This window comes from Methylomonas sp. Uni0009, assembly GCF_054188105.3.
Window position 1 is genome coordinate 2409800 of record NZ_JBTAFN010000001.1, and the last position, 230686, is coordinate 2640485.

Here is a 230686-nt window from a genome sequence, read left to right on the forward strand (position 1 = left end):
GTTAATACCCGGTAGACTGACATTACCTATACAAGAAGCACCGGCTAACTCCGTGCCAGCAGCCGCGGTAATACGGAGGGTGCAAGCGTTAATCGGAATTACTGGGCGTAAAGCGTGCGTAGGCGGTTGTTTAAGTCAGATGTGAAAGCCCTGGGCTTAACCTGGGAACTGCATTTGATACTGGGCAACTAGAGTTTAGTAGAGGGGAGTGGAATTTCAGGTGTAGCGGTGAAATGCGTAGAGATCTGAAGGAACACCAGTGGCGAAGGCGGCTCCCTGGACTAAAACTGACGCTGAGGTACGAAAGCGTGGGTAGCAAACAGGATTAGATACCCTGGTAGTCCACGCCGTAAACGATGTCAACTAACTGTTGGGTTCTTAAAGAACTTAGTAGTGGAGCTAACGTATTAAGTTGACCGCCTGGGGAGTACGGCCGCAAGGCTAAAACTCAAATGAATTGACGGGGGCCCGCACAAGCGGTGGAGCATGTGGTTTAATTCGATGCAACGCGAAGAACCTTACCTACCCTTGACATCCAGAGAATCTGTTAGAGATAGCGGAGTGCCTTCGGGAACTCTGAGACAGGTGCTGCATGGCTGTCGTCAGCTCGTGTTGTGAAATGTTGGGTTAAGTCCCGTAACGAGCGCAACCCTTATCCTTAGTTGCCAGCGGGTCATGCCGGGAACTCTAGGGAGACTGCCGGTGATAAACCGGAGGAAGGTGGGGACGACGTCAAGTCATCATGGCCCTTATGGGTAGGGCTACACACGTGCTACAATGGCCGGTACAGAGGGCTGCGAACTCGCGAGAGTAAGCGAATCCCAAAAAGCCGGTCCCAGTCCGGATCGCAGTCTGCAACTCGACTGCGTGAAGTCGGAATCGCTAGTAATCGCGGATCAGAATGCCGCGGTGAATACGTTCCCGGGCCTTGTACACACCGCCCGTCACACCATGGGAGTGGGTTGCAAAAGAAGTAGGTAGTTTAACCTTCGGGAGGGCGCTTACCACTTTGTGATTCATGACTGGGGTGAAGTCGTAACAAGGTAGCCCTAGGGGAACCTGGGGCTGGATCACCTCCTTACAAAGACGGCACACCGTTACACGTACTCACAACAAATTATTTCGATTGAAAGACGCACCTGGGTCTGTAGCTCAGTTGGTTAGAGCGCACCCCTGATAAGGGTGAGGTCGGAGGTTCAACTCCTCCCAGACCCACCAACGCATAAAAGGCGAAAGCAATAAGGCGAAACACAATCAGACCACACGCCTGGTTAGAATAACTGGCGCTGTGTCTAGTCACGTTTCGGCTTGAGTCTTGGTCTTTAGTCTGCTTTAGGGGCCATAGCTCAGCTGGGAGAGCGCCTGCCTTGCACGCAGGAGGTCGGGAGTTCGATCCTCCCTGGCTCCACCATCATGCTGAACGCTGAGGGTCAACCAGTTCGTCAAACGTAAGAAAAATAGTGGGTGAACATCAACGCTATACAGTTTTATCAGCGGCAGCGGATAAAGACTTTATAGCATTGGTATTCGTACCGATAGCTCTTTAACAATATGGAAATCTGTAACTATAGTAATGATCAGCAATGATCAACACTAAAACGAGTTGCGGTTTGAATGACGTCGTTCTCGAAAGGGAAAGGCAGAAAACAAACGGCATGTCGTTCTCAAGCAGAAAAATCAGCGAAAATGTCAGCTGACAGTATAACCAAAGTACAGACGTATTCGGGTTATATGGTCAAGTGAATAAGCGCATACGGTGAATGCCTAGGCAGTAAGAGGCGATGAAGGACGTTGTAGCATGCGAAAAGCTTTGGGGAGCCTGCAAACCGGCTGTGATCCAGAGATGTCCGAATGGGGAAACCCGGCGCGCATAAGCGCGTCATCTTTGAGTGAATACATAGCTCACTGAAGCGAACCCGGAGAACTGAAACATCTAAGTACCCGGAGGAAAAGAAATCAACCGAGATTCCCTAAGTAGTGGCGAGCGAACGGGGACTAGCCCTTAAGCTAGGATAAGGTTAGTGGAACGGTCTGGAAAGTCCGGCGATACAGGGTGATAGCCCCGTACACGAAAACCTTTTTCTAGTGAAATCGAGTAGGTCGGAGCACGTGAAACTTTGACTGAATATGGGGGGACCATCCTCCAAGGCTAAATACTCCTTACTGACCGATAGTGAACTAGTACCGTGAGGGAAAGGCGAAAAGAACCGCGGAGAGCGGAGTGAAATAGAACCTGAAACCGTATGCGTACAAGCAGTGGGAGCCCCTTCGTGGGGTGACTGCGTACCTTTTGTATAATGGGTCAGCGACTTACATTTTGTGGCAAGCTTAACCGAATAGGGGAGGCGTAGCGAAAGCGAGTCTTAATAGGGCGTTTAGTCGCAAGGTGTAGACCCGAAACCGGGCGATCTATCCATGGCCAGGCTGAAGGTTGGGTAATACTAACTGGAGGGCCGAACCCACGTCTGTTGAAAAAGACGGGGATGAGCTGTGGATCGGAGTGAAAGGCTAATCAAGCTCGGAGATAGCTGGTTCTCCTCGAAAGCTATTTAGGTAGCGCCTCGTGTATCACTGCTGGGGGTAGAGCACTGTTTCGGCTAGGGGGTCATCCCGACTTACCAACCCGATGCAAACTCCGAATACCAGCAAGTGCCAGCACGGGAGACACACGGCGGGTGATAAGGTCCGTCGTGAAAAGGGAAACAGCCCAGACCGTCAGCTAAGGTCCCCAAATCTATGCTCAGTGGGAAACGATGTGGAAAGGCACAGACAGCCAGGAGGTTGGCTTAGAAGCAGCCATCCTTTAAAGAAAGCGTAATAGCTCACTGGTCGAGTCGGTCTGCGCGGAAGATTTACCGGGGCTAAGCATAGTACCGAAGCTACGGATTTACACGTAAGTGTGAGTGGTAGAGGAGCGTTCCGTACGCCTGCGAAGGTCGATTGAGAAGTCGGCTGGAGGTATCGGAAGTGCGAATGCTGACATAAGTAACGATAAAGGGGGTGAAAAACCCCCTCGCCGAAAACCCAAGGTTTCCTGCGCAACGTTAATCGACGCAGGGTTAGTCGGCACCTAAGGCGAGGCTGAAAAGCGTAGTCGATGGAAAACAGGTTAATATTCCTGTACCAGTAGTAACTGCGATGGGGTGACGGAGAAGGCTATATCAGCGGTCGGTTGGAAGTGGCCGTTTAAGCAGGTAGGCATGCATCTTAGGCAAATCCGGGGTGCTTTATGCCGAGACGTGATGACGAGCGGTTCGAAAGAACAGCGAAGTGATAGATGCCCTGCTTCCAGGAAAAACCTCTAAGCTTCAGGTTACTAGTGGCCGTACCCTAAACCGACACAGGTGGGTGGGATGAAAATTCTAAGGCGCTTGAGAGAACCCAGGTGAAGGAACTAGGCAAAATGATACCGTAACTTCGGGAGAAGGTATGCCCTCATTACGTGAAGGTCCTCGCGACTGGAGCGGAAGGGGGTTGCAAAAAATCGGTGGCTGCGACTGTTTAGCAAAAACATAGCACTCTGCAAACACGAAAGTGGACGTATAGGGTGTGACGCCTGCCCGGTGCTGGAAGGTTAATTGATGGGGTTATCTTCGGAGAAGCTCTTGATCGAAGCCCCAGTAAACGGCGGCCGTAACTATAACGGTCCTAAGGTAGCGAAATTCCTTGTCGGGTAAGTTCCGACCTGCACGAATGGCGTAACGATGGCCACACTGTCTCCACCTGGGACTCAGTGAAATTGAAATCGCTGTGAAGATGCAGTGTACCCGCGGCTAGACGGAAAGACCCCGTGCACCTTTACTATAGCTTGACACTGGACTTTGAACCTACTTGTGTAGGATAGGTGGGAGGCTTTGAAGCGGGAACGCCAGTTCTCGTGGAGCCAACCTTGAAATACCACCCTGGTATGTTTGGAGTTCTAACCTCGACCCGTTATCCGGGTTAGGGACAGTGTCTGGTGGGTAGTTTGACTGGGGCGGTCTCCTCCTAAAGAGTAACGGAGGAGCACGAAGGTACCCTCAGCCTGGTCGGAAATCAGGCAATGAGTGCAAAGGCATAAGGGTGCTTGACTGCGAGACGGACAAGTCGAGCAGGTACGAAAGTAGGTCTTAGTGATCCGGTGGTTCTGTATGGAAGGGCCATCGCTCAACGGATAAAAGGTACGCCGGGGATAACAGGCTGATACCGCCCAAGAGTTCATATCGACGGCGGTGTTTGGCACCTCGATGTCGGCTCATCACATCCTGGGGCTGAAGCAGGTCCCAAGGGTATGGCTGTTCGCCATTTAAAGTGGTACGCGAGCTGGGTTCAGAACGTCGTGAGACAGTTCGGTCCCTATCTGCCGTGGGCGTTTGAGATTTGAGGGAAGCTGCTTCTAGTACGAGAGGACCGAAGTGGACGAACCTCTGGTGTTCCGGTTGTCATGCCAATGGCATTGCCGGGTAGCCACGTTCGGACAGGATAACCGCTGAAAGCATCTAAGCGGGAAGCCCCTCCCAAGATGAGATCTCACTGGGACTTTAAGTCCCCTGAAGGGCCGTCGGAGACTACGACGTTGATAGGCACGGTGTGGAAGTCCAGTAATGGGCGTAGCTAACGTGTACTAATTGCCCGTGAGGCTTGACCATATAACACCCAATGCGTTTGGGTGTCACTGACACGCTGATAAACGTAAGAAAACGACACACTCGATACAGATTTCCATGAAGACAGGTAAACGGCAAATGCCCGGAAGCAAATACGCTTCAAACCTGTGCATGACGGCTGCAAAACAGCCAAACCAGTTTGCTTGGTGAACATAGCAAGCGTGAACCACCCGATCCCATCCCGAACTCGGAAGTGAAACCGCTTAGCGCCGATGATAGTGTGGCAGGTTGCCATGTGAAAGTAGGTCATCGCCAAGCTCTTAAACCAAAAGCCCTGCTTACCCATAGCAGGGCTTTTTTTTGACCCAAAATCACCCCTACTGCTGCTCTCTTCTCTTTTGCGGATTTACTGTTACCAGACAACACCTCTATAGCTAAATTACAAAGTAGTTTTCTATAATTGCGTCAGAAGTGTTTTTAAAGATGCTAAATCGAAAGCGCCGATTTTGTGCATGATGATCACGCCCTGTTTGTCTATTAAAAACATCGTTGGGGTCAATTGCACATCACCAAAAGCATGTACAAGACTACCATCTATATCAAGAGCAACTTGATAAGGAAGCTGACGTTCTTTGGCTAATGTTTGCACGCGGCTAGGCGGGTCGTATGGCATCGCCACAGCAATGATTTTCAGGCCTTGTTGATGCAATGCGATCAAATCCGGAATTTCCTCAAGACAGCTAGGGCAGTCGGTTGCCCAAAATGTTATCAATACGGGCTTGCCTTTTAGCTCAGCAATTGCCAGTCGTTCGCCTGTCAATGTTGTAAAAACGGCGTTGGGGGCGAAACTTTTGGTGTAAGTCAGCCACCAGGAGATTGCGCCAAGTAAACAGATCACCGATAGGACGCCAAGCGCCGATTTTATTCTCATAAGTAATAGACTTTGGTTGTTTGTCGGGAACGCGCATTACGGCGATTATAGCAAAGCTGCTAAAATGCCGGCCTTATCCAATAATCCAGTCATGGCGATGAAAAAGATACTGATTTCAGACAAGCTTGCGGAAGACGGCATTAATTTCTTGAATGTCCAGGACGGTATACAGATACATATCCAAACCGGCTTAAATGAAGACGAGTTGTGCGAGATTATTCCGGAGTTCGACGCCTTATTGATTCGTAGCGATACTCAGGTGACAGCTAAAGTTTTAAAAGCGGCGACTCGCCTGAAGATAGTCGGGCGCGCTGGCATAGGGGTCGATAATGTTGACTTAAATGCCGCTACTGAACAAGGCGTTATCGTAATGAATACGCCTGATGCCAATGCCACCACGACGGCGGAACTCGCTATCGCGCATATGTTTTCCTTGAGTCGCAATCTACCGTTTGCCAATCAATCGGTCAGAGACGGCAAATGGGAGCGCTCTAAGTTGATGGGCGCCGAAATTGCTCATAAAACGCTGGCAGTGCTGGGTTTTGGTACTATCGGCCGAATAGTCGCGCAACGCGGCAATGGTTTGGGAATGCGCGTGATCGCTTATGATCCGTTTGTGGCGCCGGATGTTTTTGCTATACATGGTGCGGAAATGGTTGATTTGGAGACTTTGGTTAAACAAGCCGACTATTTGACCCTGCACTGTCCTTTATTGGAAAAAACCAAAAACATTATCGGCCGGGAACAATTGGCCATGATGAAAAAATCTGCTCGGTTGATCAATTGCGCGCGCGGCGGCTTGGTTGATGAATCGGCATTATACGATGCCTTGAAAGACAGTCGCATCGCAGGCGCGGCGCTGGATGTTTATGAGCAAGAACCTCCCAAGGATTCGCCGCTGCTAACATTGGACAATGTGGTATTTACGCCGCATTTGGGTGCTTCGACCAAAGAAGCGCAAGTGGCGGTGAGTGTCGAAATTGCCCGCCAGGCGGTTAAATATTTGCAAACCGGCGAAGCTGTTAATGCTTTGAATCTCCCTAGGTTGTCGGCAGAAGAGCTATCCAAGGCTCAACCATTTATGAACCTTGCTAATATTCTCGGTAAGGTTTTAGTAGGGTTGATCGATCAACCGATTCAAAAATTGGAAGTTGCGGTTTATGGAAAGGCTGCTGAGGTAAAAATTCGGCCGATTTCCGCAGAGGCGATGGTCGGTTTGTTGGGGGGGCAGCTTTCCACGCCGGTTAACCGCGTCAATGTTGAGAACATTGCCAAACGCCAAGGTATAACGCTAATTGAGTCGCAGACCGAGGAATCGGAAGGCTATCAGTCTCTAATCAAAATTACCGGGCACTGCGCCGATAAGTCGGTATCTCTGGCGGGAACGTTGTTAGGAAATCAACATCCACGCTTGGTCAGTATCAATCATTTCGAAATTGAAGTGGTGCCGGAAGGCGCGTTACTGATCACTCGCCACGATGATAAGCCGGGCGTGATTGCGGCGATTAGCTCGATCTTGGGCGTTGCCAATATCAATATTACCCGCATGCAAGTCAGTATCGCCGACGAACATCAATTGGCGATGATGGTCATCAGCATCTCTGATCCCTTAAATGAACAAGTATTGAAATCGGTTTGTGAGGTGCCTGCGGTGCACACAGCAAGGCAGATCGAGTTATGAGTTTTGAAGTTGTTTGTTTCGATTGCGACAGTACGCTGAGCCGGGTCGAAGGTATCGATGAATTGGCTAGGCGTAACGGTTTATTCGAACAGGTTGCGGCGTTAACCGATGCAGCTATGAACGGCAAATTGGCCCTTGAGGATGTCTACGCGAACCGACTGGATTTGATCAAGCCCGATAAAGCCGCGATAGACTGGTTGGCCGAGTTGTATATTGCCGAAATGGTTGACGGTGTCAGCGACACAATTAAAACCCTGCAAGCCAATAATAAGCTGATCCACATCATTAGCGGCGGCTTGCGGCAGGCGATACTACCTTTGGCGGAGCAACTGGGCATACCGGAAGCGCATGTGCATGCGGTTGATGTGTTGTTTGACGAAGACGGTAATTACCAGGATTTTGCCCGACACTCGCCGTTGGCCGTCAGTGGCGGCAAAGCCAGGATTTGTCGCCGACTGAGGATGCATCATTCGTCCCTGGTCATGATAGGCGATGGCAAGACCGATCTGGAAGCTAAATTGGCCGGTGCCTATATGATCGGTTTCGGCGGTGTAGTCCGCAGGCCGTTGGTGGAAGAGCAAGCGGATAGCTACGTCTCGGATGCTTCGTTAGCGGCTATATTGCCGCTAGTATTGTAAGCAAGGGTCGATAAGCCGGCGGGACGATGGTAAAATTTCCAAATTTTTAGCAGATTCAGAGAGATAGAATGGCTGGGCATAGTAAGTGGGCTAACATCAAGCATCGCAAAGGCGCGCAGGACGCAAAACGCGGCAAGATTTTTACCAAACTGATTCGCGAGATTACCGTGGCCGCAAAAGGATCGGGTGGCGGTGATCCCGCCAATAATCCGAGTTTGCGTACCGCTATTGATAAAGCGCTTGGTGCTAACATGAAGCGCGATACCATCGACAACACCATCAAAAAGGCCATCGGCGCGGTCGATGGCGTGGTTTACGAAGAGGTGCGTTACGAAGGTTATGGTCCTGGCGGCACGGCGGTGATGGTGAATTGCTTGACCGATAATCGCAATCGTACCGTCGCCGATGTCAGGCACGCCTTCTCTAAGGCTGGCGGCAACTTGGGCACGGACGGTTCGGTGGCTTATATGTTTCGCAAGGTCGGTATTATCAGCTTCGCCAATGGTGTTGATGAAGACGCAGTGATGGAAGCCGCGATGGAAGCCGGGGCCGAGGATGTGGTCACCAACGACGATGGTTCTATCGATGTGTTTACCACCCCCGAAGACTATATGACCGTCAAGGAAGCTATGCTTGCTGCGGGCTTCGAGCCGGAAAACGCCGAAGTGACGATGCATGCCGACGTTAAGACTGAATTGGATAGCGAATCCGCCGAAAAAATGCTGAAGCTGATCGACCGTTTGGAAGATCTGGACGATGTGCAAGACGTTTACTCGAATGCCGACATCAGCGATGACATCATGACTGCGCTCGATGCCTAATCACACCGCAAAATTACTCGCACCAATACACTGTTGACCAGAATTTTAGGTATAGATCCCGGCTCGCGCATCACCGGATACGGTGTGGTGGAGTCGACATCGCGCGGTATTCGCTACGTAGCGAGCGGCTGCATTCGTATCAAATCCGACGAATTTCCCGAGCGCTTGAAGCAGATTTTTGATGGTGTTAGCCAGGTGATTGAGTTGTACCGTCCTGAGCAAATGGCCATAGAGCAAGTGTTTATGCATAAGAATGCCGATTCGGCTTTGAAGCTGGGCCAGGCTCGTGGTGCGGCTATTTGCGCAACCTTAAATCGAGATCTGCCGGTTTTCGAATATGCTGCTAGGCAAGTGAAACAGGCCTTGGTAGGCAAGGGCAATGCCGATAAGCAGCAAGTGCAGCATATGGTGAAAATTTTGTTGAGCATTCAAGGCGACATGCAGATCGATGCTAGCGATGCGTTGGCGATTGGCCTGTGTCATAGCCACTATCAGGAGACCGCGATGCGTTTGCAGAAGGCGATTTCATGATCGGTTTTTTATGCGGTAAATTGATTTACAAAGCTCCTCCGCAACTGTTGTTGGATGTACACGGTGTCGGTTACGAAATCGAAGCGCCGATGAATACCTTTTACGACCTGCCGGCATTGGGGGAAGTGGTTAAGCTACATACGCATCTCGTGGTTCGCGAGGATGCGCATATTCTGTTCGGTTTTGCCACGGAAAGCGAACGCATGCTGTTCAGAACCTTGATCAAAGTCAATGGCGTCGGCCCCAAGCTGGCGTTGACTGTTCTGTCCGGGCAAAGTACCGAAGAATTCTATCGTTGCGTCCATGATAACGATGTAAAAGGTTTGGTGCGCTTGCCGGGCGTCGGCCAAAAAACCGCCGAACGCTTGATTATCGAAATGCGCGGCCGGTTGCCGGAACTAAACAAACTAACGTCAGCTAGTGATAGCCCAAGTTCACTTCCCGGTTCGGCAGCAAGTCCCAAGCAAGAAGCGATTAGCGCGTTGTGTGCTTTGGGTTATAAGCCAGCGGACGCGGCGCGGATGGTGCAAGCGGTTGCTACGGAAGATAAAAGCTGCGAGGACATTATTCGTCTGGCGCTGCGCGGTGCGGTTAAATGATCGAAGGCGACAGATTGGTTACTGCGCACGGTAATAATGACGAAGAGCGAGTGGACCGAGCCATTCGCCCCAAGCGCTTGAAAGACTATGTCGGGCAAAAAGAACTCCGCGAGCAGATGGAAATCTTTATCCAGGCGGCGGTAACACGTTCTGAAGCGTTGGATCATGTGTTGATTTTCGGCCCGCCGGGTTTGGGGAAAACCACGCTGGCCAACATTGTGGCTGCTGAGATGAATGTCAACATTCGCCAAACCTCTGGTCCGGTGCTGGATAAAGCTGGTGACTTGGCCGCTTTGTTGACCAATCTGCAAGCCCATGATGTGTTATTCATCGACGAAATCCATAGGCTCAGCCCGGCGGTGGAAGAGGTGCTGTATCCGGCTATGGAAGACTACCAAATTGATATTATAATAGGCGAAGGCCCGGCAGCCCGCTCGATTAAGCTGGATTTGCCGCCATTTACGCTGATAGGCGCGACGACCCGAGCCGGTTTGTTGACATCGCCTTTACGCGACCGTTTCGGTATCGTCCAACGCCTTGAGTTTTACACCGTTGAGGAACTGGCCAGTATTGTCAGTCGCTCCGCAAAACTATTGAATATCGGCATGGACGGCGGCGGTGCCGACGAGATCGCCTGCCGTTCGCGAGGCACGCCGCGCATCGCCAACCGACTCTTACGTAGAGTACGCGATTTTGCCGAAGTCAAAGGCAACGGCACGGTGACTCGCGAGATTGCCAAACAAGCCTTGGATATGCTGAAAATAGACCAACAAGGCTTTGATATGCTGGATCGGAAATTACTGACAGCCATGATTGAACATTTTCAAGGCGGTCCGGTTGGACTGGATACGCTGGCTGCGGTAATCAGTGAGGAACGTGGCACGGTTGAAGATGTGTTGGAACCTTATTTGTTGCAACAAGGTTTTATCATGCGTACCCCCAGGGGGCGAGTGGTCACGCATAAGGCATATAGTCATTTTGGCTTGCCCGCACCTAGGCAGCAAATCGGTAGCGATGACATCTTTGATATTTAATAATTCGTTAAGAGACGAATGAAAGAATTTAACTGGCCGGTACGGGTGTATTACGAAGATACCGATGCGGGCGGCGTAGTGTTTTACGCCAATTATTTGAAGTTTTTTGAACGGGCCAGAACCGAAATGCTGCGTAGTGTAGGTTTTGAGCAAGATAATCTTCTAGCCGAACAAAATCTGATTTTTGTAGTCCGTTCCGTGAAAGTAGACTATTTAAAACCCGCCCGCTTCAACGAACTGTTGGACGTTAGTGCAAAAGTTATTGAGTACAAAAAAACTAATTTTACCTTTGAACAAGCAATCACTCGGCAACAAGATACTTTATGCACGGGTGAAATCCGGATTGCCTGTCTTGATGCGCAAAGCATGAAGCCCAAACTTATTCCCTCTGCTATTTTGGAACATTTAAACTAATGAATACCGATTTATCCATCCTGACGCTGGTCAAAGAAGCCAGTATCGTCGTGCAGTTTGTTATGTTCATTCTGTTATCGGCATCGGTTGCGTCCTGGACCTTCATCTTCTCCAAACGGAAAGAATTGAAACAGGCCATAGCCATTACCGACGATTTCGAAGAGGAGTTTTGGTCTGGCGTCGGTTTGGCCGAGTTGTATAAAAAGATGTCCAGCGACCGGTTCGAGCCGGAAGGTATCGAAAAAATCTTTCTAGCCGGCTACCGCGAGTTCGCACGGATGCGCCAGAAAGGCGATGTCGAACCCTCTGTCCAGGTCGAAAGTGCGCAACGGGCCATGCGTATCGAATTGTCCCGCGAGTTGGATAGGTTGGACGAGACTTTGCCGTTTTTGGCGACAGTCGGTTCGACCAGTCCGTATATCGGTTTGTTTGGCACTGTCTGGGGCATCATGAACTCGTTCCGCGCTTTGGGCGAAATTAAAAATGCTACCTTGGCGAATGTCGCTCCAGGTATTTCCGAAGCGTTAATTGCTACCGCGATCGGTTTGTTCGCGGCGATTCCAGCGGTAATTGCCTATAACCGCTTCTCTACCCGTTTGGATCGCTTGGCCGGCCGTTACGAGTTATTCGTCGACGAGTTCGTGGTATTACTGCAAAGACAGGCGCACAGCAAATGAATGTAGGCGGCAGCAATCGCAGATCGCGCAAAAAACGCGGAGTAATGGCCGAAATTAACGTCGTGCCTTATATCGACGTTACCTTCGTGCTATTGATGATATTCATGATTACCGCGCCGCTGGTGCAAACCGGGGTCGATGTCGAGTTGCCGCAAGCCGAGGCCGAGTCTGTGGATTTACAAGATCAGGTGCCGGTGATCGTTTCCATCAAAAAGGACGGCAGTTTATACGTCGATATTGGCAACGGCGATGAAGAAGCCGATACGCCTGTCGATGTCGATACGGTTAAAACCAGAGTAGCGGCGGTTTTCAGAAATAATCCCAAAGCCCAGCTCTACGTGCGTGGCGACCATGAAGTGGATTATGGCAGCATCGTCAAAGTGATGGTGGAACTGAAGAAAACCGGCGCCCCAAAAGTGGGCTTGATGACCGCGCCGCCGCCTGACAGCAAATAAACACCACCATGAAAAGTTTTAAACCTTCGCTCGCGCAGGCGATAGCGCTACATATTCTGATTGTGTTGTTGTTCAGTTTCAGTTTTCTCACTGAGACTGACGACGCGCAAATGTCGCCGCCCGCGGACATTATTGAAGCGACTGTATTGGACGGCGCGGAAATCGATGCGGAAGCCGAGCGCTTAAAACAGAACGAAACAAACAAGCAACAAGCCGAGAAACAGCATCAAGAGCAACTGGAAAACGCCAGAAAAGCCGAAGAGCAGTTGTTGCAGCAAGCTAAAAAGCAACGTGTGCTTGAAGAGCAAAAAATTCAGGAAGCCGCCGAAAAGCGCAAGCAGGAAGCATTAGAAGAAAAGAAGATGCAGGAACAGCTCGCTGCGAAGCGTAAGGATGAGGAAAAAAAGTTAGAGGAGGCCAAGGAACGGCAAGCTCTGGAACAGAAAAAAGCCAAGGAAGCCGCGGAAAAGCAGAAACAGGCCGAACTGGACAAACAAAAGGAAGCAGCGGAAAAGCAGAAGCAAGCCGAACTGGAAAAACAGAAGGAGTTGGCGGAAAAACAAAGGGAAGTAGAGAAACAGAAATTGCTGGAAAAGCAAAAACAACAGGAAATGGAGCGCGAAGCCAAGTTGAAGGAACAAAAACTGGCGGAGGAAGCGCGCGAGAAACAGCAGGAAGCCGAAATCAAAAAGCTGGAGCAGGAAAAGAAGTTGCAGGAACAAAAAGCTCTGGAGCAGCAAAAAAAGCTGCAGGAGCAAAAGAACGAAGAAGCCAAGCGTCAGGAACAAGCAAAGCAAGCGGAAGCCAAGGCAAAGGCGGAAAAGGAAAAGCAGTTAGCTGACGAAAAAGCCAAGGCCGAGAAGGAGAAACAGGCCGCGCTTAATGCGGAAAAAGCCAAGCAAGCTGCAGAAGCCGAGGCTAGGGCCAAAGCGGAAAAAGATAAACAGCTCGCTGCCGAGAAAGCGGAGAAAGAACGCCAAGCCAAATTAGCGGCGGAAAAAGCCGAAAAAGAACGCCAGGCTGCCGAAGCGGAAGCCAAAGCCAAAGCCAAGGCTGAAAAAGAACGTCAGGCCAAACTGGCCGCAGAAAAAGCTGAGAAGGCCGAAAAAGAAAGGCTCGCAGCGGAAGCCGCAGCAAAAGCCAAGGCCGAACAGGAACGCCAAGCAGCGATTGCTGCGGCCGAAAAAGCGGAAAAAGAAAGGCAGGCTGCGGAAGCCGCCGCGGCGGCTGCGGCAAAAGCGGCATCGGATAAGCAGGCTGTCGATTCTGCCAAACAGATGATTGCGCGCAAAGTCGAAGGCGCCTGGACGCGGCCGATCAACGCAACGCAAGGCTTGAGATGCACAATTCAGGTAAAATTGCTGGCTAGCGGCGATGTGATGGATGCGGTGGTGATTGGTAGCAGCGGCGATCCGATTTTTGACCGTTCGGCGGAGAATGCAGTGAGAAAAGCCTCGCCTTTGCCGGTACCGCAAGATAGAAATTTATTTAATCAGGAATTTAGAGTTTTTACCTTCGTGTTTAAACCGGAATAATCAGTAAAACGGAAACGAGAGAATGATGTTAATCACAAGAATGTTAGTCGGCGGCATTTTGGCTGGGATGTTTACAGTGGCGCAGGCGGCCGGTTTAACCATAGAAATTACCAAAGGTTCGCAAACTGCGGTGCCTATCGCCATCGTGCCGTTTGCTCAACAAGGTTCTATCGGCAATGTTAAATTGTCCGATGTGATCAGTTCTGATTTGGGTGGCAGCGGGTTTTTCAAAACCTTGTCCGAGGACGATATGCTGACCAAGCCCAGCGAACCCGAGCGGGTTAACTTCAAGGATTGGCAGGTACTGGGCCAAGACTATATGGCGATAGGCCAGGTGGTCGGCAATGGGGGCAGCTACAACATCCAGTTTCATTTGTTTAATGTGCATAACGGCCAGTTGTTGATGGGTTACCGTCTGACTGCCGGCGCCAACGAATTGCGTCGCGCTGCGCACCACATCAGTGATCTGATTTACGAAAAACTGACCGGACGTAAGGGTGCGTTCAATACCCGGATTGCCTATGTCACCAGCGTGCGCCGCGGCAATGGCAAGCAGTTCATGCTGCAAGTGGCCGATGCCGACGGCTACAATCCGCGAACGATTGCCGAATCTCCGGAACCCATCATGGCGCCGGCTTGGTCGCCTGACGGTAGTAAAATTGCTTATGTATCCTTCCATACCAAACGGTCGGAAATCTGGGTGCAAACTCTAGCCACAGGGCAACGCGAAAGCGTTTCGTCATATCCCGGCATCAACGGCGCGCCGGCTTTTTCACCGGACGGTAGCCGTCTGGCGGTTACGCTTTCGAAAGACGGCAGCCCCGATATTTACGTTTTGAATTTGGGTAGCCGCTCTTTGACGCGCTTGACCAACAGTTTATCTATCGATACCGAGCCGACCTGGTCGCCGGATGGCAGCTCTATCTTGTTTACGTCTGATCAAGGCGGCAAACCGCAGCTTTATTTGATGCCAGCTTCGGGGGGCAAAGCTAGCCGGGTTACATTCCAAGGCGACTATAACGCCAGAGGCCGTTTTTCCGCCGATGGCAGAAGCCTGGCGATGGTAACGGGTAGTGGCGGTGGCTATAAGATTGCGGTTATGGACATGGCCTCGCGCACTGTGAACGTGCTAACCGAGGGTAATCTTGACGAATCGCCCAGTTTTGCGCCTAATGGCAGCATGGTCTTGTTTGCCGCGAATCGCGGCGGGCGCTCGGCCTTATCGGTGGTGTCTACCGATGGCGCGATGCAACAGAAGTTGGCCTTCGAGAGTGGCGAGGTCCGTGAACCGGCCTGGGCACCTTGATTGCAAGCGCGATAGCCCTCACACTATCGCTACCTGAGTTTTACTTAATATTTGGAGAAAATTGATGAGATTTAACAAAACCTATTTGGCTTTGGCCATGACTGCGATTTTGGTAACAACAGGCTGTAGCTCAACCGAAGAAGAAGGTTTGGCAGATTCTACCCAAGGAACCGATGCGTCTACCAGCGGTTACAATGACGGTTCCATGTCCGGCAGCCAATTCGGTTCAGGCAATGGCAGCAGCTTTGGCTCCGGTTCCGGCGCGAACCTGGGTCCTGAATTTAGCGACCCTAACAATCCGTTGTCCAAACAAGTGATTTATTTTGAATTGGATAGCAGCCAAGTTAAACAAGACTACGTACCTGTTGTTGCGGCGCATGCCCGTTATTTGGCTTCACACCCAAACCAGCACGTGATTCTATCCGGTCATGCCGACGAGCGTGGTTCCAGCGAATACAACATCGCGTTGGGTGAGCAACGGGCCAAATCGGTGGAAAGAATGATGCGCTCGCAAGGCGTCACTGCCGGCCAATTGGAAGTGGTGAGCTACGGTGAAGAAAAGCCCGCTGTTTCCGGTCATGACGAGTCGGCGTGGCAACAAAATCGCCGCGTGGAAGTTGGCTATCAATGAGTAAGCGTGCGCTTCTGATACTGAGTCTCGGCTTTGGCTTATCTGCCGGAGCTGGTGCTGCGCCTAACGGTGCGGGTTACCCGGCTGGAAATGCTTATGCACAGCCGGCCGCCACTGACAATGCTATTTTTGAGGTATTGGGCAGATTGGAGCAGTTACAGTCGGAAGTGCAGCAATTGCGCGGCATGGTCGAGGAGCAATCCCAGACCATCGCCGACTTGCAAAGAAAACAAAGCAATATGTACTCCGATCTGGATGATCGGATGCAGGCGCTTACCGCAGGTGGGCAAACGCCGCCGAGTCAAACGCCTGCGCCAGTTCCTGCAGATACTGCTGCGGCTGGACAATCGCCGGTTACAGCGGCTCAACCCACTACGCCAGCGGCCCCGGTCGCACCGACTCCGGCACCGGTTGCAACTGCGACGCCCGCTCCGGCTGCGTCGGTAGTGGACAATAAGCCGACCGCGACGGCGGCACAAGGCAACGAAAAGGAAAGGTATCAATCGGCTTACGACACTTTGCGTAACGGCCACAATGCCCAGGCCATCAAAATGTTTCAGGATTTGCTGAAAGATTTTCCGGCGGGTGAGTTTGCCGACAATTCGCAGTATTGGTTGGCAGAGGCGTATAAGATCAATCGGGAATTCGATGCGGCGCGCGCCGCATTCAATAAGGTGGTCAGTCAATACCCCAATAGCTCTAAAGTGCCGGATGCTTTACTCAAACTGGGTTATATCGAATTCGATCTGCAAAACACCGCAAAAGCTCGCGATTATTTGACGCGGGTGACGACCAGCTATCCAGGCACCACTGCCGCGCATTTGGCGGAAAAAAAGCTGGCGCAAATGCCGCAATAATCCGGCCTGCGGATGGATCAAACGCTACGTATTACCGAAATATTCTATTCACTGCAGGGTGAAGCGAATACGGTGGGGTTACCCACCGTCTTTATTCGCTTGACCGGCTGTCCATTGCGCTGTTCCTATTGCGATACCGCTTATGCGTTTACTGGCGGCGAAAAACTCAACATCGACGAGATTCTCCTGAAAGTTGGCCGTTACAACACCCGGTATGTCACGGTAACCGGCGGCGAACCTTTAGCACAACCGGGCTGCAACCCTTTAATGGTTAGACTGCTCGATGCTGGTTACCAGGTTTCGCTGGAAACCAGTGGTGCCTTGGATGTGTCGATGGTTGACAGTCGGGTCAGTAAAGTCATGGATTTGAAGACGCCGAGTTCCGGAGAGCTTGAGCGCAATCGCTATGACAATATCCAGTATTTAACGTCGCACGACCAAGTCAAATTCGTGATTGCCGATGCTGCCGATTACCAATGGGCCAAGCAGCAACTTGAGTTGTATCGCTTAGTTGAACATTGCCAAGTACTGTTCTCGCCGGTGATGGATGTGATGTCGCCGACCGAGCTGGCTGAGCGTATTTTGGCCGACCAACTGCAGGTTCGGTTTCAAATTCAATTACATAAATTTCTTTGGAACGACGCGCGTGGAAAATAACAGCAGTTCCAGGCCGGCCATCATTTTATTGTCCGGCGGTCTGGATTCAATAACAGTCTTGGCACTTGCCAAACAACAAGGTTTTACTTGCTACGCCCTAAGTTTTGATTACGGCCAGCGCCACAATGCTGAATTGGAGGCTTCTCGGAGAATCGCCAAGCATTACCAGGTAGCCGACCATAAGATTATCAATCTCGGCTTGAGCGCAATAGGCGGTTCCGCGTTGACAGACGCTCGGATCGATGTGCCGACTTCACCGCAAGCCGGTATTCCAGTAACGTATGTGCCTGCCAGAAATACTATATTCCTGGCATTTGCCCTGGGTTGGGCGGAAGTGGTGAACGCTCACGACGTATTCATCGGCGTTAACGCCGTCGATTATTCCGGTTACCCAGACTGCCGGCCGGAATTTATCAAAGCTTTTCAGGATATGGCAAACCTGGGGACCAAAGCGGGAGTGGAAGGCCATAAAATTCAAATTCACACACCGCTGATAGCACTCAGCAAAGCCGAGATTATCCAAAAAGGTTTAGAACTGGGCGTCAATTACTCGGATACGGTTTCCTGTTATTCCGCTGATATTAAAGGCAGAGCCTGCGGTGTGTGCGATGCCTGCAGATTGCGGGCGGCCGGTTTCCAAAATCTGGGTGTGACCGATCCAACTCATTATCGACCTAAATAACCGGGGTTGACGCGCATTTATTGGAAACTCAAATAGCACGGGGATTTATTTGTCGGCTAAGCTATAAATAAATTTATCGTCGATCTGAGGGTCTTTCAGTATGCAAGTCAATCAAACCAAGTCCCAATTTGTCGCCGTGGCTTCCATAGCCGCCGAATTGAGCGCGGTGATGGAAGTGGCCAAGGAAATTTCTCTCGCGGCAGCCAATGCCAAAGCGATTGCTTTCCGCGCCGGTGAAAAGGCCAAGGGCTTCCAGCCCATCACGGACTTCATAAACGAATTGGCCAAGGATACGATCGAATTGGTCAATAACATCAACGAATACGCATTCCATCTTTATCGTCTGACAGTCAATGAACAGCGCATGACCGAAGCATGCAGACGCTTCGAGAAAGTGGGGCAGTTGGCTGTCGGAGCCAGATATGCCGATTCCTTAGCCACCCCGTTGCAGGAAGTCAGACTAAGAACGCAGATTTGTCATCGAGAGTTTATTATTCAGGTTTCGGAATTATTGATTAAGCTCGCTGATGTGATGCATCCGGCTAGGGCGGCTCGGGTGATTGCTGCCAACTCCCGGATAGAGGCTTCACAAGCGGGAGAGTATCTGCAAAGTCTGCAAGCGGTCGCTGAAAGCGTCGATAACGCCGCGCAAATAATCAACGACAAAGTACATAAATGCCGGAGTGCATTGACGATTATAAACGTCGCCGAATAGCGCACCCATCAAACCCAGTATGGCCAAGAGGTAAAGTTAGCATGAGAATGACCAAAATTTATGAGGGCGCCTATCAATGGATAATGTTTGGCCGCGATGCACATAAGCCCGAGAAAATCATTGATACCAACCAATATATGGTAAGGACGGCCAATCGCTGCCTTTTGATCGATCCCGGCGGCATAGAGCTGTTTGCGCCAATGCTGGCGGCGGTATTACACCATGCGCCGGTCGAGGAAATTACTGATTTGTTCGCCTCGCATCAAGATCCGGACATCATTTCATCTTTGGGTTTATGGGATCAAGCGCTGCCCAATGCCAAGCTGCATGCCTCAGCATTATGGGAAGGTTTTTTAAGGCACTTCGGCTGCGAAACTATCGAATATGTACCGATTCCCGACCATGGCGGAGTCATCAATCTCGGTACTACCGAATTGCAGATTGTTCCCGCTCACTATCTGCATGCCTCCGCTAATTTCCATATTTATGATCCACACGCCAAAATCCTGATGTCCGGCGATGTCGGTGCAGCCTTGGAAGCGCCTGGAACGCCAGTATTTGTGGACAACTTCGATATGCACGTCGATAAAATGCGTTTTTTCCATCAGCGTTGGATGCCCTCTAATCAAGCTAAACGAGCCTGGATTGATCGGGTCAGGAAGTTGGATATCGACATACTGGCCCCGCAACATGGTCGGATGTTCAAAGGCGATGATGTGAAGCGTTTCTTAGATTGGTTCGAGGCCCTACAAGTGGGGATTGCCGTATAAAACAAGCATTTGCCGAAAATTGGGTTTATAATCCGGCCATTACGAGCCCCCGTCGCGAGACGGGGGTTTTTTGTTAGTGAGAGTAGTTGAGGTATCTCATCAAGCATGGCGCAAAAACTTTATATACAGACTAACGGCTGTCAAATGAACGAATACGATTCCGATAAGATGCGGGACGTATTGATCGCATCGCACGGCATGGAATTGACCGACATTCCGGAACAAGCCGATGTGCTGCTGCTAAACACTTGTTCGATCCGCGAAAAAGCCCAGGAAAAGGTATTTTCCGCCGTGGGGCGCTGGAAAAAAATCAAAGACAAACGTCCTGGCGTGATTATTGGTGTTGGTGGCTGCGTAGCCAGCCAGGAAGGTGCGGCCCTGCAAAAGCGCGCGCCGTATGTAGACATTGTGTTTGGTCCGCAAACCCTGCACCGCTTGCCTGAGTTGTTAAACCAAGCACGTAGTGGCGGTAAGCATGTAGTCGACATTTCTTTCCCCGAAATCGAAAAATTCGATAATTTACCGGAACCGCGTGCGGAAGGGCCCAAGGCTTATGTATCGGTGATGGAAGGTTGCAGTAAGTACTGTACATATTGCGTAGTGCCTTACACCCGCGGAGAAGAAGTCAGCCGGCCGCTCAACGATGTGATTGCCGAAATCGAAACGCTCGCAAGGCAAGGTGTGCGCGAGATCAATCTGCTCGGCCAAAACGTTAATGCTTATCGCGGCGCGATGGAAGACGGCGATGTGGCTAGTTTTGCACTGTTGTTACATTGCGTTGCCGCTGTCGATGGTATAGACCGTATTCGTTTCACTACATCGCATCCTTTAGAATTCACTGACGATATTATCGAAGCGTTTGCCGAGATTCCGCAGCTGGTCAATCACTTGCATTTGCCCGTGCAGAGCGGCAGCAACCGCATTTTGGCGGAAATGAAGCGTGGTCACAGACGCGAAGATTACCTGGAAATCATGCGCAAGATGAAAGCGGTGCGGCCAGGCATCAGTTTGTCGTCGGATTTTATCGTCGGTTTTCCCGGCGAAACCGAAGAAGATTTTGAAGATACCATGGCCTTGATCGAGGAAGTCGGTTACGACCTGTCTTACAGTTTTATCTTCAGCGCCAGACCTGGTACGCCGGCAGCCAACTTTGCCGATGATGTCAGTATGGCGGTTAAGGAACAACGCCTGAAGCGCCTGAAAGATCGCTTGAACGAAATGTTCATGGCTATTTCCGAAGCGATGATCGGTAGCGTGCAAAGTGTGTTGGTGGAGGGCATCTCCAAGAAAAACCCACTGCATCTGACAGGCCGTACCGAAAATAACCGCGCCGTCAATTTTGCCGGGCATCCGCGCTTGATCGGGCAGTTCGTCGACGTGTATATTGCCGAAGCCTTGCCCAATTCGTTACGGGGTCGCCTGGTGGAATCGTCCATCGAAAAAATCCAGCAGACCGCCTAGTGTTGAACGCCAGCCTTTTTTCGCAAGAAATTACCCTGTTACCCGCCGATGCGCAACGCCTGTCCAATTTTTGCGGACAGTTGGATGCGCATATCCGCCAAATCGAGCAACGCTTACAGGTGGAGATCGCCAATCGCAGCAATCATTTCAAGGTCACGGGTGTCGATGCCGCGGTCAAAGCGGCTTGCGCGGTGATTCAGAAATTGTTCGAATTGACCGAGCGGGAAGAAATCACCCCGGAGCAAGTGCATTTGAGTTTGCAGGATGCCAGTATCGACCAGTTACTACAGGCTACGCCGAGCGTGAAATCGGAGCCGGTGGCGATTAAAACCAAGCGCGGTGTAATCAAGGGTCGCGGTTTTAATCAGCAGGACTATTTGCGCAAGATCATTTCGCATGACATTAATTTCGGTGTCGGTCCCGCAGGTACCGGTAAAACCTATCTGGCGGTCGCGTGTGCGGTTGATGCGTTGCAAAACGAGACCGTGCGGCGGATTATTTTGGTACGGCCGGCGGTGGAAGCGGGCGAGAAGTTAGGTTTCCTTCCTGGCGATATGGCCCAGAAAGTCGACCCCTATTTGCGGCCCTTGTACGATGCGCTATACGACATGTTGGGCTTCGAGCGCGTCGAAAAATTGCTGGAAAAAAATGTCATCGAAGTGGCGCCCTTAGCCTTCATGCGCGGTAGAACCTTGAACGACTCGTTTATTATTCTGGATGAGGCGCAAAACACGACGGTGGAACAAATCAAGATGTTTCTGACCCGGATCGGTTTCGGTTCCACCGCCGTCATTACCGGCGATGTTACGCAAATCGATTTGCCCAACGAAAAAATGTCCGGTCTGAAACATGTGTTGAAAGTGTTGAAGGATGTGGACGGTATCAGTTTTACCTTTTTCGGGGTGCGCGATGTGGTCCGGCATCCTTTGGTACAGCGCATCGTCGCCGCTTACGAGCATTACGAAAAAGAGCACATGCCGTCGGCGTAGTCTATGAATTATATCGACATGCAAATTGCTACTTCGGCACCTCATCCCGAACTCGAGCAGTTTCAGCAATGGGTGGACGCCGGGCTAGCAAGCTTTGAGGATGATGCGGACTGCGAGTTGGTGATTCGTTTGGTCGACGATGTGGAAAGCGCAGAGCTGAATCAGCAGTATCGGCATAAAAACGGACCGACTAACATCCTGAGCTTTCCCTTTGAAGCCCCGGCGGGCATGGACATGGACTTGCTGGGCGATTTGGTGATTTGTGCACCGCTGATAGGGCTGGAAGCTGCGCAGCAAAACAAATCGCCCGAGCACCATTGGGCGCATATCACTATACACGGCGTATTGCATTTGCTAGGGTATGACCACATAGAGGATCAGGATGCCGAACAAATGGAAGCATTAGAGATTGAGATTTTGAGCAAATTAGGTATAGCAAACCCTTATATGGAGGATGGAAAGCAATGAGCGATGGTAACCCCCCGAGTAGTCAACCCCATAAGAGTTTGATCGAGCGCATCGGTCATTTTCTGAGTGGGGAGCCGCAAGATCAGGAAGACTTGCTGGAGATATTGAGAGAATCGCAAGAAAAACATCTGTTAGACTCCGACGCACTGGCCATGATGGAAGGTGTGATGCATGTGGCGGAGATGCGGGTCAGAGACATCATGATTCCCCGTTCGCAAATGGTCGTCGTTCCTAGGGAAGCGGAACTGGAAACCATCTTTCCGTTAGTGGTCGAATTTGCTCATTCCCGTTTTCCCGTCATCGAAGAAGACCGCAGCAAGGTGGTTGGTGTTTTGCTTGCCAAGGATTTACTGGCTCATGCTTTAAAGGATAAAACCCTGAAAGTCGAGGATGTGATGCGCCCGGTCAACGTGGTGCCGGAAAGCAAACGTTTAAATGTGTTACTAAAAGAATTTCGCACCGAGCGCAACCACATGGCCATCGTCGTCGACGAATACGGCAATGCCGCCGGCTTGGTGACGATTGAAGACGTCCTGGAGCAAATCGTCGGCAAGATTGAAGACGAACACGATGACGACGAAGTACAAGAATTTATTTCTCAGCGTAGCGAGAAAGAATTTATCGTCAGCGCGCTGACACCCATCGAAGAATTCAACGATTATTTTTCCGCCGCATTGGAAGACGACGAATACGACACGCTAGGCGGTTTAATCGTGCAGCGGCTAGAACATTTTCCGAAGAAAGGCGAGAAGGTGGAGCTGGACGATTTCTGTTTCGAGGTATTGCGGGCCGACAATCGGCGAGTGCATTTACTGAAATTGAAGATCAAATAACTGTGTTCTGTGCGCTGGTGCCTGAGGCATTAAGCATTAGCAGTTCCTCGAACGCATCGGCCGGCAGGGCTTTGGAGAATAAATAGCCCTGCCCATAGTCGCACTCCGCTTCCAGCAGTAGCTGGCGTTGTTGTTCGGTTTCTATGCCTTCCGCGATGACTTTCATCCCCAGCTTGTGCGCCATGACGATAATCGCTTCGCAGAGAATTTTGTCGCTGGAATTCGGCGACAAATTGCCGACGAAAGACTGATCTATTTTCAGATAATCGATATCGAATTTCTTCAGATAAGCCAGCGACGAATAGCCGGTGCCGAAATCGTCCAGCGATACTTGAATCCCTGCGTCCCGAAAAGCCAGTAATTGATCTTTCACCACATTACTGGCGTCCAGCAGCAAGCCCTCGGTAATTTCCGCGACGATGCTTTGTCCCGGCAGCTCAAGTGTTTGCAAGTATTCCAGCCAAGTGCCGTGGGACTGGTCGTCGTAAAACTGCATCGGCGACTTGTTGACGCTGATCTGAAAGTCCGGATGGTATCGGGCACGCCATTGTTTGACCTGTCCTGCCGCTTGTTTAAATACCCAAGTACCGATTTCGGCAATCAGGCCTATATCTTCGGCAATATGCACAAATTCGCTGGGGCTGACCATGCCCCGTGTCGGGTGTTGCCAGCGGATCAGCGCTTCGGCTTTATGGATGGCGCCGGATCCCAGTTCCACGACCGGCTGGTAATATACTTCAAATTGGTTGGCCTCCAAAGCATGGCGCAAATCGTCGGCAATCAGCATGCGCGCTAGAGCGGCTTCCTGCATCGACGGAGTGAAATAACAATAGCGATTACGGCCCTGGTGTTTCGCTGCGTACATTGCCTGATCGGCGTTTTTTATTAAGGTATCGATTCTCTCCGCGTCCTTCGGGTACAGGGTGATGCCGATACTGGCGGAGATGTAGGCCACTTTGCTTTTCAGCTGAAAAGGTTCGGCGAGTCTTTGCAGGATGTTTTTGACCACCCGTTCGGCATCCTCAGCATCATCAAGTTCGCCGAGGATGACTGTGAATTCGTCGCCGCCCAATCGGGCGACAGTATCGGAATCGCGTACGCAATGCAGCAGCCGTTGCGAGGCATCTTTTAACAATAAGTCGCCCATATCGTGACCCAGCGTATCGTTAACTTCCTTGAAACGGTCCAGATCAAGCAATATCAAAGCGACCTGCAAGCCGGTGCGATGTGCCTTTTTGATTTCTTGATCCAGCCTGTCATGAAACATGCGGCGGTTGGGCAGGCCGGTGAGCGGATCGAAATTGGCTTGGGTCCAGATCAGTTCTTCGGACTGCTTTTTTTGGGTGATGTCGGAAAATAACGCAACTCGCCGCTGCGGCAGGCCATCCGCGCTAAATATGGTATTGATGGTCAGTTGCTCAGCAAATATCTCGCCGTTCTTCCGACGATTCCAAATTTCGCCTTTCCAGTGACCACTACTGTTGATGGCTTGCCACATGGCTTGATAAAACTGTTCGCCCTGCCGCGCCGAGTTCAGAATGTTATGGTTTTTACCGATGACTTCGTCCAATGTGTAGCCGGTCAAAGCGGTGAAAGCCGGATTGACATTGATAATCATGCCTTGTGCGTCGGTCACGGCCATCGCTTCGCTGCTGTTTTGATAGACTAAGGACGCCAATTGCAGTTCTTCATTGCTGCGGCTGCGGTCGATTGCAATGCCGGCCAAATGCGAGGCCTGTTCAATCATCTGAATATCGTCTGCTCCTGGCTCCGCAGGATGGCGCTGGTAAATACCAAAAGTACCCAACAATTGGCCGGACGCGCCACGTATCGGTTCAGACCAGCACGACCCTAAACCGGCCCTAGCCGCAAGCTCGGTAAACGGCGCCCAATAAGTATGGTTTTGAATATCTTCGACAATCACTCGCTGGCCGAAATACGCAGCCGTACCGCATGAGCCGACACCGGGGCCTACGTAAAGGCCGTCTACAGCAGAATTGTAGAAGTCGGGTAGATGCGGTGCAGAGCCTATGAACAAGCGATTACCTTCGTTATTTAATAGCAATATCGAACAAATTAAGTCAGGATTTTGGGCCTCTACACCCAATACCACCGCTTGCAGGATCTCCGGCAGTGCCGCGCCTTTGGATACTAATTCCAGCACATGATTATGGGCGCGCTCACGATTGGCCGCTTGTTGGCGGTCAGTAATATCCATGGCTATGCCGATGATGCCGACCGTCTCTTTGTTGATGTCTTGCAATGGCGTGCGGGTTATTTGTATGGTGTGCCGTTTGCCATCGGCAAATTTTATTTGCTCGAGGGACTGATGTGCTTGATTTGTTTGCGCTAAACACGCTTGATCGGCACTTAAAAAACGGGCTGCGATCTCCGCGCCGAACAACTCGGCCAATGGTTCGTTGGCAATTAAACGGGTTTCCGGCAGGCCAAGGGCATCGCAAAAAGTATGGTTTACAAACAAAAAGCGCGTATCAAGGTCGGCCAACCAAATGCCGACGGGGGCGTTGTCGAGAATGGCATGCAACTTAGCTTCGGAGGCATGTAACTCGGCTATTTGCGAGTTTAATTGTTCGGTCATCGACATGAAACTATTCGCCAGATAGCCGATTTCGTCGTTACGGTGCGTCGGTAACCCGGTCAGCGGCGTGCCCAGCTTGAATTGACCGATGGCGGTGGTCATCGAATTGAGCGGTTTTGCCAGGACGCGCGCCAACATTAGCGAAATTGCACTTGCCAGCAGGCTGAACAACAAGGTTATTTCGATAACGCTCACTCCCAGAGCTTTACTTTCCTGCAAAACGTTTTTCAGCGGCGTATATAAACCCAGCATGGCGAAGCGTCCGCTGCTTTCCGAGCCCAACGGCAGTTTTACGAAAGCGGCGAGTGAAGAAGCGGCCAAACTTTGCGTATCGCTGGTCGCGAATACCGAATGCGCTTGTTTGCCAGCCAGAATCGCTTTTACGTTCGGGATGTCATTCTGAATCAGGAAACTGCGGCCGCTCTCAAATCCAAAGGTTTTTGCCGCGTCGGGGTGAATTAAATAGTCCCCTCTGTCGTTGCTGAGCAGCAATTCAATATCGTCGGGAATATTGCCGCGTACTTGCTCGAATAGCCCTTGTAAATCGACATTGATGACGATCACTGCGATGGTGGCGTTGGCCGACTTGATCGGCATCGCTATCCGCAGTGTGGGTTTACCAAATCCCAGGTGAGTGCCTAATTCCTGATTTAAATTGATTTCCGAAACGTAATATTGCTCCGCAGCCAGCGGCACGGTTTCGAATACGTAAGGAAAATGGTTTTTCTCTTGTAGCTGCGCGTCGGCAATCACTTTGAGGTTGTCTTGATCCCTATCGACTCTGACTAATTCCTTGCCGTAATGCTGCGTGTCGATCAAACGGATTTGACTGTATTCGGGATGGGCATTTAGCAAGCTGACAAAAATCTCCGCCAATTGATTTTTACGTATGTCCAACTTTGCGTCAGGTGTTGCCGAGACCATGTCGGCGCTGACCGGCAAATTGCTTAGAAACTTGACGTTGCTGGCGGTAGCTGCCAACGCATCCGCAAATCGGTTTCCCACGGCTTGGGTGTCGTTGAGCAGCTTATCCTTGGCGGTTCCCACCAGCATGGCTCGGCTGCGGTCGTAAACATAATAACCGGTCAGGCCTGTCGATAACGTGCCTAGCAGTGCCAGCCAGAAACCCAATTTTATGCCTATGCTGGAGCGCACTCAGAATGCCTCGGGCGCTTCGCCGGAAATGATTCTATCCCATAGCGTTTTGCGCGCTAGCGGATTGAGTATCGGTTCCAGCCAAATGATGGGTTGGTTTTGGGGGCTGTCGTTCTCCGGCGCTGTAATCGTGTTTGCCAAGCCGTGTTGCTGGGTTAGCGTTTCGCTGACTGCTTTTTCCAAGGTGTAATTGATCCATTTTTCTGCCAACTCGGGGTTCCGGCTATTTTGGGTGATGGCCCAGCAATCCAGCCAGGCCAGCGCACCTTCGCGGGGAATCACATAACCAATGTCTGCGCCGGCTTCGCGCAGAGCTTTCAGTTGCTGGGTGCCGTAATTACCGAAAATCAAGGCTATTTCATATTTGACAAACAGTCTGGTCGCTTCCTCCGCGGTCGCGTAAAAGGTCAGCACATTACGGCGTAACTTGGCCAACTCGCGAGCAGCCTGTTTTAGCTCGGGATCTGGCATCCGGAACGGATTGGATACGCCCCTTAATAAGCCGACCAAGGAAAAATTGTGATTACTGGCGTTAAAAGCCAATACTCGGCCCCGATAGGCAGGGTCCCACATAGCCGACATGGATTGGGGGGGAGTGTTAATGAGTTTGCGGTTATAGATCAGCCCCATTTCCGAGTACGTGTAAGGAACTGCGTAGGTATCGTTCTCACGAGTCAGGCCGGGGATGGCTTGTAAGTTTTGGAAACGCGGTAATTGCCGGGCGTGGTTTGGGATATTCGCCATAGTGACCGGTCTGCTTAGGCCTTGATCAATATAGCGCTGCAATTCCGCGGTATTGACGGCAAATACGTCATAGCTGCGGCTATTAATTTTCTGCCAAAGGTCGTCGTCCGATGTTACCAAGGTTAGCTCAATTGCGACGTCAAACCGTTGCTCGAATGCCGAGACTACTTCTTTGTCCGCATAACCGTCCCATGTCAGCACCCGCAGCGATTCTCTGGCGTACACCCTACTGGAGGTTGCCAAACATATAATTGTCAGCAGACAGGTAAGAAGGGTCGCGGAACGCTTGGCAATGAGGTTCATATGGCTGTTGGTATGAATTTGTCCGGCCATCATAACCAAATAATATGCGCTTGCCGCCAATTACGATATTGATAGTATGTTGCCGCGCACAGATTCTGAAAATAATGCTGTGACGATGTCGGGTAGGATTGTTTAGCAGGTAGTTTAAGGCGGGCCCGGATTAATCTGCTTGATCGACTTTGATCAGAATCCGTAAAACGTTTTGCCGGGTGCTGTGGTTGAAACTGTTGAAGCCGTGATTGTCGGATTGTTCAGTGTCGGTGTTGCCGGCAATTTCCACCCATTCGCCGAGATTGGCGCGTAAAGTGGTGTGAGCGGATTGGGTTTCAATGTGGCCGTTGCGCTGAAAGCTATCCGACCACGGTTCTATATCGAGAGTGACCTGGTTGCCGGCCAAGCGCGGCGTAACAGCGAAGCCGGTGCTGGCTTCAATCATTTGGGTATTGCTGCTCACCGCGGAGCCGTAACCATAGCCCGAGTCGTATACGCTGTAATTTTGCACCGGCCGGACCTGTCCGGTTTTGATATGGGCCGCCTGGCCTTCCAGGGTGCGTAATTGTTGGTGTTGTTGCCGGTTTCGCAAGTCTTCGCTGTTGCCCATCATGCCGCGCATCTGAATCCTATTCGGCGTGGCGGCAATGGCCGCTTCTGCGTTCAATTCGGCTGCGGTTTTGCTACTGGTTTGCAAGACGCTGATGACTAAATTGCTGAGCCGGGCGTCGAGTTTTTGAATGACGGCCCGGATTTCGCCGAGTTTGGCGGGATTGGTTTTAACGATCAGACTGGCGCCGTTCTCGATGACGCGATCATCGGCATCCAGCAGCGGTGCCAGTAAAGCGCGTACGTCGGAGGCCGGACGGTTCATCAGGGGGATGACTTCTATCACCGATTCGTCGGCAAGTGCGAGGCCGGCTATCAACATCAAGCCGGCCAAGCAGGGTTTAAATTTCATTGTAAAGCGCGAGATATTGATTCGCACTGTTTTGCCAGGAGAAATCCTTGAGCATCGCGTTACGTTGAATTTTCTTCCAGACCGGTCGGTTGTGGAATAACACCAGGCTACGTTTGATGGCTTCTATCAGCGCGGCCGCCGACGCATCGTTAAACGAGATGCCGCTGGCGCTGCCATTGCTAATGCTTTCCGGCAGTGCATCGACTACCGTGTCTGCCAAGCCGCCAGTTTTTCTGACGATAGGTATCGTGCCGTAGCATTGGCTATACATTTGGTTTAAGCCGCAAGGTTCGAAGCGCGACGGCATCAGGAAGATGTCGGCGCCGGCTTCGATTTGATGCGCCAAGCGTTCGTCGTAGCCTATGGTGATGGACACTCTTTCCGGATATAAGCGGGCAAATTCCTGCAGGCGGTATTCGATGCTTTTATCGCCGCTACCCAGTAAGGCAAATTGCAAGGGTAGGGTGGTCATCTCTTGCAAACAGCTCAGCACCAGATCGATACCTTTTTGCTCGACCAAGCGGCCAATCAAACCAAACAAAGGAGTTTCCGATTCCAGCGGTAAGCCCAGTTGTTGTTGGAGTGCCGCTTTATTGATTTGCTTGTCTTTTAGGGTATCGACGCTAAAAGGCTTTGCGATATAGGCGTCGTTCGCCGGATTCCAGACCGACACATCAATGCCGTTCAGAATGCCGCGTAACTGGCTTTGTTTATGCGCCAACAAGCCTTCCAAGCCGTAACCGAATTCAGGGGTCTGGATTTCCTGGGCATAAGTGGGGCTCACCGTGGTAATACGGTCGGAATAGCTCAACCCGCCCTTGATAAAGGACAGCATGCCGTGGAATTCCAGACCGTCCGGGTGGAGTAATTGCCCCGGCAGATTTAACTGGGCGTAGGTGCTGCCGGGAAACAGTCCTTGGTAGGCCATGTTGTGAATGGTAAAAATCGTCGCCGGCGGGTTGGGTTCCAATGACAGCAGTGCCGGTACCAAGCCGGTTTGCCAATCGTTGCAATGCACAATGTCGGCGTGCCAGTCTAAATAAGCCCGGTTGGTGGCCACTTCGACGATGATGCGGCAAAACAGCGCAAAGCGCTCACCAATGTTCGGCCAAGGGCGTCCGGCTTCATCAAGGTATGGGTTACCCGGAAAATTAAAGAACGGCGGATAATCCACCAGCCAGACGATGACATCACTGTCCGGCAAGCGGGTTTCCAAAAGATTGACGTCGCAATTGTTGACGCGCACCGTACACAGATAACGGCCGGGCTCGCAGTTCTTGATGCCCTGGTAATTGGGCATGATGATGCGCACGTCCTGGTCCAACGCGGCCAGGGCCAGAGGCAGGCTGCCGGCGACATCCGCCAGGCCGCCGGTCTTGATCAAGGGGTGGGTTTCGCTGCTCGCGAACAGAATTTTTTTCATGGTGCTAAAACTACATTTTCAAAATAATACCGGCCAGGGGCGGCAAGGTGACGGAAATGGAGTGGTCTTGGTTCATCCAGGGTTGCGGTTCTGACAACACCGAGCCATTCCCAAGGTTGCTGCCGTCGTAATATTGAGAATCGGAATTGAAAATCTCGTAATAGGTGCCGGGATTAGGTACGCCGATCCGGTAACTTTCGCGCGGGACCGGGGTGAAGTTCAGGATCACGATCAAATCTTCATGCGCCGATTTGCGGCGATAACTAATGATAGATTGTTGATAGTCGTGGCAATCTATCCATTCAAACCCGTGATGATCAAAGTCGTAACGGTGCAGGGCGGTATGGCTGGAATAGAGTTTATTCAAGTCTTTAACCAGGGTTTGCAGGCCTTTGTGATGCGGGTAATCCAATACGTACCAATCAAGCGTACGGTTGCAACTCCACTCGGTACCTTGACCGAATTCGCAGCCCATGAACAACAATTTTTTACCCGGATAGGTAAACATCATCGTGTACAGCAGACGCAAATTGGCAAAGCGTTGCCATTCATCGCCCGGCATCTTATTCAACATCGAGCCTTTGCCGTGCACCACTTCGTCGTGCGAGAACGGCAGCACAAAGTTTTCGGTGAATGCGTAAAGCAGGCCGAAAGTCAGCGAATCGTGATGGTAGGAGCGGTGGATCGGTTGTTCCTGCATGTAATGCAGAATGTCGTGCATCCAGCCCATGTTCCACTTCATCGAGAAGCCCAAGCCACCGGTCCAGGTGGGGCGAGTGACTTGCGGCCAGGACGTCGATTCCTCGGCCATGATCACGGTGCCGGGATGCTGCTCGTGGGTGACCGTATTCATCTGGCGCAGGAAGTCGATGGCTTCCAGGTTTTCGTTGCCGCCGTACATGTTCGGAATCCAGTCGTTGGCGTCGCGGGAATAATCCAGGTACAACATGGAGGCCACCGCATCAACCCGCAGGCCGTCCAGATGGAATTCCTCCAGCCAGAAGAAAGCGCTGGACAGCAGGAAGTTTTTCACTTCGTTGCGGCTGTAGTTGTAAATCAGCGTGCCCCAATCGCGGTGCTCGCCCTTGCGCGGGTCTTCGTGTTCGTAAAGCGGCGTGCCGTCGAAGCGGCCCAGAGCGAAGTTGTCTTTTGGAAAGTGGGCGGGCACCCAATCCAAAATCACGCCGATACCGTTTTGATGGCAATGATCGACAAAATAGCGGAAATCATCCGGCGTGCCGTGGCGGCTGGTCGGCGCGAAATAGCCGGTGGTTTGGTAGCCCCAGGAGATGTCCAGCGGATGTTCAGTGACCGGCAATAACTCGATATGAGTAAATCCCAGTTCCTTGACGTAATCCACCAATTGCTCGGCAATCTCCCGATAGTTCAGGAAATTGCCGCGATGGTCGCGTCGCCAGGAGCCCAGGTGTACCTCGTAAATCGACATTGGCTGATGCAGCCAGTCGTGTTGCGGACGGTGGTCCATCCAGCTACCGTCTTGCCATGTATAGCTGTCTTCTACTGTGACTATCGCGGCGGTTTGCGGACGGAATTCGAATTGCTGGCCATAAGGATCGGTTTTGACTAGCAGTTGGCCGGTATGGCGATTCAGAATTTCAAACTTGTACAAGCAGCCGGCAGACAGGCCGGGAATGAAAATTTCCCAGATACCGCTACTGCCCAAGCTGCGCATCGGATGGCAGCGGCCGTCCCAGCGATTGAAGTCGCCGATCACGCTGACCCGCTGTGCGTTCGGCGCCCAAACCGCAAAATGTACGCCGGGAATATCGGCAACGCTGTGCAGATGCGAGCCAAGCTTTTTGTAAATATGCCAATGCCGACCCTCGGCAAACAAATGTTGGTCGAATTCCGGCAGCACCGGGCCGAAGCAATATGGGTCGTAGTGTTGATGGTCGTAGCCGTCCTTGTCCGTCCAAAATAATGGGTAATGCTCGGGGATGGCTTCGTTGCCCGGATGGTATTCGAAAAAATCGGTGTCGGGAATACGAGAGAATTCTGGGCCTTTGGGACTGTTGATTCTTACGGTTTCCGCGTAGGGCAAATACACTCTGATGATGTTATCGCGGCCTTGACCATGACGGCCTAGCAGGGCGAAAGGGTCGTGATGCTTTGCTTCGGTGAGTTTGATTAGTTCTGAATCAAGCGTGTTGGTTTTGCTTGGCTTGTTCATTTTGCAATGCCTCAGTTATAGTTAGTTATCGGTTGGCAGGAATAGCAATTTTGGTAATGACCGACTTTTCAGCATCAAATCGCTTGAGTTTTTACTTTTCCGTGAAGAGTAACGATAATGGCTCTACGCGGCAAGTGGCAGGTAGAGAAATCTGTGAAATGTCGGTTGCAGCCGGTTTTGGGCGGTAAAGCTTATTTAATTGAAAGAGGATACACATGTCAGTCGTCGATACACATCAAACGGAGAGACGGGTCAATGATTTAACCCGCAACACCATTGCGTTAATTCTGGCTGGCGGACGCGGATCGCGGCTGAAGGATATGACCGACTGGCGGGCCAAGCCGGCGGTGCCGTTTGGCGGTAAATTCCGTATCATCGACTTTCCCTTATCCAATTGTATCAACTCCGACATTCGCAAGATCGGTATCCTTACCCAGTATAAGGCTGATTCGCTAATTCGCCACATCCAACAGGGTTGGGGGTTTTTGCGCGGCGAGTTTGGTGAATATGTCGACTTGATGCCCGCGCAACAACGGCATGACGAACATTCCTGGTACCAAGGCACCGCCGATGCGATATATCAGAACATCGACATCCTGCGGGCCCGTAATCCTGAGTTTGTATTGGTATTGGCCGGCGATCATATTTACAAGATGGATTATTCGGTGATGCTGGCCGATCACGTTGCCAATAAGGCCGATCTGACGATCGGTTGTATCGAAGTCTCGCTGGAAGACGCCAAAGCGTTCGGCGTGATGCATGTGGATGAAAATCGCCGGGTGAAGGCGTTTGTCGAAAAGCCCGAAAATCCGCCGGTCATGCCCGGCCGCGAAAACACTGCGCTGGCTTCCATGGGTATTTATATTTTCAATGCTGGCTTCTTGTTCGAACAATTGATCAAAGATGCCGATACCAAAGGCTCCAGCCGTGATTTTGGCAAGGACATCATTCCGTCGGTGATCGAAAAATACCGGGTCAACGCCTATCCGTTCCTGGATTTGCAAAGCGGCCAGCAAAGCTACTGGCGCGATGTGGGAACCATTGATGCCTATTGGGCGGCCAATATGGAATTGGTCGGTGTCAAACCCGATATGAATTTGTACGACAACACCTGGCCGATCTGGACCTATCAAGCGCAAACGCCACCGGCTAAATTTGTGTTTGACGATGACGATAGACGCGGCCAGGCTATTGACTCCATGGTCTCCGGCGGTTGCGTAATTTCCGGCGCCACGGTGCGCCACTCCTTACTGTTCTCTATGGTGCGGGTCAATTCATACAGCTCGGTGCAGGATTCAGTGATTTTGCCCGAAGTGAATGTCGGTAGACATTGCCGGATTACCAAAGCCATCATCGAAAAGGGTTGTCAAATACCGGAAGGTACGGTGATTGGCGAGGACCGGGCGGAAGACGAAAAACGTTTTCACGTCAGCGAGGGCGGTGTGGTGTTGGTGACATCCGATATGCTGGGACAAAGACGGAATTATGTCCGATAAAAAGCTTAAGCTGGTGCTCTGCTGGCACATGCACCAGCCTGAGTACCGCGACATGCAGAGCGGGGAATTCAAGCTGCCGTGGACCTATCTGCATGTGATCAAGGATTATGTGGATATGGTCGCGCATCTGGAGGCCGTGCCGGGGGCTAAAGCGGTGGTGAATTTTGCCCCTATCCTATTGGAGCAGATCGAAGATTATTCCAACCAAGTCAACGGCTATTTGCACGATAGAATTGCCATCAAGGACCCTCTTTTGGCTGCATTGGTCGAACCTTCGGTTTCCGCAGATCCTGAAAAGCGCTTAAAGTTGTTACGCGATTGCCGAAAAGCCAACCGGGAGCGGCAGATCGAACGCTATCCGGCTTTTCGTAAGCTAACCAATATGGCAGACTGGATTGAAGCTCACCAGGACTCAGTCAATTACCTGAATGCGCAATTTATTTCCGACATTTTGGTCTGGTATCACTTGGTCTGGATGGGCGAGACGGTCAAGCTCAACGATAACCGCGTCAAACGCTTAATCGAAAAAGGCAGCGGCTTTAGTCTGCATGACAGGATCGAGATTGTTGAAATTATTCGCGATCTGTTGTCGAAAGTTATCTACCGCTATAAGGCTTTGGCTAGAAAAGGCCGCATCGAACTGTCGGTGACGCCTTATGCGCACCCCATCATGCCGTTGATGCTCGAGATAGACAGTGCCCGCGAGGCAATGCCTGGCGTAACCTTGCCGGGTATTAGTCATTACCCCGGTGGTGAAGAGCGCGTGCGTTGGCATTTGCAAAAAGGCTTAGCGACCTTTCGGCATTTTTTCGGTTTCGAACCGCAAGGCTGCTGGCCGTCCGAGGGCAGTATCAGTCAGCGGACCCTGGAAGTGTTAGCTGATTTTGGTTTCAAATGGGCCGCCAGTGGTGGTAACGTCTTGCATAACAGCATACGCGCCAGCGCGCTTGGCGATGCGGTTGCTGTGCATCGCCCCTTTAAGTTGGGTTCTGCGGAGATCGCCTGTTTTTTTCGCGACGACGGCTTGTCGGATTTAATCGGGTTTGAATATTCAAAATGGCATGCTGATGATGCGGTGGCCGATCTGATTCAGCACTTGGAAAATATCGCCGATTATGAGCCACAGACGCCCCTGGTTTCGATAATCATGGATGGCGAAAATGCCTGGGAATATTTTCCGGATAACGGGTATCATTTTCTTAGTGCGCTGTATAAGCGGCTTAGCGAACATCCGCGTATCGAATTAACCACTTTTTCTGACTATCTGGATAGTGCCGCTCCCCAGTCTGGGTCCTTGCCGAAATTGGTGGCCGGTAGTTGGGTGTATGGTACGTTTTCGACTTGGATCGGCGATGCCGATAAGAACTGCGGCTGGGAGATGTTGGCTGATGTCAAAAACGCTTTCGACAAAGCGGTCGCCAACGGCAAACTCTCCGAGCAACAATTGGCTGCCGCACAGGTGCAATTGGGCGTCTGCGAGGGGTCGGATTGGTTTTGGTGGTTCGGTGATTATAATCCCGGCGAAGCGGTCAGCGATTTTGAAAAACAATATCGGCTTAATTTGAGCAATCTATATCGTTTACTGGGCGAAGAGCCGCCGCCCTATCTGGCCTTGTCGTTTACACAAGGCTGCGGCAGTCCAGCGATGGGCGGCGCAATGCGGCGCGGTATTCAAATATAATAAAATGGAACAAACAACATGGGTGCTCTCTTGGATAAACGCCGCGCAGGTGTTTTGTTACATATAACATCGCTCCCGGGCCGTGGAGAGTGTGGTGATTTGGGTAAGGAAGCCTTCAATTTTGTTAATTTTCTGCACGATATAGGTGCTACCGTCTGGCAGACCTTGCCGCTGGGCATGACGCATGGCGACGGTTCACCTTACCAGTGCTTGTCGGCACATGCCGGCAATCCTGCCCTGATTAACATTCAATGGCTAGCCGATAAGGGTTGGCTGCAAACTACCGACCGTTGCGGCGATTGCCATACCAACGCCGAATACACCAAAAGTTGTTTGGTAACGAAAGCGTTCTATGGTTTTCAAAGCTTGGCTGATGCCGAGCAGCAGCACGATTTTAAGCAGTTCTGCGTGGAAAAAGCCGATTGGCTGGACGACTTTGCCTTGTTTATCGCCTTACGTAATGTGTTTGGACATAAAAGCTGGAATCAATGGCCGGACGCACTGAAGCAACGCGAGCCGGGCGCACTGAATGAATCAAAGCAGTTACTGAAGGCTGTGATCGAAACGATCAAATTCGAGCAGTATGTGTTTTTCCGGCAATGGCACGAGTTGAAAGATTACGCCGCCAAACATGGCGTACTGATGTTTGGCGATATTCCGATCTTTGTATCGTACGACAGTGCCGATGTTTGGGCGAACCGGGCGGTCTTCAAACTTAACGATTTGGGCGAAATGGATGTCGTGGCCGGCGTGCCGCCCGATTATTTCTCTGAGAACGGTCAGCGTTGGGGGAACCCGCACTATGACTGGAAATATTTGCAGAAAACCGATTTTAAATGGTGGTTAGATAGAATCAAATCCCAGTACGAAATGTTCGATATTTTGCGAATCGATCATTTTCGCGGCTTAGAGGCGGCATGGGAGATTCCGGCCAGCGAGCATACCGCTATCAACGGGCGTTGGGTTAAAGCGCCGGGTGCGGAATTGCTGGCGGCTATTCAGGAGCAATTTGCCTCGCTATCCTTGGTGGCAGAAGATCTTGGGATTATTACCGAAGACGTAGAAGCTTTGCGCGACGATTTCGATTTGCCGGGCATGAAAATTTTGCAGTTTGCTTTCGGCGACGATAGTCGCAATCCTTATTTGCCCTGCAATTATCAGAAAAATAGCGTGGTTTACACCGGTACCCACGATAACGATACCACGCTGGGCTGGTTCGAAGGGCTTAATGACGGCGAGAAACAGCGTATATACGATTATCTCGGCTGGTCTAGCCTGCCCATGCCCAGTGCCTTGATTCATGCCGCGTTAGGCTCGGTTGCCAATCTGGCGGTGATACCGATGCAGGATATTCTGAAGTTGGGATCACCCGATAGAATGAACACGCCAGGCACAACCGAAGGAAATTGGCGCTGGCGGTTCGATTGGTCGCAATTAACCGATGATAAAGCCGGACATTTTGCGCATCTGGTTAGATTGTTTGGACGTTAGCTCTTAAAGGGCATTTCAATCGTCGTCTTTTTTGCCGGTTTCTGCGGGGATCGGCAATACAGCGATGTCGTAACTTGCGATGATGGCCTGGATTTTATCCAGGTTTTTGTCGATCAAATCATCCAGTTGTTGCTTACGTTTGTTGTCGCCTTGGCGCAGGCCCATGGCTATTGAAAAATCAAACTTTAAGCCCGGTGAAGATTGCATAGGTATAGCAATATAACTGCCTTTGGGGGCTTGTGATTGCACATAACCCGCCATTGGTCCCCAAAGTATCACCATGTCTATTTTCTTGGCACGTAAGTCTTTTTCGATTTGCATGGCGGTGTTGTGTTCGCTGTCTCCGGTCATGCTTTGGTAGGGAATCCCTTGCTCCAGCAAGCCGCTTTTTTGCAGCCAGTCGGTACCTGGGCCGCGGTCGAACATCGCTATTTTCAGTTTTTCCTGTCTGTCCAATGGGAGATTGGCTAGTTGTGCACTGTCTTTAATATCGTCCCAGCCGCGGCCTTTGGCAATCAGCAGCACATAAGTCGAGTGGAAGTAGGGTTTGCTGGTATCGGTAAGATCGTAGCCGGCCGGCACGCCCATCACTACATCGCATTTAAAGCCTTCGCCGTTATCGTTCTCGGCTTTCAGTGTGTTGCGGATGAAGCCGATTCGTTCCGGTAGCCAGGTATATTCCAGTTCCTGCCCTAACTGTTCGGCAAATAGGGCGGCAATTTTGTTTTCGTAGCCGGTTTGTTCTTTGGTCGAATAGGGCGGGTTTAACGGGTCGGCGCAAACCCGGAATTTATCTTGGGCGTTCACGGAAATAGTGGCTAACGCCAAGGTCGCCGTCATGAACAGTCTTGAGGCGGTTGAGAACATTTTCATCGCAGTTTCCTTTTAGCTGGGGTCTATACGTAAAAAAGCCTTGGCCGATTACTCGGCCAAGGCTTGCTTTACTGAAATCTAATGGGTTAGATCTTAGTTAGGCAGAGCGAACACAGTCAGTGTACCACCCAATTTGGTGTAAGAGCTCAAGCTTCTGTATGCACCCACCGCGCCCAAACCTTCTGAGCTGGATGCAGAAGTACCGTCGTCGATACCGGCAGCGATACCGATACCAGCCCAACCGCCGATACCTGACAGAACGCCAACGTATTGTTTGCCTTCAAATTCCCAAGTATTGACGTTGCCGATGATGCCTGATGGGGTTTTGAATTTGTACAATTCTTTACCGGTTTTAGCATCAACTGCTTTCAGGTAGCCTTCCAGGGTGCCGTAGAATACGACGCCGCCAGCGGTAGCAACCGAACCTGACCATACAGAGAATTGCTCTTTGTTGGACCAAGCGATTTTGCCGGTTTTAGCGTCATACGCAGTGAACTGACCCAAGTTGGTGGTGCCGTCTTTTTTACCGGTCAGCACGTCAGCGCCGGCAGGCATCATCGACAGCGTGGCACCTACATAAGGTTGACCTGCGGTGTATGAAACTTCAAAGGGTTCATACTCCATGCACAAATGGTTGCCTGAAATGTAGAACAGGCCGGTTTGTGGAGAGTAAGAAACAGGTTGTTGGTTTTTAGAACCCAACGCTGCAGGGCAGGTGCCTACAGTGTTAACGTCTTCACCGTTGTGCTCTGTAGAAAACTCAGGAACTACTTCAGGACGGCCTGATTTCAGGTCGACGTGAGACGCCCAGTTGACGGATTTGTCGAATTTCTCAGCAACCAACAATTCGCCGGTTTCGCGGTCCAGGGTATAACCGAAGCCGTTACGGTCGAAATGCACGATGGTTTTGTGCATTTTGCCTTTGACTTCTTGGTCAACCAGAACGGTTTCGTTGATACCGTCATAGTCCCATTCGTCATGTGGAGTCATTTGATAAACCCATTTAACTTCACCAGTGTCAGCGTCACGTGCCCACAATGACATAGACCATTTGTTGTCGCCAGGACGTTGTACTGGGTTCCAGGTCGATGGGTTGCCTGAACCGTAGTAAACCAAGTTCAGTTTAGGATCGTAAGAATACCAACCCCAGGTAGTGCCGCCGCCGATTTTCCATTGGTCGCCTTTCCAGGTGCTGGTACCTGAGTCTGGGCCAACAGGGGTGACTTTGCCGTCTTGCCAAGTGGTGGATTTGCCTGGTTTCAACAGGGTGTCTTTATCCGGACCCATACTGTAGCCTTTCCATTCCAGCTGGCCGGTACGGATATTGTAAGCAGCCAAGAAGCCGCGTACACCGAATTCACCGCCGGAAATACCGGTAATGACTTTATCTTTAACAACCAATGGTGCGTTGGTGTTGGTCATACCCAATTTAGGGTCGCCGTTTTGTACGCTCCATACGCGCTTACCGGTTTTGGCATCCAGTGCAGTCAGTACGGTGTCTGATTGTTGCAGGAAGATTTTGCCGTCGCCGTAAGCCAAACCGCGGTTAACGGTATCGCAGCACATTACTGGGATGGTGACGTCAGCGTCCATGGTTGGGGTAAATTCCCAGATGACTGCTTTAGTTTTTTGGTCGATCGCGTAAACGGTGTTTGGGAACGGAGTGTGGATGAACATGACGCCGTTAACAACCAAAGGGCCGCCTTCATGACCACGCAAAACACCTGTAGAAAAAGACCAGGCTGGTTGCAGGTTTTTAACGTTTTGAGCGTTGATTTGCGACAGCTTGCTGTAACGTGTGCCGGCGTAATCTCCGCCCCATGTAGCCCAGTTGGCTGGGTCTTGTGTCAGTTTTTCAACATCGCTGTTAGCGGTAGAGACAGTTGGTGCAGCAAGTAAAGTCGCTACAGTCGAAGCAAGCAGCCAGTTTTTTACAGGCTTCTTCATATGTTTCCTCCTGGTAATCTGTTGATGAGACAGAGTACGGTTTTGTGTTGTTAAGACTAATATTAGTTTTAAAGCTCTATTTGGATGACTGCCCTTTAGGGCTTGTTCGGCTATAACCGAGCGCAGAGGGAGAGCCACACCAAGCGCGTAAATTGAAGGATTTTTTCCTAAAAGTCAACCGGAAAAACTCTCCCGGGATGGCGGGGAAACAATAATCTCAAGTCTTATAATGCCTTAGGATTTCTCGGCGATTCGGCTATATGGAAAAACAGACACCCAGGCCGCCCAAGCCACAGTAACCGGACGGGTTTTTAGCCAGATACTGTTGATGATCTTCCTCGGCATAATAAAAAGTCGGAGCATTGCGGATTTCGGTGGTGATTGCTGGAAAGCCGGCGGCTGTTAATTTCGCTTGGTATTGTTGTTGGCTTGCCAAGGCCGCTTGATATTGGTCGTCCTGGCAATAGATGACTGATCGGTATTGGGTGCCGACATCGTTGCCTTGTCGCATGCCTTGGGTGGGATTGTGAGATTCCCAAAATATTGCCAATAAATCCTGGTAAGACACTACGCTCGGGTCGAACACCACCAACACCACTTCGGCGTGGCCGGTCATGCCGGTGCAAATTTCCTGATAAGTAGGGTTGGGCGTAAAGCCGCCGGCATAGCCCACTGCGGTGCTGAATACGCCGGCTTGTTGCCAGAATTTACGCTCGGCACCCCAGAAACAGCCCATGCCGAACACGGCTTGTCGCAGATGCGCCGGAAATGGCGGATGGATAGGATGTCCGTTGACGGCGTGAAATAGGCCGCTGTCTATGGCTTGCTGACGTCCTGGTAAGGCTTGGTCGGCGCTGGGCATGGCGGTTTTTTTGAATAGAAAAGACATGAGTGCATCCCGAGGTCGAATGATGAGGGTGTGCGGATTATAATCTCCGCTTATTCAAGAGGATTCCACTAAATCATGAAACAACAAGATTGCTTACGCCGCTTTATTTTCGAGGAACACGGAGTTCGTGGCGAATGGGTGCGGCTGGAACAAAGTTGGCAGCAAGCCAAACAATATCAACATTTAGTCAATGATGCCGTCGATGCGCAAATGGGACAAGCCTTGGCGGCGGTGGTGTTGTTGTCGGCAACCATCAAGTTTAAAGGCGCGATGATCATGCAGATTCAGGGCGGCGGCGATTTGAAAGCCCTGGTAGCGCAATCCAGCAATGAACGGCAAATCAGAGGCTTGGTGCGCAGTGAGGCCACTGTTGCCGGCGCAAATTTGCTGGACATGGTAGGTGAGGGCGGCCGATTGGTATTGACCGTGGAATCGGAGAATGCCGAACCGTATCAAGGCATCGTCGGTGTGGAGGCGGAAACGCTGGCGGATGTGTTAAGAACCTATTTCACTCAGTCCGAGCAACTCGATACCCGGTTGTGGCTGTTTGCCAATCAAACCCATGCGGCCGGCCTGTTCATCCAGGAGTTACCGAGTAGCAATCAGAACAAAGCCGACTGGGAACGCATCGAAATATTGGCGAATACCGTTACCGCCGACGAACTGTTGAGTCTGGATTGCGAGGACTTATTGCACCGTTTATTTCATCAAGAAAAGGTCAGGATTTACGACCCGGAGCCGGTGGAATTTAAATGCAATTGCTCCCGGCAAAAAATCGGCGGCACTTTAGTCGCATTGGGGCGGTCAGAGTTGGAGGCGATTTTGCAGGAACGCGACGACATCGAAGTCGATTGCCAATTTTGCGGAGCGCAATACCACTTTGACAAGGTTGATGTGGAGAACCTGCTGACCAATCCGTCAGCAGAAACCGATAATCACTCGCCTACCCGGCACTGAGGGTGCTATGACTAAAATTAACCGTTTTTTTCGCCTGTCTCTGGCTTTTGTATTACTCAGTAGCATGACAGGTTGTTTGCACTGGTTACACGCCTACCAGACTTATTTGCAAATGGACGAGTTTGATCGTTATTTTGCGGTGACGTCTAAAGAGGATTTCACCGTGCATTTTAAGCAACCCAAACTGCTCAGCGAAGATTTTGTGTCGCTGGCCAAGCTGCATGCCAGTAGCGAAGAGCATACCGGGGACGGCAAACGCTGGCGCTATTGGTTTCGTAAGATCGACAAAGACAGCAAGCTGATTGCGCCGGAAATCAGTTTTTATCTGGATCTGGCCTTTAACAAGGAAGATAAAATCACCGATTGGACTTTCTCCAACCTATTCCTACAAATCGCTCCGCCTGAGTTTCTGGAGGCATCATTTCGCTCGCTGGGCGGTGCGGAAATCAACGAAGAGAAAAAACAGTTAAGAGCGAAGGCTGATCAAATGGAGAAAATAGCCGCGTTGCTGCCAAAAAAAGCCACGGTGATCAAACAATTGGGCGAGCCGCTGGAAATCACCGATGAAGAAAAGCAGGAAGTGTATCTTTACCATTTTCGGCTGGATGCCAAGGATATCGAAGAAGGCTACGAGGACAGGGCTTTGAGCGAAGTCAGGTTGATGTTCGATAAAACCACCTCCGAATTGATCAAGATGTCCGGCCGCTTTGCCGGTTTGAAAATATCCATCAACTACAGGAATTTTCAGGAAGAAGACGATAAAAAAGTGGCGGGCTTGTGAGCTGAACGGCAGGCATAAAAAAGCCCACGTAAAGTGGGCTTCGTCCGGTGTTATTTTTTATATTGATTGGACGCCTACCGTTGTACGGCAGGTTAATTTCTTGCGTTTATTGTTGTTCTTATACCGGATTAACGGTCGCCTATCCCCCCCTCATTTAACGGTCATGATCCTTTCGAATCATCTGCGTTTCGCTGAAAGTGGGCGCATTCTATTGGATTAAAATACTGCTGTCCACAAAAAAGTGTGACAATTTGTCGCACATTGATTTTGTGGGCATTGTGCCTGGTTTCTCCTCGGCGTGAGCGAATGACCGAATCGTCTGATTCTTGACGCTTTAGAGAGCTAATTGCTTGTCCAGCCAGCGGTTTTAACGAGTTGTGCTCGCCTTGACTAAGTGGGATCGCAAGGTAACTTCTCCCGAGTGGTGCTGGTGATGTTCAGGTTTAGGTCGGGAGATAGCTAAATTTGACTTATTAGTGCCACTGCGAACAAATGACGGTATTTTTACTTTGCTGCCGGCTAAATCTCGAGCCGTTTGAATACCGTGCAGTATTGTCTTATAGGCTCTTGCCTGTCAGCGCTGCGTCCAGCCGGAAGCCGTTTCTACAAATTGTCCCGGTGCCGCTTGGCCTATCACTTTCTGAGCGGTCAGTCGACCCACTTCCTCCACAGCAACGCCGTTTTTAGCCGCTATGCGTTGATATTCCGCCAGGCGTTGGGCGTTAATGCTTTCAACTAGTGCTTTTATCTCGGCCGATGCATCGGGCTTGACTAGGCCCAAGAAACCGTTCATTTGTTCACCCACCAACCCAGCCGATTTTGCCTGGGCTAGATCGGTGGCGTTGACCGGTAGGGCGGTCAGATATAAGCCCAGAAACAAAGGCGCCAAAATTGATAGCAAATTTTTGTTTTTCATCACTCGCTCCTTTAAAACAAGCCTTTTTGGCTGGAAAGCAATTCGTCTACGTCTTTTTCCACTTTCAGACGGATTTCGTGTTCGATTTTGACGTTCATATTGATCTCAATCGGTTTGTCCGGCGCTTCCAACCTGACGGAGGGCGAACACCCCGTTAGGTAGATACTGCCGCACAAGATGGCCGCGCTACTTGCAGCTTTCCAGTTCATTGATTCCTCCGGTCCGCCGGCGGCGGTTTGGGTGGTTGATCCCCGCTTGGGGGCTTGGGCGATGCTCCAGCATCGGCCGGTTTGGCGATAGCCTGTTCCAGAATGGTTCGTTCCAAATCGCCGGCTAAAATCCCTTTTTGCAACAACTCGGGCAGTTGACCGCTGATATTCAAGTTAAACGCCAGCGGATGGCCGGACAATACTTCCGGGTTATTGCCTTCCAGGCGTAAGCCCAGGTGATAGTCGCCGTTTGGGCGATAATTTACCTTGGCTTGCAGATTCTGGTACACCAGGTTTTTGAGAGCCTTAAAGGCGATATTCTGACTATCGGCCGGTCCCACATAGCGTAACACACCCGGCTGTGTGCCGCTGATGCTGCCGTCTTGCACATCTATGGCCCCCGCCGACAACTGCAACGGTAGTTCGCCGTCTATTGAGCCGGTTCCGGAAATATTCGGATAATGCAGGCTTATTAAAAGTTGCGACAGATCGACTGCATGCAGTCGTAAAGTCAGCAGTATCGGCGTTTGCTCCAGCGGTATTTTGTCCGGTTTCAATTCCATGATGCCGCCGAATATTGCCAGATTGGCTTGGCTTAGTGTCAGTTCCTGATCGAGATAGCGGGCCTTGATACTAAGATTTTGCGCTATTAAGTCTTTACCTAATCCCAGCGTAGGTATCTCGGCAGACAAGTCCAAGGCGCGATCCGCCAGCTCCGGAATGTTCAGTTCCACCTTGCCGTTCTCGATTTTCGCCGCGCCGGCCGTCAAGGTCAAATCGGCGATAATCAATTGTGCCGTTCCGGAAACATCTTGATTGCCTGGTCTATGCAGTTTTAGATTTCCGTGTGCCTTGCCGCCGGCAACCGTCCAACTGGCCGCCATGGCCGGTAACCAGGGCTTGATTAAATTGAATGCCTCGCTGGCGGCCATGTCCAGGCGGCCGTTCATATCGATTGTTTGCTTGTTCGTCATCGACAAATCCATAGCCAGCAGAGACTGTTTATCTTTTGTCAGAAAGGCTTCAGCTTGCAGCGTGGCAAAGTTGTCCGGCGTAGTGGCGCTTGCACTGAGCTGCGTGGCGCTTAGTAGCGGGCTTAATTTGGCTAAATCGTATGACTGGGTTTTTGCCCGCAAAGCTTGTGGTATCAATAGGCTGTTGTTAAGCCACTCGATCAGTGACAGCGCGCCGGATTCCAGCTTAATTTGCTTGGCCGGACCATCCAGTTGGCTGGCATTTAGTTCGAATATATTGCCAGCTGGCAGCCGTTGGACCTTGAGTTTGGCGGCGCTAAAACCGGGTTCGATATCTAGGTGAATGGATTGTTGGGCATCCTGAAACCTTGCATCGATGGCATCGGCCGCACCTCGTGTGACGTCCGCTTGACCAGCAAAGCTGCTCAAGCCCCAAGGCGTATCTACATCAACTTCCAGTTTCGCGATGCTCAATCGGTCCAGCGGTAAGCTGATGGAATTGTTTTCCGATGTCTGCGTCGCAGCTTGGTCGGTAGGGTGGTAGTTGAGTTTTAGCGCGGCGTGACCGATGCTGACGTTGCTGATAGTTCGTTTTTCCAGATCGTAATCGGTAGAAACATTCTGCATCGCAACCGATAAGTTGCCAGTCGGTGTGGCGAGGCCGAAGCTGATTTCAGCCAGCTTGGCTTGCTTGGAATCAAACGACAGCCCCGACAACGAGGGTGCGCTGAGCGCGCTTTGTTTCAGTGCCTGTTGCAGTAGTAACTCCAGCATAACTGAACGCTGCCACCATAGGGCCAGGCAAAGTAAAAAGAATGTCAGCAGTGCAATAGCAACTTTGCGTAGTTTGGGGTGATAGCTTTGCAAAATCGGCTGCCCTTAGCCCAAACGCTCGATAAAGGCATCGACTTGCTCCGCCTGCGTCGCAAAACTGGTGACCAAACGCACCAATACTTCCTGGTCGGCTACCAGGCCAGGGTTTGCGCGCGGCGGATTCCAGGGGTAAAACACCGCCCCTTGTTGTTGCAAGAGGTCCGCGTGCGCTTGGTCTAGCACGGCAAACACCTCATTGGCTTCTGCATGCCAGGCCAGGCGGGCGTTTTTTGAGTGGGCAATGCCGTTTTGCAAACGCGCCGCCATCGCGTTGGCGTGGCAGGCGAGATTCAGCCAAAGTCCGTCGTCTAAATACGCTTCAAACTGACAGGCGATAAATCGGCTTTTAGATACCAACTGCGCGGCGCGCTTGCGGATAAACGGTAAATCTTTGGCCTGTGCCGGATTCATAAACACCAAGGCTTCAGCGCACCAGCAGCCATTTTTGGTGGCCCCGAAAGACACAATATCTATCCCTAGCTTCCAGCTCATTTCCGCAGGCGTTAACCCCAGCGAGACTAGTGCATTGGCAAAGCGCGCGCCGTCCATGTGCAAGGGTAAGCCGTAAGTTTGGGCAATGTCGGCAATCGCGGCAATCTCCTCCGGTTGATAAAGCGTGCCGATCTCGGTAGCCTGAGTGATGGAAATGGCCATGGGTTGGCCGGCATGCACAAAATTAGGCGGGAAACGCTCGATTTCCGCTTTCAGATTTTCCGGATCGATTTTGCCGTTGTCGCCGTCCACTGGCGCCAACCGTGCGCCATGCGTGAAAAACTCCGGTGCGCCGCATTCGTCTTCCAGCATGTGTGCTTCTCGATGGCAAAACGAGACGCCGCCCGGACGGTTGACGGCTGCCAGCGCCAGCGAATTGGCTGCTGTGCCGGTGCTGACGAAATAGACTGCGACTTCCCGTTCGAATAGCTCGTTAAACTGTTGCTCGATTTTGCGATCCAGCGCGCTGGCGCCATAGGGGGCTGAAAAGCCCGCGGAGGCAGCCAACAAGCGTTGGGAAATGGTCGGATGAGCGCCGGCCCAGTTATCGGATGCAAAATTCATGGTTGCTATCATGGCGGTGATGTTTAATGTATGGGCTATACGACGATATGAACTATACCAACGATACCGCAATCCGACACGCGAGCCTGGCTTTCGTTCGGCGTATTCCCGGAAAATAGCAATCTTTTAAGGCACTCTCCACCCATGCAAAATACCATTCGCGATCTCGTGCTTCAGGCGACCGGTGCCGATGATGCATTTCAACTTGAAACCATTCAAAGTCTGTGGAGCGGCTACGGCTATATTTTGCGCTATGGCTTAAGCGGCTGCGACAGTGCTAGCGTGATCGTCAAACACGTAAAACTGTCGGCACAAAGTCTGCAAACGCCCGGTTCCAATGAAGACCTGTCGCATCGGCGCAAAGTCCGCTCTTATCAGATAGAGGCGGCTTGGTACCAAGGCTGGGCCAAACGTTGCGACACGGATTGCCGAGTCCCGGCGTGTTTAGCTTTCGAAATGTTCGGTGAGGATATAGTCATGGTCTTGGAAGACCTGCATCCGGTGGGGTTTCCGCAACGCCGCTCGCGGGCCGGGGAACGGGAGATACGCACATGTTTAAATTGGCTGGCCAATTTCCATGCCACGTTTATCGGTGAAAAACCCAGTGGTTTGTGGCCCACCGGCACTTATTGGCATCTGCAAACCCGGCCCAACGAATGGGAGGCCTTGCAGGATATTGTCTTGAAAAATGCCGCGCCGATGATTGATCAAAAACTGCGCGATACGCCGTATCAAACCTTTGTGCACGGCGATGCCAAATTGGCCAATTTTTGTTTTTCGGCGGACGGCAGCCGGGTCGCGGCAGTGGATTTTCAATATGTCGGCGGCGGTTGCGGAATCAAGGATGTCGCGTATTTTATCGATAGCTGTTTGGGCCAGGACGAGTGCCAGCGCCGGGAGAGCGAATTGCTGGATATTTATTTTCAGGCTTTGCAACAGGCGTTGCGGCGTCAACAAAAACCCGTCGATGCCGATGCGGTCGAACGTGATTGGCGGGCACTTTATCCAGTAGCCTGGACCGATTTTCACCGTTTTTTAAAAGGTTGGAGTCCCGGCTATTGGTCCCCCAACAGCTATAGTGAACGGCTGGCGCGGCAAGTCATCGCCCAATTATAAAATTACCAGGAGAACCGATGCGCTTGTCAGCGGACGATCTGTATTTACTCGGCCAGTGTGCCATCTCCGCGGCGATGCAGGCCGGACAATTGATTGCCAAGTCTGCGCATACTGCGGTTGTTGTAAACAGCAAAGACGGCGGCGCCAGTCTGGCTGCTCGGGTAGTGACGGAAATCGATCATTTGAGTCAGGAGATTATTCTGCAAACCTTGCGGCCGATCTGCGCCAGATACGATTTGGCTTTATTGTCGGAAGAAAGTCCCGACGATGGCGCCCGTCTGCAACACGACTATTTCTGGTGTATCGATCCTTTAGACGGCACCTTGCCGTTTATCGAAAACGTGCCGGGTTATTCGGTGTCCATCGCCTTGGTATCGCGCGCCGGAGAGGCGCTGATTGGCGTCGTTTACGATCCCTTAACTCACACGCTCTATCGGGCGATTAAAGGCCAAGGCGCTTGGCAAAACCAACACGCTTTTAAGCCGGCACCGCCTGCGCCAGTCTTGACGTTCATTACCGATAAAAGCTTTGCCCAAGATCCGCTGTATCACGCTACGCAGGCCGCATTGCAGCATATAGCCGTAGAGTTGGGCTATGCCGGGGCCAAGCTGCGTTTGCAAGGCGGCGCGGCCTTAAATGCCTGCCAAGCGCTGACTGAGGCGCCGGCGTGTTATTTCAAATTTCCTAAGCAGGATAAGGGGGGCGGTAGTGTGTGGGATTACGCGGCTACCGCTTGTTTGTTCCAGGAAGCCGGCGCGCCGGTCAGCGATATACACGGCAAACCGTTACTATTAAATCCGAACGGCTCGACGTTTATGAACCATTCCGGCGTGTTGTATGGTTCCGATCAGGCTGTCGTCGAACGCATGATTGGGCTTTATCGGCAATTGCGCCCGGAGTAATTGCCGCCGCTTCAAGTTTGGTTTCTAGCAGGGAAAGAGGTTCTGTAAGTGGCGCTTATAAAATCGGTTTTTGGAGCGGGCTTTCAAAAATGCGGCAAACAGGTGTTCGGGCACGTGGCAAAAATCCTGAGCTTGCCGGTCTTTGAACGACACCCGTAATTTATGGGTTTGTTCGTCGTAGCCGATCACGTCGATAGTGCTGGATTTAACTGATTGCATTTGCATAGTAGCCTCCGGGAATTTCATGCTAAAACTGTGTCGGTGAGGCATGGCTAAATACGAATAGTTCAATCGGCAATTTTACTGGCGGACCTGCTAGGCTTGCAGCAAGCGGTAGCGAGCCCCTTATTTTTCAATCACTCGTTTGGAGACGTAACGATGCAAACTGTTTTAATCACCGGCGCCAATCGCGGCTTGGGTCTGGAGTTTTGCCGGCAATATGCCGCCGCCGATTACCAGGTCATCGCGGCCTGCCGCAAGCCGGACCAGGCCGAACATTTGGCGGCGCTTGCCAAACAATACTCGCACATTCAAATCGAGACGCTGGATGTGGCGGATTTCAGCCAAATCGATGCGTTGGCAAGCAAACTAGCCGATCGCAAAATCGATGTCTTGCTGAATAATGCCGGCGTTTATGGCGATCAAGCCGGTCGCGGTTTCGGGCAACTGGATTATCAAACCTGGGCAAACGTGCTGGCGGTCAACGTGATGGCGCCACTTAAATTGGCCGAAGCCTTCCTGCCACAGGTGCAGCGCGGCGACAAACGCTTGATCGTGGCCTTGAGCAGCTTGATGGGTAGCATGACCGACAATACCAGCGGCGGCAGCATCCTGTACCGCTCCAGCAAGGCCGGTTTGAATGCGGCCTTGAAGAGCCTGTCCATCGATTTGCGGCCTTCGTCCATCGGCGTATTGATTCTGCATCCGGGTTGGGTCAGAACTGATATGGGCGGACCGAACGGCTTGATCGACGTTGAAGAAAGCGTATCGGGCATGCGTAAAGTGATAGCCAATTTCAGCTTGGCCGATAGCGGCAGCTTTGTTAAATACGATGGCTCAGCATTGCCTTGGTAAGCTTTTTGGCTTCTAAGTTTTCGCGTCTTAAATAAGTCAGTATCAGAACCACTGCTTAGGTCTGCATAAGCGGTGCGTATACCCCCTCAAGCTAATGATCATTAGTGATAAAAATATCGAATCGAAACGTTATTGCTTGCATAAAAATTTCGATTCGATATTATTTGTTCGGCGCCGATACGATCTTCCAATACATCGGTTGCTTAAGTGCGACGCCTAAGAATCGCATCGTTTACATCGCAACGACACAAGAGGAGGGGTTTATGCAGACTCCCAACAAATTGCTGCTGGAAAACAAAGCCTGGTCAGAAGCCATGACCGGTAAACAGCCCGATTACTTCATCAATATGGCCAAGGAACAACATCCGGAGTTTTTATGGATAGGCTGTTCCGACAGCCGCGTGCCGGTCGATACCATCGTTCATGCCCAACCCGGCGAAATATTCGTGCACCGCAATATCGCCAATCAAGTCATCACCACCGATTTTAACGGTTTAAGCGTGCTGCAGTACGCGATTAACGCCTTAAAGGTCAAGCATGTGATCGTCTGCGGCCATTATGGCTGCGGTGGTGTTGAAGCCGCTTTGCGCCAGCAACGCGGTGATTTGGCCATTGCCAACAAGTGGTTGACGCACATTAAGGAAGTATATCGCTTGCACCAAGACGAACTGGACAATTTGCAGCCCGAACGCAAACTCAACAAATTGATCGAGTGGAATGTCATCGAACAAGTGCAACGTCTGGCCCACACCTCTATCGTGCAATCGGCCTGGAAGTCCGGCCAAAAAGTCAGTTTGCGCGGCTGGGTATACGGTTTGCACGACGGTTTGTTGAATGAGTTGATACACATCGACGCCACGTCGCCGATTCACAACATCTACCAATACGCCCATTAAGGCTCCCAGTTATCCGCACGGAGACCGTCTATGAAAATGCAATTTAATGATTACCTGAAATATTTTCGTCAGGATTTCTCGGCCAGTATCGTGGTATTTCTGGTGGCCTTACCCTTGTGTTTGGGGGTGGCGTTGGCGTCCGGCGCGCCCTTATTCGCCGGGGTTATCGCCGGCATGATCGGCGGTATCGTGGTGTCCTTGTGCAGCGGTTCGCAGCTCAGTGTCTCCGGCCCCGCGGCTGGCCTGACGGTCATCGTCTTCAACGCCATCGAAACCTTGGGCAATTACAAGGCTTTTTTGTTGAGTCTGATGTTTGCCGGGATTTTCCAAATGCTGTTCGGTTTCCTTCGGGCCGGGGCGATTGCCGCGTTTTTCCCTACCGCGGTGATCAAAGGTATGTTGGCGGCTATAGGTATGATCCTGATCATCAAGCAAACCCCGCACGCCACCGGTTACGATGAGGGCTACGCGGCGGACGAGAGTTATATGCCGGATACCGCCGGTTCCAGCTTCATCGAGTTTACCCACTCACTGCACGGCATTTCGCCCGGCGCGACTCTGGTGGCTGGCGTGGCTTTATTGATCCTGATTTTTTGGGAAAGCGCTTTCATCAAACAATTTAATGCCTTGCGGATGATTCCTGGGCCGTTGTTGGCGGTGATTTGGGGCGTGTCTTTCAATGCCTGGGCCTTGGCTGCGGCACCTGAATGGTCTATCGACGTCAAGTATCTGGTGTCTTTACCGGAACTGGGCTCCACCAGCAATTTTGTAAACCAGTTGCGCTTGCCGGATTTCAGCTATCTCGGCAATCCCAAGATATACAGCATCGCGCTCACCCTGGCCATCATCGCCAGCCTGGAGACCCTGCTAAGCGTCGAAGCGGTGGATAAGCTCGATCCGCATAAACGGGTTTCGCCGACCAATCGCGAATTGAAAGCTCAGGGCCTGGGCAATTTGCTCAGCGGTTTGATAGGCGGCTTGCCGATCACGGCCGTGATTGTGCGCAGCTCGGCTAACATCAATGCCGGCGGTCAAACCCGGGTATCCAGCTTTTTCCATGGGGTGTTGTTATTGATCAGCGTATTGTTTTTCGCGCATTTTCTGAACATGATCCCATTAGCCTGTCTGGCGGCAATCTTGCTGCAAACCGGTTACAAGCTGGCGAAGCCGGCCATGTTTGTGGAGTTTTACCAAAAAGGTCTGAATCAATTTGTGCCGTTTGCGATTACCGTGTTCGCGATTTTATTTACCGACTTGTTGGAAGGTATCGCGATCGGCATGGTGTGCGGTATTTTTTTCGTCTTGCGGGCCAACTTCCATGCGGCTATTACCTTAACCCAGCATGGGCCCAACTACTTGCTGAGGCTGCACAAGGACGTGTCTTTTTTAAATAAAGCCTTGCTTCGTAATTATCTTGCCGGTATCGCCGACGATAGCGAATTGATCATCGACGGCGGCAAAGCCCTGTTTATCGATCACGATATTCTGGAAACGCTGAGCGATTTCCTGCAAGCGGCACCGGATCGCAATATCCAAGTGGAATTACAAGGTTTGGCCTTGGAATCTCGATTGCTTGAGCAGGAAGCCGTCTTCATACCCCGCTTGGCTGCGGCTGGGCATTAGCGGGAAACACGTTCATAGGCTCTGCGACACGCGGGCTTTGCATCAATCCAGCAAGATGCAAAGCCTTGCGCTCGGCGGATCCGATGCCTTACGAACTATTTTATGACACGCTGTTTTCTTTGCGTGATGCCGGCCAGTCCCAGGGCTGAAGCAAATAGCCAGACACTTGCTGGCAACGGGACCACGGACGCCTGTATGTGATAACTGTAACCCGCTTTTATGTTATCGACTGCCGCGAAGCCGTCAATGCTTATCGATTGATTGCTCAATGTTCCGGACCAAGAAGACGGGTTTAGATTCGGCATTGTTGCGCAGACTCCACCTGGAATACTGGAGCAAAGATCGGGGAGCACCAATGTCTGAAATGCGGTGTCGCTAGTCATGGCACTAAAAAAGCTGGGAAAATCGAAACTATGGGTGGCGCCGTTCAGCGTGACATGGGCGTTGGTAAACAAAATTCTGTTGGTGGTTTCGCTGTTTGTCGTACTTTGATAGCGTTCGACGTCAAATGAACCGGAGATGCTGAACGGTCCGAAATTCTCGGCAGCCTCGCCACCATAAGGACCGATCAATATGAAAGACGGTTGGTATGTAGCCGAGCTTGCGGCGTTGTCAATGATATAGTGAGTCGTTGCAGTCTTGATGAAATCCGAGCCGGCAACCACGGTTGCTTGTGCCGAACTGATCGCCAGCACGCCGCCTAACAGAAGGATGCCGCGTGAAATAGCCAAAGATCTAAACATGAATTTTCCTTAAATTGTTGAAATGACAGGCTTCCTAGCCATGCGTTAGGCGGCGGCGATTCTATAGGCACAGGTAATTTCAGTCAAACAAATAAGCTATGCGGCCAGGCGCTTTTGCCGTTTCCCCAGTTGCCGATTACGTCTCATGTAAAGTCTTTTAAATGCGTTTCCAAGAAATCGATAAACACCCGTGTCTTGGTCGGCATCAAACGCCGACCTGGGAACACCAACCAAGCCGTGGTTTGAGGCAAACACCATTCCGGCAGCACGCGCACCAGCTCTTGATTGGGCATGTAAGTGCTGGCGTAAGAATCCGGCGCGGCGACGATGCCTTGGTCCTGCATTGCCAGTTTGACCAGTAATTCCGGCGAATTGGCTTGGATGCGTACCGGCGGCATGCCCAGCCATTGTTGTTCGCCCCTCGTCAAACGCCAGGCCGGCGCTTCCCTATTACCGGCCAGCAGGCTTAGGGCATCGTGTGCTAATAATTCTTCAGGATGCTTAGGTGTGCCGCGTTTATGTAAATAGGCTTGGGACGCATACAAACCCCAGGTTTGCAGATTCAGGCGCTTGGCCGTTAAGGTGGCGTCGTCAGGCAGATCGCCCATCCGAATCGCCAAATCAATACTCTCGCTAAGCAAATCCACCCGCCGCGCGGATAGATCGATTTCCAAAGCAATGGCCGGGTAGGTATCGCTGAATTTGGCCAGTAAGGGCGCCAGAAACAGATTGGCAAAGTCGTTGGGCATAGAGATGCGCAGCACACCGCTGGGCTGGATTTGCCGGTGTTGCGCCAAGGCCATCGCCGCTTCGATTTCTTCGCCCACTTGCCGGCCATGTTGCAGCAAGCGCAAGCCAAATTCGGTTAGATTCAGTTGCCGGGTGGTGCGTTGCAGCAAACGTTCGCCCAGCTGTTTTTCCAGATTGCTGATGCGTCGCGACAGGGTAGATTTGGGCAAGCCCAGCAATTCGCCGGCTTTAGAAAAACTGCCGGCGTCGGCAATTTTGGCGAATAGCCACAGGTCGTTAGGTTCTATCTGCATTATTGTTCCTCCAGTGGAACAATGTTATCCATTTTCCGGTCTTCTGCCCAATATTATCCAGGCGTATAGTCAACCCAACTTCAACACCTTTGGGAGACTTAAATGAACATTCTACAAATCAACTCCAGCATCCGCGCCGAAAATGCCTATTCCAGCCGCTTGGCCGATAGCTTGGTTGCCGGCTTACGGCAGCAAGCGCCGACTGCACAATTGACCGTGCGCGACTTGGCGAAAACCCCGCATCCTTTACTGGATGAAGCGGCTTTGATTGCGCTGAGTACGCCCGCTGAACAACGCAGCGCCGAGCAAGCGCAACGGGTGGCGCTGGACGATGCCTTAATTGCCGAAATTCAACAAGCCGACATCCTGGTGTTGACTGCGCCGATGTATAACTTCGGGATTCCGGCCCAATTAAAAGCCTGGATAGACGCCATCGCACGGGCCAGAGTGACCTTCCAATACACCGCAAACGGCGTGGAAGGCTTGTTGAAAAACAAACAGGTGTATGTGATTCAAACCGCCGGCGGAAAGCACAGCGGCACCGAGACCGACAGCCAAAGCGCTTATTTGCGCACCGTCTTGGGATTTTTGGGCATGACCGATGTCACCTTTATCTACGCGGAAGGCTTGGCGATGGGCAACGATGCCGAACAACTGGCCTTGCAAGCCGCTGCTAACCAAATCGCCGCGTTGGCGGCCTGATCGTTAACCTTATATGGGAGATGAAAGATGAACGCAGAAACAGTTAAAACCGATGCGGTGAATCATTCTCGCAGTATCGAACAACTTGTGGTTGGTCATGCTACGTCGGATGGCGCCGGCGTGAAATTGACCCGCGTGCTGGGTCAAGCTTTGCAGCAACGCCTCGATCCATTTTTGATGCTGGATGCCTTCGGCAGCGATAAGCCTAACGACTACATCGCCGGCTTTCCCAACCATCCGCATCGCGGCTTCGAGACCTTGACCTACCTGATCACCGGGCGGATGCGGCATAGTGATAACGCCGGCCACCAAGGCTTGCTGGAAACCGGCGGCATTCAATGGATGACGGCGGGGCGCGGGATTATTCATTCGGAAATCCCGGAGCAAAAAGACGGCATGCTGGAAGGCTTTCAATTGTGGATCAATCTGCCTGCCGCCGAGAAAATGCAGCCGGCCGGTTATCGAGATGTGCAAAGCGAGCAGATTCCGGAATTGCTGACGACGAATGGCGTCAAGGTGCGGGTGATTGCCGGCAGCAGCCATGGCGTTGCGGGAGCAATTCAACGGCCGGATACCGAACCGCTGTTTCTGGATGTGCATCTGCCCGCTGGCGCCAGTTTCAGTCAGTCTTTGGTCGTCGGTCACAATGCGTTTTTTTATGTGTATCGCGGCGAGGTGGCGGTGGCAGAACGGTCGGTAGCTGCGCAACGCATGGCGGTGCTGAACAACGACGCGGCGGCGGATGGGGTGATTTTGCAGGCCAAGCAAGACAGTCGTTTGATCCTGGTGGCCGGCAAGCCTTTGCGTGAACCAATCGCTCAGCACGGGCCGTTTGTGATGAACACTCGCGAGCAGATCGAGCAAGCGATAGACGATTATCAATCCGGTCGTTTTAACGTCGCGGCTTAGAGGTAAACATATGGGAGTAGAGACGATGAATACGGCCAAGCCCGACAACCAAAACTTGCCGAGGATGCCGGCCTTATTCATCGGTCACGGCAGCCCGTTGAATGCGCTTGAAGATAACGTATACAGTCGGGCCTGGGCGGAACTGGGGGAAAATCTGCCCAGGCCCAAGGCGATTTTAGGCATCTCGGCCCATTGGCAAACCGATGGCACACGGGTTACTGCGATGTCGCAGCCACGAACCATCCACGATTTTTACGGCTTTCCACGAGCCTTATTCGATTTTGTCTATCCTGCGCCGGGCAGTCCGGCATTGGCGGCGAGGATCAAGGCGCGGATGCCTGGGATTGAGTTGGATCAGGACTGGGGTTTGGATCATGGCAGCTGGTCGATTTTGTGCCATCTGTTTCCCGATGCGGACATCCCGGTTTTACAACTCAGTCTGGATACAAAAAAGTCGCCGGAACAGCATTACCAACTGGGTAAAGCCTTACGCTGCTTGCGAGACGAGGGGGTGTTGATCGTCGGCAGCGGTAATATTGTACACAACTTGCAAGCGGCGATTTGGCGGGATACGGCCCATGACTGGGCCGTCGCGTTTGCCGAGCGGGTTAAACGCTTGATTGCCGCAGGCGATCACAGCGCCGTCGTCAAATACCGCGAATTAAGCGATGCGGCGTTGGCCATCCCGACGGACGAACATTTTCTGCCCCTCCTATACATCCTGGGCTTGCAAGGTGACGGCGAACAGGTCGGTTTTTTCACGGACAAAACCACGTTGGGCGCGATTGCCATGTTGTCTGTGCAAATAGGTTAACGGGCATGTAGACGCTAAATTCAGCTTACTTCCGCTGAGCGTCAGATATTCGCCGTTTGTGGTGGCCTGTTTCCGCATTCGGGCATAAAATCCGCCGATTAACCATTCTGTGCGCCGCCAGCAATATGCCCAACAATCAAATTCGCCGCAAGTCACCTGAACACAAAGCCAGCAATAGTGTCGCCGTTCCTGGAAATACGCTGCGTGAATACGCCGTTGGCTGGGCGGACTATGAATTGCTGGATGCCGGTGACGGCAAGAAGCTGGAGCGCTGGGGTGACGTGGTGACGATACGCCCGGAGATTCAAGCGCATTTCCAGCCGGGTTGGTCGTGGCCGGATTGGCAGGCCAGGGCGGATTGGGAGTTTGTAGAGCTGTCATCCACGCAAGGCACCTGGAAAAAATTGAAGCCGCAGGCAGTCGAACACTGGCAAATTGCTTATCAACAATTGCAGTTCGGCTTGAAACTCACCAAATTCAAACACCTGGGCTTGTTTCCGGAACAACAAGCCAACTGGCGGTTCATCGCCGAGCGGGTCAAACCGGGCGACAAACTATTAAACCTGTTTGCTTACACTGGTGCGGCCTCACTGGTGGCCAGGGCGAATGGCGCGGAAGTGGTGCATGTGGATTCAGTCAAGCAAATGCTGGATTGGACCCACGATAACATGGTGCGTAGCGGGCTGACCGACATCCAATGGGTACTGGAAGATGCCTTGAAATTTGCCAAGCGCGAACTCAAGCGTGGCAACCATTACGACAGCATCATCATGGACCCGCCGGCCTGGGGTTTGGGCGCCAAGGGCGAAAAATGGAAACTGGAAAATCAGCTGGACGAGTTGATCGAAACGGCGCGCGGCTTGATGAATCCGGGGGCGTTTTTAGTCCTGAACACCTATTCTCCCAAAGTGGACTTGCTGGATTTAGCCCGCGCTGCCGCCCCTTGTTTTGCTAAACGCCAACTCGAAATCAAGCAACTGTGGATGCAAAGCCAAACCGGCAAAGCTTTGTTTTATGGGAATTTGCTGCGGGCCATGGCTTAAAACCTTGAACAATTGCTGCGCTGTATTGCGTTTGAGCTAGCGCCTGCTTTATTGATTTGGGCCTTTACGGCCTGTTGGCCTTGGGCTTCACCGGCACAGAGAGAAAGGCATGCCAGACTTAAAATAGGTTAGCGGCTTTTCCGCGTAAAAAAAGGTCGAGTCGCAAATACACCGTCGGCAAAACGCTTACCCTGCCACGACAAACTGCGTTTCAACACAAAATCGAAGCGAAACGGGTGATATTCCTGTAGAGCCAGCAACGGTTCGACGGCATCGTCCGCCAGCAGGCCGGCTACGGCAAAAGCCGACGGCGAGATCAACGGCAAAATGCCGGTCAACGGGTAATCCGAGCCGTACAACAAGCGGCTATGCCAGCTGGTTTCCGTCAGCAGGGTTTTGATTACGCCCATATCGCGGTTGCGTAACACAATCGCCGAAATGTCACCGTATAGCCGGTCCTGCCACTGTTTATCGGCGATCAACTTGGCAAACAAATCAAAACTTCGCACTTCCCGGCCGTCTTCGTCCACATCCTTGCCCAATGTCGCGCAATGGGCAATCACCACCCGGACGCCGGCATCGAGCGCCCGCCGCAAACGCAGCGGATTGCCGAACAAAGGTTGGTCGGCGCCATGCAGCGCATTCTCTTCGCCGCCGTGGGTGATGATCGGGATGTTCAATTGTGCCGCCGCTTTATAAAACCGGTCGCATTGCGGCGAAGCCGGGTCTATGCCCATTGCCGGCGGCAGCCATTTCACGGCACGCGCACCGTTGGCGGCGGCCTGTTCCAGTACAGATGCGCAATCGGGGCGATAAGGATGAATGCTGGCTACCCATTCGAAGCGCTGCGGATAGGCTTGCGCCAAACGCTGAGCGTACTCGTTGGGGACAAAAAATGCGGTATTGGCATGATCCGGGTCGCCGCTGGCGCCATGCGCACGGTCAAACGCATACAACATGGCCTTGGCGCCCTTGGGCATGGTGTCCATCAGGGCATGTAAACGTTTGACGAAGGCGGTGTCTTGGTCCGTGTCAGGGATGCAAGCCGCATTGGCGTAAGCCCAATGTTGCAGGGTTTGCACCGGGTGCTTGAGCGGGGCATGCATATCCGGCGTTTGCGTAATGCCGCTACCGCCGTCGCCGGAGCCGATGATGTGCGTGTGGCAATCCCACCAGTCTGCCGGATCGATGCCTTGCCAAGCGGCGGTTTCCAAGGCCGAAGCAGGCGTACCGGCCGGATCGAGGCATGGGTTAGTTAAGCGAAACAGTGCAGACGCCGGCATGCTGCTGGTGACCAAGCCGGCAGCCGCCAGTTTTAAAAAGCGGCGGCGGGCGCGACTGGTAGCGGGCACGCGATGGTTTGATGTCATGGGCTGTTTTCTAGGTCGGATACTGTGGGGATAGGATCCGCAAAATCAAATGGGTTGTAAAGAGGTTGGGGCGGATTTTGCTTGGCTTGGTGCTAGCGCCATGGCCTTGCAGATTGGGTGATTATTAACCCGGCTCTTAAATTTCCTGTAAGGTGGAAGCCGTTAGACGGCTTAGGAGTTTCGCGCAGTTGCAGCGCTCCCGCTTTTGCGGGAGCAACGATGTGTAAAGGCCGGGTTAAAAAATTTCTTAGAACTTAGAAACTTATTGCGCCCTCAAGGAAGAACGTTCTTTGTGGATAAGGATGGAACACATAAGCCGTTTTGTCCGTCAGGTTGTTGATACCGAATGAGATGCGGCTTTTGGCAGGTTTACCGAGCAAATCGTATTTGAAGCGGTAACTGGTTTTGAAGTCCAGGAAGAAAAAACCGTCCTGCGAGCCGAACACATTGTTGACGTGGTCTTTGTTATCAATATCGTTGTAAGAGTCGCTGGTATATCGGCCGGCCATCGAAGTGTCCCAAGCCTCACTGATGTGGTAGGTTGCTAAAGCGTTAAAGCGCCATTCGGGTAGGCGAATCCGTTCTTTGCCGGTCAGGTTGTAACGGGTAAACGAGCCATTGGCTTCCTGGAAGTTCAGGTCTGGACCGCCGTCTTCGACAATGGCATTCATCCAAGTGGCGTTAAAATTTAAATCGAAGTCAGAATCAAGCACGCGAGCTTGGTCGTATACCAATTCTACGCCGGTGGTGCTGGTAGCAGGAATGTTTTGAAACGCATTATCAGTAAAGGCGCCGGACGCGCGGCGGACTTGCTGGATCGTGTTGCGTATATCATCCCGGAATACATTGACCCTTACGTAGCCGTTATCCAGCCCGTATTCGATCATGAAGTTATGATGCCAGCCGTCCTCGGGCTGTAAGCCGGCGTTGGCAGTGGTTCTGCTGGTCGCGTTTGTAATATTTTGATACATCTCGGCGATGACCGGGAACCGGTAGGCACGGCCAAACGAGTACCGAAACTTCCAGTTTGAGGGTTCAAAGCCCAGCGAAGCCTTGGGTGAAATGGCATCGGCACTGCGGTCCGGCAAAGGCGCTCCAGCGCCTATACCGCTGCTTGCCAGCCACCACTCGTAACGTGCGCCCAAGGTCAAATCCCAATCGGGCGCAAAGTGGTAGGCGAACTGACCGAACATGGCGTTGGTCGTCACCTCGCCTCGATTACGACTACCTACCTGTTCTGAGCCAAGCTGATTTGCCGAATAGTTAACATAACCAAATTGCTTGAAATCCATATTGTAGTTATCGAAGTGGTAGCCACCTAAAAACTCCAAGGGTTTCCAGCCTAAAAACTCCCTCGTGCTGAGTTTCAAGTCATAATTTTTCCAATTGAAGTCGTCAAAAACTTGCAATCGCCCGTTTCCACCCTGCGCATTGCTTGCATTGCTTACATTTATAGGGTCATCGGGAGAGAAGTTTGCGGATCGGCGATCATCTTTTATAACATCAAGATAGCTAAACGTGGTGTCGATGTCCCATGTGTCAGAAATAGCCCCTTTTACCTGCATGCCGATTTGCATGGTTTGCCTTTCGTCGTCTGAGGGACCAAATCCGCTATTTTGAACATTGAATGCCCGCCCAGCAAAGACTGCATCACGAACGCTGTTTGCAGCGTTGTTGTTATCGCCATAGTAGGCATTGCCGTTTGCAGTGGTCAGGTAATTACGCGGCTTTTCGGATTTACGAGTGCGCTCCTCGAATGCGCCGGTAAAGATGGCCTGCAAATCCGGGGTGATGTCGTATCCCACTTTAAGTTTAACCAGGTCGGTATTGACCAACTCGGGGCCGGTGTCGCCGTAAATGTAACTAGGCGTGCCGCGGGTGTCCAAAATCGGTACTGCGCCGTTTACCGCTGTTTGCGTGCCGTTGGGATTGCGCAAACCTGTATTATCGATGAAGTAACTCATAGGCTGGCTTTCCGCTTCCAAGCGGTTGTAGGAAAGCAGCGCAGACCATTTATCCAAACGATTGCCGTACGAGAAATATTGCCGGTTGCCGTCAAAGGTGCCGCCATCCGCGCCAATATTCTCCCAAGGCTGCACAAAGTAGCTGGTTTCCGCGTAGTACTCTTCTTTCATTGGCATGTGGGTTTTAAGGTTCACTACCCCGCCGATGGAGTTGCCGCTGTATTCCGCGGAAAAAGGACCGTAAACCACGTCAACCGCGTCGATTTCGTTTGGGCCCACCATCGACCAGCGCGGCGCACCGTTAAAAGAAGCCTGCAATTGATTGTGCAGCGGTAAGCCATCGGCATACACCATGTTTCTGGCCGTCGAGAACATGTCGGCCCCGCGGATGCCTAACACGCCGTTCGGGTCGCCGATATAACGCTGGCGTATCTGCAAGCTCGGTTGATACTTGACGGCTTCTTCCGTGGTTTGGGCATTTTGCCGTTCAATTTCGGCGCGTGATAGGCGGGTTGATGGCGAGGTGAAATGTGAGTCTTTCGCCACTTCACCGGTGATCACCATTTCTTCCATCACTTCGTCTTTGGTGCTACCGCCCACAGCAGGCGTTTCCGACGACACTTGTTTTGATGCTGTTTGACTATTGTTAGCAGTGGGCTGGTCGGTTGGCTTGGAAGCTTCTGCATTTTTTGCCGTATGTTTCGTGGCGTCGCCTGTACTTTTCTTCTGTGTTTCAGCGATGGCGACATTGCTGGTAATAGCCAGCAGAACAGCTGTAGACAATAAAGAACGCATCGGCAATCTATAAGACGCTGATTTATCAAGTGTTTCTGATTGATTTTTCACGTTTGATCTCGGTTGTAATTATTATTTCTGGATTATTGCGAAGTTTGTTTTAGCCTTCTGATCTACTCAATTTGAGCGATTTTCCGAGCTGGATCATGCTGATAGCTAACAGGTTTTCCGGATAAAAAATATTCCGAATTTCCGGCAAGATTGGGGCCAAGATTAAATGGCTTTGATTTTATTGATAAAAAATTAATAGTTGCGTTTTATATTTAATAAACTGTGTTATTTAACTGATTTTTTAGGTTTTTTTGGGCGATACGCCTTGCTATTCCAAGGTGTTATGTCTGAGACATAAACTTTTAAACAAGCGAGATCTTTAAAAAAAGTCGGATAGTTCAATAATTTGATAGGCGTATTGGTTTGCACAAGATTGAGTGGCTTAAAAAGATTAAACGATTCGTTAAAGCAGCCGGTAGGTAAAAGCAAAGTAATAAACTATGTTAAATGACTACATTGCTTGAGTTGAACCTGGGCCACAGCCACTTTATCGTTACCTCTGCCGTTTGGGCTTGAATGTGGTCTGGACTGGCGCTAAGGTGTTCCGTTTTTTGATGGCAAATTCGGCCCTGGCAGCTAATTTAATAAGGATACTATGAACACAAGAACCATTCTGGTTGGTCTAGCTTTAAATCTCATTGGCTGTAGCGTGGTTTTGGCGGAACAGCCCGAAATAAAACCCTTCACTCCCGGCAGCTATCAACAGATTTTGGCGGTAAACGCCAACAAGCCGCTAATGCTGGCAATCTGGTCGGTGGATTGCCCATCCTGCCTGAAGGACATGGACATACTGGGTAAACTGCACGAAAAACATCCGGCTTTGAAAATCGTCATGCTAGCCACCGACGACGCGGAAGCCTTGCCGGAGATCAAACGTATCATCGACAGCCATAAACTCGGCGGGCTGGAGAATTGGGCTTTCGCCTCCGATAATCCGGAAAAACTGCGTTACGAGATCGACCCGGCCTGGTATGGCGAATTACCCAGAACCTATTTCTTCGACGCTGGCCATCAGCGGGAGGGTAAGAGCGGGGCGATGTCGCTGGAAGAATTCGAGGCGCAACTCGGTAAGCTGAAAATGTAATGCAGCCAAACCCGGCCCGTCAGCCGTGGGGCGCGGGCTGCCGCAAACGGTACAGGCCATAAACCGCAAAGCCGATCAGGTTCCAGATCAGAAAATACAGCTGCGTAGTGCTCGGCAGGCTGATAAACAGATACAGGCAGCCCATTATCGCCACCGGTCCGGTGATCCAGACAAACGGTGCCGAGAATTTCCGCGGCATTTCCGGCTGTTGATGCCTGAGCAACAACATGCAAACCGCCACGACACAGAATGCCAGCAGCGTGCCGGCATTGGCCAGTGCGGCGATGTCCGCCAGCGGAAACACGCCGGCGATGAGACTGACGATCACGGCGGTAAACAAACTGGTGTTAATCGGCGTACCGCGTGGCGACACTTTGGCCAAGCCGCGCGGCAGCAAGCCGTCACGGGCCATCGCAAAGAAAATCCGGCTTTGCCCATAAAAAAACGCCAGCACGACCGTCGGCAAAGCGATCACCGCCGATGCCGCCAGCCAGCGTGCCGCGTTAGGTTTGCCCAACTCGCGCAAAATCAGCGCCAGGGGCTCCGGGCTGTCGGCGAAGCGCCGATAATCCAAGGCGCCCAGTGCCGCCACCGCCACCACGACGTAAATGGCCACGCAGATCAGCATCGAACCGACGATACCCAGCGCCAAATCGCGGTCGGGGTTACGGGTTTCTTCTGCCGCGGTGGCAATCGCATCGAAGCCGTAGAAGGCAAAAAAGATGATCGCCGCCGCAGCCATTACGCCACGCTCGACGCCGTCCGCGCCCAAGGTTTTAATGAAACCAAACGGCATAAAAGGTTGGAAATGTTCGGCTTGGAACAGCGGCAACACCACCGCGATAAATACCAGCAATGCGGTGAGCTTGACCACCACTAACAAGGCATTGACGCTGGCGCTTTCCTTTGTGCCGATCAGCAAAAGCATGGTGACAACCAGGATGATGAAAATCGCCGGCAGGTTGATCAACCCGCCGAGTTCCGGGCCTTGCATCAACTGCATCGGCACGCCCAAGCCTTCCTGCAACAGCGGCGCCGCGTAACCGGACCAACCCACCGCTACCGCACTAACCACCAGCGAATATTCTAAAATCAAGCTCCAGCCCACCAACCAGGCCGCCCATTCGCCGATGACGATATAGGCATAGGTGTAAGCGCCGCCGGTGGCCGGCATCAGCGTCGCCATCTCCGCATAAGCCAAGGCCGCGCAGGCGCAAATCGCCCCGGCAATCACAAACGCCAGGATCACCCCCGGCCCGGCCTTGGCCGCGCCAACCCCAATCAAGGTCAAAATGCCGGTGCCGACAATCGCCCCCACGCCCAGCGCCATCAGGTGCGGCCAGCTCAACGTGGCGGGCAAGCACTGTTCTGTCGGCAGGTTGTCCGCGGCCGACCAGGGTTTACGCTGGCGCCAATTGTTCATATCGCGTCCCCTTTGCGGCGCGCAAGCCGGTAAAATACCCAGTCAATTCGGTCTATCCCAATGGAACCCCACATGAAAATCATCTCCTGGAACGTCAACGGCATTCGCGCCGTGCAAGATAAAGGTTTTGCCGATACGCTCGGCCAACTCGATGCCGAGTGTGTGTTGCTGCAAGAAACCAAGGCCCAAGACGAGCAAGTCAGCAAGGCTTTGGAAAATATACACGGCTATCACCTGTACTCCAACTCCGCGGAACGCAAGGGTTATTCCGGGGTGGCGATATTAAGCCGGCAGGAGCCAATTCAGGTAGTGCACGACATGGGCATCGCCGAGCACGACCAGGAAGGCCGGATCATCGTCGCGGAATTCGAAAAATTTTATTTATTGAATGTCTACGTGCCCAACTCCGGCGACGGCCTGGTGCGGCTGGATTACCGGCAGACCTGGGATAAAGAATTTCTGGCCTATATGCAGAAACTGCAAAGCCAAAAACCGCTGATTGCCTGCGGCGATTTCAACGTTGCCCATCAAGCCATCGACATCGCCCGCCCCAAAGCCAACTACAACAAATCCGCCGGCTACACCCAAGTCGAGATCGACGGCTTCAGTAACTTCGTCGAAGCTGGGCTGATCGACAGTTTCCGCCATCTGCACCCGGATACCGTCGCGTACAGCTGGTGGAGCTACCGCGCCAATGCTCGCGCCAACAACATCGGTTGGCGGATTGATTATGTGCTGACCAGTCAGGCGCTGCTTGGGCAAATTAGCGATGCGTTCATTCTGCCGGACGTGTTTGGCTCGGATCATTGCCCGGTCGGCATCGAGCTGGTGCTTTGAGCGTTAGCGACCGCCAGCAGCTTTTAGAGCAACATCGTCAGGCCTTGCTGGCCTGTACTCGCTGCCCGGCCATGATCCGCCCGGTGGTCAGCGGCAAGCCGGTGCTGTCGCCCATCCTGCTGATCGGTCAGGCGCCCGGCGACAAGGAAGGTGTGCTGGGCAGGCCGTTTGCCTGGACGGCGGGTAAAACGATGTTTAAATGGTTTGCCCAAATCGGTTTGGACGAAGCCAGTTTTCGGGAGCGGGTCTATATGGCGGCGGTGTGCCGCTGCTTTCCGGGGAAAAACCCCAAGGGCGGCGACCGCGTACCCAATCCGCAGGAAATCCAGCAATGCGCGTCCTGGCTGCAAGCGGAAGTCGAGTTGTTGCAGCCCAAGTTAATCATTCCGGTCGGCAAGCTGGCAATTCAACAAATGCTACCGGTCGATAAACTCAGCGAGGTCATCGGCGGTTTGCACCGCCTGAATTTTCACGGCCACGATACCGACGTCATCCCGCTGCCACATCCCTCCGGCGCCTCCACCTGGCATCGCACCGAGCCGGGTGCCGGTTTGCTGCAAGCGGCATTGGCAACTATTCAGGAACATGCGGCCTGGCGACAAGTGTTGGGGCGTCCAACGTAGGGCGCAATAACCAACGGGCATTGCGCCGCATTGAATCAACTTGCTATTGAAAATAAAAAATGGATTACCGAAGAATTTGGCACCCTGGCGGTACCTATTTTTTTACCATCAATTTGTTACAAAGGAATGGTAACGATCTGTTGATACAACATATTCACCTGCTACGAGAATCAATCAATACGGTTAAAACTAAGCACCCGTTCAAAATTCACGGTTGGGTGGTATTGCCGGAGCACATGCATTGTTTAATAGAGTTACCGGAAAACGACATCGACTACGCTACGCGAATACGGCTGATAAAAATTGGATTTTCCAAGGCAATACCCAAAACCGAACGGAGATCGACCGTAAGAATAAAGCGGGGAGAACGCGGAATATGGCAACGGCGTTATTGGGAGCACCTGATACGGGATGAAGCTGACTTTCAAGCGCATTTGGATTACATCCACCATAACCCGGTAAAACATGGCTGGGTAACACAAGTAAAAGACTGGCCATACTCGACTTTTCACCGATGGGTCGAAAGGGGCGTCTATCCGTTAGATTGGGCAGGAATTGACGGAGATTTATATGTCTTTGAGTAACTTTAAAATACGGCACAATGCCCGTTGGATAGGGTGCCTTACGGTTTTCGTGTTACAAGTCCAATTGTAGGGCGTCAATAGGCGCAGCCGCATTGCGCCGTATGTTGGCCTTCAAACATGCGGCGCATTACGCTATCGCTAATGCGCCCTACGAGCTAATTGAATGGTAGGGTACGCATCGCGTACCTTTCAGTTTTTGGATATGAATCAAGTTCGAATAAGGTACGCGGCGCGTACCCTGCATGGCTTTGAGTAGTTTTAAAATACGGCGCAATGCCCATTGGCTTTTGCATCTTTCGACCTTCTACAATACTGAAAATGTTGGATTTTATGCTACATCCTATTACGCACAAATTTCCCCCTATTCCTGTTGCAGAGCTAGTTGATGGTATTAATAGTTTTGATTCTATGGATCTAACGCAGCAGCGCGAATTCATTTCTCACCTTGTCAATAAGCACGTAATTCTTACAGTCGATTGGGGGCCAGGATGGAGATATAGGCGAGCGAGAATAATTGGGGAAGACGAATATCCAAATAATGCCCAAGATTTACTTTGGAGACAAAATATCCCCGCATCTGCTGGAAGGGCCAATCCGAAAGGATTTTCAATTTTGTATGTGGCGGATAGGCCAGAAACTGCGCTAAACGAAATCCGCGCAGAACGATCTTCGGTGCTGATGTCAGAGTTGGAAATTTGCCCAGGGAAGCAAGTAACCGTGTGCCCTATTGGAGAGCTTATGCAGATTCAACGAACCGGAAGGGGTTTCCTTTGTGGAAATAGATCCGACTCGATAAGTTCCATCATCAATGCGTGTTCCCATGAAGAGGCCAAATCTCTGTTACTTACAGACGCATTTTTATATGAATGTCTAGTCAGCGATGATGACGATTATAAAAAGTCATCGTGGGTTGCAAAATCTATTTTCGAAAAGAATTTGGAGTGTTCAGTAATTGCTTATTCAAGTGTGCGTCTACGTGGCGCCTTAAATTTCGCAATTAGGACTGAAAATTTTTGGGACGCTTGGGGAATAAGTTCAGCCAGACGTATGAGGGCTAAACATTTAGCACTTGGATATTACGATTTAACCGATGTATGTCATGTGACCGGCATATGGACGAGTGGAAAATTGGAATGGGATTCTAAAACCGAAAACAGGAATGCTGTGGTTTTGTTGGATCCTCTGTGGAAGCCTAAAGGTGATATTCAGCCCGCGTAGGGCGAAACAACCAACGGGCATTGCGCCGCATTCCAATGTGGCTACGGTCCTGGAGCCACAGTCCAAAATAGGTTGTGCCGAGCCATGCGAGGCGCAACGGTCTCGATTGATGTGTCTGACGGCTGCATCCTATTTTCGCTAGGATTTGGCGCACGTTATCTTTCTACGAGCCGTCCTTGTCCTTGTTACCCGGGCCCAGGGAAATTCCAGTTTTGGTCTTGCTGAACTGTCCCGCTATCTTAGGTAACTCCCACAATGAAAAGTAGCCGAATGCTATTGCTCCGAGCAAGACTATCACTGCAACGGCAACTATGCCCCAAGTTTCGATTTTAGCGTCTGTGAATGCATTCAGCGCTGCGAGTCCAACCACTGCCAGCAAGCCAATAATCGAAGCAGTCAGAGTCCCTGCAAAACCATATTTGGCAAATTCGACATATAGCTTCTTTTGTTCAAGCTCCAATTGCTGTTCTTGAAGCCTGAGTTCCCTTTCTCTGAGTTCTGCGTCTGTTAGTTCTGGCATCGGTAGTAGTCCATTGTTTGCAAAGAAATCGGCTGGTCGCTCAACGCTAAGGTAACGGGGCCCGCCATTAACTAAAGTCAAACGGAGCCACCGAACCTTGATAAAAACAAAAAACACACAAAATTTAGCCCATCCTAAGCTCCAGGGCAAATACGTCAATCTCAGTACGGTGCCTTTCTTTTCGCCTGACGTATTGTGATTATGCAGTAGCCTAACGGCAAAGTCATTCCGTCAAGACTTTTAATCCGTAAACCCTGGTTACAAGAATCAACGGGCATGGCGCCGAATTCCTCCGTCATGGCCCCGGCGCCAAGTCGGACAAATCGGTATTCTGCTCACTCAACGCCCAACCGCCCCCCAACGCCTTATACATCTGCACCTGAGCAACCAGCACGTCCAGTCTGGCCTGTACCCGGCTGTTTTCGGTGGTCAGGTAGCTGCTTTGCGCGTTCAGCAGGGCTTGGTAATCGACCGCTCCGAGCCGGTAGCGGTTTTGCGAGATGTCGTAGGCCAGTTTGGCCTGGGCGGCGGCGTGTTGCAGGGCTTGCAGGCGGCGGCTGGAGTTGGCGTAGGTGGTGGCCGCGTCTTCGACTTCCTTGAAGGCGGTCAACACGGTTTTCCGGTAGTTTTCCACCAATTCGGCATTGGTTGCCAGGGCGTTACCCAAGGCGCCTTCCAGGCGGCCGCCCTGAAACAAAGGCTGGGTCAAGCCGGCCGCCAGACTGGCCGCGACGCCGGCCGGTTGCGGATTGGATAATATGCTGCTCAGGCTGAGTTGCAGTTTGGGATAAAATGCCGCACGGGCCACGGCGATGTCGGCGTTGGCGGCGATCAATTCCATCTCCAATTGGCCGATGTCGGGCCGACGTTGCAACAATGTGGCCGGCTGCTCGGCGGCGATGATCGGTACGCTCAGTGCGGCGAATTGCGCCGGTTCCAGTACCAGATGTTGCGGTGGATGGCCCAGCAAAATGGCCAGGGTGTTTTCCGCCAGGGTTTGCTGTTGCGTCAGTAAATCGAGGTTGGCGCGGGCGTTGGCTTGAGCGGTGCGCTGCTGCGCCACTTCCAGTTCGTAAGCGGCGCCGGCTCGCTGCCGGGCTTCGATGATGGTCAAAATCGCGGTGACCGTATTCAAAAAATCGCTGGCGATTTGCCGCCGCTCCTGGATGGCCAGCAAATTGAAATAGGCTTGGCCGACATCGGCCATCACTACCAATTGCAAGGCATCGCGGGCGAACACCTGGCTGAGCAGCCGGGCGCTGCCGGCATCGCGCCGGGCCCGATTGGCGCCCCATAAATCCACTTCGTAAGCAATGTCCAGCTGGCCGCTGGTTTTTTGCGTGTCGCTGGCGTTGTTGCGGGTATCGGTAAAATCGCCGTTCAGGGTCGCTGCCGGCCATAGCCCGGCACCGGCGATACGGGCCTGCGCGCGGGCTTGTTCGATACGCTGCCGGGCGGCGTTCAAGTCGTTGTTATAAGCCAGCGCGTCGGTCATCAATCGGTTCAATTGCTCGCTAGCAAAGGCCTGCCACCATTGCGGATTGATGTTGGCGCTGTTGGCTTGTTCGGCCTCCCGCCATTGCGTAGGGGTTTCCACGACGGGGCTTTGGTATTCGGTCAATAAATTGCAGCCGGTCGCGAACAGTACTGTGCCGGCCAATAGCAAACGCACAGGCTTGATCAAACGTATTCTCGAATCGCCATGGGTCTTCATTCCCACGAAACCTGGAAGCCATGGTGATGTAGGCTGTTGATTGGATTCCCTCATCCCAGCCTTCTCCTTTATGCCCCACGGGTGCTGAAGGGAGAAGGAGTCTTTTTGAGCTGTTAGAAAGTCCCTGAAGTCAAGGTTAACCATTTTATTCATTCCGCCGCCAAGGCCACGACCGGGTCCAAATGAGCGGCCTTGCGGGCCGGTAAATAGCCGAACAACAAGCCGGTGCCAAAGGCGCAGGAAAAGGCCAATATCGCCGGCAACGGCGAGAACAATACCGCCATCTCGAAATACTTCAGCAGATAACCGGCAGCGAAGCCCAGCAATACGCCCATCAGCCCGCCCAGGATGCAGACCACCGCCGCTTCGGTATTGAATTGCAGCAGAATGTCGCGGCGGCGGGCGCCGGTGGCGATGCGGATGCCGATTTCGCGGGTGCGTTCGGTGACGCTGACCAGCATGATGTTCATCACGCCGATGCCGCCCACCAGCAAGGAAATCGCCGCGACGATGCCCAGCATCAGGGTAAAGGTGTTCTGGGTTTCGGTGGCCGATTCGATGATGGAGGCCATGTTGCGGATGCGAAAATCCTCGGTCTGGTGGCGGGCGATCAACAAGTCGCTGATGGCTTGTTGGGTGTCGTCAATTTTGTTCAAGTCACGGACTTTGACGGTAATGCCGCCCAGATATTTCTGCCCAAATAAACGAATCAAACCGGTACTGATCGGCACAAACACGCCGTCGTCCCGGTCGCTGCCCATCGCATCGGCGCCTTTGGGTGACATCACGCCGATCACTTCAAACGGAATATTGCCTATCATCACAAAACGGCCGATAGGGTCTTCGCCTTCCACAAAAAGCAGTTTGCGCACGGTTTCGCCTAGCACCATCACCGGCGCATAACGGCGTTGGTCGCGTTCGTCGAAGAAGTCGCCGCTGCCGACCGGCCAGTCGCGCACCATCGGCATGCTCGGCGCGACGCCTTGCACGCTGGTGGCGTAATCGACGGCGCCGTAACGCACCGTCAAGCGACTGCTGCGTTCCGGCGACGCCCATTCGACATTATCCAGCTCGGCAATCGCCTCGGCGTCGGCCAAAGTGAGTGTCGCCACGTCGCCGCCACCGCGAAAGCCGGTCAGGCCGGGACGGATAGACAGGATATTGGTGCCCATCGTCCGCATCTGATCCAGCACTTTTTCTTGGCTGCCCTGGCCGACTGCCAGCATCGTCACCACTGCGGCGACGCCGATCACAATGCCCAGCAAGGTCAGGGCGGTACGAAACAAGTTGGCGCGCAAAGAGCGCAAAGCGGTTTTGGCGGCTTCGCCCAGTTCGGCCAGCAAACCAGCCGCGCCGATGCCGCGGTGCTGGGGAGGGGGCAATCGCTGTCCGCTTTGATTGGCGGTGCCGTCACTGACGATTTTGCCGTCGGCGATATGAATGATGCGTTGGGCGTGGGCAGCGACTTTGTCGTCGTGGGTGATCAATAAAATGGTGCGGCCTTCCTGATGCAAGGCTTTCAACAAGGCCATCACTTCGGTGCCGCTTTGGCTGTCCAGCGCGCCGGTGGGTTCGTCGGCCAGGATGACCGGTGGATCGTTCATCAAGGCGCGGGCGATGGCCACCCGTTGCTGTTGGCCGCCGGATAGTTGCATCGGTTTGTGGCCGCTGCGCTCGGCCAAACCGAGTTTGCCGAGCAATTGCAAGGCCCGTTGTTGGCGCTCGGGTTTGGGCAGACCGGCATATAAGGCCGGAATCTCCACATTTTCGGCGGCGGTTGCGGTATTCAGCAGGTTGTAGCGTTGGAAGACAAAGCCAAAGCTTTCCCGGCGCAGCTCTGCCAGTTGGTCCGGGTCTAAATCCGCGACATTTTTCCCCAGCACTTGGTAGCTGCCGACATCGGCTTTGTCCAGGCAGCCGATCAGGTTCATTAATGTGGATTTGCCCGAGCCGGACTGGCCGATGATCGCCACAAATTCGCCGGGCCAAATGCTCAGCGAGACGTCGTTCAGCGCCCGGACGATGGTGTCGCCGTTGGGGTAAAAGCGCTGAATATGCTCAAGTTGCAGCAGGGGCAGGGCGCTCATAGTCTGGGCACTCCTGCGCCGGGATAGCCTTGATTGTTTTTGCGGTTTTTGGCCTTGTCGTCCATGCCGGTGTTGATTTGTAGTTTGTCGCCGACGGCCAGGCCGTCCAGCACTTGCGCAAAGCGCCTGGTTCTCAAGCCGATTTGGACGATTTTGTCTTGCACGCCTTGTTCGGTAAGGACTTTAACTTGGTAAGCATGGCCGCTGGCTTTATCTTCCTTGCGTTGACGTGGTCCCAATGCGTTCACAGGAATCAGCGGGACTTGTTCGGCTTTGCCCAACACGAAAAACATCTGGGTGCTCATGCCCGTCATCAGTTGCCGGTCGCGGTTATCGACATCAACTAGCACGTTGTACAACACCACGTTATTGATCACTTCCGGCGTTGGCAGTATTTGCCGGACCGTGCCTTGCCAGCGCCGTTCGCCGGAACCCAGCGTGGTGAAATACACCGGCATGTCGGAACGCAAGCGCATCACGTCGGCCTCGGCCACCTGGGCGCGGACCGTCATCGTATCCAGTTTGGCCAGTTGCAAAATGGTCGGCGTGGTTTGGTTGGCGTTCAGAGTTTGGCCTTCGCGGGCTTTTTGATCGACCATGGTACCGTCCATCGACGCAAAGATTTTGGTAAAACCCAGATTGGTTTTGTCGCCGTTTAAAGTCGATTGCACCTGTTCGATTTGGGCTTGCAACGATTCGGCGGTGGCCTTGGCGTTTTTTAAGGTGAACTCGCTATTCTGAAAGTCCTGGACGCTGATGCCTTTGCTTTGCAATAACTCGCGGTTGCGGTCGTATTGTTGCTGGGCGAATACCACTTGCGCTTGCTGGCCGGCCAGTTGCGCTTGCAAGTTTTTGATGTTGGCTTCGTCGGCGGCGACGCGGGCCGCATAGATGCGCGGGTCGATCTGGGCCAGTAATTGGCCGGCTTCGACGTTATCGCCGATCTTGACGTAAATTTTTTGCAACTGGCCGGTGACCTGGGCGCCGACATCCACGTATTCCTTGGGCTCCAGCTTGCCTTGGGCGGTGACGTTTTCTTCCAGATCGCCCAAAGTTACTTCCACTCTGTCGGCTTTGTCCTGGTTTGCGTGTTTGGGCTGCTTGGCAAAATACCAGCCGCCAACTGCGACCGCGATAGCCAGTAAAAACAGGACAAGCCAGCGCAGACGCCGGCGGTTTGGGGAGGAATCGAGCGATTGCAGCATGGCAATAATGTATGTCTACTTGAGGATGACGGATAGTTTCCCGACCGGCAGTAGTGGCGATGGCTTCGACAGCAGATAGCAGGATATGGCTTGGCAGGATGCCGAAACGCTAGCTCCAGCCGCCCGCCAAGTCTGCAGGGAGTTTATGCTTTGGTATCGGGCTTGGCAATACTGGGAAGGTAAAGCTTGGTAAAGATGAGGTATCGGATTTTGGTTAGCGTCAATTAAGTAGGGAAGTAGACGCAGTCGACCCAAAGTGGAAGTTCGGGTATTTATCTTGAATGTCGGTTTAAAATTTAAATCGGCCATTCAAATAATAAAAATTGTAGGGTGGATAAGCGAAGCGCCATCCACCATGGGAACGCAAATAGGTGGATGGCGCTTCGCTTATCCACCCTACGGCCCTGGGGTAGGTTTGTGACCTTTCCAGTCGTATAGTGCTGAGCCTGTAAGCTAATTACACGGCCTTTGCCGCCGGTCGCGGTCATACAATCGAGTGATTGTGGCCGGCATCTCGCAGCTTGCTGTCATTGAATAGGCAATTTGAGTTGGAGGAATACTCCCAAATTGATCCTAAATGTAATTACCCCGGCCAACGAGCAGTAACGTCATACTCGAAAAGCGCCTTGTTGCAGTTCCGCTTCCGTATGACCATCGAATCAGTGTTTTCGTACCCAAGCATCAGCAGGGAGGCAGTCAGAATCGCTGGGGTATCAACCATGTTTCCGAAGAAGCTGGAATTGCCGACAATGTAATGAAGCTCTGCACCCGGCTCCAGTACGTTTGGTAGCGACGATAAATGCAGGTGCATGTCATAGAAGTACTTGAGCACATAGGTCGCCATGAGCTGAGCATTCTTGCCGTCGCTCTTTGCGATGCGTCCAACCGCATCAGTTAGAACCTCCGGGAGCACTTTGCCATTTGGTCCCCATTCATTTAGGCGACTTGTAGCGATCCCCCAAGTGCCGCCTATCGCCTTCCAATCCATCTCACCCGCTTCTCGGGCTTCTTCAAGAAACTTCATCCAATACATGTACGGACGAAGTTCTCTAATATAGCTGATGCGATTCGGATAGGGGGGGGAGGTGACGACAAGGTTAAAGCGCCGCCCCATTTCTGGAATAGCGCGGGCATCCACCGCAACAACCGCCCCCTGGCCGCGTAGCTGGGTAGCGCTAGAGGCAAGCACGGCATCGAGAATGACTAGATACAGGTCTGTCACATGCTCGACTTCGTGGTCTATCGTCTCCGACGAAAATGACATGGACACGTGATTGAAGGCGGCTGCAGAAGTCTCTATCACCAACCGACAGAAGGCCACCCACGCCAGCCCGTCCGCTCGATCTTTCTCCGGCTCGCCGAACACTTCGACAAGCCCTGTCCGAAGTGCCGCTAGAGCTTGGAGTGTATCGGCTGACCACCAGCGCTCGATGTTGAACAGGCGGGGGGTCCAATTGTCCTTCTTCATCAAGGCGGGAACCCGAGCGATAGCCTGTTGCGCACCGTCTTGCACTAAGGCCAAGTGATCAGACGAGTATGACCGACACTTTACATTGCCAAGCCAGATCAAGAACGGATTGATGTCGAATGAAAGCGCAGAGTTGCCATGCTCCGCCGCCGTAAGTGTCGTGGTCGCAGTCCCGGAGAACGGATCAAGAATCGCAATATTGGGGGGGAATCTGGCGATTATCTCCTTCACCAGCTTTACAGAGTAGGCCGGAGTAAGCCGGAGCCAGCCGTGGCGACCGAGCGACTTGTTATGCTTAAACGTGAGGTCCGAGCGTTGCTTAACGGAATGGCGCGTGACTTCAAGCATTCAATAAGGCTTCCAGCGCTTCTTGGACTTCCTTCTGGATTGCGGGGGAGTTGCGCTTGAAAAAGTCGGCAAGATCAAAGCCCAAGACCTCCTTGCAGAAGGCGAACAGGGATGCGGTCGATGCGTCGTCTGCACGACCGACCAAAATTCCACCTCGGCTGTTTTGATAGCGAAGGACCAAATCACCGTCAATCTGACCGGAGAAGATGGCAAACACGGGCATGTAGCCTTGTGCCCAAGCTACGGCGATGTTGTCGATATCGCCGTTCTGCCGTTTACTATCCTTGCTCTTGTACCCCTGACGAACCTCGAACACCGCGCCGTGGTCGGGGATCTTCGCACCAAGAATTCGGCAGTATTCGGCAACCCACTCGTTTACCCGTGCCTTCACCGCAGCGTTCGTAATGTCATCGAATTGGAGGCGACCATCAAGCGAGAGTGTTTTGTCTTTCCCTGCGCTCGTCTTGGTCTTGTAGGACCATGTGGCGCTGTTCCTGTCCGTGTAGCCCGTGGCATCAATGATGATTTCACGAAAAAGGTTCTCGCACCCCTTGCCGATTTGCCGGTACACCGAAGTCATACCGCCGGCGGCTTTGTGGGCTGCATACATCAGTTCAGAATTCAGGCCGCACCACGCATAGAACGGATCGGCCCCGTACAGGTCAAGAAACTGCGGAAGGGATACGCCTTCTTCTTTATTTCCCTGTCCAAACTTTGGTTTGTACCGCTTGCATACCTTCAGCGGGTCTAAAAACTTCTTCAACAACTCTTTCTCTGTCGCCACCGGCGATTCCTCTTCATTCTTGGTCTAAAAACCGCCTCAAAGGCGGCGTTTCCATTATCCCACAATCAGAAAGGCTGAATCCCTGGAATTGACCGCCCGTCTGTATTCAGGATAAAGAGGCCCATTGAATGCCACTTAATCCAAACAATTGGTTCGCTAAGGACTTGCCTAACTCAACTAAAAAAACGCCAACCTTGCCACCTCGCGCTCGCCGCCGTCGAAAAATCGCAAAGCCCATTGGTCGGTAGGGTCCAGAAAGCCGGCTTTGGGATCGGTTTTCTTTTGTTTGGCGGTCCAGCTGACATAGTCGCGAAAATAGTAATGATCGAACATACGCATGAACTCGCCCAAATACACGTCGGCGACCGCTGTGTCGCCGATGATGAAGAGCTGGTTCTCGTCGTTGTAACGGCAGGAATTGGTGCTGAAGTTGGCCGAGCCGGTGACGACCAAGGGCTTGTCGGAAAGCGGATCTACCAGCAGGATTTTGGTATGCACATGCACACCGGAATGATGTTTGGATTCGGCCAGCAGCCGGCCTTGCCATTGCTCCAAAATGGATTTTTCATCTATAGCGGCACTGGCCGCCAATTGGGTGTTGGGCGCGTCGTGCAAGGCTTGACCGACTACGCTGCGGGTGTTCAACAAGCCCAAGACGTGAGCAGGCGCTGCGGCCAGGGCCGCTTCCAGGTCGTCGTGCATGGCAAACGGCGCGGTAAAGCAAATCAGGCGTTTGCTTGCCGTTACCCATTCCGCGCATTCGTTGATGGCTTCGGTGGATTTGCGTGGGCTTAGTACCAGATGCGAACCCGTCGCGGTCGTGGTCGGCGGTTGGGTTAAACCCATCGCGACTTTCCGCGAGTCGGCGCCGGGCAAGCTGGGGTTTTTCCAGACGGTTTGATGCCACTCGAAATATTGTTTGGCGGCTGTGGCATCACTGATGACGTGGCCGACGTTGGATTGCCCGTAAATCGCGCTATCGGTGAAATTGGTCGAGCCGGTCCACACCGACAGCGGTTTGCCTTTGCCGTTGCTCAACACCATAAATTTGTTATGCGAGATATTCAAACCGGCACCGGTGCGGGCTTTGCAGACGCTTTTCAAACCGTATTTTTTGATCTGCGGCAGCGCGTCGAGTGAAGGGCCGTCGCCTTTGGCGTCCAGCAAGCCGTCGTACAAAATCTCCAGCCTGACCTTGCGTTGCTTCGCGCGTTTAAGTGCCTCGAAAAATGCGTCTTTGGCAAATTCGTATAAAAATAAATGTAAGCCTTGTTTGGCTTGGGCTGCGTCGATATAGGCAATCAGGGCCTCCTCCAGACCGCGCGACAGCCAGCGGCGCGCGTTCTGATCCACGATTTCACCTGCCGGCAAGTGCGGAAAGCGAGAGGCAAAAGCCTGGCTGGCGGCCGCGCTACGATTGAAATGCACCGCATGACCTTTGCTGCCGATGGCGGCGGGTTGTTCGCAATTGACTTGCAGCGCAACCGAATCGAAAGTATTTAATGCGCCCGGTTTGCCGGTCAGCGCATGGACGGTGTAGGTATAACTGCGCCCAGGCTTGGTGGTGTAGTCACCCCAATGGAATTTCTGGATCGGGTGATGACGGCTGCTGACGCTAGAGCCGTCGTCGCCGGGCAGGTCGAAGCGCTTTAAGCCGCGCAGCCAAGTGATTTCGCCGTTTTCATGGTCTTCGCGGCGGATGCCGAAACCGATTAAGCCGCTGCAATAGGCTTTCGGGCAGGTAAATGCCAACAAGACCACGTAGGTACCGGCGATCGCTCTGACTTGCAAGCCCTTGGGGCTGATATTAATTTCGCTACGCATGGCCGTCTCCGTTTAGATAGAGTGGATGACAAGTTTAGGTCTGTTAACCCTCGGTTGCGAGGCTGGCAAGCGTCAAGAAATCGCTGTAAAGCCCCCGCAGCTATTTAATATTCCGCACCAAAAAATCCTTTTGCCCGCAAGATTTCGCCGCACTTTTAACCACGTCGGCGCTGCAACTAGCGGTCGCGCCGCCCTTATCCAGACACACGAACATTTCCTTGAAAAACCGCCCGCCGCCGCTGCAGAATGGGGCGATGGCCTGTTCCTTCAGCCACGGGTTGGCCTCGGTAAAGGCGCTTTTCAAGCCGTCCGCCGTGGTTCGGAAAGGTTTTTGCGGCCGCTGGTAGGCCTCCGGGATGGCGACTTTGCTTTTCAGTGCTTGCGATAATTGAAAATAACCGGCTTGGGTTAATCCAGAGCAGGTGCCGTGCTTTTCCCATTCGTGTTCGAACAGAAATTCGGACGGATAAAGCTCAGGAAACGCTTGAGCTTGACTAGGTGCGTAGGCTTCCTTGGTGCAAAAGCTTGGATAGCCGACGTTGTATTGCGGCCATAGGCCATGCAGCACCAAACCCAATTTCTTGCCGCACTGTTCGCGGTCTTTGGGCTGTTCCTCGCAATAGGTGGGCGACCAGGATAAGGCCAGCACATAGCCATCAAACTTGCCGGGCTTGCCGTTGGCGGCCAGGGCGGTCGAGAACGCTGCCAAACATAGCAGTAACCAAGCTTTCATAAATTTCTCCAAGTCTTAGAGTTTAGGGCGAGGAATTCGCCGCCTACATTTTTTAGCTCAGTATCAGAGCATAAACTGCTGCCAAATCCGCTCCACTTCCTTGCGCAGTTCTTGAAATTCGTCGCCGTGCGCGGTGGCGCTGAGGCCTTGCAAAACCTGATGGTGGCCGTAATCGCGGTAGGCGCAATAAGCTTGTTTTAGCAAGGCGGCATCGGCTGGCGAGATAAAACCGTGCTGCTGTAAACCTTCCAACAGGCGGACGTTGTCGGTGTAAGTTGCCAGACTGGGCTGCTGCGCGGTTTCTGCGAGGACGCCGAACTGGACGATAAACTCAATGTCGGCGATGCCGCCCTGGCTTTGCTTTAGATCGAATATCGACGGGTCTTTGGGGGCCAGGTTGTCGCGCATTTTTTCACGCATCTCCCGCACCTGGGTTTTCAGTTCTTCGCGATCCCGCGGTAAGGCTAAAATCCGGCCGCGGATGGCTTTGTAGCTGTGTTTCAAACTTTCGTCGCCGGCCACGAAACGGCCGCGCACCAAGGCTTGATGTTCCCAGGTCCAGGCTTCGTTTTTTAAATACGCTTCGTAATGGTCAATATGCGTGACCAGCAAGCCGGAATCGCCGTTGGGCCGCAAGCGTAAGTCCGCTTCGTAGAGGATGCCGGACAGCATTTTGGTATCCAGAATGTGGCGGATTTTTTGGCCCAGACGTAAATAAAACTGGCCGGCATTGATCGGTTTTTCGCCGTTGGTTTGCGCGTCGCCGTCGGCGCAGGCATATAAAAATACCAAATCCAGATCCGAGCCGTAGCCCAGTTCGATGCCGCCGAATTTACCGAAGGCAATGATCGCAAAGTTTTGCGGATCGGGGCCGGTGCCGGGCGGGTGGCCGTGCTTGCTGACCAGCATTTGCCAGGCGCATTGCAACACCTGCTCCAGAATGGCTTCGGCGGTCCAGGTCAGGTAATCGCTGACGATCATGACCGGTATCACGCCCATGATGTCGGCTGCGGCTACCCGCAACACATTCAGATGCTTGAACTGGCGCAGCGCAATCATCAGTTGTTCGCTGTCCTGGGTATCGACGCGCGCCAGTTCGCGCTGCAAGTCCTCGCGCAAGGCCTGTTTTTGCAGCGGGTCGTACAGCGAACGGGTATCCAGCAGTTCGTCGAACAGAATCGGATACAGGGACAGATATTCGCAAATCCACGGACTGGCTGCGGCCAGCTTGATCAGCTGATTCAGCGCGTCCGGATTTTCGGCCAGCAAGGCTAGATAGACGTTGCGGCCGGCTACGGCTTCGAATAAATCCAGAATCCGCAGCAAGGTCGCATCGCTTTTTTCGCTGTTTGCCACTTGTTCTATCAGTTGCGGCATTAACCGGTCCAACACCCCGGCCCCCTTGCTGGTCATGCGTTTAATCGCGTGCGATTCTTTAAAATCGACGAGGGCTTTTTGGATGTTCAGCGGATCGGCAAAGCCATAGTCGGCCAGTGCTTCCAGCGCCAGTTCGTTGTCCGCGGGGCTGGCCCATATCAAGCGCGCGCTTTGCTGTTTATTGTCCTGTTCGCTGAGCGAAAACACTTGCTCGAAAATATCCTGCACCGACTCGCGGACCTGGTCCAGTTCGGCTTTGAACGCGCTCCAATCCTCAAAGTCCAGTGAATAGGCCAGAATTTGTTGTACCAGCGGGTTAGCGGGTAGGTCGTGGGTTTGTCTGTCCTGGTATTGCTGGATGTGGTTTTCCACGCGCCGTAAAAACCGGTAGGCAAATTTTAAGGTGGCCACATCCTCGACCATCATCAACCCCAGCTCTTCCAGAACGCTGAGGATGGTTTGGATTTCACGTTGCTGCAAGGCGACGTCCTGGCCGCCGCGAATCAACTGAAAGGCTTGGCCGATGAACTCTACCTCGCGGATGCCGCCGGGGCCGAGTTTGACATTGTCGGCGCGGTCGCGGCGTTTTAGCTCCTGGGCGATTTGGAATTTTAACGAGCGTAATTCCTCGAACGCGCCGTAATCCAGATAGCGGCGATAGACAAACGGTTTGATTAATGCGGCCAGGTGTTTGCCGGTATGGAAATCGCCGGCCACTTGCCGGGCCTTGATCATGGCATAGCGTTCCCATTCACGGGCTTGGGTCAGGTAGTAATGCTCCATGCCGTCGAAATTCATGATCAACGGGCCGCTGTCGCCAAACGGGCGCAAACGCACGTCGGTGCGGAACACAAAACCGTCCACGGTAATCTCGTCCAGCATTTTTACCAGCGAGCGGCAGATGCGGGTGAAGAATTCGCCGTAACTGATTTCCTTTTTCTCGGTGAGGACGCCGTCTTCGGCGTAAGCAAAAATCAGGTCGATGTCGGAGGAATAATTCAATTCCCAGGCCCCGAGTTTGCCCATCCCCAGCACCACGATGTTAAACGGCGTGCCGTCGGCCAGCGTGGGTGTGCCCCAGCGCGCGCAAGCCTGCCGATATAAAAAATCCAGCGCGGTTTGAATACAGACCTCGGCCAAGGCGGTTAAATCCGACAGCGTTTCGTCCAGATCGGACCAGCCGGCCAGATCGCGCCAGGCGATTCTGATCATCTCCCGGCGGCGGAATATACGTAATTGCCTGGCTAGGGCAGGTTCGCCGTCGGCGTTGCCGCTCTTTTGCAATGAGGCGGCATAATCGGCGCGGCGCAGCGGGGCGAATAGATCGGTGGATGTCACCAGCTCCGGAATTAGATCGGGATGGCGCAGCCAGCTTTCGCTGATAAATTGACTGCAAACACAGACTTTTAATACCGAAGCGCAAAATACCTCGTTGTCGAAAACCTGGCGTTGCTCTTGGCTAAGCTTTTCGTCGAGCTTGGTGCAAAAGTCGGAGGCCAAAGTCCGCAGTTCATCCGGCAACAGTACCGTGTGCTGGGACAGCGAATCGAAAAGTGACATAGGCGGGATCCTGTCGGAAGAACGGAAGCAGCATGATACCTAAACTGCAGACGCTACCCTAGATGGCGGCTGAAAAAATATCCACACAGGAATCGGGTAAACTTAAACCAGGCCAGGATGCGGCTGAGCGCCGCATCTTTCAGATTGATCGAACCGGAGCGCAACACATGAAAACGCTGTATCTATCCGCACTACTATTGATGTTGAGCGCTTGTAGCCAAAATAATCAGTATGCGTATTTGCAGGGTGGGCGCAGCCAAACCGGCCAGCCGGCCTTACATGCGGTGCGGGACAAGCGCTTGCATGAATTGATGGACCGGATGAACAGCCTGATGCAGGAGCGGTTTATGACCGAACAGCAACTAGACGTGGAGCGCCGTAAATATTCAAGGCAAATCGGCGAAGCAGCGCGGGATTTGGCGGCTACTGTCGAGATCATGATTGCCCGTATGCCCGGTTTGCAGTTAAACGCAGGCGAACAAACCACGTTTCTGGCCCTGGCCGGCAAGCTGCGCGAAGAGATGCGTCAATTGCAGCATCTGGCCGAGCAAAATCATATAGACGCCATTCCGGATAGTCTGCATGAAATCAACACCACCTGTACCTCTTGTCATGCGTTGTTTAGAAAGCTGGGGGGTTAGAAGATGAGCAAATTCCTACAACGATGTCTCATGTTGCTGTGCTGTTGGATGGTAAATCCCGCGCAAGCTGCCGACGAAGACATCAAGGCTTTGCTGAAGGCCTTAAGTCAGCAAGTCACTCAATTACAGAGTCAGGTTGAGCGTTCCAATGCCAGGATCGAACAGCTGGAGCAGGAGTTGCAGCATGTCCGCGCCGAGCAAGTTGCCGCCGGCAAGGCACCGGTCAGCAATACGGTGCAAGCGGTGGCGGCGTCACCGACAACGGTAGCGACGGGCGGCACCGGTTCCGCTTCAGTGAGCGATAAGGCCAAAGAGAAGCCGGCGGTGACGGTTGGCGATGTGAAAGGCACGTTTAAAATTCCCGGTACCGACACTTCGGTGGGTTTGGGCGGGTTCGTGAAAATGGACACCTTGTTTAACAGCGTCAGCGCTGGGCGTGACAGGCTGGGCGATCAGCAACTGGCGATGGCGCAAATTCCGGTGGGTGCGGCCGGTGAACGTGGGCAAATTACTTTTCACGGCAAAGAAAGCCGCTTGTGGTTCAAATCGTTTACCCCGACGACTGACTGGGGCGACATCAACACCTATATCGAGTTTGACTTTTACGGCGATCCGGCAACGTACACATACACGCCGCGTTTGCGCCACGCCTACGGCTCCATCGGTCATTTCCTGGCCGGACAAACCTGGACCACCTTTCTCAACGTATCCGCATTGCCGGATACGTTGGATGTGGGTGGCTCTGCTGGCGCTGTCGCGAGCCTGCGCGATCCCTTGGTGCGCTGGAGCGAGCCGTTTAATTGGCTGGATACGCCGATGGAGTGGCAAGTGGCATTGGAGGCGCCGCGCAGCCGTTTGTGGGTCGATAGTGCGCTGGAGCCTTCTTCCAGTAAAAGCACTAATCCCAATTTGGATGCGGGGTATTACACGACGCCCAACGCTGATCGTTATCCGGATTTGATGGCTAGGCTCAACCTGAATCCGGATTGGGGTAATGTGTCTTTGGCGGCGGTCGGCAGGCAGTTGCGCTATAGCAATGGCTCGACGGGTTATCGGCAAGCCGAGTGGGGCGGCGGGGTTAATTTGGCCGGACGGATAAGTACCTTCGGTTTAGATAATATGCGCTTTATGGCGCATTACGGCAAAGGCGACGGGCGCTATGTGTCCACCAATAACACCTTCGCCGACGCGGCGCTGGATCAACATGGCGCTATCGAGCTGGTCAATGCCTACGGCGGCATGTTGTCTTATCAGCATTGGTGGGATAAGCAATGGCGGTCTAATGTTACCTATGGTTTTGCGCAGGCGGATTACCCCAGTTACGCAAATACGGTGCTGAGCCGTCAGGTGCAATCCGTGCATGCCAATTTGCTGTGGAGCCCGGTCAGCCAGGCTATGTTTGGCGTGGAATACACTTATGCGACGCGCGAGTTGATCGATGGTCGGGATGGCGTGTTACAGCGGGTGCAGTTTTCAGCCAAATATAGTTTTTGAGCTTGGCTGCAACCCAGTTCAATGGGCCGGGCGGAAGGCGTTAGGCATTCCGCCAGCTGCTATTAGCGTTTGATTTTGAACACCCGGCCCTGATAACGGACGATGATCCCGTCCTCCACTATTTCCTTCAGTTCCAACTGGTCTTTGATCGTCTGGCCGGGTACGTATTTGACCATGTCTATCATCACGAAACGCTCCGCCGGTGTGGGTGAATAGCTAAATACATTAATCGGTAGGTCTGGCAACGACTGGCGCACTTCCGGCGGTAAGTCTTGTAAAGTGGGCAAGTCGTTTTGTGGACTTGCTAGCGCGACTGGCTCCGGTTTTTTCGCTACGGCTTGTTCACTGGGTTCTTCGATGCGTTGCGGAACAAGTTTAGATTGTCGTTCTATCTCGGCTGTCGGCTTGCTAGCCGGCGCTGCTGCGGTGGTTACCGTCGGTAAGGGCTTAACCGGCTGCGCTGGCGCAACGGCCGGTTTAACCCTCTCGACCGGCTCAACCGCTTGTTTTGTGTTAGCGGCGAGTTTCTCGGCTGCCGACGTCGGATTGCGAGGCGGCTCAGTTTTGGGCGTGGGGGCAAGCTTTGCCGGTTTCGGTGGACTATCGGCCTGCAATTGTGGATTTGCTTTCGCGATCAACGGCGCCGCTTCTTCGATATTGGCCAGGGGCTGCACTTTGTCTGCGGGTGCCTGCGGCGCGATGCCCAGAAAATAGACCAGAATCGCCAAATTCAACAGGACCAGCGCCACGATGATCTTAGTCAGGCCGTGTCGTTCCGGCGTTTGCTCGATAGCGATGCGGCTGGTCACCGAGTCGGGCTGCATGGCTTGGCGTTCTCGTTCGGATTTGCGCAATGCGTTCAAGATGTAAGACATATCAACAAGCCTAACGAGTGGTGATTGCCAAATGAGGCGCAGTAGAGGCGCCGCTTTGGTTATCCAGATGGATCAGGGTGCGGGCGCCGGCTATGCCGTCGGGCGTCAGATGTTGCCGGCGTTGGAAACTAGACAACTCGGCTTTCAGCGTTTCATCGAAAATTCGGGAAGCCATGTCGCCGGCAGGTTTGCCGGTGATTTTACTTAACCGTTCGCGCAGCCAGAGCACTGCTGCGGATTGCTGCGTGGGAGCGATTTCCGTGACCCCTGGATGCGGCGGCCGCCACAGCAACAAATAATTGCCGTCCCAGAGGGTTAAAAGCTCTGCTAGCGGGATGTTGATGGTGTCCTTCAAACGGATAATCGCCGAATCATGGTCAACGCCGGTCAACAATACATAGCGTTTGCCGCCACTCGGGTCGGAAAAAGCCAGAATCACCGGCCGGTTTAAGCTCAGGAGTTCTTGCCAATTTGCTTTGCTGAATAAGCAATTCAAACCCAGAGCGGCCACCGCGGTGCAATCCGCTGCGCGGCCTGCGGGGGCGGATAGATGCCAAGTCTTTAGCGACTCGGTCACGGCTTCGGCAAAGCTGAGGCCGGCCTGATCCAGCTGATCGGCAAAACTGACCGGCTTGGCGGCGGGGATGGGCGGCGCCGGCAGCACGGTCGGTTGGGTAACAACCGGTTTGGCCGGTTCAACAACGGGCATCGGCGGCGACCAAAACTGCGATCCCGCCCAAGCGCCGACTGCCAAAATCGCGGCGGTTGCGCCATACCAGCGGCGTTTGGCTGTTACCGACCCTAACACTTCCTGTGCAGCTCGGCGAATAATCGCCGGGTTGATTTCCCGCGCATTAGTGGCGTAAGCGCCCAACAAGGCCCGGTCACACAGAATGTTGATCAGGCGCGGCACGCCTTGCGAATAGTGGTAAATCTTGCGGATGGCCGCAGGATTGAACAGGCGATGTTTGCCTTTGCAGACCCGCAAGCGATGCCGGATATATGCACGGGTCTCGTCCAGCGACAACGGCAGCAAATGATAGCGGGCGGTGATACGTTGATTGAGCTGGCGCAAGTCTTGGCGGGCCAGCAACGCATTCAGTTCCGGCTGCCCAACCAAGATGATCTGTAACAGCTTGGCTTTGCTGGTTTCCAGATTGGTCAGCAGGCGAATTTGCTCCAATACGTCCAAGCTGAGGTTCTGCGCTTCGTCGATCAACAATACCGTGCGCCGGCCTTGCGCATAAGCGGCCAGCAGGTATTGATTGATGGCGTCGATCAGCTGTTTGGCCGCGAAACCGGCATGGCTGATGCCCAATTCGTCGCAGATTGTCGCCAGTAATTCCTGTGCCGTTAATTTAGGGTTCAAAATCAAGGCAATATCCACATTTTCGGGCAATTGCTGCAGCAAGCAATGGCACAACGTAGTCTTGCCGGTGCCCACTTCGCCCGTCAAAGCGACGAAGCCACCGCCCTGATTAATGCCGTACAGCAAATGCGCCAAACCTTCCTGATGCCGCTCGCTCATGAACATGAAATGCGGGTCAGGCGAGATCGAGAAAGGCAATTCGCTGAAATTGAAGTATTGCTGATACAAGGTGCTGGGGCTTTAAGGAAATGGTTGGACGATGCTAATTCAAACTGGGGGAAATTGCACTTAAAAGTCTGTATCGAGGCGAGCGGGGGGCTTTAGGTGTCGCTAACGCGACGGTTGTTTTAATGTCGGGTCTCGGCCCGACAGCCGAGTAACTTTTCTTTGTTTGGCCAAAGAAAAGTCACCAAAAGAAAAGCCACCCGGATGCCGCTTGTTTCCTGCGCTCCAGAGCTTTTGGCGGGGGTTGGCGAAAGGGGCTTCCTGCCCCTTCGCCAACGTGCGGCATCCCTGCCGCACCCCTTCGGGCTATTCCCACCAAAAGCCCCGGTGCTCGGCGCGGCATACGGGGAAACCCCGTCGCGAGCTTAAAGGGCTTTGACGTTTCTTTTGGATTTTGCTCGTAGGGCGAAATAATCAACACGCCTTGCGCCGCGTGTCGATTCATCCGGCGTATTCCGCTAACGCCTATGCGCCATAAGGCCTTGGAGGACTACTTGTGCAGCCAATAGTCACGCATTAGTTCATGTGACCAGACTGGTTGATGAACTTTCTGGCGTGGCAGGAACTCAGCCATGACGGGTTTGATGTCGAGCACTGGCGTGCCATTGATGGCATCCAATTCAGCGACGAAAAGCTTCGCTCCTTCCACACGAATCACACGGCAGATCGTGCTGCCGATGCGGTTTGGCCGATTCTTACCACGTTGCGCGAAGATGCCTACGGCTGGCCACGCGCTATTGTTCCGAGGGTGGCGCGCGCCCTTGACAATTTTTGATGGCTCGACTTCATGGAAAAGAAACAGTACTTCGACATGGGAAAAATCAGAAATCCCTTGCAATGCCTCAAAAGTAAATTCCGACGTCAGCGCAATACACGCTTCCTCTCCTCCCCAAAAATCATCTTCCGCATGAGGCCGAACGGCTTCGACAAATCCGATTGCTGTGACTTGTGAGTGCATTGAAACATTTTCCATTTTGATGCCCAACAAAGAATTAGATAGTTAACTGCACATCTAGCACGAATCCGATCTGGCTGCAATAAGCCTATGTTTTATAGAATGTATTTCCTTATGACTGTCTTCCAAGCCATCGAAAATGGCTAGCCGGGTTTCTCCTCGCGGTGAAAAATCAGTGGCGTAGCTGCGAATAGCGAAGCGTATTCGGAGGAACGAGGGGTATGCGAAACATCGTTTGGACCATTTGCGAGATAGCACACGCCCAGAGTGATTAAGGGATTGCCAACATGTGTTCGAACAGCTCGTAGGGCGCAATAACCAACGGGCATTGCGCCGTGTGTCGATTCATTCGGCGCATTACGCTAAAGCTAATGCGCCCTACGGTCTCTCGAAAGCCCACCGATAACCGGGATGGTTTTCTCCCCGTATGCCGCGCCGAGCACCGGAGCTTTTGAACGGTTCAGCCCGTTAGGGGCGCCGCAGGGATGCGGCGCGTTGCCGAAGGGGCAGGAAGCCCCTTTCGGCAACCCCGTTCAAAAGCGAGGAGCGCAGGACAAATCGGCAGGATAGCCGATTTGCATGCATTGCACCCGAAGGGCGAGGCACAGGGATGTGCCGAGTGAGCTAAGCGGCATCCGGGTGTCTTTTCTTTTGGATACTTTTCTTTGGACAAGCAAAGAAAGGTATCTCGGCTGTCGGGCCGAGACCCGACATTAAAATCAGCCGTCGCGTTAGCGACACCAAACACGAAAGCCTATTAAACGGGTGGGCATAAAAACCAACGGCTATTGCGCCATGTGATGTTCATTCGGCGCATTGCGCTGTCGCTAATGCGCCCTAAGGGCTGCGCGCCTTTACCTCTTAGCGTCCAGCGACCGAATGGAGGGAGGTTGATCGCTATGTTATAGGCTTGGTGACTTTGCATGAAGCCGAATTATGTGGCGCATAAAAGATGATGAAATTTCAAACACGAACTCGATTTCTTCCTCCACCACAGCGTCATCGTGTTTGATGTATGTGTTTTGGTATTTCGCGTAGTAGTCGATCAGCTTCGAGAACATATTCGAGAATTCTTTCGAACCTCCGGCCTCATTGACGAAACTACCGACATTGCCGAGCTGATTTTCGAGAGACTTATCGTTTTTAAAAACACATTTCAGCAATAGTTCCAAACTGAGTCGGAGATCATCAAGCAAGTTTCTGCTAAAGATTCCGTGTTTGTATTTTTGAATTGCCTGCAAGTACAACTCTAGTGCATTAGGGAAGCTGTCGAGCCAGTGGCGCGTTTCTTCGGTGAGTGTCTCGTTAAGCTTAGAAAATTCGTCTTTTGGTGCGAGGTGCGCGAATTGGGAGACTAGCTTTACCTTTAGTGATTTCAGCTCGTCGTATTGCTTGTTGGAGAAGATTCGGTGATCACACAACTCTCTAATAATTTTGAACTGAAGAGGGGGAGGGAAACACTTCAGATTTTCTAGCAGCGCCGTTCGCTTGTTTGGGGCCTCAAACGGATACGCCGCATGAGGAATATTGATGTTGTACTCGACAGCGTAAGCGTTAAAGGATTTCACAACTTCGTTTCCACTCAAGCCTCGGCTGGTATCGGCCAAGATATCAGCAGCGAAGCTCAGAAAAGGGAGAGGGATATGCGACACGAGATGTTTAGCCTCTAACAAGTAATTTGATGGTTAACTGTATATCTACCACATATCATATATTCTCCCGATAAATATATGTTTATTAATGCATATTTCCTTTTGTCTATCGTCCCTGTCTTGCAAATTACCCATCAGATGCTTCCGCAGGGATAAGCGGCAACTTACCCCCCCAACAACGGCGACTGCAACACTATCGCCGCCGCAATCAACACCGCCGCACTGAGAATAGCCCGCAACGTGCGGGTATTATTGCGTTTAAGTTGTTTGCGTAGCTCCAGCATGTCTTTTTGCTGCTGCTGAAGTTGCTGCTGCATGTGCGCGGCGCTTTGCAGGGCTTGGAATACCAGGCCGGGGACTTCCGGGATTTGCTCGGTGATTTCCGGGAATTTGGCAAACAGCTCCTTGATCTTTTTACCTGGACCGACGCGCTCCTTGAACCAGTTTTCCAGGAACGGTTTGGCGGTTTGCCATAAGTCCAGATCGGGATAAAGCTGGCGGCCCAGGCCTTCGATGTTCAGCAGGGTTTTCTGCAGTAAGACCAGTTGCGGCTGTACGACCATGTCGAAGCGGCGGGCGGTTTGGAACAGTCTTAGCAGTAACAAGCCGAAGGAAATGTCTTTCAGCGGTTTTTCAAAAATCGGTTCGCAGACGCTACGGATTGCCGCTTCGAATTCTTCGATTCGTGTCGTCGCCGGCACCCAGCCGGATTCGATGTGCATTTGCGCCACTTTCCGGTAGTCGTGGTTGAAGAAGGCCAGGAAATTTTCGGCCAGATAACGCTGATCGGAGCTGGACAGGCTACCGACGATGCCAAAATCCACCGCCAAGTATTTGTCCGGCAATTGCACGAAAATATTGCCCGGATGCATGTCAGCGTGGAAGAAATTATCCCGAAAGACTTGGGTGAAAAAGATTTCCACGCCACGCTCGGCCAGTTTTTTGAAATCGGCATTGCCTTTGCGCAGGGCGTCGATGTCGCCGACCGGAATGCCGTAGATGCGTTCCATCACCAAGACTTTGCGGCGGGTCAGCGGCCAGTGAATTTCCGGAATGTAGAGCATCTCGGAGTTCTTGAAATTGGCGCGGATGGCACTGGCGTTGGAGGCTTCCCGCACCAGATCCAGTTCATCGAGAATGGTTTTTTCGAACTCGGCAACGATTTCCATCGCCCGCAGGCGGCGGGCATCGCTCCAGAAGCGCTCCGCCAGTCGCGCCAGTTCGTAGAGCAAGCCGACGTCGGAATGAATTTTGTCTTCGATGTCCGGCCGCAAGACTTTAACGATGACTTTTTCGCCGGTGTGCAGCGTGGCGGTGTGTACTTGTGCGACCGAGGCCGAGGCCAGTGGTTGCGGATCGAACTCTGCGAAGGCCTCTTCTATCGATTGCCCCAGTTGTTGTTCGATGATTTTGCGGGCCGTGTCAGCGGAAAACGGCGGCACCTTATCTTGCAGTTTGACCAGTTCTTCGGCGATGTCTTCCGGCAGTAAATCCTTGCGGGTGGACAGGGTTTGGCCGAATTTGACGTAAATCGGCCCCAGGTCTTCCAGGGTTTTACGGATGCGGGCGCCGCGCGGTTCGCGGGAGTTGCTGGTCCAATAATTTGGCGATAAAAACGCGATATAACGGATGGGGCGAAATAAATGGGTTTTTAAAACAATTTCATCCAAGCCATGGAACATCATCACCCAGTTGATATGGATGAGGCGCATCAGAATTTTCGGGCGAATCACGGGGCAGGTCCTTGTTATTGAGGCGCGGATGTTGAGTGGAGCGAGTTTTCCAGGCGGTCGAGGCGGGCATCGAGGCGGTCGCAGTCGCTGCGGCAGGTGTCGATGTCGCGGAAAAATAACTCGGCTTCCGATTTGGCCGGCAGCTCGCGAGTTTCTTCTTGCAGGAATTCTTCCAGGTTCAAGCGAAAGGTGGTCAAGGTGTGCTGGGTCCAGTCGCGGCTGTCGCGGAACAACTGGCCCAAGCGTTGGGCAAAGGCGTCGCCGGTATAACGGGCGATTTTGCTTTCCAGGTTGATGTCCAGTTTTTCGAAGAGGCGTTGCAAGCGGCGGGCGACTTGGGTATCGCCGTCGATGCGGACTTCGCCTTTAAACAACGAGCGCATGGGTGTGGCGCTAAGGCCCATCAAGCCCAACGCCGACAACGAGCCGCTGAGTGTGGCGTCCACGCTGCCCGGATAGCTCTCCAGAATTTGTATGCTTTGCGCGGTAGGGCAAAGATACAGGCTGCTGTCGAAAGACGTCACATGCAGGGCGATGACTTTGCCGGTCATGGGCGTTAGATACTGTTCGATGTGATCGTCCAGCGCTAAATAACGATTCAGTGCGGTTTCCAGCGCGGAGATTAATAAGGACTTAACGCTGCTCGACATCACTCGCCTGTGCTTGCTGTTGTTGCAGAAACTCTTGCATGTCTTCGTTATTGACTCGTTGGTATAAATCGCTGACTGTCACGGTTAAGTCTATTGATTCCAGGGTGAGGCTGTCGCCGAGGAAGTAATGCGCGGACGACCAATTCGCCGAGCGTTTGAATACTTCCACTTCGACATGGTCTTGTTCGATCAACACGTACTCCTGCAAACTGGGCAAGGCTTTGTATGCATTGAGCTTGACGGTCTTGTCGATGCGGCGCGTGGCTTTGGAGAGTACTTCAACGATAATGGTCGGTTTTTCGGTGTAGTACTCGTCGCCGTTTTCATCGGCGCAAACCACCATCACATCGGGGTAAAAAAAATTCGCCGCAGCTTTGATTTTTAAATCGGATGAAAAGGTGGCGCAGGGACTGTTTTGCAGATGATTGGTTAGCCTCTGGACCGTGTTACTAATGATCAGGTTGTGGTTACGGCTGGCGCCCGCCATTGCGTAAACTTCGCCGTCGATCAATTCATGCTTGATGTCGCTGATCATCTCGCCGGCCAAGTATTCGGCTTCACTGATGTAATGCTGAGCTGGTTTTAGTGCCATTGGCAATTCTCCGCTTTCACGACCGGCGAACGGGAGCTTAAAATTTATAGCCCCGGTGTACGGCAACGATACCTTGCGTCATGTTGAAATACTCGCAACGCTCCAGGCCGGCGTTTTCCATCATTTGCTTGAGTTCGTCCTGCTTGGGATGCATGCGGATCGATTCGGCCAGATAACGGTAGCTGTCTTCGTCCTTCGCCACCACGGCGCCGATTTTTGGCAGTAGTTTGAAGGAGTAAAAGTCGTAGACTTTTTCGGTGATCGGGTCGATAGGGTGGGAAAATTCCAGGACGATGACGCGGCCACCGGGTTTTAACACGCGGTACATGGAGCGTAAGGCGGCGTCCTTGTCGGTGACGTTGCGCAAGCCAAAGCCGATGGTCACGCAATCAAAAGTGTTGTCGGCAAAAGGCAGGCATTCGGCGTTGACTTGGGCGTAGCGGATATTGCCGCTCAAACCATGGTCGATCAGCCGGTCGCGGCCGGTGCGCAGCATGGCGGCGTTGATGTCCGCCAGTATCACCTGGCCGGATTTGCCGACGCGCTTTTCGTAGAGTTTGGTCAAATCGCCGGTGCCGCCCGCCAGGTCCAGCACGCTGTCGCCTTCACGAACATTCGCCAGTTGCACGGCCACTCGTTTCCAGATGCGGTGGATACCCATCGACATGAGATCGTTCATGACGTCGTACTGGCTGGCGACCGAGTCGAACACGCCGCGCACCAGCGCCACTTTTTCCTGTTTAGGAACCTGTTTGAAACCAAAATGGGTGGTATTGTCGTTTGTCATGATGTCGTTTAATTATGGATGGGCGAGCGGCGGCTGAGGCCGGCGGCTTTCAGGGTTTCAAGATACTGTGACCAAAGCAACGGGAACTCCGAACCCAATTTATACAGCAAATCCCAGCTGTAAATGCCAGTGTCGTGGCCGTCGCTGAACACCAGTTTGATGGCGTAATTGCCCACCGGCTGGATGTCGGTAATCGTCACGTCTTCCTTGCCGATTTGCAGGGTTTCCTGGCCGGGGCCATGGCCAACCGCTTCCGCCGACTGGGTGAACACCCGCAGGTATTCGCTGGGCAGCTCGTAAATGCTCTCGTCGTCGAAATGAATTTCCAGGATCGCCGAAACCTTGTGCAGCTTGATTTCGGTCGGCACACGCTGAGCGGGGGTGATTTTGACGCGCATAATTACAAAATGTAGCGGCTAAGGTCTTCATCATCGGCCAGTTCCATCAGGTGCGAGTCCACGTAAGCGGCATCGATGGTAATGGATTTTTCGGCCAGGTCCGGCGCATTGAAGGAAATTTCCTCCAGCAGTTTTTCCAGAATCGTATGTAATCTGCGCGCGCCAATGTTTTCGGTTTTTTCGTTGACTTGCCAGCCCAGTTCAGCAATGCGCTGAATGCCGTCGGCGGTAAATTGTACGTCTACGCCTTCGGTTTTCAAGAGTGCCTGATATTGCTCGGTCAGCGAGGCGTCGGGCTCGGTCAAAATCCGCACGAAATCGTCCGCGCTCAAGGCGTTCAGCTCGACCCTGATTGGAAAGCGGCCTTGCAATTCCGGAATCAAGTCCGACGGCTTGGTCAAATGAAACGCGCCGGAGGCGATAAACAGAATATGATCGGTCTTGATCATGCCGTATTTGGTGGTGACGGTGCTGCCTTCCACTAACGGCAATAAATCGCGCTGCACGCCTTCGCGGGACACTTCGCCGCCGCCCATTTCCGCGCGTTTGCAGATCTTGTCGATTTCGTCGAGAAACACGATGCCATGTTGCTCAACCGCTTCCAGCGCGGCTTGCTTGATTTCTTCTTCGTTGACCAGTTTGCCGGCTTCTTCTTCCTGCAACTGTTTCAAGGCATCTTTAATTTTTAATTTGCGGGTTTTGGTGCGGCCACTGCCCAGATTTTGGAACATGCCTTGCAACTGGCTGGTCATTTCTTCCATGCCCGGCGGCGCCATGATTTCCACACCCATTGCCGGCGCGGCAACGTCTACTTGAATTTCCTTATCGTTCAAATCGCCTTCGCGCAGTTTTTTGCGCATTTTCTGCCGGGTGGATTCCTCGGATTCCGAGAGCATGCCGCCTTCGGCGCGCGGCAATAGAATATCCAGCACTTTTTCTTCGGCGGCATCGGCGGCGCGGTTTTGCACACGTTCCATCGCCGAAATGCGGGTGGTTTTCACGGCGCTATCGATCAAGTCCCGAATAATCGATTCCACGTCGCGGCCGACATAACCCACTTCGGTAAATTTGGTGGCTTCAATTTTGATGAAAGGCGCGTTGGCCAAGCGAGCCAGACGGCGGGCGATTTCGGTTTTACCGACGCCGGTGGGGCCTATCATTAGAATATTTTTCGGGGTGATTTCATCGCGCAGCTCGGCGGTAACCTGGCTGCGGCGCCAGCGGTTACGCAGGGCTATTGCGACGGAGCGTTTGGCGGCGGCTTGGCCGACGATGTGTTTGTCCAGTTCGCTGACGATTTCTCTCGGGGTCATTTGACTCATGGTTTTACTCTTGTGCCGGTTGGGGTTCGGCGTCTAATTCTTCGATGCGCAGATTGTGGTTGGTGTAAATGCAAATATCGGCGGCAATGCCTAGCGATTTCTCGACGATTTCGCGGGCGCTGAGTTCGGTATTTTCCAGTAAGGCGCGCGCAGCGCTTTGCGCAAACGCGCCGCCGGAGCCGATGGCGATAAAGTCGTATTCCGGTTCGATGACGTCGCCGGTGCCGGAAATCACCAGCGAGGTTTTACTGTCGGCAATGATCAATAACGCTTCCAGCTTGCGCAGGGCGCGGTCGGTGCGCCAGTCTTTGGCCATTTCCACGGCGGCACGGGTCAGATTGCCGCGATGTTTTTCCAGCTTGCCTTCGAAATGTTCGAATAAGGTAAACGCATCGGCCGTCGCGCCGGCGAAACCGGCAATTACTTTGTCGTGGTACAGGCGTCTGACTTTACGGGCATTGCCCTTCATCACGGTGTTGCCCAGGGTGACTTGGCCATCGCCGCCGATCACGACTTTATCGCCGCGTCTGACGGAAAGAATGGTGGTGCCTCTGAAGTTCGTCATGTCTGTGAATGAGAAAGGGAAAGGCGGCGATTTTACATGTTCTCGACGGCGATGGGGTAGAAGTTTAAAACCGCAAGTCGGGTGGGTAAAAGGCGCAAAGATTGAACAAAGCAAGAAAACTGATTAAAGTTCAAAGTGCTGGTATTTTAAAGGATGCGCCGCATTGACCGGCGTTTCCAACATTACAATAACAACAAGAGGGTAGCTAGTCATGAAATTGTCAAATCGCTGGAGAGGTGCGTGCTTGCTGGGTGCTATGGTGTTTTCAACGGCGGCCCTGGCTTTATCGCCGGAAGAAGAAGAGCGCTTGAAAGAGTGTAAAAGGCCCAAATTCCGGGATTTTGTGCCTGAACAAAAAGCCGAGGTCGATGCGGGTACGGAAATCTCTTTTCATATCTCCCACAATGCCGATCCATTGACCGTGACCGCCGAAGCGCGTGGCGAAAAAATGAAAGTCAATGTAGTGGATAAAAAGAACTTTTACTTTGTGACCGCGAAATTGCCGCCATTGACGCCGGGATTTGCCCGTGTGCATGTCACCGCTAAATCCGCAGAAAGCAAATTGGAGAGCGGCTGTTTGGGTCAGGATGGCTGGTTGATTAAAATTAAAGGTGAGGCAACCGCTAAACCGGCGGAACAGCCGGCGGCGGCTCAGTAGCGAATTTTATCTGTTTTGATCCGCCACATTTGGAAGGGGCGATTGGCCGAGTCGAGCGAGAGTTGCTGCATGACGATCCGGCGTTGCAGGGCGGGTTTGTCGATTTCGGTGTAAATAAAACCGTCGTCGAACCCGGCTTTAGCGGCGTCGAAACGGTCGCAAGCAAAGTAAACGGCTTGCAGTCTTGCCCAATAGATGGCGCCCAAGCACATCGGGCAAGGCTCGCAACTCGTGTAGAGCGTGCAACCGCTTAATTGAAAATCGCCTAGTTTTTGACAAGCCAGCCGAATGGCGACGATTTCGGCGTGAGCGGTCGGGTCCAGATCCGGCGTCACCCGATTCCCGCTGGCGGCAATAATTTCGCCGTCTCTAACGACAATCGCGCCGAACGGCCCGCCACCTTGGTCGATGTTATCGCAGGCTAGTGCGATGGCTTGGTTTAGAAAGCCTTCGTGCATTACAAATCCAGCGGATTATCAGGATTAATACCGTCCATGAACGGCAATCGGCGGTCTTCGTTGGTGATCTGATAAACCTTCCCCAGCCAGTTATTAAACACGGCTTTAGCGGAATCCCGCCAGGTGATGTCCAAGTGCTCGATGATTTGTTGCTCTGGCATGGCTTGCAGTGGGCAGTTACCAAGCTTGGCTTCTTTCACGTGTTCTGTGTACTCGGCCAGTAGCTGTTGCACTTCGTTATCGAAATAATGCTCGGGGTAGGGTGGGTAGTCGTCGCGCTCGCCGTTGTAATAACGCAGTACTTCGCGCTTGTATTCTTTGAGCAGGCTAATATCGTCGTACTCCGGATGACCCTGGAAGAAGACGACGCGAAATCCGTCCGGACTAACGGCCAGATGCACACCGGCGGATTCGCTGGCCACCAGGACTTTCAGTCCGTGTGTTTCCATGTCGCGCTGAAACACTTCGTTAAAACGCGAATGCGGCACATCGAAGCGGGTGTTGATTTCCGCCACCAGGGGATGTTGCCTATCGACCACTTTATGGGAAAACACGCCCCAACGCTTGGCCGGCAGGCGCGTGCGCTCCACACCGTAACAATGCTGAATAAAGGCATGGGTGGCCAGGCACGAACACAGTACCGAGGTGACGTTTTGCGTGGCCCATTCGAACACTTCGGTTAACGGCCGCCAAAAATCTTCCTCCTGCAAATGGTCGTGGGTGACATTGGCACCGCTGATAATCAAGGCATCCAGGCCGTCTTGCTTGATTTGCTCGAAGGATTCGTAATATTGCTGAATATGCGCCAGGGCTTGCGGACTTCTTTCCAGGCCCTCAATCGTAAACGGATGCACATGAAACTGGGCGATTTGATTGCAGGCGCCGACCAAGCGGAAAAACTGGCGCTCCGTGGCTTCCAGTGCCGCGTCCGGCATGATATTCAACAAACCGATGTGCAGTTCTCGAATCGATTGGTGACTGGCGCGATCCGGGCTGAGAATTTCTTCGCCTTCTCCGAGCAGGCGCTGAAAAGTGGGTAAAGCGGTATGGGCAACTAGCGGCATTACAAGAACGGTCTCAAGATTGTTGCCGGGCAATCGCCTCGGCAATCAGACGGATAAAGTCGTCTTCATTATTAACTTTGGCGGTTTCGTCGGCACTGATGGTGTAGCCGTACTGGGCGGCAATCGCTTCGTAGCGCGGTACCCTGGCTTTGAACAACTCCGGAAATACCCAGCTGACGAATTCGTCCGGTGGAATCTGATCGGTAGAACTGTAACCGCGCTCACTCATGAATTGGTCCAGTTTTTCATCGACGAATTCAGGGCGGTAGTACAGGGGTTTGGGATCTTTTTTGGCGCGGTCGATGATGGTCTGTTCCAAAGCCGGCGGAATTTTGATGTAGACGATCAATGTGTGTTTGGCCAGATTTTCCAGGACTTCCGGACAATCCAGTTCGCAAACGCTACCACCGGCGTCGTTGATGAAATGTTTGTAGCCGTAGATGTCTTCGGCCTTATGGATAAAGTCCGGCACGTCGTTCATCGCCGCGATTTCGGCTTGATGATGCAGCGCCTGGCGGCGTTTGAATTCGGCTTGCGACAAGCCTCCCTTGGCCGGATCGCCGATTTTGCCGAGAAAGCTGGACACCGGTGCCAGGTTTTCCACGGTGATATTGCTGCAGATGTAGATCGAGTCGGATTTCAGCAAATCGCGCAAAAACGGTACGCCCATGGCTTGCTGCTTGATGTTGTCCAGAATCGGCTCTTCCAGGTATTTGGTACCGATGCGGTAGTCGCCGGAATAATGAAACCATTTATCCCTGGGTAACTTGGCGGAGAGGGTGGTTTTGCCGGCGCCGGACATGGCCAGCAGGGTGATACTCTTGGATTCCCAGTCCAGAAATTGTTGCGGGGTCATTCTCATAAATTATCTCAATCCAACAAATCGCTAATGTCCAAATCTTCCGCATCCGGGCGGGCGTGTCTATCGGGGTCTGTGTAGCCCAGGTCGTCGGCTTCCAACTCGTCGAACGGCGCGCTCCAGTCTTCCGGGTCTTCAATGTAATCGATAGTGGAGCCGTACCAGGATTCGTTGTCGTATTCGCCCAGATCGCCGTTGGCGAACTGAACTTCCACCGATTCGTCGTTACCTTCAATCGCTACCACCTTGAAGGTAAGATTACTTTCCAGGTCTTTATACCAGCGGCCAATGACCGGATCTGTAATAGTTGCCATAGTTGCATCCTCGCTATGTTGATGACTTATCAATGATAGCGAGTTTATAGAAGCTGTGCGAGTGCATGCGGCAAAACTGTCGGGATTTTCGATTAGAATGGCAAATTTACACAGTCAGCGGCGGGAGCCATGAGCGAAGAAAGATTCATCGAATTGGAGATCAAACAAGCGTATCAGGAAGATTTGATTCAGGCGTTGAACCAAGTGGTGGCGGACCAGCAAAAGCAAATCGGCAAACTGGAAGAAACCTGTAAGTTGCTGCACGACAAGATCAAAAGCCTGGCGCTGGATGAGCGACAAGCGGGGGCGGTCGATGAGCGTCCGCCCCATTACTGACTTATAAATTACGACTTGCGATGGCTGACGCGGCGAAGCTGCTTCGTTGGGTTGGATGCTGTTGTCAAGCTGGTTCGAGGTTGCGGCGAGGCGCTGCAATCCATATGTTTGGCGCGCAAGCGCCGACAAAAATCCTGACTGTCGTCTTGCTGTAAGCCGGTCCATTGCGCCCGCCAAGATGTGGCGTTTTTGACTTTGGTTTTGACGATGCCGGCCCGCCCGGTTTTAGCTAACGGGCCGAGAGCATTACGCGCACGCTGCAGATTCACATCGGCGTCGATTTTTCTGGGGAAACTTCCCATGCTGACGGTCCAAACATTGCCGCGGCTTTGCGGTTTGGCTTGCGCCAATTGCGTGAGCTTTTCGCGGCGGCTGTTGTATGGCGCATTAATGCGAATCGGCTCATAACGGCTACTGCCGGAGTCGGCACCCATTTGTTCCGCACTGCCGGCACAACGGTTGGACGACAATTGAAACGGTGGCGGCAGGGCGCTGTAATCCTTCAATTGCGAAATATGCTCGCCGAACAGGCCTTTTTCGCTATTGGCAAAGCCCATGTCCAATAAATTACCCATTTGTTCGAAGCGTTCGCCACTACTGTGCGCGCCCAGTAACACGCCTATCAAGCGGTGGCCGTTGCGTTTGGCCGAGGCGATCAGGTTGTAGCCGGAGCCGCAGGTAAAACCGGTTTTCAGGCCGTCGGCATCCGGATAGCTTTTCAGGATGCGGTTGGTATTGGGCATTACCCGGCCTTTGTAGTTAAATTCCGTCGCCGAAAAATAATGATAGTGTTGCGGAAAATCGCGAATCAAAGCAGCAGATAACAAGGCCAGGTCGCGGGCGCTGCTGATTTGCCCGTCGTCCGGCAAGCCGCTGGCGTTTTCGAACGAGCTGTTGTACATGCCCAGCGTGCGCGCTTGCTGGGTCATCATCGCCGCAAAATTGCTTTCCGTACCGCCCAGCTTTTCCGCCAGCACGACCGCCGCGTCGTTGGCGGACCGGGTGGTGACCGCCATGATGGCTTGTTCCACCGTCAAACTTTGGCCGGTGCGCAAACCTAGTTTGGAAGGCGGTTGCGAGGCGGCGTGTTTTGATGCGAACACGGTGTCGGTCAGTCGCAGGCGACCATTTTCCAATGCCGACAGCGTTAAGTAGATAGTCATGACTTTGGTCAATGACGCGGGATACCAGCGTTGCGTGGACTCGGTTTCGTGAACCACGCGGCCGGTGTCGGCGTCGATCACAATCGCCGCATATCTGGCGGACGCAGGAGCGCTTTGCAGCATTAGGCAAGCTAGAGAAAGTAACGCTAAACGGGTTTTGGGTAGGGTGCTCAAGTTATTACTTTGCTCCAGATATGTGGCCTAAACATTTGACTATATTATTTAATCAGAATTATCGATTTCGAAAAAGACCCAATTAATGCGGGGATGGTCGGTTTTGATCTGTTTTTCCATTCCGTTAATTAATTCAACAGCTTCCCCCACGCTTAAATCCGCCGGCAATTCGGCTTTAATGGCCAGCATCACTTGGCTGCCGTGGCTAATAGCCCAAATATTCAGTACGCGGTTGACGCAGCCTTGCTTTTCCAGATAGCCGCGAACGGCATCGCGAATCCCCGCATCGGCCTCACCGAGCAGCAAAGAATGCACTTCCCGGCCAACTAAAACCGCTACGACGACCAATAAGGCACCAATCAACATCGAGCCCACTGCGTCGTACATTGAATTACCGGTAAGCATAGTCAAGCCCAGCATCGCCGCGGCTATCACCAGACCAAGCAGCGCCGCCAAGTCCTCGCCGATCACCACCATCAATTCGCTGGATTGCGTTTCTTTAAACCATTGCCACATGCCTCGTTCGCCGCGTTCGCTTGCCATGGCCCCCAAGGCCGCGCGCAACGAAAAACCTTCCAAAACCACGGCGATAGCCAGTATCGCCAAAGCCATACCGGCGTTTTCCACGGTGTGCGCTTCGTGAAAACGCAACCAACCTTCGTGGATCGAGAACAAGCCGCCAACCGAGAATAGCGTAATCGCTACCATCATCGACCAGATATATGCTTCCCGGCCATAGCCCATCGGGTGGTGTTGGGTTGCCGCCCGCGCGGAGCGTTTCATGCCGATAAACAGCAAGACCTGATTGCCGCAATCGGCAAAGGAATGAATGGCTTCCGCCAGCAGCGAGCCGGAACCGGTCCAGATTGCAGCGCCGGTTTTGATCAAAGCGATACCCAGATTAGCGGCGAACGCATAAATGATGGCTGAGGCGGAATTACTGTGAGACATGAGCTATGGGCCAAAAAAATTAAGAATTAGGCGGCGATTGTTTGCAGCAGACAGCACCGAAACAAATCAAGTAATTATGCAGATTTTAGATGAGTCGAGCGGATTTTCTGCAAATACTTAGGCGTTGACAGACAAGTTGAGCGATTGGCTGTCAACTAGGCAATAACGAGCTTATCGATTCTGTAAGGCGGGCGGTAGGGGCGAGTTTTTTGCCGATTGCTGGTGCCGAGGACGCAGTTGCCGGCCGCGGCGTTTTTGCAGCCAGCGTATGACGCCGGTGATGAACAGCAGCGGGCAGAGCAAGCCGGCAACCAACACCAGCAATTGCCCGGTCAAGCCAAACGCCTCTCCGGTATGTAGCGGATGCAGCCAGTTGATGATTGTGTCGGAGCCGCCAAATTCGTCCGGATTGCTGACCGCCAACACCTGGCCGGAATATTGATCGACCCAGACATTGGTTTTGGGAAAGCGCTGACTGGGCTCGCCAGCCTGGCGTAAATTGATGCGATAGCTGCCGTTGGCGTCGTGCGGTGTCTCTATCCAACACAGGCGCGCCTGCGGAAACCGGGCTTGGCCGACCGCGACGGCTTGATCCAGGCTGATGCGCGCTGGGTTGTTTTCGCTGATGGCGGATTTTGGCGCGGGCGATGCCTGCAAAGGCGAGAAATAACCCAGTATCGGGTTAACGTATTGCGGAATCTCCAAGGCTACCCCGGTTATCGCCAATACCAGCATCACTATCAGGCTGTAGACGCCCGCCAGTTTATGTAAATCGTAATTTAGGCGTTCGCGGCTGGCATGGCGCTTTAGGCTCAAAGCGCTCTTTAATTTGTGTAGTGGAGGCCACCACAGATAGACGCCGCTGATCAAGGACATCAGCAACAAGCCGCCGACGATGGCCATCAAAATTTTGCCGGGATTATCCAGTAGCAGCTTGTAATGCAAATCGTAAAGCCAGGTCATCGCAAATTCGCCCCAGAAACGATTGGCGAGGACCGTACCGGTATAAGGATCGACCGACAGCATCAGCGGCGCAAAGCCGTGATGCTCGGTTTCTTGCGGTTTATAGTAGCGGGCGGTGATGGCGCGCCGCGGATCGTCGGGAATTTCCAGCCGCCAGCCGCGTTGCCGCGTAGGCTCCGCGCGACGTAGGGCTTGAAAAATATCCTCGTAGCTTTGCCGCTGGGCGCTGGATTCGGAAATGATCAACTGTGGATTCAGCCACTCGTCCAGATCGATATAAAACACCAAAAGGCTGCCGGTCAGGCCGACCAGGGCGATGATCAAGCCCAACGACAGCCCGAGGTATAAATGTACGGCCAGCCAGAATTGGCGTCTAGCCTGTTTCTTGTTGGCCGTCGATTTCATGGCGATACGAGCTTAGTAGTCGAACTTGACGTTGACGGCGCCGTAGAAGGCAATGCCGTCGCCGGGCGAGAAGAACGGTTGGGCGGTGGCACCGAATGATTCGGAATACCAAACATATTCCCGGCGAACGTCGGTCAGGTTTTTAGCTTGAAATTGCAATTCCACTTCCTTGGTCACCTGGTAGCCTAAATCCAGGTTGAGTAGGGCGTATTCGCCGTATTGGCCGCGTTGGTTGGCTTGATCGACAAAGTAGTCGCCTTGGCCGCTGGTCCACAGCGAAGAGCGCAGTTGCGGCAGGATTTGGTAGTCGATACCGGCCGAAAACAAATAATTCGGGGTATTGACGACCTGATTGCCGGCGACGTATTCCATCGTGCCAGCCGAAACCGCCGGTGGATTGGTGACTTTAGCTTCCTGCAACGAGTAGGCGGCCCAAACCCCGACTTTATCGGTTGGATAAACCTTGACTTCAATGTCCACGCCCTGACGCAGTGTGGGGCCTATTTGGCTCGACTCCACGCTGGCCAGATCGCGGCTAATTTCGTTGCTGGCATTTTGCGACCAGTAGGCGACCCGGCCCTCGGCCCACTCGACCGGTTTCAGCTTGACACCCACTTCCCAGCCATCGTTCAACGACGGGCCGATATTCGCTTGGTTACGGCCGATGAAGGTGGCTTGGCCCAGGCCGACCTGGAAGGTGCGGCCCCAGTTGCCGTAAAGGCTGTAGCCCTCTATCGGCGTAATCACCGCGCCTATTTTGGGTTGCGAAATCGTGCCGTAGTCGTTAAGGGGGTAGGAGCCGAACGCTGAGCCGGGGCGATAGCTGAAGAAGCTGCCGTCGACGATGTCGGCGCGGTAACCTGGCGTCAGTTTCAACCATTTGAAAGGCTTGATGATCGCCTGGATGTAGCCGCCGTAGTTCAAGAAATCCCACTTTTCGTCGTTACGCAAACCGCTGCTACGGCGAACCCTGCTATCGGTTAGATAACGCAGATATTTGTTTTCCTGTTGTTGGAAGTCGAAGCCGGTTTCCAGCGAAAAGTCGTCCAACCAACTAACCACCGGATGGTAGGTCAGCGAGGTCATCGCGCCGTACTGAATTTCGTCGCGGTCGCGTTCTTGCTGTGCTGCGCCAGGGCCATAGGTGACATAACGCTGGTCGTCGAACAATGTGCCGTAGACCTTGGACGACCAGAATAAGGTCGGGCTGAGGTTGACGTCCAAGTGGGTGCTGACCTGGCCAACCGTGCGTTTGCCGCCGTCAGTGGCGTTTCGGGTGAAGGTTTGGGTTTGATTGAGTAACTGTTCCTGGTAAGTCATATAGCCGGGTTCTTGGGCGCCGGCTTCGCTCCAGCGGGCGATCAAACCTATTTTGTATTTTTGGTTGTCCGGCGTATAGAACCATTTGCCGGAAAAGCTGTTTTTGTCGGTGTCGCTATGGTCGCGGTAGCCGTCGCTGGCGCGGTAGGAAATTTGATAGTTCTGCGAGAAACCGTCTTTTTCATAGCCCAGACCGGATTGGATGTCGTGGGTATTGAAACTGCCAAAACTGGCCCGGGCCTTAGCGTAGTTGCCGCCGGTGGTGGTGTTCATGCTGATGTTGCCGGCGAAGGAGTGCAGGCCGTAGCGGGCATCGTTGGTGCCGCGCACCACTTCGATGGACTCGATGTCCAGCGGAAACAGCGAGTCGATAAAATAGGTGTCGCCGCTGTTGGTGTTGCTCGGTACGCCGTCGATCAGCAATTTCACCGCGTTGACCCGGCCTTCGCCATTGAAACCGCGAAACGACATTTTGCCGGTGGTGATGCCTTGGCCGAATTGGGTCACTTGAACGCCGGGCATGCGGTGGAACAAATCGTAGGCCGTTAATACGTTTTGGTCGGCGATCTTATCGGCGTACATGATGTCCACTGACGTGGCAATGTCCTTGCTGGTTAATTTCATGCTCTCGGTTTGATCACTCACTGTGACCGCACCCAGCTCGAAAGTCGAATCGTCCTTAACGGCTTGTGGTTTTGGCGCGGGGACTTTTTTAACCGCAATGACGCCTTCGCCTACTTGCTCGTACTGTAAGCCATTCTGACTTAACACTTTTTCTAGCGCCTGTTGTACAGTGTATTTGCCCTTCAGCGGCTGGGCTTGCAAGCCTTGCACCATCGAGTCGGCATAGATCAATTTGGTATTGGTGGACTTTGCCAAGTTCTCCAGCGTCGCTGCCAGCGGCTGAGCGGGAAGGTCTATGCTTGCGCTGGTGCTGCCTGCCGCGCTTGCGTCGATTGAAGCGGCTAGGGCCAACGCCAGCAGGGGCGCCTGTCGGCGCGGTTTTTTCGCGGGTGTGGTGTTAAGTTTGCAATCCATGATCGTCTCCTGTTAGTCGTGGGTGGCAATATTTTTTGACTCGCCATACCCCATTAACGAAGCAGACAGGTCAAACTGGACAGGTTTGGGGAATATTTTTTTAACCCAAACACGAACACCTGTTTGTTAGCGGCTGTAAAGCACGACGGTTTGTTTTTGGCGCTGCACGCGGATAGGCAGGATTTTTTCCAGGGCCTGCAGAAACGGCTTGAGATCGGCGCTATTGAAACTGCCGCTCAGGGTTTGCTTGGCCAAGGCAGGATCGGCAAACGCAAAACGCACGGCGTGATAACGCTCCAATTCCGCGACGACTTCCGTCAGCGGCGTGTGGTCGAACAACAGTTGGCCGTTGATCCACGCCGCCACTTGCTTGGTATTGGTTTTTTCGGGTTTTTGCCAGTGGCCGCCGGCGTCTATTTTGCGGCTGAAGCCGGCGGGTAAATTTTCGCCAAACCAGCTGCGGCCGGCATGTAGGGCAACTTCGCCTTCCAAGACCGATACGGCGGTGCCGTGATTATCATGTCGCACGTTAAACACGGTGCCGATGTCTTTAATTTGTAGATTGCCGGTATGAACGGTAAACGGGTGCCAGGCCTGATGGGCGACGTTGAACATGGCTTCGCCTTGCTGCAACTCAATCTCGCGGCGCCACCAGGACAGACGTACGCGCAGTTGTGTATCGGTATTCAATTGCAGTTGGGAACCGTCGGCCAGTTGCACGGTTTGCCGTTCGCCTATGCCTGTTTGGTAAACTCTGCTAGGTGCCTTGAGGTCCAGCCATGCGCCGGTCAACACGGTAGCAAGCAGCAGGCTAACGGTTAACATTTTGCCGTTTCGCCAGACGCGGGGCCTTGCGGAGCGCGCGGTATTCAAGCCGGCGACCTCAGCGGTTTTTAGCTCGTCCAGATTGCCCCAAAGGCTGGCGATGTCGTCGTAAGCGGTCTGATGCGCTGGATTTTGCAGAAGCCATTGCGCGAATGCTTGACGCCGCTGCTCATCACAGTATTCAGACTGTAACTCCACGAACCACGTCGCAGCTTGCTGAAGAATTTTTTGCGATTGCGAAAGCTTGGGCGCCGTCATCGATTGGCCGGTTTAGTGCTGCGTGCCGATTAGCATGTGATGGCAGTGCAACATGGCCTTGACCAACTGGCGTTGCACGGTTTTCTCGGAAATACCCAGTTTTCCGGCGATTTGGGCATAAGTGAGTTCGTCGATCTTGCGCAGCAGCAAAATATGCCGGCATTGCCGCGGCAGGCTGGCGATAGCCTGCAACAGGCGTTCGCATTGTTGGCTAAGAATGGCAAAGTCTTCCGGTTGCATAAGCGGGCAAGTCAGCTCGTCGTTCAATTCTTGGGTTTTTGCACCGCTGCGCTGATGGTGGCGAATAAAGTCTATCGACAGGCGTTCGGCGGTACGAAACAGATAACCGGGCAGATTGTCGGTGTGTGTCAGACTGTCCTTGCCCAGCAAACGCAAATAAGTTTCCTGACTCAGATCTTGTGCGGCATCGGGGCACTTTACCTTGCGCAGCAAAAAATCGACGATGGCTTCTTTATGAGTCAGAAATAATTCGGCTATCTGATCGTGCTTTATGGCGATGACGGACAAGCGGTAAGCTCCGGATTTTTGTGAACGAAAGACGGAAACTGCCGCAAGCTGTGTGCCAATAAACGCATAAAGCCGTCCAATTCCAATAGTGCTCGGCTGTAAGGTTGTTGAGGGGGGTTGTAGGTGGAGGCTTACGTTTAAAACTATGTCATTTAACGCAATTACCTGTGGCATATGACCTGATTTTTCTGTGCAAATCAGTTGCAATGGAAGTCATTCTTCGGCAGGAATCGAGGGAAAGTTGTCCTTTAAACACAATCCAAAAATTGACAATCAATCGATTGATTGATATTGTTTAAATCAATCGATTGATTTTTTTCTAACAAGCACTTCCGCAGAGGCAGCATGGTCGCACCTGAAAACTCCGAAACCGAAACTCACGATGCCCGCAGCCGGCTGGTCATGGCGGCATTGCGGCTGTTTGCCGAAAAAGGCTACAAGGCCGCTTCCACGCGGGAAATCTGCGACGCGGCTGGCGCCAATATTTCGGCCATTCGCTACTACTTCGGCGATAAGGCCGGTCTATATCGCGCCGCGTTCTTCGAATCGATGGGCGACACGCCTTGCGGTTCCGATGTCGCCGCCTATGCCGACTTGCCGTTGCCCGAAGTGTTGACCCGGTTTTTCAGCGAATTCCTGGAACCGCTGAAAAAAGGTGAGGAACTGGGACTCGTGATGAAATTGCACTTCCGGGAGATGATCGAGCCGACCGGCGCCTGGCAGCAGGAAATCGACGCTGAAATCAAACCGCAGCATGAATCTTTGGTGTTGCTGCTCAAGGAACATTTGGGATTGAGCCACATTGATGAGGACTTACATCGGCTGGTTTTCGCGATGATAGGCATGGCGGTGCATTTCTATGTGGGACAAGACGTCATCTCGGTGATTTCCCCGCAAATTTTAAATTCTCCACAAAACATCGACGTGCTGACCGAACGCCTGGCCGGCTACGCACTGGCCATGATCGAAGGCGAAGCCGCGCGCCGCGCTCGGGATGGCGACCATGAACAATAATATCTCGCGGCCGCTAGGCTTGAGTCTGATCCCCTTGCTGCTTTCGGCCTGCGGCTCCGGCGGTTTATTGACGACCGTCGGCCCTGATTATCAAACAGAACCGTTGCCGACGCCTGCGAGCTGGCAAGCGCCGCAAGCGGATGCGGGGAAACGGCAGCAGGCGCATCAAGGCGACCCCGCCGAGCTGATGCGCTGGTGGGAGCGTTTTCAGGACCCGGCTCTGATTCGCCTGTTAAGCGCAGCCGAACAGGTGAGCGCCACGGTCGCCGACGCCCGAGCGCGCATCGAAGAAGCTAGGGCAAATCTCGTGGGCGCCGATGCGGCCATCCTGCCGAAATTGGATTCCGAGTTCGTCTCCAAACGCTCCTCGTCTTCGTTTGGCGCCACGCCGTTCATCTGGAACCAATTCTCGGCCGGACTGCAATCCAGCTGGGAAATAGACTTGTTTGGCGGTTTGGCCCGGCAGCAGGAAGCGGCCCAAAGCCAACTGGAATCGCGCAACGCCTCCTGGCACGACGCCAGAGTCGCGGTGGCGGTGGAAGTGGCCGATGCCTACCTGTCTTACCGCTATTGCGAAGCGCAAGTGCAACTATTGCGTACCGACAGCGATTCGCGCCGCGAATCGGCGCGGGTAGCGGCGGCTGCCGGCCAGAGCGGGTTCCGCTCACCGGGCGATGTAGCCTTGGCTACCGCCAGTGCCGCCGAAGGCAGCAGAACCTTGCTGCAACAACAAGCCCAGTGCGAACGTTCCATCAAAAGCCTGGTGGCGATGACCGGCCTCGCGGAAGCCGACTTGCGGTCGTTACTGAACGGCTCGGCCGATCAGGCGGCGAAACTGCCCAACCCACCGGCGTTCGAAATCGCGTCCTTACCGGCCAAGGTGTTATTGCAACGGCCCGACGTGGCGGCCGCCGAACGCGACCTCGCCGAGGCCAGCGCCAATATCGGTGTGCAACGGGCCAAACAATTTCCGAAACTGAGCCTGTCCGGCAACATCACTCCGACCCTGCAAAACATCAACGGCGCGGCGTTGATGCTGGCGCAGACTTGGGCGATAGGGCCGACGCTGAGCTTGCCACTGTTCGACGCCGGCAAGCGCGCGGCCGACGTGGAAGTCGCCAAGGTGCAATACCAAGCAGCGGAAAGCCGTTTCCGCGCCAAGGTGCGCACGGCGGTCAAGGAAGTCGAAGACGCCCTGGTGCGTCTGGACAGCAGCCGCCAACGCTTGCCGCAAGGCCGCGAGGCGGTCAGCGGTTACCGGGCAAACTTTCAGGCGCTGCAAACGCTCTACCAAAGCGGACTGGGTAATTTGCTGGATGTGGAAACTGCCCGCCGCAACGTGCTGGCCTCTGAACTGGCGCTAGAAGAACTGGAGCAGGAACAGGTCGGCGCCTGGATCGCGCTGTATCGCGCGGCGGGCGGCGGCTGGACCGATGCTGGCGAGTCGCCGAATCCAGACACGGCGACAGCAGGCCCAGCCAAACTTAGAGCCATCGGCAACACGCATTTATATCCGAATCAAAACGACATCTTCAACGGAGGAAACTCATGACCAAGGGAAAAATAGGCGCGCTATTCGCTGCCTTACTACTATTAATCGGCATTGGCGTAGCGATCGGCCGCGTCAGCCAGCCCACGCCATCTACCGAAGCACCGGCTGCCAATCCGGCGCTCAGCGTGTCCGCGATCCGTCCGCAGACGCATGATATTCCGCTCAGCCTCACGGCTAACGGTTCGATTTCGGCTTGGCAGGAAGCCGTGATCGGCGCCGAAATCGGCGATTTGCGCCTGAGCGCGGTTAACGTGCAAATCGGCGAAGCCGTTAAAAAAGGCCAGGTGTTGGCCACCTTTTCGGACGAAAGCGTATTGGCCGATGTCGCGCAAGCCCGCGGCGTCGTGGCGGAAGCCGAAGCCAATCTGGCCGAAGCGCGGCTTAACGCCGATCGGGCGCGCAAGGTCTCGGTATCCGGCGCTTTGAGCGCGCAACAAGTGGATCAGTATCTGACCGGCGCGAAAACCGCGGAGGCCAAACTGCAATCCGCCAAGGCGCAGTTGGATGCACAATTGTTACGCCTGAAATACACCAAGGTATTGGCCAGCGACGACGGCGTGATTTCCGCGCGCAGCGCCACCTTGGGCGCGGTCGCCACGAAAGGTCAGGAATTGTTTCGCTTGATTCGGCAAAACCGCCTGGAATGGCGCGGCGAGCTTACCGCCGCCGAAATGACGCAACTGAAACCGGGCGATAAGGTGAGGGTAGAGGTCCCGAATGTTGGCAGTATCGACGGTGAAGTGCGTTTCCTGGCGCCTACCCTGGATGTGCAAAACCGCAATGGCCTGGTTTATGTTGACTTACCTCATGCCGCGCAGACCGGTTTGCGTGCCGGTATGTTCGCCCGCGGCGAATTTGAATTGGGCAGTTCCACGGCGCTAACGGTGCCGCAAGAGGCGCTGTCGCTGCGGGAGGGCTTTAGTTATGTATTCTTGTTGACCGAACAAACCGAAGACCGGGCGCGCGTCAAGCAGGTCAAAGTGCAATTGGGCCGCAGAAACGGCGACCAGGTGGAAATTTTAGCCGGCGTGGCCGCCGAAGATCGGTTGGTGGCTGGCGGTGCCTCGTTTTTGGCCGACGGCGATAGCGTGCGGGTGGTGACACAATGAACGTCTCAGCCTGGTGTATCCGTAACCCCATTCCGGCGATGATGTTGTTCGTGCTGCTCAGTTTCGCCGGTTTGCTCAGCTTTAAATCGATGAAAATCCAGAACTTCCCTGATCTGGATTTGCCCACCATCACGGTCTCGACCTCGCTGCCCGGTGCTTCGCCGTCGCAACTGGAAACCGAGGTGGCACGGAAAATCGAAAACGCCATCGCCACCTTGCAGGGTTTGAAACATATCACTTCCAAAGTCCAAGATGGCAGCGCCACGATTACCGCCGAATTTCGTCTGGAAAAACCGGTGCAGGAAGCCTTGGACGATGTGCGTTCCGCGGTGTCCAAAGTCCGTGCCGATTTGCCGGGTGACCTGCGCGATCCGGTTGTCACCAAGCTGGATTTGGCCGGTTCGCCGATTTTGGCCTTAACCGTCAGCTCCGCGCAGCGCGATGAAGAAGCGCTGTCCTGGTTTGTGGAAGATACGGTAGCCAAACGCCTGTTGGCGGTACGCGGCGTGGGTGCGGTCAATCGGGTGGGCGGCGTCAGCCGGGAGGTGACGATAGCGTTGGACCCGGTCAAGCTGCAAGCCTTGGGCGCCACGGCGTCGGACATTTCCCGGCAATTGCGGCAAATCCAGCGTGAGAGCGCCGGCGGCCGGATCGATTTGGGTAGCGGCGAGCAACCGGTGCGGACCTTGGCCAACGTGGCCTCGGTCGAGGAAATACGGCCCTTGCAGCTTTCACTGGCCGATGGCCGCCATATTCGGCTCGATCAAGTCGCCAAGGTAGACGACTCGGTAGCGGAACCGCGCGCGTTGGCGCTGCTGAACGGCAAACCGGTAGTGGGCTTTGAAGTGACCCGTAGCCGGGGTGCCAGTGAAGTGGAGGTCGGTGCTGGCGTACAAAAAGCGCTGGCAGAATTGCGTGTCGCCAATCCGGATATCGAATTCACCGAAGCGTTTAACTTTGTCACGCCGGTCGAGGAAGAATTTCAAGGCTCGATGACCATGCTTTACGAAGGCGCGTTGCTGGCGGTTTTGGTGGTCTGGCTGTTCTTGCGCGATTGGCGGGCCACTTTTATTTCGGCCGTGGCGTTGCCGCTGTCGGTGATTCCGGCCTTCCTGGGCATGGATTATTTGGGCTTTTCGCTCAACGTGATCACGCTGTTGGCCTTGTCCTTGGTGATCGGTATTCTGGTGGACGACGCCATCGTCGAAGTGGAAAACATCGTCCGCCACCTGCGGATGGGTAAAACGCCGTATCAAGCCGCGATGCAGGCCGCTGACGAAATCGGCTTGGCTGTAGTGGCGACCACGTTTGCGCTGGTCGCGGTATTTCTGCCGACCGCCTTCATGAGCGGTGTGGCTGGGCGGTTTTTCAAGCAATTCGGCTGGACGGCGGCGCTGGCGATAATGGCGTCCTTGGTGGTCGCCAGGATGCTGACGCCGATGATGGCGGCGTATATGCTGAAAGACCTCGACCATTCTGAGCCCAAGGAAGGTGCGGTGATGCGCACTTATATGAAGTTGGCGGGCTGGTGTCTGCATCATAGGCTGGCTACGATGGGCGGCGCGGCGGCGTTTTTTATCGGCTCGCTGTTTTTGATTCCGTTATTGCCGACCGGCTTTATCCCGGCGGACGATAATCCGCAAACCCAGGTATTCGTAGAGTTGCCGCCCGGTTCGAGTCTGGCGCAAACGCGCGCTTCCGCCGAAGCGGCTAGAAAATTGATTGCCAACATCGACTATGTAAAAACGATTTACACCACCATCGGCAGCGGTTCGGCGGGTAGCGATCCGATGGCCGGCAACCAGGGCGCCGGCGAGGTCCGCAAAGCTACGCTGACGATTACCCTGGCCAATCGCCAGGACCGGCCGGTGCGTAAACAGGCCATTGAACAAAATATCCGCCTGGCCCTGCAAAAACTACCCGGCGTGCGCACCAAAGTGGGATTGGGCGCTTCCGGCGAAAAATACGTGTTGGTATTGAGCGGCGACGATCCACAGGCTTTGAGCGCCGCCGCCCGCAATCTGGAACGCGACCTCAGAACCATTCCCGGCCTGGGCAGCATCGCCTCCAGCGCCGCGCTGGTGCGGCCGGAAATTGCGGTAAGGCCGGACTTCGCCCGCGCCGCCGATCTGGGCGTGACCACCACGGCACTAGCGGAAACCCTGCGCATCGCCACTTTGGGCGATTACGATTGGTCTTTATCCAAGCTCAATCTGGCGCAACGCCAGGTGCCGATGGTCGTCAAACTCGCCGATGAAGGCCGGCAAGATTTGAGCGTATTGGAACGCTTGGCCGTGCCGTCCGCCAAGCCCGGCATCGGCGCTGTGATGGTCGGCCAGGTGGCGAAACTGGAACTGTCCAGCGGTCCAGCGGTGATTGATCGATACGACAGGTCGCGGAATATCAATTTCGAAATCGAATTGTCCGGCCAGCCGCTGGGTGACGTTGCCGCTGCGGTGGAAAATCTGGATAGCATTAAAAACCTGCCGGCCGGCGTGAAGCGCATCAACATCGGTGATGCGGAAATGATGGGGGAGCTGTTCGCCAGTTTTGGCTTGGCGATGCTGACCGGCGTGTTGTGCATCTTCATCGTGCTGGTGTTGCTGTTTAAAGACTTCCTGCAACCCATCACCATTTTGGCGGCGTTGCCGTTGTCCTTCGGCGGCGGCTTTGTGGCGCTGCTGTTGACCGGCAAGGCCTTTTCGATGCCGTCTTTAATTGGTTTGGTAATGCTGATGGGGATAGCCACCAAAAACTCCATCCTGTTGGTTGATTACGCCATCATTGCTCGCCGCGAACAGGGCTTGAGCCGGGTAGATGCGCTATTGGATGCTTGCCATAAACGAGCCCGGCCGATTGTGATGACCACGATTGCGATGGGTGCCGGTATGTTGCCGATTGCGATAGGCATGGGCAACGCCGATTCCTCCTTTCGCAGCCCGATGGCCGTCGCCGTAATCGGCGGTTTGGTGACGTCCACCTTGCTGAGTTTATTGGTGATTCCGGTGGCTTACACCTATCTGGACGATTTCAAAAATCTGGGCATGGCAGTTTGGAAACGCTTTACGGCGCCCAAAGCTGTTGCTGTCGAATCGTGATTTTCGAAACACGGCATCATCCATAGCGCATTCGGAAAGATGAAACAGAAGCGGTCGGGCTAGGGTAGGGCGTCAGGCGATGTTCGAACTATCCTGCCGGCCATCAAGCTTATGCCGGCAATTGAAGGGTGTTGGCGTTCGGAGCATTGATTTCATCGAGGCTACGGTTCGCCGAAACTCTGATCGGCAACATTCTCGCCAGCCCAGTTCAGAGGGAGCCAACCGCGATGGACATAACGGTGAAACGATGAAAACGGCCAATCTTGCACGCGGTGCGCCCAACCGTGCTTCACCGGGTTGAAGTGAATGTAATCGATGTGATGCAACCCATCCTGTTCGTCGCGAATGGTATGTTCCCAATAACGGCGTTGCCAGATGGATGCGCTGCCGTCATGCCGTTTGCCGACATCGATACCATGGCTGTTCAGCGCTTGAGTGAACAGCGACTTGATTGACTTCCAGCGTCCGGGATAATCGGTATCGTGTTCCGGCAAACGCCATATGGCATGCAAATGATCGGGCAATACCACCATAGCCTCAATCACGAAGGGTTTTCGGGCGCGGGTTTGCGCAAACGCCCGGCGTAAATCGCCGATATGTTCGACCAGGAAACGTGCCCGACGATCACGCAAAGTCACCGTAAAAAAGTAGGTGCCACCCGCCACGAAATTACGCCGATACGCCACCATCGCCATTCCTTACGTCGATTGAAGTCCGGCCATTGTAGCCTCGATGCAGCGTCAGCGGAATCGAGGACGTCGGCTTACAGACTACCAAACCCAAATCGGCAATTGAAGGGGGTTGGTCTTCGAAACCTCGATTTCATCGAGGCTACTTGCTATCCTGCCGGCCATCAAGCTCATGCCGGCAATTGAAGGGTGTTGGCGTTCGGAGCCTCGATGCAGCGATAGCGGAATCGAGGGCGTCGGCTTGGAGCTATGGGGCGAGCAGCGTCCCCTTAAGCGTCCAGTTATGTGGAAAGCCTAAGCCAACAAAATTCATGGCTTGGATTCATCGAAAGAAAACAGTGCTATAAATCCACTTATCCAGTATGCGACAAGACTAATTACCAAGATCAATATTTGGCTGGGGCCGCCTGACAAATAATAGCCGTACTCAATATAACCACCTACTGAAATCGCAAAGTAGGCAGAAAATAAAGCAGCTGATTTTATTTTTCCTACAGCGACCGCGAGGGCAACGAGCAACAGTGGCGACACATAGACAATCATCCATTTTATAGCTGAGCCAGCTGGATCTCGAGAAGTACATTCAAATGAAGTATGTATTCCGACTGCTATCAGCGCAATAATGCCTAGGAACGGGATGAATCGAGACGGTTCCGCTAGGAGTTTCATTCGTTCATCACATGGTTAGTTATGAGATGGTTTTCGTCTATTTACCAAAAATACTCTTTGAAGAAGTAATTTATTGATATGCATATAATTGTCCCTTCTGTATATCATCGATGACGAAAAGATTTTGTCTGGTAAAGATCGAATTACAGCCATGGAATCACTGTGGGTGATAGAAGGCAACGGGTTGCAACCAGTCGATCAACAATTTTTCATGCGGATCAACTGGTACCCAATTTCAGATAATAAGAGACTGGCAGGGTCGATTAAACCTGCAAAGCTAACGCGTTAAGCGCGAGTCTGCAGAATAGCGACCGCCGGCAATTCTTTACCTTCCAGGAACTCCAGGAACGCGCCGCCGCCGGTTGAGGTGTAAGACACTTTGTCGGCGATGCCGTATTTGTCTATCGCCGCTAATGTGTCGCCGCCGCCCGCGATTGAGAACGCAGGGCTTTCGGCAATTGCCATCGACAGCGATTTGGTGCCTTCGCCGAATTGGTCGATTTCGAATACGCCAACCGGGCCGTTCCAGACGATGGTGCCGGCGGTTTTCAGAATCTCGGCGTATTGCTTGCTGGTTTCTGGCCCGATGTCCAGGATCAAGTCGTCAGCTTCCACGTCGGCGACGTTTTTCACGGTAGCCGCAGCGCTTTCGGAAAATTCTTTCGCGCAGACCACATCAACCGGTACCGGAATATCCGCGCCGCGTTCTTTTGCCGACGCGATCAAGCGTTTGGCTTCCGGGATTAAATCTGCTTCGTACAGGGATTTACCAACGGAGTAACCGGCAGCGGCGATAAAGGTGTTGGCGATACCGCCGCCGACGATCAATTGATCGACTTTTGACGACAAGGATTCCAGCACGGTCAATTTGGTAGATACTTTGGAACCACCGACGATAGCTACCAAGGGACGGGCAGGAGTTTCCAGGGCTTTGCCGAGTGCATCCAGTTCGGCGGCCAACAGCGGACCGGCGCAAGCGACGGCGGCGTGTTCCGCTACCGCATGGGTCGAGGCTTCGGCACGGTGCGCGGTACCAAAGGCGTCCATCACGAAAATGTCGCATAGCGCGGCCATTTTCTGGCCTAGTTCGGCGCTGTTTTTCTTTTCGCCTTTATTGAAACGCACGTTCTCGCACAGCACTACTTCGCCGCGTTTGACTTCCACGCCTTCCAGCCAATCTTTCACCAAACGCACCGGTTGACCCAGCAACTGCGAAAAGCGCTCGGCGACGGGTTTCAAGCTGGAGGCTTCGTCGTATTCGCCTTCGGTGGGGCGGCCCAAGTGCGACATCAAAATCACTGCCGCGCCGCCGGCCAATGCGGCTTCCACGGTAGGGACGCTGGCTTGGATGCGTAAGTCGCTGGTGACTTTGCCGTCTTTGACCGGCACATTCAAATCTTGGCGGATTAATACGCGCTTGCCGGCCAAATCCAGATCGACCATTCGTTTGATAGACATAAGTTCTCCTTTGGTTGAAATAGTGAAAACATTATAAAGTGTAACGCCGGCCGCAGCCTGAATTAAAAAATAACAGAATAGTCAGGCGCTTGGACTATATTTGTTATCCGTTGCCTAAACTTTTACCGGCGGACTTATGTTCAAGGTGTTTATTTTTACGGTGTTCTGTGTGTTGGTGGTTACTGTCGATTCTGCGCGCTGCCAACCCGTGCCTGCCGCTGCCGGCGCCGACGAAATTCAGGTGTTGATAGACGTATCCGGCAGCATGAAACAGAACGATCCGGACAATCTGCGCATTGAGGCCAGCCGTTTGTTAGTCAACTTGTTGCCGGACGGCGCCAAGGCCGCGTTTTGGTTATTCGCCGAAAAAACCGCGCCGCTGTCCGCTACCGATGCTGTCAATGCAAGCTGGAAACAGCAAGCCGGCAAAGCCATCGGCAATATTCATTCTCGCGGCTTGTATACCCACATTGAGGACGCGATTCAGACGGTGTTGAGCCAGGGCTTTAAGGGCGGCAGCAAGAAACATCTGATTTTATTGACCGACGGGTTTGTGGACATTTCCAAAGACATTATGCAAAGCGGGGATTCCCGCGAGCGCATCCTCAGCGAGTGGATCCCCAAGCTCCAGCAGCAAAACATCAACGTACAAACCGTGGCATTGTCCGAGCAAGCCGATAAGGAATTGTTGGAAAAACTGGCTTTCGAGACCGGCGGCTGGGCGGAAACCGCGCAATCGGCCGAGCAATTGCAACGAGTGTTTTTGAAAATGGCCCAAAAAGCCGCGCCGAAAGAGACTTTGCCGCTGACCGATAATAAATTCCAGGTCGATAGCGGGATACAAGAGTTTTCTGTCTTGGTGTTCAAAAAGCCGCATGCTGCGCCCACGCAGTTGGTGGCACCGGACGGCAAAAGCATCAGTAAACAAAGCATGGTCGCCAACGTGTCCTGGCTGGAAAGCCAGGCTTACGACCTGATCACCGTCAAGCAACCCTTGATCGGTGAATGGCGTCTGGTAGCGGAAGTCGATCCGGACAACCAAGTCATGATCGTCACCGACCTGAAATTGCAACTCAGCAACATTCCGAATTTTCTGGGCGAGAACGAAACCTTGCCGATTAAGGCGCATTTCACCGACAAGGATAAGCTGATAACCCGCGCCGATTTCCTGGGCATGCTGACCCTGGAAGTGATCCAGGATCAGCATGCACCGGTAAAAATACAGGCCGTGCTTGCTGAACCCGGTTTTTACCAGCACACGACTGAGCATTTAAGTTTGGGCAAGCATTTGCTGAAAATCGTGGCGGACGGCAAGACCTTCAAGCGGGAAATTATTCATGAGATCGAAGTGGTTGCCACGCCGATTACGGTCGAGAAGCACGTCGATGCAGCACAACGCCAAGTCACCCTAAAACTGTTACCGGATGCCAAACTGATCGATCCCGCCGGCTTGGTCGTCAATGCGGTGATTAACCAAACCGGGCATGAGCCGGAAACCCGCGCATTGACAAATAAAAACGGGGTTTGGCTGCTGGATTTGGCCGGTTTGCCGCCGCAGACTACCACGCATGTCAATTTTAATGTGATGGCTAAAGATCATGCCGGCAAGCCGCTGACGCCGGCAATCAAACCGCTGAGTATCGACGACAGTTGGTTCGCTCCTGCGGAGAAAGTCGAGGTTGCCGCACCGGTGGCAGATACGGATGCGCATCACGAATCAGCCGATCATGAAAAAACCGATCACGAAGCCGATGCCGGGAAGCATGAGCAGGCTGAGCATGAGCTACATCCGCCGCCGGACGCCCCGGAAACCAATTGGTTGTTGGTTGGCGGCATCATGTTGGCCATCAATCTGATATTGGGTGTGGGGGGATTTTTTACCTATCGATACCTTAAAAAAAGCCAAGCAGATAAACATCAGCAGTTACTGGAGAGATTGTCATGAATCCATTCGATTCCGTGGTAGTGATATTAGCGGCGGAGGCGTTGGGGGTTTTGACGCTGTTGGTTATCGTGCTGTTTTTTATCTCGAGAAACCGGCGAGGGAAGGAGATGGCCGAAATTGATCATTTCATTACCGAGCTTGAAGAGCAGGCCATCGTCAAAAGTCGCTGGTTGGAGCAATTTCTGGAAGAAAACTGCGGGTTGGCCACAGCGGAGATTGAGCCATTGTTGCAAGAAGTCAATGCATCCGAACGCGCTGTGTTTGAAGGGGTTATTCGCTTGTTTTTAAAACGCGAATTGGTGTTGTTGAGTGAGATTGAGCAACGTATCGGTCGGCTAACCGAGCCATATCAGAATTTGCTGGCGAATCGGGGCACGCATGCGCCGGTTGCTGCGGCGCAGGATTCGCCCCAAGCGAATCAATTGGCCGGCTTGGAGCGGATTAACCAACAACTGGTGCGGCAACTGGATAACGCGATGAAAACCATAGACGAAATGTCCGCCGAATATACCCGAGTGTTTAGCGGCAATCAGACCGCCTTAGAGTTGGAAAACAGCAGTAAAAAGATGCTGCAAATTTTTCATGATGCCGAACGCGGTGTGCGTGAAAGCATTACGGAGCTGGGGAAATGATGCAATCTCTGTTGCTTATCGGCTTAGGAGAGCTATCGCTGGTGTTGTTGACCGGCTTGATCGCGGTGTTAGTCGTTAATCGGCGGCATAAACGTCGGCGGCTGGCCGGCATCGAAGAGTTGCTGGAAGACATTAAGGACCGGCAGGAACGGCGCGGCGACAGGTTGGTATTGGCCTTGGTCAGTAAACATCACTTAGACGAACCAACCGCGGAGGCTGTCAGCGACACCCTGATTGCGGCGGAAAAGCAGTTTTTGTATGGGTTTATAGAGCAGCAAATGCAGCAGCAGACCGTGGCCGGTTTTTACGAAAACCTGTGCCTTTTGCTGGATAGTTATCTGGACGGCTTACCCAAAGTGGCTGAAAAACCGGTTGCCGACGAGCAGGCTGCGGAGACTGACGAACAATTTGCCGACACCGATTCCGAGCAGTCAAAACCGGCTGACTCTGACGCGACCCTGCCCGAAGAGGCTCCACCACCACCGGATTGGGGTGATGTGTTTGATTGATGCAACAACTGTTCTGACTTAGAGGGGAAGGTTGCCCCCTATTCAAGCTTTTGTGTTCATCCCTGCGACAGCGAAGAAAACCAAGGAAGGTGAGACTATTGAAACTATTTTTACCGGGTAAAAAGGGTTTGTTCTCTTTGAAGTTCATGGCGGGAGTGATGCTAGCGGTCATGCAACGCTATTCGACGGAACGGCTTGTTATGACCACTGCTATTTCAACGAGCCAGGCGTGATATACCGCGCCAGCCTGGCAAATTTCTTGGAGCTCAAATGAAAGCCATCCGCGCATGCGTTGCGGTCGGGCTATGTTGCTATTCACTGACGGCTATCGCCGATTCCATCGCTGCCACACGACGTAGCAACGCTGAAAATTATAAGGACAGGGCGCTGGCCGCCTGCTTATCAACCGCTTACAAGGATTCGCCGGCAGGCGAGGACGCTGACATTACCAAGAGCGCGTTTTTGGAATGGACGTATTACAACGACGATAAAGGGAATCCGGCAACCGATCAGCTTGTTGAGAAATATCTGCATCGAGACTACAGCACTCCGGTGGAAGGGTACGCTGGGGCGAAATTCAACCTGCTCAAATGCCTGGACATGTATCACAGCCCGGAACTTGATGCACAGGTTCATAAGTATGTCCCACATCCTAACTGGGTAGGGGATAAGCCGGCCAAGCGGTAGTAATTTACTGGTTTATGAGTAATCCCGGCCTCGGACTGGGAGGCAAAGTTTTTCCTGGCACGAAAATTATGGCTCATGGGTCGGCGATAGCCGGCGGGCTGTAATCATGGCAAAACTGATAGCCATCGCGGTTATGTGCGTTGTTAGGATGCTGCCGACCTCGCGATCATCTTGTCAATTTGTCGGGATCTCCGTCGCTGGCTGGTCGAGCAACTTGATGCCGGTCAATTTGCTGAAAAAACTGGCGGACCGTTTGGCCACGCTATCGCCACCCTCGATACCGGTTTGATGGGTGTTTTCAAACACCACAATGGAGTGCGGCTCCACGGTATACCAGGGTCTGCTCAGTGCTTTTTGCTCGGCCGGCTCGATAATGTCTTTGGGCGATGTTTGCGCGGTATCCACGGCCAGACACCAGCTCTTGCCCTCAACCTCCGGTAGCTGCAGGTTGTGTTTGCTGTCGGACATGTTCATTATTGCGTGCAGGTCGGGTTCATCTTTGCCTAATGCCGCCAGCGTAAAGGCCAGAATCCGCGTGTTCGGGTCGTCCCAACGCGGCGGTTGATCTAGTTCCAGGCCATGCCAGCTGATGTCGGCCATATCCTTATCTTCCATTTTTCGGCCGGTGAGGAAGTTTCGGCGCATCAAGGCCGGATGGCGTTTGCGCAAACGGATCATCTGCTGCACAAAGTGCAGCACGTCGGCATTGTCCTTGGCTTTATCCCAATTCAGCCAGCTCAATTCGTTATCCTGACAATAACAGTTGTTATTGCCTTGCTGGGTGTGCAGAAATTCGTCGCCAGCCAGCAACATCGGTACGCCATGGCTAAGCAGCAAAACCGTAAAGGCGTTTTTCACCTGTTGCCGCCGCAGTTTGACTATGGCCGGGTCGGGGGTTGGGCCTTCCACGCCGCAGTTGCTGCTGAGATTATTACTGCAACCGTCTCGATTGTTTTCGCCGTTGGCGGTATTGTGTTTTTCGTTGTAGCTGAACAAGTCTTTTAACGTAAAACCGTCGTGGCAGGTGACAAAGTTAATGCCGCTGATCGGCAAGCGGTGCTGATGTTGATAGAGATCGCTACTGCCGCAAATTCGGGTGGCCACTTCGGCGATGATGCCGGTGTCGCCGCGCAGGAAGCGGCGAATTACGTCGCGGTAGCGGCCGTTCCATTCGCCCCAGCGGTAGCCGGGAAAGTTGCCGACTTGGTATAGTCCCGAGGCATCCCAGGCCTCCGCAATTAGCTTGGTTTTGGCCAGTTGTTCGGATAGTTCTATGCCCCAGACCAGCGGCGGATCCTGCAGTACGCTGCCGTCTTCGCCGCGCGCCAACGCGCTGGCCAGGTCGAATCTAAAGCCGTCCACATGCATTTCCCGCACCCAGTATTCCAGGCAGCTGATGATGAAGTTGGTGACCAGCGGGTGGTTGGCGTTCACGGTGTTGCCGCAGCCGGTATAGTCGTGAAAGATGCGTTTGTCGTGCTTGTCGGTCAAATAAAAGCTGTTGCCGGTAATGCCTTTGAAATTGATCACCGGACCGTCGGCGCCGGCTTCGGAGGTGTGATTGAACACCACGTCCATGATCACGCCGATGCCGGCCTTGTGCAAGGCTTTCACCAGATCGCGGAATTCGCGGATATGCGTGCCTTGTTCCGGCGTGACGCAGTATCCGGGATGCGGGCTAAAGAAGCTGTGCGTGCTGTAGCCCCAATAGTTTTTCAAGCCCAGATCGGCGGTATGCGGCGGCACGTCTTGCTCGTCGAAGGCCATGATAGGCAGCAGTTCGACATGGGTGATGCCCAGCTTTTTCAGGTAAGGGATTTTTTCGATCAGGCCGATAAAGGTGCCGGGGTGTTTAACCTTGGCGGAGGTGTGGCGGGTAAAGCCGCCGACATGCAATTCGTAAATAATGGCTTTTTCGCTGCGAATGGCCAGCGGTGTGTCGCCTTCCCAGTCGTAACGGTCATCTACCACCACCGCGCGCATGGCATGTTGGCTATTATCACCGGGCTTGCAGGCGGCGGCGCGGTTCCATAATTTGTCGCTGATCGCCCGCGCCCACGGGTCCAGCAATAATTTTTCGCGATCAAACCGCAAGCCCGATTCGCGCGTGTTGGCGGGGCCGTCGATGCGCCACGCATACCAGGTGCCGACCGGCAGTTCTTCGACAAACACGTGCCAGGAGAAAAACGTATGGTTTTTCTCTTTTTGTAAGGGTATGACTTGTAAAGGTTTTATGCTGTCGGATTCGGCAAATAACAGCAGTTCCACGTCCGTCGCATGGCGGCTGGAGATGGAGAAGTTGACGCCGCCCTCGCTGACCCGGGCGCCGTGAGGATAGGGACTCCCTGACTTTAAACTGTATGGTTTGTGCATGCCCTTTACCGAGAAACTGTGAATTAGTCCTGATTTTACTGCATATAAGGGCTGCGGGCCTACGCCTTGCGTAAATAATCGACAACGGTTAGAGTCTATTAAGCCTGGTCGCTGCGGCGATACGTCGCGGAGTGTCCGCTACCCACAGGATAAAACCTAGTCACCCGACCCGTTAACATTGCCGATGGCCTTTTCCTCCTCACCGTCTCAAGTCCGCATGCCGCTCTCTGCGGAGGAAATGCGGGCTATCAGTCTGGAGATTAGCCGGGGTTTTGCACCGCGCCGGTTTAGAGCGGGCGCGGCGCGGTTGACGAGTACCGGCTTCTCGCCGCAAGAGTTGTTAAGCATTAGTCAGCAGATTAATCGCGAATTTGCTCCACCCCTGCAACGCGCTGCCGCCAAAGTTGAAAGCGCCAAGCTGGTGGCGTTGCCGGTCGATCCGGAACATATCCATGTCTATTGGCAGCTTGATGAAGCGGCTCAGGCGTCTGTGCCGCTTGCCGAACCGCCTGCAGCTGTCCAACCTTTGACCTTGCGCGTATACAGTCATCCTGCGCCGCCCGAAGCGGTCTCGTTGCCGGCCGAATCGGCCAAAACCTGGTTCGATGTGCCGGTTGCCGCCGAACGCAGCCAACAGCAGATTACGCTGCCCAGCGGTGACACCTGCATCGCCGGGATTTACCAGGTGGCGATTGGTCGGCTCAATGCTCAGCAGGAGTTCAATCCCTTGGCGTATTCGCAGGCTGCCGCAGTCGCGCCGCAAGTGCCGCCGATGACGGAAAGGCTGTCGCCGACGATGGCGCAGTTTATAATGCTGCCTTCACAGGCGTCTTCGGCGCTTGCCGTAACCGCGTCCGGCCAACAAAACTAATTCCGCGATGAACAAAGGCTATCTCAGCATCGTTTTGCATGCCCATTTGCCCTATGTGCATCATCCCGAACACGCCAGTTTTTTTGAAGAAAACTGGTTGTTCGAAGCCATTACAGAATGCTATTTGCCCTTGTTGGCGATGCTGGAACGTTTGCATGTCGATCAAGTGCCGTACCGGCTGACCTTGTCCTTGTCGCCGACGTTGATGACGATGTTGCGCGATCCCTTGCTGCAAAACCGTTATCTGCATTATCTGCAAGGCCGGCTGGAGCTGGCGGAGCGGGAGTTGGAACGCACCCGCAGGCTACCGCAGTTTGAGCCGCTGGCGCAGATGTATATGCAGTGGTTTCAGGATGCCTTGCATCGCTACCAGCACCGCTATCAATGTGATTTGCTGACGGCGTTTCAACGGCATCACAGCGCGGGCTGCCTGGAGTTGATTACCACCGCAGCCACCCATGGCTTTTTACCCTTGCTAAATGTCAGTCCGGTGTCGGTGCGTAATCAAATCGGCGTGGGTATCGCCAGTTTTAAAAGCCAATTCGGCTTTGCACCCAGCGGATTTTGGTTGCCGGAATGCGGTTACTATCCGGGCCTGGAACAGGCGCTAAAAGCCGAAGGCATAACTTATTTTTTCGTCGATAGCCATGCAGTCATGGATGCCGACCAACCGCCGCGCCATGGTGTGTATGCGCCGTTGGATTGCGGCAATGGCGTGGCGGCGTTCGGCCGCGATCCGGCATCCTCGCGGCAGGTGTGGAGCGCAGAGGAAGGCTATCCGGGGGATGGTGATTATCGCGAATACTATCGCGACATCGGCTTTGACTTGCCCTTGGAATATATCGCGCCTTATATTCTGGACGGCGAAACCCGGATCAACACCGGCATCAAGTACTACCGGATTACAGGCGCCAAGCAAACCAAGCAGGTGTACCAACCGGAGCGGGCCAAGCTGAAGGCGAGACAAAATGCCGAGGATTTTATCTGGCGCCGTCAGCAGCAAATTGACGCGCTGACTGCGGAAATGCCGCAAGCGCCGCTTATCGTCGCGCCTTACGATGCTGAACTATTCGGACATTGGTGGTTCGAAGGGCCTTTATGGCTTGAACAAGTGTTACGCTTGGCGGCCAGCAGCGAAAACGGCGTGCAGACCTTCAGTTGCGGCGATTATTTACAATTGCCGTTGCAGCATGTGCAGGCCAGGCCGGCCGCTTCCAGTTGGGGCGAACACGGATATTCCAGTTACTGGCTGAACGAAAGCAATGACTGGATTTATCCCCTGTTACACAAGGCCGCCGCCGAAATGGAAAAGCTGGCCAACGATTTACGCAGTTTTACTGTGAGTGATTTACAGCAACGGGCTTTAAATCAAGCCGCCCGATCATTGTTGCTGGCGCAGTCTTCGGATTGGCCGTTTATCATGAAGGCCGGCACCACTATCGATTATGCGCGTAAACGCATCACCGATCATTTGGCCCGTTTTAATTATCTGCACGATGCGATTCGTAAAAACCGTATCGATGAACGCTATCTGACCGCGCTGGAAATCATGGACGATATTTTTCCTGACATCGATTTTCGCCATTATGCCGCCTAGACAAAGGCCCGTTTTGGGCACTGCTTAACCCAACCTCCAGGGGGAGCTATGGATAACATCCAATTGTTGTATGTAGCCAATAACGTCACCGGCAAAGCCGCCGCCTGTCAGCAATCCTTGCAGTTTTTGATGCGGGTGGCCGACCTGGATTATCACAAGCAAGTTGACGTGCTCTGGGCCGGCGAAGATGGCGTCTGGCATGTTTTGCCGGCCTTATTCAACCGCAAGGCGGAAGACGGTCAGGAGTATTGGCAGGCCGACATCCTATTTCCGCCGCAGGCGCATGCCGACATACCCGGCGATATTCGTTTTGCTTTGCGTCTGCAAGCAGCCGGCAGCGAATATTGGGACAACAACGAAGGTGGTGATTATTTCAGCGGCGCGGGTAGTGGTGCTAGATTGACCAACGCCGCGGCCATGCTGCAATTAAGCCACGCCGAACAACTTCAGGACGGGCAACATTCCGTGCCGGTCAAACTGGCGGTGGACGCTGCGCTGGAAATAGACCATGTGACGATCCATTGGACTATCGACGATTGGCAACACATTCATACCACCAGCTGCCGCCGCCAGGCGCAAAGAAAGTCCGCCCATAAAGCCATCTACGCCGGCTTGCATCTTGCTCAAGTATGGAACGGGCGGATCAGGGTAGGGGGTGCTTTTCGTTTGCAATACAGCATCTGCTGTGAAAGTAAGCAGCAACGGCTGTGGGATAACAATGCCGGGCAAAATTACGCGCTAAGCCGCACGCCGCTGCGGCTGTTGATTTTGAATCTGCATTGTTATCAAGAGGAAGACCAAGACCGGAAGTTTTGGCAAATTGCTAACGCTATCGACGAGTTGGGCGCGGATGTGGTCTGCCTGCAGGAAGTGGCCGAGTATTGGAATGACGGGCGCGGCGATTGGCCGTCCAATTCTGCGAATATCATCAACCAGCGCTTGCCGCAACCGTTTCATCTGTACACGGATTGGTCGCACCTGGGGTTCGATAAATTCCGCGAGGGCGTGGCCATTCTTAGCCGCTATCCCTTTATAGAGCAAGAAGCCCGCTACGTATCGGAGAGCCACGACGCCTACAGCATTCATTCCCGTAAAGTGGTGTCGGCGCGGATCAAGGTGCCTTATATCGGTACCCTTGATGTGTTTTCCGCGCATTTAAGTTGGTGGGAAGACGGCTTCCAGCAACAATTTCAACGGCTATCCGCGTGGGCGAACGATAAACGCAGCGCCGAGGTGGATGCCACCTTGCTATGCGGTGATTTCAATATCGCCGCCGGTTCGACGGGTTATCAATTGGTGGTCGACGGCCATCAATACGAAGATCAATATCTCGCCGCCAACGCCCCGGCGTTGTTCGAACAAATTTTTCGGGTGAACGATGCGCATTGGCGGGATTATCTGGCCGACGATTATCGAATCGATTACATTTTCATGGACAGGAATAGTGGATTGCGGGCCAGCTCGGCGCGAACCGTGTTCACCGAGCAGGATTACGGGCCGGTATCGGATCATTGCGGCTATCTGTTAACCTTTGAGCCGTTATAAACTGAATTGCAAAGGGGAAACCTCTAAAAATCCCCTCTCCCTCAGGGAGAGGGTTAGGGTGAGGGATGTAAACAATTGATTTTAATCCCCTCATCCCAACCTTCTCCCTGAGGGAGAAGGAGGTTTTTAATGTTTTGAGGTCCCCGCAGGCGATTTTACAATTAAGATAAAGCTTGTTTAATTAGGCAGCACCATATGCAAGTAGCAGAACATTACGCCAAACCGGTATTTGGCAAACTCGGTGGTTGTTTTCAACGCGGTAACGATTTCCGGGAAACCTTCGACGTTCGCTGGGGCAAGATAGACTTTCATCTGTCGCACGGCATAGCCGCTAATTTGAAGGTGGTGCTGAAGGTCTATCGGGATTCGATTTGCGAGACGTATATCGTCGACACCGATGCCTACGATGTGGAATGGGACAAGCATAAACGCTCGACGCGGGATTTTTACGTGATGCCTTATTCCGGGCAGTTCGGCAAGATCAGCTGCATCAAGTTTTCGTTTATCGTACATTTGGGCGAGCATTCTATTGCCTCGCGCCATGATTATATTTTCATGGACGGCGACCAGTTGCGCGATAACCATCCGCAGCAACGCCATATTAACGAACATTGGGCCACGCCCAACCATTTCCGTAGTTACGAGCTGGATCCAGGTCAATTGCAGAGTGATGTGGATTGGTACAACCATCATTTCGACTCCTTGCAACTGACGCCCAAATTTACCAAGGGCCAGCAATTTCACCCCTATCATCCCAAGCGCTTTATTCACGATCATATCGATAAAGTCATCGCGGCCAAACACAGCCAGCCCGACCGCTTATGCACCATTAAAGTTAGCGTGGATTGCATCGACGACGGTGATTTTATTAACCACTTGATTCACGCCAGCCAGCAGGGCGTATGGGTGCAATGCATCGTCGATTGGCGGAAGATGACGCTGACCAATAGTCAGAATTACGCGCGCTTGAAACGCTCCGGCATTGAACTGGTTGGCGTGTTTTGCACGCCCAAACACCACTTGATCGAAGTGGAACCGGACATGCACACCAAGTTCGTAATCTTCAACGACGAGGATTGCATTATCGGCTCGTTCAACATCACCTTTGATCGCTGGTGGGCCAATTGGGAATCCGGGATGAGTTTTCATTCCAAGGGTGTGTGCCGTTTGCTGGACAACATCTTCCAGAGCCAGCGCGGCGGTGTGATTCAAAAGTATGGCGTCGACCCGCTCAGCCCATTCAACTTGTTATATACCTTTGGCCGCCACACCATGGCTAATGGCAGGGTTTACCGGCCGCATCACGCTATATTGGCGGAAATTCATAGAGCGCGCCGCTCCTTGAAGTTGTGTTTGTTTTTGATCGGCGATTTGCTGGGCGATCATCACGACAGCGTCGTTAACGCCTTGATCCAGGCCCGCGACCGTGGCGTTGATGTGCAACTGCTGTTCAACGGCCACTTGGCCCGGCAAGGCAAAATCGGCGTCGAGCGCAGTATGGCTGACGAACTGGCCCGGCCGCTGTTGCCGGCCGTGCAACGTTTGCGCGATGCGGGGATTCGGGTGGGATTGGTCTATGGCCAAGACGACTTGCCGGTGCCGTACTCGCCCATCCATAGCAAATATTGCGTGATTGACGATTACATCGTGATTGATGGTAGTTTCAATTGGTACAACACCTCGGTGTTCTCCCACGACTTGATCGTGGTCGCCGCCAACCGCGATGTGGCGCAGCCGTATTTGTACGAGTTTGGGCAGATTCAGCGTTTGTTTAGGGTGTTTTATTGACAAACATTTCAGGTATACGACGACTCATATCTTCCTGAATAACGTTTTCGACCAAACGCTATCTATCGTGGTGGATTTTTGAATGAACGATTAACGTAGAGCTAACCGGCGCTGCGCCGCTTTATGGCGCAGCGTCCAGCGGCCGAAGGGAGCGTGGTTGAGCGCCATGTTATGCACCTTTACCTAGAGTGAAAAGCGTGCCGTCCTGTTGCTCTTGCTTCCACGTTGATTCTGCTAATTTCACGTTATAGGTGAGCAAATCACCCTTGTTCCACTTATCCATTTCGTAACCGGCAGCCTTCAAGCGCTCAAACTCGGAGGAGGACAAGGAAAGGCGGTCAGGCCCCACATACGAAAGAATTTGTGTCGGCTCGAAGTGCATGTGCTTGAAAGCGTATTGCGTACCCGTGAGGCGCAGCACTAGCTTTTTATAGCGCAGATCGTTTCTGTACCAGTCAATCAGTTGGTCAAAGGTTAAAAGCTCGATCCCAGTTTCATCAATAAGCCCACGAAAGTGTTTTTTCCGTTCCACACTTAGGTTCTTGTCTTCGGATCTGCCGATGATAAGTTGGTAGTGAAACTCGATGGGGTTCCGCCTCATGTTTATAGGTTGCAGCAGCGGGTCAAGGCGACGAATTACTTCAGCTTTGTTCTCATCAAGGTAGTGCTTCCAACTTCTTACCTGATTCAGTGCTGCGTTGAACTCTGCCGAAGTGTTTGTTTTCTTTGTGTCACTGGTAAAGATGTGCTTATCCGGAGACTCAAGCTCGACAAGGGTTACTCTCCATGCGTCAGAGCTTTTTGTGATGTAGACGTAGTCTGTAGTCAGTTCAGTACCAAGCGGAAACTTGGATACCACGGATTGAAAATGAAGGTGGTGATTCAAGCGATTCGGGGTCGGAATCAGTTCTGTGTGTTGTTCAAGAAAGTCCTGTACAACCTGCTCTTTCTGACGTCCAGAAGGAGCAGGTTCACAAAGGATTTGCGCAAATTTTTTGATTAGCGCTTCATCTATAGTTGTCATTCGCGCAAATTCCTAAGGGGCATAACAAGGAATTAGATAGTTTCTGTATATCATTCGGCGGAGAAATAATGACCGGTAACGGCCAGACTGTTGCCATTGAATCAGATCGAGCCATAGTCCGCAACGGCTCGATAGAAACAGATTTAAAAAGCCCGGCCATTAATTCTACTTTGTCAGATTTAAGCAACGCCGTCATGCCCGCCGGGATGGGGGCATCCAGTGCCTGGATGGCAAGCTTCGATCCGTCCGTGGTGTCTGGATTTCGGCTATCCCTGCCGAAATGACGAGCACTACCGAGAATCTGACAAGGCAGAATTAATCACTCGTAAGCTCCGGCACATAGCCAATCGCTACAGCGCCAAATGTGTGGTCAAGCTGGCGCGTTAAAGATAGGCAGCCGAAGATGAGATAAACCGGAAGGTTTCGCTATGCAAATCAGTCCAAAGCTCATAATATTGAGCGAAATTTTGAGCAAATCATTCAGGAGTCGTCATGAGTATTGCCGCCGCCGACATAGTGCCGTTTTCCGAAGCACGGACCCAGTTATCCGCTTTGGTGAGCGAGGTACAATCCGGTAAGGAAAAAATCATTACCAAAAACGGTGAAGGCGTAGCCGCGTTGATCGGCGCGGAACGCTTAGATCACTACCATCGCCTGGAGCGTGCGCATATCCACTTACTGTTACTGCATGAAATCGAACGCGGACTGGCCGATGTCAAGGCAGGGCGTCACCAGGATGCCCGCGAAGCGTTAAAGCAAATCAAGCAAGACCGGGCTAAATCCGTATCCACCTGACCCATGCAGGTACGTTTTACCGATAACTTTCTCGCCAATTTGCAAGACATAGAAGGCTATTGGCAAGTAAACAATTTTCCGCAGGCTTATGATCGGCTGCTTGATAGTTTGGAGGACTCCGTTATCCCTAATCTCGAGCGTTATCCGGAAATGGGTCGGTTATTTGCTCGCCATAACCCGGACTCGGTCGAAGCGCTGAGCGCGACCGGGCGAATCGCCGACCGCTACCCGGCGGTCCGCGAATATGTTTTAGAGGATTATTTGCTGTTGTACTTGCCGACTGACGCCGTATATCTGCTCGCCATCAAACACTACCAACAACTCAGCTATGATTTGGCTGGCTTGTGGCTAAATCGTTAAATCTTTATCGCTATGGCTAAAAAATCAAAATCTGCCTACGTCTGCACCGAATGCGGCGCCGATTTTCCCGGCTGGTCCGGGCAGTGCAACCAGTGCGGGGCCTGGAACAGCATCAAGGAAGTGAAGTTGGGTAGCGGCAAAACCGCGCGCGATAACTCCGGTTATGCCGGCAGTCGCAGCGAAGTACGGTTGTTGTCGGACGTCAATCTCGCGCAAGCGGAGCGGATTTCCACCGGTCTGGCCGAGTTCGACCGGGTGCTGGGCGGTGGCATCGTCACCGGCAGCGTGGTGTTGATCGGCGGCGCGCCGGGCGCGGGCAAAAGTACCATCCTGCTGCAAGCCATCGCCCATATCGCCCAGCAATTGCCGGTGCTGTATGTGTCCGGCGAGGAATCGCTGCAACAAATCGCCGAGCGCGCGCATCGTTTGCAACTGAATACCGCCGGCATCAAGATGCTAGCGGAAACCTCGGTACAGCAGATTTGCCAAGTCTTGGACGAGGAACAGCCCAAGGTGGTCATCATCGATTCGATTCAGGTGATGTACACCGCCGATTCGGATTCGGCGCCGGGTTCCGTGTCGCAGGTGCGCGAATCCGCCAGCTACCTGACCCAATACGCCAAGCGTAGCGGCGTGTCGTTTTTTATGGTCGGCCATGTCACCAAGGACCAATCGCTGGCCGGGCCGATGACGCTGAGCCATATCGTCGATGCGCAAGTGGTGTTGTCGTCCACCGACGATTCGCGCTTTAGAGTATTGCGGGCCGACAAAAACCGTTTCGGCAGCGTCGGCGAACTGGGTTTTTTTGCGATGGAAAGCAGCGGCTTGAAGGAAGTGAAAAACCCGTCGGCGATGTTTTTATCTCGCGCCGAAAAGCCATCGCCGGGCAGCGTGGTGACGGTGCTGTGGGAAGGCACCCGGCCCTTGCTGGTGGAGATTCAGGCTCTGGTAACGGAAAGCCAGTACGGCAATCCGCGCCGTTTGGCGGTGGGTTTGGATCAAAACCGGCTAGCCATGTTGCTGGCGGTGTTGTCGCGCCACGGCGGGATTTTTACCGGCAATGACGAGATTTACGCCAACGTAGTCGGCGGCATCAAGGTGTCAGAAACCAGTACCGACCTGGCAATTATGGTCGGTGTGGTGTCCAGCCTGCGCGACCGCATTATTCCTTACGACACGGTATTTTTTGGCGAGGTTGGCTTGAACGGCGAAATTCGCCCGGTCGCCAACGGCCATGCCCGGCTCAACGAGGCGGCCAAGCACGGTTTCAAAAAGGCGATTATTCCTAAGAGCAACAAGCCCAAGGATCCGGTGAAAAACTTGCAAATCCATGCAGTCAGTAACATTCAAGAAGCGCTGGCCGTGCTGGCGGATTTATAATTGCTGCCCATAATCAATGCCAAACTTCGTCAGGGAACGATATGAAAAATACAGCAGCCGCCAACGCTAAAATTGGCCGTAACGATCCGTGCCCATGCGGCAGCGGTAAAAAATATAAAGCCTGTTGTTTAAAGCAAGCCGAAGCGGCGGCGAGGCCGGTTCAACCCAGTGTGGACGACGCCTTAAAACAAGCCTGGCAAGCCGTGGCGCGGCGCGATATGGCGGGTACGTTGCATGGGTTTCGGCAAGTGTTAGCGATCCAACCCAATCATGCAGAAGCACTGGCCGGATTGGGACAGGCTTTGTGTTGGCAGCAGCAGCGCCGGGAAGGCTTAGCCTATCTACAGCAGGCCGCTCTTCAACTGGAAATCGACGCTCAGCAAACCCGCAATATCCGTTTTATGCTGGAACTGGCCGAGCAATTGCATCACTGGGGCGATCTGGATACCGCGCTGAAATTAACCGAATTGGCGGTCAAACTGGAACCTGAGAACCCTGCCGCGCTGAATAATCGCGCCCTGTATTTGACAAGGGTTAATCGATTCGAAGAGGCTTTGCCTTTTGCCAGCAAGGTTTGCGAGTTACGTCCGGATGATCCGGCCTGCAATAATATGCTGGCGGTGCTGGAAGCGCATTTAAACCGTTTGCCGGCAGCCAAGCAGCGCTTTCAGGCTGTGATAGCCGCCAATCGCAATATGCAGCAGACCGCACGCGCCTGGCAGGAGTTGGTTGGCGTGCTGGATAAATTGGAAGAATACGATGCATCGTTTGCGGCTTGCCAGCAAGCTAAGGCTTTGTATAAGCAATTACCTGAACTCAGCTCACTTGACGCCGGACAGGTATTTCGTGCGATTCAACGTAACAAGCAGGGCTTTGATCAGGCGTTACTGCATCGATGGGCTCTCAGCGACTTTGCCGATAACTTGCCGGCCCCGACGTTTCTGCTGGGCTTTTTGAGGTCCGGCACGACGTTGACCGAGCAAGTGCTGGCGGCGCATCCCGAGGTGTTTACCTCCGATGAAAATGATCTGATTCATGGTTTGATCCAAGAGCTGCAAAGGTTGAGCGGTGTGCGAGAAGACATCCCGGCCGCCCTCCGCCAGCTTGGTCTGGATGATGTCCGAAAGTTGCGCGCTTACTATTGGCGGCGGGTTAGCGAAGAATATGGCGCGGGTGCCTTGAATAAATGTTTTATCGATAAAGTAGCGCTGAACAGTATCGATATTGGCCTGATTAGCAGCCTATTTCCGGAGGCCAGGATTATCTTTGCGCTACGCGATCCGCGCGATGTGTGTTTGAGTTGCTTCCAGCAGGCGTTTAAGCCGTCTAGCGTGACAGTCAATCTACTGAGCTGGGAAGGCGTGGCCAAGCAATATGCGGCCGTGATGGACCTTTGGTTTTACATAAAGCCGATGATGCAGCCGCGTTATATGGAATTGCGTTACGAGGACACGGTCAACGATTTCGAAAACAGTTTTCGCCGGGTGTTTGCGTTATTGGATTTGGAATGGGTGGCCGAAGTTAGCGCGTTTCATGAAAAGGCTAAGGGCCGTTATATTGCCACGCCGAGTTTTGCCGCCGTCGCTCAGCCGATTTATTCGCGCTCGGTGGCGCGTTGGCAGCACTATGAAAAGTTTTACGAACCCGTATTGCCGATTTTGGCACCGTATATCGATGCGTTCGGTTACGAATGAAGCGAATGGGCAGGGTTGTTCAAGCTTTTTGATCAAGCAGGCTAGATTCTAGCGGATGTAGAAGTGGAGCTTCCGTGCCCCCGGTCATCCTTGACCGAAACCGATCCAATTTCTTGCTGATTAACCTGGCCCTTGATCACACTGGTAATTAAGGGCGCCGGGTTAAAAATCAGCTTTAAGTGACATAGATACGTCTCAGACGTTTTCTGTCGTTTTGCGTTTGCCGAAACCGACTAAGCCGGCCATCGCGCTACCGAACAGCCAAACCGCACCCGGTACGGGTACTGGTGATGCGGCGGCGGAGATGGTAGCGGTATAGGCCAGATTGGCGCCGCCTACCGTGCCGTCGTAACCACCCAAAATCAGTGTGTAAGTACCGGCAGTCAGGAAACGGGTCAGCGTCGCGCTGGCGGTGGTGCCTTGAGTGGCTGCGAAGGCCCAGGCGTTTGCGTCAACCAAAGCCAGTGTGGTGCCAAGTGGGCTGGCAGCCATGGGATTCAGAGCACCGTTGTTCAGGTATTCTTGATGACGACTGCTGCTACCCGCGGTATCCCAGCCGCTCCACAAACCAAAAGCCGGGCGCAGATTGGAGCCGTCCGACGATACGGTGATGGTCACTTCCGCATCGGCATGCAATTCAAACAAACCGTAATCGGCGGTATGCCCCCAGTTTGTCGCGCCGTCTTTATAAGCTTTGGCGCCCATGCCTATGCCGTGGCCGCTGGCGGTTTGCGAGTTGGCAACGCCGCCGTCATTGTGGATCATCGCTACCCAGGTGGCGGGCAAATTGCCAATATATCCTGGATCGCCGGCCGACCATGGGCCTGCGGCAGAACCGTCCGGTAAGGGATCTCCGGAAGCCAAATTGTAGGTTACGTGAGCGCTAGCCATGCCGCTGATCGACATTAAAGCGCCCATGGCGCCGGCTAATGCTAGTTTCTTAAAGGTTAAGTTTGCAGTCATTTTGGATCTCTATCGAATTAAATATATGAGCTAAAGCCTGTTGTTAAACAGCGATTGGTGAGGGGATTGCCGTTGTTTGGCGGCAATCCCGTTGGGCAATTAAGCCGCTAGTTGTTGTTTGCGGCGGCCGAAACCGATCAAGCCGGCCATCGCGCTGCCGAACAGCCAGACTGCGCCTGGAACAGGCACTGCCGAAGTGGTAACCAGTACGTCGTAGGTTACGCCATCGAGCGCGCCGCCACCGTGCGCGCCGACCACCAAGGTATAAAAGCCATTGGTGTGTAGTCCTGGTGTGCCTGTGGCATTCCACTCGGCTTGATCGAACACAAACGAGTAGAACAAGGTGTCGGAAGTGCTGCTCATGCTGGCTGTCCAGATAGCTTCGCCCAAGCTTGAGCCTTGCAGGCCCGTTTCGCCGATTGTGGCAGCCGCGTTACGGTCAGATGTGGAACTGCTGTCCACATTGCGATACAGGGCCACGTCCAATAAGCCGTTAAATTGGCTGTAATCCGCGTCGTTTTTCACGGTAATGGTGGTTTTGATATTGCCCGCGCTGGCGCAGTTAGCGCTTGCTGTGTTTGCGCCGCAGCTAATATGAATCAAGCCGTAGTCCAGTCCCAGGCCGGTTGAAGCTGAATTGCCTGCTACCGCCAAGTAAGGATGGTCGCCATCAGCCGGTAGGTCGGTCATGATGGTGCCCCAGGTGGCGGCGTTGGTGCCGCCGTTTTTGTCCGAGTAAGCTTTCCACAAGCTACCGATAGTGTTGGTGCCGAAGCTAGGGTTTGAGCTAATAAGGTTTGCTGTCAGTGCGCCATCGTTGTCTGTAGCGCTGGAGCCGGTATGCAACTCGCGTTTGGTGAAGCCGGCAGCGGTTGTATGCTGACCTGAATACCACATATAGGGCAGGTTGCCTGCTACTTCTGTGGCTGTCTCAGCCGCGGTACCTGTGCCCGGAATTAAGGTGTTCGCGTTTAAGTCGCCGACTGTATAAACGTTGGTACCGTTGGCGACTCTATTGGTGCCGTTGGAGTTTGCAGATACACCGTCTGTACCGTTGATGCTGTTGGCGATGCCGAAGCCGATGGCGGAGTTACCGGAGGCTACTGTGCCCGCGCCGGTCAGGTTGTAGTAAGAGTGCGCGAATGCTTGACTGGAAACAGCCGCCAGGCCAGTTGTCAAAATAGCTGCTATAGCCGTTTTATGAAAGATCATGATCGTCCTCTTTGTTATTGGAATTAAAGGTAACAGCGAAACTGACAAAACTTGACCAACAGCAGCGAGCCAAACTTTGCCCTCGCCCATGGCGCGCATGGGGGCAATCCGGCCTTCTTTAAATCGTTTTTTAAGAACCGTGATTTTCCGGCCCCGCCTCACGACGGGTGTGGCAAAGCTTGCTTTCAGAGATTTGCTCATTCCGCCAGCGGCAGACATGGCAGGGATAGAGACCTACTAACCGCTTTTCGGAAAGCAAACCACGAAGCAAGTACACTAGTCGAAGCGAATAATGGGCCAACTCAATAATATATATATATTTCATTATATTACGGCGTATTTTGCCTGGGTTGGCTTGAGTAAGTGGTGGGCGAAATTCAGCGAAATAGCACAGGCGCGTGCTTTATATAACACAGTTCAATTTTTGGTAAATGATCCGGGTTTGGTGGTGAGGTTTGTTTTGGTGGATTTGCTCAGGAATTTCTTTCTTTTCTAGTCGTTTATTGTTAGGTTGTTGCGCCACTAATTGGGTTGGCACGAGATTTTTCAGTGGAGAGATGTATGCAAAAAACCGATAAAACCCCGTTGTGGGTGTTCCTGGCCCTGTCGAGTATAGAAACCCGCAAAGGCGCGTTACTGTTGATCTGGAGTAGTATTGTTTTTACTCTTTACTGTGTGCCTTGGCCGCTCTATTTCGATGGCAACGGCTGGGTTGCCAAATTATTTTTGATCGACGATTGGGAATGGTTTGCGATGATGCTGCCCATGACGTTTTGGTACTGGCTGAGCATGAGATGGGTGGATAAAAACGGCGGCTGGCGTTTGGCTGGTGCGTGATATGCCGCACTATTTTTCGGGACATGATTCGTCAGATCGTGACGCTTGTTCCTAAAAGATTAGCTCGTAGATTGTCGTTCGATCTTTTAAGTGGCTAGCCTAATTCCTTATTTGCCATGGCATGTAGCGGTTGGAGTGAAGGTTGCTATCAAAAATCGATTGAATACTTAGGTGGCCGCCATCCAGGTTTGGTCGGCTTTCCACCTTCTTAAGCAAGCGGCGGTAGTATCTAGCGGCGATGCGTTCTTCAATTTAGTGTTGTTTCTATGCTTTCACACATTCTGCCCAAAGCCGAAATATCCATTCGCGAAAACCTGCGGTGGTTATACATTCTTAGAAATTTGATGCTGTTTGCCGTTACGGTGGCGGTGTTTATTGCAGTGAACGGCCTGGGTATTAATTTGCCGCAAAACCAGCTGTGGCTGGCGATTTTTGCGATTTCCATACTTAATCTTTACACCTGGCTACGGCTGAGGACGCCGGAAGAAGTTACCGAGCACGAGATTTTTTCGCAAATATGCATGGACGTGTTGGCGTTGGCCTATCTGCTTTATCTGACCGGCGGCGCGTCAAACCCGATCATTTGGGTGTTTCTGCTGCCTTTGATTGTAACTGCCATCATGCTGCCGCAGGCTTATGCCTGGAATATGGTGATCATTACCTCCTGCGTGTATACGGTATTGATTGCCTACAACGTACCCTTGCCGGCTGTCGAGCCGCACATGGCCCATCCGGCGATGACGGAGATGACGCCGGAAATGAGCCTGCAAATGCATTTGATGAACGACAGGCGTTATTTCAATCTGCATGTATTCGGTATGTGGTTTGGTTTTGTGTTTAGCGCCGGCTTAGTCGCTTTTTTTGTGGTCGAACTGTCCAAGACCTTGAAAGAGCGGGAGCGTAATTTAGCGGATGCCCGCGAGAGTGCGCTACGCGACGAGCGCGTGGTGTCCCTAGGCACCTTGGCAGCCAGCGCCGCGCATGATATGGGTACGCCGCTGGGCACGATCGCCATTTTGACGCATGAGATGGCGGAAGAGCTGTCGGCGCATCGCTATCCGGATCTGCATCAGAAACTGGTAATTGTTCAACAGCAGATTGATCGCTGCAAACAAGCCTTGTCGGTGATGTCGGCCTCCGCCGGCGAGATGCGGGCGGAATCCGGCAAGGTGATGCTGGTGAGCGAATATATCGATGAAGTATTAGGCCAGTGGCGCACGCATAAAGCCGCCACCAGGCTCAAGCTATTTATTTCGCCGAATGTGGATATGGAAGCGCGCGTGATTGCGGAACGTACTGTGACTCACTCCATCATTAATATCCTAAATAACGCTGCCGAGGCATCGCCGGTCGATGCGGGCATCGAGTTTCATGTGGAATGGGATGAAGCAACGCTAAACTTGAAAATCCGGGATTTCGGTCCAGGCTTGCCGGCTGAATTTATCGAGTTTGCCGGGCACCAACCGGTCAAGAGCAATAAGCAAGGCATGGGAGTTGGCTTGTTTTTGACTTATACCACTATCAAGCGACTCGGCGGTAAAATACAGTTCAGTAATTTAGAGTCGGGCGGTGCTTGCGTTGAAATCAGTTTGCCGCTTTTAGCTAAGGAGAGTATGCATGAATCAATTACCTATGGATAAACCCAATTTATTGCTTGTCGATGATGACGTCACCTTTTGTTCGGTGTTGAAGCCGGCACTGGAAAAGCGTAATTTTCAAGTGACTGTCGCCAATGATGTCGATACGGCAATGAAACTGGCGGAACAAACCGAGCCTGAATACGCGGTAATCGACTTGCGGATCGGTTTTGACTCCGGTTTGGAAATGGTCAAGAAATTGATTTCTTTAGATGACAATACCCAAATCGTCATGCTGACCGGTTTCGCCAGTATCGCCACCGCTGTGGAGGCTATCAAATTGGGCGCGATTCATTATCTGACCAAGCCGGCCAACGCTGATGAGATTGTCAGTGCTTTGTACAAGAACGAAGGCGATGCCTCGGTAGCCATCAGTGACAATCCGCTATCGGTAAAGCGCTTGGAGTGGGAGCACTTGCAAAAGGTGCTGATGCAGCACGACGGTAACATCTCAGCCGCCGCCAGAGCATTGAATATGCACAGAAGAACCTTGCAAAGAAAGCTGGAAAAACGGCCGGTAAAAGAGTAGGCGACCAGCACTATTTAGGAAGTGAAGATATTATTTTGTATTTATTACAAGTAATCGTTGCAAAACTAATATTTCTGAGTATAATGGGCGGCTCATTCAGGGGGTCGTTAGCTCAGCCGGTAGAGCACCGCACTTTTAATGCGATGGTCGTGCGTTCGAATCGCACACGACCCACCACTGAATGACCAAGCTAATCAATAGCTTATCAACTGGCTTGCCCGTCGAGTTGAAGCAACAAACCGCAGCAAGGCGCAAATTTAGGCGCACTCTGCATTAAGTTGTTCAATGAGGTGGCGTAATGAACCAGCAAAAGCAGTCCCTTTTAGTCCAGTCCGCGGCTAAAAATTCAAACCAACCAAATATTTTTTCTAGCCACGATTCTTTCGTGTGTTTCTGCGTGCCTCGCGTTTTCGTTGGAGGTGCATGATGGCTTACATCAGACCTCTAGCAAACGGTAATTTCCGCGCCGATGTCCGCTGAAGGGTATCGTTAAAAACAAAACCTTCCCTGCCGAGTCCCTTGCCCAAGCCTGGGCTGATCAAATCGAACACAGCATTAAAACCGTCCCCTTTTTGGATCAGGCGCAATTGCTGGCGCTGTCCGATGCCGACATCGAAACCTTGGGCGGCGCGGAGTTGTTCAAACAACTGGGCGTCGATTTATTCGTTGTCCATCATCAAGCCAAGCTGGAAGCCATTAACGCGCTATCCAAAAAAGAGTTGCTGCAACTATCCCCGCAAGATATTGAGCGCATGGGTGGCGCTGAGCTGTTTATACAGGCCGGCAAGCGCATCAGATACAAAACCTTCCGCGAGGTTTGCAGCGAGTATTTGTCGCGTTGGAACAAGAAAGACTATCAAGGCCAGATGCAGCGGATAAGCGAGAGCGATAACCCCCTCGTAAACAGTGACTTCAAATAGTGAGTTAAAACCATGATAAAACACAATGCCCAAAACGAGCGTATTAAGCGCAAATACTTTATCTTTTTGAAAGAAGCCAAACGTCAAAACGAAAGCTCAGTCGATGCCGTAGCCAAGGCCATCAGTCGCTTTGAAACCTACACAAAATATCGCGAATTCAAGGCTTTTCATTATCAGCAAGCGGTTTCCTTCAAAGCCGACCTGGCCAAACAAATCAATCAGCAAACCGGCAAGCCACTGAGCAAATCGACAATGAATTCGACCCTTAGCCAGTTGAAAACCTTTTTCCAATGGTTAACCATGCAGCCGGGCTACAAGTCGCATATCAGCTATACCGAGGCCGAATATTTCAACCTATCCGAAAAAGAGGTGCGGATTGCGACGGCCAAACGGCAAACTCGTGTGCCGACCATCGAACAAATTAAGCACGTCATCGCATCTACGCCCAACAACACGGTCATCGAGCAGCGTAACCGCGCGCTGATCGCTTTTACTTTGTTGACCGGTGCGCGTGATAGTGCGATTGCATCGATGAAACTCAAACATGTCGATCTGATTGCAAATTGCATCTTCCAGGATGCTCGTGAGGTCAAAACCAAGTTCAGCAAAACATTCACCACTTATTTCTTTCCCGTCGGCGATGAGATTCAGCAAATCGTGGTCGACTGGGTTAACTACCTGAAAACTGAATTGCTATGGGGCAATGATGATCCGTTGTTTCCGAAAACCAATGTGATTAATAGCGAGGATCGTGTTTTTAGGGCTTCCGGTATAAAGCCAGAGCATTGGCAAAACGCATCGCCGATTCGCTCCATTTTTCGCGAGGCGTTTGAAGCGGCTGGTTTGCCTTACTTCAACCCGCACAGCTTCCGTAAAACCTTGGGAACGCTTGGTGAGAAACTTTGCCAAACCCCAGAGGAGTTTAAGTCTTGGAGCCAAAATCTGGGACACGAAAATGTTTTAACGACGTTTTACAGCTACGGTGAGGTGCAGCAGCATCGGCAAGGGGAGATTTTCCAGCTTTTGAAACTGCCACGAGATTTATCCGGCCAGAGTGCTGAAGACATTGCAAAAGCAGTAGTCAAGGTCATGACCAATCAACGATTACAACAACTTATATAGTTGTAAATGTTTACCAATTTTTTTGTTGCTAAAAATGACTGAAATAAACTTAAAGCCTTGGCAAAATAGGCGGTCTAGTCCAGTCTGAAATATTTTGCCGGAGATTAAGAACTGGAAACTCAGGCGTTAAATGCTTGCCGATAACTTTCAAAGGAATTCATGAAATTTACAGAAGACACGCGCGTCAAGATACCGGCAATACTACACCTTGTTCGGCTCGGCTATGACTATATATCGCTGAAAGGCCAAGACTGGGACATCGACACTAATTTCCCGGCGCTATTCCACCAAGCCATCGCCAAGATCAATCCTGACATCGACCAAGCCGACATTGGCCGTTTGCTGGCAGAAACCAAACTGACGCTGGATAACGACGACCTGGGTCAAGCCTTCTACCAAAAGCTGACCGACCGTTCTGGCACTAAGCTGATTGATTTTGAAAACTTCAACAACAACCTGTTTCACGTTGTTACCGAGCTGACCTGCCAAAACGGCGATGAAGAATTTCGCCCCGACATCACGCTGCTGATTAACGGTATGCCGCTGGTGTTTATTGAAGTCAAAAAGCCCAACAACCGCGAAGGCATCCTCGCCGAACGTGACCGCATCAATAAACGCTTTCAAAACCCTAAATTCAAACGCTTCATCAACATCACCCAGTTGATGCTGTTCTCCAATAACATGGAGTACGACGAAGACGAAGTACAGCCAATACAGGGCGCGTTTTACGCTAGCCCGGCCTATTGCAAACCGGTGTTCAACTATTTTCGTGAGGAAGAAGTCCTTAATCTGACGGCGTTACTTAAACCTTTGACCGAACAAACCGAGCTCAGCGTTTTAAAAGACAACAATCTGGAAGTGATCCGCAGTAACCCGGAATTCATCACCAACAAAGACCCCAATCGCCCAACCAACCGGATTTGCAGCTCATTGCTCAGTCGTGAGCGTTTGGCGTTTATCTTGCGTTTTGCTTTGGCCTACGTGCACGAAACCGACGGCGTGCAAAAGCACGTGATGCGCTACCCGCAGCTATTCGCCACCAAAGCCATAGCCCGCAAATTAAACGAGGGCATCAAAAAAGGCATCATCTGGCACACCCAAGGCAGCGGCAAAACCGCGTTGGCTTATTACAACGTGCGCTTTCTGACCGACTATTTTCAGAAACAGCAGATCATCCCCAAGTTCTATTTCATCGTTGACCGCCTGGATTTGCTCACCCAAGCCAAAACCGAGTTCAGCAGTCGCGGTTTGATCGTTCATACCATCGACACTCGCGAAGCGTTTACTAAAGCCATCAAAGCCACGCAGGTCATCCACAACCATTCCGGCAAGCCGGAAATCACCGTGGTCAATATCCAGAAGTTCGAGGATGACCCGAATGTGGTTTCGACTCAGGACTACGATGTCAGCATTCAGCGGGTGTACTTTCTGGATGAAGTACATCGCAGCTACAACCCCAAAGGCAGCTTTCTGGCCAATCTTGAAGAGTCCGACCGCAACGCCATCAAAATCGGCCTGACCGGTACGCCTCTGCTTGGCACCGATTACAACTCGCGCCTGTTGTTTGGTGATTACATCCACAAGTACTACTACAACGCCTCCATTGCCGACGGCTACACCTTGCGCCTGATCCGTGAGGAAATCGCCACCAATTACAAACTGGCGCTGCAAAAAGCCTTGGCCGACTTGCAGATTCAGCAAGGCGACCTCAACAAAACCCAGGTTTACGCCCACCCCAGCTTTGTTGAGCCGATGCTGGATTACATCGTCAGCGACTTTGAAAAAAGCCGCGGCGCATTGAATGATGCGGCAATTGGCGGCATGGTGATTTGCGACAGTTCCGAACAAGCCAAGCAATTATTTGAACTATTCACCGCCAAATACGCTAAATCATCCGTACCAACACCGCAGGCCGCCAACGACGGCGAATTCATCGAATTCAAACAAGCCGCCGAGCCCAAAGCTGATTATAAAAGCCGGAAAAAAGCTGCTAACCAAGTGACCAGCGCAGCCTTGATTCTGCACGATGTCGGTACTAAAGAAGAGCGCAAAACCTGGGTGGAGGACTTCAAAGCCGGTAAGATCGACTTCCTGTTTGTCTACAACATGCTATTGACCGGCTTCGATGCCAAACGCCTGAAAAAGCTGTACCTAGGCAGAAAGCTTGACGGACATAATTTGCTACAGGCATTGACTCGAGTAAATCGAACCTTCAAAAACTTTCGCTACGGCTATGTGGTGGATTTTGCCGACATCAGTAAGCAATTCGACGAAACCAACCGCCGCTATTTCGAAGAGCTGCAAGGCGAACTCGGCGACGAACTAGAACAATATTCCAAGCTATTCAAAAGCCACGAAGAAATTCACGCCGAGATTGCACACCTTAAAGAGGTGCTGTTTCACTTCAATCTGGACAATGCCGAAGAGTTTTCCCTGCAACTCAACCAGATCAACGACCGCGAACAAGTGCTGGCGCTGAAAAAAGCCCTGGCCGATGCCAAAAGCCTGTACAACCTGATCCGCCTGCAAGGCGAATACGATTTTTTGCAGCAACTGGATTTCAACAAACTCAACTGGCTGTATCGGGAAACCAGCAACCGCCTGGACTTGCTAAACCTGAAAGAAACCCTGGAACAAGGCACCAACAGCACCAATTTGCTCAATATCGCACTGGAAGATGTGATTTTTCAGTTCACCAAAATCGGCGAAGAAGAGCTGGTCTTAGCAGACAAACTTAAAAACACCCTGCGCCAAACCCGCGAAGCACTGGCCAGCAACTTTGATCAGCAAGACCCCAAATTCATCAGCCTTAAAGAAGAACTGGAACGGCTATTCAAGAAAAAGAACTTGTCGGAAGTAACACAGGACGAAATGAACGCCAATATCCAAACCCTGAACAAAATCCACGAGCGCGTTAAAGAACTCAACCGCCAGAACAACCAATTGCGACAAAAGTACCAAGGCGATACCAAATACACCCGGATGCACAAACGCCTGGTTGAACGCGGCGGTATTTCGGATTCCGAACGTAAAATCTTTGAAGCGCTGACCGGCGTCAAGCAAGATGCCGACAAGCAAGTATTGCAAAACAGCCAAATGCTGGATAACGAAGACTTTTTTAAGCGTATCACCATGCCCTTGGTTATTAATCGCTTTATGAAACAACATCAAATCAAACTCAACCCTGATACCTCCCACTACATCAACCACTTAGTAGTCGCGGAGTACCTGAAAGAATTTAATACCGGAGCGCGTGGGTGGTAGAACTAGAATTCAAACAAAATACTCAAGAACTTATCGACAACTTGAAAAGTGTCTGTGCCAACTATGGACTTGGCAATGACGGCAACGAATTCAAAATCATCACACAGACCTTCTTATATAAACTCATCCATGACAGATTTGCATTAGAAGCCAAAAAAACTGATGAAAACATTGCCAATGCAGACAAGTGGGAAGAAGCTTTGGCTGTACTCAGTGATGAAGAGTTTGAAATGCTGCAATTGCAGATGGGGCCTAATATCGCCCGCCTAAAACCCAGTCACCTCATAAGCCACCTAGCGAAAAACCAAAACTCGCCGGATTTTGCCAAGCTATTCGACGACACATTGATGGACATCGCCATCACCAACAATGACGTGTTCGCCGTCAAAACTGATGGTGGTGCCAAGGTAGTGCTTTTCGACAGGCTAAGCGAATACATTTCCGACACATCCAAGCGTGATGACTTTTGTCGAGCTATTATCAACAAGCTAATGACCTTCAGCCTTGAGCGCGTGGACTCCAAATTGGAGAGCATTTTTGCGCAAAAATTCGACTTTTACGCCAATATCTTTCAGTACCTGATCAAAGACTACAACAGCAACAGCGGCGGCAAATACGCTGAGTATTACACTCCGCACGCCGTGGCCCGCATCATGGCCGCCATTCTGGTGCCGGTAGACGAGCGCGGTATCGTCAAAAACGTCAGCGTTTACGACCCGTCCGCCGGTTCCGGCACCTTGTTAATGAACGTCGCCCACGCCATTGGCGAAAACCGCTGCAGCATTTACACCCAGGACATTTCCCAAAAATCCTCAAACCTGCTGCGGCTGAATCTGATCCTGAATAATCTGGTGCATTCCATTCCCAACGTCGTGCAGGGCAACACCTTGCTGCACCCGTCGCACAAGGACGGCAGCGAGTTAAAACGCTTTGATTACATCGTCTCCAATCCACCATTCAAAATGGATTTCAGCGATTTCCGCGACGACTTGGACAACAAAGCCAATAAAGAACGCTTTTTTGCCGGTATCCCCAAGGTTAAAGCCAAGGCCACCGACAAAATGGAAATCTACCAGTTGTTCCTGCAACACATCATTTACTCGCTGAAACCCGGCGGCAAGGCGGCTGTGGTAGTGCCGACCGGTTTTATTACCGCCCAAGCCGGCATCGACAAAGGCATTCGCGAGCATCTGGTGGACAAGCAAATGCTGGCCGGCGTGGTGTCCATGCCCAGCAACATCTTCGCCACCACCGGCACCAACGTCTCCATTTTGTTCATCGACACCCTGAATCTGGGTAAAGTGGTGTTGATCGACGCCTCCAATCTGGGCGAGAAAATCAAGGACGGTAAAAACCAGAAAACCGTGCTCACTGCCGCCGAAGAGCAGCGCATCATCGATGTGTTCAACGCCAAGCAGCAGCAAGAGGATTTTTCGGTAGTGGTCAGCTACCGCGACATCGCCGCCAAGAATTACTCGCTCAGCGCCGGGCAGTATTTCGATGTGAAGATTGAGTATGTCGATATTACGCCGGAAGAGTTTTCCGAAAAAATGAAGGTGTTTAACGATAATTTGGACAGTCTGTTTAGCCAGTCGCGGGATTTGGAGGCGGAAATTAAGAAGCAGTTGGCGGGGGTGAATTTCAATGCCTAGAAATGTCGGGTGGGCCTGTAATATTTTGATTGGAAACCTGGCGACGATTAGGCTTGTAGGATGTGCCGACGCAAGGAGGCGCATCGATCGCGACCGATGCGCTTCACGTTGTTCAGCACATCCTATCTATCGTAGGGTGGGCACGGCTGTTTCGTGCCCACCGTTGACACCGCGTGGGCAAACGAAAAAGCTGTTTGCCCACCCTACAGAGCTCTCCTTATGAGAAGCTGGGAAAGGCTATCTCTAGGAGAAATCTCGGACACATGCCTAGGAAAAATGCTGGATGAAGAAAAAAATAAAGGTGAGTTAAAGCCATATTTGGCGAATATAAATGTTAGGTGGGGGAGTTTTTTTCTTAACAATCTCAGTCAAATGAGATTTGAAGATTATGAAGACGAGAGATATGGTCTTAGAAATGGGGATTTAATTATTTGCGAAGGTGGTGAACCAGGGCGGTGCGCTATTTGGAGAGACCAAATACCGAATATGAAAATACAAAAAGCGTTGCATAGGCTAAGAGTTAAGCCTGGATACAACGTTGAGTTTTTGTATTACAGAATGCTTCTAGCTGGACGCTTAAAAGAACTTGATAAGTTTTTTATCGGATCGACAATAAAGCATTTAACTGGTGTCACGCTTAGACAAATCGAGTTCAATTTTCCAAACGAATTAGAACAAACAAAAATTTCGTCAGTCCTGAGTGCTATCGATGCCAAAATCGAACTCAACAACCGCATCAACGCCGAACTGGAAGCGATGGCGAAGACTTTGTATGACTACTGGTTTGTGCAGTTCGACTTTCCCTTCGACTTCGCCCAAAACAAGCCCGCCGCCAACGGCAAACCCTACAAATCCTCCGGCGGCAAAATGGTCTATAACCCAATCCTGAAACGGGAAATACCGGAGGGGTGGACTGAGGGAACATTGGAAGACCTCGGGCAGATTGTCGGCGGGAGCACGCCGACGACAACAGAAGCTGAAAATTTTTGTATAGATGGTACACCTTGGATTACGCCAAACGACTTGTCGGGTAATCAGGGAAAGAAGTTTGTAACCCGAGGCGCAACTGATGTCAGTGAGGCTGGAATTAAATCGGCTTCTCTTAACAAGTATCCAAAGGGGACCGTTTTATTAAGCTCAAGGGCACCAATCGGCTATATGGCGATTGCCCGTAATGAACTGACCACCAATCAAGGTTTTAAGTCGTTTATTCCCAATAAAGGCTATTCATCAGCCTTTATCTATTACACGGTAAACCTTAGTTTGAAGGCAATAACCCAGTATGCTTCCGGTTCGACTTTCAAGGAAGTATCTGGCAGCGTTCTAAAAACTGTAAAGATTGTTCTCCCACCGACACATATATCTGAAACATATACAGCGGCAGTTTCTGCTATTTTTGCTCGGCAGGACACTTTAGAGCAGGAAAACGAAAAACTAGTGGCTCTCCGTGACTGGCTCCTCCCCATGCTAATGAACGGCCAAGTGACCGTGCAATCGGTAGCAACCGACTAAGGCCATGACCGTTCCCGCCCAGCCCAAGCTTTATCACATCGTCCACGTGGACCGATTGGCCTCGATCATTGCGGCGGGCGGTCTGTTATGCGATGCGGCGGTGATGGCGAACCAGACGGGTGGCACCACCATAGGCATGAACAGCATCAAGCAACGCCGTTTGCAGGAATTGAGGCTGGCTAGCCACCCGGATTTGCATGTGGGCGATTGTGTGCCGTTTTATTTTTGCCCTCGCTCCATCATGTTGTTTATCATTCGCCAAGCCAATCACCCGGAGCTGGACTATCAGGGTGGGCAAGGGCCGATTTTGCATTTACAGGCCGACTTGCAGGCCAGTGTGGCATGGGCAACTGCAAATCAACGGCGCTGGGCGTTTACTTTGTCGAACGCCGGTTCCTATTATTTTGAAGATCGTTGCGATTTACGCCAACTGGATCAACTGGATTGGAAGGCAATCCAAACCAACCAATGGAAGGAGTGCAAGGAAGGCAAGCAGGCGGAATTTCTGATGGAGCGCAGTTTTCCGTGGCATTTAATTGAATCGATTGGCGTATTTTCGGTGCCAATTCATCGACAGGTGACTAATATTGTGCAAGCGGCAACTCACAAGCCACCTGTAACGATAAAAACCGCTTGGTATTACTAGAGAGCACAATGATTGAATTAACCCAAGGCGATATTTTACGCGCGGACGTCGAAGCCATAGTCAACACCGTGAATTGCGTCGGCGTGATGGGGCGCGGCATTGCCTTGCAGTTTAAAAAAGCCTGGCCGGACAACTTTAAAGCCTATGCCGCCGCTTGCGATAAAGAACAAGTTCAGCCGGGGCGGATGTTCGTGTTCGAAACCGGCCAGCTTGCCAACCCGCGCTACATCATCAATTTTCCGACCAAACGCCATTGGCGCGGTGCCAGCCGCATGGAAGATATTGAAGCCGGTCTTGATGCGCTGGTGGCCTGCATTCGTGAAAACGATATTCAGTCGATTGCCATTCCGCCGTTGGGTAGCGGTCTGGGCGGTCTGGATTGGCAACAGGTTAAACCCCGAATCGAGCAGGCCATGAGCGCGTTACCGGATGTTCGGGTATTGATTTATCAACCCAATGGCGCTCCCGCCAACGAGGTAATCGCGCGGAATAAAGTTCCACCCAAAATGACCCCCGGCAGAGCCGTTCTGATTGAGTTGTTGCAACGCTATTTGGCGGGTTTACTTGACCCGACTGTTTCATTGCTGGAAGTGCACAAGCTGATGTATTTCATGCAGGAGGCCGGTGAGCCGTTGCGTTTACGTTATCGCAAAGCGCATTATGGCCCTTATGCTGAAAATTTGGGCAAGGTGTTAAATGATGTCGAAGGCCATTTTATTTCCGGCTACGCCGACGGCGGCGATGATCCTAAAAAGCAATTGCAACTGGTGCCGGGAGCAGTAGAAGAAGCTACAGCGTTTTTACAGGACTTCCCGCAAACCCGCGAGCGCTTTAACTTGGTGTCCAAACTTGTGGAAGGCTTTGAATCGCCGTTTGGCCTGGAGCTGTTGGCTACAGTTCATTGGCTGCGTAAATTCGAGCAAATCAATACTGTCCAGGAAGTAATTCAGGCTACCCATGCTTGGAATAACCGCAAACGTCAATTCACACCTAGACAAATCGAGCTAGCACTAAGTGTTTTGGATCGGCAAAGCTGGTTTGCGATGACCTGATAGACCATCGCTAAATGCAGGGTCAAAACTGAAAGTCAGTGGATTATTTTTCAACAGATAATTTTTTGATAAACACTTTTCTGTAGGTGTCTGTTGTAAATTTCTAATTCTTTTTCGGCTAGCCAATAACGAACTTAAACGCCGAGGCAGCGGAAGCTGTTATTCAACGTCTTCTGCGTGTAGTGAGCAACCGGTCTTTTAAACCTGAAAAACAAAGTTTTCCTATCGAATACTTACTTAAATCGGATGATGCCGCAAGGATTCCAAGCGAGCCGGGGCCGATCATTGAACCTGATTGGGACTCATGGGATAAGGAGCAACGAAAAGTCAGTATCAAGAGTATCTTTGACTGGCCGTTAGCATCATGGATGGGTAGCAATTTACGCCAGTTGCGATCAAAAATCATCGAAAGTTGGCTTTCCATGCCAGAGCTTCTTTCGCCGCAGAATAGTCGATTTAGAAAACCAATGGATACGAGGCATTAAAATGCAATCTTTGACCGCATCCTTACTGCGGCAATGCCAATTACCAAAAAAATTGGATCTTGGGATTTATTATCGCTGGGGTAGCGGAGCTGACAGGAAGCAGCGATTTTTAGTGGAACTGGATGCGGCACCATTATTGGTCCTCGTTCAAGAAGCAGTGTTGGGCTACCGTGTTTATGAGCTGCTCACCATAAACCGCATAGGCGATGTTTTGCATTATCTCCGGGTGCGCCCGATTGAGGTTGAACCCGATGTAGCCGAAATATTTGAGGGGAAAAATCGAAAGGACTGGCTTCCATATCAGGAATATGAATCAGAACGATGGGGCAAAGGTTACTGGCCTTTGGTCGATTTTGACGCCTGTTTTGGGTTATATTGTGACGATACTCCTCCAGCCTCCGCCACTTGGCGTTTCTTTTGGGATGCCGGAAGTTGGCGATCTTACGTGGCCGATTTACTCGCATCCATTCGCATCATCCAATCGCAATTGCACCAGTCAGATGACTTTTTGATCCAAGGCGAAATCGCTCGAATGGAGCGTGGCATTCATCATCAGGATTATCTACCCAATATCTCAAGGGATTGCCGAATAACAAATTGTGTTCCTGAAAAATCGCATTTATCAACCGCTTTATTTCGAGTTATAGAGGAATTGATTGTTAGCGATAAAGTTCAATCAGTTGCCTGTCCGTTTGACGATTTTTGGTTATGGCGGAGTTTGGTCGAGGAACAGTTAAAACGCAGCCAACAACTGAACCGAAGCCCTCAGGTTGCTTTCTCACTCTGTACTGATAGGGAACAAGTGAATATCCCTTATTCTGACTGGGGAGGCAAGGTCCATTGTTCTTATGAAGGGATTTGTGGAGCCGACTTATTTATTAAACCTGATTGGAGAAATACTTTTCCAGAAGCCGATGGCGTTGAATCCAGCCTATCTGACATTGTGTTCTATACCGGTGAGGATTATGACAGTGGGAGAATTTGTCACTACCTACTCACCGACAATGACCTAGGAGAATTGATGTGTGCGACTCGCCGAAATATCGGCGATGGTTGGATTCTTTATGAATCGAAACGTCCTTACCGGCCTAATCCAAACTTCAAAACAGAATACTAAAGTGATTTATGAGATAAATCATTAGCCTCATGGAGCAAATTACCAAACGTTTGAAGTCTGTTGATTCATCTGTAGCTATCCGACTACAAATTCAGTGATGGTGCTAAGGGTATTTTGGATGACCTTCTTCGCTTGCAGGTTTGGGGGAGGTGTACCAGAAAAAAGAATGATTTTGGATTATAGAAAAATAATCGAATCCATTTTTCCATCATAGGCAAGGCGTAAATTTAGGCGCACGAGTCAAACAAACTGAGTCCAATCCACTCAAACCTAAACAACTTGAAACTATTGATATTAAAAGAATATACTGTAGCTCCACGTTGTTTCAATTCGCTGGTGATGCACTTTTAATGCGATGGTCGTGCGTTCGAATCGCACACGACCCACCATAAAATTGATATACAAATCAACCAGTTACTGAGAGGTCAGAACTGGTTTTTTTTGTGCCTGAAATTTGGCTTGCGTGATTTTTGCGTGACTTGATTTTCACCGGCTCCAAGCCAAATTTGTTGCTGTGCTGTATCGATTCATCATTTGAGAGCCGCTTTCATTCAAACCAACATTCAGTCATTGATGAGAACAATCATCGGCAGCCTTAGCCGCCTCTGGTTGAGGTACAGGTAGATTTTTTTCGGCGGGCTGTGGGTCGGGTTTAATTTTTTCCGCAAATTCGTTTTGCAGTTGCCAGCGCACAACGCGGTTTCGGCCCGATTCCTTGGCAACATACAACGCTTCATCGGCAAATTTGTTCAATTCGCTCGGGTCTTCCGGTTGGTCGAGGATACTGGCGACACCCAAACTGGCGGTGACCCAGGGTCCGGTTTCGTAACGGGCGACCGATTCGGATTTGATGCGCAAGCGAATACGCTCTGCCACCGTAATGGCTTCGTCTACGCTTAAACCCGGTAGCACGAGGCAAAACTCTTCGCCGCCGTAGCGGCCAACCAAATCAATTTTGCGGGTGTTGTTGGTTAAGATTTCGGCGAGCAATTTGATGATGACGTCACCGGAGGCATGACCGTAATTATCGTTAACCCGTTTGAAATGGTCGATGTCGACCATAATGCAGCACAGCTCCAAATTGTTTTGCAGGGCATCGGCAAACGCCTTTTCAAACAGTTCGTTAAATGCTCGCCGATTCAAACAGCCGGTCAGAGAGTCCCTGGTGGCCAGAAAGTGCAATTCCTTGTTTTGTTCTTTAACTTGCGCCTGACTTTCCTCCAACTTGCTGACCATGATTTGCAACTTCGTATTGCGTTCTTCTATTTCGGTGATGTCATCCAGCGTGATCAACACGCCTTGAGGGGCGTCGTTGCCAGAAAGAATGGGCGATGCGTTGATCACAAATTTAAATGTGTCATTGTCAGGACTAGTCAGTTTCAGATGCGCGCCAATCGAACTTTTGCCGGTTTTTAAAACAGTTTGCCAGGGCAGGTAGACGTCGGTGGTCGAATCGTCCGCGCTTTTCCATTCTAATTGTGAGGCCTTTTTCCCCAGCAAAGCCGACGTAGGGCTGGCGATTTTTTTCAGAAAGGCATCATTGGCCAAGACAATTTGCTCATGCTCATCAATGATGATGACACCCTCGGCCAGCGTATCGAAAGCCGCGTTGACCCGTTCGGGAATCACGGCGCTGGGGTCGAGTACTTTCAAGGTTCTGAGCATGAACGCCAAGTAAATAAAAAAGCCGACAACCAAAAAGAATATCGCCATTTTAAAACTGGGGTGTTCAAGAAAATCCGAGGCCGATTCTCCGGCTATTGGCGCGAATTTAAATTCAATATCCCCCCATTTTTCCGAGTCGCGAAAAATAGGCACCACCAAATGCGTGGACGTGGATTTTTGGCTATCGTAATCGGCCCATTCTTTAACGTGATCGTTGACTTGAAAAATTAATTGATTGTTTTGCAAGCGGATTCCGGCGGATAAAATGTCCGGGCTTCTCTTGATCAAAGCATTGAGCATTCGCTCAATGCGGTGTGGGTCTTGATCAGGGGCGATGGTGGAAAATTGAATGGCTAGTGCTTCGCTGACTTGTTTGCGCGACTCCAGCATAAACTTGGATCTATCCGGCATGAAACCCAACATTTCCGCTGCAAACAGTAAGCAGATACTCAGCATTACTAAAGCCAGGCTGATGCGCATTGCCGGCAATAAAACTCCGACCGCTTTTTTTAGGGCGTCCATGATTTTAAATGATGCGATGCCGGAATATTAAACCGAAACTCAAGCAAACAGTTTCTGATCATCACGGGGTGTCTCCAGAGCCGGAGGATACTGAGTCAAGCTCTTTGGCTTCATGGTCTTTTGCCAGCCTTGATTTTTTGACTGATCGCATTATAGGCAATGGATCAAAGCGTTTCAGTAAGGGCACCGTGGACATAAAGCTGGCCATTAACGACCCAGCCCGCAAGATCCAGCTGACAAATCCGGCAGTCAGACCGGCGCTGGTCCCCAGAATGATTTTAATGTTTACCGGATTGGCGTCCTCTACGACCGTAGGGTCGCTCATTTGCTTGTGAATGTTTTCCAATCTGTTCCAAAACTCCACTTCTTCTTGCTCGCTTAAAGTCGTCTGGCTATCAATTCTGTATTCATCGACCGATGGAATTCTGGATTCAAAGTGGTATTTTCGGCTAGTTTCGTTCCTGCGTGGTTCTTCGTTTTTATTAGTGTCCATCAGTCCGGATAAGCGTGGGCTATTTCCATTATCAATCCATGCGTTGGATTCTAAGATAAATCGATTGCCTGTTGCCTGCTTATCTGAAGGTGATTCATGCGTTAATTGATCGGCATGGGGGGGTAAATCAACAATGACCGCAAATTGATCGGTGGATACGTGCTGACTTGCTGAAATATGTGTTTGAGCGTCGTCTCCCTGATTTTTATCATTCAAACCATTTTTTGGATTATACCTAATGATGTCGTGCAAAGTACTCGTCGTATCGTTAGATGCAATATAGTTAATCTTGGCGGCCATTGCGGTGGAGCCCGCTAGTCCGTCGTTGACGGAGAGGCTAAAACTCGGCGCCGATTCATTGTTGCCGTCGTCGATGAATTGCACTTGGTTGGCGGTCAGCTGGGCGCTGGTAAAGCCGGTGATCGGTAATCCTGCACGGGATGCCAATTGGAAATACCCCCCCGTTACATCGCCGACCGTGTAAGTAAAACTGTCACTATCCGGATCTGTTATCCCAAAATGGGCTGCGCTGAGCGTGACCGTTTCCCCCTCGCTTACCGTCAAGCCCAGATTATTGATGATCGGTGCATCATTGATACCGGTGTAGTTGATCGCCGCGGATAAAGTATTGGAACTGAGGCTACCGTCGCTGACAGTGACATCAAAACGCGGCGCCACTTCATTGCCGTCATCGACAAACTGCACCTGGCCGGAGGCCAGCTGGGTGCTGTTGAAACTGGTGACGCTGACACCGGGATTGGTAGTGAGTTGGAAATACCCGCCACTCACACTGCTGAGCGCATAGGTGAAGTTGGCGTTGTCGGGGTCAGTGACGCCGAAGTTGGCGGCCGCAAGGGTGACGGTCTCGCCTTCATTCAACGTTAGGCTGGCACTGGTCAGGACTGGCACATCGTTGAGCGAGCTGTAGTTGATGGTCGCGGCCAGCGTATTGGAATTAAGTGTGCCATCGCTGGCTGTAGCGTTGAAGTTTGGCGGAGCCTCGTTAGCGTCGTCGACAAATTGCACTTGATTGGCGACGAGTTGCGCGCTGGAAAAGCTGGTGATAGCAATGCCGGGGGCCGTTGTTAGTTGAAAGTAACCCCCGGTCAGTGCGCTGATGGTAAAAGTGAAATCACTATTGTCCGCATCGCTGACGACAAAATCTGCGGCGCTCAGAGTCACCGTCTGGCCTTCGCTCTGGGTCAAATTGGTTGCACTGAGCACAGGGGCATTGTCGTTGAGGTTGGTTATATTGATTGTAAAGCTTTGGCTGTTAGTCGAGCCGTCCGAACTGGTCGCCAACACGGTGATGTTGTGGCTGGTGGCGGACTCGTAATCGAGCAGGCTGCCGTCGGCGACGGTGACCACGCCGGTGCTGCTGTCGATGGCAAAACGGCCGCCGGCGTTGTCCGTCAGGCTGTAGCTGATCGTCGCCCCCGTGTCGGCATCGGTCGCTAACGCCGTGATGCCCACCACGGTGCCGTTGACGGCGTTCTCGGCGACACTGTTGGCGGTGGCATTGTTGTCACTGACCGCCGAGACCGGATTGTCGTTGAGATTGACGACCGCCAAGGTCACGGCCAGACTATTGCTCAAGGTGCCGTCGCTGGCGACGACATCGAAACTGTAGCTGGACTTGCTTTCGTAATCGGCAGCGGCCTTGAGGGTGACGGCACCGCTGTTGGCGTCGATGTTCAATAAGGCGGCATCGGCGCCGCTCAGACTCCAGGTCAGCGGGTTGCCGTCGGCATCGCTGCCGGTGGCGGTGTAGACCACGGTGTTGATCGGACTGTTCTCATTGACGCTGGCGCTGCTGCCGGAGCTGATCGCCGGGGTGTTGTCGTTGACGGCCGTATAATGGATCGTCGCGGCCAATGTGTTGGAATTCAACGCACCGTCACTGACAGTCATACTGAAACTCGGCGCCACTTCGTTGCCATCATCGACGAACTGCACCAGACCGCCACTCAAATCGGCACTGGTGAATTGCGTGATCGAGTTACCCGCCGCGCTGCTCAATTGGAAGTAACCGCCGCTGACGCTACTGACCGTGTAGGTGAAGCTGGTATTGTCGGGATCGCTGACGCCGAAGTTGGCCGATGACAAAGTAACGGTATCGCCTTCATTCAAGGTCAGCGACGCACTGCTGATGACCGGCACCTCGTTAACATCAGCCAGCGAGATGGTAAATGTTTTATCGACGCTGAGCCCGCCTGTGTCGGTCGCACGAATGATGATGTCGTGGCTGGTCGCGGCTTCATAATTAAGTAGACTGTCGTTAGCAACGGTGATTTGGCCAGTGTTGGCGTTTATCGCAAAACGTCCGCCTGCATCATTGATCAGCGCATAACCCCAATTTTCCCGCAGATCGTTATCAACCCCCACAACCGAGCCTACGACCGTGCCAATGGCGGTATTCTCGGCGATACTTGCCAAGGCAACAGTGCCGCCTTCCAGGCGCGCATTGGCCCAAACACCATGATCAAAAGCGTTGCCGTTATTGGCGTTGTCGATAGCAAGCCTTAACGTACTGGCTCCGGTCACGTCGATGTTCAGGTCGATAGGCGTGCTGGTGGAGTTTAGAATAGGGCTGCTATAAGTCTGTACACCATCGACATATACGTAAAACTGCACCTTGCCATACGAGCCGGTTTGGTAATCGTTGATGCCGATTGTGGCCTTGAACGATGTGGCGCCATTGATCGCATAGTCGACATAACCGTAGCCGTTGCCGCTAGCGGCGGGATGAGTTCCCAAGCCACGGGCGTAGCTGACCCCGTCCAGGACAATGCCGTAGCCACTATGTCCGGTATTGAGGGTTAAGTCATACATCGATTTTGTCAAATAGCTCTGCTCAGAGAGATAGCGGGTCGCGGCAATGTCCGTTGGCGCTTCGTTGGCGGCGGTATAGTTGATTGTTGCTGCCAGAGTATTCGAATTCGCCGAGCCATCACTTACGGCAACGCTAAAACTAGGCGCGACTTCATTGCCATCGTCAACAAATTGCACTTGATTGTTAGACAGTTCCGTGCTGGTAAAACTGTTGATGCTGAAGCCGGGGTTGGTCGTAAGCTGGAAAATACCGCCGGACACATTGCTGACCGTGTAGGTGAAACTGTTGTTATCCGGATCGGTTACGCCGAAGTTCGCCGCCGAAAGGGTGACGGTTTGGCCCTCGGTCAAGGTCAGACTGGCACTGGTCACAACCGGCGCGTCGTTGCTGGCAATAATACTGAGTGTGCCGGACACCACATTGCTGGTGCCGCCATCGCCATCAGTCAGATACCCTTGTAAGGTACGCACCAAATTTGACGGGGCGTCCGAGACATTCTGATAAGTAATGTTACGCCCCAAGGCCTGCGCAGCGGCCACGCTGGCGTTGCTGTTAAAACTGATGACCAAAGGTGTCGTGCCGTCGGTACCGCCGGTGAAAGTACCCATTACGACCCCACCGTAGCTGACATTGCTACCCGACACGCCGATTTGTCCACTGGCCGTGCCTTGATTACGGATCGCCAGACGATCTTCTGCTTGGCCGTTGGCGCTAAACGATACTACCAACTGGCCGCCATTAAAATCTGTCAAGTCAACATCGGTCACGGTCGCATTGGGTGCCAATATCACGGCGCCGGCGTTTTCCGGATAACTGACGCTACCGGAAGCGAACGTCAACACGGGCGCATCGTTGACCGGATTGACTGTGATTACCTGGGTCGCAGTGGCTACCAAGCCACCACCGGTTCCGGTATTACCTAAATCACTGAGCGTAAATTGCATACCGCCCGGCCCACTGTAGTTGGGGTCTGGCATGTAATCGATGTTATCCAGGGCAGTGTTGATGGCCGCTAGGGTGCCACGGAACGTCATTGTGGTATCCGCTGCTCCATCACCAACGGAAAATGTCAATCCGACCAACCCGCCTAAAGTGACTGTGCCGTTGATAGCGGAAATCGTCATCTCCAGATTCGAGGAGCCGGCATCAACATCAGAGATGGTTATGGCGTTACCAATCGAAGCCGAAAAACGCTTTACTACGTCTTCATTGGTAGTTCTAGCGCTAACCACGTTAATAACTGGCGCATCGTTCACTGAGGTAATGTTAACCGTCGTGCTGCCGGTTGCCGTTAGCGCTCCGCCGCTACCTTGAGCGACGGCATTGACATCGCTGAAGGTCCAGTCGATCTGCACGCTGGAGGGCGGGGTTTCGCTCCAGTTCCAGTAGACAGTGTTGCGCATCAAGGTGTTGACCCGGGCATTGGTGGCGTTAGCACCAAAGGTGATTTCCATCTGCCCGCCGGTGAAGCTGTAGGTGCCGACCTGCACGCCGCTGACAAACACGTCGGTGCCGCTGACGGTCACGGTGATGCCGTCAAACGCCAAGGCGTCTTCAGAGTTGGCGCCGCCGTGGCGAGCCAGGGTCAAGGTGGAACCGTTAAAATTGTCGGTGCCGGACAACTCGGCGTCAAAAATTGTCACGTCGGCATCAAGCACCACCGCCGATCCGTTTTCGATAAAGGTAGGCGAACCATTCAGGTTGCTGAATGCCGGCGCATCATTAACGGCGGTAATGTTGATGGTCAGGGTATTGGCCGTGCTATCCAGGGTTTGTCCGCCGCCGTAGCTGCTGCCATCGTCGGCGACACTGAATAAAAAGCTGGTTAGCGCCGTGCCGTTGGCGTTAGCCGCCGGGGTGTAGGTCAACTTGCCCGATTGAATGTCGGCGGCGCTGATGGCGTCCAACTCCTGCACGGCAACTCCGTTCAAATACAGTGTCCCGGAACCTGGCAGCGATTCGATCCAGACCTGACTGAGATTGTTGCCGTCGGCGTCGGTGAACGGAAAATCGGCAATGGTAAACGTATAAGCGGTATCCTCGGTCACCGTAATCGTGTGATCTTGGCCGACCGGCGCACTGCTCGGCGTTTCCGCGACAATGGCATTGGAAAACTCCGAGGTTTCGTAAAAGGTCGAATAACTGGAATCGGTGCGGGTCGCGGTAATGGTAAGGTACTGGCCAGTCGCTAGGCGGGCATCGGAGAAATTAAATTGAATATTGACGGTACCTGAACTGCCGACCGCCATGTTCAACGCATTCAGAAAGGTTCGTCCCTCGCCGCTGGCCGTGGCATCCGAAAAAACTTCGATGCGGTAATAACTGTTAGTCGCGCCGTTGTAGGTGCCGCTAAACGTCAGATTCGTACCATTCACGACCGCCCGGGTCAACACCATCGTGTTTAACAGACTATTGGGACCGCTATCGACATCGCCGGCGTCGTTGGCGGTCGCGCCGTTGTCGCCCAAATCAATTCCTAGGCGGGTGTTGCCGTAAATGCTGTTCTCTAAAAACACGTTGCTGGAGCCAGTGCCCACAGCCGTTATGCCCACGTCGTTGTTGGCGATGATATTGCCGGCGCCGGCCGTTGTGCTGCCGATCAAACTGCTGGTGGCGGAATTTTCAATAGCAACCCCTTGCATACCGTTGCCCAACGCCGTGACGCCATCCGTGCCAACCCCAATGTAGTTGCCTTGGACGACAGTGCCGGTGGTGCCGCTATCGCTGATATAGACGCCCGCCTCGGTATTTCCGGCGATGATGTTGCGGGTCGCTGCCGTGGTACCGCCGATTAGGGTATTGTCTGCACTGTCGATTACTGAAACACCGTCCCAGCTGTTTGCCAAACTGGCATTGCCGGATACGTCGGTACCGATGGTGTTGCCTTGGACAATATTGTTGTCGGCGCTTTCGCCATTGATAAAAACGCCGGAGTAATTGTTGCCCGAGATCAGGTTGCCGGCGCCGGTTGCCGTGCCGCCAATGGTGTTTCCGGACGATTCGATAGTAATACCGGAATTGGCATTGCCCAAGTCGATCATGCCGGAAATATCGGTACCAATATAGTTACCGGAAATGACGTTGCCGGTTGCCGAGCCGCCGGTCAAGGTAATACCCGAACTGCTATTACCGGAAATGACGTTACGTGCTGCGACTGTTGTGCCGCCGATGGTGTTGTTAGCCGACTGCACATAAATACCGCCGCCGGCATTGGCCAGCGCGGCGTTGCCGGTGGCGTTGAGACCGATCAGGTTGCCAGCGACAAGGGTGTTGCTGGCAGGTGCTTCCAACTGAATGCCCACCCAGGCCGTGGTGCCACTGATGACGTTGCCTTCGCCGGCGACCGTTCCGCCGATGCTGTTACCGGCGGCACTAACCCAAACACCCTGATTGGCATTGCCGACTGCATTCGCACCGGAGGCATCGGTGCCGATGTAGTTACCCTTGATTACGTTGCCTGTGGTCGAGCCGTTGTCGGTATTCAAGCCGATACCAAGACTGGTATTGCCGGAGATTACGTTGCGATCCGCTGCCGAGCTGCCGCCGATGATGTTATTGGCGGAATTCCAGATGCTGATACCCACTGCGTTGCCGGCAGCGCCGGTGCCGGCAGCATTAAGGCCTATCCAGTTACCGGCAATGGTGTTGCCGCTACTGCCGGCGATAGTGATGCCGCTGCCGGTAAAGTTTTGAATCACCAGGCCGCGGATGGTGCTGCCATCGCTGCCGCCGTAGAGCTGGATGCCATCTTGAATACTACCGGCGCCGTTCAAAACAATTGCGGGTTTGTTGGCGCTGAAGCTGTCGTCGCTGGTCGCATCCAGCACGACTTGACTCGTAATCGTCAAGGGTGCCGTCAGATTGATAGTATGCACCGACGAACCGCTGATGCCGAAGTAAATGTAATCCGTGCCGGCGGTATTGTTGGCGGCGGCAATCGCCTCCCGCAGCGAGATGCCATCGCCGCCATCGCTGGCGATCAATGCGCTGATCGAACTGGTATCAGCCGAAGCGCTGATGGTATCCGAGGTGTTGGTGACAACGATGGCGCCGACATGCACATCCAGAATGTCGGTATCGGTTAAAGTGCCAACCGAACCGGTATTGCCTTGATCGCTGGTGGTCAGGGTCAATTGAGCCAAGCCACGGTAGTTGCTAGCGGGCGTAAAGGTCAGGCCATTATTCAGTGCGGTGTTGATTGCCGACACTGTGCCGGAATAAGTCATGCTACTGCTGCCGTTGGTGCCGCTGACCAAGGTCAGGCCCGAGGTACTGGCTAGCGTCAATGTACCTTGGCTGATGCTGAGCGTCACTTGCACACTGCTGGAGGCTGCATCGGCGTCGGCAATTTGTAGGGCATTGCCATTCGCGCTGGAGAAGGTTTTGCTGGTATTGACGGCGGTGTAACTGTTGGCGGGTAGACTGTTGACCGGCGCGTCATTGACCGCCGCGACCGAGATGCTGCGCGTTCCAATGTTACTTGCCGTCGTGCCGTCGGTCACGCTGAAACTCACGGTGCGGCTGGCGGTGGACGGCGCATCGCTGGTGTTTTGATAGGTAACAGAACGCAGCGCAGTTTGATACTGGGCGACGCTGGCCGTGCCGGTTAAGGTCAGTGTGCCGGTGCTCGCATTCCAACTGCCGGTGATGCCGTTTTGATCGGTAAACGCCAGTACGTCCTGCCCGCTGGCGTAGTTGCCGGTGATCTGCACCGTGGCGCTGCTCAGATTAGCGTTATCGACGTCAGTAAGTACCAGGCCTGAGGTAATCGCTGTCGCAGCGCCGTTCTCGGTGTAAGCCAGGGTCGTGGCTTCGATGGCGGAAATGAGCGGCGCATCGTTGATTGCCGTTACTGTGATAGCCACCGTATCGGTGTCTGTTAAGGTCAGGTCTCCGGCGAGTGTGGCAATTTCCGCCCCAGTTAAAGCGCGGTTATAAATCCGTGCTTCGTCGATCTTGCCATTGAAATCGTAGGTAGTACCACCGTTTCCGTGCTTGCCGATAAAACTATTGGTTCCCTGACTGTAAGCGATGGATGTGGTGTAAGCGGTAGAGACCACGGCAACGCCGTCTATATAAACCGCTTGGGTATGGGCTACGCTGTCGATGGTGTATGCAACGTGGTGCCAGCCGGTACCGGCCAATGTCGTAGCCGTTTCGGTAAATCTGAACGTGCCGCTATCGACATAACTACCTTTGATTTTGCCGCCGGCATCCAGGCGTAATATCACGTTGTCGCCCAGCGAAATGACTTCTGCACCCCCCGTGTCGGCGGACGCCAAGTTTACCCAGGCCGCCAGGGTGACACTGGATGGCTGGCCATAAACCCCAGTAGTTTGCACATAACCGTCGCCAGCCAAGCTCAGCACATTGCCGCGGGTAGTGTCATTGACGGACGTGCCGTTGACGACCGAGGCCGTGGAACCGGCCGCCGGACTGCTATCGGTCTCCAGTGCGCTAGTGTTATCGAAAGCGTAACGGCCCAAGAGGCCGGTATCGATATCCAAACTCAGGAGTACCGAGTCTTTGGTGGCTAACGTCAGCGTCGCGCTGCCGCTGTATTCGGCAGTGGGCATGAAACTCAAGCCATTCAGCGCCGTGTTGATGGCGCTGGCAGTGCCACGAAACCTCATCGTGTTGTCGGCGGTGCCGTCGCCGGCTACAAAGGTCAAGCCGGTGGTGCCGCCCAAGGTCAGCGTGCCGTTGGTGACCGTCAGAGTGATTTCGTTGTTTGCGCCGCCGGCATCAGCGTCGGTTATCGTAATCGCATTGCCATTGGCCGATGAGAACACTTTGGCCGTGTCCTCATTCGTTGTTTGTGCTGCGGGTACTGTATTCACAGGCGCGGTGTTTATACTTGCTTTGATAGATACCGCACCTATCGACCAATCGGCAGCAAGTAACGCTGAACCGCTCATCGTTACTGAGCTCGCGCCTTCCGCCACGGAAGAGCCTGCCTTTGCCGTAGACAATAGGGGAGAACTGCTCCATTGCGAAGTTTGCCCGGTACCCGAAGTATCAGCTGAAATAGCTTTCCAATACTGCACGTCGATAACTAAATCGCCAGTCGCACTGGCGACATTCACCGTGCCTGATCCCCCCAACAAACCGGTGGTGCCGGTGTTGCCAGCATAAGTACCGTAGGGCATCGATTGGTTAACACCGTTAAAGGTCGATGCACCCGCAGCAGCTTCTGTATTTCCGGTAAATGATATAACGACGTTATCGGTTCCCGCTGTGGGGTTGACCAACGCCCAAATTTCGACGGCGTGATTGGCTGCTGTGCGCCCTACGCGGGTGAGATCGGCGGTACCGTATTTAACGCTGTTGACCCCAGCGCTGCCGTCATCAATGGCAATCTCGACAAATAGTACCCGGTCGAAGCCGGCACTGACCGTATGCGACCACGTCAGTTGGTTGGTGCTGGTGCTGCTGGTGGATGTCACTGTGCCATTGGCAGTCACCGCCATCAAGCCAGTCCATTCGCTTTGACCCGCCGCGTTGACTACAACTTCGGTTTCGACGTCGCCGGTTTGGTATTCAAGTAGCCAGTCCCCTCCCAAATCCGCACTGCCGGTGGTATCTTCCGACGCCGCGACGTCGATATTGGTGATCCCGGACAGATACTCGACAAAACTCTGCCCAAATTGCGTTTCCGCGACATTGCAGCCGTAAATCAGAATATCGCCGTTGGCATTGAAGGCATCTCCCCAGGCGCTGATGTCGGTCTGGTTTTGAATCAAGGTATCGAAATTGAGTTGACTGTTGCCTAAATCCAGGCTGCCGTCGCTGCCGTGCGAGATGATATGCACCGCGTCCAGATTGTCGCGCTCGGCCAGAATCTGCGTGATTTGTTGAATGCCGTCGGTGCTGCTGTCCAGCGTAATGATTTCCAGATTACGGTTGGAAACGTCGCTGCTTTTGATATCGTTTATTAGCGATTCGTAGCCCTGGACGCGGGTATCGACAAACACGATTTCATTGCGGCTGGTCTCGCTGGTGCTGGTTTGCGCGGGGGGCTGTTGGGTGTCGGCGGGCGGTGTCGCGTTGGCGTAGGTCGCGTTGGGGGCCATGAGTTGTTCGGTCAAAAGCCCCTCGATGCCGCCGGAGAACAGCTGTCGAGATTCCAACTCTTCCAGAATCGGTTTGGAGTGGTAGTGCTTGAGATGTGACTTTGAATTCATGGGCGTTGAAAGTTGCAGTTTGACCGATGAGCATGGAACGCCGTTGGCATCGGATGCCTTAGATGCTGCTAGAGTTTAGCGACTTCGCTTTAATTATTCTGTGATTGCAGCAAATAATCCGTAATAGAACACAGATAAGCCTGCTCAAAATGTGCAGTGGTTAAGTGTCGGAGGGTATATGGAAAAAATGGAGCGCTTGTGGCTTTTATTAGCCCCACTCTTAAATACCGATCACCCCTCAAAGAGCAAACCAGCTTGAGTTTCGACGACCTCAGCCCGAACGGAATACCGGTAGTTTCCCTACTATAGCTCCGGTTTCCGTTCTATACTTCCGCTTGATTTAAACACTGTCTAATTTGGAGGGACGCCCTTGCTTGATCCTGTCGAGATCAATTCGCAAGCAGATTTGATCGAACATACCTTGCAAGAAATCAAAGGTTTGGTTTCCTTGCCCGAGGTATATCAGAAAGTTAGAAATTTGATCGACGATCCCCGTTCGGATATCGAGCACTTTGTCGAAGTTGTGGCCAGCGATCCCAACTTAAGCGTAGCCGTGTTAAGAGTTGCCAACAGCGCTTTCTTTGGTTTTCCGGGAAAGATCGACAGCTTGAATCGCGCGGTTAGTATGCTGGGCATCGGGCAGTTACATGACTTGGTGCTGGCTACCTCGGCGATTGCCTCGTTAAAATTGCCCAATGACATCATGCCGCTGAAAACCTTTTGGCGGTTCAGCTTGTTCTCGGCGGTGTTGACCCGGTTGTTGGCAAGCCAGCTAAAATTCCCCAAGAGCGAACGCCTGTTTGTGATTGGTTTGTTGTATGAAATAGGGCATCTGGTGCTTTACGCAAAGCACCCTGAGTTGGCGAAACGCGCGATGGAACTGTCCCGGAATAACCAGGAATTACTGCACATCGCTGAACAAAAACTGTTGGGTATGCATTATGGCGAGATCGGTGCCAAACTGATGGCGCAATGGTGTTTGCCGGCGCATTTTCAAGACATTGTGCATTATCAGCCCACCCCTGACCTTGCCCCGGATCAGCGCAGGGAAACCGCACTACTGCATCTGGTGCGGGCCTGTGCCGAAAAGTACATATCCGGGCATATGCGCGCAATCGAGGAGAGCGTATCCGCGGACATTTGGGATATTTTGCAACTCAATGCCGAACAGTTGGCAGAGACTGTCGAACAAGCTTTAAAAGCCGCGACTGAGATGGAAAAGCTCATGTTCAATTAAGCCGCTATGAGAGCTGAACAACAATTCCTTTGCGATTTGGCCGAAAAAATTTCGATGCCCGAGGTGTATCTGAAAATCAGGCTGTTATTAGAAAAGCCGGATGCCAGAATCCGCGACTATGTCGCTGTGCTGCAAACCGATGCCATACTGACCGTCCGCATCATCCGCATGGCCAACAGCCGCTTCTTTGGTTTTAACCGCAAAGCCTACGATCTCTACGATGCAATCAGCTTGATTGGTACCATTCAGTTGCATGATTTGCTGTTGAGTAGCCTGTGCATGCGCACGTTTTGCAATATTCCCGACGCGGTGATGGACTTGAAGGAGTTCTGGTTGCACGGCATCGAATGCGGCATCGCCTGCCGTACGCTGGCTAAACTGGCCGGACTACCCGCTGGACATCGTTTTTTTGCACTGGGGTTGTTATTGGAAATCGGCCACGCGGCGATGTTTGTCAAAGCCCCGGAACAGGCGCTGGACGCATTGCTGGCAAGCCGGAAGCAGGGCTTGCCGATTGACGAGCAGGAACGGCTGTTGTTTGGCTTTGATTATTGTCAGTTGGGCTCTGAACTGATGCGTTTATGGCATTTACCCGAGGTATATTCGCACATCATTGGTCACCAACTGCATCCTGAACTTACCGATCCGCATTATCGCAACGAAACCTATCTGGTTTATCTGGCGCAGCAAGTGTTTGCGGAGCCGGAACAATTTAACCAAGCGCTCAGTGGCTTAAAGGATAGCCAGCAACAATTTGCCGCCATCCCCAGTAATTTGAAAGACCTGGTCAGTCAGGAAATAGCCAACCATCTCGATGACATATTTCTGATGTTGTGCCCGCAGAGTGTGGTTCAGAGTAATGCCTGTCCGGGAGGTTTTCCGCTATGAGCGTTAGATTTGCCCAACAATGGCTGGAGATAGTCTGCCGCATTGTGCCGCAAACTGAGGCTGCGGCATTGATGGTGAGCGATGCGGATGGCAAAACACTGAGACTCTTAGCGAAATGGCCGGAGAACCTCGCCGATACCGCCGAGTTATCGGCTATTTGCAAACTCACACTGGATAAAAATCAACCCAGTTACATGCCTAATGTGGCGAAGCCGGATCAACGGCCATATGACTTTTTCGGTCTGCCGGTATTTGACGGTTCGTTACTATTGGGCGTGATTGCGCTCAAACTTGAGCACTCTGTTGCTGATCGTCGCGCGGCTGTTTTTGCCACGCTGGAGCAGAGTGTGGAGTGGTGGGGCTTGGCGCAAGGTCACTTGCAGCAGAACGACGATTTTTACAGCTCGGTAGTCGGTTTGCTGGCGGCTTGTTTCGAGCAAAATAGTTACCGCGAGGTTTTGATTAGCCTGGGTAGCGAATTGACGCGCATGCTGGGTTGCGATCGGGTTGCCATCGGCGAATATAAAGACAACTACAGTACGGTAGTGGCGATTTCCAACAATGCGCAATTCGACCAGCAAGCCAATTTGTTGCAAAAAATAGCCGACGCGATGGACGAAGCCATCGAGCAGGATAGCGTGGTGGTGGTTCCGGATGTCAAATCGGTCAGCATCCAGCGCGCTCATCAGGAAATCGTCCGCAAGTATGGTTATGGATCATTGCTGACCGTGCCGATGTTGCATGGCGGTGAGTTTATCGGCGCGGTTACCCTGCTACGCAGCGAAGAACAATCCTTTGCTAAGGAAACCGTTCTACTTTGCCAACAAGCCCTGGCACTGATCTCGCCCTATCTGGCCCTAAAAAAACTCGATGAACAAGCGTTGTCGGTAAAAATCGGCATCAAGCTTAAACAGCGGCTGGCCGAACTGATGGGCGTCAAACACTTCAAAGTGAAATTGACCGCCCTGGGCTTGGTGTTGTTCTTGTTGGTCACCTCCGTGTGGCGCGCTGATTTTCGGGTGACCGCCAACGCGGTGTTGGAAGGCAAAATTCAGCGGGTAGTCGCTGCGCCCATATCCGGATTTTTGCAATCGGCGGCGGTACGGGCCGGCGATACGGTGCGGCAAGGCGAATTGATGGCTAGCCTGGACGATGCGGAATTACAACTGGAATTGAGCAAGCTGGACGGACAGCTGCAAAAATTCCGTCGCGAATATCGTGAAGCCCTGTCCGGTGGTGATCTCGTGAAAGTCAGGGTCATCAGCGCGCAAATCGACCAGGCCGATGCGGAAATGGAGCTGACCCGCCAGCAGTTGCAGAAAATCAATCTGGCCGCGCCGTTCGATGGGGTGGTGATTGAAGGCGATTTGAGTCAGAAACTTGGCTCACCGGTCGAACGCGGTGAAATCCTGTTCAAAATTGCCCCGTTGGAAGGTTACCGCATCATCCTGAAGGTGGATGAAAGCCTGATTTCCTATGTGCAGGCAGGTCAAAAAGGCTCTTTGGTGTTGGCCAGTATGCCCAGCCGGACCTTTCCGCTACAGGTGCAAAAGATTACCGCAGTGGCCAAAACCGATAGCGGCAAAAACATCTTCCGTGTCGAAGCCAGCCTGGAAAATGCGCCCGAACTATTACGGCCGGGCATGGAGGGCATAGGCAAAATCGCGGCCGGGCGCGCTAGTTTATTGTGGATCTGGAGCCACGACATGCTGGCTTGGCTGCGTTTGTGGATTTGGTCCTGGTGAATCGGATGCTGAGGTTTGCTCATGGCTAACGAACTGTTCAGTCCGCACTGGTACCGAGTCGCCAAGCTCAAACCCAAATTGCATAGCCATATCGAGATTCACCGCCACGAGTACCGCGGCCTGATCTGGTACATCCTGGAAGACCCTAATACCGGCCGCCATCAGCGCTTTAATAGCCTGGCCTATCAGTTCATCGGGCTATTGGACGGCAAGTTGAGCGTACAAGAGATTGCCGACATCCTGAATCGGCAGCTGGGCGACTATGCACCCAGCCAACAAGACCTTATTCAACTACTGGGGCAATTACATCAGGCCGATTTGATTCAAACCGAAGCCTTGGTCAACACCGAAGAATTGTTCGAGCGTCAGGCGCGGTTGAGCAGTGCGAAAAGCAATCAGCGTCTGTTGAATCCGCTATCGCTGAAATTGCCACTGTGGGATCCGGACGAGTTTCTCGGCAAACATGTGTCTAAAGTGGCGGGGCTGTTCAGCGTCAAGTTCGGCGTGGTCTGGCTGCTAGTCATTGCAATTGCTTCGCTGCAAGCTGGGGCTAATTGGTCGGAAATCAGCCATCATTTTGAATTGAACGCTTTGGCACCCTACAATTTTTTGATCATGTTCTTGCTGTATCCCCTGATCAAAATCCTGCATGAATTGGGGCATGGCTTTGCGATGAAGTTGAAAGGCGGCGAAGTGCATGAAATGGGCGTCAATTTTTTATTGTTCATGCCGGTGCCTTACGTCAATGTCTCCGCCGCCAACCATCTGCGTAACAAGTACGACCGGATGTTGATCAGCGCCGCGGGCATTTTGGTGGAAGGATTTCTGGCCGCGCTGGGCCTATTCTTGTTTTTGAGCACCGAGACCGGATTTGTCCAGGATGTGGGCTTCGACATCTTGCTGACCGGCGGCGTCTCATCGTTGTTTTTTAACGGGAACCCATTATTGAAGTACGACGGCTATTACATTCTGGCCGATGCCTTGAGCATTCCCAATTTGTATCAGCGTTCAAGCCAAATCTGGGCTTATTTGGCCCAGCGATATTTGTTTGATTTGAAACAGGCGGTGTCCCCGGCCTCTGCGCCGGGCGAAACGGCTTGGTTTGTCATTTATAGTTTGGCGTCGCTGACTTACCGCCTGATGATGTTGTGGTTTGTCTGTATTTATCTGACCGAAAAATTTTTCTCACTGGGTATCGCCGTTGCGCTGTTGATGGCGTCATTACAGGTGGTGTTTCCGCTGTATAAAGCCATACGTTTTGTGTTTACCAGCCCCAGTCTGAGTCGGAAGAGAGATAAGGCGCTGCTGACCACGGCAGGCGTGGCCTTGTTTGTGGTTCTGGTTTTTGGTGCTTTGCCGATTCCCAATTACACGCTGGCTGAAGGTGTGGTGTGGCTGCCCGATGAGGCGTTGATCAAGGTGGAGCAAGAGGGTTTCATCGGCGAACTGTTGGTGAAATCCAATCAGTTTGTGAATCAGGGGGATGTGTTGCTGACCATGCATGACGACGCATTGGAAGCCAAAGCCAAGATCGCCCGCGCCAAAGTGGCCGAGTTGCAAAGCCAATATCGGGCGGAGAAAGAGTCGGATTTGGTAAAGGCGGAAATTTTGAAAGAATCGTTGCGCGTTGCGGAGTCCGAACTGGATCATTTGAATCATAAATCCAGCGCGATGATCATAAGCGCTGCTAAATCCGGTTATATCCTGTTGCCGGATGTCGACGATCTGACCGGTAGCTATTTGCGTCAGGGGGAGTTGATTGGTTACATTCTGGATGAACAGCCGCCGACCATCCGCATGGTGGTAACGCAAGACAATATTGGCCTGCTAAGGCAAGGCAGTCCGGAAATCAATGTGCGCCTGGTGAGTGATCCGTATCGGGACTACCCGGCCCGGATTATCAGGCTGGCGCCGGAAGCGACCAATACGCTACCCAGCCCGGCCCTGGCGACCACCGGCGGCGGCAAGATCCGCGTGAACACGGAAAACGAACAAGACATGCAAACCCTGCAAAAAATCTTTTTGGTCGATCTGGACTTCTCGCCGCCGAAAAATCTGCCGATAGGTATGCGCGCTTATGTGCGGATCAACCATGGCGGCGAATCGATTATGACTCAGCTGTACCGCCGGGTACGCCAGGTATTTTTGAGGCAGTTCAATGTCTGAGTTGGTGTTGCGTCCAGGGGTATATTTTGGCAGCTACCCGCAAAAGCCGGAAAGTCGACTAATTGATTTCGAACAAGGCGCCGCGGCATTTTTCGACAAAATCCACAAACGCCTGAACTGCCAACGTTTCAGCCAGGCTTATATCGTCAGTCGAGTTGAAAAAGTTGCTGCCCCGTTAAGCAACTACAATGAGCAACAGTTGACCATTGCCATTCTGGAACTGCGGGAAAATCTATACCGGCATGGTCTGACAGAAGAGCTGATGATCAGAGCCTTCGCGCTGATTCGCGAAACCGCCGGTCGGACGCTGAATAAACGGCATTTTGACGTGCAATTGTTTGGCGGCTGGTTAATGATCAACGGCATGCTGGCGGAAATGGAAACCGGCGAAGGCAAAACGCTGACCGCGACCTTGCCGGCCTGCACCGCCGCCTTGGCAGGCATCCCGGTGCATGTGATTACTGCCAACGATTACTTGGCGGCGCGCGATGCGGAGATTCTGAAACCGCTTTATCTGCGCCTGGGCTTGAAGTCCGGTGCGGTGGTTGACGGTATGGACCTTGAACTGCGCCGAAAACTGTATCAACAACCCATCGTCCATACGACGAATAAACAAATTGCCTTTGATTATCTGCGTGACCGCATCGAGATGGGCGAGGATGTGGGCTTGTTAAAATTTCAATTCAAGCAGATTCAGCAGCAAATAAAACAGCCGAAAAGCAAGGCTCTGATCATGCGCGGCTTATGCTTTGCCATCATTGACGAAGCCGATAGCGTACTGATCGATGAAGCCAAAACGCCGCTGATCATCACCCAGACCCGGCCGAATGAGGCGTCTCCGGAAACCTACGGTGATGCCTTGTATCTGGCCTCATCGTTGTTCATTAACGACGACTTTGTCATGGACCCGAAAACTCGGGATGTCGAACTGACGCCGCAAGGCGAAAATACCCTTGCGGATATGATTATCGGCTTGGGACCGAGTTGGAAAAATAAGCGCTGGCGGGAAGCCATGGTCAAGCAGGCGCTAATCGCCGAGTATTGCTTCAAACGTAACAAGCAATACATCCTGAAAGATAACAAGGTGCAAATCATCGACGAGTTTACCGGCCGGGTGATGGAGGATCGGTCTTGGGAGCAGGGCTTGCAACAAATGATAGAAGCTAAGGAAGGTTGCTTGATTTCCGAACAACGCGAGCCGCTGGCCCGGATCAGTTACCAGCGCTTTTTCAGCCGCTATCTCAAACTGGCCGGTACTTCGGGCACGGTACGGGAAGTGGCGACGGAAATGCAGCGTGTTTATGGTTTGCATAGCGTAAAAGTGCCTACGCACAGAGTATCGAAACGGATTTTGTTCAGCGAACGGATTTATGCCACGCAGGCAGCCAAGCAAGGCGTGTTTCTGCAACGGGTCCGCGAGTTGCACGCACTAGGCAGGCCGGTATTGATAGGCACCGGTTCGGTTGCCGAGTCGCTGGAGGTCAGTGTTTGGCTGGAAGCGGCGGGTTTGGTTCACCGGGTGTTGAATGCGGAACAAGATCAACACGAGGCTGAGATCATCGCGCAAGCCGGGCAGTTGCACGCTATTACGGTAGCTACGAATATGGCCGGCCGTGGCACCGATATAGCCCTGGGATTGGGCGTGGCGGAGTTGGGCGGTTTGCACGTGATTGCGTTGAACTGTAACGAGTCTCGGCGCATAGATCGGCAACTATACGGGCGCTCTGCCCGGCAAGGCGATCCGGGTAGCTGCGAAGCGATACTGTCGCTGGAGGATACGGCGCTACGGGAGTTTTATTCGTCTGCTATTCTCAAGACTATGGCCGGCCTGGCTAAAGATCAGCAAGCTTTGCCGGGGTTTTTGGGAAACCTGATATTACGTCTGCCGCAAATTTATAACGAGCGGCAACAGCGCAACGTCAGAAGGCAACTCAGCAAACAGGATAAGCATTTGTCGCGTATTTTGGCGTTTTCCGGCAAGTTTGAATAAACGCTGTGGCCTTAAATTTACTATTTTGTTAAAAATCAGACCGTTTCAAATCAAACTAATCGATTAGTGATTTTTACATGCCCATACGCCACCATTTTTTTTGCGCATTAATCGGTCCTGGCCTGTTCAGTGGCACCGTGTTTGCCGCCAATCTGGATTGCATGGTCAAGCCGGAAATGTACGTCGAGTTGAGTAGCCCGGTGGCGGGGACTGTCGCAGCGCTGTTGGTCGATAAGGGTGATCACGTTGCCAAAGGCCAGCCGCTGGCCCAATTGGAAGCCTCGGTGGAATGGGCCAAGTTCAACCAGGCCAAGGCCGATGCCGAGACCAATAGCGAGGTACGCAATCAGAAAGTGAAATTGGAGTACGCCACGCGCAACCGCACCCGTTATCGGAGTTTAGCCACCACCAATGTCATTTCGCAAATCGAGAAAGACAAAGTCGAGACCGAAGTGGTGTTGGCTGGAATCGAGTTGAAAAAGGCAGAGGAACGTAAAAAGTCGGCGATGTTGGCATTGGAAATGGCCAAGGCGCAGCTGGAAGTTAAAACCATCAAAAGTCCGATAGACGGTATTGTGATAGATCGCTATGCGATGCCCGGCGAGTCCGTTAGTGATCGCGCGATTATGAAGCTGGCGCAAGTCAATCCGTTGCGCGTTGAGCTGATCGCGCCGACTGAATATTTTGGTCTGATTCAGTCTGGCATGGAAGTGGAAGTACGCCCTGAGCTGCCGGCCAAAAAAGTCGTGAGAGCTACTGTCACCAAAGTGGACCAATTGATCGATCCGGCCAGTGGCAGCTTTACGGTGCGCATGACCTTACCCAACCCTAGCGACGAACTGATCGGCGGCGTCAACTGTATCGCCACCTTTGATTTTGCCACGCCAGCTCCAACCACGACGCCGACTCCCCCGCCTTTTGTACCGCAGAACGTGGCGCCGGTGAGTCCGGTCATCAAGCGTTGAGCCAAGCAGCAGCGCTTACCCGCCGCATTGACACTAACAAATAGGGTGGATTGACTAGCGAACGCCTACCGGTGTTTTTCTGTCTGAAGCCTCGCGAGAACGGTTTGATGCGGCATATCGGGCAAATTAGCGCAATTCAGGTATATGCTTCGAAGCTGGTATAGCAATTATCTCGAAAACTGCGAGGCAACAGGCAACTCATACAAAGGGCTTGGAATAAAATTGGCTCCTCTCAAGTAGAGTTGTAGCCATTAAACCCGTGAACAAGAGGTAGCCAATGTCATACATGTCAATTAATTCAGGCGCGTCGCAAATTTATAGTGCTGCCGGGGCCAATGTTCCGACAGTCAAAAAGGCCCAGCCAAACAGCCCCATACAAGCGTTTCAGCAAGTCCAACCGGTTGCTAAAGACGCCTCCGATCAAAATAACGAAGGTGGTAAAGGCAGATTTATTGATGTTCGAGCCTGATGCCCGAGAATTTCACCGCAAATTGCCTAGGGTCTGAGGGCAGTCCGGTAAAGCGCCAACGAATTATTCCTCTCCACCTCTCACCGTCGCTATACCCGCAAGCTAGCCTAGTTAAAAAGCCTCAGGCCAATATAGACCTGCTTCCGGCAGCAATCCTGGAAACGAGCCTTTACGGATGTTAAAAAACAACAGTTCCGGCAGGCTGACTACAAGGCCTTTCAAGCCTTTGCGTAGATTATCCCCATCATCCCAAGGCCAACTGAACACACCATAAAGGCCCTGGCCGCCGGCTATCGCCAGATTGAAGCCGCCCTGCAATGGCCGAGGCCATAGCTGATCTTGAGTAAAGAATAAAAACGCCGCGTCATCCTCGTTCCATTGATAAATCCTCGAACTTAGGGTATTGGATTCCTGTAAATCCACCTGCCATTGCGGCATTTGCCGGTAACGCCGTTGACGCTGCCGTTCTCTGTAGGGCTGACGCTGGAAGCTGGTGCTTAGTCGATAGGCGCGTTCTATCTGGTCATAGGCGATAAACGGAATCATGTTCAAGCCGCCTTCATCAACATAACCGCCCAGCAGCCGCTGCGACGCCTGGCTTGTACTTTCCTCGGCTGTAGACGAGATTTCCGCAACCGTCTGGTTAATGAGTCGGAAGATTTCGGTGGCGCAATTGCGGCTAAGCAAGTTATAGCCATATAAGGATTGCAATTGGCTTTGATAGGTTTCGATTTGCTGCGTAACGCTGTTTTGGAAATCTGCCAGTTCGCTGGTAGGCAGCGGTAAACCAATCAATTCCGCCGCTGCCGGTCGCGACGGCGTGGTTGTCAATGGCAACAGCTGCAAAGACTGCTGATCATGGCGCGGCTTATGCAATTGCATTAGCGCCGTCGCGCTTAGCTCAAGTTCCGAGTAAGCAAGCTCATCCAGCGCTATGGGGCTGTCGAGTTGTTTGGACGCCGCGGCAAATAGCTCTTGACTGTATTGCAGGGCTGCCGGCAAATTGTCGTTGTCGATAATAGTGGCTTGTGGGTCGTCACTGTCGGGGCGGCTGCGGTCCAGTACGCTCAGATAACCCGAGCTGACGGCATGGTCTAGCGCATGCAAGCGGGCCATTCCCACCAACAGCGGATAACCCCAGTCGCTGCGTTGGCTGTGCATCAGGGTCATTAAATCGGCAAACAAACGCCGCCGAAAATCTTGTAGCTTGGCTCGTTGCGCGGTGTTGAGTTTGTATGTCGCCTCGGGAATTTCTAACAAACTTTCACTAAGCGGGGATAGCCTGGCGTGCAGCACATCCAGCGCGGCCAGATTCAGCAACTGATTGCGGTAGCGTTCGGCAAATGAGCTGTTCGTGGCGGTAAACCGTGTATCCGTGGGTTCAGCGGGGTTAACTGCTAACTCAGGTTTCAGGGTTTGCAGGGTTTGCCAAGCTTGCTGGCGCTTGGCCGGCAAAAAATCTTCGCCATACTCGTTAACGATGGCTTCGCGCAATTGTTGTAGTGCTTGGCTGTTGTTGCTGGGTTTGTCTGCCTCGACAGGGAACGCTTCCGTCGCCCGATATTGCGTCAAAAAATAACCCAATCCTTTTATGGGTATAGGCGGCGCAGAGTCAAGATGTTGCAAGCCTGCAAACAGTGCCTGGTCGTCGTGCAGGGCTTGTAACAGCGACAATTGCTGGTGTTGAATGAACAGGCGGCGACTAAAGGTATCCCGTAGTGCTTGAAAAAAATCCTCAGACACTTCGATGCGGTGACCATATATGTTTCGGTTCTCCTGAAAGCCGTAGGCAAACTCAAAAGCCGCCGCATCGTTGCGATACAAACGCAGCAGGCCAGGTTCGATGTGCTGAAAATGAAAGACTTGCCGGTCGAATTTAATGGCGGCATGGCCGCCGCTGGCGCTGCCTTCGTTGGCGTCTATGTACAGGAATTCGAAATGATGACTTTGGTCTGCTTCGGCAACGGCTACCCAAAGTAAACAGCCCAGCGTCAGTGCCCACTTTGCGAATTTCAAGCCAGCAACTGGCATGACCAAGTGGGCGACTGCCTGCGGGATTATTTTTTCAAACCTTCTTCAATGGCCTGTTTCTTCCAGGGCTCGTTATCGCTCAAACTTTCGGTAAACGCCGAAATTTGCGGTTTGCCGAGCTTGGCTTTGGCCAGTCCGCGACCGATGCCTACGTAAGTATTCCGGTCGGTTTCCCAGTTGGTGATCTCATGACTTTCGGCCAATTCGCTGAGATGTCCGCGAAAACTATCCAGTGTGCCGCTGCTGGACACCACGAAGGTAGCGGTATAGTCGGCCACATCGGTTTCGTATTTTTCGTGTTTGTTACGCGACGAGTCGGAGCTGGAGGTAAACGGGCTGGAGGCGCTTTTGAAGATGCCGCCAGAGCTGTCAGACAAGCTGCCTATGCTGTCGGACGAACTCTCGGAGCTGGTGGAAAACGAGCAGCCGCTTATCAGTGCAGTTCCCAACGCGATAGTGGTTGCCAAAGTAAAGGTTCTGAATGAGTTCATATGCTTGGATGGCTTTAAAAAACAAGTAGTGTTACTGCTTATGCGTGAAGACGCAAGGTTTTACGCCTCTACAGTGTTTTGGGGGAGGTAGGATGGCGAATTGTCAACGCTCGCGGCCTCCGAAGCCGCATGATAAAAAGGGAGAAGAAGGTCAGGGATGAAGAGGCTTACATCCCGTGTTTATACGTTTTTAATGGGTAGTTCGAAGCTCGGGTGCTTAGCGTTATACACAAGTGCCGTCCCACGCGCTAGCGTGGGAACGAGCGAAAAATCTGCTAGTGCGAATGGGGGGCGGCACGCCGCAGGCGCACTGCCGCAGATGCCAGTGCAATGCCGAACAGCGAAAAAGCTCCCGGTAACGGCACAGGCTTAACCCAGGTCAAAGTACCACCAGCATTGTCGACCAAACTGACGCCAGCCGGTAAATTGAAAAACAACTTTGCGCTGTTCGACGCATCGGCTAGTGATTTGACGCCGGCACCATTGGCCCCTTGTATCGTTTGCAGCAAAAACGTGATTTCCAGGGTTTCGCCAGGGTCTATTGTCATGGCTGGCATTAATAATGTCATGTCAAGGTTGGTCAAGGTTGCCGTATTAAACAAGACGGTCCCCCCGTTTTGCGTAATTGGGGTTGTTGTATTGGTGGGAGGGTAGGAGAAACCATTACTAGCCTGACCAATATTGACGAAATGATCGCCTCTGGCTACTCTTGCCAAGCTGCCGTCATTGATGCTAAGGACACCGGTTATGCCCGCGCTGGCGCCCGAGTTTGGTACCAGCGGGCCAAGTGTATACTGGCCGGTAATGTTGACACCAAGCGCTCCGGCCGGCAGCAGTATTGGCGCGTTGCCCAGCGGATTGGTAAAGGTCAAACCTTGTAGTCCAGCATAAGCAAAGGAAGCGTCGGGGGATTCCGATCTTGCCTTGAATACGGCACTCAGCAGATCCGCCTCTGCAAAGAAGCCGGCGCCGGTCTGCGTGGCAAATGCAGGATCAGACGTGATCCCAGAACCGCTGGGGTCAGGGTATTGAACGAACACTGTCGCCGCTGTCGCAAGTTGGCTGGTCGCAAGCGCGCATATGCCAATATATCGTACTAATTTCAACATAATAATCCTCCAAATGTTATGACGTGCTTTAAAGTATCTCTGACTGGTGTTTAATCTGAATGGTCTTAAGTAACTTAGATAGTGATATTGCAAGGAGCCTTGGCTGAAACGGTTGTTCGAGTTGGTTACCGAATCGGAATAACCGGAAGCCCTGAATTCCGCCGTGACGACATGACGCCATCCTAAATGTTGGCGTCGTCGAAAGTAGCTGGATTGGGATCGAAAAGACGCTGATTGCCGTAATCGTTGCCGCCATATTGCAAAATGGCCTGGTCCGCGCGAACAGCGGTGGTAAGGCCGAATAACGCGATGCCGAATAGCGCATAACCTTTGTTTAGATTCATGATTGGATTCCTGGGTTAATGGATTCGACCAGCGGGAAAATCATGGCTTGGTGCGAACGCTGGCGGTTGAAGCCGAATATGCCCGCCAACCCGGTAAGCATCAAGCCGATGGCTGGTGGAAGCGGGACAGGCGCCGTTTTCACCCAATCGAGCGCAATCGGCGAGTTCAGCAAGGTTCCCGCCGGCAATTGCAAGCTGATCGACGCGGTGTGCGTTGCATCGCTGGCCGCGCTCCAGCCACTGCCGGGAGTGCCCAAGCCGACGCCGGCCACGACCCAGGTATTCAGCGAATAATTCACGGTTAGAATGTCGTTCGGTCTCAGCGTGAAAGCCGGGAAGGCCAGATTGGCCGACAACTTGTCCGCATCTGCCGTACCGCTGCCGGTGAAACCGGCATTGGGGTTGAAATGAAAGTCGAAAAACGGCGATGACGGGCTATTGGAAGTACCGTATTGATACAGCACGCTAACGCCGGGAACATTATTGCCCGGGTAAGTGCCGGACAACGCGGAACTCAGTACCGTGGCGGCTTGGCCGCTCGCTTCGCTGCCGATTGTGCGGCTGAACACCGCGTCGATGTCGGCATCAATCGCTCCGGCGGCAAAACTGATATTGACGGCGCCGGTATTTTTGAATGTTGCAGTCATGCCGGTGTAGGCATAAGTGGTTTGTGAGCCTGTATCCGCAGCTGCAGAACTGGCCTTAAAGATGGCGCTGCCGAAATCGGCGGAAGCCGTAGAGCCGCCGACTGCAATCGACAATACGCTGGGATGATGCTGCAAGGTATTCGCGACCCCGGGACCGCCGTACTGGACATAAACGTCGGAAGCGATCAACGAAAGCACAGGCGGTGGCGAAACTACTGCGGCAAACGTCGAAAACGGATTGACGCATAAAAACAAGGTGATCGGCTTAGCGGGAAAGTTCATGTTTAGGTCTCCTATCGACGGTCGTGTCGATACCCTAAAGCAACAGGCCTCACAAAAAACTCACAACATTGACCGAATTTGTTTGCGGATGATCGGCGAATGCGTGACCGGAAGTTATTTAGTATTAGCTCGATGCCGTCCATTAAGGCTATGAACATTGTTTAGCCTTTACCGACGTTTGGTGCCGTGATCAGTACGGCCAGGGACTTTAAGCGGGGAGAGGGTTCGATGCCATAGTGGCCGGCATAGTGGCGCCGACAGCGGCGGTAAGCTAGCAAGGCCTCGGCGCGCCTATCTTCGGCGAGCAGGCAATCGATCAGCCGGTATTGCAGATTTTCCGCCAACGGTTCAATTGAGACGGCTTGCGTATAGCAGGCGATGGCCACGGCTCTCCGGCCTGCGGCTTCCAGCTCGGAACCAAGCTTTTCCAAAGTTTGGATGAATTTGGCAGCGAGATTTTCCCGTTTCGATGCCGCTAATGGCGCTTCCAGGCCGGGCAAAAACGGGCCGCGCCAGACTTTTAACAGGCGATCCGCCAAGGTTGCGGCCTGATTCGGGTCGGCGGCAAATCGTCTGGCGACTTCGTCGACGACCCAAATGTCCAGCCAGCACAATTCCCGATTCAAAGACAGGGTGCCGCCCTGCAACAACACCGCCTCATTCCGTCCCAGCAGTTTGCGCAGGCGCTGCAAGGCCACTTCCAGCGCGTGCTGGGCGGCATCGGCGTCCGAGTCCGGCCACAGCGCATCGGCCAGGGTTTGTTGAGGCACGCCGTCCGGATTGGTCGCCAGCAACCACTGCAGCAACTGCAATGGCTTGTTGTCTTTTTGCCTGCGGCGGGCCGCCGGTTCGAGGCCGTCGATCCTGAACTGGCCCAGCGTCCGGATTTTCACCGGCCACGGCCATTCTTCGCAGGCGTTACCGTCCGGTTGCAGTTGGCGTTGCACTATCCACCAACGCACATAGTCGGCTTCGATACCGCGCTCCAGCGCCACGGTACATAACCTGCCGATCACTGCCGGCTGCCAGAACGGGTGCACGTTCAGATAGCGCTGGCGCTTGCCCAATGCCATCGCTCGGGCCAACGCTGCCAGGCCGCCGGCTTCGTCGTCGCCGGCCAGTAGGACTTGGGCTTCGGTCAGCAAGGCCATGAACAGAATGAAGGGCTTGTCCGCGCGAACGGCATGGCTTTGCAATTGCTGTAAATGCCGGGCGGCTTCGGCCAGATCGCCAGCCGCCGCCAAAATTTGCGCCAGACCGTGCTGAACCAGGGCCGCCACCGACGGTAAATTGATTTCGCGGCAAATCGACAATGCCAGTTCCGCTTCCTGGCGCGCTTGGCTAAAACGCTGTTCCGCCAGCGACAGGCCGGAGCGCAAATGCAACATGAACGATTGATCCACCCGCCGATTCTCCGGCATACAGGCTTCCATGCGCGCCAACGCCGAGCGAAAGCGCTCCCAGTCCCTGGCCGACAGCGCGGTGTAGGCTTCTTGTCCGTAAATGTTCGGCAAATAAAAAGCCAAGCCGTAAGCGGTAGCCAATTGCGCGGCCGCCTCGGTGGCTGCGTAAGCGGCGGCGTGCTCGGCGCATAGGTAAGCGTTCACTGCTTGCCAATTCAATAGATTGATCCGGTACAGCGGTTCGTCGTTGGCTATCTGCTGATCCAGTAAGGCAAAAAAGGCGCGCGAACCTTCCGTATCGCCGCGCCAGACGTGGTATTGCAACAGGAAGGAGGTCAAAAACACCTGGCGCCCCGGTGGACAGTGCGGCAGGCGCGCTAATGCTCGCTGCGCCCAGCGTCGGGCCAATTCTAGGTAATCGGGGAAGTGGACCAGAATATTGCCGCAGCCCAGGATCCAGGCGTCCAACTCCGGATCGTCGGCTGCTTCGATTACTGAATCCAGCACAGCCAGTTCGTTCAGCCAGCGTGCCGCGTCGCGAAAGTCGTCCATCACGAAAAACATCGCGCTCAGTACCCCGGCGGCGCTCAGCGCTTTGCCCAAGGGGTCGTCGCCGAAACTGGCGTGAGCCCGTTCGAACAAGGTTTGGGCCAACGGCGGATTTAACGCCAACTGGGCCGCGGCCCGCCAGAACTCCAGCCACGGGTTAGCCGGTAAGTCGTCCGGTAAACTCTGCAACCAAGACTGCAGTTGCAGGCTTCTGCCGGCGCCCAACTCGGTTTTGGCATGGACCAGAATCAGGCGTTGCAGGTCCAGTCCGGCGCCGGCTTGGCGGTACAGTTCGAAGGCCTGGCCAATCTCGCCGTGGCGTTCCAGCACTCCGGCACTGCGTTTTAAAAATGCCGCGTAATCGTCCTGTCCGAGGTTGGCCCGGTGGCGGGCCAGCAGAAATTCCCGCAGCAAAGGGTGAAGTTGGTAACTGGGGATGGCAGTGTCGATGCGGTTGACCAAATAATGGTTGGCCGCCAGTCGGGCCAACGTCGCCAACACGGCCGGGTCGTCTGCTAAATCGTGCGCCAGCGGCTCGGTTGCGGTTTCTGCGCAGGCAACGGCCAGCAACTGTTGCAAGACGGTGGCATCCAAACCGTCCTGCACCCGTTGCGCTAAATCTGCTTGCTCGTTGGCCGGAGTCGGATGTTCGGGTGGCCGTTGCCGTAATTCCACGGCTAAAGCGGCTGGCGCCGCGGCTTTGGCCGAACAGCTTGTCGAGCCTGTCGTTGCCGCCGTCGAATCCGGCTAGATCGGCCAGTCGGCCGGCTTCGTCGCGGTCAAACGCCAATTGCGCCGGCGTGAGCATGCCGAGCGGCTGCAATGCAATAGCCAGTCCGGGCGGTGGTTCGTGGCGGCTCAGACACAGTATTCGGTGCTGCACGCCGACGATGCGGCCCAATGCGGCCAATATCCGCACCAGTAACCGAAGCGACCACCTGGTGGCAATCGTCGAATACCAGCAGCATTGGCGCGGCTTCGGGCGGCAACAGCGTGCGCAATAACTCGCCGACATAGGCTTCAAGGCCGGGCAAATATTCCGGGCCGAACGCCGGTGTCGCGGAGACCAGGCCCAAACGGGTTGCCGCAGTGCGGAAATGCCCCAAAAAAACGGCCGGGTCCAGGTCATCGCTGTCGAAACGGTACCAAAGTACGGGTTGAGTGTTTGCGGCGGCATAATCAGCCGCTAACGTGGTTTTACCGTAACCGGCCGGCCCGAACAGCCAGACTGCCGAACCGTAGTCGGAATAGCTGCGGTCTATTTGTTCGAACAGGCGTCGGCGGCAAACCACAGCGGGTAAGGTCGGCGCGACCAATTTAGCGGGAAGTTGCGCGCGCACCGGTTTGTCGATCATCCACCCCCCCAAGCAATTTATCCACACGAATCGCGTCGGTAGTTCAGCACAAACCAGCGTCCGGCAGCAACTGTTATTAATCCGGTCTTTAATAATCGGCTGGGAAGAGTCCTATAAATAGTAGGGGCTGTTGCCGTTTTACATGGGTAACCAAATAAAAGCGCAGGCCAAAGCGACAACGCCTTCAAAATTGCGTTTCAATTTGTCATATCGCGTTGCGATGGCTCTGAAATGTTTCAATCGCGCAAAGACATTTTCAACGAGGTGGCGATATTGGTAGAGGCACCAATCCATTCCGTCATTCCCGACGATTGAATTTTGTTTTCTAGGAATGATAGGGACACTCCCTTTCTCTCGAATTTGAATCCGTAGAGGTTCACTGTCATAGCCTTTGTCAGCGACCGTGTAGTCAGCCAAAGGCAGTTTAGCCACTAATTCCGGCGCTTCTTTGCAGTCATGGACTTCACCACCGGTGATCGAGAAATGAATAGGCAGCCCACAGGCATCAACGGCCATATGGATTTTCGTGGTGTTACCCGCAACGGATTTCCCAATCGCGGCATCCTGTTCATGAGCCGCACCACTACTATGCTGATGCGCTTTCACGATACTGCCGTCAATAAAGGTCCATTCCAAATCCGGTGCCACAACCAGGCCTCGAAAGATGCCCATCAGTTTTTCTTGCAGTGACCACGCATTAAACCGTTTGTAGACTGCATTCCACTTACCAAACGTGGCAGGCAGGTCTCGCCAGGGGCAGCCGACTCGCATGCGATAAAAAATCCCTTCTACCGTTTGCCTGAGCGAAGGCTTGTCATAAATCCCCAGGCTTAACAGGATGGCTTTGAATTTATTCCAGTATGCATCCGTAAACATTTGTCGCGGCATAGCTCACTTGTCTTCTGATTGAAAAATCAATCAATGAGGCAGAGCCGTTCGATTTCAAGGCTATCGTTTCAAAATGGCAACAGCCCCTATTCTATTCACGCAAAAGCAGTTAGGCTCTTAATATCCATGTGCCCGATGCCGGCTATTCAGCCACAAACCGATGACCTTAAATCAGCCGGCTTACGCGCTAGAGGAAATCAAGAACCTGCTCAGCCGATTTCACTGAGTACCGAAGTAAATATAATGTTCGACGTCGCCCCTTGCGGGTTGGCAATTGAGACCACTCCGCGAATCAGTTACGGGCCGGATTTACTTGCTTGCGTATTCTTTATCCATGCGCGATTGACGGCTATGATGCGACAAAGCTCAAACGCTATCGGGATGTTTGTATAGCTTGGGATGTGTTGCTATTTGCCAACACCCGCTGCCTGCAAATCGGCGTGATAGGAAGACCGTACCAAGGGCGCGCTGGCGACCTGTTTGAATCCCAATTCGCGGGCGATGTCAGCATAGCGCTGAAATTGGTCGGGATGAATGTATTCCTGTACCGCCAAATGGTCCTTGCTGGGTTGTAAATACTGGCCCAACGTCAGCATGCTGACGCCGTGGGCCAGCAAGTCTTTCATCACGTCAATCACTTCCGCTTCGGTCTCGCCTATGCCCAACATCAAGCCGGATTTGGTTGGTACATTGGGTAAGCGTTGTCGGTGTTGTTGCAGCAATTGGAGCGAAATATGGTAATCGGCGCCGGGGCGGGCTTGCAGATACAGGCGCGGCACGGTTTCCAAGTTGTGGTTGAACACATCGCACGGCTGTTGTTGCAGAATGTCCAGCGCCGTATCCATCCTGCCGCGAAAATCCGGCACCAATACTTCGATGGTGGTATTAGGCGACTGGCTACGCACTGCCGCGATACAAGCGGCAAAATGGCTGGCACCGCCGTCGCGTAAGTCGTCGCGGTTCACGGATGTGATCACCACGTATTTCAAAGCCATTGCGGCGATGGTCGCGGCCAGATTGGCCGGTTCTTCCGCATCCAAAGGCTGCGGTTTGCCGTGGGCAACGTCGCAGAACGGGCAGCGGCGCGTGCACAAATCGCCCATGATCATAAAGGTGGCGGTGCCGTGGCTGAAGCATTCGCTCAAGTTGGGGCAGGCGGCTTCTTCGCAGACAGTGTGCAAGCGGTGTTCGCGCAATGATTGCTTGATGCGATTGACTTGGTCGCCGCTGGGCAATTTGATGCGTATCCAGTCCGGCTTGCGCAAGATTTGTTCGGGCTTTTCCACTTTTACCGGAATCCGCGACAGCTTGTCGGCATTACGTTGATGAGTTTCCGGGGTGAAGCGGGAAGGGGCGTTGAGGGTCATATAGCCACCGGGCACTGGGGTTGGTTTTAGAGTCTTCGCGAGCTTGGCTGTTTCCAGCGAGGCTCGTCGAATTTGCTTATTTCAGATTTCTATCGCTTGCAGTAACTGATGCACGACCGGCACGGCTAGTTCCTGATTAGTGATCTTAACCCCCAAATCGGCCAGTTGCGTGACTTGCAAGCCGGCATAGCCGCAGGGATTGATGTCTGCAAACGGCGCCAAATTCATATCGTTGTTGATGCTCAGGCCATGGTAACAGCAACCGCGCTTGATACGCAGGCCCAGCGAAGCAATTTTTTGCTGATTGACGTAGACGCCCGGTGCCTTGGGCTCGGCTTGGGCGGCGATGCCGTATTGCCGCAAGGTGTTTATCACCGCGTTTTCCAGAATATTCACCATTTGTCTGGGACCTTTGTTTAAACGGCGCAAATCGGCCAACAGGTAAATCACCAACTGGCCGGGACCGTGATAAGTCACTTGGCCGCCGCGGTCGCTTTCGACGATTTCGATGTCGTTGGCTTTAAGAAAATGTTCGCGCTTGCCGTTTAAACCTAGCGTATAAACCGGCGGATGCTCGACGATCCAGATTTGATCGGCAGTGTTGTCGTCGCGTTCGGCAGTGAATTGCTGCATGGCTTGCCAGACGTCGAGATAGTCTTGCGTCCCCAGATCGCGAAGGACAGTCGTCGCCTTACTGGACATCAGTTCGGCTTACAGCGCCATCAATACATCAGGGCAGGCCGTCAAGCCCAGGTAGATGGCGTCCAGTTGTTCGCGGCTATGGGCTTCGATCATGATCGTCACCGCCAGATAATTGCCGCCTTTGCTGGGTCGTGTGGTGACCGCGCCTTCTAGAATGTCCGGGACATGGCGGCGGACGATTTCCACGACGATGGCGTCGAAATTGTCGCTATGTTTGCCCATCACCTTGATAGGGAATTGGCAGGGAAATTCCAGTAAGCTTTCGGTTTCGCTCATGACAGTGATTTTTTATAGGCTTGCAGTAAGTCGTGCATGCGTTGCCAGGCGGGGCCGGGTTTGCCGTCACCGACTTGCTGGCTATCCAGTTCGATGACCGGCACGATCTCGCGGGTGGAACTGGTGACCCAGATTTCGCTGGCGTTGTGCAGGGCTTCCAGTGCGATGATGTCTTCTTGATAAGGGATGTTATGCGCGGCCGCCAATTCAAGAATCACGTCGCGGGTAATGCCGGGCAGGATTTCGTGGCTTTTCGGCGGCGTAATCAATTCGCCGTCCAGCAACGCAAACAGATTACTGGCCGCGCCTTCGACGACATAACCGTTGCGCACCAGTATCGCTTCCGCGCAGCCTTGATCCAGCGCCTCCTGCCTAAGCAGAATGTTGCCCAGCAATGTAATGGCTTTGATGTTGCAGAGCTGCCAACGGATGTCGTCCAGCGTAATCGCCTTGATGCCGTCGACTCGGCCGGCGAACGGCTTGATGTCCGCAGACATTGCAAATATGGTCGGTACGATTTGTTCGGGGAAACCGTGATCGCGTTTCGGCGCATAGCCGCGGGTGACTTGCAGGTAAATGTATTGATCGCGGTCATCTGCCAGCAGCGGCCGGAAAATCGCTTCCCAGTCCGCGACGCTGTGAGGCAACGGTAAACGGATGCCGTTCAGGCTGTTGTTGAGCCGGGCGATATGGTCTTCCAGTCTGAACAGCCGGCCGTTATAAGCCGGAATCACTTCGTAGACGCCATCGCCGAATAAAAAACCGCGATCCAGCACCGACACTTTGGCGTCGGCTAATGGCAGATAAGCGCCGTTCAGATAGACTTGCTCGGTCATTCTTTTTCCAGTAAGCCAATGGCTGCGTCGTAGAGACGGCGGAAAATGCCGCCCTCGGCGACAGCATCCAAAGCCACCAGCGGTTTGCTGAGGATGGATTCGCCAGCCAACGAAATGTTCAGGTTGCCGACCGTGTCGCCCTTGTTCAACGGCGCGAATACGCCTTTGTCGATCTGCGTTTCGGCTTTCAGTTCGTTAAAGTGTTTGCGCGGAGCGGTGACATACAGGTCTTCCGGTAAACCGACCGGGACTTTGGAGGTCACGCCTTTTCTGACCCGCGCTTCGCCCAAAGGCTTATTGCCTTCGTACAGACGGTGGGTTTCGAAGAAGCGGAAACCGTAATTCAGCAGCGATTGGCTCTCGTTGGAACGCGCGCCGGCGCTGGCTGTACCCATTACCACCGAAATCAAACGCATATCTTCCCGTTTGGCGGAAGCCACCATGCAATAGCCGGCATCGTCGGTAAAACCGGTTTTCAAACCGTCAACCGAAGGATCGCGCCACAGCAGCAGGTTGCGGTTTTGTTGGGTGATGCCGTTGTAGGTAAATTCTTTTTGCTTGTCCCAGCGATAGTATTCCGGGAACTCTTTGATCACCGCGCGGGCTAAGGTCGCCAGGTCATGTGCCGAGCTGTAATGGTTGGGGCTGGGCAGGCCGGTGGCGTTTTCGAAATTGCTGTTGGCCATGCCCAAGCGGCTGGCTTGTTCGTTCATCATCGTCGCGAAGGTTTGTTCGCTACCGGCCACGTGTTCAGCCAAGGCTACGCTGGCATCGTTGCCCGATTGAATGATCATGCCTTGCAACAAGTCTTCGACCGCCACTTGTTTGTTTACCTCAACGAACATTTTTGAGCCGCCGGTTTCCCAGGCGTTCTGGCTGATCGTGACTTTTTCGTCCAGCGTCAAATGCCCGGCTTTCAGCTCGCGGAACACCACGTAGGCGGTCATGATTTTGGTCAAGCTGGCGGGCGATACGCGCTTGTCGGCGTCTTTTTCGGCCAATACCCGGCCGCTGTCGAAGTCCATCAAAAAGTAACTGGAGGCCGCGACGCTGGGAGCGGCGGGGGTGAAAATCGGGCTGGCGGCTTGCAGCGAGAAGGCGGTTAACAATAACAGCAGCCCGCTAAACAGGCTGGTTGTCGTGCGGAAAGGTTGGCTCATGGTCGCGATTCAAAATAGTCATTCTGGAAAACAACATTGTAACACCGAGAGCCGCCGCGTAGAAAAACCCGCGTATTGTGCTAAGGCGCTTTAGTCCAAAGCCGGAAATTTTGGCAACTGTTTGGAATAGTTGGGAAGTTCGCCTAAGCGCTGGTATGGCAGATTTTGAATTTGCAGGCGCAATCCTGCAAGGCCATGCAAGCGGTTTGCTCGACGGGCCTATCCAATAAAGTGGACATCAGCGCGCGATCAAATTCGCATAGTTCCGGGTGCTGCTGCGCTAAATCGTGATAAACACAGTTAACGGCTTTAATGGTCGGCTGTGTTTGTTCGGCGTCCATTTCGGCGTGATAACCCAGCGATTGCATCAATTCCAGCAGCGCGCTTTGTTTCTGTGCCGGGTCCTTGCCGCTGAATTGCGGGGCCAGCGACTGTGCCAGATTGACGCCCATGCGCCACAGCATTTGCCTTAAAGCGGCTTCGCCCAGTTCGGTTTTTAGCTCGCCCAGCAACAAGTTGCAAAACCAAGGATATTGCTTGGGCAGGCGGTTGCGGCCTTGTTCGGTCAGCGTGTAATTGCGCGAAGGCCGGCCGCCGGTGTTGTTCAGCGCCGCTTCCTGAATCAACTGATCTTTTTCCAGGCCGGTGAGATGTTGTTTGACGGCGTTTCTGGAAATCTCCAACTGGGCGGCCAGCTCGTCGATACTCATGCCGGAGGTGCTGGACAGCAATAATTTTAAGATTTGCTCTTGGCGCGAGCCGGTAAGTTTGACCATGGCGTGTGGGGTGGTCGGAAATAAGTGATGCGGCATTCTACGCCGGATCAGCTATCACGCAAAGCGCTGTAAGTCTATTTTTGGCATATAAATAACTTTTATAATAAAAATATTGCAAAAGTGGTTTTTTTCGCTTACTCTGCGTTCGGCTTTAAACAGCCGCATTTTTTTAATTGGCAACTAAAGGCAGACCATCATGAGTGAAACCACAGCGACACTTTACGAACAACTGGGCGGCGAAGCGGCCGTTAACGCGGCGGTCGATATTTTTTACCGCAAAGTGCTGAGCGATCACCGCATCAGCCGCTTTTTCGATAACACCGATATGGACAAGCAGGCAGCCAAACAAAAATCCTTTTTAACCATGGCTTTCGGCGGTCCGAATAACTATTCCGGCGCCGATATGCGTCAAGCCCATGCGCATCTGGTTAAAAAACTGGGTTTGGATGACTCACATTTTGATGCGGTGGTCGAAAATCTGGCGGCTACCTTGCAAGAGCTTAATGTGCCTCAAGAGCTGATCAATCAAGTCGCGGCGATTGCTGAAAGCACCCGTAACGACGTGTTGGACCGCTAGGCGCCGGAGTAGGGGATGAGCTTGCATAAACTCAGAGTGAACGACCGCGAAATTGTTTGCGAGTCTGGCGAAACCGTGCTGGACGCCTGTCTGCGCGAAAACATCGACATCCCCTACGGTTGTCGGCAGGGCGCTTGTCAAAGCTGTATGGTGCGCAGCTTGCAGGGCCCGCCGCCGCTGGCGGCGCAAGACGGTTTAAAAGAAGTGTTGCGGCATCAAAATCATTTCCTGGCCTGCCTGTGTTATCCGCAGCAGGATATGTCTATCAGCATTAATCCGCCCGCCGATTTTTTCACCGAAGCGACGGTAATTGAAAAAAGTTTGTTGAATGCGGAGACGCTGCAACTCACTTTGCGGTGCCGCGAAACCATGGATTATTACGCCGGCCAGTTCGTGAATCTGAAACGCGCCGACGGATTGACCCGTAGTTATTCGATTGCCAACAATCGCTTGCATGCCAATAAATTAAGTTTTCATATCCGCCGTTTGGCGGGCGGGCGCTTCAGCGAATGGGTGCACCAGGAACTTCAGGTAGGCGACAAACTCGAGGTATCCGATCCGCAGGGGCTGTGTTATTACCTGCCGACTACCCCGGAAAAAAATCTGTTGCTGATTGGCACCGGCAGTGGTTTGGCGCCATTGGCCGGGATTGTCAGCGAAGCTTTGCACCACGGTCACAGTGGCGATATTCATCTATTCCATGGCAGCCGCGAGATGGATGGTTTGTATTGGATCGAGGAAATGCAGGCGCTTGCCGACCAATACTCAAATTTCCATTACACCGCCTGTATCTCACGCGGCGATGCGCCTGATGGCGTGGCCAGGGGCCGGGCCAACGACGTGGCGATGGCGAGTTTGCCTAGTCTGAAAGGTTGGCGGCTGTATTTATGCGGCCATCCGGATATGGTGCATCAGACCAAGCGCCAGGCGTTTTTGCATGGCGCGGCCTTGCAGGACATCCATGCCGATGCATTTCATGTCGCGTCGGCCACCTTGGATTGAGCGGGCAGCGCATAAACCTTTTGCCGCTCCAGAGCCGCCAAGGTGCGGATCTGCGCCAGCACCTGCTGTAAAACCGCCGAATCGTTATCGCGCTGCGACACCATGTAGGCCGGTAATTTGAATTGCGGGCTGTCGGCGACCGGAAACAGTTTGCCGGCTTGTAGCAACGGTTCGGCCAGGCGCACCGGCAGGAAACTGGAGCCGCGGCCTTGCGCCAGAATCAGTTGTACCGCCATCCAGCCGATATTGACCACCTGCGCCGGCCGTTCCAGGTTGGGGTAGCTATTACTGTGCTGAGCATAAAATCCGGGCGCCCAATCGACATAAATGTAATCGTCGTTCGGCCAGGGCTGGCTGGGGTCGGTGGTCAGCAGCACCAGGGTTTCATCGAACAAAGGTTCTATTTGCAGGCCGGGGCTGTGTTGGGGGGTATACATCAAGCCGATGTCCAGCGCGCCCGCTACCAGGCTACGCATCAAGTCTTCTTCGAAGCCGATGTCGCTGCGGATGGAAATATCGGGCATGGCCCGCCGTATCTCGCTGATCCATTCCGGCAACAAGGTTTCGCACAAGGCAATCCGCGCGCCGATGCTGATACTGCCGCGAAACCGGCTGGGCAAACCGATGTCGTGCCGGGCTTGTTCCAGGGTTAATAGCAAGGATTTGGCGTGCGGTAAAAAACGCCGGCCCGGCAAAGTCAGGCTGGCGCCGGAGCGATTGCGGACAAACAGCGTCACGCCCAGATAAGCTTCCAGGCGCTGGATACGGGTGCTGACCGTCGATTGCGTTACGTACAAACGATTGGCCGCTTCCAGAAAACTGCCGTTGGCCGCGACGCTTAAAAAGGTTCTGATTTGGTCGATGTCCATCAGTTTAATATTGCATTTATCGATATTAAAGTCCAATAAATATCGCTTGTCTTATATCAACGTGGTTTTTATAGTGCCTCCTGAGTAATGTATCGATTCGATGGCATTGTTGGGTGCGGAGGAAATCATGAAAACTTCAATATGTTTATTCACCAGGCTTTGGGGTAACCACAAAAACATGCTGCTGGGATTGGCTTTGCCGTGTTTGCTGGCGGCATGCACGGCGCCGAGCATTAAGCCCGCCGCGTCGCAGATCGACCGTTTGCACAGTTTTTTGATTGTGCCGGTGCAAGCGCCGCCCCTTGAAGTAATACCGGATTTGATCGAACGGCGCGATCCGGCTTATCGACATTTCGAAAACATGGCCATGGGTTATGCACTGCCTACTGAGCTTTATCAAATCCCTGGCGGTATCGAAATTGCGGGCATGGTTAGTGACAGCCAAACGGTTGATGTAGACGCGATGACCAAGGCGGCGCCAAGCGCTGCCGGTAGCCCTGCAAATACCGATTTGGGTTGGACGCCCGCCAAGGCGGCGGCGCAGAAGCTGCCTGGCCTACTGGCGGCGGAAAATCGCAAAGGGGAATTGAGCCGCGAGTATTATCAGTTACCGGCGGCGGGTGATGCCAGTTTGCAACATTGGCATCAGGCCATTCAAGCCTGGTATGGCCAGAACACCACGCCAGTCGATTATGCGGCGATGGGCCGCTACGACGCGGTGATAGAGGTCGGGATCGGCAGGTATCGGATTTTTGAAGGGCAAACGTCTTTGCAGCTAATGATCAAGCTCATTGATCCCGTATCGCGCCATGTCATCGCTCGGACACTATCGGAAAGTTTCAGGGTTGACGATCAGGCGTTCGCCTCTCTGGAAAATGGCGGAGACGCATTTAAACAATTGATCAGCGATATGGCGGTGCCGTTGCTGCGGCAAAGTTTGGGTGACATTGGTCTGCGCCTACCCCCTCAAGCTGACGAATCTTAGCGTGTTGACCGGGCCGATAAGCGGATGAGCCTCGTCTATCAAAAGCGTCTGCGCGGCTGGCGGTTTAAGCTGTTTAACCTATGTCTGGGATTTGGGCATGCGTTGGTGATCTTCAATGCCGGCGCGTACATCGCCATGCTGCCCAGAGTGGCTGGCGGCTTGGGGGTGCCACCCAGTTTTGCGACCTGGACCCAGACTGATTACATGATAGCGCTGGCGCTGGCGTTTCCGGTGGGCGGCTGGTTGGCGCGGCGCTTCGGCGAATACCGGCCCTTCGTCGCGGCTTTCCTGGCGTTTGCCTTGGCCTCTTTCCTCTGCGCCTATTGCACTGCCTTTTATGGCTATCTGGCTGGCCGCATTGTGCTGGGATTTGCCGGCGGCTTGACGCTGCCCTTGGGTCAGGCCTTGTTGCTGAAGGAATATCCCGATAGGCGTAAATCGCTAGGTATCGGTATCTGGAGCCTATTCACGTTGACGCCGTTCACCTTCGGCCCGCCTTTGGGTGGTTGGATAGCCGATAACTTGGGTTGGCGCTGGCTGTTTTGGCTCAACATCCCGGCGGCATTGGCGATTGCCGGTATCGTCGGCGCGCTGTTGTATCGGCGCGGTCACCGGCGATCCTGGCAGCGCTTCGATAGCGTGGGTTTTATCTTGTCGGTGATGCTGGTGTTTGCTTTGCAGACTTTGTTGAACCAGGGCAACGATTGGGACTGGACCGATTCGGCTTACATCAAAGGCTTGATCGCATTGATAGCCGCCACGCTGATTTATTGGGTGGTGTGGGAATTGCAAGTGCGTCGGCCATTTCTGGATATTCGCCTGTTTGCCCACCGCAATTTCAGTATTGGCGTGTTCATTTTATTCACCGGTTTTCTGTATTTTCAAGGCTTGCTGTCCTTGCTCATCGTGCAGTTACAACTGGCGTTCGGCTATTCGTCGTGGGAAGCCGGTTTGGTATTTCTGCCGATGGCTATCTGCGCCAAGCCGATGGCCAGCGTCTTGCACGAGATCGTCAAACGCTGCGATGCCCGGCTGTTGGCGAGTGCTAATTTGCTGGGATTTGCCGCCACCTATTTTTGGCTGAGTCGCTTCGACGATCCGGACTCGTTTGCCCAATTGTTCTGGCCGAAATTGCTGGAGGGTGCCTGCCTGGGCAGCTTTTTTGTGCCGATGACTGCGTTGCTGCTGCACGGCCTGCCAGCCGAACGGCAATGGCGGGCGCTGGAATTGGCTAATCTGTTGCGGATAGCGGCCGGGGCAATCGGCATTGCGGTGCAAGGCATCGTGCTGTACCGGCGGGCGCCGCAGCATCTGACCCGCTTTGCCGAAAATCACGGCGCGTTTGAATTGGCCGATCATCCTGCCTTGGCAACGCTAAATGCCTTGGGATTTGCAGAGCCGGCGGCGTTGACCAAATATGCCAAGCTGGCCGGACGTGATGCGGTGTTACACGCCATGAACGATGCGTTCTGGATGGCCGGTTGCGTGTTTGTCGGCATGGCGGCGTTGGTCTGGTTGGCGCACCCGACTCGCACCCCGGTGAAAGTCAGTGTCGAGCAGGAACTGCGCCGGGAAACTCAGGAATTACTCGCGGAGGAGGCCTGATGTCTGTACGCCGACTCATTGCACTGGCGTTAATGTTGGGTATTTCGTCAAGTTGCGCCCGGTTCGGTGGAGAAGAAAGTACGCGCGCCAGTCTGTTACCCATGCCTGACATGACCAACACCGTTGCTGATGCGCGCGGCAGTTTCGCAAGCAGCGATGCCTGGCCGGCGCCGGATTGGTGGACCGGCTTCGCCAGCCCGGAATTGCAGCGCTTGATAAGCACGGCGCTGGCCGATAATCCGGATTTGAAGGCTACCGCAGCCCGGTTGCGACAGTCGCAGGCGATGGTCGATGCGCAGGCCGCCGAGCTTTATCCGACAGTTGACGCCAATATCAGTTTTTCGGCGCAGCGCTTTTCGGCGAACAGCGTGCAAGCCAAGCTGGCTGGCGAGAACTTTCGGCAAATGCTGATCAACCCCTTGATCTTGCGATACCACCTGGACTTTTGGGGGCGCGATGCAGCGGCTCTGCAAGGCGCGGTTGGCCGCTCGCTGGCGGCCGCGGCGGAATTGGCCGATGCGCGGCTGTTACTGGCGTCTGCTGTGGCCAAGGCATATTTCGAGCTGCTGGCTGTCAGCGAAAAGCAAGGCATCGCCGAGCACATCGTCGCCGAGCGGCAGGCCTTGTTGAGATTCGAACAAACGCGGCTGGCGACTGGTCTGGTTGCCGACGCACCGCTATTGCAGGCCAGAATAGCCCTTGCTAACGCCGAACAAGGTTTGGCTGCGGCGTGCGCCGACGTGGCGATAGGTAAAAATCTGTTGGCGGCGCTGGCCGGGAAGGGGCCTGATTGGGGGGCTGGCATCGTCATCGAACCCGATCAGCTTGAGCAAGCCTTAACCCTGCCGGTGGATTTGCCGCTGCATTTACTGGCGCATCGTCCCGATATTAGCGCGGCGCGGCTGCATGCCGAGGCGGCGGCCGAGGAAATCAAGGTGGCCGAGACGGCGTTTTATCCGGACGTCAATCTGGTGGCCTTCACTGGTCTGCACAGCGTCAGCTTGAGCGACGTGTTGTTGCAAGGTTCCAGTCTGGCTTACGCGGTCGGGCCGTCCATCGAGTTTCCGATTTTCGAAGGCGGCCGGCTGCGCGCGAATCTGGAGTATCAACAATCGGCTTACGATGCGGCCGTCGAGCGCTATAACCGCAGCTTGGTGCATGCGGTGCAGGAAGTGGCCGACGCGCTGAGCCGTTGGCGTGAGCTGGATGAGCGCTTGGCGGCACAGCGGCAAAGCTTGGCGGACGCATTAGCCGCTGACAAGCTGGCCGATAGTTTGCGCAGTCATGGCTTGTCTGATCGTGCCGCGCCGAGTCTGGCCAAATTGGAGGTCTACCAGCAACAGTTTCGCTTGGCGGCTCTGGTGGGCGAGCGACATAAAGCCGAGATCAACATCATTAAGGCGCTGGGCGGCGGCTACAGCGACACTAAACCCGCAAAGCCATGACCGCAAACATGCCCAAAAAAATTCGTCCTCGGGAAATTCTGCGCCAACGCCGGCGTCGCTTGCAAGGCGTCACCTTGGCTTTGCTGCTGGCCGGTTTGGCTTATTTGGCGTATTGGTGGCTGGAGCATCGCGACTGGGTGGCCACTGACGACGCCTTCGTGGCAGGGCATTTAATTACGCTGAAAACGCAGACTGACGGTACCGTGGTCGAAGTACTGGCGGAAAACACGCAGTGCGTGCAAAAAGGCCAGGTCTTGGTGCGGCTGGATGGTGTGTATGCCGGCATCGCCTTGCAGCAGACGCAAGCCGAATTGGCGGAAGCGGTGCGGAATATCGTTAGTTTGCAGGCCAAAGCCGAGACGCTGAAGCAGCGGGCCTTGGTGAAACAAGCTTTACTGGCACAGGTCAATCACGACCTGGCGCGCTTCAACGCGGCGGCCAGGGATGGCGCGGTTTCCGATCAACAGCTACAAAATGCCCAAGATAAAAGCCACGAACTGGAGGCGGCGATTAAAGAAATTCGCGCCGAACAAAGCGGCATTGAGGCGCAATTGCTGGATTCGGGGATAGATAATCATCCGGCCGTGGAAAAAGCCAAGAGCCGCTTGCGCCAGGCGTTTCTGGATTACCAACGCCGGAATCTGATGGCGCCGGTGTCCGGTTGCGTGGCCAAACGCAAGGTACAAGTTGGCGATACGCTGAAGGCTGGTGCGCCCTTACTGGCTATCGTGCCGCTGAACGATCTATGGATAGAAGCCAACTTTCTGGAAAGTCAGATCGCGGGGGTCAGGCCGGGGCAGGCGGCGGAAGTGCGCGTCGCGGCGTATGGCGACGACCGGGTTTATCACGGCCGGGTGCAAGGCATCAACCCAGGCACCGGTAGCATCTTTGCAGTGTTGCCGACCGATAATGCTACCGGCAATTTCATTCATATCGCCGAGCGCCTGCAGGTGCGTATCGCGCTGGATGTAGCGGAACTCAAGGCCAATCCCTTGCAGCCTGGCTTGTCTACATTAACCCGTATCAACATAGAAAAAGCCGACGGTTTGGTATCGGCATCCGCGGTTACGCTGAATGGCGAGGCTTATCGCACCGATGTTTATGATCGAGAGTTGGAGGGTGCCGAACAGTTGATAGAACAGATTGAGTTGGCCAATCGGCCGCACTAGTTCGGCCGTATTCAGGCGGCTAGCGATTAATTCCCACAAAATTGCTGCAATAAAACGCCGCTACGTGTATCTTTGCCTTCCGGCAAAAATGGCCGGCACTCATAAATCAAACCGGCGACTGCGACAAGGTACGCGCCGCTTCTAAAAATTTAAATGACGGATTAACCATGTGTTTTAGTGCCAATATGTCTTTGGGCCTGGGAGTGGCGGGGCTCGTTGCCTCCACGGTAACTTTCCTGGATAAGGACGAAACCTTTTGGGTGAAACTGGCGAGGGCTTACGCCATTTTTCACTTCTCGTTGATGGAGTTTATTCAATATTTTGCGTATCCGGTGGCCGATCAATGCGGCTATGGCACCAACTTATTCCTGAGTGAGCTATCGTCGGTACATATCAGTCTGCAAGCCTTTGCGATCATGCCGGCTTTGGCGACGTATTCGTCGGACCCTAAGGCTTTGAAGAAAGCGTTTATTCTCGGCAGCTCTTTAAGCGGTTTGTTTTTAATTTTGACCCGCTTGCCGAACGACTGGCAGCTGTTTGACATAGATCCTAACTTCATCGGCCGGATGAACTCCTGTCTGTTCATGGGCATTTACCATATCGGTTATGCGATCTCCAGCGCCTTTGGTTTGCTGGTAACCCATGGCTCCCTGTTTGCCCTGGCCTTCAGCGCGTTTGTCTGGAAAAACAATTGGCGAATCGGCATCTACCATTGTTTTGGCGCGTTGATGACCTTGTTCATGCCGCAATGGCTGTTTGGCGTCAGTACCGGCGAGGCGGCAGCCATGTATTGTTTTTATTCGATCCCGATCACCGCCAGCTTCATGCCGACATTTAAAAAGTTTTTCTCCGCCCAGTCTGACGATTGGTCAGACGGTGTGCCTGCCAGACAACAGTCTTGATTAGTGCCGCAGAGGCACAAGACATTACGCCTCTGCTATTGCCAGGCTTCAATAAATCCTTGATAAAACGCTGGGTCGGCGACGGTAGCGCCGCGCTGACCTACCAACGCCGACGCAAACTCCTGCGCCCGTTTTAGCATCACGGGCATAGGCCAGTTTTCGGCAATCCCCAATAACAAAACTGCTGCAAACGCATCGCCGGCACCGACCGTATCAACTATTTTAATATGGCTTTCGGGGGCGATACTGAACAACTCCCCAGATGAATTCAGCGCCAGCGCACCTTGGCTGCCGCGCGTAAGCACCACGCCTTTTAAATGATATGTCTGCTGCAATAGGCGCAACTTGGTGTCTATGCTCTGCTGGTCAGGCAGCAATAATTCCAATTCTTCATCGTTCAGTTTTAACCAATCCGCGCCGGCTATCCATCCCAAGACCTCATCCGCTTGCCACCAGGGCGCGCGCAGATTGACATCCAGAAACACCGGGCCACTCCAGTTCTGTTGCATATCAAGCAATGTTTGTCTGGAAACCGGGTTTCGTAAAGCCAGGCTGCCATGATAGAGCAAGCCCTGTTTGTGGGCATGATGGAACGCCTCGGCATCAATGTAGTCGTAAGCTTGCTGGTCCAGAATCCGGTAGCTGGGTTGCCCGTCTGTTATGCTGACCGCTACGCTGCCGGTTGGATGCGTAGCGTCGATCTGCATGGCAGATCGCGTCATACCGGTACTTTGCATGGCCGCGAGGATCTCGCGGCCGGCGTCATCTTCACCTACACGGCTGACAAACTGGGCTGGCCGGCCCAAAGCTTGCAAATGCCAGGCGACATTAAACGGTGCGCCACCGAGGATTCGGCTGCCGTCCGGAAAATTGTCGAATAGTACTTCACCGAATATCGTGAAAAAAGCTGTTTGCATCTGTCTGGCCTCGCCGCAATTTCTGGTTTAGAGCGATCACAATAATCAACGCCTGCGGAAATGACAATGGCGTGTGAACGGCTATGGTCGTTTTCAGGGCGCTTACCGATGTGTGCCGCACTGATGTGGTGCGTAAAGCAGTTTGGGTGATGTGGCGGCGATTTAACTTTTTGATAAATAGACATTAATAAGATTGGCATGTGGATTGCTGAAAGATGGTCATGAATATAAATACTTTTTTCGATGAAATGCGTACCTCAACCGGCAGTGTGCGGCGGCTGTATCAACCCTTCGCGGAGTGGTTGAGCAGTACCGATCACGCCCAGTTGATGCAAAAGTCCCGAGAAGCGGAAATGCTGTTTCGGCGGGTGGGTATTACTTTTAATGTCTACGGCGACGAGGCGGGTGCCGAGCGCTTAATTCCGTTTGATGTGGTGCCGCGGATTCTGGCCGCCACGGAATGGCGGGTATTGTCGGCTGGCGTGATTCAGCGGGTCACGGCGCTGAATGCGTTTTTGAACGATCTGTATCACGATCAGGAAATCATCAAAGCCGGTATCGTCCCCGCCAGCATTCTGGAAAACGAGATGTATCGGCCGGAAATGCAGGGCGTGGACGTGCCGGGCGGGATTTATGCGCATATCGCCGGCGTCGACATCGTACGTACCGCCGAGAACGAATTTTATGTGCTGGAAGACAATCTGCGCACACCGTCCGGGGTTTCCTACATGCTGGAAGACCGCAAGATGATGATGCGTCTGTTCCCGGAACTGTTTCGCCGTTATGCGGTAGCGCCGGTCGAGCATTATCCGCAGGTGCTATTGAACAATTTGCGGGCGGTGGCGCAGCCCGGGGTTTATGACCCGACTGTGGTGTTGTTGACTCCTGGCGCCTATAACAGTGCGTATTTCGAACATGCGTTTCTGGCGCAGCAAATGGGTATAGAACTGGTAGAGGGCCAGGACTTGTTTTGCAAGGACAATGGAGTGTTCATGCGCACCACGGAAGGCCCAAAGCGCATTGACGTGATTTATCGGCGCATCGACGACGATTTTCTCGATCCGCTGGCGTTTCGTGAAGATTCGATGCTGGGTGTGCCGGGCTTGGTCTCGGTGTATCGCAATGGGGGCGTCACGCTGGCTAACGCGATTGGCACGGGAGTGGCAGACGACAAAGCCACCTACACCTACGTACCCGAGATGGTGCGTTTTTATCTGGGCGAGGAGCCTATTTTGTCCAATGTGCCCACGTATAAACTGGAAAATCCCGACGATTTGAAATATGTGTTAGAGCATCTGGAGGAGCTGGTGGTCAAGGAAGTGCAGGGTTCCGGCGGTTATGGCATGTTGGTGGGGCCGACCTCGTCCAAACAGCAGATAGAGGATTTTCGGGCGCGGATTTTGGCCGAACCCGACAATTACATCGCCCAACCGACTCTGGCTTTGTCGACTTGTCCGACGTTGGTTGAACAAGGGGTGGCGCCGCGCCATGTGGACTTGCGACCGTTTGTGTTGTCCGGCAAAACCACCACGCTGGTGCCGGGCGGCTTATGCCGAGTAGCGATGCGGGAAGGTTCACTGGTGGTGAACTCCTCGCAGGGCGGCGGCACTAAGGACACTTGGGTATTGCACGGAGACTCAACATGCTAAGCCGCACCGCCGACCATCTTTACTGGATGGCCCGTTATATCGAGCGCGCCGAGAATATGGCGCGGGTGCTGGACGTGACTTATCGGATGTCACTGGTCGCCAATAGCGCCTACGACGAAGCCGCACGCTGGAAACCCCCGGTGCAGATTGCCGACGATATCGAGGCTTTCGAGAAAAACTACTCCGGCTACACTGCGGTCAATGTGATTCAGTTCATGGCTTTGGATGAGCGTAACCCGTCCAGCATCGTCAGTGCTCTTAACTCGGCGCGCGAAAACGCGCGTGCCGTCCGAGTGGCGATGTCTTCGGAAATGTGGGAGACCGTCAATGCCTTATGGTTGGAACTTAGGCAACGGATTCGACAAGGTTTACGAGAAGCTGAGATCAGCGAATTTTGCGATTGGGTGAAATCGCGTTCGCACCTGTTTCGCGGTGTTACCTTTGGCACCATGTTGCGCGACGACAGTTACAAGTTTGTGCGTTTGGGCAGCTTTGTCGAACGGGCCGACAATACCGCTAGACTCCTGGATGCCAAGTATCAATTGCTGTTGCCGGCCGTGGAAGCTCCCGAGGGCCAGGTCGATTATTACGAATGGAGTTCCTTGCTGCGTTCGGTGTCTGCATTCGAGGCCTATCAAAAAGTGTTTAGAGACACCATCGAGCCCTGGAAAGTGGCCGAGTTACTGGTTTTACGCGACGACATGCCGCGTTCTTTGCATGCCTGCTACGACGAATTGGCGCCTATCCTGGAGCAACTGTGTCGGCAGCGGGGCCGGGAGTGTCTGCGCTTGGCCGGCGAAAATCATGCGCGGCTGCATTATGGGCGGATGGCCGACATTTTTAAGACGGGCTTGCATCAGTTTTTGCAGGATTTCATTTTGCGCAACAACGCGCTCGGCGTTGAAATTCAGCGGGCCTTTCTTAATGGGCCGGAATAAGTCCTTGCGTAAACAGTGCTGTAAGTAATTGCTGCACCGACTGTTTAAGCAAAATTTTGGCGATTCAGCCTGGCGGACAAATAGAGTTAGAGGAAAACGGATGATAAATTCACTGATCCACCCCAAACAGGGCGACAAGGCCAATTCGCCCTGGTTTGACGAGTTTCTGGTCAAGTTGCTGGAAAACCGGGATCGAACCGGCCTGACCGAAATGATCCGCGAAATCGATGCGTTAATGTTGACGGTGGAGCCAGGCTGTTCGGCGGCCTATGTCAGCGAATTGGCCTTGATGACGCCTTACCACTATTTGGTCACTTTACAGTCCGAGAGCCATTGGACTCACGTGCTGCGGATTGATATGAATTCGCCGGACTTGTTGGTGCGGGAAGTGCGTGCACCCGGTCGGGCTGACATTTTCCGCAGTCTGAACGAGGTGTATCCGATTGGTGCCCACAAGCCTAACTCGCGCTATATGGGCGAAATTTTCCGGGTCAGCAATTTGCACGAAGTGGTCGAGCAGCAAAAAGCCAGGGAAATCCGTTTCTTCAATCAGGATCAAATCCGCAAACTGGAATTGCCCGGCAATATGGCCATCGTCAAACCGTCGCCGTATACCCATAACATCGTTGCATACTGGGAGCGGCCGCCGGAGGACATCAGAGTATATGCCTTGGGAAACAGCATCATTCTCGACGAAGTGAATCGCGGCTATCTGCAAGCTAAGGAAATTCAGGAAGAATTGGGTCTGGATAAACTTATCCGGCCCATCGATCATTTAGCTACCCGGGTTTACAGCCAGAATCGGGAAGTGGCGATTTTGGAATATTTGACGCTCTCCAGTTATTACTATTGGGGGTCCTACGATATTGCCAATCAGAATTCTTCAACCAACGTGACCAAAAGCATCCATTATCCCGAGGAACGCATTAGTCCGGCCAAAGTGTTTACCGCGGCCAATCATCCGTATTTTGTCAATCACCTGGTCGGCTTGCCGTCGCCCACCGAAAGTTTTGTACGCAACTATGGACCGCGCTTGCATCATGTGGCTTTGGAGGTAGCGGACGGTGAGATCAACGGCCAGGCCAATATCGATTATGTAGTGCAGGCTATCCGGGCCAGAGGTAAGGACTTTCTGCTGGATGTGATCGGATCGCGTGAGGAAGGTTTGAAACAGATTTTTTCCAGTGCTTCCGAGCATTCGTCGTTGATCGTGGAATACGTCCAGCGTTTCGGTAATTTCGATGGTTTTTTCACCAAGCAGAATGTTGCTGAATTAACGCACGCGGCCGGGGTAGAGGAAAATCTACGCTTGTTGCAGGCAGAGAGTGAAGCAGCCAGTCCGGTGTCAGCATGAGTATCAGAGTCGCGATTAACCACAAAACCAGTTACCACTACGATCATCCGGTCCAGTTGACGCCGCATGTGCTGCGGCTGCGGCCGGCTTCACATTCGCGGACGGCGGTCAGTGCCTATTCACTGACCATCAAACCGGATAAGCACTTCATTAACTGGCAGCAGGATCCGTTTGGCAATTATCTGGCGCGCTTGGTGTTTCCGGAAAAAACCACCGAATTTTCGATAGAAGTGGATCTGATTGCCGATATGACGGTGATCAACCCCTTCGATTTTTTTCTGGAGGAATACGCGGAATATTATCCGTTTGCTTATCCTGAGCAATTGGCCAAAGAACTGGCGCCGTACCTGGAAATTCGCGAGCAGGGGCCTTTGCTCAAAGGCTTTTTGGCCGGCTTGAAGCGGGATAAACAAGGCATCGTCGATTTTCTGGTCGGCATCAATCAAGCCGTGAACCAGGTCGTCAACTATGCAATCCGCATGGAGCCGGGCGTGCAAAGTTGCGAGGAAACCCTGGAAAAAAAGTTGGGTTCCTGTCGAGATTCCGGTTGGTTATTGGTGCAGGTATTGCGGCACATGGGTTTGGCAGCGCGCTTTGTATCGGGATATTTGGTGCAGTTGGTGGCGGATGTGAAATCGCTGGACGGGCCGTCGGGTACCGATCACGATTTCACCGATCTGCACGCCTGGGCCGAGGTGTATATTCCCGGCGCCGGCTGGATAGGTATGGATCCGACGTCCGGACTGTTTGCCGGAGAGGGCCACATTCCCTTAGCCTGTACTGCCGATTATGTCAGCGCGGCGCCGGTCAGCGGCGGCTTTATCGGCAAGGCCGAGACTACCTTCGATTTTTCCAATCGTGTCAGCCGCATCCATGAAGATCCCAGGGTTACCAAACCTTATACCGATAGGCAATGGGCAGACATTGAGCGTCTGGGCGAAAAGGTTGATGCCGAGCTGAAAGCGGGTGATGTGCGCTTAACCATGGGCGGCGAGCCGACTTTTGTGTCCATCGATAACATGGATGCGCCGGAATGGAATACCGATGCTGACGGCGAGGAAAAGCGCAAGTTGGCCGGAAAATTGGTCAGACGTTTGCGCGACAGCTTTGCGCCGGGCGGGCTATTGTATTTCGGCCAGGGCAAATGGTATCCCGGCGAGCCGTTGCCGCGCTGGCAGTTGGCGTGTTTCTGGCGCAAGGACGGCAAACCGATTTGGAAGAATCCGGCCTTATTGGCGGATGAGACCCGTGATTATGGATTCGATCTCAAGCATGCGGATGCATTTATCCGTGATTTGGTCAAACGGCTGGGCGTGGCCGACGAGTTCATTCTGCCGGGTTTCGAAGATCCTCTTTACTACCTGTTACAGGAGGGATTGGTACCGAAAAACCTGGATCCTTTGCTAGTCGATTTGAAAGACGACTTAGAGCGTCAGCGCTTGGCCAAATTGCTCAGCGAGGATCTCGGCGCGCCGGTCGGCTATGTGTTGCCGCTGCATTGGAGCTATCAGGCCGGCTCTTGGAACAGCAGTGCTTGGGAATTCCGGCGTGGGGCGATGTTCCTGGTGCCTGGCGATTCGGCGATGGGTTTGCGTTTACCTCTGAACAGTTTGCCTTGGGTGCCGTTCGAAAAGCGCGATCACCCCCATGAACGTAGCCTGTACGAACCGGTGGAGCCTCTGGGCGATATTGATTCGGAAGTTAGCCGTCGTTACAGTCAAATGGCCAAGCAGGGACTACATCCGACCGAAATGGACGCAGCCGATGATGAGAGGCCGCACGATCCGGAATGGGTACCGCATACCGCTTTGTCGGTTCAGGCCCGTGAAGGTCGTTTATTTGTATTTGTGCCGCCCACGACCGAGTTGGAACACTACCTGGACATTATCGCGTCGGTGGAAGCTACGGCAGCGGCTTTGAAAATGCCTGTGGTAATAGAGGGGTATCAGCCGCCGCACGATTTGCGTCTGACCCGTTTGCCGGTGACGCCCGATCCTGGCGTGATAGAGGTGAATATTCATCCGGCCGCCAGTTGGAAAGAGCTGGTGCATAACACCACCACTTTGTACGAGTTGGCCCGGTTGACCCGGCTCGGCACCGAGAAATTCATGCTGGATGGCCGGCATACCGGGACCGGTGGCGGTAATCATGTGACCTTGGGTGGCATTACGCCGGCCGATAGTCCGATTTTGCGGCGACCGGATTTGTTGCGCAGCTTGGTCACGTATTGGCAGCATCACCCAGCCTTGTCCTATTTGTTTTCCGGCTTGTTTATTGGTCCAACCAGTCAGGCGCCGCGCGTCGACGAAGCGCGCAATGACAGTCTGTATGAGCTGGAAATTGCCTTTCAACAGATGCCGGAGGGCGAAGTGGCCGCGCCGTGGCTGGTCGATAGGCTGTTCCGCAATTTGTTGGTGGATATGACCGGCAATACGCATCGTAGCGAGTTTTGTATCGACAAACTGTATGCGCCGGGTACCGATGCTGGACGGCTTGGGCTCCTGGAGTTGCGTGCGTTCGAAATGCCGCCGCACGCACGAATGAGTTTGATGCAAATGCTGTTGCTGCGAACCCTGGCAGCTTGGTTTTGGCGCGAGCCCTACAAGAAGCCTTTGGTGCGCTGGGGGACGCAATTGCATGACCGGTTTATGTTGCCGCATTTCATTGCCAGCGATATTTACGATGTGGCGCGCGATCTGCAAGCTGCGGGTTATGAATTCAAGACGGAATGGTTCGCGCCGTTTTTGGAATTCCGGTTTCCTAGAATCGGTAGTCTGCGGGTTAACGATCTGCAATTGGATCTGTATCAGGCTATTGAGCCGTGGCACGTGTTAGGCGAAGAAATCACCAGCAGCGGCACCGCCCGTTATGTCGACTCCTCGGTGGAGCGCTTGCAGGTGTCGCTGACTGGAGCGATGGGTGAACGCTATGCCTTAACCTGTAATGGTCGCAGGGTGCCGTTAAAGGCCACCGGCAAGCAAGGAGAGCTGGTGGCGGGTATCCGTTATCGGGCTTGGAACCCGCCGTCGGCTTTGCATCCCTCTATCGGTGTCCAGGCTCCGCTGGTATTTGATTTGGTCGATACCTGGAACGGTCGGTCTATCGGCGGTTGCACGTATCATGTCTCTCACCCCGGCGGCCGCAACTACGACACGCTGCCAGTTAATGCTTACGAGGCTGAAGGACGTAGGGTTAGTCGTTTTTGGCAGCACGGGCATACGCCGACCGAAACCGTGTTGGAATTACCGAGTGAGGAGTTCAATAAAGACTATCCGTTTACGCTGGATTTACGTTGGAATGCGAGCTAGATAGAACGAGGAAATTAAAAAAATCTAATCAGTGAGTGTCGGTTTTTTTTACAATTTTGCTTGAAATTGACTCGATTTGCTATACCATCCTTACCTGAGGAACGAGACAAAGCGGCTATAGCTATTTGAACTTGTTATGAATATTTGTTTATAGGGTGGGGTGTATCTTGAATCGACAGAAGCAGTCTTTCGATCATTGTTTCGAGGTATTTTTGGCTGATACGCCGGAAAGTAAAAAAATTCATTATCAACTCAGATACCGGGTTTATTGCGATGAAATGGGCTTCGACGATACGGAGCGGTTTCCGGCGCAGCAAGAAATCGACGAATGGGATAAAAACGCAGTTCATTTTTTAGTCAGGCATAAATATACTCAGCAGTGGTTGGGCGGGCTGAGGATGGTCATGCCCAAAGGTCACGTTTTTCCGTTTCAAGAAAGCAGTAGTTCACATCAACGGTTACCAAACGGCAGATACAAAAATTCCGTTGAAATTTCCAGGCTATGCGTTATTAAGGAAGCAAGGCGCTTTGCCTTCAGAAACCCGGCTATAGAGGTTGCTGAAGAAAATCGCAAAATTAGTTTTCTGCACGATTACCGCAATATCAATAGAGACATAATGTGGGGACTGTATCGGGCTGCGGCGGTTTATTCCGTCCAGCAGGGCATTAGACATTGGTATATGTTAGCCAACCCGGCACTGGCGTACAGTATTAAGATACAAGGCTTAGATATACAGCAACTGGGCGATGCTAGTCGTCAAAGTGCACGTCTGCTGTATTATTTAAATACAAAGCAAGTGCTGGAAAACTCTTTATGGTTTGAGGGTTACCGACACGATTTTCGCTTATATTCGGATATTGCAACTGACGTTCCTGTCGATATGAGGGGGCGCCAGGTAAAGCAAATCGGCGTTATTTCTTATGTGTCGAGAATCTGATTTATCCGTTTAAATCCGCCGCGTAAAACCCTAGCCTGCAATTATCAACCGTTCTCGCTGGTAGGCCTTCTATGTCAATCCTGGTGTTCATCAGTATGATTACGCAGCAAAGCTTGCAGTCCGTATTTTTCAAATAAACCGTACAAGGTTGGCCTGGTAACACCTAATAATTTAGCTGCTTCGGATATGTTATTGTCTGCGTAGGTCAGTGCGCGTTTGATGGCGATCGTTTCTGCCGCTTCTCGTACCGATTTGAGATTCAGCGGCATAGACTTGTCGCTATCGGTACCAATTTCCAGCTCTTCGGCGGTGACGAAATTGTTGTCGGATAAAATGACCGCACGTTTGATTTTGTTCTCCATCTCCCGAATGTTGCCAGGCCAGTTATAAGCTTCAAGAGCACGAGCGGCGTCGTGGGAAAAATGTTTTTCTTTGGAGTTGTTTTCGCGGCAATAGCGCTGTAGCAAAGCATTAGCTATCGTAATAATGTCGCCTTCGCGTTCGCGTAGTGGGGGAATGTCAACGACGATCTCACTGAGCCTGTAATATAAGTCGCCCCGGAAATTACCTTGCGCAATGAGGTCGGGTAAATGGCGATGTGTTGCACATATAATGCGCACATCCACGGCAATTTCCTTTCTACCCCCTAACCGTTCTATGACCCGTTCCTGGATAAATCGCAGCAATTTTGCTTGCAAGGCAAAAGGGAGGTCGCCGATTTCGTCTAAAAAGAATGTGCCGCCCTGCGCATATTCGATTTTGCCTTTGGTTTGCGCGACTGCGCCGGTGAATGCACCTTTCTCGTAGCCAAATAATTCACTCTCTAACAATGTTTCTGGTATGGCCGCACAGTTTACCGCTACAAACGGTTGTGAGGCGCGTGTGCTCAGGCGATGTAAGGCTTTTGCCAATAGCTCTTTACCGGTGCCGCTTTCGCCGATTAGTAAAACGGTTGCTTGAGTCGGTGCAATTTTTTCAATCATCCGCATGACCGCCTGCATTTGCGGACTGGTGGCGATCACGCCGGTCAGGGGCTTTTGTTGCTGCAATATTTGGTAGTCGCGCTCCAATGCGTCGAGTTGAAACGCTCTTTCTATAATCAGGCCCAAGACGTCCGGGTCTACCGGCTTTTGATAAAAGTCATAAGCACCTAAGGCTACTGCATGAATCGCATTTGCGCGATCATCATTGCCGGTTACCACGATTATCTTGGTGGCCGGTGCTAATGCGAGAATTTCCTTGAGAGTGGCGAGTCCTTCAGTGGCGTTGGTGGGGTCGGGCGGTAAACCAAGATCCAAGGTAACGACGCTTGGCGTATATCGTCTAAGTGCAGCTATTGCTTCGTCTCTATTACTTGCTATTACTACTTCGTATTGCTCGAAGGCCCATTTCAGTTGTTTTTGTAAGCCTAGGTCGTCCTCGATAACTAACAGTACTTTAGAAGTGATCATTATTTCCTTGATTTGCGGAAACTCGCTGAGCTAATGGTAATTGGATGGTGAAAGCAGTGCCGCGGCCTGGATTGCTATCGACCCGGATATTTCCGGACTGCTTTAGAATGTAATCTCGGGCTTCGTAGGCGCCGATGCCCATTCCGGCGTTGCCTTTTGTCGTATCGAACGGCTTGAATAGGCGTTCTGCAATGAACTGTTGGTCCATACCTATGCCGTTATCGATAATTTTGATGACAGCATAGTCTTGGTTTTTTGTTAATTCAAGCTTAACCCATCCATCGCTTGTCGCTATGGCGTCTTGGGCGTTTTGAACTAAATTCGTCAAGATATTGGTCAGTTTGATTTTGTCGGCCGTCACGAAGCACTCGCTGAGTGTTGTGTCCATCTGCAACGGCGGAGCGCCGAGATGTTGTTGCGCGATGTTTTTAACCAATTCCACCAAATTGATGAAGGTATTGGCTGTGGTTGTGTTGGTCTCGCCTTGTTTTAACTGTTCGACAATATGGTGCATTTTTTTGACCACATTATTTAGTGTGTCTATGGTATCGTCGAAGAAGTCCGGGTTATGTTTATGCTTTTCCGCGTTTTTTACTATCAAGGAGATCTGGGCCACCAGATTTTTGAGGTCATGTACCAAATATGCTGAAAGGCGGTGATAAGTTTCAAATTGACGATTATTGGCGAGTTCTTCACTTGTCCGGTTGAGAGCGAGGGCGTTGGCAAGTTGCATTCCCACAGTTTTTAAAAGATCGTGGTCTTCCCAGTCAAGCTTTCGTGGCGCGCGCGCCTGTGTTAACACGACAAAAGCTTCAAGTTTGTTTAGGTGAAATAGCGGCACTATCAGCCATACTTGGCTATCTTCGTAGCACCACGGCGATAGATCTATGTCGTCGTATACTTCCGGAGCATGAGCCAGTTCGAAAAAATCGATGACCCATTGCTTGTTCGCTAAATATTGAGGCAGGTCGCCGATGTTGTGGAGATATTCAATTTCTTGCGGAGTGAGTTTGAGGTTTTGTTCTGCAGCTAGAAAAAAATGGCCTTGATCGTTTTTTAACCACAAACCGCCTCCTGCGCTTTCTACTAGGTCCGTTAAAGTAGTTATGATGAATCCTTTCAGTTCCTCAAGCGACTCAAGTTTTGCCAATGATTTGCTGATTTTGAGCCACTCTTCGCGGTAATCGTAGCTGTAGTGGAAAAAGTGCTTACTAAAATACACCTTGGAGATCGCTCGTATTTTTCCAGATGTAAACGGGATAATCAGCAGGAGAATGGCGAGAAAAATAAACAGAGTTTGTGCAGCCTCACCCCATTCGGTATTTGCGCGTTTGATATAAAAACCGGCAAACGACATAAGGATTAAATAGATGCCGCAACCGAGGAGAATCGTTGAGTAAAAAATAGTTTTGCGAGGTGTTGTCAGTTCCGTACTTTGGCTGTTAAGCTTTAGTCGGGTCAATGTGACTGCTAAAAGTGGTGTCATGAGTGCGTTAATGACACCTCGTGACTGCCAGAGCTCGAAGTCCAGGCTGTTGAATAGCAGTGATTTGCTGTAAACGAGCAAATCGAATGCGAATAGCGAGCCAAGGCTTATACACAGAAATTTGAGATTCCACCTTTGCTTCAGGGGGGTGCTGCGATAAAGCTGCTCAACCAGGATGAGGCCAAATACAGCGGATACAACGTGCGATGTGAAACGAGGATCGACGTTTAGATGTTCTCGGATTAGGGTTAGGCTGCCAGGGAAGATCTCGATACCTAAAACCAGCATTAGAATCAGGGTAACGACTACGCTAACGTTCGACTTAAATATTTGCTTGTGATCGTTGTATATTTGTTTGGACAGCAGCGTTCCAAGTTGAAGAAACCAAGATGCATTCCGGAGAGTTTCGTACGGTAGCGTGTCAGCGAAGAAGAAATGGCTATTTTTTGTGGCGATTATCACGCTTGTGCACCATGCTAACGAGCACAAAACTGCTATTATGAAAGGCAGATGCCAGTTTTTCCTAAAGCAAGCGTATAAAAGTAAAAAACCATAAGCGATGGTTGCGCTTAAGTAGCTGTAATAAATGTAGCTTTGCATTTAGCGTCGATGTTTAAGTGTTTTTTCAATACGTATAATCATTATACGACCTTATAAGCAGTAGGCAGGATCATTACTTTGCAGATTCAGGCTGACATGAAAGAATTATTTAGTGACGTACTAGCTAATGCGCAATTCTCTGACGGTTCCGGCTGGAAACGATATCGCCTAAATGCGGGTGAGACCATCGTAAAAAAAGGCCAGCAAGGAAATACATTATTTCTCATAGAAGAAGGTGTTGTTAGAGTGTTGGGCGGTGCAGAGCTGGATGGGAATCGTAGAATAAGTCCAGGTCTCTGTGATTTAGATGCTGGGGCGGTATTTGGGGATGTCTGTTTGTACGAGCCCAGGGAGAGAACGGCCTCTGTTGTTTCATTGACTGATGTGTGTCTACTTGAAGTTCGTAGTGATATGTTGAGCGTTTATTTGGACGATCATCCGGTGCAGGGTTATTTATTTTTGAAGGGCTTGTTTCAAGCTATGTCTAATCGTTTGGGATTGGCAAATGATCGAATAGAGCATTTACTGGCGTGGGGAATTAAAGCGCATGACATCGATAAATATTTGTAGTTGGATGATGCTCGTGAAAATGAGAGGGCAAGATGGATGTGGGGCCTAAGTTATCACTGGCAGAAAGTTTTAGCCGTTACTTCAAGGTGGGGCTCGCTGAAAGCGATGCTCAGAAGGAATTTGTTTTTCAAGTAAGGTACCGTGTTTATTGTGAAGAGTTTAAATATGAACCTGTTGAACGTTTTGCTAATCGCCTTGAAGTAGACGAATACGATCAATATTCCCGCCACTGTTTGATTACGCATTTGCAAACTGGTATCCCTGCTGGTTGTGTAAGAATGGTTCCTGCTATCGGGGAACGACAGAATAAGCCATTGCCGTTAGAAAAATACTGTGGAGCTAGTTTAGACAGCAAGCTTATAGATAATTTAAAGCTACAAAGAAATACAGTATGCGAAATATCAAGATTAGCTGTGGATGGGGCGTTTCGTAGACGTACCGGCGAGACTCTAACCCGCTTCGGTGAAATTAACGGCTTACAGTTTTCGCCTCAAGAGCAGAGGACTTTTTCGTCAATAGCAGTTGCTTGTTTTTTTGCCGCAACAGTCCTAACAGAGGTTGATGGACGTACAAATGTGTTTGCGATGATGGAGCCGTTCTTGCCGCGGCTGATGCATCGGTCAGGTATAGATTTTCAACGAGTTGGTAAGGATATTGACTATCATGGTATACGAGCACCTTATTTCATTACTACTCAGGCTGTTTTAGAAAATATGCATCCCGATTTGCTAGAGTTATATTCCTGGATAAAAGAAAATATTGTTAATTAATATGGCGGGATCGAATGTAATTATATATTTCTAGGCGATTAGTAAGTAGTCAAATAAAATATTGGGGTTTTGGTAATAGGATGAAAAGAAAAATAATCAGTTCCGTAGTTCTTGCATGTACGTTTTTATTGCAAACAGCGGCATGTTCCTCGCCGGAGGAATCTGCTCGGAGTCATTTACAAAAAGGTAAGGAGCTTTTTGAAAAAGGGGAATTTGATAAGGCCTTGCTTGAGTTGAAGACAGCCAGTCAAAGCAGCGATAAGTTTGGTGAGACCTATTTGTATATGGCCCTATTGGACGAAAAAAATAATAATTTCAAGTCGATGCGGCAAAACCTGATTAGGGCCTTAGAATTAGAGCCAAGTTTGACTTCCGCAAAAATAAAACTAGGCAAGCTCGATATTGTTTTTGGAGATCTGGAGAAAGCATTGGAGCAAGCGGAGTCAGTTTTGACAAGTGACTCAAGCAATATTGATGCAAAAATGATCAAGGCATCGGTTTATATTAAGCAGTTGAAAAAAGATCAAGCAGCAGAAATAGTTGATTTTGTTTTAAAAGATAGCCCGGATAATGTTGAGGCTTTGTCATTGCAAGCTGCTTTATTTGCTGAAAAAAATGAAATAGATCAAGCTTTGGGGGCAGTAAATAAGGCATTGGGAGTACAGCCCGCAAACCTTCCTTTGCGCTTATTTAAGATAAAACTGGATGCAGGGCTGAATAACATAGATAGCGTAATAAAGGGTTATCAGGAGCTTATTCAGTTATACCCAGATGCCGGTAACTTTAAGCTGAGCTTGGCTTCCATTTACTCGATGACTGATAAGCTTGAGGAGGCGGAGAGACTATTGAGGGAAATGGTCGAAAAATCAAATGATAAAGTCGAGCCTGAAATAGTTTTGATCGAATTTTTAAATGCTCGTGCTAAAGATCGAGTGATTTCGGAGTACAAGGCTATGCTTAACCGCCATCAAGGGCAACCTAAGGTGTTGTTAGAGCTCTCGAAATGGATGGTTGCGTCAGGATATGCTGAAACTGGTAAGGAAGGGTTAGAACAAGTTGTTCAGCTAGAAAAGAATAACGAAGCAGGCTTGTCAGCCCAAGTCATTCTTGCGGAAATTGCGCTAACGGAAAAGCAGTTTAGTGCTGTAGAAAGCTCTTTAAAAGATATTCTTAGTATTAATTCGGAATTGATTCAGGCAAATTTGCTTAAAGGTCGTTTTTTGCTGGCTCAAAATAAAACGGATGAAGCTATTGAGTTCCTTAATAAACTTGTATGGAACAAAACTAATGCAGACGACGTTTATTCTTTGCTAGGTGATGCTTATTTAATAAAACAGGATCGGAAACAGGCTGAGAAAAGTTTTAAACAGGCGTTAGAAGTTAATCCAGCAAATTTGGCTGCCTTTTCTCGTGTATATAGTAACTACGTACAGGCCGGGCAAAATGAAAATGCTAGGCAATATCTTGAAAAGGCGTTATCGCTAAAACAAAACGACATTTTATTACTTACTAGTAAGGCTGAGTTGGATATTTTAGAGAAAAAGTGGGATGGCGCCCAAGAGTCTATTCAACGGCTAGCACTTTTTTCTAAAGATAAGGCGATGCCTATATATCTTCAAGCCAATGTTTTACAGGGTAAAGGTAAGTATGCTGAGGCAATTAGCTTGTATGACAAGTTGATACAACAGTATCCTAATCATTTAAATTCTTTGATTAATTTAGTCAGATCTTACGAGGCTCTTGGGCAAAGAGAGAATGCTGTTGCGTATTTGGAAAAGCACCATGTAAAGTATCCTGATCAATTAAATACTGTTGGCGTGCTGAGTGATATATACATTGCAAATAATGATTATGTAAAAACCAAAAAGCTGCTGACGGATCAGGTTAAACATACTCCAAAAGCAGCATCGATTTATCTCGCTCTAGCAAGGGTTGAGGCAATGATGAATAAAAATATTTCTTCAGCCAAAGATGTGTATTTGCGAGGATTGGAAGTCAATCCAAATGATCCTCAGTTAGCTATGGCTCTAGCTGCTTTGTATGAACAATTAAACGAAAAGGAAAATGCAATCAGGGTGTATAAAGCAGTACTCGATAAGAATCCCGATAATAACTTAGCTATTAACAATTTGGCCTCGTTATTGATAGAGTCAAACAGTCACGATGAGATTAGTCAAGGAATGGAGTTAGCAAAAGTATTTAAAGATTCCGAGAATTCGTATTTTCAAGACACATACGCTTGGGCATTAATTAAAGCTGGTAGTAATGAGGAGGGGCTGAAGTTATTACAGTCCTTGATTCTAAAAGAGCCTAAACTGCCTGAGTTTAGATATCACTTAGGAGTTGCGCACATGAATGCTGGTAATAAAGCGACTGCGATAAGTGAGCTTAAACAATCTATTAGTTTGTCTGAAAAACAGAAGCGAAATTTTTCCGGTAAAGATAACGCAAAAAAGATCCTTGAAGAAATAGAGAATTGAGCAGGTAATTGGGTAACTACTTAGATTATGATTATGCGGATATTTAAAAAAAAGTTGTTGTATTGTTTGATAGCATTTGCCCTTATTTCTAGTATTGTTGGGTGTTCCCAGCCTTTACTTGAGGATATGCAACAGACTGCTGACTATACTTATCAGATAGGGCCTGGCGATAGTGTCAATATTTTTGTTTGGGGCAACCCAGAGTTATCTACATCAGCGCCAGTGCGTCCGGATGGAAAGATAACTGTTCCTTTAGTAGAAGAATTGTTGGCCAGTGGTAAAACGCCATTTGAACTTGCTCGGGACATTGAGAAGGTGCTTTCGACTTATATAAAAAGTCCACAGGTAGTTGTTATGGTTAGCGGATTCAAAGGGATTAGCACTCAGCAAATCAGGGTCATTGGGAGAATTGGCGGTGGCGGTGGCGGTGGTGGAGCCAGTGGTGGAACTGGTGGTGGTGGCGTAGGACGTTACCAGGGTAAATCCATTCCATACGAGAGGGGAATGACGCTATTGGATGTTATTATTCAAATTGGTCTGAACCAATATGCTGATGGTAATAGAGCCAGTGTTATCAGGGATGTGAATGGAGAATTGAAGCCGTTTGGCGTAAGGATTGACGACCTTATTGATGATACAGATTTGTCAGCTAATGTCTTGATGATGCCTGGGGACATTTTGATTATTCCCGATGCGTATTTTTAAGTGTTTGTAAGAAGGTAGACTTTTTCTGTAGGTAGTATGTCCATTAATTCTAGATTGAAAACAACGGCTAGTTAATATGCAGCAAGATCTTTCCGAAGTTTATTTTTATTTGAAAGGTACTTTAAAGTACAAGCGCCTTGCCATCGTTTTCGCTTTGGTTGTTTGTTCAGCTGCTTGGGCGTACATTTTTATGATGCCTGATAAATTTGAATCGAAAGCCAAAGTTCATATTGATTCAGCTACAGTGATTAGGCCTCTCATGAGAGGTATGGTTATAGAGCCTGATATATCTGCGCTGATCAGAATAATCCAGCAGCTAATGTTTACGAGACCTAATCTTGAAAAAATTATTTCGCTATCTCAGCTAAGTAGATCGCAGGATAGCTCAGGATCTGCTACGGAATTGATTGAGAAACTTAAGAAGGACATAACAATTGCAGGAGGCAGAGGAGATATATTCGATATTGCTTATACCTCACAAGATCCTGAAGTTGCGAAGAGTGTGGTCCAGGCTGTTCTTACAGTGTTTTCTGAACAAACAGAGGGCAAAGCATTGGCTGACGCGAGTGATGCGCAACGTTTCATCGAACAGCAGATACGAGAATACGAGATTAGGCTGCAAGATGCTGAAAAAGCGAAAGAAGAATTTAAACGCGCAAACATTGATTTACTTAACGGCTCAGATCAATTTCAGAGTTTGCAGAAAATGAAGGAGCAGTATCTAGATGCCAACACGGCTCTAGAGCAAGCTATTTCTCGACGAAATGTTTTAGCGGAGCAGGTTGCTGAAATCCAAGAGTCTGAGGAAGACTGGGGTCTACCGACATCCACTCAGGAAGTATCTGCGGATAATGCAAGGATAGAATCTCTGAAAGATAAGCGCACTGAATTGTTGCTTAAATATACCGAACGCCATCCGGAAATAATTGAAATCGATAAGTTGATTGACACGCTGAAAACTCAAGAGAACCAAGCTAAGACGAGTCAGTCGCAAGTCAATGGAGATATACAGGCAGGGCTTTCCGAAAGTATTGGTGCAGAGAAAATGGCAAATCCCTATGTTCAGGCGTTAAAAATGGGGTTTGACAATGCTCAGGCTGAAGTTGCTTCTAGTCAAACTTTGGTTGAGTCAATTCGAAACAGGATAGCAAAGCTTGAAGAAGGTTTGAATGAAAGATTGACCATAGAAACGGAAATGAAAAATCTTAACCGGGACTATGAAACGATAAGCGGCAAGTACGCCGAGTTGCTGGATCGGCGTGAACAGGCTCATATTACCGAACGCGTTGATGACCAGACATCTCGTTTGAAATTTAAAATTGCTGATCCCCCTAGTAAGCCCAACAAGCCTAGCTCACCTAATAGAAAATTATTTTATTCTTTCGCGCTTTTGGTTGGGGTTATTTTGGGATTTGGTGTCGCGTTTTTGGTTTATTTTATACGTCCAGTGTTCATGTCAACGAGACAAGTAAGGATTGTGACCGGCCTACCATCCTTAGGTAGTGTGTCTCTTACCTCACAAGGCATAAGTCAGACTAATAATATTGACTGGTTACTTATTTCGACTTTTGCAATATTGCTAAGTGGTTATATCGGTATCATGATATTTGAGATACTCAAGTAAAGTCGTATTAAACAGGTAAACATATGAGCATTATAGAGAATGCGCTGAAAAAGGCAGGGAGCCAAGGGTTAGTTGTGGAAAATAATAGTCAAGAGTCGGCTACCACAGCTAAACCTGATAGGGGTTTCAGTGAAGCCAATTTAGAATCGACTGGGTTGCGGGAATCTTCCGGGGCATTTTCGCCCGAACAACAGGTTGTTGTTGATTGGGCTAGTTTGGCGGAAAACGGTTTTATAGATAATAATAACGCAAAATCTCAGCTAGCTGAAGAATTTAGAGTTATTAAGAGGCCTTTGGTAAACAATATACAGGGCGCAGAAAATAATGGAATTAATCGTTCTAATTTAATTCTTATTTGCAGTAGTTTGCCTGGGGAAGGTAAGACATTTGTTTCAATTAATTTGGCTTTGAGTATTGCTAACGAAAGAGATAAAAAAGTTTTGCTTATAGATGCTGATGTGGAAAAGCCAAGTATATCAAAACAATTAGGGATTAATAGCCCTCGAGGCTTAATAGAGTATTTAGAAGATGATAAAGTAACTTTTTCAGATATTTTGTTAAAAACAGATCTTCCAAATCTTAGTTTAATTACAGCGGGTAAAAGACATAAATACTCAACAGAGTTGTTATCAAGTCAACGGATGTATTTGTTCGCGGAAGAAGTGAGTCGGCGATACAAAGATCGAATTGTGATTTTTGATTCACCTCCGTTGTTAGTTGCTACTCAAGCCCAAATACTTGCGGAACTTGTAGGGCAAGTAGTGCTGGTGATTGCGGCGGAAGTAACCCCTCAGAGCGTGGTTAATGAGTCGGTTGCGAAGCTTAGTAATTGCGATGTTGTTATGACTCTTCTGAACAAAACAAGAAAAGAGATAGATATATACGGTCACAATTATAGTTATGGGAAATATGGACATTTGTGACAGTAATCGTCTTTCCGGTTTATCTCTAGCTACCTTGCTTTCTGGTTTAAGTGTTGGCATGGTTTTACATTCTAGCGTCGCAATGGCGCTAGATTGGAGATTTAGTCCGAGTTTATCGGCGAGTGAAATATTTTCTGATAATTTGGCGCTTTCTGAAAATAACAAAAAGAGCGGTTTTGTAACCGAGATTAGTCCTGGAGTTTCGTTGTATGGGAATTCTCCGTGGAGTAATTTCAATTTAAATTATCGTATGCAAGGTCTCTATAATGCGGGTGGTAGAGATGCTATAGATATAAATCATCAGCTTAATATGAATTCTTTGTATCAAGCTGTTCGTAACACCCTTTTTCTGGAAACTGCAAGCTCAATTAGTCAGCAAAATATTAGTAATTCGTTTGTTACGACTGATAATATTTCTGGGAACGGAGGGCGGACTGAAGTAAAGACATTTAGTATTTCACCCTATTGGACGCCTCGTTTTGGCCAGTTTGCAACGGGTTTAGCTAAAGTCGGTTATAGTAAGTCTTCCTTTGAGAATTTAAATGGATCTGCGGTCACTCCGCAGTTGTCAAGTTTAGTGTCTGATTCAGATACTATTACGCGCCAGGCTAGATTGTCCAGCGGCAGTTATTTTAATAGAATTAATTGGGGATTAAATTATTCGTCGCAAGAACAGAGTAGGGTTGTCGGTCAAGATGTTCGATTTGAACAATATCAAGGTAATGCTCGGTATTATATCAATAACAAATTTAACCTTTTCGGGCAAGCAGGGTTTGAAAATAACGATTTTCAGACCTCGGCCAACAGCATAAGTAATGGTTTTTTTTATACTGTAGGTGGTCAATGGACGCCAAGCAAGTGGTATTCGCTTGAGGTCGGTATTGGTAATAACAAGCATGCTACGTTGCAATTTAATCCATCGGAAAATCTCAGTTCGACTATTACGTATCGTAATAAAGATGTTGGGTTAAATACTGGCGATTCCTGGGATGCAAACTTTAATTATCGAGCTAAGCAGGCCACTATTGCATTCAATTATTCCCAGGAGACAACTACACAGCAGCAATTGTTTGCCGAGCAGGGTTTTTTTCTTCGGGATGCATCGGGTAGTTTGACTCAGGTGGTTAATACTCAAGATTTAATTGCTCAGGGATTTCTCACGCCGGGCCCTACTGATCCCGTGACTGGAAGATCATCTTTAATTCGAGGCCCCAATTTTAACAATACTCAATTAGTTTTCAATCCGTTTGATTTGGTCAACGACGTGATTATTAGAAAACGTGGAAATCTTTCTTTCTCGTACCAAACGGGCAAGAGCAGTTATACCGCTTCGGTATTTAACGAACGTAGAACATATGAGGTTCGTTCTGGAGAAGACATGTCATATGGTGTTACGGGTAGTTGGCAATGGCAATTTGCTTCTAGAATGGATCTTTATTTGCGGCCGTCTTGGCAGCACACCGACGGAGAGTTGACCAGCAATTCTCGATATGATGTTGCTTTGGGGGTTAGTAGGGGGATTCCGATTAATCTTGGGAGGCCCTTATTAATGGATACTCGGCTCGAGTTTCGACATATCAATCAAATATCTGATTCGTCTCAATTTAACGGTTATGTTGAAAACAGGGCGACAGCCAATTTTAACGTACGATTCTAAATAGAAACTACATGTACGACGGATTTTATAATCTCACCCAAAAGCCTTTTCAGTTAAGCGCAGACCCAGATTTCTTTTTCCAGAGCTCCGTGCATAAGCGTGCTTTAGCTTATATGCATTACGGCTTGACGCAAGGTGAAGGCTTTGTGCTCGTTATCGGCTCACCTGGCACAGGTAAAACTATGCTGGTAAAGAGTTTGATAAAAAATTTGAATAAGGAGAAATTGTTAATTGGTGTGATGATGACTTCTCAAGTGGGTCCCGAAGACACCTTGCGGATGGCTGCATCGACATTTGGTTTTTCATTTTCCCTAACGGATAAAGCTAGTTTATTATCGGGATTCGAAAAATTTATCGCTGAAAAAGCCAGAGAGGGAAGGCGATTATTGTTAATCGTAGATGAAGCACAAAATTTGCCTAAACAGTCCTTGGAAGAGTTGCGCATGCTTACCAATTTGGATGTTAACGGCAATCCCGTTTTTCAGGTGTTTCTGGTTGGGCAAACCGAATTGAAACGTACTATATACTCCGCGGATATGGAGCAGCTGAAACAACGGATTGTATCCACATTTCAACTTGATCCGTTGGATTTGGAAGAGACTAAAGAATATATACTTTTTAGGTTGCAAACTGCCGGCTGGACGGGAACTCCCGAGTTTACGCCCAGTGTTTTCGAGGTGATTCATGAGTTTAGTGGGGGTATTCCTAGGCGCATTAATTCCTTGTGTGATCGTCTACTATTGTTCGGTTATTTGGAGGAGTTGAAGCTGCTGGATGAGCAGGCGGTCACCAAAGTGATTGTCGAGGTTAAGGAAGAAATGTTACTCGAAGCCGCTGACGAGGAGTATGAGAATTCCATGCCGCCTTTACATCGTTTCAGTGGTGTTGACTCAGAATCTCTTGAGCATCGGATTGCCAGACTAGAAGAAGTTGTCACCAATCTTCGAAACAGTCTGAATAAAGAAAAAGCGTTACTTAGAAAAGCTATTCTGCTGCAATTGGATATGGATGCCGTATATAGCGATACAACAACCTCCCTGGATTAAAAAATGTTCCCTAAAGTCTTGGTTTGCGTGGTTGGCGCGCGACCTAATTTCATGAAAATGGCGCCCATTATTAGGCAGTTGCAAGCGGTTAGGCATTTGATAATACCTTATCTGGTGCATACCGGTCAGCATTACGACCAAGCCATGAAAGATACTTTTTTCCAACAGCTCGGTATTCCGGAGCCGGACAAAGATTTGGGGGTCGGATCTGGTAGTCATGCCGTGCAGACTGCAAATGTCATGTTGCGCTTTGAGCCGGTTTTGGATGAGGTTAAGCCTTTTGCGGTATTGGTTGTCGGCGACGTCAATTCCACCATCGCCTGCGGGTTGGTCGCAGTGAAAAAGAACATCCCACTGATTCATGTTGAAGCCGGTTTAAGAAGTTATGATCGGCAAATGCCGGAAGAGATTAACCGGATTTTGACCGACCAGCTCTCTGACTTGCTATTCACTACGGAACGTGCGGCGGCGGATAATTTGACAAGGGAGGGGATTGCAGAACAGCGGATATGCTTTACTGGGAACGTGATGATCGACACACTTTTGGCTAACTGCCAGCAAGCCTCTTCTTTGGCGGAAACATTGCAGCGATACGGTTCTAAGCAGGTTGTTTCGGAAAAAGCTTACGCCTTATTAACATTACACCGACCTTCTAATGTTGACGACCCCGAAACACTGGAGCGCTTGGTTCGGGTAGTGGGTGATATTAGTGAAAAACTCCCTGTGATATTCCCGGTTCACCCACGCACACAGCAAAAAATTGCGGAAGCGGGTTTGCTGCAATTATTGCCGCAACAGCGAGTGATTATGTTGCCGCCGGTGGCATATCTGGAAATGCTTGGTTTGATGCAAGCTGCCCAATTGGTTTTGACTGATTCCGGTGGTTTACAGGAAGAAACCACCGCATTGGGTGTGCCTTGTGTGACTTTGCGGGAAAATACCGAAAGGCCGATTACGATCACCGAGGGCACGAATACTATTGTGGGAACCGATCCGGCCAAAATCATGCAATGTGTTGATGATATTTTGCACACTGGCGGTAAGAGTGGTCGAGTCCCGGAATATTGGGACGGCAAAGCCGCTGGTCGCATCGTCGACGAAATTCTGCGTCGTTATGAATTGGCAGAGTAAAGCAATATGAATTTGCCTGTGCGGATTAATGCCATGACAGTCGATGTCGAGGATTATTTTCAGGTCTCGGCTTTCGAGGCGAATATTCAGCGTAATCAGTGGGATAGATTGCCGCACCGGGTAGAGCGGAACACCCATAGAATTTTGGATTTGTTTGCTCAACATCAAGTAAAAGCAACGTTTTTTACCTTGGGCTGGGTGGCTGAGCGTTACCCGCAGTTGGTCAAGCGGATTGTCGATGAAGGGCATGAACTCGCGTCGCACGGTTATCAGCATACCCGGGTAACCGAACAAACACCGGAGCAATTCCGCCAAGACCTTAAAATTAGCCGGCAGATTCTTGAGGATATTGGTGGTAAGCCAATTGTGGGTTATCGGGCGGCTAGTTATTCAATTGGCGCCAAAAATCTTTGGGCCTTAGAAGTCCTTGAAGATGAAGGCTTTCACTACAGTTCCAGTATTTATCCGGTCAAGCATGATTTATACGGTATGCCTGGAGCTCCTCGCTTCGCCTATCGGCCCGACAACGCGCCGAAACTGTTGGAAATTCCGATTACTACATTAAAAATTCTGAATCGTAATATCCCCTGTGGTGGCGGCGGGTTTTTTCGATTATATCCGTATCAATTTTCAAAGTGGGCTTATCTCCACCTCAATAAATACGAAAACCAGTCTGGCATTTTTTATTTTCACCCTTGGGAAATAGATCCAGAGCAACCGCGGCAGCATGACCTGTCATTTAAAACCCGCTTTAGACATTATCTGAATCTGGGTCGAATGGAAAATCGCCTTAACAGCTTACTTGCTGATTTTGCTTGGGATACCATGCAGAGCGTGTTTCTAAGCAAACAAACAGACACATCATCATAGTCAGTCATGATCAAATTACTTGAGCCTTCCCAAAGAGAGCGTTGGGATCACTATGTCATGGCTTCGGCCGATGGCAGCTTTTTTCATTTATCGGCTTGGCAGCAAGTGATAAAGCAGGCTTTCGGACATAACACCTATTATTACTACACAGAGCAAGATGGCGAAATTACCGGTATTTTGCCCTTGACTCATGTCAATAGCTTGTTGTTTGGTAATTCTTTGGTTTCAAACGCATTTTGTGTTTATGGTGGAATTGTCGCAAGCAATGATGAAGCCTTCGCATGCTTACAAAGCAAAGCACAACAACTGGCTAGGGAATTGGGCGTGGATAGTCTGGAGATGAGAAGTCGACAACAGCATCACCCGGATTGGCCGCACAAAGAACTCTATGTCACGTTTAGAAAAGAACTCGACCCAGATGTCGAAAAAAATCTGAATGCGATTCCGCGTAAACAGCGGGCAATGGTGCGGGCCGGCATTAAAGCCGGTCTTACCAGTGTCATAGACGATAATGTCGAACGTTTGTATCGCGCCTATTCCGCAAGTGTCCGGAATTTAGGCACCCCGGTATTTCCGAAAAGATATTTTCAAATTTTGCAGGATGTATTTGGTGAGAGTTGCGAGGTGCTCACGATAGAGCACGAAGGTCAATTAGTGGCCAGCGTAATGAGTTTTTATTTCAAGGACGAGGTTTTGCCGTATTACGGCGGCGGCACCGACGCAGCCCGTGATTTGAAAGGCAACGATTTCATGTATTGGGAAGTGATGCGGCGTGCGGTGGAAAAGGGCTGCAAGATTTTCGATTATGGTCGCAGTAAAGTTGGCACGGGCTCTTATCGCTTTAAAAAGCACTGGGGTTTTGAACCGGAACCGCTCTATTACGAGGTTGATCTGGTTAAAGCCAAACAAATACCCGAAATCAATCCGCTAAATCCTAAATACCGCTTGTTTATTGCGGCTTGGAAGCGTTTGCCTTTGCCGCTTAGTCAGCTAATTGGCCCTTGGCTTGCCAAGGACTTAGGCTAATGGAAAAGCCTAAATTACTTTACTTGGTCCATCGTATTCCTTATCCGCCCAACAAGGGTGATAAGATTCGTTCATTTCATTTTTTGCAGGCGTTAGCCGCCGAATACCGGATATTTCTCGGGACCTTTATCGATGATCCTGATGACAGGCGGCATCTCGACGCCTTAAAGTCTTTCTGTGCGGATACTTGCTGTATCGAATTAAATCCCAAGATCGGTAAAATTAAAAGTTTGGCAGGCTTGTTGAGTGGAGAAGCCTTAAGTTTGCCGTATTACCGAAACCGTGGGTTGCAAGGGTGGGTGGATAAGACTATTAACGAACAGGGTATTGAGCGGGCGATGATTTTTTCATCACCGATGGCGCAATACGTGGAGAAATATACCAACTTGTATTGTGTGGCCGATTTTGTCGATGTCGATTCCGACAAATGGCAGCAATATGCCTTCAGCAAGCGCTGGCCAGCCAATTGGGTTTACCGGCGTGAAGCCGAAAAGCTTTTGGCCTATGAGCGACGTATCGCAGCGTGGGCTGATGCGACAATATTCGTATCCGAACAAGAAGCAGGTTTGTTTAAAACTTTGGCACCAGAATCAGTTCGCAAAATTGGTTTTGTGAACAACGGTGTGGATACGGATAGTTTCGATCCGGATTTGTCTTGGCAAACGCCCTTTCCGGCCAAGCAGCAGGCTATAGTTTTCACGGGAGCGATGGATTATTGGGCCAATGTCGATGCGGTCAAATGGTTTGCCGAGCAGGTATTGCCAATTACTAAAAGCCGCGTCCCCGACATACATTTTTACATAGTGGGTTCCAAGCCTGCCAAAGAAGTGTCGCAACTGGCGGATAAAGACTCTGCCGTCATTGTGACCGGTAGGGTTGATGATGTCAGGCCCTATGTAGCTTATGCTGACGTTGTCGTCGCACCCTTGCGAATTGCCAGAGGGATTCAAAACAAGGTGTTGGAAGCGATGGCGATGGCGAAGCCGATAGTGGCTACTACGGCGGCTATGGAAGGTATACCTGGTGGGGCGGATCTGCAGGTGGCGATAACTGACGCTCCCGAAGACTTTGCCTGCCAAGTTTTACGGTTTTTGAGTCAGCCGGTCGAATCAGCTAACATCAATCGCCGCTATGTGGAAAGCGATTTCAGTTGGGAGCAGAACGGCCAACGCTTGTGCCGATTGATAGCGGGCGAGTCTGCATAAATGTCCAAGCCGTTACCGCCCTTAATCGTGCACATCATTTATCGGCTAGGTATCGGCGGTCTGGAGAACGGTCTGGTCAATATCATCAACAATCTACCGGAAGACAGTTACCGGCATGCCATTATCTGTTTGGCGGATAGTACCGAATTCAGCCAACGTATCAAGCGGCAAGATGTGGTTGTTCATCAGTTGCATAAGCGCCCAGGGCAGGATTGGGCGTCGTTTTATACAGTCTATCGCTTGTTGAAACAATTGCAGCCCGCTATCGTGCATACCCGTAATTTAGCGGCAATCGAATATCAGGTTTGCGCGTTGTTAGCTGGTGTGTCTTATCGCGTACATGGCGAGCATGGCTGGGATGTCTTCGATCCGGATGGCAGTAATGTCAAATATCAATGGCTAAGGCGGGGTTTAGGTTTAATCATTCATCGCTTCATTCCTTTGTCGCAGCATTTACAGGATTATCTGCTGAATCGAGTGGGCATTTCTTCAGATAAAATCACGCGAATCTGTAACGGTGTCGATACCAAAACGTTTTATCCTCGTGCCGGAAGTAGACAAATACCGGACGGTTGCTCACTGAATTTGCATGAAAAGCTGGTGATCGGTACGGTCGGGCGCATGCACGGCGTGAAAGATCAATTGACGCTGGTTAGGGGGTTTATCGATGCTTGTCAAAAATCCCCAGAATTTGCCCAAATAACCCGATTGTTTTTGATTGGTGACGGGCCTTTGCGAGCCGAAGCGCTTGAGTTATTGAGTGCCGCCAGCCTTACAGATAAAGCCTGGTTGCCCGGCGAACGTAACGACATCGCCGAAATCCTGCGTAGTCTGGATATTTTTGTATTGCCGTCAAAAGCCGAAGGTATTTCCAATACCATATTGGAAGCGATGGCTAGCGGTTTGCCGGTTATAGCGACTCGTGTAGGCGGTAACCCCGAGTTGGTGTTGGATGGAAAGACTGGATGTCTGGTAGAAAAAGAGGATGTAGCGGGATTGTCATTCGCGATGCGTGATTTGGCGCTGGATGATAGCAAACGGCAGCAACGGGGCGCAGCTTCGCTGAGGCGGGTTCAGGCGGAATTTTCAATCGATAGCATGGTGAATCGCTATCGGCAGGTTTATGACAAACAGTAAATGATCCAGAGAGAACTCATATGTGCGGCATAGTCGGTATTTTCGATATTACAGGTGCTAGTGAAATAGACCGCAAATTGTTGTCGCGGATGAACGAATCGCAGTTCCACCGGGGACCAGACGAAGGCGGTTTGCATACCGAGCCCGGTTTGGGTTTTGGACACCGCAGACTGTCCATTATTGACTTGTCCAGCGGTCAACAACCCATGCATAGTCAGGATGGCAATGTGGTGTTGACTTATAACGGCGAGGTCTACAATTTTCCGGAATTGCGAGAAGAATTGGAGGCATTGGGCTTTAGTTTCAGGACGCATTGCGATACAGAAGTCATTCTCTATGCTTGGCAAGCGTGGGGTGAGTCTTGCGTGGAACGCTTGCGCGGCATGTTTGCATTTGGGATTTGGGATAGGCCGCGGCAGACCTTATTTTTGGCTAGAGATCGTCTCGGCGTAAAACCGCTGTTTTATGCTGAATTAAGTAACGGTCAGTTCATTTTCGGTTCCGAACTGAAAGCATTAAAACAACACCCTTTACTGCCTAAAAATGTTGACCCTACTGCGGTAGAGGACTATTTCGGCTTTGGCTATATTCCCGATCCAAAAACCATATATAAAGGTGTTTACAAGCTTGAGCCTGGATATTGTTTAACGATTAAACGAGGACAGAACGGTTTTCGACCTAAACAATATTGGGATGTTAAATTTCAGACGGCCTCTGCGGGCAACGCAGCAGAGGCCGGTGAAGAGTTAATCGAGCGCTTGCGCGAGGCAGTGAAAATTAGAATGGTCGCTGATGTGCCATTGGGGGCATTTCTGTCTGGCGGCGTCGATTCCAGTGGTGTCGTGGCATTGATGGCAGGACTATCCAAAGATCCGGTCAATACTTGTTCGATTTCCTTTGGCGATCCTAAATTTAACGAAGCGCAATTCGCCGCTCAGGTTGCGGACCGCTATCACACTGCACATAGAGTCGAACAAGTCGATCCCGAAGACTTTAGTTTGATTGATCAGTTGTCCGGTTTATATGACGAGCCCTATGCCGACAGTTCTGCGTTACCTACTTACCGGGTTTGCGAGTTGGCCAAGAAGCAGGTGACCGTGGTGTTATCTGGCGACGGCGGCGACGAGAATCTGGCTGGTTACAGGCGCTATCGCTGGCACACCTATGAAGAGAGGATGAGGGCATTATTGCCTGATGCGTTGCGGATGCCTTTGTTCTCTGCCTTAGGCAAGGTATATCCGAAGCTGGATTGGGCGCCCAAGGTATTAAGGGCAAAAACAACATTTGAGTCTATTGGTAGAGATTCGATGGCAGGTTATTTTCACAGTGTCTCGGTGCTCTCCAACGGCATGCGCAGCCAATTATTTAGCGATAGTCTAAAGAGCGAGTTGCAGGGTTATCAAGCTATTGAAGTATTCCGTCGGTATAGTCAGCAAGCCCCTGATCATCCATTGTCAATGGTGCAATATTTGGATTTGAAAACTTACCTGGCTGGAGATATTCTGACTAAGGTTGATCGGGCTAGTATGGCCCATGCCTTGGAAGTCCGGGTACCGTTGCTGGATCACAAGTTAGTGGAATGGATGGCAACCTTGCCACCTGATTTAAAATTGCATGGGCGAGAAGGTAAATATCTATTCAAGAAGGCATTGGAACCTTATCTGCCTAATGATATTCTTTATCGTCCCAAAATGGGTTTTGCGGTGCCATTAAGTAACTGGTTTAGAGGGCCATTAAAGGGGCGAGTGCAGCAGGCCTTGCTGGGGGAAACTCTGAAAAGCACAGGGTGGTTCGATGACGCTTATTTGCATCATTTGGTTACTCAGCATCAGTCCGGGCTGCGCGATTACAGCGCGTCGATTTGGTCATTGCTGATGTTTGAAGCGTTTATTCGAAATAGTTAAATGATCGACTTTCAAATTCTGGATCTGTACCTGTGTGCAATAGACAGATACAAGGTATTTTGCTAGAGTGCGAACCAATTCAAAGTTTAATGTAAGAGGGTTCCAGATGAACAGAATAGATGAACAGAAACGTACTGCAGAAGAATCCCAGCACGTTGCTAAACCACTTGATAAATCCAGAAGATCTTTCGCGAAAGCTGGTGTGATTGCGCCGGTTTTAATGACCCTCACAAGCAAGACCGCCTTAGGCAGTGTGTATCAGTGTACTATCTCAGGAGTGCAATCAGGCAATGTGTCGAGTCATTCCGAGGATATGTCGGTTTGTAGAGCTGGACATACAGCGTTAGCCTGGAGAGGTAATGTCGATACCGTTGATGTAAATACTCAATATGGCACACATCCAAATATCAACGACTGGATTTCAGCGAGGGTCAATCCATTTCAAGTTAAGAAATCTTGGTCGGGGAATTCAACCTCCAATCTTACTTATAAATATTACAAATACACTAGCGAAAGTGCGGGTAGTTTAGTGACTGCTACATCGAGTGCCCAGATTAAAATGTGTGAGCTTATAGTTGCTAACTTTCCAAAGACCTCAACTACTACTGGCGGTGGTACAACCACAGAAACGTATGATGCCACGACTTTTTCATCCGTATTTGGTTCGACCGCAGCTGCAACAACATTTTTTCAAACATTGTTTTCTGCTCCTAGTGTCGATCTAAGAGGCGCTGCGAGCATTGATTATCTTAATGCCAGTATAAATGGATTGATACCTGATGTGAATTCCGATGAGATCAAAAAGCTCTACCTTTTAGCTATTAATTCCGCTAATACTTTTTATGATGGAAGTTTGTTGATTTCTAACTCTGATGGAGCTAAGGAGTTACTTAGAAGTCTGGTTCCTCTTTAATTTGTGGCTTGGACTCTTTCCTCAAGTTTTCCTGTTCAGATAGCATTGCTTGATAAGCAGGCCATAGTTTTTCATCACGGTAGTGGAGAAACTCATCGTCTAGATGAGGAGGCGAGCTTAATATTATTGACAATTATGCATTCTCAAGCACCGATTAGTGAATCAACCTTGCTAAATATGGCTATTGATGCAGGTCTGCAGAGAATTGATCAGCAATCTTTAGCGGGCATGTTAGGCGTGTTGCAGAGCATTCAAGTTGTTGAAAATATATAAATATTTTGCGCGGACCTAATTCCACTTCATCTTTGATAGCGTCTGGGCAGTTTGTTATCAGGATTGGCCCTTTTTCAATTAGAATTCATTCTGCTATACCGTCAGTTCAGCAGGGTATCATTGAGCTTTACTCTGCCTATCCGATATTACCCCCAGATACTTTTTGCGACTTTTATATCCGCTTAATTCAGCCTGCGGGCGTAAGACGTTTCTTTCGCAAACAGGTGCTATTTGCCTTTGATCAATTTATTCCCTTCAAGCCTTTACCTTATGCGCAGGCATTTCCATTCTTTGAATGGGGGTTGAATTGGTGTATATCCGGTTACTCACACCGGTTTCTAATTGTTCACGCCGCCGTGGTGGAACGAAACGGTAAAGCATTAATTTTACCTGGTGCGCCGGGGTCGGGTAAGAGCACATTGTGTGCAGCATTAATCAACAACGGTTGGCGACTATTATCTGATGAACTAACTTTGGTGAATCGAGCAACCGGGTATGTTGTTCCTGTGCCGCGTCCAGTTAGTTTGAAAAACGAATCTATATCGGTGATCGCGGATACTTTTCCATTTTGCCAATTCAGTCCTGTTGTTCACGATACTTTGAAAGGATCGGTTTGTCTGATGAAGCCGCCCTCCGAATCGGTGTCAAAAGCTGACCAAACCGCCCTGCCATGCTTGGTTGTATTTCCGAAGTATCGAGCAGAATCATCCTTGAGTTTATCTGCGGTGCCAAAGGCCGAGGCGTTCATGCGGCTGGCGGACCTTTCATTCAATTACAGTGTACTAGGTGCGCAGGGTTTTGAGACCATGGTGGGTCTGGTAAACAGCTGTCAGGCGTATGATTTTATTTACGATGGCGATTTTAACCAAGCGTCTGATTTATTTGTGCAATTATTGGATGATGTACGCTAGAGAGTCGCATGATGCCTGATTTGTTGAATGAATACTTGATGGTCAAGGCGAAGGATGGTACTGACTCGAATGCCGATTGGGAGCTGTTGTTAAGGCAAGCAAGAAGCGCCGGAGTATTGGCCAGACTGGCATTTTTCCAGAAAAAATTTCGATTGTTCAGTCCTCCACAGCCTTTTTATTATCATCTTGAATCAGCCGAGACTTATTGGTTGTCTCAAAAGCGTATCGTCAATTGGGAGCTACATAACCTATTGCAGGTCTTTAAGCTTTTGAATATTCGGTTGATTTTGTTGAAGGGCACCGCTTATTCAGCATCCGGATTGAATGCTGGTTTGGGACGCGTATTCAGCGATATTGATATACTGGTGCCGAAGACTCAGTTGAAACAGGTCAAAGATGCGTTGAAATGGCATGGATGGCTTCCTGAATCGATGGATAATTACGATCAGCGCTATTATGAGCAGTGGATGCATGAATTGCCGCCGCTAAGGCATATTAAGCGTGGGACTTCGCTGGATATTCACCACAATATACTTCCGCAAACCTGCAATTTATATCCTGATGCTGAGTTGTTGCTAAAAGCCGCTGTCAAGATAACCGATACCGATTATTGGGTTTTGGCCCCCGAGGATATGGTTCTCCATAGTGCCAGCCATTTGTTCTGGGGAGGGGAGTTTGAAAATGGTTTGCGCGATTTGAGCGACATCGATTTGCTCCTACGCGAATTTAGTGGCAACGATCTGCGTTTTTGGGAAAACCTGCATCATCGAGCGGAAATGTTGGGATTGGGTAAGCCCTTGTTTTACGCCCTCCGTTATGCCACCAAAATATTGGCAACTCCGGTTCCTGATAGTGTCATTGAGGCTTCTACCATCTACGCGGGAGGCGGAAAAAACCGAGTTATGGACTATCTTTTCTCGCAAGCCCTAAAACCACACCATTCTAGCTGCATGGATAGCCTGACCGGCTTTGCTCGTTGGCTGTTGTTTCTTCGCTCGCATTGGTTAAAAATGCCCTTGTATATACTAGTGCCGCATTTAATCAGAAAGGCGTGGTTTCGGCTGGCTGACAATACTAAAACAACATAAACCATGGCAATCATGTCGAACCCGGCAAGTTGCCAATAGGAATATTCCTTAACCCGTTCTTGACATGAAGATATTACACATATTGGATCACTCCATTCCGTTGCACAGCGGATACACCTTCCGTACTCGTGCGATTCTCGAGCAACAACGCAAACTGGGTTGGGAGACGTTTCATGTCACATCCGCCAAACATCAAGTCGCGGAAGCTCCCATTGAAACCGTTGATGGGCTGACCTTTTATCGATCTGTTATCCCACAAGGTTTAGCGGCGAAATTGCCGGTTTTAAATCAATGGGCCATCGTACAGTCGTTGGCGGAACGGCTGGATGAAATTATTCCGCAGATCAAACCGGACATTCTGCACGCCCATTCGCCCGCGTTGAACGGGCTTGCGGCCTTAAAAGTAGCAAAAAAATACGGATTGCCGTTGGTCTACGAATGCCGGGCATTTTGGGAAGATGCGGCCGTCGATCACGGCACCACCCATGAAGGTAGTTTACGTTACCGATTGACTAAGGCATTGGAAACACATGTTTTTAAGCGTGCCGATGCGGTGACGACTATTTGCGAAGGTCTGCGCCGGGATATCATAGGCCGCGGAGTCGCGGCGGAAAAAATTACCGTGATTCCCAACGCCGTCGATATCGATAAATTTACCTACGGCGAGGCCGCCGAGCCAGATTTGCAAGTAGAGTTGGGTTTGAACGGCAAAATTGTGCTCGGTTTTATCGGGTCTTTTTATGCTTATGAGGGGTTGTTGCTATTGCTGGATGCATTGCCTGCCATTATCGAACAGCAGCCTGATGTGCGTTTGTTGTTAGTGGGCGGTGGGCCGCAACAGCAACAAATCCTGCAGAAAATTGAGGCGCTGAGCTTACAGGATTGCGTCATTCTGCCCGGACGTGTCGCTCACGATCAAGTGCAGCGCTATTACAATCTGGTCGATATCTTTGTTTATCCGCGCTTGGCGATGCGCTTAACCGATTTGGTGACACCTTTAAAACCGCTGGAAGCCATGGCGCAAGGCCGCTTGTTGGTGGCTTCGGATGTCGGTGGGCATCATGAGTTAATTCGAGACAGGGAAACTGGCTATCTCTTCAAAGCGGGGGATAAGACAGCTTTGGCGCAAACGGTGTTGGCGGTCCTCGATCAGCAAGATCAATGGGAGCAAGTGCGGCGAGCCGGTAGGTGCTATGTCGAAGAAGAGCGTAATTGGCAGCGCAGTGTCAGTCATTATCAGGCTGTTTACGGCAGGATAATGGCGGGTAACGATGGCCGATAACTCGCCAAGGCTGATTGTTTTCAGTTCTTTGTATCCCAGTCGTGTCAGACCTAACGCTGGCGTTTTTATTCGCGAGCGTATGTCCAAAGTGGCCGGTCATTGTTCTTTAGTTGTCATTTCCCCGGTACCTTGGTTTCCACTGCAAAGCCTGATTCAATGGTTTAAACCGAATTACCGGCCGCAACCGGATAAGTACGAAAATCAAGACGGTATTTCTGTCTATTTCCCGCGCTTTTTATCGATACCCGGAATCGGACGTTCTTGGGACGGCTTTTTTATGGCAATCTGTAGTTTTTTGATTTGTCGTCAATTAAAAAAGAGCTTCGTATTTAATGTGATCGATGCGCACTTCGCATACCCTGACGGTTATGCGGCCACGTTACTCGGGAAATGGTTTAAGGTGCCGGTCACCATCACTTTACGCGGCACAGAAGTGCCGTTGTCTAAAATTCCCAGTCGCCGCCAGCGATTATTAAAAGCTCTTAATGATGCCGCCCGAGTATTTTCGGTATCGGATTCTTTAAGGCGGCACGTAGTGGATTTAGGCGCCGACCCTCAGAAAATCCAGGTGGTGGGCAACGGCATCGATACCGCGAAATTTTTTCCTATTGATAAAAAACAGGCAAGGCAGCATTGGCAAATTCCTGAAGACGCCCAAGTACTGATTTCGGTCGGCGGATTGGTCGATAGAAAAGGCTTTCACCGGGTGATCGAAGTTTTGCCGGCATTAATAGAAAAATACCCGCGATTGCTATACTTGATCGTCGGAGGCGCTAGTCCGGAAGGCGATATTCGCAGTCGCTTGGAGCAACAAGTTGAAACGCTGAATATTGGCCAACATGTGCGTTTTCTTGGGGCTTTGCCTGCAGAACAATTGCACGGCCCATTATCGGCAGCCGATTTGTTTGTGCTGGCTACTGCCAACGAGGGCTGGGCCAACGTATTTTTGGAGGCTATGGCTTGCGGCTTGCCGGTGATTAGCACCGATGTTGGCGGCAATCGCGAGGTGGTTGCTGATGAAACATTGGGTACTATCGTGCCGTTTGGGGATGCTGACGCATTGTTAATGGCGCTTGATCATGCTTTGCAACGGCAGTGGGACCGGCAAGCTCTTGTAAATTATGCAGCTGATAACTCTTGGGATAAGCGGGTGGATATTTTGTTGGCGGAATTTAAAAAACTGGTGAGGTCATGAGCTTTTATACGTCTTTTTGTTCAACGGTAATCTTTCCGCTTCACGAAGCCTTAAAAAAGCATAGTACCGTCAAAGTTAGGCGCGGCATGGAGCGCAGTCAGTGGCTAAAACCCGACGAGATTAGGCAGTTGCAATTGCAACATTTACGCGCGTTTCTGCAAGACGTACAAATTCATGTGCCTTACTACAGGCAGTTGTTCGCTAACTTGGGGTTTGATCCGGCGAACCTTGATAGTGTGAAAAAATTAGCCGAGCTACCGTTGTTAAGTAAGCCGGAAATCAGGCAGCATCTTGATGAAATGAAAGCGGATGATGCCCAAAGACTCGCACGTTTCAACACTGGCGGCTCCAGTGGAGAACCATTGATTTTTTACATCGGTAGCCGCCGAGTTAGTCACGATGTCGCGGCAAAGTGGCGGGCTACCCGTTGGTGGGGTGTCGATATAGGTGATCCGGAAGCAGTAATTTGGGGATCTCCAATCGAACTAGGGGCGCAAGATAAAATTCGTCTGTTGCGCGATAAATTGTTGCGTACACATTTGATTCCGGCGTTCGAAATGTCGTCGGAAAAGTTGGACGGCTTTGTTCGACAAATCCAGCAGATTCGCCCGAAAATGTTATTTGGTTATCCTTCCGCGTTGGCTCACATTGCCAGTCATGCTGAGAAGCGGGGCGTGGCATTGCATAATTTGGGGATTAAAGTGGCTTTCGTGACATCGGAACGGCTTTATGATCACCAGCGGACAAAAATAGAAAGCGTGTTTGCTTGTCCAGTCGCGAATGGTTACGGCGGGCGTGATGCCGGTTTTATCGCGCATCAGTGTCCCGAAGGCAGTATGCATATTACCGCTGAGGACATTGTCGTCGAGATTGTAGACAAACAA

Annotated in this window: 190 protein-coding genes, 3 tRNA genes, 3 rRNA genes and 1 riboswitch (2 of these 197 cut by a window edge); of the genes, 119 read left to right on the forward strand and 77 right to left on the reverse strand. The window is 52.0% G+C overall.

What is annotated here, in order from left to right:
• The 5 genes from ACWAU0_RS11465 to rrf form a co-directional block, all read left to right on the forward strand.
• A 16S ribosomal RNA gene (locus ACWAU0_RS11465) occupies positions 1-1081 on the forward strand; it begins 453 nt to the left of the window's first position.
• Between the two features lie 60 nt (positions 1082-1141).
• A tRNA-Ile gene (locus ACWAU0_RS11470) sits at positions 1142-1218 on the forward strand.
• Positions 1219-1335: 117 nt separating this feature from the next.
• Positions 1336-1411, forward strand: a tRNA-Ala gene (locus ACWAU0_RS11475).
• 322 nt (positions 1412-1733) lie between these two features.
• Positions 1734-4628 (forward strand): 23S ribosomal RNA (locus ACWAU0_RS11480).
• A 160-nt stretch (positions 4629-4788) separates the two neighbouring features.
• Positions 4789-4904, forward strand: a 5S ribosomal RNA gene (rrf, locus tag ACWAU0_RS11485).
• Together the 16S, 23S and 5S rRNA genes with 2 tRNA genes alongside form the textbook arrangement of a ribosomal RNA operon.
• 136 nt (positions 4905-5040) lie before the next feature.
• On the opposite strand, the gene ACWAU0_RS11490 is transcribed toward rrf, so the two are convergent.
• Positions 5041-5517, reverse strand: a complete 477-nt coding sequence (locus ACWAU0_RS11490; RefSeq protein WP_415879057.1) for a TlpA family protein disulfide reductase — start codon at positions 5515-5517, stop codon at positions 5041-5043.
• Positions 5518-5614: 97 nt separating this feature from the next.
• On the opposite strand from ACWAU0_RS11490, the gene serA reads away from it, so the two are divergent.
• The 21 genes from serA (at position 5615) to ACWAU0_RS11595 (ending at position 23271) form a co-directional block, all read left to right on the forward strand.
• Positions 5615-7198 (forward strand): phosphoglycerate dehydrogenase, encoded by a 1584-nt coding sequence (serA, locus tag ACWAU0_RS11495; RefSeq protein WP_415879056.1) that lies wholly within the window; start codon positions 5615-5617, stop codon positions 7196-7198.
• Entirely contained in the window at positions 7195-7836 is a 642-nt protein-coding gene (locus tag ACWAU0_RS11500) for an HAD-IB family phosphatase (RefSeq protein WP_415879055.1), read from the forward strand. Before serA ends, ACWAU0_RS11500 begins: the two co-directional genes overlap by 4 nt.
• Before the next feature lie 68 nt (positions 7837-7904).
• Positions 7905-8657, forward strand: coding sequence for a YebC/PmpR family DNA-binding transcriptional regulator (locus ACWAU0_RS11505; protein WP_171694305.1), 753 nt, complete (start codon positions 7905-7907; stop codon positions 8655-8657).
• Positions 8658-8690: 33 nt separating this feature from the next.
• Positions 8691-9188 carry a crossover junction endodeoxyribonuclease RuvC gene (ruvC, locus tag ACWAU0_RS11510; protein WP_033158328.1) on the forward strand — a complete coding sequence of 166 codons (498 nt, stop codon included), beginning with the start codon at positions 8691-8693 and terminating at the stop codon, positions 9186-9188.
• The gene (ruvA, locus tag ACWAU0_RS11515; RefSeq protein WP_458136731.1) at positions 9185-9787 is read left to right on the forward strand and encodes a Holliday junction branch migration protein RuvA; all 603 of its coding nucleotides are present in this window, start codon (positions 9185-9187) and stop codon (positions 9785-9787) included. The genes ruvC and ruvA overlap by 4 nt, the downstream gene beginning before the upstream one ends.
• The gene (ruvB, locus tag ACWAU0_RS11520) at positions 9787-10821 is read left to right on the forward strand and encodes a Holliday junction branch migration DNA helicase RuvB (RefSeq protein ID WP_458139226.1); all 1035 of its coding nucleotides are present in this window, start codon (positions 9787-9789) and stop codon (positions 10819-10821) included. The genes ruvA and ruvB overlap by 1 nt, the downstream gene beginning before the upstream one ends.
• An 18-nt stretch (positions 10822-10839) precedes the next feature.
• Positions 10840-11235, forward strand: a complete 396-nt coding sequence (ybgC, locus tag ACWAU0_RS11525) for a tol-pal system-associated acyl-CoA thioesterase (RefSeq protein WP_033158331.1) — start codon at positions 10840-10842, stop codon at positions 11233-11235.
• The gene (tolQ, locus tag ACWAU0_RS11530; RefSeq protein WP_020483188.1) at positions 11235-11912 is read left to right on the forward strand and encodes a protein TolQ; all 678 of its coding nucleotides are present in this window, start codon (positions 11235-11237) and stop codon (positions 11910-11912) included. The genes ybgC and tolQ overlap by 1 nt, the downstream gene beginning before the upstream one ends.
• A gap of 44 nt (positions 11913-11956) precedes the next feature.
• A complete protein-coding gene (tolR, locus tag ACWAU0_RS11535) occupies positions 11957-12367 on the forward strand; it encodes a protein TolR (protein ID WP_225587463.1) in 411 nt (136 codons plus the stop codon).
• An 8-nt stretch (positions 12368-12375) separates the two neighbouring features.
• A complete protein-coding gene (tolA, locus tag ACWAU0_RS11540) occupies positions 12376-13902 on the forward strand; it encodes a cell envelope integrity protein TolA (RefSeq protein ID WP_458136732.1) in 1527 nt (508 codons plus the stop codon).
• 40 nt (positions 13903-13942) lie between these two features.
• Complete coding sequence (gene tolB / locus ACWAU0_RS11545) at positions 13943-15208, forward strand: Tol-Pal system beta propeller repeat protein TolB (protein WP_225893123.1); 1266 nt, start codon at positions 13943-13945, stop codon at positions 15206-15208.
• 64 nt (positions 15209-15272) lie between these two features.
• Positions 15273-15839, forward strand: coding sequence for a peptidoglycan-associated lipoprotein Pal (gene pal / locus ACWAU0_RS11550; RefSeq protein ID WP_033158334.1), 567 nt, complete (start codon positions 15273-15275; stop codon positions 15837-15839).
• The gene (ybgF, locus tag ACWAU0_RS11555; protein WP_458136733.1) at positions 15836-16696 is read left to right on the forward strand and encodes a tol-pal system protein YbgF; all 861 of its coding nucleotides are present in this window, start codon (positions 15836-15838) and stop codon (positions 16694-16696) included. Before pal ends, ybgF begins: the two co-directional genes overlap by 4 nt.
• Before the next feature lie 12 nt (positions 16697-16708).
• Entirely contained in the window at positions 16709-17353 is a 645-nt protein-coding gene (gene queE, locus ACWAU0_RS11560; protein WP_458136734.1) for a 7-carboxy-7-deazaguanine synthase QueE, read from the forward strand.
• Entirely contained in the window at positions 17343-18035 is a 693-nt protein-coding gene (gene queC, locus ACWAU0_RS11565; protein ID WP_458136735.1) for a 7-cyano-7-deazaguanine synthase QueC, read from the forward strand. The genes queE and queC overlap by 11 nt, the downstream gene beginning before the upstream one ends.
• 100 nt (positions 18036-18135) lie before the next feature.
• A complete protein-coding gene (locus ACWAU0_RS11570; RefSeq protein ID WP_033158338.1) occupies positions 18136-18750 on the forward strand; it encodes a hypothetical protein in 615 nt (204 codons plus the stop codon).
• 41 nt (positions 18751-18791) lie between these two features.
• Positions 18792-19520: an oxygen-binding di-iron domain-containing protein gene (locus ACWAU0_RS11575; RefSeq protein ID WP_171694310.1), complete on the forward strand. Its 729-nt coding sequence runs from the start codon at positions 18792-18794 to the stop codon at positions 19518-19520.
• Positions 19521-19625: 105 nt separating this feature from the next.
• Positions 19626-20981 carry a tRNA (N6-isopentenyl adenosine(37)-C2)-methylthiotransferase MiaB gene (gene miaB / locus ACWAU0_RS11580; protein WP_458136736.1) on the forward strand — a complete coding sequence of 452 codons (1356 nt, stop codon included), beginning with the start codon at positions 19626-19628 and terminating at the stop codon, positions 20979-20981.
• Positions 20981-21970, forward strand: coding sequence for a PhoH family protein (locus ACWAU0_RS11585; protein WP_458136737.1), 990 nt, complete (start codon positions 20981-20983; stop codon positions 21968-21970). The genes miaB and ACWAU0_RS11585 overlap by 1 nt, the downstream gene beginning before the upstream one ends.
• A gap of 3 nt (positions 21971-21973) precedes the next feature.
• The gene (ybeY, locus tag ACWAU0_RS11590; protein ID WP_458136738.1) at positions 21974-22438 is read left to right on the forward strand and encodes an rRNA maturation RNase YbeY; all 465 of its coding nucleotides are present in this window, start codon (positions 21974-21976) and stop codon (positions 22436-22438) included.
• Positions 22435-23271 (forward strand): CorC family transporter, encoded by an 837-nt coding sequence (locus ACWAU0_RS11595; protein WP_033158342.1) that lies wholly within the window; start codon positions 22435-22437, stop codon positions 23269-23271. Before ybeY ends, ACWAU0_RS11595 begins: the two co-directional genes overlap by 4 nt.
• Here ACWAU0_RS11595 and ACWAU0_RS11600 read toward each other — a convergent pair.
• From ACWAU0_RS11600 to glgB, 5 genes are all read right to left on the reverse strand, one after another.
• Positions 23264-27025 (reverse strand): EAL domain-containing protein, encoded by a 3762-nt coding sequence (locus ACWAU0_RS11600; RefSeq protein WP_458136739.1) that lies wholly within the window; start codon positions 27023-27025, stop codon positions 23264-23266. The genes ACWAU0_RS11595 and ACWAU0_RS11600 overlap by 8 nt on opposite strands.
• Positions 27026-28072, reverse strand: coding sequence for an extracellular solute-binding protein (locus ACWAU0_RS11605; RefSeq protein ID WP_523070791.1), 1047 nt, complete (start codon positions 28070-28072; stop codon positions 27026-27028).
• A 160-nt stretch (positions 28073-28232) separates the two neighbouring features.
• Positions 28233-29024 carry a secretin GspD/PilQ domain-containing protein gene (locus ACWAU0_RS11610; protein ID WP_458136741.1) on the reverse strand — a complete coding sequence of 264 codons (792 nt, stop codon included), beginning with the start codon at positions 29022-29024 and terminating at the stop codon, positions 28233-28235.
• Positions 29014-30447, reverse strand: coding sequence for a glycogen synthase GlgA (glgA, locus tag ACWAU0_RS11615; RefSeq protein ID WP_458136742.1), 1434 nt, complete (start codon positions 30445-30447; stop codon positions 29014-29016). Before glgA ends, ACWAU0_RS11610 begins: the two co-directional genes overlap by 11 nt.
• Positions 30448-30457: 10 nt before the next feature.
• The gene (gene glgB / locus ACWAU0_RS11620; protein ID WP_458136743.1) at positions 30458-32638 is read right to left on the reverse strand and encodes a 1,4-alpha-glucan branching protein GlgB; all 2181 of its coding nucleotides are present in this window, start codon (positions 32636-32638) and stop codon (positions 30458-30460) included.
• A gap of 215 nt (positions 32639-32853) precedes the next feature.
• Between glgB and glgC the strand changes: the two genes are divergently transcribed.
• The 3 genes from glgC to malQ are packed head-to-tail and all read left to right on the forward strand — an operon-like array spanning position 32854 to position 37306.
• On the forward strand, positions 32854-34134 hold the full coding sequence (gene glgC / locus ACWAU0_RS11625; RefSeq protein WP_033158346.1) for a glucose-1-phosphate adenylyltransferase: 1281 nt from the start codon (positions 32854-32856) through the stop codon (positions 34132-34134).
• Entirely contained in the window at positions 34124-35815 is a 1692-nt protein-coding gene (locus ACWAU0_RS11630; RefSeq protein WP_458136744.1) for a glycoside hydrolase family 57 protein, read from the forward strand. Before glgC ends, ACWAU0_RS11630 begins: the two co-directional genes overlap by 11 nt.
• Positions 35816-35833: 18 nt before the next feature.
• Positions 35834-37306: a 4-alpha-glucanotransferase gene (gene malQ / locus ACWAU0_RS11635; protein ID WP_033158348.1), complete on the forward strand. Its 1473-nt coding sequence runs from the start codon at positions 35834-35836 to the stop codon at positions 37304-37306.
• Between the two features lie 15 nt (positions 37307-37321).
• On the opposite strand, the gene ACWAU0_RS11640 is transcribed toward malQ, so the two are convergent.
• The 3 genes from ACWAU0_RS11640 to msrA all read right to left on the reverse strand — a co-directional run bounded on the left by ACWAU0_RS11640 (position 37322) and on the right by msrA (position 41015).
• Complete coding sequence (locus ACWAU0_RS11640; RefSeq protein ID WP_033158349.1) at positions 37322-38179, reverse strand: quinoprotein dehydrogenase-associated putative ABC transporter substrate-binding protein; 858 nt, start codon at positions 38177-38179, stop codon at positions 37322-37324.
• A 93-nt stretch (positions 38180-38272) separates the two neighbouring features.
• On the reverse strand, positions 38273-40126 hold the full coding sequence (locus ACWAU0_RS11645; protein WP_101054581.1) for a methanol/ethanol family PQQ-dependent dehydrogenase: 1854 nt from the start codon (positions 40124-40126) through the stop codon (positions 38273-38275).
• Positions 40127-40382: 256 nt separating this feature from the next.
• Positions 40383-41015, reverse strand: coding sequence for a peptide-methionine (S)-S-oxide reductase MsrA (gene msrA, locus ACWAU0_RS11650; RefSeq protein WP_458136745.1), 633 nt, complete (start codon positions 41013-41015; stop codon positions 40383-40385).
• Positions 41016-41090: 75 nt separating this feature from the next.
• Between msrA and hslO the strand changes: the two genes are divergently transcribed.
• Both hslO and ACWAU0_RS11660 read left to right on the forward strand, forming a co-directional pair.
• Entirely contained in the window at positions 41091-41972 is an 882-nt protein-coding gene (gene hslO, locus ACWAU0_RS11655) for an Hsp33 family molecular chaperone HslO (RefSeq protein WP_415879043.1), read from the forward strand.
• A 7-nt stretch (positions 41973-41979) separates the two neighbouring features.
• A complete protein-coding gene (locus ACWAU0_RS11660) occupies positions 41980-42753 on the forward strand; it encodes a hypothetical protein (RefSeq protein ID WP_192394631.1) in 774 nt (257 codons plus the stop codon).
• A gap of 574 nt (positions 42754-43327) precedes the next feature.
• On the opposite strand, the gene ACWAU0_RS11665 is transcribed toward ACWAU0_RS11660, so the two are convergent.
• The 4 genes from ACWAU0_RS11665 to ACWAU0_RS11680 all read right to left on the reverse strand — a co-directional run bounded on the left by ACWAU0_RS11665 (position 43328) and on the right by ACWAU0_RS11680 (position 46781).
• Positions 43328-43669, reverse strand: a complete 342-nt coding sequence (locus ACWAU0_RS11665; protein WP_415879042.1) for a YdbL family probable chaperone protein — start codon at positions 43667-43669, stop codon at positions 43328-43330.
• An 11-nt stretch (positions 43670-43680) separates the two neighbouring features.
• Complete coding sequence (locus ACWAU0_RS11670) at positions 43681-43878, reverse strand: YnbE family lipoprotein (protein WP_064010563.1); 198 nt, start codon at positions 43876-43878, stop codon at positions 43681-43683.
• A complete protein-coding gene (locus ACWAU0_RS11675; protein WP_458136746.1) occupies positions 43875-45626 on the reverse strand; it encodes an intermembrane phospholipid transport protein YdbH family protein in 1752 nt (583 codons plus the stop codon). The genes ACWAU0_RS11670 and ACWAU0_RS11675 overlap by 4 nt, the downstream gene beginning before the upstream one ends.
• A 105-nt stretch (positions 45627-45731) precedes the next feature.
• Entirely contained in the window at positions 45732-46781 is a 1050-nt protein-coding gene (locus tag ACWAU0_RS11680) for a threonine aldolase family protein (protein WP_458136747.1), read from the reverse strand.
• Between the two features lie 144 nt (positions 46782-46925).
• On the opposite strand from ACWAU0_RS11680, the gene ACWAU0_RS11685 reads away from it, so the two are divergent.
• Both ACWAU0_RS11685 and ACWAU0_RS11690 read left to right on the forward strand, forming a co-directional pair.
• On the forward strand, positions 46926-47897 hold the full coding sequence (locus ACWAU0_RS11685; protein WP_458136748.1) for an oxidoreductase family protein: 972 nt from the start codon (positions 46926-46928) through the stop codon (positions 47895-47897).
• 17 nt (positions 47898-47914) lie between these two features.
• A complete protein-coding gene (locus ACWAU0_RS11690; RefSeq protein ID WP_458136749.1) occupies positions 47915-48799 on the forward strand; it encodes a 3'(2'),5'-bisphosphate nucleotidase CysQ family protein in 885 nt (294 codons plus the stop codon).
• Between the two features lie 24 nt (positions 48800-48823).
• Here the strand turns inward: ACWAU0_RS11690 and ACWAU0_RS11695 are convergent, their stop codons facing one another.
• On the reverse strand, positions 48824-49024 hold the full coding sequence (locus tag ACWAU0_RS11695; RefSeq protein ID WP_458136750.1) for a KTSC domain-containing protein: 201 nt from the start codon (positions 49022-49024) through the stop codon (positions 48824-48826).
• A 153-nt stretch (positions 49025-49177) separates the two neighbouring features.
• Between ACWAU0_RS11695 and ACWAU0_RS11700 the strand changes: the two genes are divergently transcribed.
• The 3 genes from ACWAU0_RS11700 (at position 49178) to ACWAU0_RS11710 (ending at position 52392) form a co-directional block, all read left to right on the forward strand.
• Positions 49178-49873, forward strand: coding sequence for an SDR family oxidoreductase (locus tag ACWAU0_RS11700; RefSeq protein ID WP_458136751.1), 696 nt, complete (start codon positions 49178-49180; stop codon positions 49871-49873).
• A gap of 263 nt (positions 49874-50136) precedes the next feature.
• Positions 50137-50769: a carbonic anhydrase gene (locus tag ACWAU0_RS11705; protein ID WP_171694331.1), complete on the forward strand. Its 633-nt coding sequence runs from the start codon at positions 50137-50139 to the stop codon at positions 50767-50769.
• Positions 50770-50799: 30 nt separating this feature from the next.
• A complete protein-coding gene (locus ACWAU0_RS11710) occupies positions 50800-52392 on the forward strand; it encodes a SulP family inorganic anion transporter (protein ID WP_458136752.1) in 1593 nt (530 codons plus the stop codon).
• 95 nt (positions 52393-52487) lie between these two features.
• Here ACWAU0_RS11710 and ACWAU0_RS11715 read toward each other — a convergent pair whose 3' ends face one another.
• Both ACWAU0_RS11715 and ACWAU0_RS11720 read right to left on the reverse strand, forming a co-directional pair.
• Positions 52488-53135, reverse strand: coding sequence for a hypothetical protein (locus tag ACWAU0_RS11715; RefSeq protein WP_458136753.1), 648 nt, complete (start codon positions 53133-53135; stop codon positions 52488-52490).
• A 143-nt stretch (positions 53136-53278) separates the two neighbouring features.
• On the reverse strand, positions 53279-54178 hold the full coding sequence (locus ACWAU0_RS11720; RefSeq protein WP_458136754.1) for a LysR family transcriptional regulator: 900 nt from the start codon (positions 54176-54178) through the stop codon (positions 53279-53281).
• A 102-nt stretch (positions 54179-54280) separates the two neighbouring features.
• On the opposite strand from ACWAU0_RS11720, the gene ACWAU0_RS11725 reads away from it, so the two are divergent.
• The 4 genes from ACWAU0_RS11725 to ACWAU0_RS11740 all read left to right on the forward strand — a co-directional run bounded on the left by ACWAU0_RS11725 (position 54281) and on the right by ACWAU0_RS11740 (position 57646).
• Entirely contained in the window at positions 54281-54880 is a 600-nt protein-coding gene (locus ACWAU0_RS11725) for an FMN-dependent NADH-azoreductase (protein WP_458136755.1), read from the forward strand.
• Positions 54881-54907: 27 nt separating this feature from the next.
• The gene (locus ACWAU0_RS11730) at positions 54908-55789 is read left to right on the forward strand and encodes a pirin family protein (protein ID WP_458136756.1); all 882 of its coding nucleotides are present in this window, start codon (positions 54908-54910) and stop codon (positions 55787-55789) included.
• A 25-nt stretch (positions 55790-55814) separates the two neighbouring features.
• The gene (gene ygiD / locus ACWAU0_RS11735; protein ID WP_458136757.1) at positions 55815-56603 is read left to right on the forward strand and encodes a 4,5-DOPA-extradiol-dioxygenase; all 789 of its coding nucleotides are present in this window, start codon (positions 55815-55817) and stop codon (positions 56601-56603) included.
• 125 nt (positions 56604-56728) lie between these two features.
• Positions 56729-57646, forward strand: a complete 918-nt coding sequence (locus ACWAU0_RS11740) for a class I SAM-dependent methyltransferase (RefSeq protein ID WP_458136758.1) — start codon at positions 56729-56731, stop codon at positions 57644-57646.
• Between the two features lie 128 nt (positions 57647-57774).
• On the opposite strand, the gene ACWAU0_RS11745 is transcribed toward ACWAU0_RS11740, so the two are convergent.
• Positions 57775-59016 carry an amidohydrolase family protein gene (locus ACWAU0_RS11745; RefSeq protein ID WP_458136759.1) on the reverse strand — a complete coding sequence of 414 codons (1242 nt, stop codon included), beginning with the start codon at positions 59014-59016 and terminating at the stop codon, positions 57775-57777.
• A gap of 254 nt (positions 59017-59270) precedes the next feature.
• The gene (locus ACWAU0_RS11750) at positions 59271-61826 is read right to left on the reverse strand and encodes a TonB-dependent receptor (protein ID WP_458136760.1); all 2556 of its coding nucleotides are present in this window, start codon (positions 61824-61826) and stop codon (positions 59271-59273) included.
• 595 nt (positions 61827-62421) lie between these two features.
• On the opposite strand from ACWAU0_RS11750, the gene ACWAU0_RS11755 reads away from it, so the two are divergent.
• Positions 62422-62910, forward strand: coding sequence for a TlpA family protein disulfide reductase (locus ACWAU0_RS11755; protein WP_458136761.1), 489 nt, complete (start codon positions 62422-62424; stop codon positions 62908-62910).
• A 19-nt stretch (positions 62911-62929) separates the two neighbouring features.
• Here ACWAU0_RS11755 and ACWAU0_RS11760 read toward each other — a convergent pair whose 3' ends face one another.
• A complete protein-coding gene (locus ACWAU0_RS11760) occupies positions 62930-64333 on the reverse strand; it encodes an amino acid permease (protein ID WP_458136762.1) in 1404 nt (467 codons plus the stop codon).
• A 72-nt stretch (positions 64334-64405) separates the two neighbouring features.
• On the opposite strand from ACWAU0_RS11760, the gene ACWAU0_RS11765 reads away from it, so the two are divergent.
• The 4 genes from ACWAU0_RS11765 (at position 64406) to ACWAU0_RS11780 (ending at position 67595) form a co-directional block, all read left to right on the forward strand.
• Entirely contained in the window at positions 64406-65170 is a 765-nt protein-coding gene (locus ACWAU0_RS11765; RefSeq protein ID WP_458136763.1) for an exodeoxyribonuclease III, read from the forward strand.
• Between the two features lie 71 nt (positions 65171-65241).
• Positions 65242-65793 (forward strand): uracil-DNA glycosylase family protein, encoded by a 552-nt coding sequence (locus tag ACWAU0_RS11770; protein WP_458139227.1) that lies wholly within the window; start codon positions 65242-65244, stop codon positions 65791-65793.
• A 59-nt stretch (positions 65794-65852) separates the two neighbouring features.
• The gene (locus tag ACWAU0_RS11775; RefSeq protein ID WP_458136764.1) at positions 65853-66377 is read left to right on the forward strand and encodes an REP-associated tyrosine transposase; all 525 of its coding nucleotides are present in this window, start codon (positions 65853-65855) and stop codon (positions 66375-66377) included.
• A 318-nt stretch (positions 66378-66695) separates the two neighbouring features.
• Complete coding sequence (locus ACWAU0_RS11780) at positions 66696-67595, forward strand: RES domain-containing protein (RefSeq protein ID WP_458136765.1); 900 nt, start codon at positions 66696-66698, stop codon at positions 67593-67595.
• Between the two features lie 163 nt (positions 67596-67758).
• On the opposite strand, the gene ACWAU0_RS11785 is transcribed toward ACWAU0_RS11780, so the two are convergent.
• From ACWAU0_RS11785 to glnE, 9 genes are all read right to left on the reverse strand, one after another.
• Positions 67759-68115 (reverse strand): hypothetical protein, encoded by a 357-nt coding sequence (locus tag ACWAU0_RS11785; protein WP_319962067.1) that lies wholly within the window; start codon positions 68113-68115, stop codon positions 67759-67761.
• Positions 68116-68410: 295 nt separating this feature from the next.
• Positions 68411-69829, reverse strand: coding sequence for an efflux transporter outer membrane subunit (locus ACWAU0_RS11790; protein ID WP_458136766.1), 1419 nt, complete (start codon positions 69827-69829; stop codon positions 68411-68413).
• A gap of 149 nt (positions 69830-69978) precedes the next feature.
• Positions 69979-71916, reverse strand: coding sequence for a MacB family efflux pump subunit (locus tag ACWAU0_RS11795; RefSeq protein ID WP_458136767.1), 1938 nt, complete (start codon positions 71914-71916; stop codon positions 69979-69981).
• Positions 71913-73121 (reverse strand): efflux RND transporter periplasmic adaptor subunit, encoded by a 1209-nt coding sequence (locus ACWAU0_RS11800; RefSeq protein WP_458136768.1) that lies wholly within the window; start codon positions 73119-73121, stop codon positions 71913-71915. The genes ACWAU0_RS11795 and ACWAU0_RS11800 overlap by 4 nt, the downstream gene beginning before the upstream one ends.
• A 583-nt stretch (positions 73122-73704) precedes the next feature.
• Positions 73705-74937, reverse strand: coding sequence for a DNA adenine methylase (locus ACWAU0_RS11805; RefSeq protein ID WP_458136769.1), 1233 nt, complete (start codon positions 74935-74937; stop codon positions 73705-73707).
• Positions 74930-75721 carry a hypothetical protein gene (locus ACWAU0_RS11810; protein WP_458136770.1) on the reverse strand — a complete coding sequence of 264 codons (792 nt, stop codon included), beginning with the start codon at positions 75719-75721 and terminating at the stop codon, positions 74930-74932. The genes ACWAU0_RS11805 and ACWAU0_RS11810 overlap by 8 nt, the downstream gene beginning before the upstream one ends.
• A 177-nt stretch (positions 75722-75898) precedes the next feature.
• Positions 75899-77545, reverse strand: a complete 1647-nt coding sequence (locus ACWAU0_RS11815; protein ID WP_458136771.1) for a phospholipase D-like domain-containing protein — start codon at positions 77543-77545, stop codon at positions 75899-75901.
• A gap of 100 nt (positions 77546-77645) precedes the next feature.
• Positions 77646-78278 carry a ribonuclease T2 family protein gene (locus ACWAU0_RS11820; protein ID WP_458136772.1) on the reverse strand — a complete coding sequence of 211 codons (633 nt, stop codon included), beginning with the start codon at positions 78276-78278 and terminating at the stop codon, positions 77646-77648.
• A gap of 63 nt (positions 78279-78341) precedes the next feature.
• The gene (gene glnE, locus ACWAU0_RS11825) at positions 78342-81215 is read right to left on the reverse strand and encodes a bifunctional [glutamate--ammonia ligase]-adenylyl-L-tyrosine phosphorylase/[glutamate--ammonia-ligase] adenylyltransferase (RefSeq protein ID WP_458136773.1); all 2874 of its coding nucleotides are present in this window, start codon (positions 81213-81215) and stop codon (positions 78342-78344) included.
• Between the two features lie 167 nt (positions 81216-81382).
• Here glnE and ACWAU0_RS11830 point away from each other — a divergent pair, with 167 nt between their 5' ends.
• Positions 81383-81856 carry a hypothetical protein gene (locus tag ACWAU0_RS11830; protein ID WP_458136774.1) on the forward strand — a complete coding sequence of 158 codons (474 nt, stop codon included), beginning with the start codon at positions 81383-81385 and terminating at the stop codon, positions 81854-81856.
• Between the two features lie 3 nt (positions 81857-81859).
• A complete protein-coding gene (locus tag ACWAU0_RS11835; RefSeq protein ID WP_458136775.1) occupies positions 81860-83350 on the forward strand; it encodes a DcaP family trimeric outer membrane transporter in 1491 nt (496 codons plus the stop codon).
• Positions 83351-83412: 62 nt separating this feature from the next.
• Here the strand turns inward: ACWAU0_RS11835 and ACWAU0_RS11840 are convergent, their stop codons facing one another.
• The 11 genes from ACWAU0_RS11840 to hslV form a co-directional block, all read right to left on the reverse strand.
• Positions 83413-84225, reverse strand: a complete 813-nt coding sequence (locus ACWAU0_RS11840; RefSeq protein ID WP_458136776.1) for a general secretion pathway protein GspB — start codon at positions 84223-84225, stop codon at positions 83413-83415.
• 10 nt (positions 84226-84235) lie between these two features.
• On the reverse strand, positions 84236-85822 hold the full coding sequence (locus ACWAU0_RS11845) for an ExeA family protein (RefSeq protein WP_458136777.1): 1587 nt from the start codon (positions 85820-85822) through the stop codon (positions 84236-84238).
• Between the two features lie 487 nt (positions 85823-86309).
• On the reverse strand, positions 86310-86777 hold the full coding sequence (locus ACWAU0_RS11850; RefSeq protein ID WP_523070792.1) for an SAM-dependent methyltransferase: 468 nt from the start codon (positions 86775-86777) through the stop codon (positions 86310-86312).
• A gap of 899 nt (positions 86778-87676) precedes the next feature.
• Positions 87677-88426: a hypothetical protein gene (locus ACWAU0_RS11855; protein WP_033158386.1), complete on the reverse strand. Its 750-nt coding sequence runs from the start codon at positions 88424-88426 to the stop codon at positions 87677-87679.
• Between the two features lie 164 nt (positions 88427-88590).
• Complete coding sequence (gene ubiB, locus ACWAU0_RS11860) at positions 88591-90159, reverse strand: ubiquinone biosynthesis regulatory protein kinase UbiB (protein WP_458136779.1); 1569 nt, start codon at positions 90157-90159, stop codon at positions 88591-88593.
• Positions 90160-90173: 14 nt separating this feature from the next.
• Entirely contained in the window at positions 90174-90809 is a 636-nt protein-coding gene (locus ACWAU0_RS11865; RefSeq protein ID WP_458136780.1) for a ubiquinone biosynthesis accessory factor UbiJ, read from the reverse strand.
• Positions 90793-91401, reverse strand: a complete 609-nt coding sequence (locus tag ACWAU0_RS11870; protein WP_458136781.1) for a Uma2 family endonuclease — start codon at positions 91399-91401, stop codon at positions 90793-90795. Before ACWAU0_RS11870 ends, ACWAU0_RS11865 begins: the two co-directional genes overlap by 17 nt.
• A 37-nt stretch (positions 91402-91438) precedes the next feature.
• Positions 91439-92188, reverse strand: a complete 750-nt coding sequence (gene ubiE / locus ACWAU0_RS11875; protein ID WP_033158390.1) for a bifunctional demethylmenaquinone methyltransferase/2-methoxy-6-polyprenyl-1,4-benzoquinol methylase UbiE — start codon at positions 92186-92188, stop codon at positions 91439-91441.
• An 8-nt stretch (positions 92189-92196) separates the two neighbouring features.
• A complete protein-coding gene (locus tag ACWAU0_RS11880) occupies positions 92197-92586 on the reverse strand; it encodes a gamma-butyrobetaine hydroxylase family protein (RefSeq protein WP_458136782.1) in 390 nt (129 codons plus the stop codon).
• A gap of 2 nt (positions 92587-92588) precedes the next feature.
• On the reverse strand, positions 92589-93908 hold the full coding sequence (gene hslU, locus ACWAU0_RS11885) for an ATP-dependent protease ATPase subunit HslU (RefSeq protein WP_458136783.1): 1320 nt from the start codon (positions 93906-93908) through the stop codon (positions 92589-92591).
• 4 nt (positions 93909-93912) lie between these two features.
• Positions 93913-94473: an ATP-dependent protease subunit HslV gene (gene hslV, locus ACWAU0_RS11890; protein ID WP_020483114.1), complete on the reverse strand. Its 561-nt coding sequence runs from the start codon at positions 94471-94473 to the stop codon at positions 93913-93915.
• A gap of 211 nt (positions 94474-94684) precedes the next feature.
• Here hslV and ACWAU0_RS11895 point away from each other — a divergent pair, with 211 nt between their 5' ends.
• On the forward strand, positions 94685-95131 hold the full coding sequence (locus ACWAU0_RS11895; RefSeq protein WP_458136784.1) for a hypothetical protein: 447 nt from the start codon (positions 94685-94687) through the stop codon (positions 95129-95131).
• Here ACWAU0_RS11895 and ACWAU0_RS11900 read toward each other — a convergent pair.
• The 4 genes from ACWAU0_RS11900 to ACWAU0_RS11915 are packed head-to-tail and all read right to left on the reverse strand — an operon-like array spanning position 95125 to position 97826.
• Positions 95125-95589, reverse strand: a complete 465-nt coding sequence (locus ACWAU0_RS11900) for a nucleoside deaminase (protein ID WP_205451218.1) — start codon at positions 95587-95589, stop codon at positions 95125-95127. The genes ACWAU0_RS11895 and ACWAU0_RS11900 overlap by 7 nt on opposite strands.
• Positions 95589-96653 carry a homoserine O-succinyltransferase MetA gene (metA, locus tag ACWAU0_RS11905; protein WP_458136785.1) on the reverse strand — a complete coding sequence of 355 codons (1065 nt, stop codon included), beginning with the start codon at positions 96651-96653 and terminating at the stop codon, positions 95589-95591. The genes ACWAU0_RS11900 and metA overlap by 1 nt, the downstream gene beginning before the upstream one ends.
• Positions 96654-96666: 13 nt before the next feature.
• Positions 96667-97515: an ATPase gene (locus ACWAU0_RS11910; protein WP_033158395.1), complete on the reverse strand. Its 849-nt coding sequence runs from the start codon at positions 97513-97515 to the stop codon at positions 96667-96669.
• Positions 97516-97523: 8 nt separating this feature from the next.
• Complete coding sequence (locus tag ACWAU0_RS11915; RefSeq protein ID WP_033158396.1) at positions 97524-97826, reverse strand: DUF6763 family protein; 303 nt, start codon at positions 97824-97826, stop codon at positions 97524-97526.
• Between the two features lie 129 nt (positions 97827-97955).
• On the opposite strand from ACWAU0_RS11915, the gene ACWAU0_RS11920 reads away from it, so the two are divergent.
• Positions 97956-98162 carry a SlyX family protein gene (locus tag ACWAU0_RS11920; RefSeq protein WP_033158397.1) on the forward strand — a complete coding sequence of 69 codons (207 nt, stop codon included), beginning with the start codon at positions 97956-97958 and terminating at the stop codon, positions 98160-98162.
• An 8-nt stretch (positions 98163-98170) separates the two neighbouring features.
• Here the strand turns inward: ACWAU0_RS11920 and ACWAU0_RS11925 are convergent, their stop codons facing one another.
• The 6 genes from ACWAU0_RS11925 to ACWAU0_RS11950 all read right to left on the reverse strand — a co-directional run bounded on the left by ACWAU0_RS11925 (position 98171) and on the right by ACWAU0_RS11950 (position 105787).
• On the reverse strand, positions 98171-99448 hold the full coding sequence (locus ACWAU0_RS11925; protein WP_458136786.1) for a D-alanyl-D-alanine carboxypeptidase family protein: 1278 nt from the start codon (positions 99446-99448) through the stop codon (positions 98171-98173).
• A gap of 99 nt (positions 99449-99547) precedes the next feature.
• Positions 99548-100450, reverse strand: a complete 903-nt coding sequence (locus tag ACWAU0_RS11930) for a cation diffusion facilitator family transporter (protein ID WP_458136787.1) — start codon at positions 100448-100450, stop codon at positions 99548-99550.
• A 171-nt stretch (positions 100451-100621) separates the two neighbouring features.
• Positions 100622-101818 carry a PepSY-associated TM helix domain-containing protein gene (locus tag ACWAU0_RS11935; RefSeq protein WP_458136788.1) on the reverse strand — a complete coding sequence of 399 codons (1197 nt, stop codon included), beginning with the start codon at positions 101816-101818 and terminating at the stop codon, positions 100622-100624.
• A 12-nt stretch (positions 101819-101830) separates the two neighbouring features.
• The gene (locus ACWAU0_RS11940) at positions 101831-104176 is read right to left on the reverse strand and encodes a TonB-dependent receptor (protein WP_458136789.1); all 2346 of its coding nucleotides are present in this window, start codon (positions 104174-104176) and stop codon (positions 101831-101833) included.
• A gap of 126 nt (positions 104177-104302) precedes the next feature.
• Positions 104303-105259 carry a FecR family protein gene (locus tag ACWAU0_RS11945; RefSeq protein WP_458136790.1) on the reverse strand — a complete coding sequence of 319 codons (957 nt, stop codon included), beginning with the start codon at positions 105257-105259 and terminating at the stop codon, positions 104303-104305.
• 12 nt (positions 105260-105271) lie between these two features.
• Positions 105272-105787 (reverse strand): RNA polymerase sigma factor, encoded by a 516-nt coding sequence (locus tag ACWAU0_RS11950; protein ID WP_033158403.1) that lies wholly within the window; start codon positions 105785-105787, stop codon positions 105272-105274.
• A 345-nt stretch (positions 105788-106132) separates the two neighbouring features.
• On the opposite strand from ACWAU0_RS11950, the gene ACWAU0_RS11955 reads away from it, so the two are divergent.
• The 4 genes from ACWAU0_RS11955 to ACWAU0_RS11970 are packed head-to-tail and all read left to right on the forward strand — an operon-like array spanning position 106133 to position 112560.
• Positions 106133-106801: a CerR family C-terminal domain-containing protein gene (locus tag ACWAU0_RS11955; RefSeq protein WP_458136791.1), complete on the forward strand. Its 669-nt coding sequence runs from the start codon at positions 106133-106135 to the stop codon at positions 106799-106801.
• Complete coding sequence (locus ACWAU0_RS11960) at positions 106791-108353, forward strand: efflux transporter outer membrane subunit (RefSeq protein ID WP_458136792.1); 1563 nt, start codon at positions 106791-106793, stop codon at positions 108351-108353. Before ACWAU0_RS11955 ends, ACWAU0_RS11960 begins: the two co-directional genes overlap by 11 nt.
• Positions 108350-109462 carry an efflux RND transporter periplasmic adaptor subunit gene (locus ACWAU0_RS11965; protein WP_458136793.1) on the forward strand — a complete coding sequence of 371 codons (1113 nt, stop codon included), beginning with the start codon at positions 108350-108352 and terminating at the stop codon, positions 109460-109462. Before ACWAU0_RS11960 ends, ACWAU0_RS11965 begins: the two co-directional genes overlap by 4 nt.
• Entirely contained in the window at positions 109459-112560 is a 3102-nt protein-coding gene (locus ACWAU0_RS11970) for an efflux RND transporter permease subunit (protein WP_458136794.1), read from the forward strand. Before ACWAU0_RS11965 ends, ACWAU0_RS11970 begins: the two co-directional genes overlap by 4 nt.
• A 161-nt stretch (positions 112561-112721) precedes the next feature.
• On the opposite strand, the gene ACWAU0_RS11975 is transcribed toward ACWAU0_RS11970, so the two are convergent.
• The 3 genes from ACWAU0_RS11975 to ACWAU0_RS11985 form a co-directional block, all read right to left on the reverse strand.
• Positions 112722-113249, reverse strand: coding sequence for an REP-associated tyrosine transposase (locus ACWAU0_RS11975; protein WP_171694376.1), 528 nt, complete (start codon positions 113247-113249; stop codon positions 112722-112724).
• A gap of 309 nt (positions 113250-113558) precedes the next feature.
• Positions 113559-113918, reverse strand: coding sequence for a hypothetical protein (locus ACWAU0_RS11980; RefSeq protein ID WP_171694377.1), 360 nt, complete (start codon positions 113916-113918; stop codon positions 113559-113561).
• A gap of 285 nt (positions 113919-114203) precedes the next feature.
• Entirely contained in the window at positions 114204-115376 is a 1173-nt protein-coding gene (locus ACWAU0_RS11985) for a phosphoglycerate kinase (protein ID WP_458136795.1), read from the reverse strand.
• A gap of 136 nt (positions 115377-115512) precedes the next feature.
• Between ACWAU0_RS11985 and ACWAU0_RS11990 the strand changes: the two genes are divergently transcribed.
• The 5 genes from ACWAU0_RS11990 (at position 115513) to ACWAU0_RS12010 (ending at position 119149) form a co-directional block, all read left to right on the forward strand.
• Complete coding sequence (locus tag ACWAU0_RS11990; protein ID WP_458136796.1) at positions 115513-117321, forward strand: VWA domain-containing protein; 1809 nt, start codon at positions 115513-115515, stop codon at positions 117319-117321.
• Positions 117318-117953 carry a hypothetical protein gene (locus tag ACWAU0_RS11995; RefSeq protein ID WP_458136797.1) on the forward strand — a complete coding sequence of 212 codons (636 nt, stop codon included), beginning with the start codon at positions 117318-117320 and terminating at the stop codon, positions 117951-117953. The genes ACWAU0_RS11990 and ACWAU0_RS11995 overlap by 4 nt, the downstream gene beginning before the upstream one ends.
• Positions 117950-118462, forward strand: a complete 513-nt coding sequence (locus ACWAU0_RS12000) for a hypothetical protein (protein ID WP_458136798.1) — start codon at positions 117950-117952, stop codon at positions 118460-118462. Before ACWAU0_RS11995 ends, ACWAU0_RS12000 begins: the two co-directional genes overlap by 4 nt.
• 98 nt (positions 118463-118560) lie before the next feature.
• On the forward strand, positions 118561-118695 hold the full coding sequence (locus tag ACWAU0_RS12005) for a hypothetical protein (RefSeq protein ID WP_458136799.1): 135 nt from the start codon (positions 118561-118563) through the stop codon (positions 118693-118695).
• A 37-nt stretch (positions 118696-118732) separates the two neighbouring features.
• The gene (locus ACWAU0_RS12010; RefSeq protein ID WP_458136800.1) at positions 118733-119149 is read left to right on the forward strand and encodes a type VI secretion system amidase immunity protein Tai4; all 417 of its coding nucleotides are present in this window, start codon (positions 118733-118735) and stop codon (positions 119147-119149) included.
• A 174-nt stretch (positions 119150-119323) separates the two neighbouring features.
• Here the strand turns inward: ACWAU0_RS12010 and glgX are convergent, their stop codons facing one another.
• Positions 119324-121522: a glycogen debranching protein GlgX gene (gene glgX / locus ACWAU0_RS12015; protein ID WP_458136801.1), complete on the reverse strand. Its 2199-nt coding sequence runs from the start codon at positions 121520-121522 to the stop codon at positions 119324-119326.
• Positions 121523-121706: 184 nt separating this feature from the next.
• On the opposite strand from glgX, the gene ACWAU0_RS12020 reads away from it, so the two are divergent.
• The 4 genes from ACWAU0_RS12020 to ACWAU0_RS12035 all read left to right on the forward strand — a co-directional run bounded on the left by ACWAU0_RS12020 (position 121707) and on the right by ACWAU0_RS12035 (position 127323).
• On the forward strand, positions 121707-122393 hold the full coding sequence (locus tag ACWAU0_RS12020; RefSeq protein WP_523070793.1) for a DUF4912 domain-containing protein: 687 nt from the start codon (positions 121707-121709) through the stop codon (positions 122391-122393).
• 7 nt (positions 122394-122400) lie between these two features.
• Positions 122401-123990 (forward strand): glycoside hydrolase family 57 protein, encoded by a 1590-nt coding sequence (locus tag ACWAU0_RS12025; RefSeq protein ID WP_458136803.1) that lies wholly within the window; start codon positions 122401-122403, stop codon positions 123988-123990.
• Positions 123991-124038: 48 nt separating this feature from the next.
• Positions 124039-125535: an endonuclease/exonuclease/phosphatase family protein gene (locus tag ACWAU0_RS12030; RefSeq protein WP_458136804.1), complete on the forward strand. Its 1497-nt coding sequence runs from the start codon at positions 124039-124041 to the stop codon at positions 125533-125535.
• A gap of 195 nt (positions 125536-125730) precedes the next feature.
• Positions 125731-127323, forward strand: a complete 1593-nt coding sequence (locus ACWAU0_RS12035) for a phospholipase D-like domain-containing protein (protein WP_458136805.1) — start codon at positions 125731-125733, stop codon at positions 127321-127323.
• A gap of 169 nt (positions 127324-127492) precedes the next feature.
• Here the strand turns inward: ACWAU0_RS12035 and ACWAU0_RS12040 are convergent, their stop codons facing one another.
• Positions 127493-128347, reverse strand: coding sequence for a Shedu immune nuclease family protein (locus ACWAU0_RS12040; protein WP_458136806.1), 855 nt, complete (start codon positions 128345-128347; stop codon positions 127493-127495).
• 68 nt (positions 128348-128415) lie between these two features.
• Between ACWAU0_RS12040 and ACWAU0_RS12045 the strand changes: the two genes are divergently transcribed.
• From ACWAU0_RS12045 to ACWAU0_RS12065, 5 genes are all read left to right on the forward strand, one after another.
• On the forward strand, positions 128416-128631 hold the full coding sequence (locus ACWAU0_RS12045; protein WP_458136807.1) for a hypothetical protein: 216 nt from the start codon (positions 128416-128418) through the stop codon (positions 128629-128631).
• A gap of 208 nt (positions 128632-128839) precedes the next feature.
• Complete coding sequence (locus ACWAU0_RS12050) at positions 128840-129142, forward strand: type II toxin-antitoxin system Phd/YefM family antitoxin (RefSeq protein ID WP_458136808.1); 303 nt, start codon at positions 128840-128842, stop codon at positions 129140-129142.
• 3 nt (positions 129143-129145) lie between these two features.
• The gene (locus ACWAU0_RS12055; protein ID WP_458136809.1) at positions 129146-129502 is read left to right on the forward strand and encodes a type II toxin-antitoxin system RelE/ParE family toxin; all 357 of its coding nucleotides are present in this window, start codon (positions 129146-129148) and stop codon (positions 129500-129502) included.
• Positions 129503-129514: 12 nt separating this feature from the next.
• The gene (gene radA / locus ACWAU0_RS12060) at positions 129515-130882 is read left to right on the forward strand and encodes a DNA repair protein RadA (RefSeq protein ID WP_458136810.1); all 1368 of its coding nucleotides are present in this window, start codon (positions 129515-129517) and stop codon (positions 130880-130882) included.
• Between the two features lie 41 nt (positions 130883-130923).
• Complete coding sequence (locus ACWAU0_RS12065) at positions 130924-132576, forward strand: tetratricopeptide repeat-containing sulfotransferase family protein (RefSeq protein ID WP_458136811.1); 1653 nt, start codon at positions 130924-130926, stop codon at positions 132574-132576.
• Positions 132577-132771: 195 nt separating this feature from the next.
• On the opposite strand, the gene ACWAU0_RS12070 is transcribed toward ACWAU0_RS12065, so the two are convergent.
• Positions 132772-133539, reverse strand: coding sequence for a hypothetical protein (locus ACWAU0_RS12070; protein ID WP_033158423.1), 768 nt, complete (start codon positions 133537-133539; stop codon positions 132772-132774).
• Between the two features lie 99 nt (positions 133540-133638).
• A complete protein-coding gene (locus ACWAU0_RS12075; RefSeq protein ID WP_458136812.1) occupies positions 133639-134751 on the reverse strand; it encodes a hypothetical protein in 1113 nt (370 codons plus the stop codon).
• 99 nt (positions 134752-134850) lie between these two features.
• Positions 134851-134935: riboswitch (cyclic di-GMP riboswitch) on the reverse strand.
• Between the two features lie 377 nt (positions 134936-135312).
• Between ACWAU0_RS12075 and ACWAU0_RS12080 the strand changes: the two genes are divergently transcribed.
• The 5 genes from ACWAU0_RS12080 (at position 135313) to ACWAU0_RS12100 (ending at position 138674) form a co-directional block, all read left to right on the forward strand.
• The gene (locus tag ACWAU0_RS12080) at positions 135313-135588 is read left to right on the forward strand and encodes a hypothetical protein (protein WP_020483075.1); all 276 of its coding nucleotides are present in this window, start codon (positions 135313-135315) and stop codon (positions 135586-135588) included.
• A 266-nt stretch (positions 135589-135854) separates the two neighbouring features.
• Positions 135855-137228 (forward strand): ATP-binding protein, encoded by a 1374-nt coding sequence (locus tag ACWAU0_RS12085; protein ID WP_415878990.1) that lies wholly within the window; start codon positions 135855-135857, stop codon positions 137226-137228.
• Positions 137206-137754, forward strand: coding sequence for a response regulator transcription factor (locus tag ACWAU0_RS12090; protein ID WP_026603562.1), 549 nt, complete (start codon positions 137206-137208; stop codon positions 137752-137754). Before ACWAU0_RS12085 ends, ACWAU0_RS12090 begins: the two co-directional genes overlap by 23 nt.
• Positions 137755-137855: 101 nt before the next feature.
• Positions 137856-137931 (forward strand) — tRNA-Lys (locus ACWAU0_RS12095).
• 395 nt (positions 137932-138326) lie between these two features.
• The gene (locus tag ACWAU0_RS12100) at positions 138327-138674 is read left to right on the forward strand and encodes a hypothetical protein (protein ID WP_458136813.1); all 348 of its coding nucleotides are present in this window, start codon (positions 138327-138329) and stop codon (positions 138672-138674) included.
• 96 nt (positions 138675-138770) lie between these two features.
• Here the strand turns inward: ACWAU0_RS12100 and ACWAU0_RS12105 are convergent, their stop codons facing one another.
• Positions 138771-138965, reverse strand: coding sequence for a hypothetical protein (locus ACWAU0_RS12105; RefSeq protein ID WP_458136814.1), 195 nt, complete (start codon positions 138963-138965; stop codon positions 138771-138773).
• Between the two features lie 9 nt (positions 138966-138974).
• On the opposite strand from ACWAU0_RS12105, the gene ACWAU0_RS12110 reads away from it, so the two are divergent.
• The 8 genes from ACWAU0_RS12110 to ACWAU0_RS12145 all read left to right on the forward strand — a co-directional run bounded on the left by ACWAU0_RS12110 (position 138975) and on the right by ACWAU0_RS12145 (position 149524).
• Positions 138975-139796, forward strand: coding sequence for a site-specific integrase (locus ACWAU0_RS12110; protein ID WP_458136815.1), 822 nt, complete (start codon positions 138975-138977; stop codon positions 139794-139796).
• A 159-nt stretch (positions 139797-139955) separates the two neighbouring features.
• Positions 139956-143060, forward strand: coding sequence for a type I restriction endonuclease subunit R (locus tag ACWAU0_RS12115; protein WP_458136816.1), 3105 nt, complete (start codon positions 139956-139958; stop codon positions 143058-143060).
• On the forward strand, positions 143054-144712 hold the full coding sequence (locus ACWAU0_RS12120) for an HsdM family class I SAM-dependent methyltransferase (protein WP_458136817.1): 1659 nt from the start codon (positions 143054-143056) through the stop codon (positions 144710-144712). The genes ACWAU0_RS12115 and ACWAU0_RS12120 overlap by 7 nt, the downstream gene beginning before the upstream one ends.
• A 219-nt stretch (positions 144713-144931) precedes the next feature.
• Entirely contained in the window at positions 144932-146224 is a 1293-nt protein-coding gene (locus ACWAU0_RS12125; RefSeq protein WP_458136818.1) for a restriction endonuclease subunit S, read from the forward strand.
• Between the two features lie 4 nt (positions 146225-146228).
• Positions 146229-146870, forward strand: a complete 642-nt coding sequence (gene darT, locus ACWAU0_RS12130) for a type II toxin-antitoxin system toxin DNA ADP-ribosyl transferase DarT (protein WP_458136819.1) — start codon at positions 146229-146231, stop codon at positions 146868-146870.
• Positions 146871-146878: 8 nt separating this feature from the next.
• Positions 146879-147922 carry a type II toxin-antitoxin system antitoxin DNA ADP-ribosyl glycohydrolase DarG gene (gene darG / locus ACWAU0_RS12135; RefSeq protein WP_458136820.1) on the forward strand — a complete coding sequence of 348 codons (1044 nt, stop codon included), beginning with the start codon at positions 146879-146881 and terminating at the stop codon, positions 147920-147922.
• 182 nt (positions 147923-148104) lie between these two features.
• Positions 148105-148407: a hypothetical protein gene (locus tag ACWAU0_RS12140; RefSeq protein WP_458136821.1), complete on the forward strand. Its 303-nt coding sequence runs from the start codon at positions 148105-148107 to the stop codon at positions 148405-148407.
• A gap of 1 nt (position 148408) precedes the next feature.
• A complete protein-coding gene (locus ACWAU0_RS12145) occupies positions 148409-149524 on the forward strand; it encodes a hypothetical protein (protein WP_458136822.1) in 1116 nt (371 codons plus the stop codon).
• A gap of 567 nt (positions 149525-150091) precedes the next feature.
• Here the strand turns inward: ACWAU0_RS12145 and ACWAU0_RS12150 are convergent.
• Positions 150092-151711: a GGDEF domain-containing protein gene (locus ACWAU0_RS12150; protein ID WP_458136823.1), complete on the reverse strand. Its 1620-nt coding sequence runs from the start codon at positions 151709-151711 to the stop codon at positions 150092-150094.
• 61 nt (positions 151712-151772) lie between these two features.
• Positions 151773-162221, reverse strand: coding sequence for a cadherin-like domain-containing protein (locus tag ACWAU0_RS12155; RefSeq protein ID WP_458136824.1), 10449 nt, complete (start codon positions 162219-162221; stop codon positions 151773-151775).
• A 370-nt stretch (positions 162222-162591) separates the two neighbouring features.
• Between ACWAU0_RS12155 and ACWAU0_RS12160 the strand changes: the two genes are divergently transcribed.
• The 6 genes from ACWAU0_RS12160 (at position 162592) to ACWAU0_RS12185 (ending at position 171212) form a co-directional block, all read left to right on the forward strand.
• The gene (locus ACWAU0_RS12160; protein ID WP_458136825.1) at positions 162592-163458 is read left to right on the forward strand and encodes an HDOD domain-containing protein; all 867 of its coding nucleotides are present in this window, start codon (positions 162592-162594) and stop codon (positions 163456-163458) included.
• Positions 163459-163464: 6 nt separating this feature from the next.
• The gene (locus ACWAU0_RS12165; RefSeq protein WP_458136826.1) at positions 163465-164346 is read left to right on the forward strand and encodes an HDOD domain-containing protein; all 882 of its coding nucleotides are present in this window, start codon (positions 163465-163467) and stop codon (positions 164344-164346) included.
• Positions 164343-166091 carry a GAF domain-containing protein gene (locus ACWAU0_RS12170; protein WP_458136827.1) on the forward strand — a complete coding sequence of 583 codons (1749 nt, stop codon included), beginning with the start codon at positions 164343-164345 and terminating at the stop codon, positions 166089-166091. Before ACWAU0_RS12165 ends, ACWAU0_RS12170 begins: the two co-directional genes overlap by 4 nt.
• Before the next feature lie 21 nt (positions 166092-166112).
• Positions 166113-168257, forward strand: a complete 2145-nt coding sequence (locus tag ACWAU0_RS12175; protein ID WP_458136828.1) for a hypothetical protein — start codon at positions 166113-166115, stop codon at positions 168255-168257.
• A complete protein-coding gene (locus ACWAU0_RS12180; protein WP_458136829.1) occupies positions 168250-170247 on the forward strand; it encodes a preprotein translocase subunit SecA in 1998 nt (665 codons plus the stop codon). The genes ACWAU0_RS12175 and ACWAU0_RS12180 overlap by 8 nt, the downstream gene beginning before the upstream one ends.
• Before the next feature lie 77 nt (positions 170248-170324).
• Positions 170325-171212 (forward strand): efflux RND transporter periplasmic adaptor subunit, encoded by an 888-nt coding sequence (locus ACWAU0_RS12185; RefSeq protein ID WP_458136830.1) that lies wholly within the window; start codon positions 170325-170327, stop codon positions 171210-171212.
• 580 nt (positions 171213-171792) lie between these two features.
• Here ACWAU0_RS12185 and ACWAU0_RS12190 read toward each other — a convergent pair.
• From ACWAU0_RS12190 to ACWAU0_RS12255, 14 genes are all read right to left on the reverse strand, one after another.
• A complete protein-coding gene (locus tag ACWAU0_RS12190) occupies positions 171793-173697 on the reverse strand; it encodes a hypothetical protein (RefSeq protein ID WP_523070794.1) in 1905 nt (634 codons plus the stop codon).
• Positions 173698-173738: 41 nt separating this feature from the next.
• Entirely contained in the window at positions 173739-174203 is a 465-nt protein-coding gene (locus tag ACWAU0_RS12195) for a putative lipoprotein (RefSeq protein ID WP_458136832.1), read from the reverse strand.
• Positions 174204-174478: 275 nt separating this feature from the next.
• Positions 174479-175312 (reverse strand): hypothetical protein, encoded by an 834-nt coding sequence (locus tag ACWAU0_RS12200; RefSeq protein ID WP_171694481.1) that lies wholly within the window; start codon positions 175310-175312, stop codon positions 174479-174481.
• A gap of 182 nt (positions 175313-175494) precedes the next feature.
• Entirely contained in the window at positions 175495-175656 is a 162-nt protein-coding gene (locus ACWAU0_RS12205; protein ID WP_415878948.1) for a hypothetical protein, read from the reverse strand.
• Positions 175653-176585 carry a hypothetical protein gene (locus ACWAU0_RS12210; RefSeq protein ID WP_458136833.1) on the reverse strand — a complete coding sequence of 311 codons (933 nt, stop codon included), beginning with the start codon at positions 176583-176585 and terminating at the stop codon, positions 175653-175655. The genes ACWAU0_RS12205 and ACWAU0_RS12210 overlap by 4 nt, the downstream gene beginning before the upstream one ends.
• A gap of 161 nt (positions 176586-176746) precedes the next feature.
• Entirely contained in the window at positions 176747-179212 is a 2466-nt protein-coding gene (locus tag ACWAU0_RS12215) for an AfsR/SARP family transcriptional regulator (protein WP_458136834.1), read from the reverse strand.
• Positions 179213-179316: 104 nt separating this feature from the next.
• The gene (locus ACWAU0_RS12220; RefSeq protein WP_458136835.1) at positions 179317-179892 is read right to left on the reverse strand and encodes a hypothetical protein; all 576 of its coding nucleotides are present in this window, start codon (positions 179890-179892) and stop codon (positions 179317-179319) included.
• 138 nt (positions 179893-180030) lie between these two features.
• On the reverse strand, positions 180031-180780 hold the full coding sequence (locus tag ACWAU0_RS12225) for an IS5 family transposase (protein WP_033159547.1): 750 nt from the start codon (positions 180778-180780) through the stop codon (positions 180031-180033).
• A gap of 407 nt (positions 180781-181187) precedes the next feature.
• Positions 181188-182147 carry a lipoyl synthase gene (lipA, locus tag ACWAU0_RS12230; protein WP_205451176.1) on the reverse strand — a complete coding sequence of 320 codons (960 nt, stop codon included), beginning with the start codon at positions 182145-182147 and terminating at the stop codon, positions 181188-181190.
• Positions 182148-182228: 81 nt separating this feature from the next.
• Complete coding sequence (gene lipB / locus ACWAU0_RS12235; protein ID WP_205451175.1) at positions 182229-182849, reverse strand: lipoyl(octanoyl) transferase LipB; 621 nt, start codon at positions 182847-182849, stop codon at positions 182229-182231.
• Between the two features lie 9 nt (positions 182850-182858).
• Positions 182859-183125 (reverse strand): YbeD family protein, encoded by a 267-nt coding sequence (locus ACWAU0_RS12240; RefSeq protein ID WP_205451174.1) that lies wholly within the window; start codon positions 183123-183125, stop codon positions 182859-182861.
• A complete protein-coding gene (locus ACWAU0_RS12245; protein WP_205451173.1) occupies positions 183122-183961 on the reverse strand; it encodes a D-amino acid aminotransferase in 840 nt (279 codons plus the stop codon). Before ACWAU0_RS12245 ends, ACWAU0_RS12240 begins: the two co-directional genes overlap by 4 nt.
• Positions 183958-185121: a D-alanyl-D-alanine carboxypeptidase family protein gene (locus ACWAU0_RS12250; protein WP_101054711.1), complete on the reverse strand. Its 1164-nt coding sequence runs from the start codon at positions 185119-185121 to the stop codon at positions 183958-183960. Before ACWAU0_RS12250 ends, ACWAU0_RS12245 begins: the two co-directional genes overlap by 4 nt.
• Before the next feature lie 143 nt (positions 185122-185264).
• Positions 185265-185933, reverse strand: a complete 669-nt coding sequence (locus tag ACWAU0_RS12255) for a helix-turn-helix transcriptional regulator (RefSeq protein WP_240618098.1) — start codon at positions 185931-185933, stop codon at positions 185265-185267.
• A 160-nt stretch (positions 185934-186093) separates the two neighbouring features.
• On the opposite strand from ACWAU0_RS12255, the gene ACWAU0_RS12260 reads away from it, so the two are divergent.
• Both ACWAU0_RS12260 and ACWAU0_RS12265 read left to right on the forward strand, forming a co-directional pair.
• Positions 186094-186474: a group I truncated hemoglobin gene (locus tag ACWAU0_RS12260; protein ID WP_101054714.1), complete on the forward strand. Its 381-nt coding sequence runs from the start codon at positions 186094-186096 to the stop codon at positions 186472-186474.
• A gap of 15 nt (positions 186475-186489) precedes the next feature.
• Positions 186490-187476: a 2Fe-2S iron-sulfur cluster-binding protein gene (locus ACWAU0_RS12265; protein ID WP_458136836.1), complete on the forward strand. Its 987-nt coding sequence runs from the start codon at positions 186490-186492 to the stop codon at positions 187474-187476.
• Here ACWAU0_RS12265 and ACWAU0_RS12270 read toward each other — a convergent pair.
• Complete coding sequence (locus tag ACWAU0_RS12270; RefSeq protein WP_523070795.1) at positions 187449-188345, reverse strand: LysR family transcriptional regulator; 897 nt, start codon at positions 188343-188345, stop codon at positions 187449-187451. The two genes, ACWAU0_RS12265 and ACWAU0_RS12270, sit on opposite strands and share 28 nt — an antisense overlap.
• Positions 188346-188472: 127 nt before the next feature.
• Here ACWAU0_RS12270 and ACWAU0_RS12275 point away from each other — a divergent pair, with 127 nt between their 5' ends.
• From ACWAU0_RS12275 to ACWAU0_RS12295, 5 genes are all read left to right on the forward strand, one after another.
• Positions 188473-189330: a hypothetical protein gene (locus ACWAU0_RS12275; protein WP_458136838.1), complete on the forward strand. Its 858-nt coding sequence runs from the start codon at positions 188473-188475 to the stop codon at positions 189328-189330.
• Positions 189331-189354: 24 nt separating this feature from the next.
• Positions 189355-190935: a DHA2 family efflux MFS transporter permease subunit gene (locus ACWAU0_RS12280; RefSeq protein ID WP_458136839.1), complete on the forward strand. Its 1581-nt coding sequence runs from the start codon at positions 189355-189357 to the stop codon at positions 190933-190935.
• Positions 190935-192380: an efflux transporter outer membrane subunit gene (locus tag ACWAU0_RS12285; protein WP_458136840.1), complete on the forward strand. Its 1446-nt coding sequence runs from the start codon at positions 190935-190937 to the stop codon at positions 192378-192380. Before ACWAU0_RS12280 ends, ACWAU0_RS12285 begins: the two co-directional genes overlap by 1 nt.
• Positions 192377-193549: an HlyD family secretion protein gene (locus ACWAU0_RS12290; protein WP_458136841.1), complete on the forward strand. Its 1173-nt coding sequence runs from the start codon at positions 192377-192379 to the stop codon at positions 193547-193549. Before ACWAU0_RS12285 ends, ACWAU0_RS12290 begins: the two co-directional genes overlap by 4 nt.
• A 167-nt stretch (positions 193550-193716) precedes the next feature.
• A complete protein-coding gene (locus ACWAU0_RS12295) occupies positions 193717-194451 on the forward strand; it encodes a DUF5765 domain-containing protein (RefSeq protein ID WP_458136842.1) in 735 nt (244 codons plus the stop codon).
• A 35-nt stretch (positions 194452-194486) separates the two neighbouring features.
• Here the strand turns inward: ACWAU0_RS12295 and ACWAU0_RS12300 are convergent, their stop codons facing one another.
• Positions 194487-195368 carry a PfkB family carbohydrate kinase gene (locus tag ACWAU0_RS12300; protein ID WP_205451165.1) on the reverse strand — a complete coding sequence of 294 codons (882 nt, stop codon included), beginning with the start codon at positions 195366-195368 and terminating at the stop codon, positions 194487-194489.
• A 215-nt stretch (positions 195369-195583) separates the two neighbouring features.
• Here ACWAU0_RS12300 and ACWAU0_RS12305 point away from each other — a divergent pair, with 215 nt between their 5' ends.
• From ACWAU0_RS12305 to ACWAU0_RS12325, 5 genes are all read left to right on the forward strand, one after another.
• Positions 195584-197017, forward strand: a complete 1434-nt coding sequence (locus tag ACWAU0_RS12305) for a circularly permuted type 2 ATP-grasp protein (RefSeq protein ID WP_171694496.1) — start codon at positions 195584-195586, stop codon at positions 197015-197017.
• Positions 197011-197955, forward strand: a complete 945-nt coding sequence (locus tag ACWAU0_RS12310; RefSeq protein WP_033155700.1) for an alpha-E domain-containing protein — start codon at positions 197011-197013, stop codon at positions 197953-197955. The genes ACWAU0_RS12305 and ACWAU0_RS12310 overlap by 7 nt, the downstream gene beginning before the upstream one ends.
• Positions 197956-198055: 100 nt before the next feature.
• On the forward strand, positions 198056-199309 hold the full coding sequence (locus tag ACWAU0_RS12315) for a hypothetical protein (RefSeq protein WP_033155699.1): 1254 nt from the start codon (positions 198056-198058) through the stop codon (positions 199307-199309).
• The gene (locus ACWAU0_RS12320; RefSeq protein ID WP_458136843.1) at positions 199306-202617 is read left to right on the forward strand and encodes a transglutaminase family protein; all 3312 of its coding nucleotides are present in this window, start codon (positions 199306-199308) and stop codon (positions 202615-202617) included. Before ACWAU0_RS12315 ends, ACWAU0_RS12320 begins: the two co-directional genes overlap by 4 nt.
• Positions 202618-202772: 155 nt before the next feature.
• The gene (locus ACWAU0_RS12325; RefSeq protein WP_494523174.1) at positions 202773-203555 is read left to right on the forward strand and encodes a PEP-CTERM/exosortase system-associated acyltransferase; all 783 of its coding nucleotides are present in this window, start codon (positions 202773-202775) and stop codon (positions 203553-203555) included.
• Positions 203556-203629: 74 nt separating this feature from the next.
• On the opposite strand, the gene prsR is transcribed toward ACWAU0_RS12325, so the two are convergent.
• Both prsR and prsK read right to left on the reverse strand, forming a co-directional pair.
• Positions 203630-205006, reverse strand: coding sequence for a PEP-CTERM-box response regulator transcription factor (prsR, locus tag ACWAU0_RS12330; protein WP_171694500.1), 1377 nt, complete (start codon positions 205004-205006; stop codon positions 203630-203632).
• Positions 204993-207092 carry an XrtA/PEP-CTERM system histidine kinase PrsK gene (prsK, locus tag ACWAU0_RS12335; RefSeq protein WP_458136845.1) on the reverse strand — a complete coding sequence of 700 codons (2100 nt, stop codon included), beginning with the start codon at positions 207090-207092 and terminating at the stop codon, positions 204993-204995. The genes prsR and prsK overlap by 14 nt, the downstream gene beginning before the upstream one ends.
• A gap of 96 nt (positions 207093-207188) precedes the next feature.
• Between prsK and ACWAU0_RS12340 the strand changes: the two genes are divergently transcribed.
• The 21 genes from ACWAU0_RS12340 to ACWAU0_RS12440 form a co-directional block, all read left to right on the forward strand.
• Positions 207189-207662 carry a Crp/Fnr family transcriptional regulator gene (locus tag ACWAU0_RS12340; RefSeq protein ID WP_033155694.1) on the forward strand — a complete coding sequence of 158 codons (474 nt, stop codon included), beginning with the start codon at positions 207189-207191 and terminating at the stop codon, positions 207660-207662.
• 32 nt (positions 207663-207694) lie between these two features.
• A complete protein-coding gene (locus tag ACWAU0_RS12345) occupies positions 207695-208432 on the forward strand; it encodes a PEP-CTERM/exosortase system-associated acyltransferase (protein ID WP_171694502.1) in 738 nt (245 codons plus the stop codon).
• 80 nt (positions 208433-208512) lie between these two features.
• Complete coding sequence (locus ACWAU0_RS12350) at positions 208513-210912, forward strand: tetratricopeptide repeat protein (protein WP_458136846.1); 2400 nt, start codon at positions 208513-208515, stop codon at positions 210910-210912.
• Positions 210913-210945: 33 nt separating this feature from the next.
• Complete coding sequence (locus ACWAU0_RS12355) at positions 210946-211617, forward strand: polysaccharide biosynthesis/export family protein (RefSeq protein ID WP_240618099.1); 672 nt, start codon at positions 210946-210948, stop codon at positions 211615-211617.
• 76 nt (positions 211618-211693) lie between these two features.
• The gene (locus ACWAU0_RS12360; RefSeq protein ID WP_033155690.1) at positions 211694-213241 is read left to right on the forward strand and encodes an XrtA system polysaccharide chain length determinant; all 1548 of its coding nucleotides are present in this window, start codon (positions 211694-211696) and stop codon (positions 213239-213241) included.
• Between the two features lie 23 nt (positions 213242-213264).
• A complete protein-coding gene (locus ACWAU0_RS12365; RefSeq protein ID WP_033155689.1) occupies positions 213265-214164 on the forward strand; it encodes an XrtA-associated tyrosine autokinase in 900 nt (299 codons plus the stop codon).
• The gene (locus ACWAU0_RS12370; protein WP_225892895.1) at positions 214142-215821 is read left to right on the forward strand and encodes a TIGR03016 family PEP-CTERM system-associated outer membrane protein; all 1680 of its coding nucleotides are present in this window, start codon (positions 214142-214144) and stop codon (positions 215819-215821) included. Before ACWAU0_RS12365 ends, ACWAU0_RS12370 begins: the two co-directional genes overlap by 23 nt.
• An 11-nt stretch (positions 215822-215832) precedes the next feature.
• On the forward strand, positions 215833-216867 hold the full coding sequence (locus ACWAU0_RS12375; RefSeq protein ID WP_033155687.1) for an XrtA/PEP-CTERM system-associated ATPase: 1035 nt from the start codon (positions 215833-215835) through the stop codon (positions 216865-216867).
• Positions 216868-216870: 3 nt separating this feature from the next.
• Positions 216871-217998, forward strand: coding sequence for a non-hydrolyzing UDP-N-acetylglucosamine 2-epimerase (gene wecB / locus ACWAU0_RS12380; RefSeq protein WP_458136848.1), 1128 nt, complete (start codon positions 216871-216873; stop codon positions 217996-217998).
• A 33-nt stretch (positions 217999-218031) separates the two neighbouring features.
• The gene (locus ACWAU0_RS12385; RefSeq protein WP_458136849.1) at positions 218032-218868 is read left to right on the forward strand and encodes an XrtA system polysaccharide deacetylase; all 837 of its coding nucleotides are present in this window, start codon (positions 218032-218034) and stop codon (positions 218866-218868) included.
• Positions 218869-218874: 6 nt separating this feature from the next.
• Positions 218875-219894: a FemAB family XrtA/PEP-CTERM system-associated protein gene (locus ACWAU0_RS12390; protein WP_458136850.1), complete on the forward strand. Its 1020-nt coding sequence runs from the start codon at positions 218875-218877 to the stop codon at positions 219892-219894.
• Positions 219894-221099: a TIGR03087 family PEP-CTERM/XrtA system glycosyltransferase gene (locus ACWAU0_RS12395; RefSeq protein WP_458136851.1), complete on the forward strand. Its 1206-nt coding sequence runs from the start codon at positions 219894-219896 to the stop codon at positions 221097-221099. The genes ACWAU0_RS12390 and ACWAU0_RS12395 overlap by 1 nt, the downstream gene beginning before the upstream one ends.
• Positions 221100-222236, forward strand: a complete 1137-nt coding sequence (locus tag ACWAU0_RS12400) for a TIGR03088 family PEP-CTERM/XrtA system glycosyltransferase (RefSeq protein ID WP_205451152.1) — start codon at positions 221100-221102, stop codon at positions 222234-222236.
• Positions 222237-222256: 20 nt separating this feature from the next.
• Positions 222257-224140: an XrtA/PEP-CTERM system amidotransferase gene (locus tag ACWAU0_RS12405; RefSeq protein WP_458136852.1), complete on the forward strand. Its 1884-nt coding sequence runs from the start codon at positions 222257-222259 to the stop codon at positions 224138-224140.
• A gap of 106 nt (positions 224141-224246) precedes the next feature.
• Positions 224247-225053 carry a hypothetical protein gene (locus ACWAU0_RS12410; RefSeq protein WP_458136853.1) on the forward strand — a complete coding sequence of 269 codons (807 nt, stop codon included), beginning with the start codon at positions 224247-224249 and terminating at the stop codon, positions 225051-225053.
• Between the two features lie 3 nt (positions 225054-225056).
• On the forward strand, positions 225057-225326 hold the full coding sequence (locus ACWAU0_RS12415) for a hypothetical protein (protein ID WP_458136854.1): 270 nt from the start codon (positions 225057-225059) through the stop codon (positions 225324-225326).
• A gap of 5 nt (positions 225327-225331) precedes the next feature.
• The gene (locus tag ACWAU0_RS12420; protein WP_458136855.1) at positions 225332-226237 is read left to right on the forward strand and encodes an HprK-related kinase A; all 906 of its coding nucleotides are present in this window, start codon (positions 225332-225334) and stop codon (positions 226235-226237) included.
• Positions 226238-226245: 8 nt separating this feature from the next.
• Positions 226246-227325: a nucleotidyltransferase domain-containing protein gene (locus tag ACWAU0_RS12425; RefSeq protein ID WP_458136856.1), complete on the forward strand. Its 1080-nt coding sequence runs from the start codon at positions 226246-226248 to the stop codon at positions 227323-227325.
• Between the two features lie 64 nt (positions 227326-227389).
• Positions 227390-228607 (forward strand): TIGR04063 family PEP-CTERM/XrtA system glycosyltransferase, encoded by a 1218-nt coding sequence (locus ACWAU0_RS12430; protein ID WP_458136857.1) that lies wholly within the window; start codon positions 227390-227392, stop codon positions 228605-228607.
• A 79-nt stretch (positions 228608-228686) separates the two neighbouring features.
• Positions 228687-229802 carry a glycosyltransferase gene (locus tag ACWAU0_RS12435; RefSeq protein WP_523070796.1) on the forward strand — a complete coding sequence of 372 codons (1116 nt, stop codon included), beginning with the start codon at positions 228687-228689 and terminating at the stop codon, positions 229800-229802.
• 206 nt (positions 229803-230008) lie between these two features.
• A protein-coding gene (locus ACWAU0_RS12440) for a phenylacetate--CoA ligase family protein (RefSeq protein ID WP_458136859.1) crosses the window boundary here: on the forward strand, positions 230009-230686 show its 5' portion. 462 nt of this gene lie beyond the right edge of the window; only the first 678 of its 1140 coding nucleotides appear in the window; the start codon lies at positions 230009-230011; its stop codon lies beyond the right edge, outside the window.

Coding starts and splice junctions, on each gene's coding strand:
- ACWAU0_RS11490 (WP_415879057.1), bottom strand. CDS start 5,517: ATGAGAATAAAATCGGCGCTTGGCGTCCTATCGGTGATCTGTTTACTT.
- serA (WP_415879056.1), top strand. CDS start 5,615: ATGAAAAAGATACTGATTTCAGACAAGCTTGCGGAAGACGGCATTAAT.
- ACWAU0_RS11500 (WP_415879055.1), top strand. CDS start 7,195: ATGAGTTTTGAAGTTGTTTGTTTCGATTGCGACAGTACGCTGAGCCGG.
- ACWAU0_RS11505 (WP_171694305.1), top strand. CDS start 7,905: ATGGCTGGGCATAGTAAGTGGGCTAACATCAAGCATCGCAAAGGCGCG.
- ruvA (WP_458136731.1), top strand. CDS start 9,185: ATGATCGGTTTTTTATGCGGTAAATTGATTTACAAAGCTCCTCCGCAA.
- ybgC (WP_033158331.1), top strand. CDS start 10,840: ATGAAAGAATTTAACTGGCCGGTACGGGTGTATTACGAAGATACCGAT.
- tolQ (WP_020483188.1), top strand. CDS start 11,235: ATGAATACCGATTTATCCATCCTGACGCTGGTCAAAGAAGCCAGTATC.
- tolR (WP_225587463.1), top strand. CDS start 11,957: ATGGCCGAAATTAACGTCGTGCCTTATATCGACGTTACCTTCGTGCTA.
- tolA (WP_458136732.1), top strand. CDS start 12,376: ATGAAAAGTTTTAAACCTTCGCTCGCGCAGGCGATAGCGCTACATATT.
- tolB (WP_225893123.1), top strand. CDS start 13,943: ATGTTAGTCGGCGGCATTTTGGCTGGGATGTTTACAGTGGCGCAGGCG.
- pal (WP_033158334.1), top strand. CDS start 15,273: ATGAGATTTAACAAAACCTATTTGGCTTTGGCCATGACTGCGATTTTG.
- ybgF (WP_458136733.1), top strand. CDS start 15,836: ATGAGTAAGCGTGCGCTTCTGATACTGAGTCTCGGCTTTGGCTTATCT.
- queE (WP_458136734.1), top strand. CDS start 16,709: ATGGATCAAACGCTACGTATTACCGAAATATTCTATTCACTGCAGGGT.
- ACWAU0_RS11570 (WP_033158338.1), top strand. CDS start 18,136: ATGCAAGTCAATCAAACCAAGTCCCAATTTGTCGCCGTGGCTTCCATA.
- ACWAU0_RS11575 (WP_171694310.1), top strand. CDS start 18,792: ATGAGAATGACCAAAATTTATGAGGGCGCCTATCAATGGATAATGTTT.
- miaB (WP_458136736.1), top strand. CDS start 19,626: ATGGCGCAAAAACTTTATATACAGACTAACGGCTGTCAAATGAACGAA.
- ybeY (WP_458136738.1), top strand. CDS start 21,974: ATGAATTATATCGACATGCAAATTGCTACTTCGGCACCTCATCCCGAA.
- ACWAU0_RS11595 (WP_033158342.1), top strand. CDS start 22,435: ATGAGCGATGGTAACCCCCCGAGTAGTCAACCCCATAAGAGTTTGATC.
- ACWAU0_RS11605 (WP_523070791.1), bottom strand. CDS start 28,072: ATGAACCTCATTGCCAAGCGTTCCGCGACCCTTCTTACCTGTCTGCTG.
- ACWAU0_RS11610 (WP_458136741.1), bottom strand. CDS start 29,024: ATGAAATTTAAACCCTGCTTGGCCGGCTTGATGTTGATAGCCGGCCTC.
- glgA (WP_458136742.1), bottom strand. CDS start 30,447: ATGAAAAAAATTCTGTTCGCGAGCAGCGAAACCCACCCCTTGATCAAG.
- glgB (WP_458136743.1), bottom strand. CDS start 32,638: ATGAACAAGCCAAGCAAAACCAACACGCTTGATTCAGAACTAATCAAA.
- glgC (WP_033158346.1), top strand. CDS start 32,854: ATGTCAGTCGTCGATACACATCAAACGGAGAGACGGGTCAATGATTTA.
- ACWAU0_RS11630 (WP_458136744.1), top strand. CDS start 34,124: ATGTCCGATAAAAAGCTTAAGCTGGTGCTCTGCTGGCACATGCACCAG.
- malQ (WP_033158348.1), top strand. CDS start 35,834: ATGGGTGCTCTCTTGGATAAACGCCGCGCAGGTGTTTTGTTACATATA.
- ACWAU0_RS11640 (WP_033158349.1), bottom strand. CDS start 38,179: ATGAAAATGTTCTCAACCGCCTCAAGACTGTTCATGACGGCGACCTTG.
- ACWAU0_RS11645 (WP_101054581.1), bottom strand. CDS start 40,126: ATGAAGAAGCCTGTAAAAAACTGGCTGCTTGCTTCGACTGTAGCGACT.
- msrA (WP_458136745.1), bottom strand. CDS start 41,015: ATGTCTTTTCTATTCAAAAAAACCGCCATGCCCAGCGCCGACCAAGCC.
- hslO (WP_415879043.1), top strand. CDS start 41,091: ATGAAACAACAAGATTGCTTACGCCGCTTTATTTTCGAGGAACACGGA.
- ACWAU0_RS11660 (WP_192394631.1), top strand. CDS start 41,980: ATGACTAAAATTAACCGTTTTTTTCGCCTGTCTCTGGCTTTTGTATTA.
- ACWAU0_RS11665 (WP_415879042.1), bottom strand. CDS start 43,669: ATGAAAAACAAAAATTTGCTATCAATTTTGGCGCCTTTGTTTCTGGGC.
- ACWAU0_RS11670 (WP_064010563.1), bottom strand. CDS start 43,878: ATGAACTGGAAAGCTGCAAGTAGCGCGGCCATCTTGTGCGGCAGTATC.
- ACWAU0_RS11675 (WP_458136746.1), bottom strand. CDS start 45,626: ATGCTGGAGTTACTACTGCAACAGGCACTGAAACAAAGCGCGCTCAGC.
- ACWAU0_RS11680 (WP_458136747.1), bottom strand. CDS start 46,781: ATGAATTTTGCATCCGATAACTGGGCCGGCGCTCATCCGACCATTTCC.
- ACWAU0_RS11685 (WP_458136748.1), top strand. CDS start 46,926: ATGCAAAATACCATTCGCGATCTCGTGCTTCAGGCGACCGGTGCCGAT.
- ACWAU0_RS11690 (WP_458136749.1), top strand. CDS start 47,915: ATGCGCTTGTCAGCGGACGATCTGTATTTACTCGGCCAGTGTGCCATC.
- ACWAU0_RS11695 (WP_458136750.1), bottom strand. CDS start 49,024: ATGCAAATGCAATCAGTTAAATCCAGCACTATCGACGTGATCGGCTAC.
- ACWAU0_RS11700 (WP_458136751.1), top strand. CDS start 49,178: ATGCAAACTGTTTTAATCACCGGCGCCAATCGCGGCTTGGGTCTGGAG.
- ACWAU0_RS11705 (WP_171694331.1), top strand. CDS start 50,137: ATGCAGACTCCCAACAAATTGCTGCTGGAAAACAAAGCCTGGTCAGAA.
- ACWAU0_RS11710 (WP_458136752.1), top strand. CDS start 50,800: ATGAAAATGCAATTTAATGATTACCTGAAATATTTTCGTCAGGATTTC.
- ACWAU0_RS11715 (WP_458136753.1), bottom strand. CDS start 53,135: ATGTTTAGATCTTTGGCTATTTCACGCGGCATCCTTCTGTTAGGCGGC.
- ACWAU0_RS11720 (WP_458136754.1), bottom strand. CDS start 54,178: ATGCAGATAGAACCTAACGACCTGTGGCTATTCGCCAAAATTGCCGAC.
- ACWAU0_RS11725 (WP_458136755.1), top strand. CDS start 54,281: ATGAACATTCTACAAATCAACTCCAGCATCCGCGCCGAAAATGCCTAT.
- ACWAU0_RS11730 (WP_458136756.1), top strand. CDS start 54,908: ATGAACGCAGAAACAGTTAAAACCGATGCGGTGAATCATTCTCGCAGT.
- ygiD (WP_458136757.1), top strand. CDS start 55,815: ATGAATACGGCCAAGCCCGACAACCAAAACTTGCCGAGGATGCCGGCC.
- ACWAU0_RS11740 (WP_458136758.1), top strand. CDS start 56,729: ATGCCCAACAATCAAATTCGCCGCAAGTCACCTGAACACAAAGCCAGC.
- ACWAU0_RS11745 (WP_458136759.1), bottom strand. CDS start 59,016: ATGACATCAAACCATCGCGTGCCCGCTACCAGTCGCGCCCGCCGCCGC.
- ACWAU0_RS11755 (WP_458136761.1), top strand. CDS start 62,422: ATGAACACAAGAACCATTCTGGTTGGTCTAGCTTTAAATCTCATTGGC.
- ACWAU0_RS11760 (WP_458136762.1), bottom strand. CDS start 64,333: ATGAACAATTGGCGCCAGCGTAAACCCTGGTCGGCCGCGGACAACCTG.
- ACWAU0_RS11765 (WP_458136763.1), top strand. CDS start 64,406: ATGAAAATCATCTCCTGGAACGTCAACGGCATTCGCGCCGTGCAAGAT.
- ACWAU0_RS11770 (WP_458139227.1), top strand. CDS start 65,242: ATGATCCGCCCGGTGGTCAGCGGCAAGCCGGTGCTGTCGCCCATCCTG.
- ACWAU0_RS11775 (WP_458136764.1), top strand. CDS start 65,853: ATGGATTACCGAAGAATTTGGCACCCTGGCGGTACCTATTTTTTTACC.
- ACWAU0_RS11780 (WP_458136765.1), top strand. CDS start 66,696: ATGTTGGATTTTATGCTACATCCTATTACGCACAAATTTCCCCCTATT.
- ACWAU0_RS11785 (WP_319962067.1), bottom strand. CDS start 68,115: ATGCCAGAACTAACAGACGCAGAACTCAGAGAAAGGGAACTCAGGCTT.
- ACWAU0_RS11790 (WP_458136766.1), bottom strand. CDS start 69,829: ATGAAGACCCATGGCGATTCGAGAATACGTTTGATCAAGCCTGTGCGT.
- ACWAU0_RS11795 (WP_458136767.1), bottom strand. CDS start 71,916: ATGAGCGCCCTGCCCCTGCTGCAACTTGAGCATATTCAGCGCTTTTAC.
- ACWAU0_RS11800 (WP_458136768.1), bottom strand. CDS start 73,121: ATGCTGCAATCGCTCGATTCCTCCCCAAACCGCCGGCGTCTGCGCTGG.
- ACWAU0_RS11805 (WP_458136769.1), bottom strand. CDS start 74,937: ATGCTTGAAGTCACGCGCCATTCCGTTAAGCAACGCTCGGACCTCACG.
- ACWAU0_RS11815 (WP_458136771.1), bottom strand. CDS start 77,545: ATGCGTAGCGAAATTAATATCAGCCCCAAGGGCTTGCAAGTCAGAGCG.
- ACWAU0_RS11820 (WP_458136772.1), bottom strand. CDS start 78,278: ATGAAAGCTTGGTTACTGCTATGTTTGGCAGCGTTCTCGACCGCCCTG.
- glnE (WP_458136773.1), bottom strand. CDS start 81,215: ATGTCACTTTTCGATTCGCTGTCCCAGCACACGGTACTGTTGCCGGAT.
- ACWAU0_RS11830 (WP_458136774.1), top strand. CDS start 81,383: ATGAAAACGCTGTATCTATCCGCACTACTATTGATGTTGAGCGCTTGT.
- ACWAU0_RS11835 (WP_458136775.1), top strand. CDS start 81,860: ATGAGCAAATTCCTACAACGATGTCTCATGTTGCTGTGCTGTTGGATG.
- ACWAU0_RS11840 (WP_458136776.1), bottom strand. CDS start 84,225: ATGTCTTACATCTTGAACGCATTGCGCAAATCCGAACGAGAACGCCAA.
- ACWAU0_RS11850 (WP_523070792.1), bottom strand. CDS start 86,777: ATGCACTCACAAGTCACAGCAATCGGATTTGTCGAAGCCGTTCGGCCT.
- ACWAU0_RS11865 (WP_458136780.1), bottom strand. CDS start 90,809: ATGTCGAGCAGCGTTAAGTCCTTATTAATCTCCGCGCTGGAAACCGCA.
- ACWAU0_RS11870 (WP_458136781.1), bottom strand. CDS start 91,401: ATGGCACTAAAACCAGCTCAGCATTACATCAGTGAAGCCGAATACTTG.
- ubiE (WP_033158390.1), bottom strand. CDS start 92,188: ATGACAAACGACAATACCACCCATTTTGGTTTCAAACAGGTTCCTAAA.
- ACWAU0_RS11880 (WP_458136782.1), bottom strand. CDS start 92,586: ATGCGCGTCAAAATCACCCCCGCTCAGCGTGTGCCGACCGAAATCAAG.
- hslU (WP_458136783.1), bottom strand. CDS start 93,908: ATGAGTCAAATGACCCCGAGAGAAATCGTCAGCGAACTGGACAAACAC.
- hslV (WP_020483114.1), bottom strand. CDS start 94,473: ATGACGAACTTCAGAGGCACCACCATTCTTTCCGTCAGACGCGGCGAT.
- ACWAU0_RS11895 (WP_458136784.1), top strand. CDS start 94,685: ATGAAATTGTCAAATCGCTGGAGAGGTGCGTGCTTGCTGGGTGCTATG.
- ACWAU0_RS11900 (WP_205451218.1), bottom strand. CDS start 95,589: ATGCACGAAGGCTTTCTAAACCAAGCCATCGCACTAGCCTGCGATAAC.
- metA (WP_458136785.1), bottom strand. CDS start 96,653: ATGCCGCTAGTTGCCCATACCGCTTTACCCACTTTTCAGCGCCTGCTC.
- ACWAU0_RS11910 (WP_033158395.1), bottom strand. CDS start 97,515: ATGAGAATGACCCCGCAACAATTTCTGGACTGGGAATCCAAGAGTATC.
- ACWAU0_RS11915 (WP_033158396.1), bottom strand. CDS start 97,826: ATGGCAACTATTACAGATCCGGTCATTGGCCGCTGGTATAAAGACCTG.
- ACWAU0_RS11920 (WP_033158397.1), top strand. CDS start 97,956: ATGAGCGAAGAAAGATTCATCGAATTGGAGATCAAACAAGCGTATCAG.
- ACWAU0_RS11925 (WP_458136786.1), bottom strand. CDS start 99,448: ATGCTGCAAAGCGCTCCTGCGTCCGCCAGATATGCGGCGATTGTGATC.
- ACWAU0_RS11930 (WP_458136787.1), bottom strand. CDS start 100,450: ATGTCTCACAGTAATTCCGCCTCAGCCATCATTTATGCGTTCGCCGCT.
- ACWAU0_RS11935 (WP_458136788.1), bottom strand. CDS start 101,818: ATGAAATCGACGGCCAACAAGAAACAGGCTAGACGCCAATTCTGGCTG.
- ACWAU0_RS11940 (WP_458136789.1), bottom strand. CDS start 104,176: ATGGATTGCAAACTTAACACCACACCCGCGAAAAAACCGCGCCGACAG.
- ACWAU0_RS11945 (WP_458136790.1), bottom strand. CDS start 105,259: ATGACGGCGCCCAAGCTTTCGCAATCGCAAAAAATTCTTCAGCAAGCT.
- ACWAU0_RS11955 (WP_458136791.1), top strand. CDS start 106,133: ATGGTCGCACCTGAAAACTCCGAAACCGAAACTCACGATGCCCGCAGC.
- ACWAU0_RS11960 (WP_458136792.1), top strand. CDS start 106,791: ATGAACAATAATATCTCGCGGCCGCTAGGCTTGAGTCTGATCCCCTTG.
- ACWAU0_RS11965 (WP_458136793.1), top strand. CDS start 108,350: ATGACCAAGGGAAAAATAGGCGCGCTATTCGCTGCCTTACTACTATTA.
- ACWAU0_RS11970 (WP_458136794.1), top strand. CDS start 109,459: ATGAACGTCTCAGCCTGGTGTATCCGTAACCCCATTCCGGCGATGATG.
- ACWAU0_RS11975 (WP_171694376.1), bottom strand. CDS start 113,249: ATGGTGGCGTATCGGCGTAATTTCGTGGCGGGTGGCACCTACTTTTTT.
- ACWAU0_RS11980 (WP_171694377.1), bottom strand. CDS start 113,918: ATGAAACTCCTAGCGGAACCGTCTCGATTCATCCCGTTCCTAGGCATT.
- ACWAU0_RS11985 (WP_458136795.1), bottom strand. CDS start 115,376: ATGTCTATCAAACGAATGGTCGATCTGGATTTGGCCGGCAAGCGCGTA.
- ACWAU0_RS11990 (WP_458136796.1), top strand. CDS start 115,513: ATGTTCAAGGTGTTTATTTTTACGGTGTTCTGTGTGTTGGTGGTTACT.
- ACWAU0_RS11995 (WP_458136797.1), top strand. CDS start 117,318: ATGAATCCATTCGATTCCGTGGTAGTGATATTAGCGGCGGAGGCGTTG.
- ACWAU0_RS12000 (WP_458136798.1), top strand. CDS start 117,950: ATGATGCAATCTCTGTTGCTTATCGGCTTAGGAGAGCTATCGCTGGTG.
- ACWAU0_RS12010 (WP_458136800.1), top strand. CDS start 118,733: ATGAAAGCCATCCGCGCATGCGTTGCGGTCGGGCTATGTTGCTATTCA.
- glgX (WP_458136801.1), bottom strand. CDS start 121,522: ATGCACAAACCATACAGTTTAAAGTCAGGGAGTCCCTATCCTCACGGC.
- ACWAU0_RS12020 (WP_523070793.1), top strand. CDS start 121,707: ATGGCCTTTTCCTCCTCACCGTCTCAAGTCCGCATGCCGCTCTCTGCG.
- ACWAU0_RS12025 (WP_458136803.1), top strand. CDS start 122,401: ATGAACAAAGGCTATCTCAGCATCGTTTTGCATGCCCATTTGCCCTAT.
- ACWAU0_RS12030 (WP_458136804.1), top strand. CDS start 124,039: ATGGATAACATCCAATTGTTGTATGTAGCCAATAACGTCACCGGCAAA.
- ACWAU0_RS12035 (WP_458136805.1), top strand. CDS start 125,731: ATGCAAGTAGCAGAACATTACGCCAAACCGGTATTTGGCAAACTCGGT.
- ACWAU0_RS12040 (WP_458136806.1), bottom strand. CDS start 128,347: ATGACAACTATAGATGAAGCGCTAATCAAAAAATTTGCGCAAATCCTT.
- ACWAU0_RS12045 (WP_458136807.1), top strand. CDS start 128,416: ATGACCGGTAACGGCCAGACTGTTGCCATTGAATCAGATCGAGCCATA.
- ACWAU0_RS12050 (WP_458136808.1), top strand. CDS start 128,840: ATGAGTATTGCCGCCGCCGACATAGTGCCGTTTTCCGAAGCACGGACC.
- ACWAU0_RS12055 (WP_458136809.1), top strand. CDS start 129,146: ATGCAGGTACGTTTTACCGATAACTTTCTCGCCAATTTGCAAGACATA.
- radA (WP_458136810.1), top strand. CDS start 129,515: ATGGCTAAAAAATCAAAATCTGCCTACGTCTGCACCGAATGCGGCGCC.
- ACWAU0_RS12065 (WP_458136811.1), top strand. CDS start 130,924: ATGAAAAATACAGCAGCCGCCAACGCTAAAATTGGCCGTAACGATCCG.
- ACWAU0_RS12070 (WP_033158423.1), bottom strand. CDS start 133,539: ATGACTGCAAACTTAACCTTTAAGAAACTAGCATTAGCCGGCGCCATG.
- ACWAU0_RS12075 (WP_458136812.1), bottom strand. CDS start 134,751: ATGATCTTTCATAAAACGGCTATAGCAGCTATTTTGACAACTGGCCTG.
- ACWAU0_RS12080 (WP_020483075.1), top strand. CDS start 135,313: ATGCAAAAAACCGATAAAACCCCGTTGTGGGTGTTCCTGGCCCTGTCG.
- ACWAU0_RS12085 (WP_415878990.1), top strand. CDS start 135,855: ATGCTTTCACACATTCTGCCCAAAGCCGAAATATCCATTCGCGAAAAC.
- ACWAU0_RS12090 (WP_026603562.1), top strand. CDS start 137,206: ATGAATCAATTACCTATGGATAAACCCAATTTATTGCTTGTCGATGAT.
- ACWAU0_RS12110 (WP_458136815.1), top strand. CDS start 138,975: ATGCAGCCGGGCTACAAGTCGCATATCAGCTATACCGAGGCCGAATAT.
- ACWAU0_RS12115 (WP_458136816.1), top strand. CDS start 139,956: ATGAAATTTACAGAAGACACGCGCGTCAAGATACCGGCAATACTACAC.
- ACWAU0_RS12125 (WP_458136818.1), top strand. CDS start 144,932: ATGAGAAGCTGGGAAAGGCTATCTCTAGGAGAAATCTCGGACACATGC.
- darT (WP_458136819.1), top strand. CDS start 146,229: ATGACCGTTCCCGCCCAGCCCAAGCTTTATCACATCGTCCACGTGGAC.
- darG (WP_458136820.1), top strand. CDS start 146,879: ATGATTGAATTAACCCAAGGCGATATTTTACGCGCGGACGTCGAAGCC.
- ACWAU0_RS12145 (WP_458136822.1), top strand. CDS start 148,409: ATGCAATCTTTGACCGCATCCTTACTGCGGCAATGCCAATTACCAAAA.
- ACWAU0_RS12150 (WP_458136823.1), bottom strand. CDS start 151,711: ATGGACGCCCTAAAAAAAGCGGTCGGAGTTTTATTGCCGGCAATGCGC.
- ACWAU0_RS12155 (WP_458136824.1), bottom strand. CDS start 162,221: ATGAATTCAAAGTCACATCTCAAGCACTACCACTCCAAACCGATTCTG.
- ACWAU0_RS12165 (WP_458136826.1), top strand. CDS start 163,465: ATGAGAGCTGAACAACAATTCCTTTGCGATTTGGCCGAAAAAATTTCG.
- ACWAU0_RS12170 (WP_458136827.1), top strand. CDS start 164,343: ATGAGCGTTAGATTTGCCCAACAATGGCTGGAGATAGTCTGCCGCATT.
- ACWAU0_RS12175 (WP_458136828.1), top strand. CDS start 166,113: ATGGCTAACGAACTGTTCAGTCCGCACTGGTACCGAGTCGCCAAGCTC.
- ACWAU0_RS12180 (WP_458136829.1), top strand. CDS start 168,250: ATGTCTGAGTTGGTGTTGCGTCCAGGGGTATATTTTGGCAGCTACCCG.
- ACWAU0_RS12185 (WP_458136830.1), top strand. CDS start 170,325: ATGCCCATACGCCACCATTTTTTTTGCGCATTAATCGGTCCTGGCCTG.
- ACWAU0_RS12195 (WP_458136832.1), bottom strand. CDS start 174,203: ATGAACTCATTCAGAACCTTTACTTTGGCAACCACTATCGCGTTGGGA.
- ACWAU0_RS12200 (WP_171694481.1), bottom strand. CDS start 175,312: ATGTTGAAATTAGTACGATATATTGGCATATGCGCGCTTGCGACCAGC.
- ACWAU0_RS12205 (WP_415878948.1), bottom strand. CDS start 175,656: ATGAATCTAAACAAAGGTTATGCGCTATTCGGCATCGCGTTATTCGGC.
- ACWAU0_RS12210 (WP_458136833.1), bottom strand. CDS start 176,585: ATGAACTTTCCCGCTAAGCCGATCACCTTGTTTTTATGCGTCAATCCG.
- ACWAU0_RS12220 (WP_458136835.1), bottom strand. CDS start 179,892: ATGATCGACAAACCGGTGCGCGCGCAACTTCCCGCTAAATTGGTCGCG.
- ACWAU0_RS12225 (WP_033159547.1), bottom strand. CDS start 180,780: ATGCCGCGACAAATGTTTACGGATGCATACTGGAATAAATTCAAAGCC.
- lipA (WP_205451176.1), bottom strand. CDS start 182,147: ATGACCCTCAACGCCCCTTCCCGCTTCACCCCGGAAACTCATCAACGT.
- lipB (WP_205451175.1), bottom strand. CDS start 182,849: ATGTCCAGTAAGGCGACGACTGTCCTTCGCGATCTGGGGACGCAAGAC.
- ACWAU0_RS12240 (WP_205451174.1), bottom strand. CDS start 183,125: ATGAGCGAAACCGAAAGCTTACTGGAATTTCCCTGCCAATTCCCTATC.
- ACWAU0_RS12245 (WP_205451173.1), bottom strand. CDS start 183,961: ATGACCGAGCAAGTCTATCTGAACGGCGCTTATCTGCCATTAGCCGAC.
- ACWAU0_RS12250 (WP_101054711.1), bottom strand. CDS start 185,121: ATGAGCCAACCTTTCCGCACGACAACCAGCCTGTTTAGCGGGCTGCTG.
- ACWAU0_RS12255 (WP_240618098.1), bottom strand. CDS start 185,933: ATGCCGCATCACTTATTTCCGACCACCCCACACGCCATGGTCAAACTT.
- ACWAU0_RS12260 (WP_101054714.1), top strand. CDS start 186,094: ATGAGTGAAACCACAGCGACACTTTACGAACAACTGGGCGGCGAAGCG.
- ACWAU0_RS12265 (WP_458136836.1), top strand. CDS start 186,490: ATGAGCTTGCATAAACTCAGAGTGAACGACCGCGAAATTGTTTGCGAG.
- ACWAU0_RS12270 (WP_523070795.1), bottom strand. CDS start 188,345: ATGGACATCGACCAAATCAGAACCTTTTTAAGCGTCGCGGCCAACGGC.
- ACWAU0_RS12275 (WP_458136838.1), top strand. CDS start 188,473: ATGAAAACTTCAATATGTTTATTCACCAGGCTTTGGGGTAACCACAAA.
- ACWAU0_RS12280 (WP_458136839.1), top strand. CDS start 189,355: ATGAGCCTCGTCTATCAAAAGCGTCTGCGCGGCTGGCGGTTTAAGCTG.
- ACWAU0_RS12285 (WP_458136840.1), top strand. CDS start 190,935: ATGTCTGTACGCCGACTCATTGCACTGGCGTTAATGTTGGGTATTTCG.
- ACWAU0_RS12290 (WP_458136841.1), top strand. CDS start 192,377: ATGACCGCAAACATGCCCAAAAAAATTCGTCCTCGGGAAATTCTGCGC.
- ACWAU0_RS12295 (WP_458136842.1), top strand. CDS start 193,717: ATGTGTTTTAGTGCCAATATGTCTTTGGGCCTGGGAGTGGCGGGGCTC.
- ACWAU0_RS12300 (WP_205451165.1), bottom strand. CDS start 195,368: ATGCAAACAGCTTTTTTCACGATATTCGGTGAAGTACTATTCGACAAT.
- ACWAU0_RS12305 (WP_171694496.1), top strand. CDS start 195,584: ATGGTCATGAATATAAATACTTTTTTCGATGAAATGCGTACCTCAACC.
- ACWAU0_RS12310 (WP_033155700.1), top strand. CDS start 197,011: ATGCTAAGCCGCACCGCCGACCATCTTTACTGGATGGCCCGTTATATC.
- ACWAU0_RS12315 (WP_033155699.1), top strand. CDS start 198,056: ATGATAAATTCACTGATCCACCCCAAACAGGGCGACAAGGCCAATTCG.
- ACWAU0_RS12320 (WP_458136843.1), top strand. CDS start 199,306: ATGAGTATCAGAGTCGCGATTAACCACAAAACCAGTTACCACTACGAT.
- prsR (WP_171694500.1), bottom strand. CDS start 205,006: ATGATCACTTCTAAAGTACTGTTAGTTATCGAGGACGACCTAGGCTTA.
- prsK (WP_458136845.1), bottom strand. CDS start 207,092: ATGCAAAGCTACATTTATTACAGCTACTTAAGCGCAACCATCGCTTAT.
- ACWAU0_RS12340 (WP_033155694.1), top strand. CDS start 207,189: ATGAAAGAATTATTTAGTGACGTACTAGCTAATGCGCAATTCTCTGAC.
- ACWAU0_RS12345 (WP_171694502.1), top strand. CDS start 207,695: ATGGATGTGGGGCCTAAGTTATCACTGGCAGAAAGTTTTAGCCGTTAC.
- ACWAU0_RS12350 (WP_458136846.1), top strand. CDS start 208,513: ATGAAAAGAAAAATAATCAGTTCCGTAGTTCTTGCATGTACGTTTTTA.
- ACWAU0_RS12355 (WP_240618099.1), top strand. CDS start 210,946: ATGCGGATATTTAAAAAAAAGTTGTTGTATTGTTTGATAGCATTTGCC.
- ACWAU0_RS12360 (WP_033155690.1), top strand. CDS start 211,694: ATGCAGCAAGATCTTTCCGAAGTTTATTTTTATTTGAAAGGTACTTTA.
- ACWAU0_RS12365 (WP_033155689.1), top strand. CDS start 213,265: ATGAGCATTATAGAGAATGCGCTGAAAAAGGCAGGGAGCCAAGGGTTA.
- ACWAU0_RS12370 (WP_225892895.1), top strand. CDS start 214,142: ATGGGAAATATGGACATTTGTGACAGTAATCGTCTTTCCGGTTTATCT.
- ACWAU0_RS12375 (WP_033155687.1), top strand. CDS start 215,833: ATGTACGACGGATTTTATAATCTCACCCAAAAGCCTTTTCAGTTAAGC.
- wecB (WP_458136848.1), top strand. CDS start 216,871: ATGTTCCCTAAAGTCTTGGTTTGCGTGGTTGGCGCGCGACCTAATTTC.
- ACWAU0_RS12385 (WP_458136849.1), top strand. CDS start 218,032: ATGACAGTCGATGTCGAGGATTATTTTCAGGTCTCGGCTTTCGAGGCG.
- ACWAU0_RS12390 (WP_458136850.1), top strand. CDS start 218,875: ATGATCAAATTACTTGAGCCTTCCCAAAGAGAGCGTTGGGATCACTAT.
- ACWAU0_RS12395 (WP_458136851.1), top strand. CDS start 219,894: ATGGAAAAGCCTAAATTACTTTACTTGGTCCATCGTATTCCTTATCCG.
- ACWAU0_RS12400 (WP_205451152.1), top strand. CDS start 221,100: ATGTCCAAGCCGTTACCGCCCTTAATCGTGCACATCATTTATCGGCTA.
- ACWAU0_RS12405 (WP_458136852.1), top strand. CDS start 222,257: ATGTGCGGCATAGTCGGTATTTTCGATATTACAGGTGCTAGTGAAATA.
- ACWAU0_RS12410 (WP_458136853.1), top strand. CDS start 224,247: ATGAACAGAATAGATGAACAGAAACGTACTGCAGAAGAATCCCAGCAC.
- ACWAU0_RS12425 (WP_458136856.1), top strand. CDS start 226,246: ATGATGCCTGATTTGTTGAATGAATACTTGATGGTCAAGGCGAAGGAT.
- ACWAU0_RS12430 (WP_458136857.1), top strand. CDS start 227,390: ATGAAGATATTACACATATTGGATCACTCCATTCCGTTGCACAGCGGA.
- ACWAU0_RS12435 (WP_523070796.1), top strand. CDS start 228,687: ATGTCCAAAGTGGCCGGTCATTGTTCTTTAGTTGTCATTTCCCCGGTA.